This window comes from Rubrobacter tropicus, assembly GCF_011492945.1.
Lineage (GTDB): Bacteria > Actinomycetota > Rubrobacteria > Rubrobacterales > Rubrobacteraceae > Rubrobacter_D > Rubrobacter_D tropicus.
Map to the genome: position 1 here is coordinate 4,210,531 of NZ_CP045119.1, position 168,242 is coordinate 4,378,772.

At 66.5% G+C, this 168,242-nt stretch carries 184 protein-coding genes, 1 pseudogene and 1 riboswitch (1 of these 186 running past the window's edge); of the genes and pseudogenes, 83 read left to right on the forward strand and 102 right to left on the reverse strand.

What is annotated here, in order from left to right; genetic code table 11:
- The 6 genes in view from GBA63_RS21045 to GBA63_RS21065 are tightly spaced (at most 11 nt apart) and all read right to left on the reverse strand, a layout consistent with a single transcriptional unit that may run on beyond the window.
- Nucleotides 1-491: the beginning of an SIS domain-containing protein gene (locus GBA63_RS21045; protein WP_228282221.1), read on the reverse strand. The gene continues 595 nt to the left of window position 1, outside the view; 491 of the gene's 1,086 nt are visible here — the first part of the coding sequence; it begins with the start codon at nucleotides 489-491; the stop codon falls past the left edge of the window.
- A gap of 11 nt (nucleotides 492-502) precedes the next feature.
- Nucleotides 503-1,108: a glutathione S-transferase family protein gene (locus GBA63_RS21050; protein ID WP_407690863.1), complete on the reverse strand. Its 606-nt coding sequence runs from the start codon at nucleotides 1,106-1,108 to the stop codon at nucleotides 503-505.
- Nucleotides 1,109-1,110: 2 nt separating this feature from the next.
- A complete protein-coding gene (locus GBA63_RS23460) occupies nucleotides 1,111-1,296 on the reverse strand; it encodes a DUF1272 domain-containing protein (protein ID WP_207956965.1) in 186 nt (61 codons plus the stop codon).
- The gene (locus GBA63_RS21055) at nucleotides 1,293-1,634 is read right to left on the reverse strand and encodes a cupin domain-containing protein (RefSeq protein WP_207956966.1); all 342 of its coding nucleotides are present in this window, start codon (nucleotides 1,632-1,634) and stop codon (nucleotides 1,293-1,295) included. Before GBA63_RS21055 ends, GBA63_RS23460 begins: the two co-directional genes overlap by 4 nt.
- Nucleotides 1,631-2,263, reverse strand: coding sequence for a GNAT family N-acetyltransferase (locus GBA63_RS21060; protein ID WP_166179361.1), 633 nt, complete (start codon nucleotides 2,261-2,263; stop codon nucleotides 1,631-1,633). The genes GBA63_RS21055 and GBA63_RS21060 overlap by 4 nt, the downstream gene beginning before the upstream one ends.
- A complete protein-coding gene (locus GBA63_RS21065; protein ID WP_166179363.1) occupies nucleotides 2,263-3,108 on the reverse strand; it encodes a GNAT family N-acetyltransferase in 846 nt (281 codons plus the stop codon). The genes GBA63_RS21060 and GBA63_RS21065 overlap by 1 nt, the downstream gene beginning before the upstream one ends.
- Before the next feature lie 85 nt (nucleotides 3,109-3,193).
- On the opposite strand from GBA63_RS21065, the gene pdxR reads away from it, so the two are divergent.
- The 4 genes from pdxR (at nucleotide 3,194) to GBA63_RS21085 (ending at nucleotide 6,816) form a co-directional block, all read left to right on the forward strand.
- Complete coding sequence (pdxR, locus tag GBA63_RS21070; protein ID WP_228282229.1) at nucleotides 3,194-4,675, forward strand: MocR-like pyridoxine biosynthesis transcription factor PdxR; 1,482 nt, start codon at nucleotides 3,194-3,196, stop codon at nucleotides 4,673-4,675.
- Nucleotides 4,676-4,836: 161 nt separating this feature from the next.
- Entirely contained in the window at nucleotides 4,837-5,634 is a 798-nt protein-coding gene (locus GBA63_RS21075; protein ID WP_166179365.1) for an alpha/beta fold hydrolase, read from the forward strand.
- A gap of 45 nt (nucleotides 5,635-5,679) precedes the next feature.
- On the forward strand, nucleotides 5,680-6,546 hold the full coding sequence (locus GBA63_RS21080; RefSeq protein WP_166179367.1) for a metallophosphoesterase family protein: 867 nt from the start codon (nucleotides 5,680-5,682) through the stop codon (nucleotides 6,544-6,546).
- Between the two features lie 57 nt (nucleotides 6,547-6,603).
- A complete protein-coding gene (locus tag GBA63_RS21085; protein WP_166179369.1) occupies nucleotides 6,604-6,816 on the forward strand; it encodes a hypothetical protein in 213 nt (70 codons plus the stop codon).
- 161 nt (nucleotides 6,817-6,977) lie between these two features.
- Here GBA63_RS21085 and GBA63_RS21090 read toward each other — a convergent pair whose 3' ends face one another.
- Complete coding sequence (locus tag GBA63_RS21090; RefSeq protein ID WP_166179371.1) at nucleotides 6,978-7,811, reverse strand: LLM class flavin-dependent oxidoreductase; 834 nt, start codon at nucleotides 7,809-7,811, stop codon at nucleotides 6,978-6,980.
- A gap of 152 nt (nucleotides 7,812-7,963) precedes the next feature.
- On the opposite strand from GBA63_RS21090, the gene GBA63_RS21095 reads away from it, so the two are divergent.
- The 4 genes from GBA63_RS21095 (at nucleotide 7,964) to GBA63_RS21110 (ending at nucleotide 12,175) form a co-directional block, all read left to right on the forward strand.
- Nucleotides 7,964-8,338: a hypothetical protein gene (locus tag GBA63_RS21095; RefSeq protein WP_166179373.1), complete on the forward strand. Its 375-nt coding sequence runs from the start codon at nucleotides 7,964-7,966 to the stop codon at nucleotides 8,336-8,338.
- 51 nt (nucleotides 8,339-8,389) lie between these two features.
- The gene (locus GBA63_RS21100; protein WP_166179375.1) at nucleotides 8,390-9,055 is read left to right on the forward strand and encodes a DUF305 domain-containing protein; all 666 of its coding nucleotides are present in this window, start codon (nucleotides 8,390-8,392) and stop codon (nucleotides 9,053-9,055) included.
- Between the two features lie 116 nt (nucleotides 9,056-9,171).
- Nucleotides 9,172-11,469, forward strand: a complete 2,298-nt coding sequence (locus GBA63_RS21105; protein WP_166179377.1) for a heavy metal translocating P-type ATPase — start codon at nucleotides 9,172-9,174, stop codon at nucleotides 11,467-11,469.
- A 262-nt stretch (nucleotides 11,470-11,731) separates the two neighbouring features.
- Nucleotides 11,732-12,175 (forward strand): DUF4396 domain-containing protein, encoded by a 444-nt coding sequence (locus tag GBA63_RS21110; RefSeq protein ID WP_166179379.1) that lies wholly within the window; start codon nucleotides 11,732-11,734, stop codon nucleotides 12,173-12,175.
- 173 nt (nucleotides 12,176-12,348) lie between these two features.
- On the opposite strand, the gene GBA63_RS21115 is transcribed toward GBA63_RS21110, so the two are convergent.
- From GBA63_RS21115 to GBA63_RS21150, 8 genes and pseudogenes are all read right to left on the reverse strand, one after another.
- Complete coding sequence (locus tag GBA63_RS21115) at nucleotides 12,349-13,185, reverse strand: SRPBCC family protein (protein ID WP_166179381.1); 837 nt, start codon at nucleotides 13,183-13,185, stop codon at nucleotides 12,349-12,351.
- A 19-nt stretch (nucleotides 13,186-13,204) separates the two neighbouring features.
- Nucleotides 13,205-13,837, reverse strand: a complete 633-nt coding sequence (locus tag GBA63_RS21120) for a nucleotidyltransferase family protein (protein ID WP_166179383.1) — start codon at nucleotides 13,835-13,837, stop codon at nucleotides 13,205-13,207.
- Nucleotides 13,834-14,993, reverse strand: a pseudogene (locus tag GBA63_RS21125) (XdhC family protein). The gene GBA63_RS21120 and the pseudogene GBA63_RS21125 overlap by 4 nt, the downstream one beginning before the upstream one ends.
- A 186-nt stretch (nucleotides 14,994-15,179) precedes the next feature.
- A complete protein-coding gene (locus GBA63_RS21130) occupies nucleotides 15,180-16,328 on the reverse strand; it encodes a vWA domain-containing protein (RefSeq protein WP_207956969.1) in 1,149 nt (382 codons plus the stop codon).
- Nucleotides 16,321-17,232, reverse strand: coding sequence for an AAA family ATPase (locus tag GBA63_RS21135; RefSeq protein ID WP_166180478.1), 912 nt, complete (start codon nucleotides 17,230-17,232; stop codon nucleotides 16,321-16,323). Before GBA63_RS21135 ends, GBA63_RS21130 begins: the two co-directional genes overlap by 8 nt.
- 29 nt (nucleotides 17,233-17,261) lie before the next feature.
- Nucleotides 17,262-18,110, reverse strand: a complete 849-nt coding sequence (locus GBA63_RS21140) for an FAD binding domain-containing protein (RefSeq protein ID WP_166179385.1) — start codon at nucleotides 18,108-18,110, stop codon at nucleotides 17,262-17,264.
- Nucleotides 18,107-20,710: a xanthine dehydrogenase family protein molybdopterin-binding subunit gene (locus GBA63_RS21145; RefSeq protein WP_166179387.1), complete on the reverse strand. Its 2,604-nt coding sequence runs from the start codon at nucleotides 20,708-20,710 to the stop codon at nucleotides 18,107-18,109. Before GBA63_RS21145 ends, GBA63_RS21140 begins: the two co-directional genes overlap by 4 nt.
- A 13-nt stretch (nucleotides 20,711-20,723) precedes the next feature.
- Nucleotides 20,724-21,206: a (2Fe-2S)-binding protein gene (locus GBA63_RS21150; RefSeq protein WP_228282230.1), complete on the reverse strand. Its 483-nt coding sequence runs from the start codon at nucleotides 21,204-21,206 to the stop codon at nucleotides 20,724-20,726.
- Between the two features lie 358 nt (nucleotides 21,207-21,564).
- On the opposite strand from GBA63_RS21150, the gene GBA63_RS21155 reads away from it, so the two are divergent.
- Both GBA63_RS21155 and GBA63_RS21160 read left to right on the forward strand, forming a co-directional pair.
- A complete protein-coding gene (locus tag GBA63_RS21155) occupies nucleotides 21,565-21,894 on the forward strand; it encodes a PucR family transcriptional regulator (protein WP_166179391.1) in 330 nt (109 codons plus the stop codon).
- Nucleotides 21,875-22,093, forward strand: a complete 219-nt coding sequence (locus GBA63_RS21160; protein ID WP_166179393.1) for a TOBE domain-containing protein — start codon at nucleotides 21,875-21,877, stop codon at nucleotides 22,091-22,093. Before GBA63_RS21155 ends, GBA63_RS21160 begins: the two co-directional genes overlap by 20 nt.
- Nucleotides 22,094-22,215: 122 nt before the next feature.
- Here GBA63_RS21160 and GBA63_RS21165 read toward each other — a convergent pair whose 3' ends face one another.
- Both GBA63_RS21165 and modA read right to left on the reverse strand, forming a co-directional pair.
- Entirely contained in the window at nucleotides 22,216-23,055 is an 840-nt protein-coding gene (locus GBA63_RS21165) for an ABC transporter permease (RefSeq protein WP_166179395.1), read from the reverse strand.
- A complete protein-coding gene (gene modA / locus GBA63_RS21170) occupies nucleotides 23,052-23,870 on the reverse strand; it encodes a molybdate ABC transporter substrate-binding protein (protein WP_166179397.1) in 819 nt (272 codons plus the stop codon). Before modA ends, GBA63_RS21165 begins: the two co-directional genes overlap by 4 nt.
- A 276-nt stretch (nucleotides 23,871-24,146) precedes the next feature.
- Between modA and GBA63_RS21175 the strand changes: the two genes are divergently transcribed.
- The gene (locus GBA63_RS21175) at nucleotides 24,147-24,623 is read left to right on the forward strand and encodes a GAF domain-containing protein (protein ID WP_166179399.1); all 477 of its coding nucleotides are present in this window, start codon (nucleotides 24,147-24,149) and stop codon (nucleotides 24,621-24,623) included.
- Nucleotides 24,624-24,886: 263 nt separating this feature from the next.
- On the opposite strand, the gene GBA63_RS21180 is transcribed toward GBA63_RS21175, so the two are convergent.
- On the reverse strand, nucleotides 24,887-25,606 hold the full coding sequence (locus GBA63_RS21180) for a GntR family transcriptional regulator (RefSeq protein WP_166179401.1): 720 nt from the start codon (nucleotides 25,604-25,606) through the stop codon (nucleotides 24,887-24,889).
- A 337-nt stretch (nucleotides 25,607-25,943) separates the two neighbouring features.
- On the opposite strand from GBA63_RS21180, the gene GBA63_RS21185 reads away from it, so the two are divergent.
- The 6 genes from GBA63_RS21185 (at nucleotide 25,944) to GBA63_RS21210 (ending at nucleotide 31,660) form a co-directional block, all read left to right on the forward strand.
- On the forward strand, nucleotides 25,944-27,311 hold the full coding sequence (locus GBA63_RS21185) for an iron-containing alcohol dehydrogenase (protein ID WP_166180480.1): 1,368 nt from the start codon (nucleotides 25,944-25,946) through the stop codon (nucleotides 27,309-27,311).
- A 141-nt stretch (nucleotides 27,312-27,452) separates the two neighbouring features.
- Nucleotides 27,453-28,448 (forward strand): AAA family ATPase, encoded by a 996-nt coding sequence (locus GBA63_RS21190; RefSeq protein WP_166179403.1) that lies wholly within the window; start codon nucleotides 27,453-27,455, stop codon nucleotides 28,446-28,448.
- A gap of 12 nt (nucleotides 28,449-28,460) precedes the next feature.
- On the forward strand, nucleotides 28,461-29,984 hold the full coding sequence (locus GBA63_RS21195; protein ID WP_166179405.1) for a VWA domain-containing protein: 1,524 nt from the start codon (nucleotides 28,461-28,463) through the stop codon (nucleotides 29,982-29,984).
- Nucleotides 29,981-30,520, forward strand: a complete 540-nt coding sequence (locus tag GBA63_RS21200) for an NUDIX hydrolase (RefSeq protein WP_166179406.1) — start codon at nucleotides 29,981-29,983, stop codon at nucleotides 30,518-30,520. Before GBA63_RS21195 ends, GBA63_RS21200 begins: the two co-directional genes overlap by 4 nt.
- Nucleotides 30,521-30,529: 9 nt before the next feature.
- Nucleotides 30,530-31,279 (forward strand): HoxN/HupN/NixA family nickel/cobalt transporter, encoded by a 750-nt coding sequence (locus tag GBA63_RS21205; RefSeq protein WP_166179408.1) that lies wholly within the window; start codon nucleotides 30,530-30,532, stop codon nucleotides 31,277-31,279.
- 105 nt (nucleotides 31,280-31,384) lie between these two features.
- Nucleotides 31,385-31,660 carry a DUF4242 domain-containing protein gene (locus GBA63_RS21210; RefSeq protein WP_166179410.1) on the forward strand — a complete coding sequence of 92 codons (276 nt, stop codon included), beginning with the start codon at nucleotides 31,385-31,387 and terminating at the stop codon, nucleotides 31,658-31,660.
- 160 nt (nucleotides 31,661-31,820) lie between these two features.
- On the opposite strand, the gene GBA63_RS21215 is transcribed toward GBA63_RS21210, so the two are convergent.
- The 10 genes from GBA63_RS21215 to GBA63_RS21260 form a co-directional block, all read right to left on the reverse strand.
- Nucleotides 31,821-33,284 (reverse strand): sensor histidine kinase, encoded by a 1,464-nt coding sequence (locus tag GBA63_RS21215; protein ID WP_166179412.1) that lies wholly within the window; start codon nucleotides 33,282-33,284, stop codon nucleotides 31,821-31,823.
- 25 nt (nucleotides 33,285-33,309) lie between these two features.
- Nucleotides 33,310-34,797, reverse strand: a complete 1,488-nt coding sequence (locus GBA63_RS21220; RefSeq protein ID WP_207956972.1) for an SLC13 family permease — start codon at nucleotides 34,795-34,797, stop codon at nucleotides 33,310-33,312.
- A complete protein-coding gene (locus GBA63_RS21225; RefSeq protein WP_166179414.1) occupies nucleotides 34,790-35,956 on the reverse strand; it encodes a glycerate kinase family protein in 1,167 nt (388 codons plus the stop codon). Before GBA63_RS21225 ends, GBA63_RS21220 begins: the two co-directional genes overlap by 8 nt.
- A 52-nt stretch (nucleotides 35,957-36,008) precedes the next feature.
- A complete protein-coding gene (locus tag GBA63_RS21230) occupies nucleotides 36,009-36,221 on the reverse strand; it encodes a hypothetical protein (protein ID WP_166179416.1) in 213 nt (70 codons plus the stop codon).
- Between the two features lie 174 nt (nucleotides 36,222-36,395).
- Entirely contained in the window at nucleotides 36,396-37,508 is a 1,113-nt protein-coding gene (locus GBA63_RS21235; RefSeq protein ID WP_166179418.1) for a phosphotransferase enzyme family protein, read from the reverse strand.
- 176 nt (nucleotides 37,509-37,684) lie between these two features.
- Nucleotides 37,685-38,272 (reverse strand): hypothetical protein, encoded by a 588-nt coding sequence (locus GBA63_RS21240; RefSeq protein WP_207956973.1) that lies wholly within the window; start codon nucleotides 38,270-38,272, stop codon nucleotides 37,685-37,687.
- Between the two features lie 196 nt (nucleotides 38,273-38,468).
- Nucleotides 38,469-39,815 carry a S8 family serine peptidase gene (locus GBA63_RS21245; protein WP_166179420.1) on the reverse strand — a complete coding sequence of 449 codons (1,347 nt, stop codon included), beginning with the start codon at nucleotides 39,813-39,815 and terminating at the stop codon, nucleotides 38,469-38,471.
- Between the two features lie 174 nt (nucleotides 39,816-39,989).
- A complete protein-coding gene (locus tag GBA63_RS21250; RefSeq protein ID WP_166179422.1) occupies nucleotides 39,990-42,890 on the reverse strand; it encodes a CHAT domain-containing protein in 2,901 nt (966 codons plus the stop codon).
- A 9-nt stretch (nucleotides 42,891-42,899) separates the two neighbouring features.
- The gene (locus GBA63_RS21255; protein WP_166179424.1) at nucleotides 42,900-43,523 is read right to left on the reverse strand and encodes a hypothetical protein; all 624 of its coding nucleotides are present in this window, start codon (nucleotides 43,521-43,523) and stop codon (nucleotides 42,900-42,902) included.
- Nucleotides 43,524-43,641: 118 nt separating this feature from the next.
- The gene (locus GBA63_RS21260) at nucleotides 43,642-44,229 is read right to left on the reverse strand and encodes an RNA polymerase sigma factor (protein ID WP_166179426.1); all 588 of its coding nucleotides are present in this window, start codon (nucleotides 44,227-44,229) and stop codon (nucleotides 43,642-43,644) included.
- A 128-nt stretch (nucleotides 44,230-44,357) separates the two neighbouring features.
- Between GBA63_RS21260 and GBA63_RS21265 the strand changes: the two genes are divergently transcribed.
- Nucleotides 44,358-44,927 (forward strand): hypothetical protein, encoded by a 570-nt coding sequence (locus GBA63_RS21265; RefSeq protein ID WP_166179428.1) that lies wholly within the window; start codon nucleotides 44,358-44,360, stop codon nucleotides 44,925-44,927.
- On the opposite strand, the gene GBA63_RS21270 is transcribed toward GBA63_RS21265, so the two are convergent.
- Nucleotides 44,888-45,577: a response regulator transcription factor gene (locus GBA63_RS21270; RefSeq protein WP_166179430.1), complete on the reverse strand. Its 690-nt coding sequence runs from the start codon at nucleotides 45,575-45,577 to the stop codon at nucleotides 44,888-44,890. The two genes, GBA63_RS21265 and GBA63_RS21270, sit on opposite strands and share 40 nt — an antisense overlap.
- Before the next feature lie 77 nt (nucleotides 45,578-45,654).
- Here GBA63_RS21270 and GBA63_RS21275 point away from each other — a divergent pair, with 77 nt between their 5' ends.
- The 5 genes from GBA63_RS21275 (at nucleotide 45,655) to GBA63_RS21290 (ending at nucleotide 51,035) form a co-directional block, all read left to right on the forward strand.
- Entirely contained in the window at nucleotides 45,655-47,100 is a 1,446-nt protein-coding gene (locus GBA63_RS21275) for a sensor histidine kinase (RefSeq protein WP_166179432.1), read from the forward strand.
- 230 nt (nucleotides 47,101-47,330) lie between these two features.
- Nucleotides 47,331-47,453 (forward strand): hypothetical protein, encoded by a 123-nt coding sequence (locus tag GBA63_RS24120; RefSeq protein ID WP_266096287.1) that lies wholly within the window; start codon nucleotides 47,331-47,333, stop codon nucleotides 47,451-47,453.
- Between the two features lie 78 nt (nucleotides 47,454-47,531).
- Nucleotides 47,532-49,379, forward strand: a complete 1,848-nt coding sequence (locus tag GBA63_RS21280; RefSeq protein WP_166179434.1) for an ABC transporter ATP-binding protein — start codon at nucleotides 47,532-47,534, stop codon at nucleotides 49,377-49,379.
- Nucleotides 49,376-50,266 (forward strand): serine/threonine-protein kinase, encoded by an 891-nt coding sequence (locus GBA63_RS21285; RefSeq protein WP_228282231.1) that lies wholly within the window; start codon nucleotides 49,376-49,378, stop codon nucleotides 50,264-50,266. The genes GBA63_RS21280 and GBA63_RS21285 overlap by 4 nt, the downstream gene beginning before the upstream one ends.
- A gap of 217 nt (nucleotides 50,267-50,483) precedes the next feature.
- On the forward strand, nucleotides 50,484-51,035 hold the full coding sequence (locus GBA63_RS21290) for a hypothetical protein (protein ID WP_166179436.1): 552 nt from the start codon (nucleotides 50,484-50,486) through the stop codon (nucleotides 51,033-51,035).
- A 211-nt stretch (nucleotides 51,036-51,246) separates the two neighbouring features.
- On the opposite strand, the gene GBA63_RS21295 is transcribed toward GBA63_RS21290, so the two are convergent.
- The 4 genes from GBA63_RS21295 to GBA63_RS21310 form a co-directional block, all read right to left on the reverse strand.
- A complete protein-coding gene (locus GBA63_RS21295) occupies nucleotides 51,247-51,495 on the reverse strand; it encodes a hypothetical protein (RefSeq protein ID WP_166179438.1) in 249 nt (82 codons plus the stop codon).
- Between the two features lie 71 nt (nucleotides 51,496-51,566).
- The gene (locus tag GBA63_RS21300) at nucleotides 51,567-52,439 is read right to left on the reverse strand and encodes a metallophosphoesterase (RefSeq protein WP_166179440.1); all 873 of its coding nucleotides are present in this window, start codon (nucleotides 52,437-52,439) and stop codon (nucleotides 51,567-51,569) included.
- Nucleotides 52,440-53,090, reverse strand: a complete 651-nt coding sequence (locus tag GBA63_RS21305; RefSeq protein ID WP_166179442.1) for an SDR family oxidoreductase — start codon at nucleotides 53,088-53,090, stop codon at nucleotides 52,440-52,442.
- Nucleotides 53,091-53,169: 79 nt separating this feature from the next.
- Complete coding sequence (locus tag GBA63_RS21310; protein WP_166179444.1) at nucleotides 53,170-53,886, reverse strand: DUF7452 domain-containing protein; 717 nt, start codon at nucleotides 53,884-53,886, stop codon at nucleotides 53,170-53,172.
- A 640-nt stretch (nucleotides 53,887-54,526) separates the two neighbouring features.
- Between GBA63_RS21310 and GBA63_RS21315 the strand changes: the two genes are divergently transcribed.
- The 11 genes from GBA63_RS21315 to GBA63_RS21365 all read left to right on the forward strand — a co-directional run bounded on the left by GBA63_RS21315 (nucleotide 54,527) and on the right by GBA63_RS21365 (nucleotide 63,266).
- On the forward strand, nucleotides 54,527-54,979 hold the full coding sequence (locus tag GBA63_RS21315) for a hypothetical protein (RefSeq protein ID WP_166179446.1): 453 nt from the start codon (nucleotides 54,527-54,529) through the stop codon (nucleotides 54,977-54,979).
- A 181-nt stretch (nucleotides 54,980-55,160) separates the two neighbouring features.
- Entirely contained in the window at nucleotides 55,161-55,463 is a 303-nt protein-coding gene (locus tag GBA63_RS21320; protein ID WP_166179448.1) for a hypothetical protein, read from the forward strand.
- Nucleotides 55,464-55,605: 142 nt separating this feature from the next.
- Nucleotides 55,606-55,788, forward strand: coding sequence for a CsbD family protein (locus GBA63_RS21325; RefSeq protein WP_166179450.1), 183 nt, complete (start codon nucleotides 55,606-55,608; stop codon nucleotides 55,786-55,788).
- Between the two features lie 84 nt (nucleotides 55,789-55,872).
- Entirely contained in the window at nucleotides 55,873-56,076 is a 204-nt protein-coding gene (locus tag GBA63_RS21330; RefSeq protein WP_166179452.1) for a DUF2795 domain-containing protein, read from the forward strand.
- 98 nt (nucleotides 56,077-56,174) lie between these two features.
- Nucleotides 56,175-56,720: a hypothetical protein gene (locus GBA63_RS21335; protein WP_166179454.1), complete on the forward strand. Its 546-nt coding sequence runs from the start codon at nucleotides 56,175-56,177 to the stop codon at nucleotides 56,718-56,720.
- Nucleotides 56,721-57,087: 367 nt separating this feature from the next.
- A complete protein-coding gene (locus GBA63_RS21340) occupies nucleotides 57,088-58,314 on the forward strand; it encodes a D-alanyl-D-alanine carboxypeptidase family protein (RefSeq protein WP_166179455.1) in 1,227 nt (408 codons plus the stop codon).
- A gap of 51 nt (nucleotides 58,315-58,365) precedes the next feature.
- Nucleotides 58,366-59,616 carry a protein kinase domain-containing protein gene (locus GBA63_RS21345; protein WP_166179457.1) on the forward strand — a complete coding sequence of 417 codons (1,251 nt, stop codon included), beginning with the start codon at nucleotides 58,366-58,368 and terminating at the stop codon, nucleotides 59,614-59,616.
- Between the two features lie 49 nt (nucleotides 59,617-59,665).
- Nucleotides 59,666-60,418, forward strand: coding sequence for a peroxiredoxin family protein (locus GBA63_RS21350; RefSeq protein ID WP_166179459.1), 753 nt, complete (start codon nucleotides 59,666-59,668; stop codon nucleotides 60,416-60,418).
- Nucleotides 60,415-60,765 (forward strand): DUF4174 domain-containing protein, encoded by a 351-nt coding sequence (locus GBA63_RS23830; RefSeq protein WP_228282638.1) that lies wholly within the window; start codon nucleotides 60,415-60,417, stop codon nucleotides 60,763-60,765. The genes GBA63_RS21350 and GBA63_RS23830 overlap by 4 nt, the downstream gene beginning before the upstream one ends.
- A gap of 45 nt (nucleotides 60,766-60,810) precedes the next feature.
- A complete protein-coding gene (locus GBA63_RS21360; protein ID WP_166179460.1) occupies nucleotides 60,811-61,785 on the forward strand; it encodes a CPBP family intramembrane glutamic endopeptidase in 975 nt (324 codons plus the stop codon).
- Between the two features lie 131 nt (nucleotides 61,786-61,916).
- Nucleotides 61,917-63,266 (forward strand): MFS transporter, encoded by a 1,350-nt coding sequence (locus GBA63_RS21365; RefSeq protein WP_228282233.1) that lies wholly within the window; start codon nucleotides 61,917-61,919, stop codon nucleotides 63,264-63,266.
- A gap of 85 nt (nucleotides 63,267-63,351) precedes the next feature.
- Here the strand turns inward: GBA63_RS21365 and GBA63_RS21370 are convergent, their stop codons facing one another.
- On the reverse strand, nucleotides 63,352-63,855 hold the full coding sequence (locus tag GBA63_RS21370) for a DUF1360 domain-containing protein (protein WP_166179462.1): 504 nt from the start codon (nucleotides 63,853-63,855) through the stop codon (nucleotides 63,352-63,354).
- Nucleotides 63,856-64,125: 270 nt separating this feature from the next.
- Between GBA63_RS21370 and GBA63_RS21375 the strand changes: the two genes are divergently transcribed.
- From GBA63_RS21375 to dapB, 6 genes are all read left to right on the forward strand, one after another.
- Nucleotides 64,126-65,022 carry an SDR family oxidoreductase gene (locus GBA63_RS21375; protein ID WP_166179464.1) on the forward strand — a complete coding sequence of 299 codons (897 nt, stop codon included), beginning with the start codon at nucleotides 64,126-64,128 and terminating at the stop codon, nucleotides 65,020-65,022.
- Between the two features lie 253 nt (nucleotides 65,023-65,275).
- Nucleotides 65,276-65,839, forward strand: a complete 564-nt coding sequence (locus GBA63_RS21380) for a TetR/AcrR family transcriptional regulator (protein ID WP_166179465.1) — start codon at nucleotides 65,276-65,278, stop codon at nucleotides 65,837-65,839.
- Nucleotides 65,836-66,513: a GAP family protein gene (locus GBA63_RS21385; RefSeq protein WP_166179467.1), complete on the forward strand. Its 678-nt coding sequence runs from the start codon at nucleotides 65,836-65,838 to the stop codon at nucleotides 66,511-66,513. Before GBA63_RS21380 ends, GBA63_RS21385 begins: the two co-directional genes overlap by 4 nt.
- 90 nt (nucleotides 66,514-66,603) lie before the next feature.
- Complete coding sequence (locus GBA63_RS21390) at nucleotides 66,604-67,833, forward strand: aspartate kinase (protein WP_166180490.1); 1,230 nt, start codon at nucleotides 66,604-66,606, stop codon at nucleotides 67,831-67,833.
- On the forward strand, nucleotides 67,826-68,719 hold the full coding sequence (dapA, locus tag GBA63_RS21395) for a 4-hydroxy-tetrahydrodipicolinate synthase (RefSeq protein ID WP_166179469.1): 894 nt from the start codon (nucleotides 67,826-67,828) through the stop codon (nucleotides 68,717-68,719). Before GBA63_RS21390 ends, dapA begins: the two co-directional genes overlap by 8 nt.
- Entirely contained in the window at nucleotides 68,716-69,504 is a 789-nt protein-coding gene (gene dapB, locus GBA63_RS21400) for a 4-hydroxy-tetrahydrodipicolinate reductase (protein WP_207956974.1), read from the forward strand. Before dapA ends, dapB begins: the two co-directional genes overlap by 4 nt.
- A 139-nt stretch (nucleotides 69,505-69,643) precedes the next feature.
- On the opposite strand, the gene GBA63_RS21405 is transcribed toward dapB, so the two are convergent.
- On the reverse strand, nucleotides 69,644-70,423 hold the full coding sequence (locus tag GBA63_RS21405) for an LOG family protein (RefSeq protein ID WP_166179471.1): 780 nt from the start codon (nucleotides 70,421-70,423) through the stop codon (nucleotides 69,644-69,646).
- Nucleotides 70,424-70,515: 92 nt separating this feature from the next.
- On the reverse strand, nucleotides 70,516-70,851 hold the full coding sequence (locus tag GBA63_RS21410; RefSeq protein WP_166179473.1) for a hypothetical protein: 336 nt from the start codon (nucleotides 70,849-70,851) through the stop codon (nucleotides 70,516-70,518).
- 206 nt (nucleotides 70,852-71,057) lie between these two features.
- On the opposite strand from GBA63_RS21410, the gene GBA63_RS21415 reads away from it, so the two are divergent.
- Complete coding sequence (locus GBA63_RS21415; RefSeq protein ID WP_166179475.1) at nucleotides 71,058-71,924, forward strand: DUF4349 domain-containing protein; 867 nt, start codon at nucleotides 71,058-71,060, stop codon at nucleotides 71,922-71,924.
- A gap of 73 nt (nucleotides 71,925-71,997) precedes the next feature.
- Nucleotides 71,998-73,851, forward strand: a complete 1,854-nt coding sequence (locus tag GBA63_RS21420) for a S9 family peptidase (RefSeq protein ID WP_166179477.1) — start codon at nucleotides 71,998-72,000, stop codon at nucleotides 73,849-73,851.
- A 29-nt stretch (nucleotides 73,852-73,880) separates the two neighbouring features.
- Here GBA63_RS21420 and GBA63_RS21425 read toward each other — a convergent pair whose 3' ends face one another.
- The 3 genes from GBA63_RS21425 to GBA63_RS21435 form a co-directional block, all read right to left on the reverse strand.
- Nucleotides 73,881-74,063, reverse strand: coding sequence for a hypothetical protein (locus GBA63_RS21425; protein ID WP_166179479.1), 183 nt, complete (start codon nucleotides 74,061-74,063; stop codon nucleotides 73,881-73,883).
- Nucleotides 74,064-74,150: 87 nt separating this feature from the next.
- Nucleotides 74,151-74,294 (reverse strand): hypothetical protein, encoded by a 144-nt coding sequence (locus tag GBA63_RS21430; RefSeq protein WP_166179481.1) that lies wholly within the window; start codon nucleotides 74,292-74,294, stop codon nucleotides 74,151-74,153.
- A gap of 65 nt (nucleotides 74,295-74,359) precedes the next feature.
- Entirely contained in the window at nucleotides 74,360-74,638 is a 279-nt protein-coding gene (locus GBA63_RS21435; protein WP_166179483.1) for a LysM peptidoglycan-binding domain-containing protein, read from the reverse strand.
- A 93-nt stretch (nucleotides 74,639-74,731) separates the two neighbouring features.
- Between GBA63_RS21435 and dapF the strand changes: the two genes are divergently transcribed.
- The gene (gene dapF / locus GBA63_RS21440) at nucleotides 74,732-75,535 is read left to right on the forward strand and encodes a diaminopimelate epimerase (RefSeq protein WP_166179485.1); all 804 of its coding nucleotides are present in this window, start codon (nucleotides 74,732-74,734) and stop codon (nucleotides 75,533-75,535) included.
- 100 nt (nucleotides 75,536-75,635) lie between these two features.
- On the opposite strand, the gene GBA63_RS21445 is transcribed toward dapF, so the two are convergent.
- Nucleotides 75,636-76,289: a response regulator transcription factor gene (locus GBA63_RS21445; RefSeq protein WP_166179487.1), complete on the reverse strand. Its 654-nt coding sequence runs from the start codon at nucleotides 76,287-76,289 to the stop codon at nucleotides 75,636-75,638.
- A 95-nt stretch (nucleotides 76,290-76,384) separates the two neighbouring features.
- On the reverse strand, nucleotides 76,385-77,794 hold the full coding sequence (locus tag GBA63_RS21450; protein WP_166179489.1) for a hybrid sensor histidine kinase/response regulator: 1,410 nt from the start codon (nucleotides 77,792-77,794) through the stop codon (nucleotides 76,385-76,387).
- Nucleotides 77,795-78,224: 430 nt separating this feature from the next.
- Here GBA63_RS21450 and GBA63_RS21455 point away from each other — a divergent pair, with 430 nt between their 5' ends.
- Nucleotides 78,225-78,668, forward strand: a complete 444-nt coding sequence (locus tag GBA63_RS21455; RefSeq protein ID WP_166179491.1) for a response regulator — start codon at nucleotides 78,225-78,227, stop codon at nucleotides 78,666-78,668.
- Between the two features lie 223 nt (nucleotides 78,669-78,891).
- On the opposite strand, the gene GBA63_RS21460 is transcribed toward GBA63_RS21455, so the two are convergent.
- From GBA63_RS21460 to GBA63_RS21490, 7 genes are all read right to left on the reverse strand, one after another.
- Nucleotides 78,892-80,190, reverse strand: coding sequence for an ATP-binding protein (locus GBA63_RS21460; protein ID WP_166179493.1), 1,299 nt, complete (start codon nucleotides 80,188-80,190; stop codon nucleotides 78,892-78,894).
- Between the two features lie 289 nt (nucleotides 80,191-80,479).
- Entirely contained in the window at nucleotides 80,480-81,340 is an 861-nt protein-coding gene (locus GBA63_RS21465) for an ABC transporter permease subunit (RefSeq protein WP_166179494.1), read from the reverse strand.
- Entirely contained in the window at nucleotides 81,340-82,239 is a 900-nt protein-coding gene (locus GBA63_RS21470) for an ABC transporter ATP-binding protein (RefSeq protein WP_166179496.1), read from the reverse strand. Before GBA63_RS21470 ends, GBA63_RS21465 begins: the two co-directional genes overlap by 1 nt.
- A gap of 3 nt (nucleotides 82,240-82,242) precedes the next feature.
- Nucleotides 82,243-82,728 carry a GbsR/MarR family transcriptional regulator gene (locus GBA63_RS21475; RefSeq protein ID WP_166179498.1) on the reverse strand — a complete coding sequence of 162 codons (486 nt, stop codon included), beginning with the start codon at nucleotides 82,726-82,728 and terminating at the stop codon, nucleotides 82,243-82,245.
- Nucleotides 82,729-83,067: 339 nt separating this feature from the next.
- Nucleotides 83,068-83,682, reverse strand: a complete 615-nt coding sequence (locus GBA63_RS21480; RefSeq protein ID WP_166179500.1) for a hypothetical protein — start codon at nucleotides 83,680-83,682, stop codon at nucleotides 83,068-83,070.
- Between the two features lie 168 nt (nucleotides 83,683-83,850).
- Nucleotides 83,851-84,375: a QcrA and Rieske domain-containing protein gene (locus GBA63_RS23470; RefSeq protein WP_207956975.1), complete on the reverse strand. Its 525-nt coding sequence runs from the start codon at nucleotides 84,373-84,375 to the stop codon at nucleotides 83,851-83,853.
- A gap of 58 nt (nucleotides 84,376-84,433) precedes the next feature.
- Nucleotides 84,434-85,384, reverse strand: a complete 951-nt coding sequence (locus tag GBA63_RS21490) for an MIP/aquaporin family protein (protein WP_207956976.1) — start codon at nucleotides 85,382-85,384, stop codon at nucleotides 84,434-84,436.
- Nucleotides 85,385-85,558: 174 nt separating this feature from the next.
- Between GBA63_RS21490 and GBA63_RS21495 the strand changes: the two genes are divergently transcribed.
- The 4 genes from GBA63_RS21495 to GBA63_RS21510 all read left to right on the forward strand — a co-directional run bounded on the left by GBA63_RS21495 (nucleotide 85,559) and on the right by GBA63_RS21510 (nucleotide 89,188).
- Nucleotides 85,559-86,044: a TQO small subunit DoxD gene (locus tag GBA63_RS21495; protein ID WP_228282640.1), complete on the forward strand. Its 486-nt coding sequence runs from the start codon at nucleotides 85,559-85,561 to the stop codon at nucleotides 86,042-86,044.
- A gap of 124 nt (nucleotides 86,045-86,168) precedes the next feature.
- Entirely contained in the window at nucleotides 86,169-87,089 is a 921-nt protein-coding gene (locus tag GBA63_RS21500) for an aminoglycoside phosphotransferase family protein (protein ID WP_166179504.1), read from the forward strand.
- A 337-nt stretch (nucleotides 87,090-87,426) separates the two neighbouring features.
- Complete coding sequence (locus GBA63_RS21505) at nucleotides 87,427-87,957, forward strand: cob(I)yrinic acid a,c-diamide adenosyltransferase (RefSeq protein WP_166179506.1); 531 nt, start codon at nucleotides 87,427-87,429, stop codon at nucleotides 87,955-87,957.
- A gap of 265 nt (nucleotides 87,958-88,222) precedes the next feature.
- On the forward strand, nucleotides 88,223-89,188 hold the full coding sequence (locus GBA63_RS21510) for an LLM class F420-dependent oxidoreductase (RefSeq protein WP_166179508.1): 966 nt from the start codon (nucleotides 88,223-88,225) through the stop codon (nucleotides 89,186-89,188).
- A gap of 119 nt (nucleotides 89,189-89,307) precedes the next feature.
- Here GBA63_RS21510 and GBA63_RS21515 read toward each other — a convergent pair whose 3' ends face one another.
- Nucleotides 89,308-89,676: a 2Fe-2S iron-sulfur cluster-binding protein gene (locus GBA63_RS21515; protein ID WP_166179510.1), complete on the reverse strand. Its 369-nt coding sequence runs from the start codon at nucleotides 89,674-89,676 to the stop codon at nucleotides 89,308-89,310.
- A gap of 206 nt (nucleotides 89,677-89,882) precedes the next feature.
- Between GBA63_RS21515 and GBA63_RS21520 the strand changes: the two genes are divergently transcribed.
- The 3 genes from GBA63_RS21520 to GBA63_RS21530 are packed head-to-tail and all read left to right on the forward strand — an operon-like array spanning nucleotide 89,883 to nucleotide 91,765.
- A complete protein-coding gene (locus tag GBA63_RS21520) occupies nucleotides 89,883-90,245 on the forward strand; it encodes a phosphomannose isomerase type II C-terminal cupin domain (RefSeq protein ID WP_166179512.1) in 363 nt (120 codons plus the stop codon).
- An 18-nt stretch (nucleotides 90,246-90,263) separates the two neighbouring features.
- Nucleotides 90,264-91,181, forward strand: coding sequence for a DUF4097 family beta strand repeat-containing protein (locus tag GBA63_RS21525; protein ID WP_166179514.1), 918 nt, complete (start codon nucleotides 90,264-90,266; stop codon nucleotides 91,179-91,181).
- Nucleotides 91,181-91,765 carry a YIP1 family protein gene (locus GBA63_RS21530; protein WP_166179516.1) on the forward strand — a complete coding sequence of 195 codons (585 nt, stop codon included), beginning with the start codon at nucleotides 91,181-91,183 and terminating at the stop codon, nucleotides 91,763-91,765. Before GBA63_RS21525 ends, GBA63_RS21530 begins: the two co-directional genes overlap by 1 nt.
- A 269-nt stretch (nucleotides 91,766-92,034) precedes the next feature.
- On the opposite strand, the gene GBA63_RS21535 is transcribed toward GBA63_RS21530, so the two are convergent.
- The 8 genes from GBA63_RS21535 to yqeC form a co-directional block, all read right to left on the reverse strand.
- Nucleotides 92,035-93,213 (reverse strand): M20 metallopeptidase family protein, encoded by a 1,179-nt coding sequence (locus GBA63_RS21535; RefSeq protein ID WP_166179517.1) that lies wholly within the window; start codon nucleotides 93,211-93,213, stop codon nucleotides 92,035-92,037.
- 48 nt (nucleotides 93,214-93,261) lie between these two features.
- Complete coding sequence (gene gluQRS / locus GBA63_RS21540; protein WP_166179519.1) at nucleotides 93,262-94,194, reverse strand: tRNA glutamyl-Q(34) synthetase GluQRS; 933 nt, start codon at nucleotides 94,192-94,194, stop codon at nucleotides 93,262-93,264.
- A gap of 31 nt (nucleotides 94,195-94,225) precedes the next feature.
- Nucleotides 94,226-95,140 carry an ABC transporter permease gene (locus GBA63_RS21545; protein WP_166179521.1) on the reverse strand — a complete coding sequence of 305 codons (915 nt, stop codon included), beginning with the start codon at nucleotides 95,138-95,140 and terminating at the stop codon, nucleotides 94,226-94,228.
- The gene (locus GBA63_RS21550; protein ID WP_166179523.1) at nucleotides 95,130-96,062 is read right to left on the reverse strand and encodes an ABC transporter ATP-binding protein; all 933 of its coding nucleotides are present in this window, start codon (nucleotides 96,060-96,062) and stop codon (nucleotides 95,130-95,132) included. The genes GBA63_RS21545 and GBA63_RS21550 overlap by 11 nt, the downstream gene beginning before the upstream one ends.
- Nucleotides 96,062-96,466 carry a GntR family transcriptional regulator gene (locus GBA63_RS21555; RefSeq protein ID WP_166179525.1) on the reverse strand — a complete coding sequence of 135 codons (405 nt, stop codon included), beginning with the start codon at nucleotides 96,464-96,466 and terminating at the stop codon, nucleotides 96,062-96,064. The genes GBA63_RS21550 and GBA63_RS21555 overlap by 1 nt, the downstream gene beginning before the upstream one ends.
- 259 nt (nucleotides 96,467-96,725) lie before the next feature.
- Nucleotides 96,726-97,628: an aminoglycoside 6-adenylyltransferase gene (locus GBA63_RS21560; protein ID WP_166179527.1), complete on the reverse strand. Its 903-nt coding sequence runs from the start codon at nucleotides 97,626-97,628 to the stop codon at nucleotides 96,726-96,728.
- Nucleotides 97,629-98,092: 464 nt separating this feature from the next.
- Entirely contained in the window at nucleotides 98,093-98,926 is an 834-nt protein-coding gene (locus tag GBA63_RS21565; RefSeq protein WP_166179529.1) for an alpha/beta fold hydrolase, read from the reverse strand.
- Nucleotides 98,927-99,032: 106 nt separating this feature from the next.
- Entirely contained in the window at nucleotides 99,033-99,782 is a 750-nt protein-coding gene (gene yqeC / locus GBA63_RS21570; RefSeq protein WP_166179531.1) for a selenium cofactor biosynthesis protein YqeC, read from the reverse strand.
- Between the two features lie 222 nt (nucleotides 99,783-100,004).
- Between yqeC and GBA63_RS21575 the strand changes: the two genes are divergently transcribed.
- Genes GBA63_RS21575 through larC form a run of 3 tightly spaced genes read left to right on the forward strand, consistent with a single transcriptional unit; the run spans nucleotide 100,005 to nucleotide 102,030 of the window.
- The gene (locus tag GBA63_RS21575; protein ID WP_166179533.1) at nucleotides 100,005-100,445 is read left to right on the forward strand and encodes a phage holin family protein; all 441 of its coding nucleotides are present in this window, start codon (nucleotides 100,005-100,007) and stop codon (nucleotides 100,443-100,445) included.
- The gene (locus tag GBA63_RS21580) at nucleotides 100,442-100,777 is read left to right on the forward strand and encodes a DUF3618 domain-containing protein (RefSeq protein ID WP_166179534.1); all 336 of its coding nucleotides are present in this window, start codon (nucleotides 100,442-100,444) and stop codon (nucleotides 100,775-100,777) included. Before GBA63_RS21575 ends, GBA63_RS21580 begins: the two co-directional genes overlap by 4 nt.
- 50 nt (nucleotides 100,778-100,827) lie before the next feature.
- Nucleotides 100,828-102,030 (forward strand): nickel pincer cofactor biosynthesis protein LarC, encoded by a 1,203-nt coding sequence (larC, locus tag GBA63_RS21585; RefSeq protein ID WP_166179536.1) that lies wholly within the window; start codon nucleotides 100,828-100,830, stop codon nucleotides 102,028-102,030.
- Nucleotides 102,031-102,141: 111 nt separating this feature from the next.
- On the opposite strand, the gene GBA63_RS21590 is transcribed toward larC, so the two are convergent.
- Entirely contained in the window at nucleotides 102,142-102,345 is a 204-nt protein-coding gene (locus GBA63_RS21590; RefSeq protein WP_166180498.1) for a cold-shock protein, read from the reverse strand.
- Between the two features lie 193 nt (nucleotides 102,346-102,538).
- Between GBA63_RS21590 and ygfZ the strand changes: the two genes are divergently transcribed.
- From ygfZ to GBA63_RS21630, 8 genes are all read left to right on the forward strand, one after another.
- Nucleotides 102,539-103,510: a CAF17-like 4Fe-4S cluster assembly/insertion protein YgfZ gene (gene ygfZ, locus GBA63_RS21595; RefSeq protein WP_166179538.1), complete on the forward strand. Its 972-nt coding sequence runs from the start codon at nucleotides 102,539-102,541 to the stop codon at nucleotides 103,508-103,510.
- Nucleotides 103,507-103,806, forward strand: a complete 300-nt coding sequence (locus tag GBA63_RS21600; RefSeq protein ID WP_166179540.1) for an isochorismate lyase — start codon at nucleotides 103,507-103,509, stop codon at nucleotides 103,804-103,806. The genes ygfZ and GBA63_RS21600 overlap by 4 nt, the downstream gene beginning before the upstream one ends.
- Nucleotides 103,807-104,062: 256 nt before the next feature.
- Entirely contained in the window at nucleotides 104,063-104,827 is a 765-nt protein-coding gene (gene sufC, locus GBA63_RS21605; RefSeq protein ID WP_407690822.1) for a Fe-S cluster assembly ATPase SufC, read from the forward strand.
- A gap of 14 nt (nucleotides 104,828-104,841) precedes the next feature.
- Complete coding sequence (gene sufB / locus GBA63_RS21610) at nucleotides 104,842-106,254, forward strand: Fe-S cluster assembly protein SufB (protein WP_166179544.1); 1,413 nt, start codon at nucleotides 104,842-104,844, stop codon at nucleotides 106,252-106,254.
- A 121-nt stretch (nucleotides 106,255-106,375) separates the two neighbouring features.
- Nucleotides 106,376-107,737: a Fe-S cluster assembly protein SufD gene (gene sufD, locus GBA63_RS21615; protein WP_166179546.1), complete on the forward strand. Its 1,362-nt coding sequence runs from the start codon at nucleotides 106,376-106,378 to the stop codon at nucleotides 107,735-107,737.
- A 2-nt stretch (nucleotides 107,738-107,739) separates the two neighbouring features.
- On the forward strand, nucleotides 107,740-108,087 hold the full coding sequence (locus GBA63_RS21620) for a non-heme iron oxygenase ferredoxin subunit (protein ID WP_166179548.1): 348 nt from the start codon (nucleotides 107,740-107,742) through the stop codon (nucleotides 108,085-108,087).
- Nucleotides 108,084-108,785 (forward strand): HNH endonuclease family protein, encoded by a 702-nt coding sequence (locus tag GBA63_RS21625; RefSeq protein WP_207956977.1) that lies wholly within the window; start codon nucleotides 108,084-108,086, stop codon nucleotides 108,783-108,785. The genes GBA63_RS21620 and GBA63_RS21625 overlap by 4 nt, the downstream gene beginning before the upstream one ends.
- A gap of 56 nt (nucleotides 108,786-108,841) precedes the next feature.
- Entirely contained in the window at nucleotides 108,842-109,090 is a 249-nt protein-coding gene (locus tag GBA63_RS21630; RefSeq protein WP_166179550.1) for a hypothetical protein, read from the forward strand.
- Nucleotides 109,091-109,092: 2 nt separating this feature from the next.
- Here the strand turns inward: GBA63_RS21630 and GBA63_RS21635 are convergent, their stop codons facing one another.
- Nucleotides 109,093-109,656, reverse strand: coding sequence for a TetR/AcrR family transcriptional regulator (locus GBA63_RS21635; protein WP_166179552.1), 564 nt, complete (start codon nucleotides 109,654-109,656; stop codon nucleotides 109,093-109,095).
- Between the two features lie 106 nt (nucleotides 109,657-109,762).
- On the opposite strand from GBA63_RS21635, the gene GBA63_RS21640 reads away from it, so the two are divergent.
- The 4 genes from GBA63_RS21640 (at nucleotide 109,763) to GBA63_RS21655 (ending at nucleotide 111,633) form a co-directional block, all read left to right on the forward strand.
- On the forward strand, nucleotides 109,763-110,386 hold the full coding sequence (locus GBA63_RS21640; RefSeq protein ID WP_166179554.1) for an NAD(P)-dependent oxidoreductase: 624 nt from the start codon (nucleotides 109,763-109,765) through the stop codon (nucleotides 110,384-110,386).
- 55 nt (nucleotides 110,387-110,441) lie between these two features.
- A complete protein-coding gene (locus GBA63_RS21645) occupies nucleotides 110,442-110,846 on the forward strand; it encodes a hypothetical protein (RefSeq protein ID WP_166179556.1) in 405 nt (134 codons plus the stop codon).
- The gene (locus GBA63_RS21650) at nucleotides 110,792-111,067 is read left to right on the forward strand and encodes a DUF1772 domain-containing protein (protein ID WP_166179558.1); all 276 of its coding nucleotides are present in this window, start codon (nucleotides 110,792-110,794) and stop codon (nucleotides 111,065-111,067) included. Before GBA63_RS21645 ends, GBA63_RS21650 begins: the two co-directional genes overlap by 55 nt.
- Nucleotides 111,068-111,168: 101 nt before the next feature.
- Entirely contained in the window at nucleotides 111,169-111,633 is a 465-nt protein-coding gene (locus GBA63_RS21655) for a GFA family protein (protein WP_166179560.1), read from the forward strand.
- An 85-nt stretch (nucleotides 111,634-111,718) separates the two neighbouring features.
- On the opposite strand, the gene GBA63_RS21660 is transcribed toward GBA63_RS21655, so the two are convergent.
- A complete protein-coding gene (locus GBA63_RS21660) occupies nucleotides 111,719-112,456 on the reverse strand; it encodes a CTP synthase C-terminal region-related (seleno)protein (protein ID WP_166179562.1) in 738 nt (245 codons plus the stop codon).
- A 94-nt stretch (nucleotides 112,457-112,550) separates the two neighbouring features.
- Between GBA63_RS21660 and sufU the strand changes: the two genes are divergently transcribed.
- Entirely contained in the window at nucleotides 112,551-112,958 is a 408-nt protein-coding gene (gene sufU, locus GBA63_RS21665) for a Fe-S cluster assembly sulfur transfer protein SufU (protein ID WP_166179564.1), read from the forward strand.
- 21 nt (nucleotides 112,959-112,979) lie between these two features.
- Here sufU and GBA63_RS21670 read toward each other — a convergent pair whose 3' ends face one another.
- Nucleotides 112,980-113,486, reverse strand: a complete 507-nt coding sequence (locus tag GBA63_RS21670; protein WP_166179565.1) for a pyridoxamine 5'-phosphate oxidase family protein — start codon at nucleotides 113,484-113,486, stop codon at nucleotides 112,980-112,982.
- 25 nt (nucleotides 113,487-113,511) lie between these two features.
- The gene (locus GBA63_RS21675; protein WP_166179567.1) at nucleotides 113,512-113,757 is read right to left on the reverse strand and encodes a hypothetical protein; all 246 of its coding nucleotides are present in this window, start codon (nucleotides 113,755-113,757) and stop codon (nucleotides 113,512-113,514) included.
- A 144-nt stretch (nucleotides 113,758-113,901) separates the two neighbouring features.
- On the opposite strand from GBA63_RS21675, the gene GBA63_RS21680 reads away from it, so the two are divergent.
- Nucleotides 113,902-114,666: an SDR family oxidoreductase gene (locus GBA63_RS21680; protein WP_166179569.1), complete on the forward strand. Its 765-nt coding sequence runs from the start codon at nucleotides 113,902-113,904 to the stop codon at nucleotides 114,664-114,666.
- A gap of 126 nt (nucleotides 114,667-114,792) precedes the next feature.
- Here GBA63_RS21680 and GBA63_RS21685 read toward each other — a convergent pair whose 3' ends face one another.
- The 6 genes from GBA63_RS21685 to GBA63_RS21710 form a co-directional block, all read right to left on the reverse strand.
- Nucleotides 114,793-115,938, reverse strand: coding sequence for a potassium channel family protein (locus GBA63_RS21685; RefSeq protein ID WP_166179571.1), 1,146 nt, complete (start codon nucleotides 115,936-115,938; stop codon nucleotides 114,793-114,795).
- 35 nt (nucleotides 115,939-115,973) lie between these two features.
- Nucleotides 115,974-117,386, reverse strand: coding sequence for a circularly permuted type 2 ATP-grasp protein (locus GBA63_RS21690; protein ID WP_166179573.1), 1,413 nt, complete (start codon nucleotides 117,384-117,386; stop codon nucleotides 115,974-115,976).
- A 142-nt stretch (nucleotides 117,387-117,528) separates the two neighbouring features.
- A complete protein-coding gene (locus tag GBA63_RS21695; protein ID WP_166179575.1) occupies nucleotides 117,529-117,933 on the reverse strand; it encodes a hypothetical protein in 405 nt (134 codons plus the stop codon).
- A gap of 67 nt (nucleotides 117,934-118,000) precedes the next feature.
- Nucleotides 118,001-118,810 (reverse strand): SDR family oxidoreductase, encoded by an 810-nt coding sequence (locus tag GBA63_RS21700; protein WP_166179577.1) that lies wholly within the window; start codon nucleotides 118,808-118,810, stop codon nucleotides 118,001-118,003.
- A gap of 143 nt (nucleotides 118,811-118,953) precedes the next feature.
- Nucleotides 118,954-119,817 carry a PhzF family phenazine biosynthesis protein gene (locus GBA63_RS21705; RefSeq protein WP_166179579.1) on the reverse strand — a complete coding sequence of 288 codons (864 nt, stop codon included), beginning with the start codon at nucleotides 119,815-119,817 and terminating at the stop codon, nucleotides 118,954-118,956.
- A gap of 9 nt (nucleotides 119,818-119,826) precedes the next feature.
- Nucleotides 119,827-120,654 (reverse strand): M55 family metallopeptidase, encoded by an 828-nt coding sequence (locus GBA63_RS21710; RefSeq protein WP_166179581.1) that lies wholly within the window; start codon nucleotides 120,652-120,654, stop codon nucleotides 119,827-119,829.
- 55 nt (nucleotides 120,655-120,709) lie between these two features.
- Here GBA63_RS21710 and GBA63_RS21715 point away from each other — a divergent pair, with 55 nt between their 5' ends.
- Entirely contained in the window at nucleotides 120,710-120,958 is a 249-nt protein-coding gene (locus GBA63_RS21715) for a hypothetical protein (protein ID WP_166179583.1), read from the forward strand.
- A gap of 38 nt (nucleotides 120,959-120,996) precedes the next feature.
- On the opposite strand, the gene GBA63_RS21720 is transcribed toward GBA63_RS21715, so the two are convergent.
- Nucleotides 120,997-121,458, reverse strand: coding sequence for a hypothetical protein (locus GBA63_RS21720; RefSeq protein WP_166179585.1), 462 nt, complete (start codon nucleotides 121,456-121,458; stop codon nucleotides 120,997-120,999).
- A 164-nt stretch (nucleotides 121,459-121,622) separates the two neighbouring features.
- Here GBA63_RS21720 and GBA63_RS21725 point away from each other — a divergent pair, with 164 nt between their 5' ends.
- The 3 genes from GBA63_RS21725 to GBA63_RS21735 all read left to right on the forward strand — a co-directional run bounded on the left by GBA63_RS21725 (nucleotide 121,623) and on the right by GBA63_RS21735 (nucleotide 124,701).
- The gene (locus GBA63_RS21725) at nucleotides 121,623-122,309 is read left to right on the forward strand and encodes a response regulator transcription factor (protein WP_228282237.1); all 687 of its coding nucleotides are present in this window, start codon (nucleotides 121,623-121,625) and stop codon (nucleotides 122,307-122,309) included.
- Entirely contained in the window at nucleotides 122,309-123,538 is a 1,230-nt protein-coding gene (locus GBA63_RS21730) for a sensor histidine kinase (protein ID WP_166179587.1), read from the forward strand. Before GBA63_RS21725 ends, GBA63_RS21730 begins: the two co-directional genes overlap by 1 nt.
- Before the next feature lie 113 nt (nucleotides 123,539-123,651).
- Nucleotides 123,652-124,701, forward strand: a complete 1,050-nt coding sequence (locus GBA63_RS21735) for a chitobiase/beta-hexosaminidase C-terminal domain-containing protein (protein WP_166179589.1) — start codon at nucleotides 123,652-123,654, stop codon at nucleotides 124,699-124,701.
- 269 nt (nucleotides 124,702-124,970) lie between these two features.
- Here GBA63_RS21735 and GBA63_RS21740 read toward each other — a convergent pair whose 3' ends face one another.
- Nucleotides 124,971-125,525 carry a hypothetical protein gene (locus GBA63_RS21740; RefSeq protein WP_166179591.1) on the reverse strand — a complete coding sequence of 185 codons (555 nt, stop codon included), beginning with the start codon at nucleotides 125,523-125,525 and terminating at the stop codon, nucleotides 124,971-124,973.
- 105 nt (nucleotides 125,526-125,630) lie between these two features.
- Nucleotides 125,631-127,031, reverse strand: a complete 1,401-nt coding sequence (locus GBA63_RS21745; protein WP_166179593.1) for an NAD-dependent succinate-semialdehyde dehydrogenase — start codon at nucleotides 127,029-127,031, stop codon at nucleotides 125,631-125,633.
- 100 nt (nucleotides 127,032-127,131) lie between these two features.
- Between GBA63_RS21745 and queG the strand changes: the two genes are divergently transcribed.
- From queG to GBA63_RS21760, 3 genes are read left to right on the forward strand one after another with little or no spacing between them, the layout of a single operon-like run.
- Nucleotides 127,132-128,304, forward strand: a complete 1,173-nt coding sequence (gene queG / locus GBA63_RS21750) for a tRNA epoxyqueuosine(34) reductase QueG (protein ID WP_166179595.1) — start codon at nucleotides 127,132-127,134, stop codon at nucleotides 128,302-128,304.
- Between the two features lie 12 nt (nucleotides 128,305-128,316).
- On the forward strand, nucleotides 128,317-129,123 hold the full coding sequence (locus GBA63_RS23475; protein WP_207956978.1) for a DnaJ domain-containing protein: 807 nt from the start codon (nucleotides 128,317-128,319) through the stop codon (nucleotides 129,121-129,123).
- 14 nt (nucleotides 129,124-129,137) lie between these two features.
- A complete protein-coding gene (locus GBA63_RS21760) occupies nucleotides 129,138-130,727 on the forward strand; it encodes a M2 family metallopeptidase (RefSeq protein WP_228282642.1) in 1,590 nt (529 codons plus the stop codon).
- Between the two features lie 195 nt (nucleotides 130,728-130,922).
- On the opposite strand, the gene GBA63_RS21765 is transcribed toward GBA63_RS21760, so the two are convergent.
- Nucleotides 130,923-131,885: a Gmad2 immunoglobulin-like domain-containing protein gene (locus GBA63_RS21765; RefSeq protein ID WP_207956979.1), complete on the reverse strand. Its 963-nt coding sequence runs from the start codon at nucleotides 131,883-131,885 to the stop codon at nucleotides 130,923-130,925.
- A 125-nt stretch (nucleotides 131,886-132,010) separates the two neighbouring features.
- Between GBA63_RS21765 and GBA63_RS21770 the strand changes: the two genes are divergently transcribed.
- Nucleotides 132,011-132,985, forward strand: coding sequence for a threonine ammonia-lyase (locus GBA63_RS21770; protein WP_166179601.1), 975 nt, complete (start codon nucleotides 132,011-132,013; stop codon nucleotides 132,983-132,985).
- Here the strand turns inward: GBA63_RS21770 and GBA63_RS21775 are convergent.
- The 6 genes from GBA63_RS21775 to GBA63_RS21800 form a co-directional block, all read right to left on the reverse strand.
- A complete protein-coding gene (locus GBA63_RS21775) occupies nucleotides 132,972-133,787 on the reverse strand; it encodes an MOSC domain-containing protein (RefSeq protein ID WP_166180504.1) in 816 nt (271 codons plus the stop codon). The genes GBA63_RS21770 and GBA63_RS21775 overlap by 14 nt on opposite strands.
- Nucleotides 133,787-134,302: an HIT family protein gene (locus GBA63_RS21780; RefSeq protein ID WP_166180506.1), complete on the reverse strand. Its 516-nt coding sequence runs from the start codon at nucleotides 134,300-134,302 to the stop codon at nucleotides 133,787-133,789. Before GBA63_RS21780 ends, GBA63_RS21775 begins: the two co-directional genes overlap by 1 nt.
- 69 nt (nucleotides 134,303-134,371) lie before the next feature.
- Complete coding sequence (locus GBA63_RS21785) at nucleotides 134,372-136,102, reverse strand: proline--tRNA ligase (RefSeq protein WP_166180508.1); 1,731 nt, start codon at nucleotides 136,100-136,102, stop codon at nucleotides 134,372-134,374.
- Nucleotides 136,103-136,243: 141 nt separating this feature from the next.
- Complete coding sequence (locus tag GBA63_RS21790; RefSeq protein ID WP_166179603.1) at nucleotides 136,244-137,197, reverse strand: GNAT family N-acetyltransferase; 954 nt, start codon at nucleotides 137,195-137,197, stop codon at nucleotides 136,244-136,246.
- A gap of 227 nt (nucleotides 137,198-137,424) precedes the next feature.
- Nucleotides 137,425-138,390, reverse strand: coding sequence for an aldo/keto reductase family protein (locus tag GBA63_RS21795; RefSeq protein WP_166179605.1), 966 nt, complete (start codon nucleotides 138,388-138,390; stop codon nucleotides 137,425-137,427).
- 52 nt (nucleotides 138,391-138,442) lie between these two features.
- Complete coding sequence (locus GBA63_RS21800; protein ID WP_166179607.1) at nucleotides 138,443-139,213, reverse strand: bestrophin-like domain; 771 nt, start codon at nucleotides 139,211-139,213, stop codon at nucleotides 138,443-138,445.
- A gap of 214 nt (nucleotides 139,214-139,427) precedes the next feature.
- Between GBA63_RS21800 and GBA63_RS21805 the strand changes: the two genes are divergently transcribed.
- Complete coding sequence (locus tag GBA63_RS21805) at nucleotides 139,428-140,069, forward strand: redox-sensing transcriptional repressor Rex (RefSeq protein WP_166179609.1); 642 nt, start codon at nucleotides 139,428-139,430, stop codon at nucleotides 140,067-140,069.
- A 522-nt stretch (nucleotides 140,070-140,591) separates the two neighbouring features.
- On the opposite strand, the gene gcvH is transcribed toward GBA63_RS21805, so the two are convergent.
- From gcvH to eat, 10 genes are all read right to left on the reverse strand, one after another.
- On the reverse strand, nucleotides 140,592-140,969 hold the full coding sequence (gene gcvH / locus GBA63_RS21810) for a glycine cleavage system protein GcvH (RefSeq protein ID WP_166179611.1): 378 nt from the start codon (nucleotides 140,967-140,969) through the stop codon (nucleotides 140,592-140,594).
- Nucleotides 140,970-140,981: 12 nt separating this feature from the next.
- On the reverse strand, nucleotides 140,982-142,076 hold the full coding sequence (gene gcvT / locus GBA63_RS21815) for a glycine cleavage system aminomethyltransferase GcvT (RefSeq protein ID WP_166179613.1): 1,095 nt from the start codon (nucleotides 142,074-142,076) through the stop codon (nucleotides 140,982-140,984).
- Nucleotides 142,070-143,485 carry an aminomethyl-transferring glycine dehydrogenase subunit GcvPB gene (gcvPB, locus tag GBA63_RS21820; RefSeq protein WP_166179615.1) on the reverse strand — a complete coding sequence of 472 codons (1,416 nt, stop codon included), beginning with the start codon at nucleotides 143,483-143,485 and terminating at the stop codon, nucleotides 142,070-142,072. Before gcvPB ends, gcvT begins: the two co-directional genes overlap by 7 nt.
- Nucleotides 143,475-144,764, reverse strand: a complete 1,290-nt coding sequence (gene gcvPA / locus GBA63_RS21825) for an aminomethyl-transferring glycine dehydrogenase subunit GcvPA (protein WP_166179617.1) — start codon at nucleotides 144,762-144,764, stop codon at nucleotides 143,475-143,477. The genes gcvPB and gcvPA overlap by 11 nt, the downstream gene beginning before the upstream one ends.
- Nucleotides 144,765-144,873: 109 nt before the next feature.
- Nucleotides 144,874-144,989: riboswitch (glycine riboswitch) on the reverse strand.
- 81 nt (nucleotides 144,990-145,070) lie between these two features.
- Nucleotides 145,071-146,012, reverse strand: a complete 942-nt coding sequence (locus GBA63_RS21830; RefSeq protein ID WP_166179619.1) for a PLP-dependent cysteine synthase family protein — start codon at nucleotides 146,010-146,012, stop codon at nucleotides 145,071-145,073.
- Nucleotides 146,013-146,022: 10 nt separating this feature from the next.
- Nucleotides 146,023-146,790, reverse strand: a complete 768-nt coding sequence (locus GBA63_RS21835; protein WP_166179620.1) for a 3-oxoacyl-ACP reductase — start codon at nucleotides 146,788-146,790, stop codon at nucleotides 146,023-146,025.
- 1 nt (nucleotide 146,791) lies between these two features.
- Nucleotides 146,792-148,153 carry an aldehyde dehydrogenase family protein gene (locus tag GBA63_RS21840; protein WP_207956982.1) on the reverse strand — a complete coding sequence of 454 codons (1,362 nt, stop codon included), beginning with the start codon at nucleotides 148,151-148,153 and terminating at the stop codon, nucleotides 146,792-146,794.
- The gene (locus GBA63_RS21845) at nucleotides 148,154-148,867 is read right to left on the reverse strand and encodes a gamma-glutamyl-gamma-aminobutyrate hydrolase family protein (RefSeq protein ID WP_207956983.1); all 714 of its coding nucleotides are present in this window, start codon (nucleotides 148,865-148,867) and stop codon (nucleotides 148,154-148,156) included. It abuts the gene before it with no gap.
- Nucleotides 148,864-150,225 carry a glutamine synthetase family protein gene (locus tag GBA63_RS21850; RefSeq protein ID WP_166179622.1) on the reverse strand — a complete coding sequence of 454 codons (1,362 nt, stop codon included), beginning with the start codon at nucleotides 150,223-150,225 and terminating at the stop codon, nucleotides 148,864-148,866. The genes GBA63_RS21845 and GBA63_RS21850 overlap by 4 nt, the downstream gene beginning before the upstream one ends.
- 10 nt (nucleotides 150,226-150,235) lie before the next feature.
- Nucleotides 150,236-151,633 (reverse strand): ethanolamine permease, encoded by a 1,398-nt coding sequence (eat, locus tag GBA63_RS21855; protein ID WP_166180512.1) that lies wholly within the window; start codon nucleotides 151,631-151,633, stop codon nucleotides 150,236-150,238.
- Nucleotides 151,634-151,852: 219 nt separating this feature from the next.
- On the opposite strand from eat, the gene GBA63_RS21860 reads away from it, so the two are divergent.
- On the forward strand, nucleotides 151,853-152,581 hold the full coding sequence (locus tag GBA63_RS21860; RefSeq protein ID WP_166179624.1) for a GntR family transcriptional regulator: 729 nt from the start codon (nucleotides 151,853-151,855) through the stop codon (nucleotides 152,579-152,581).
- A 280-nt stretch (nucleotides 152,582-152,861) separates the two neighbouring features.
- On the opposite strand, the gene GBA63_RS21865 is transcribed toward GBA63_RS21860, so the two are convergent.
- Nucleotides 152,862-153,281: a VOC family protein gene (locus GBA63_RS21865; protein ID WP_166179626.1), complete on the reverse strand. Its 420-nt coding sequence runs from the start codon at nucleotides 153,279-153,281 to the stop codon at nucleotides 152,862-152,864.
- A 130-nt stretch (nucleotides 153,282-153,411) separates the two neighbouring features.
- Here GBA63_RS21865 and GBA63_RS21870 point away from each other — a divergent pair, with 130 nt between their 5' ends.
- The 4 genes from GBA63_RS21870 (at nucleotide 153,412) to GBA63_RS21885 (ending at nucleotide 155,891) form a co-directional block, all read left to right on the forward strand.
- Complete coding sequence (locus tag GBA63_RS21870) at nucleotides 153,412-153,750, forward strand: tRNA-binding protein (protein ID WP_166179628.1); 339 nt, start codon at nucleotides 153,412-153,414, stop codon at nucleotides 153,748-153,750.
- 30 nt (nucleotides 153,751-153,780) lie between these two features.
- On the forward strand, nucleotides 153,781-154,746 hold the full coding sequence (locus GBA63_RS21875) for a phosphotransferase family protein (RefSeq protein ID WP_166179630.1): 966 nt from the start codon (nucleotides 153,781-153,783) through the stop codon (nucleotides 154,744-154,746).
- Between the two features lie 76 nt (nucleotides 154,747-154,822).
- The gene (locus GBA63_RS21880; RefSeq protein WP_166179632.1) at nucleotides 154,823-155,530 is read left to right on the forward strand and encodes an AIM24 family protein; all 708 of its coding nucleotides are present in this window, start codon (nucleotides 154,823-154,825) and stop codon (nucleotides 155,528-155,530) included.
- Nucleotides 155,531-155,738: 208 nt separating this feature from the next.
- Nucleotides 155,739-155,891 carry a hypothetical protein gene (locus GBA63_RS21885; RefSeq protein WP_166179634.1) on the forward strand — a complete coding sequence of 51 codons (153 nt, stop codon included), beginning with the start codon at nucleotides 155,739-155,741 and terminating at the stop codon, nucleotides 155,889-155,891.
- Here the strand turns inward: GBA63_RS21885 and GBA63_RS21890 are convergent.
- From GBA63_RS21890 to rpmH, 13 genes are all read right to left on the reverse strand, one after another.
- Nucleotides 155,884-156,654, reverse strand: coding sequence for an E3 ubiquitin ligase family protein (locus GBA63_RS21890; protein WP_166179636.1), 771 nt, complete (start codon nucleotides 156,652-156,654; stop codon nucleotides 155,884-155,886). The genes GBA63_RS21885 and GBA63_RS21890 overlap by 8 nt on opposite strands.
- A gap of 97 nt (nucleotides 156,655-156,751) precedes the next feature.
- Complete coding sequence (leuS, locus tag GBA63_RS21895; protein ID WP_166179638.1) at nucleotides 156,752-159,181, reverse strand: leucine--tRNA ligase; 2,430 nt, start codon at nucleotides 159,179-159,181, stop codon at nucleotides 156,752-156,754.
- A 124-nt stretch (nucleotides 159,182-159,305) separates the two neighbouring features.
- A complete protein-coding gene (locus GBA63_RS21900; RefSeq protein ID WP_166179640.1) occupies nucleotides 159,306-159,989 on the reverse strand; it encodes a DUF92 domain-containing protein in 684 nt (227 codons plus the stop codon).
- Between the two features lie 19 nt (nucleotides 159,990-160,008).
- Entirely contained in the window at nucleotides 160,009-160,428 is a 420-nt protein-coding gene (locus tag GBA63_RS21905; RefSeq protein WP_166179642.1) for a hypothetical protein, read from the reverse strand.
- A 50-nt stretch (nucleotides 160,429-160,478) separates the two neighbouring features.
- Nucleotides 160,479-160,817 (reverse strand): tetratricopeptide repeat protein, encoded by a 339-nt coding sequence (locus GBA63_RS21910; protein ID WP_207956985.1) that lies wholly within the window; start codon nucleotides 160,815-160,817, stop codon nucleotides 160,479-160,481.
- Nucleotides 160,818-160,944: 127 nt separating this feature from the next.
- Nucleotides 160,945-162,156 carry a lytic murein transglycosylase gene (locus tag GBA63_RS21915; protein ID WP_323127022.1) on the reverse strand — a complete coding sequence of 404 codons (1,212 nt, stop codon included), beginning with the start codon at nucleotides 162,154-162,156 and terminating at the stop codon, nucleotides 160,945-160,947.
- 152 nt (nucleotides 162,157-162,308) lie between these two features.
- Nucleotides 162,309-163,094, reverse strand: a complete 786-nt coding sequence (locus GBA63_RS21920) for a ParB/RepB/Spo0J family partition protein (RefSeq protein ID WP_228282241.1) — start codon at nucleotides 163,092-163,094, stop codon at nucleotides 162,309-162,311.
- A 73-nt stretch (nucleotides 163,095-163,167) separates the two neighbouring features.
- Entirely contained in the window at nucleotides 163,168-163,935 is a 768-nt protein-coding gene (locus GBA63_RS21925; protein WP_166179644.1) for a ParA family protein, read from the reverse strand.
- A gap of 35 nt (nucleotides 163,936-163,970) precedes the next feature.
- Nucleotides 163,971-164,699: a 16S rRNA (guanine(527)-N(7))-methyltransferase RsmG gene (gene rsmG, locus GBA63_RS21930; protein WP_166179646.1), complete on the reverse strand. Its 729-nt coding sequence runs from the start codon at nucleotides 164,697-164,699 to the stop codon at nucleotides 163,971-163,973.
- 122 nt (nucleotides 164,700-164,821) lie between these two features.
- Entirely contained in the window at nucleotides 164,822-165,619 is a 798-nt protein-coding gene (jag, locus tag GBA63_RS21935) for an RNA-binding cell elongation regulator Jag/EloR (RefSeq protein ID WP_166179648.1), read from the reverse strand.
- On the reverse strand, nucleotides 165,616-166,476 hold the full coding sequence (locus GBA63_RS21940; RefSeq protein ID WP_228282644.1) for a YidC/Oxa1 family membrane protein insertase: 861 nt from the start codon (nucleotides 166,474-166,476) through the stop codon (nucleotides 165,616-165,618). Before GBA63_RS21940 ends, jag begins: the two co-directional genes overlap by 4 nt.
- A gap of 104 nt (nucleotides 166,477-166,580) precedes the next feature.
- Complete coding sequence (rnpA, locus tag GBA63_RS21945; RefSeq protein ID WP_166179652.1) at nucleotides 166,581-166,919, reverse strand: ribonuclease P protein component; 339 nt, start codon at nucleotides 166,917-166,919, stop codon at nucleotides 166,581-166,583.
- Between the two features lie 21 nt (nucleotides 166,920-166,940).
- Entirely contained in the window at nucleotides 166,941-167,075 is a 135-nt protein-coding gene (gene rpmH, locus GBA63_RS21950) for a 50S ribosomal protein L34 (protein WP_166179654.1), read from the reverse strand.
- Nucleotides 167,076-167,471: 396 nt separating this feature from the next.
- On the opposite strand from rpmH, the gene GBA63_RS21955 reads away from it, so the two are divergent.
- On the forward strand, nucleotides 167,472-168,239 hold the full coding sequence (locus GBA63_RS21955) for an ATP-binding protein (RefSeq protein ID WP_166179656.1): 768 nt from the start codon (nucleotides 167,472-167,474) through the stop codon (nucleotides 168,237-168,239).
- The last annotated feature ends 3 nt before the right edge of the window (nucleotides 168,240-168,242 follow it).

Here is a 168,242-nt window from a genome sequence, read left to right on the forward strand (position 1 = left end):
GCGAGGACGGCTACGGCGCCCGTGTAGCTGACCGTGTGGGCCGCGGATCTCTCCTGGGCCACCGTCCTGAATAGGAAGTCCACCTCAGGCGTCTGCGCGTCTCCTTCGCCGGTTATGAGGGCAGTCTTGCAGCCCGCATCTCTGGCGCGGTTTAGCGCGAGGGCGGTGTAGCGCTTGGTGCCGCGGTGGCTCACGGCGACCACGCAGTCGTCGGGACCTAGCTCGGGACCGTAGAGCGCGAAGTCGAAGGAGTGAGCGGCGCGCGTGTCGACCCCGCCGCCGTAGGCGCGGGAGAGGTGCTCACCCACGAGGGCCGCGTGATGGGAGGTGCCGATGCCGACGATGAAGAGCCGCCGGCAGGAGGCCGCTTCCGCCGCGAAGGCTTCCGCGTCCGTCTCATTGCGTTCCAGCGCGCGGGCGAAGGCGTCGGGCTGAGCCTGGATCGCGTCGTGCATGTGGTACGGGTGCTCGTGTCTGGGTCCGTCGTTCATGATGCTCCTTTTCAGCCCTGCGTTATTGGTATGTATCCGGGTTGGTTTGCGACGCGCTCGATCCAGCCCCGAACGGCCGGATAGCCGGCGAGGTCGAAGCCGCCTTCGTGGGCGACGTGGGTGTAGGCGTAGAGGGCGATGTCCGCGACGGAGTAGCGCCCGCCGACGAAGTAATCGTTGCCGTTGAGATGCCCCTCCATCACCCCGAGCGCCTCGTGGCCGAGCTTGCGTTTGGCCTCCAGGGCGAGACGGCGCTCCCCGGTCATCTCCAGGCCGAAGACGTGGACCCAGGCGCGGGCCACCGCTATGTTCGGCTCGTGGCTGTACTGCTCGAAGAACATCCACTGCAGGACGCGTGCGCGCTCCAGTCGTCCTTCCGGGAAGAACCGCGTGCCATCCGCCAGGTAGAACAGGATCGCGTCCGACTCGGCCAGGAACTCGCCTTCGTCCGTTTCGAGCACGGGGACGCGTCCGTTGGGGTTGACCCGTTGCAGGAACTCCGGGGTGCGCGTCTCGCCCAGGGTTACGTCGTACTCGATCCTCTCGAAGGGGATGCCGAGTTGCGTCAGCAAGAGCCTGACCTTGTAGCCGTTCCCGGAAGGCAGGTAATCGTGCAGGATCACTTCGCCCCCAGACCGCGCCTCGGCCGCGCCACGAGCTCGCCGCCGCAGTTCGGGCAGGCCCTTCCCGCGTCGGCCGCGCAGCCCTCGCAGAAGGTGCACTCGTGACTGCAGATAGTCGCCGGCCCGTCTTCCGCGAGGCCCTTGCCGCACCGTTCGCAACGCTCGCGCATCTCCAGGCTCACGCCCCCTCCTCTCCGCCCTCGGGGCCGTAGAAGACCACCCACACGACGAGGTCATCCGTGAAACTCTCGAAGCGGTGCTCGACGCCGGCCGGAACGAACAGGGCGTCACCGGGTCCGAACGGGTGGCGGTCCGGGCCGTTGACGAACTCGCCGCTTCCCGAGACCACGAAGTACAGCTCGTCTTTGGTGTGGGGCTGTTGCGGGTCCCGCCCGCGCGGGGCGTAGACCTCGACCTCCATGCTCCCGTGCCCCAGCACCCTCGCGAACCTCTCACCGTCCGGCCCGGGAAGCCTGGTAAGCGCCGCCTCGACCGTGGCCCGATGACCTCGATCTTTCACCCGTTCACCCATCCTGCCCCCTCCCTTCCGGCCAACAAGTCCAGCCGCCGCCGGAGGTTTTCCTCCACCTCGGGCCACTCGTCGTCGGTGATGCTGTAGTAGGCGGAATCGCGCACGCTGCCGTCGGGCAGGATCATGTGTTTGCGGAAGATGCCCTCGAATTTGGCCGGAAGAGCCTCCATCGCGCCCCGGGAGCGTTCGTTGCGGCGGTCGGTCTTTAGCTCGACCCTCATGCAGCCGAGTCGTTCGAAGGCGTGGCCCAGCATCAGGAGCTTCGCTTCGACGTTCGCGCCCGTCCTCCAGTACGTCGGCGCGAGCCAGGTCCACCCGATCTCGAGCCCCCGGTGCCCGGGACGCAGGGCCAGATAGCGGGTGCTGCCGATGGGCTCCCCGCTCCCAATGTCGATTGTGGCGAACGCGCCCTCGAAGCCGGCCGCCGAACGGCTTATGGCGTCGTCTATCCACGAGCCGAACTCTTCGCGACCGAGGGCGGTCCCGTACTGCATCCAAGCCCAGATCCTCTCGTCCCGCGCGGCCTCGAAGAGCCCTTCTTCGTGCCGCTTCGCCAGCGGCTCCAGCCGGACGATCCCACCCTCCAAAACTTCCGTCAGGTTCTCCCACACGGCCATCACCCTTTCCCCAGGCTGAACAAACCCCACAACGACTCCGGGCGCCACGGCAACGGTTCGCCGCGGGCCATCCTGGGCAAGCGCCGGACTGCCTGGAAGCCCATCTCTTCCATGAGGCCCAAGCAGGCACCGTTCATTTCGGTGATCCAGAAACGCGCAGTCTCGTCTGGACCGACCAGGGTCCGCGCGAGGCGCGTCAACGCCTTGGCGACGGTGGGGTCGGGCGTGATCAGGGGCCCACCGCCCCACGGTACGGGCAGGTAGTAACCGCGCACCCTTCCGTCTTCGCCTTCGACCACCCATCCTGGCCCCGCAAGGGCGCGCAGCAGGTGTCCGCGGTCTTCGCCGGTCATGCGCCGGTCGAGATCGCACACCGAAGGCAGGTCCTCCGGCCGCATCCGGCGCAGACCGGGCGGTAGCGGCCCCGGTTCGAGGCCAGGCCCCGCAAAACCCCGGTAGTGCGTCTCGGTCGAAAAGCCGAGCCTCTCGTAGACGCGACGGCCCATCTCGGTGGCGGTCAAGATCAGGGTCCGGCAACCGCGCTCCTCCATAAGCTTCGCCACGCGTTCGGTGATCGCGGCTCCTATACCGCTGCCCTGGTAAGCCGGCCTGACGCAGACCAGGCCGATCCAACCCACCGCCCCGTTCCGCGTCCCGAACCCGATACCAACGACCTCTCCCCCAGCCTCAGCCGCCACGGCCTCGCAAAACGGGTGACCCACAAAGAACCCGAACCGCCGCTCCCGCCCAGGCCACCCGACCTCGGCCCCGACGGCGGCAGCGGTAGGGACGTCTTCTGACGTCATGGCCCTCATCAGCACCGCGTGGTCCTCTCGAACGCCCATGCCCACCATGTTAGTTCGGGTGCGGACTCCCTACCAGATCCACTATTATGTATTCCGACTAGACCACTAAGATCGGGGGTGCAGGGTGACCAGGCGGGCGGCCGAGGTACCGGCCTGGGTGAAGCTTGACCCGCTCTCGGAGACGCCTTTCTACAGGCAGTTGTACGAGGGGATGCGGGCGGAGATCCTGGCCGGCCGGCTCCCGGCGCGGGCGCGGCTGCCTTCGACGCGGGCCGTGGCGGCGGAGCTTGGGGTCTCGCGCACGACCGTCGTCGCGGCCTTCGACCAGTTGCTCGCGGAGGGTTACCTGGAGGGGAGGGCGGGCTCTGGCACGTACGTTGCCCCTTCCCTGCCCGACGACATGCTCGGGGTACGGGGCGTGGCGCGTTCGAAGGTGCGTGCGTCTGGTGGCAGGCGCGCGTTGAGCAGGCGGGGGGAGGTGATGGCGGCGACGCCCACGTCGGTCGCGAGGGACCGGGGGGTTCCCCGCGCTTTCCGGCCTGGCGTTCCGGCGACACAGGAGTTCCCGTTCGGGGCGTGGCGGCGGCTGGTTGGGAGGGTGTGGCGGCGGCCCTCGGTCGGGTTGCTCGGGTACGGGGAGCCGGCGGGGTACGGGCCGTTGAGGCGTGAGATCTCGGCCCACTTAGGTCCGGCGCGGGCGGTCAGGTGCGGGCCGGAGCAGGTGATAGTCGTCTCGGGCTCCCAGCAGGCGTTGGACCTCTGCGCGCGGGTGCTCCTGGATCCCGGAGACGCGGTCTGGGTCGAGGAGCCGGGCTACCGGGGCGCCAGGGCCGCGCTCCTCGGCGCCGGCGCCACGCTTGTCCCTGTGCCCGTGGACGCGGAAGGGCTCGACGTCGGGGTGGGGATTGGGCGGGATCCGGACGCGCGGCTCGCGTGCGTTACGCCCTCCCACCAGTACCCGCTCGGGGTGACGATGAGCCTCGCAAGACGGCTGGAGCTTCTCCGCTGGGCCGGGCGCTCCTCGGCCTGGATACTGGAGGACGACTACGACTCGGAGTACCGTTACTCGGGCAGGCCGCTCGAAGCGCTGCAGGGTCTGGACACTGAGGGGCGCGTCATCTACGTCGGCACCTTCAGCAAGGTCCTCTTCCCGTCGCTCCGGCTCGGCTACCTCATCGTCCCGCCCGACCTCGTGGACGCCTTCACGGCGGCCCGCGAGCTCTCCGACAGGCAGCCGCCGGGGATGGAGCAGGCCGTGCTCGCCCACTTCATGGCGGAGGGCCATTTCGCCCGCCACGTCCGCCGCACGCGCTCCCTCTACGCGGAGAGACAGGCGCTGCTCGTCGAGGAAGCCGCCAAACACCTCTCCGGACTCCTCGACGTCCCGCCCGCCGGCGCGGGCATGCACCTCGTGGGCCGTTTACCGGCGGGCAAAGACGACCGCGAAGCATCCCGCCGCGCCGCCGGGCGGGGCGTAGAAGCGCCGGCGATCTCCCTCTACGGAAAGCCGTCCGACGGCCGTGGCGGCCTCATGCTCGGCTACGCGGCCGTCGATGAGGCCGGGATCCGTCAAGGCGTGCGCCGCCTCGCCCAAGCGCTGGAATAAAGGCTTCAGGTGTCAGGCATCAGGTTTCAGGGAACGTAAACACGAAAATGGTCTTGCCAGGACGATACTATCGGTGGCGGTTTTCGTGGGGATAGCCGACGTTAAATCAAGAAGCCGATGGCTGACACCTGTAACCTGAAACCCAAAACCAAGGAGATAACGTGGCGGATAGCAGAAACTTCGGCGTGTCCATGTGGTACAGGGAGGTCGGCGAGGGACCGGCCGATCCGCTCGTCTTGCTGCACGCCTTTCCGCTCAACGGGAAGATGTTCGAGCCCCAGTTGGAGGCCCTGTCCGCGGATCGCAGGGTCGTCGTGCCGGACTTCCCCGGTTTCGGGTACTCGCCGAGGACCCCGGCCCAGCCCGACGTGGGCTATTACGCGGGGTGCGTGCTGGGCCTGCTGGACAGGTTGGAGATCCCGCGCGTCGTGCTCGGCGGCGTCTCGATGGGCGGGTACGTGGCCTTTGAGTGCGTGAGGTCGTTTCCCGAAAGGATCTCGGGCCTCATTCTCGCCAACACCCGTCCCGACCCCGACTCGGAGGAGATCCGGAAGACCCGCAAGGAGATGGCCCTCAGGGTCGCCAGGGAGGGCATCGGGATCCTGCCGGACCTCCAGATGGAGCGCCTCCTCTCCCCCCACACCCGCGAGAACGACGGCGGGCTGGCTGAGAAGGTGCGGGCCATTATCCTGGAGAACACGCCGGACGGGGCCGTCGCCGCCCTCGGCGCTATGCGCGAGCGCCCGGACTCTGAGACGACCCTTGGGGAGATCTCCGTCCCGACCCTCGTCATCGGCGGCGAGGACGACGCGATCTCCTCCCCCGGGGTGATGGGCGAGATGGCCGGCAAGATCCGCGGCTCGCGCCACGTAACCCTCACCAACGTCGGCCACCTCTCGAACCTCGAAGACCCCGAGGGTTTCAACGGGGCCGTGAAGGAGTTCCTGGGAGGACTGTAGGCGGCGGGTTTCTAGAGCCGCGCCGTTCCGGTAGAATCCTGCCCCGTGACTACCCTGGTTCATGTGTCGGACCTCCACTTCGGGCGGCCAGCCGTCGCGGAGCGGCTCGACGCGCTGCGAGAGTTTATAGAAGGCATCGAGCCAGACGGCATCGCCGTATCGGGAGATCTGACGCAGCGGTGTACCAACAGGGAGTTCGCGCAGGCGAGCGCGTACCTGGGTTCGCTGCGCGAGATAGCGCCCTACGTCGTCATCCCCGGTAACCACGACATCCGCTGGCTCGGCGCGGTGGCCCGGAACCTCGGCTTCGCGGGGCTCCTCCGCAAGGGGGCGCACAACTTCAAGTACTCCCGGTACCGCAGGCACATCTCCGACGACCTCAGCCCCTCACTCGAGGTGCCGGGGGCGGTTATCGCGGGCCTGAACACGGCGCACGGCATCTCGCGCGGGTCGCTCACGAAGAGGTTTCGGGACCTCGGCGTGATCGGGCACGTCAAGCACGCGGACATCCAACGGGTAAAGGCCGCCTTCGAGGCCGCCGACCCCGGGGCGGCCAGGATCGTCATGATCCACCACAACCCGATCCGGGGCGAACTCTCGGGCCGCCACGGCCTCGCCAACACCGAGCAGGCCCTCCACTCGTTCTCGGACCTCGGCACCGAACTCGTCCTCTGCGGCCACGACCACCAGGACGCCGTCCACACGATAGAGAAGGGCGCCCACGGCCTCGTCATCTCGACGGCCGGCACCATCTCGAACCGCATCAAACCCGGCAGGGCCTCCTCCTTCAACCTCGTCGAGACCGACGAAGACAACCTCCGCATCATCGCCCACTCCTGGAAAAAGGGCGTAGGCTTCGTCCCCTCAGAGGACCGATCCTTCCCCAGGCGTACCCTCTCCCGCCCCACCTGATACCGGAACCGACTGTATAATCCGGCGCTAATGTGACCCGTCACGGAAGGGACCACCATGTGGAGCAGACTCACCCGCGGCGGCGACGGGCTGCCCCGCGAAAAAGTGGACGCCATCGTGCGCCTGATCGATCAGTACCTCTCCGAGGAGGCGAGCCTGCGCAACCTCCAGTCGGACAAACAGACGATCCACCCCCGTGATCTTCCACCAGACAAACGCGAAGCCCTCATAGAAGAGATCTTCGAGATCCTCAAAGACGCCCAGAGGTAGGTTTCAGCCCGGCGCTTCGCGCCTCTTAGCACGTCCCCTTCGGGGACTCTCAGCCCGCTTCGGCTTCGCCTCCGCTTTTAGCCATCAGCTTTCAGCCAAGAACAAAAAGCTGACCGCTGATGGCCGACAGCGTTTGCAGGGGACATCCCCTGCAAACATCTCTAGTCGGCCCGCGGCGGTCCCTGTTTTATGCGGCGGCTGAGGTCTTCGGGGGAGTTGGGCGGGGTCCAGGGCGCCTCTATCCACCACGTCGCCCCAGCCTCCGCGTAGGGACGAACCATCGAGGCGGCCGCCGCGGGATCTTCACCCGGCGTCTCGCCCTCCCGCACGATGTCGAAGGCACCCTCTTTGCCGCTCTTTTCTACGTAGCTTTTTATCTCCCGGATCGTCTCCGGCGTGACGCCCGGCTCTTCTAACGTTCCACCCACCCTGGCCGCCAGGACGCCGTCGTAGCGCAGCGCGCGGCCCATGGACTTCTCGCTCGGCCAGGCGCCGACAACCCAGATCGGGATTCGAGGTCTCTGAACCGGCCTCGGCAAAAACGTCATCTCCTCCAACCGGTAGTGCCTCCCCTCGTAGGAGAACGGCTCCCCGCTCCACAACCCGGTCAGGATTTCCAGGCTCTCGTCCAATTTTTGCGCCCTGGTCTTCCGGTCCACCGGCTCCCCGACCTTCGAAAAGCCGCCGTCGTCCACCGCTCCGAGGCCAACGGGCATCACGAGCCTCCCGCCTGAAAGATGGTCCAGGGTCGCCGCCTCGCGGGCGAGCTTCCACGGCCTTCGCCGGGCCGGCGGCGTGAGCATCGCGCCGATACGGACCCCCTCCGTGCGCATCGCCATCGCGGCCATCACAACCCACGGGTCGTAGGTATCGAAGGCCCCGATCGCCATGCCGTCCCAGTAGAAAGCGCCGTCCCAGCCCGACTCCTCGACCTCGCGCGCCAGCCCCGCGACCTCGCGCGGGCCTCCTGCCGTGATCACGAACCCGTAACGCAACCTCGCCTCCTCTCACCGCCGGAAGACGATTCCAGCAAAGACGTCTTCAGTCTACGACGCCCCTGTACGCCCTCCAACAGCAAAATACACCCGACGGCCCGCAAAACCAATCTTCTCTTGTATAGGGGTAGGGGGTATGTTAGAAAGAATCGATGTCGAACGCGTGGGGTTCCGGGTCGGGCAGGTTCACCGTCGTCGCGATCGCGGTGGCGTTGTTGTTCTGCCACGGGGCGTTCGGCTACGCGCACCAGTCGCCCCCGGCCGACGCCCACGGGGCGCACGTCGCGCACGCGCCGGGAGGCCACGATTCCGTGCCGGACCGGGGCGTCGACGGGATGCATCAGGGGGGCGCGTACTTCGCCACCCTGCTCGCGTTGTTCTTCGTGACGCTCCTGCTTTTTGGCGGAAGAGCGCTGGCGCTCGGGAGGCTTCCGGCTCCGAACGCGGGGGAGCGGGCGCGCCGGACTGAGGTCAGCTTTCGACCCCGCGGACCGACTCTTACTTCCCTGCAGGTGTTCCGGCTCTGAGCCATCCGTCTGGCAAAGACGGGCAGAGAACACGAGCACAGAGAGGAAGAAGTGCAGATAAAGCTACACACCAGGCTCGCGGTAGTCGGGCTGTTGTCGGTGTTGGTCCTGGCGGCTGCGTCTTGCGGAGGAGCGGGCGGGAGCGCGAAGGACGACGCCGGCGGTTCCGGCGCCCAGGAAAGCGCGAAAACCAACGAGGTGCGGAATATGGGTCAGGGCCCTGACGGTGACGCATCCGGGATGCTGATGCAAAACGGCAGGTACTCCGACGAGCGGTTCATCGATGCCATGGTCCCGCACCACCAGGGGGCCGTGGAGATGGCGGAGGTCGGGCTCGAAAACGCCGAGCACGAAGAGATAAAGCAGCTCTCGGAGAACATCGTCTCCACCCAGAAGGCCGAGATAAAAGATCTCAAGGAGATAAAGCAGGAGGAGTTCGGCACCTCCCGCATCCCTACGGGCATGAACTCGGGCCAGATGGAGAACATGGGCATGATGACGGATTCCGGGAACCTGGCGAACGAGAAGCCCTTCGACAAAGCTTTTATCGACAACATGATCCCGCACCACCAGTCAGCCATAGAGATGGCCGAGGTCGCCAGGGACAAGAGCCAGAACCCCAGGATAGAGGAGCTGGCAACCAACATCGTCGAGGCTCAAGAGCGTGAGATCTCGCAGATGAAGCAGTGGCGCGAACAGTGGTACCCGGGGGGTTAGTGGAGCTTCCGGAGCTCTGACGTCAGTGGTGAGGGTCGGTGTTCTATTCCGACCCTCACCAAGAACGACCAGGAAGAACCGCATCCGCTCTCCTCGAAAACCAGAAAGGTCGCAAGATGCACGAACACGACCAAACTCCCGCCGTCCACTCTACGTACACGCCCCGGGTGCTCGAAGTAGCGCTAAAGAACTGCTACTGCGGCGGCGAGTACGCGGATCTCGAGAAGGATCTGGGGTCTCGGCCGGGGATCCTGGCCGTGAACCTGGACCGCACCCGCGGCGTAACCAGTCTCGAATACGACCCGAACCTCGTGGACAGCGGTCGCATCCGGTCAGAACTGGAGAACAGCGGCTACCGCTGCGACTGCCGCGAACGCCCGTCCGAACACGACGTAGGGCCGCGAGAAGAGCATGCCGCGCACGAGGACGCGCACGCGGGTCACGGCGCGGCGATGGTCAGGGACATGCTGCGCCGGGCGGTAGTGTCGGCACTACTCACCATTCCGATAGTACTGTACTCACCCGTCGGGGAGAGCCTGGGCTTCACCGCGGAACCCCCCTTCGGGCTCTCGATGGAGCTGTTTGGCTTGATCCTGGCTACGCCTGTCGTGTTCTGGGGTGGATGGGTCTTCATTTCCAGCGCCTGGCGCGCCCTGCTACGCGGCGAAGCGAACATGATGACCCTGATCGCCCTGGGCATACTGGTCAGTTACCTGTATTCGGTGGCTGCCACCTTCGCTTTCGAAGGCGAGGTCTTCTACGAGGCCGCCGCGATGCTCACGACCTTCTCGCTGGTCGGACACTGGCTGGAGATGCGCAGCCGCTTCGCCACGGGACGCGCGGTCGAAGCGCTCCTGCGGCTCGCACCGGATACCGCCCTCGTCAGGCGTGACGGCCTGGAAGTAGAGATACCCCTGGATGAGGTCGCGGTTGGCGACGTGATAGTGGTGAGGCCGGGCGGCAGGGTGCCGGTGGACGGGGTCGTCATCTCGGGCTCAAGCTACGTGGACGAGTCAATGATCACCGGCGAGCCCGTCCCGGTGGCGAAGGAGAAGGGCACGCGCGTAACCGGGGGCACCGTGAACCAGACAGGCGCCTTCGACTTCCGCGCCACCGCCATCGGGGCCGACACGGCCCTCTCCAGGATCGTGCAGCTCGTCCAGGATGCCCAGGCGTCCAAAGCACCCGCGCAGCGTCTCGCCGACGTGGCAGGCAAGTACCTCGTGTTCGTGGCGTTGAGCGCGGGCCTGATCGCCTTCCTCGTCTGGTTCCTCCTCGGCTCCGAGGGCCTACTGTTCGCCGTAACGGCGGCCGTCTCGACGATCGTGATCGCCTGTCCCGACGCCCTGGCGCTCGCGACTCCGACAGCCATCACCGTGGGAGTCGGGAAGAGCGCCCGAGGAGGCGTGCTGTTCAAAAACGCGACCGAGCTGGAAGCGACGGCGGGCGTGGATACCGCCGTCTTCGACAAGACCGGCACGCTCACCGAAGGCCGTCCAGCCCTCACCGACGTGATCCCCAGGGACGGCACATCCGAGGACGAGCTCTTACGCCTCGCCGCCTCGGCGGATTCTAGCAGCGAACACCCGATGGCCCGCGCGATCGTCGAGGGGGCGACCGCCCGCGGTCTCACGCTGGACTCCTCGGACGAATTCCAGGCCATTCCCGGACATGGCATCAGGGCGATCGTGGGCGGCAAACGACTTCTGATCGGCAACAAGGCCCTTATGGACCGCGAGCGGATCCCGGCCGATGACCTGGATGACCGCGCCGGAACACTCGCCGGTGACGCCAAGACCCCCATGTACGTCGCCGTGGACGGCGAGGCCGGCGGCCTCGTTGCGGTCGCCGACACCATCCGCGAGAGCGCAAGGAGGGCGGTCACCGAACTTCACCACCTCGGCGTCGAGACGGTCATGCTCAGCGGAGATAACCGCCACACGGCGGAAGCGGTGGCCCGTCAGCTCGGTATGGATACCGTCCTCGCCGAAGTCCTCCCCGGCGACAAGGCTTCGGAGATCAAAGACCTCCAGGACTCGGGAAAACGGGTCGCGATGGTCGGCGACGGCGTCAACGACGCGCCAGCCCTGGCCCAGGCGGACGTCGGCATGGCCATCGGCGCCGGGACCGATGTGGCGGTAGAGACCGCCGGCGTCGTGCTCATGAAAGACGATCCGGCAGCCGTGGCGGTCGCCGTCGACATGGCCCGCAAGGTCCGCACCAAGATCAAACAGAACCTGTTCTGGGCAGCCATCTACAACGTCCTCGCGATCCCTATCGCCGCAGGCGCCCTCTACCCGAGCCTCGGCATCCTGCTCCAACCAGAGTGGGCAGCCCTCGCGATGAGCGCCTCGACCGTCACGGTCACGCTCAACGCGCTCGCCCTGAACCGCGAGAAGCTCTCGATCTCCTGAGGTCGAAAGGCGAAAAGCCTACTTCTAAAGCGGAATGCAGTGGCTCATGCCACTGCATTCCGTGCCGTCAGCCTGTCGGCCCGCTCCGGCTTCGCCTCCGCTCTCAGCCATCAGCTTTTTGCTCTAGGCTGACAGCTGATGGCTGAGAGCCGACAGCTTCTAGAGCGGTTCGACCTCTTTGCAGACAGCTTTGGATTTTGACATATACCCCTGGGGGGTATACTATGAGACTATTGATGGTTTTGGAGAGGAGTACGACAAGATGGGTAGTTCCTCGCTCAACAGGACGGCTTTCTCGGCGACGTTGCACTGTCTGACAGGCTGTGCCATCGGGGAGGTGCTTGGGATGGTGATCGGGACGGCGCTCGGCTGGGGCAACTTCGCCACGATAGTTTTGGCGGTCGTCCTCGCCTTCTTCTTCGGCTACTCTCTGACGATGCTGCCGCTGTTGCGCTCCGGGATGGCGCTTGCGACGGTCTTGCCGCTAGCCTTCGCCTCCGACACCCTCTCCATCACCGTCATGGAGATCGTGGACAACGCCATCATGCTCGTCATCCCCGGCGCGATGGAGGCGAGCCTCGCGAGCCTCGTGTTTTGGGGCAGCCTCGCCTTCGCGCTCGCGGTCGCCTTCGTCGCGGCTTTCCCGGTCAACCGTTACCTCATCGCCCGCGGCAAGGGCCACGCCGTCGTCCACCAGCATCATTAGAGCTTTCAGCGGTCAGCTCTTAAGAGACAGAGCGTCGACCGTCCACGGGGCGGGTTCGGAAGAGTTCCGAACCCGCCCCGAAAGGTTCCACAAGGGCAAGACAACCCCGCAGATTACGCGGTCGGCACCCGATTTCCGACAGGCCCTTTGCTGACAGCCGATGGCTGAAAGCTCTACCGCTTTCTGCGGAAGAGCCAGATCAGGACGAACAGCACGCCCGCGCCGGCTAGCACGGGTCCGAGACGCTTGAGGATCGCGCCCTGGCTCGCCGCACCGAGGTCGAAGGCCTCCGGCTCTTCGGCGGGGCCTCGACGGGGCGCGCCCTGGGTGGTCGGCTGCTGGGCGCCGGTGGTCGGGGCGCTTGCGGCTGCCTCCGAGGAACCGGCCACGACGGCGCCTTCGACGGTGCCGCCGGCCGCGACGGCGGGGTCTTCGCTGCTTATGATCCTGCCGGCCGTGCCCCCGGCCCCCGCGGCGGGCGGCGCCTGGCCATCGGGGGCGGCAGCCTGCGAGCCGTTGCCGGAGGCCGGTTCTACGGGGGCTGCGGCTTCCGCGGCGGCCCCGCCGCCCGAGATCTCCTGCTCCAGGCAGGCGGCGAACTGGTCGAGCATCTTCGTCGCGACGTCCTGGGCTATGCCCCTGCCGAACTGGGCCGCCCGGCCCGTGAGCTTCATGTCCGTCTCGACGTTGACCTTTGTGTTGGCCCCCTCTTCCTGGAGCTTGGAGACTATGGTCGCGGAGGCCGTGCCCTGGCCGCGGGCGTCGCGGCCCGTTGCCTGGAGGACGGCGCGGTGGTTCGCCTCGTCGGTCTCTTCGAACTTCACGGTGCCCTTGTAGCTGGCGGTGATCGGGCCGATCTTGACCTTCATCGTGCCGTTGTACTCGCCGTCGCCCTTCTCCTCCTGGATCGCTGCCCCAGGCAGGCAGGGGGCTATCTTCTCCAGGTCCAGCATCGTCTTCCACGCCTCTTCTATCGGGGCGCTCACCGTGAACTCGTTGTTGATCTTCATGGGATCTCCTCCTCTTGGATCACCGCTCTATCTTATAGGCACCCCGGAGCCCGCGCACCTCTTCCGAACGCCGCAGGTCTCCTTTGGTATCGACATCGGACGGGTCAGCAACCCCGTCACAAGGCACCTCGACCACCAATTCCGGGCGCCGCCGCAACAGACCCCTCGCCCCCTCGTCCCCCGAAAGCTCTTCTTCGAGGGTGGGCCAGACGGTCCGCGCGAAGAGCACGGGGTTGCGCCGCTTCCCGCCGTAGGTCGCCACGGCCACCTCCGCCCCACCCTCGAACGCCGCGACGAGCCGCCCCACCGCCTCGGCCCCGACGAAAGGCTGGTCAGCCAGCAGGATGACCGCGGCCCGCGCCTCCGGCCGCACCGCCCGCAGCCCCGCCAGCACGGAGGTGGCCTGTCCCAGGTGCCAGTCCGGGTTCTCGACCACCCTGACGTTGTGGGGTTCGCAGATCCGGCGCAGCCCTTCCGCGTCGGCGCCGAGAACGGCGATGGTCTCGTCCACGGGCGCGCCTTCCAGGTTCTCGAGGGTCGCTTCTATCAGAGGTCTTCCACCGAAGTCGGCGAGCAGCTTGCCGCCCCCGAACCGGCTGCCCGAGCCGGCCGCGAGCAAGACCGCCGATACGCCGCTGGGAATGTCCGTCACCGGGCGCGTTCCCCGGCAGCCTGTCTCGCGTCGCGTTCGTCGGGGGAGATTGGCATGTCCGGGTCGGGGGCGTGGATCGGGCCGGAGCGCTCCGCGAGTCGGCCGCCGGAATGGCCGGTCCTCTGGGCTATGATCTCCGCCGCTATGGCGATGGCCGTCTCCTCGGGCGTCCGCGCCCCGACGTCGAGGCCGATGGGGCTGCTGATGCGAGCTAGCTGCTCCTCCCCGACGCCCTCCTCTTTGAGGCGGGCCGTGCGGTTGTCGTGGGTGCGGCGGCTGCCCATCGCCCCGATGTAGCCTGCGGGCGTGTCGAGGGCGGCTTTCAGTACGGGCACGTCGAACTTGGGGTCGTGGGTGAGGACGCAGATCACGCTTCGGCCGTCCACCTCGGCGGTCTTCAGGAACTCGTCGGGCCAGGCGACGATTACCTCGTCGGCGCTCGGGAAGCGCTCGCGGGTGGCGAAGACGGCCCTGGCGTCGCAGACGATGACACGGTATCCCATGAACTTGCCGGCCCTCGCGACCGCGCTGGCGAAGTCGATGGCCCCGAAGACGTACATCTTCGGCGGCGGGGCGAAGGACTGGACGAAGACCGCCACGTCCTCCATCCTGCGCTGGCCGCGCGGGCCGTAGTGGACGGTGCCCGTCTTGCCGCCTTCCAGCATGCCACGGGCGGTCTCGATGACGGCCTTGTCGAGATCGTCGTTGCCGGCGCTGCCGACGTGATCCTCTGGCGAGACGAGCAGCTTGCTCCCAATCCCCGGGCCGTCGATGATCGTGGCTATCGCGACCGGCGACTGCTCGGCCAGGGCGGCGTGCCAGCGGGAGAGCAAATTGCCCATTAGTAATCCACCCGCTCGACGAAGATGTGGATGATCCCGCCGCACGTGAGGCCAACCCCGAACGCCTCGTCGTCCGAGATGCCGTAGGAGAGCAGCTTCGGCTCCCCCGTCTCCATCGCAAGCATAGCCTCCTCGTACACCGCAGGCTCCACGCACCCCCCGCTCACAGACCCGACCACCTGCCCGTCCTCCGAGACGGCCATCGAAGTCCCCGGCCCGAGAGGCCCGGACCGCTCGACCTTCACGACCGTGGCGAGGGCCGACCTCTTGCCCTCCTCGCTCCACCGGGCCACTTTGTCTATAACGGGGTTCATGCGGTGCCTCCCTTTGGTCGCTTAGCTCTTAGCTATCAGCGATCAGCTTTCAGCTAGTCGTCTCGATACGTAAGCCTTCGCGCCTTCGTCTCTCCGGGTGAGCGTAACCGGCCTCCGGTTGCCTCAGCTGCGGTACTCTCGAACGGGAGAAGCTGACGGCTGAATGCTGATAGCTGACGGCTCATTCTATCCTTCGCGTTCCGCCGCGGCGGCCACGGCGCGGGCTAGCTCTTCGAGGCTCTCGAAGTTGTGGCCGGAGAGGAAGACGTCCACGTGCGGCAGCGCCGCGGCCATTCCCGCGGCGAGCGGCTTGTAGCCTGGGGCGCTCTTCAACGGGTTCACCCAGATGGTCTTGTAGGCGAGCCGGTTCAGGCGCCTCATGCTCTCGGCGAGCACCGCCACGTCGCCCCTGTCCCAGCCGTCGGAGAGGACGACGACGACTGCGCCCCGGGCCATCCCGCGCTGGCCCCAGCGGTCCACGAACTCCTTTACGGCGTCCCCGAGCCTGGTGCCGCCGGAGATGTCTTCTATGGCGCCGGAGGCTTGCCTGAGCGCCTGGTCGGGGTCGCGGGTGGTCAGCTCTTTGGTGATCCTGGTGAGCCGCGTCCCGAGCGTGAACGCCTCGAGCTTCGCCCCGCTCGCGACACCGGCGTGCAGGAACCGCAGGAGCGCCCGGCTGTAGGGCGCCATCGAACCGGACACGTCGCAAAGGAGCACCACCCGCCTGGGCTGCACGCGCGTCTTCCTGAAGCGGTGCCTGACGGCCTCCCCGCCGGTGCGCATCGCGGCCTGCATGGTCCGTCGCGGGTCGTACCTGCCGCGCGCGGAGGGCTCGAGCCTCCGGCTGCGCCGCAGTGCTCCCGAGAGCCTGAGGTCGGCGAGCAGGCGGTTCAGCTCGGCGAACTCGTCGGGCGAATAGAGGGCGAAGTCCTTGCTGCGGAGCACCTCGATGGGGCTGTAGCGGAGCTTGACGGCCTCCTCGCCGCCCTCGTTCTTCTCCACGGTCTTTTTGGGGGGAAAGACGGACTGGTCGGGTTGGGGAACCGAGAACCGCACCTTCGGCCTCGGACGCGGCCTGGCGCCGCCCCCCGAGTCCCAGAAGAGCTCGAAGGCCCTGTCGTAGATGGTTACGTCCTCGGGGCGGGAGGTGAGCGTGACCCTGCCCGCCCAGTAGACGTCTTCCCGACTCCCGGCGTCCAGCTCCTCCATCGCCCGGGCGAACCCGACCACCCGGTCCGTCCCGACGCGCAGGCCCGCGCCCCGCAAGACGCGCCCGAAGGCTACCGCCGCGTCGAGCATCGGCGGGGCTTTCGCCGGTGCGGCCTCTTCAGGCATCGCCCCCCGCCGAACGGACCCCGCCGACGAGGGCGGAGAGGCCGGCGGCCTTTGCCCGCTGCTGGTCCTCGCGGTACTTGAGCACGGAGCCCAAAGTGGCCTCCACGAGCTTCTCGTCGAGCTCGCGGGCGCCGAGTGCCACCAAAGCCTCGGTCCAGTCGAGGGTCTCGGCGACGCCGGGGGGTTTGTACAGGTCCATCGAGCGCATGTTCTCGGTCGCGGCTGCGACCTGGCGGGCGAGCTCTTCTTCGGCCTCTGGGACCCTGAGCTTGACGATCTCAACCTCCCGCTCGAAGCCGGGGTGCTCTATGTAGTGGTAGAGGCAACGGCGCTTGAGGGCATCGTGGACCTCGCGCGTCCGGTTGGAGGTAAGCACGGCGACGGGCGGCCTCTCGGCGGCGATGGTGCCGAGCTCGGGGATCGTGACGGCGAAGTCCGAGAGTATCTCCAGCAGGTACGCCTCGAACTCGTCGTCCGAGCGGTCTACCTCGTCTATGAGGAGGACCGGCGGCATCGGGCCGCGGTGTTCGAGTGCCTGCAGGAGCGGGCGGCTTACGAGGAACTCGCGGTCGTAGAGGTCGCGCTCGACGTGGGCGCGGTCTTCTTCGCCGAAGGCTTCGGCGGCCCGGATGTGGAGGAGTTGGCGGGCGTAGTCCCACTCGTAGACGGCCTGGAAGACGTCTATCCCCTCGTAGCACTGGAGCCGGATCAGGGGCGTATCAAGGATGCGAGACAAGACCTTCGCAACCTCGGTCTTGCCGACGCCGGCCTCGCCTTCCAGGAAGAGCGGCCGTCCGAGCTTGAGGGCGAGGAAGATCGCCGTGACGAGCCCCTCGTCGGCGAGGTAGCTCTCCCCCCTGAGCAGCTCGCCCAACTCCCCGGAACGCGAAACGCCGGGGGGCATGGCCCCCCGGCGTCCGTTAGAGGCGTCCGTCAACGGCCCAGGGCCTCCTCCACGGCCCTCTTGCTCAAGACCCGCGCCAGGTGCCGCCGGTACTCGGCCGATGCCGCTATGTCCGACGAGGGGCTGGTGCCCTCGTCGGCGCTGCTGGTCGCCTCGGCCACCGAGTCCGGGCTGGCCCCCGAGAGGGCGCTCTCGGCGGCGGTTGCCCTGATGGGCGTCGATCCCATGTTGGTGAGGCCTATGCGGGCCGAGCCGATGGTCCCGTTGGAGCGCTCGACGACGGCCGCCGCCCCGACCACGGCCCAGTCCTGGGCGCGGCGGTTGAACTTCTTGTAAGACCAGCCTGCGCCGTTCAGCTTGGGGACCCGGATCTCCGTGACCACCTCGTCCGGCGCCAGGTCCGTCTCCAGGTAGTCCTTGAAGAAATCCCCGGCGGCCACCGTACGCTCACCGTTCCGGCCCCTGACCACGAAATTCGCGTCGAGGGCGAGGAGGGTGCTCGGCAGGTCGCTCGCGGCGTCGCCGTGGCTTATGGAGCCGCCGATGGTGCCGCGGTGCCTTACCTGCGGGTCGCCGACGAGCGAGGCCGTGTAGGAGACGAGGCCGCAGTGCTCCTGAAGTAGCGGGTCGCGCTCCACGTCGCAGTGGCGGGTCATCGCGCCGATGGCCAGAGTGTCGCCCTCGTCGCGGACGTAGTTCAGGCCGTCGATGCGTCCGAGGTCTATAAGGACCGTCGGCGCGGCGAGGCGCAGCTTCATTATGGGGAGCAGGCTGTGGCCGCCGGCGAGCAGCTTTGCCTCGTCGCCGTGCTGGTTCAGAAGCTCGACGGCGTGGTCCACAGATTCTGCGACCTCGTAGTCGAAAGCGAGGGGGATCAAGCGCGGTCACCTCCGTTCATCTGGTCGTCGTGCGGGCTGCCGAGCCCGGGCTCCATCGCGCTCTGGCCGCCCGTGCCCTGGGCCGGCCTGCCCGAGCGGTCTGCGTCGCGCGTGCCCGGATCGCGGCCCTGTGAGTCCTGGATCGCCTGCCACACCTTCCACGGCGAGGCCGGCATGTCCACGTGCGTGATGCCGTAGGGCGAGAGCGCGTCAACCACAGAGTTTATGACCGCCGGCGGGGCGCCGATGGTCCCGGCCTCGCCCACACCCTTCACGCCGAGCGCGTTCGAGGGCGACGGCGTTACCGTGCGCTCCAGCGTGTAGTTGGGCAGCTCAGGGGCGCCGGGGATCAGGTAATCGACCATCGAGCCCGTCGTGAGGTTGCCCTCGTCGTCGTAGACGGCCTCCTCGTAGAGGGCCTGGGCAACGCCCTGGGCTATGCCGCCGTGGAGCTGCCCGTCGACGATGGTCGGGTTGATGATCGGGCCGCAGTCGTCCACCCCGAAGTAGTCCCGGATCTTGACGAACCCCGTCTCCGTGTCCACCTCGGTGACGCAGATGTGCGCCCCGAACGGGAACGTGAAGTTCGGCGGGTCGAAGAAGAACTCCTCCGAAAGGACCGGCTCCATGCCCTCGGGCAGATTGTCGGCGAGGTACGCCGCGCCGGCCACCTTCGCCATCGTAACGTTCTGGTCCGGCGACCCCGCGACGCTGAACCGGCCGCCCTCGAACTCGATGTCGCCCTCGGCGGCCTCCAGCATGTGGGCCGCTATCTTCTTCGCCTTGTCTACTACCTTCTGGGCCGCCAGATGTACCGCGACGCCGCCGACGGGAAGGCTACGCGAGCCATAGGTATCGCGTCCGTAAGGCGCCACGGCGGTGTCGCCGTGCAGCACCTCCACGTCTTCCGGCGTAACGCCGAGGGCGTCGGCGGCGATCTGGGACCACGAGGTTACGTGGCCCTGGCCGTGGGGCGTGGTGCCCGTGACGACCTCGACCTTGCCGGAGGCGAGCATCTGGACCTTCGCCATCTCCCAGCCCGCGCCGCCCGCGCCAAGGGCGGAGAGCACCTGAGAGGGGGCGAGGCCACAGATCTCGGTGTACGTCGAGAACCCGATGCCGAGCTGTACGGGGTCGCCCGCCTCGCGCCGCCGCTGCTGCTCGGCGCGCAGGTCGTCGTACTTCGCCAGGTCTATTACCTTCTCGAGCACATCCTGGTAATTGCCCGAGTCGTACTGGATGCCGGCCGGCGTATCGACCGGCTCGTCGAACGGCTCGTAAAAGTTGCGGCGCCTGACTTCCGCGGGGTCCAACCCCATCTCGCGCGCCAGGCCGTCCATTATGCGCTCGACGGCGTAGGCGGCCTCCGGACGCCCGGCCCCGCGGTACGCGTCCGTCGGTGTCTTGTTGGTGAAGACGCCCGTGCACTCGAAGGAGTACGCGGGGAAGGTGTAGACGCCGGGGTACATGAACGCGCCGAGCAGCGGTATGCCCGGGGTGTTCAGGTGCAGGTAGGCGCCAAGGTCGGCGAGGAGCTTCACCCTCATGCCCTGGATGCGACCCTCCGCGTCGGCGGCGACCTCGATGTCCTGAACCTGACCGCGGCCGTGGATGGTCGCGAGGTAGTTCTCGCTCCTGTCCTCGATCCACTTGATCGGCACGCCCAGTTTGCGGGCGATCACCAGCCCGAGGACTTCCTCGGAGTAGGCGTTCAGCTTGGAGCCGAAGCCGCCGCCCACGTCGGGCGCCACGATGCGGAGCCGCTGCTCGGGGATGCCGCAGTACGCCGAGAGGACGGCCTTGAGGATGTGGGGGACCTGGGTGGAGGTGTAGAGGGTGAAACCGCCGTTCATCGGGTCGGGGTTCGCGACTATGCCCCGGGTCTCGATGGCGTTCGGGATCAGGCGCTGCTGGATGTAGCGCTCCTTGACGGTGTGCGCCGCGTTCGCGAAGGCCTCGTCGATGTCGCCGGTGTCGAGGTTCCAGGTGTAGGCCTCGTTCGTCCCGAACTCCTCGTGGACCAGCGCGGAGCCGTCGGCGACGGCCGCCTCGAGGTCCGTCACGACGTCCATCGGCTCGTACTCGACGTCTATGAACTCGAGCGCGTCCTGGGCCGTGTAGCGGTCGGTTGCGACCACGACGGCCACGATGTCGCCGGCGAAGTTCACCTCGTCGCGGGCCACGGGCCAGTGGTTCGGGATCTTGAGGTCCTCGGAGACGATCCAGGCCACGAACGAGCGGGTCTTCTCGTCCACGGCGTCGCCGTTGGAGGACTCGGTCGCGGTCTCGCCGGACTTGGCCCGATCCTCGAAGGAGACGTTGTAGCCGGTCACGGCCGCGGGGTTGGCCAGCGGGTTAGCGTCATACTCGGGGGCAAGGTCGTCGCCCGTGTAGACGGCCACGACGCCCGGCTGCTCCTTGGCGGCCGAGGTGTCTATGCTCGTTATCCTGGCGTGGGCGTAGGGGCTGCGCAGGAGCGTGGCGTGCAGCATCCCCGGCAGCTTGATGTTGTCGGTCCAGTTGGCCCTGCCGGTTACGAGGGCCGGGTCCTCCTTGCGGGGTACGCCGCCCCCGACGTACTTCTGCGGTGCTTCGGTCACGAATGCTCCTTCTCTAGGACGCCGCGGGAGTGGCGGCCGAGTGCTTCTGGACTAGCTGGACGGCCTTTACGATGTTCTCGTAGCCCGTGCAGCGGCAGAGGTTCCCCTCGAGTCCTTCCCGGATCTCCGCCTCGTTCGCGTCCGGCTTCTCCTCGAGCAGGCTTATGGAGGCCATGATCATGCCGGGCGTGCAGTACCCGCACTGCAACCCGTGCGCCTCGTGGAAGGCCTGCTGCATCGGGTGCCAGAGCCCGTTGTCGCGGATGCCCTGTACCGTCGTGACGTTGGCCCCGTCGGCCTGAACCGCGAGCACCGTGCAGGACTTGACCGACTCGCCGTCTATGTGGATGGTGCAGGCCCCGCAACTCGTGGTGTTGCACCCCGTGTGGACGCCCCCGATCCCGAGGTTCTCCCTCAGGTGGTGGAGCAAGAGCAACCTCGGCTCGACCTCCGCCACGTGGGCCTTGCCGTCGACCGTCATCTGGATCCTACGCAACCCCCGACTCCTTTCCCTCGTATCCCCTGAACCGAGCATCCGACCCCTCGGAACCCGCCCGAAATGCAGTCTCCCCTACCGCAACCGGACCGCCGTCAACGGGATCACATACAGCACACTTTTCCTGCCGTACAAGGCGATTCTATGCCCTTTTCCCCTTTCTTCCCGAAGTGCGGGCAGTTTAGCACAGGCCACTTTCCCCGCGCTCGAACCCGCGCCTCCCGGCCAACCGACCACGCCTTTGCCCCGAACCGTAACATTGTAGTAACAATTCCGCAACGGCGGGGTCGCTTTTGGTCGGGTTGTAGAATCGTCGCGTGGTCGGTCGAGTCCAGAGCCGTCTGGATGGAGGGAGAGTTTGGATCCGCAACCCATGCTCGAAGCGTTGGCCCGGTCGGGAGAGTTGCGGCCTTTTCGGGAGTTGATCGGACGCGTCGAGGCCTACGACCGGGAGCACAACAGCGACCTGATCCGAACCCTGAAGGTCTTCTTCGCCGCCAACGCGAACACGAGCGAGGCGGCGGACAGGCTCTACCTGCACCGCAACAGCCTCCCCTACCGCCTGGCGCGCGTCGGGGACCTCACTGGTCTAGACTTGAAGGACCACCGGGCGCGGCTCGCGCTGCAACTCGGCCTGCTGGCGGCATCCACCGAGAGGAGCAACGACCATGAAGTTGAGCACCCGTAACCGGCTCCCGGGCACGATCACGGAGATAGTCAAAGGCGAGGCCGCCACGAAAGTCTCCCTGCAGGTCGGCGACAACCACATGGTCGCCCTCATAACAACCGAAAGCGCCGACGAACTCGGCCTGGAAGTAGGCAGCCAGGTCACCGCGCTGGTAAAGGCGACGGACGTGATGGTGCTTACCGACGAAGGCCTCGCATAAGGCTTCAGGTTGTAGGTTTCAGGCTTCAGGGCTGCGCGTGCGGTCCCCGGTGTTGGGAGAGCGGCTCCCTGGTCTCAGGCCACCCGGCCCATCCTCCAGGCTCCGCCGGCCACCCCCGAAACCTAATACCTGAAGCCTGAAACCTTCCTCGTCAGGTATCTGACGGCCAGGATCACCACGAAGGCGAAACCGAGGACGAGGACGGAGAGTGCGACGGCGGCGTCGATGTTGCTCTGGAACTCGGCGAAGATGGCGAGGGGGACGGTCTGGGTGACGCCGCGGAAGCTGCCGGCGAAGACTATGGTGGCCCCGAACTCCCCGAGCGCCCGCGCCCAGGCCATCATCGCGCCGGCGATCAGGGCCGGGAAAGTCAGCGGCACCGTCACCTTCGTGAAGGCCGAGAACCGTCCCGCCCCGTCGACCAGGGCCGCCTCTTCCACGTCGCGCCGCACCCCGGCGAAGCCCACGGCGGCCTGGCGCACGTAGAAGTGGCCAGCGACGAAGACCTCGGCGATGATCACCGCCACCGTGGTGAAGCTAATCGTCACCCCGAACACGTTCAGGTACTGGCCGACCACGCCGAACCGCCCGAAGGTCAGCAGCAGGGCGATACCCGCCGCCGACGGCGGCAGCACCGCGGGTACGTCCACCAGGGTATCCAGGATCCTCTTGCCCGGAAACTCCGCCCGGGCCAGCACGTAGGCCGCGGGCGTCCCGACGGTGACGATGATCGCCATCGAGATCGAGGTGGTCTTGATGCTGAGAAACAACGCGTCCAGCGCCACCGGCGAGGCCATCGCCCGCCACGAGTTCTCGCTAACCGTCCACAGCAAGAGGCTGATGAAAGGCAGGCTTATGAACCCCGCGAGCAGTCCCAGCGCGGCCACCGCCAGCCCGGAGGCGAACGCGTCACCCCCGGCGGAACGCCGGAGAACCCGGCCGTCTTTGCCCCCCTTTCTCACGAGGCGGGCTCGAAACCCCACTTGTCCAGCACGCGCTGGCCCTCCTCACCCGTTACGAGGTCCACCCACTCCCGCGCGAGATCCGGCTCCTCCGCGTCCTCTAGCGCGGCTATGGGGTAAGTCGCGATTATGTTCAGGTCCGGCGGGATGGGAACTACCTCGACCCGGTCCCTGATGTCGGGCGTGTAGTCGCTGGCGTAGCCGAACGTCGCGTCCGCGTCCCCCACGACCACCCGGTTCACGGAGGCCCGCACGTCTGCCTCCCGCGAGACGACGTTGGAGAGCACGTCTTGCTTGAAGTCGCCCCCGTACTCGTTGTTGGCCTTGCCCAGGATCTCCACGGCGTAGTCGGCCGCCGGCACATCCTCCTGCGCCAGAACGAGCCTCACACCGGGTTTGGCAACGTCCCGGAAGTCCTGGATGTTCGCCGGGTTGTCCTTCGGCACCATGACGATCTCGCGGTTCTTGACGAAGACCCGGGTCTCACCTTCGACCAGGCCCTCCTTTGTGGCGGTCTCCATCTCCTCTTCGGAGGCGGAGGCGAAGACGTCGGCGGGTGCGCCCTGTTGGATCTGGGCGAGCAAGGTCGAACTCGACTCGAAGCTTTGCCGCACCTCTACGCCCGGGTTCCTCTCCTCGAACCTCTTCTCCAGCTCCCCGAAGGCGTCCGTTAGCGAGGAAGCGGCGAGCACGGTCAACGTGCCGCCCCGTCCGCCCTCGGTACCGCTTGCGCTTCCGCCGCCGCAAGATACCGGGCCGAGCAGCACCAGGAGGACGCACGCGAGCGTCGCGGCCCTCGACCGAATCGAACCCACCCTCGACCACCTTATCCTCGAAACATTGCACGACGCCCCCGGCCTTCGAAGCGCGGATCTCCATACTAGGGAACGGCGGCCCCCCGGTCTTTGTGCAACATGCACAGACTTCCGACCCAATGCCCGCAGGCCCGTCGGGCGGGCGAGTCCCTGGTTGCCTGCTTTACCGGCACGTATGCATCCAGGATGCCGGACCGAACGTGGGCCGGGCACCTGAACTACCGCGGGCCGCCGGTTATTATCTGGTTACATGACCATCGTAGAGTGGAGCGGCAAATGAGCGAGAAAACGGGGCTATCGCAGGACCTCAAGGCGGAGGTGGAGGGGCTCGTGGCCTCGGACGCGCCAGACGAGGAGGTCTTGAACGAGGCCGTCCGACGGGTACACGACGCGCACCCGCTCTGGGACTGGAGCGGCATCTACCTCATGAAAGGCGGCGTGCTGGTGCTCGGGCCCCGGACGGCGCCGGCCGACCACGACCGGATCGAGGTCGGGGACGGCGTCTGCGGGACCGCTGTCTCGGAGGACAAAAACCAGGTGGTCGAGGACGTGCGCGAGGTCGAGAACTATCTGGCGTGTTCCATACACACCCGGTCCGAGATAGTCGTCCTGATCCGGCACGAAGGAGAGATAGTCGGCGAGTTCGACATAGACTCCGACACGGTCGGCGCCTTCTCCTCGGCAGACGAAGCGCTGCTCGAAGAACTCGGCGAGGTCATAGCCCCCCGCGTCGCCTCACTCGCCGGCGCCTAGCTGGCGAGGGAGCTCCCTTACGCTTATGAGCGCGACAAGGGATCTCGATACTGGCCCGTTTGGAGTATAGAAAAGGCCCAGACTCGCAACTAATATTGTGAACGATTCGCAGATGCCGGGCGGCTCCCCCCTCCAAAGTTCGCCGCCCGGCATCACCCTTATCAGGCCCCGCCTCAGACGCGGCTCCGCTCTGCGGGCTCTCTGGAGCCTGCGTTCACGAAAGTTCTTTTCCTGCGGAGAACCGGAGCCTGGTCTCCGCCCCTTCAGCCCGGTATCTCTGCGGGCTGGGTTGAGAGCTCGTTGTAGTGTTGATAGCGCTCCGGGTGGAAGTAGGCCTCGACGGCCTCGGCCGGTTCTTCGCCGGTGACGCAGGTGATGCGTGTGATCTTGAGGACCGGAACGCCGGCCTTTATCTCCAGCAAATCCGCGATGTCCTTGGCAGCGGTCGCCGCCCCGATCCACTGCCGCGCGTGCTCTATCCGGCGCCCGGTCCTCTCCTCCAACAGCCTGCTCAGGGAGACGGTCCCGTAGTCCGCGTCCTTCAGGGCGGGGAATCGGGCGACGGGCAGGTACGAGTCGCACACGAAGATCGGGCGCTCGTCGGCAAGCCTGAGCCGCCGCACGAACAACACCTTCTCGCCAACCTCGACCCCGATCCGGCCCGCCACCTCCTCGTCAGCGGCCCGCTCCTCCCGAAGGACGAGCCGAACCCCCGGCGTGTACCCCCAGCGTTCGATCTCCTCGGAGAAACTGTGTAGATACGCCAGGTTGGACCGCAACCTCGGGCTCGCAAGGAAAGTTCCCCTCCCCGGCTCCCGCCGCACGAGGCCCTGGCGCCTGAGCTCGTCCAGCGCCCGCCGCGCCGTCGTCCGGCTCACCCCGAAGTCCGCCACGAGGTCGGCCTCGCTCGGCAACCGGTCCCCGATCCCGATCTCACCCGACTCGATCCGCTCCGTCAGACCGAGCAGGATCTGATGGTACAACGTCCCTGCACTCGATCGCGACAACGGCCTCATATAACCATCTGTAACATCAAAGTATTGTTGTGTCAATCTCTCCGGCCGTCCCGCGCGACCGGTAGCGCGGGGCCACACCCGGTGCTATAAAGCACGCCCCGGGCTTCGGGGAAAGCTAGACCCGGCACAAACAGGCTGTTATATTGTAGTAACAGTTCCGCTGGGGAGGGAGGTCGAGACCGGAGATAGTCGCTAGGGCAGGTGCGGCCGACGGGGAAAAGGCCGTAAAGGGGTGTCTTGGGAGGCTGCGGGCCTCGCAAGCGTTGGAGCGGAGAGAGGAGTTCGGTTAGTGGATACCTCCAAGATGTTCGAGTTTCCGATAAAGGAGTTCTTCAAGCAACCGCGGTCTTTGTGCGGGGCAGGGGCGTACGAGAACGCGGGTCCCGAGGCGGCTGCGATGGGGCTCAGGCACGTGCTCTTCGTGACCACGGGGCTGAGGGGCACGGGCATCATCGACGAGTGCAAGACCAACTTCGAGAACGCGGGCGTCTCGGTCTCGGTCTACGACAAGGTCGAGTCGAACCCCAAGGACTACAACGTCATGGACGCCTACAAGGCGTTCGCCGACTCAGAGTGCGACGGCTTCGTCTCGATCGGTGGTGGGTCCGCGCACGACACGACCAAGGGCGCCAGGGTCGTTGCGGCCCACGACGGCAGGAACGTCAACGAGTTCCAGGCCGTCAACGCATCGGAGACGCTCGATAACCCGGCGCACATCGCGATCAACACGACCGTAGGGACGGGTTCGGAGACGACGCCGGCGTACGTGATCACGGACCTCTCCTCGCCGGATGCCCCGCACAAGTGGGTAGGGTTCGACCGGGCGGCGATCACGACGCTCGCCATCAACGACCCCGTGCTGTGCATGACGCAGCCGCCGGAATACGTGGCCTACACGGGCTTCGACACGATGGCCCACGCCTCCGAGTGCTACGTCGGCCGGGTCCAGCACCCGTCTACGACGCCGGTGGCCCTCGCCGCCGTCAGGCTGGTTCAGGAGAACCTGCGCGAGGCGACCTACAACCCGAAGAACTTCAAGGCGATGGAGGGGATGGTCTGGGCGCAGTACATGGCCGCGCAGGCTTTCTCGACGGGTTTGCTCGGCATCCTGCACTCGCTCTCGCACGCGGTCTGCGCGTACTACGACATCCACCACGGCCTGAACAACGGCATCGGGCTGCCGCGGGTGTGGACGTACAACCAGCCGGCCGCCCCCGACAAGTACGCGGACATAGCGGGTGCCATGGGCGTCGACACGCGCAACATGAATACCCCCCAGGCGGCGGACGCGGCCATCGAGGAGGTCATCCGGCTCGTCAAGGACTGCGGCTGCCCGGAGAACTGGGGCCAGGTCGCCGAGTACCCGAAGACGAGGATGGGCAAGGGCTGGTACGAGGGCAAGACTACCGGCGCCATCGCATCCGAGGACGGCGAGCTGCAGAAGATGGCCGAGCACATGATGGGCGACCTCTGCACGCCAGGTAACCCGCGCGACCTCACCGTCGAGGGCGCCAAGGAGGTCCTGCGCGACTGCATGTACGACGGGATGGGCGTCAAGACGAGCAACGGCTACAGGCAGAGCATCTGGGGCACCGCTCCCGAGATGGGCCGCCGCACCCACGGCTACGAGGCCCGGGGCGAGAGCCCGGGCGTCGGACGCCAGCCGGCGTAGCACACGGGATGGCGGGGATGGTGCACCATCCCCGCCATCAGGCATCAGGTTTCAGGTCTTACGGAGCAGCGTTGTCGCGTAAAACGAAGCCACCGCGAGCACCTGATGCCTGAAACCTGAAGCCTCTACAAAAGGAGCATTTTGTTCGAGAGCATCGAAGAGGTCAGGGAGAAGCTCGCGGGGCAGGAGTACGTCTGCGACAGGCGGCTGGCGACGGTGGTCTACCTGGCGGTCAAGCTGGACAAGCCGGTGCTCATAGAAGGCCCGGCGGGCGTGGGCAAGACCGAGCTCGCAAAGGCGCTCGCCGCCGCCACGGGCCGCTCGCTCATCCGTTTGCAGTGCTACGAGGGGTTGGACGAGGCAAAAGCGCTCTACGAGTGGGAGTACGGCAAGCAGCTCTTGTACACGCAGGTGTTGCGGGAGAAGATCGGGGAGTTCATAGGCCCCACCAAGGGCCTGCGCGAGGCGGCTGCGGCGTTGCGCGACCAGGAGGACGTCTTCTTCTCCGAGAACTTCCTCGTCGAGCGCCCGATCCTGCAGGCCATAACCTCAGAGACGCCGCCGGTTCTGCTCCTGGACGAGATCGACCGCGCGGACGAGGAGTTCGAGGCGTTCCTGCTCGAGTTTTTGAGCGACTACCAGGTCTCGATCCCGGAGATAGGCACCGTCAAGGCCGAGCATCCCCCCGTCGTCATCCTGACCTCGAACCGCACCAGGGAGCTCTCCGAGGCCCTCAAGCGCCGCTGCCTGCACCTGCAGATCGACTACCCGAGCCCCGAGGTGGAGCTCGAAATAGTGCGCCTCAAGGCCCCCGGCGTCGGCGAGGTGCTCGCGGACGAGCTCGTCGGCACCATCCAGTCCATAAGGTCCCTCGACCTCCGCAAGTCGCCCAGCATCGGCGAGACCCTCGACTGGGCCCGTTCGCTCGTCGTCCTCGGCGCCCCGTCGCTGAACAAGGACCTCATAGAAGAGACCCTCAGCGTCATCGTCAAGTACGACCGCGACGCCGCCAAGGTGCTCGCGCACGTCAGGGGCGCGGCCGAGAGCAAGGACCTCGGCCAGAAGGAGCCAACGGGCGAGAAGCAGAACGAGGGGATGTACGAGATGCACCGCTCCACCCACAAGCACGCCCATTAGGGGAACTCCTCTATGGACACCGTAATCAACGATTTCGTGCAGGTCTTGAGGCGGCACGGGCTCAGGGTCTCTCCCGCGGAGAGCCTGGACGCGCTGCACGCGCTCGGGCAGGTCGGGCTTGGGGAGCACGGGGTGGCGCGGGATACGTTGCGGACCACCCTAGTCAAGAACCTGGAAGACATCGAGACTTTCGATCGGCTCTTCGACGTGTATTTCAGCTTGCGTCCGCAGCAAGAGAGGCCGCGGGCGAAGCTTGACGTTCACGACCACGACCACGATCACGGGCAGCCGACGAGCATGGAGTTCGGGGAGGACGCGGGGGGCGAGGCTCCCGACTCGGAGGAGCACAGCCACGAGGACAAGGAGAACACGGACTTCCGCAAGTACTTCGACGAGGATCGGATGCGGCCTTCGGAGGACATTCATGGGGAGGCGGACAAGATGCGCCTCTCGATGTTTTCGCAGGAGTTGATCCTGAACCGCAATCCTGGAGCCTTGAACCAGGCCCTGCAGCGCATAACGCACCAGCTCAGGCTCAGGCGGGCCCGAAACATGTTCAACCCGGGCGACCTCGTCACCCACGGGCAGGGCCAGGAGTTGCCGCTCGACGTCTCGGCGGCCGACCTTCAGGGGCTCCTGGACCACCTCCACGACATGGACGTGGACGAGGCGCTCATCCGCCAGCTGGAGGAGCAGAGCGAGGAGATTTTGCGCGGCCTGCCCCAGCTTATAGAGCAGATGGTCGAGCGCCAGAAGAAGCTGGAGAAAAAGAAGGACGACTCGGCGCTGATGCGTCGATCTTTACGCAAGGTCTTCGAGTTCTCCCCGGCAGAGCAGCGGGAGACCGAGGCGGCCATCCGGCGGATGGCGCGCCAGATCCACGGCGCCAAGACCCGCCGCCTGAAACAGGACCGCACAGGGCACATCAGCGTCCCCCACACCCTGCGCCGCAACGTGCGCTACGACGGCATACCCTTCGACCCCGTCCTGCGCCGCCACCACGAAAAGCGCCCCAGGATAGCGATGCTGTGCGACGTGTCGTTGAGCACCAGGAACCTGAGCCGGTTCTGGCTTCACATGGTCTACCAGATGCAGAACCTGTTCTCGAAGGTGCGGACTTTCGTCTTCGTGGCCGAGATGGCCGAGGTTACGCAGGTCTTCGAGGAGAGCAGCATGGACCGGGCCGTGGAGCAGGTCTTCTCCGGGCGCGTCATAGACGCCGACGTGAACAGCGACTTCGGGAGCGCCGCCGAGCAGTTCAAGAACCGCTACCTGCCGACCATAAACCACAGGACCACGCTGGTGGTGCTCGGCGACGGGCGCAACAACGGCAAGGACCCGAACGTCGCGGCGTTCGAGGAGATCTCGCAGCACGTGCGGCAGGTGATCTGGATAACCCCCGAACCCAGGTGGGGCTGGTCTCTCGGTTCCTGCGACATGCCCCTCTACGAACCGCTCTGCGACCGCGTCGAGGTCGTGAGGACCGTGGACCAACTCGCCGGCGTCGCCGAGGACCTCGTCAGGACGCGGGCGTGAGCGGGACCGCCCGGAAGGTCCCCTTCTCCCCCACCGAACCCTTCCGCTACTGCCCGGCCGACGGCACGAAGCTCACGGACCCGCGCCCGAGCGGCGGCGTTACCTGTCCCCTCTGCGGCCGGTCGTGGTACCGCAACCCGGTGCCGGCGGTTGGGGCCGCGATCGTGGGCGGCGACAAGGCGCTCGTCACCGTGCGGGCGCGCGAGCCGCACAGGGGCAAGGTGGACGTGCCGGGCGGTTTCCTGGAGGTCGGGGAGCATCCGGTCGACGGCCTCAGGCGGGAGGCCAGGGAGGAGCTGGGGGTGGAACTGGAAGTGGACCCGACACCCGTGCTCCTCGCCCCCCACACATACGGCCCCGAAGGGGTGTGGGTCCTCGCCATCGGGTTCCGGGCGCGCATTCTGAGAGGCACGCCGGACCCGGCCGACGACGTGGCCGAGGCGCTCTGGATCGGCGCGGAGGAAGTCGAAGGCGTAGACTTCGCCTGGGAACACGACCGCGGGTTCGTGCGGGCGGCCCTGGCACAGAGAGGTTAGGAGGAGCGGGTGGCGGCACTGGACGGCTGGCTCGAAGGCTCGATGCATGGTTCGGCGAGCCTGGGCGTGATCCTGCTAATCAGCGCCCTGCTCGGGCTGCGCCACGCCTCTGACCCCGACCACCTCGCGGCGGTGACCACCCTCATAGCCTCGGATGAGGACCACGATAAGGTCCGCAAGGCCGGGTACATGGGTCTCTTCTGGGGCGCGGGGCACGGCACGACCCTCGTGCTTTTGGGGCTGCCGCTGGTGCTCTTCAACCGTTATTTGCCCGCGGTCGTTCAGCAGGTTGCGGAGACCCTGATCGGGGCCATAATAATCGTTCTCGCCGTGAGGCTGCTCCTGCGCTGGCGGCGCGGCCTGTTCCACGCCCACGCCCACACCCACGACGGGGATACCCACCGCCACGTCCACTCCCACGCGCGGGACGAAGCCCACGAGCACGCCCACAAGAGGCGCACGCCGCTGGGGGCCTACGGGGTCGGGCTCGTGCACGGCATCGGCGGCTCGGGCGGGCTCACCCTGCTCCTGCTCTCGACCATCTCGGACAAGGCGCAGGCCGCGGGCGCCTTGCTGCTCTTCGCCACCGGGACGGCGGTCTCGATGGCGATCCTCTCGACCGCCTTCGGCCTCGTAATAGCGGGCGGGCCCATAGGCCGCAACTTCGAGAAGGTCGCGCCGGCGTTGGGCCTGTTCGGCGTGGCGTTCGGGGCGTGGTACGCGCTGGGCGCACTGGGGATGGTTGTGTATCCGTTTTAGCCGTCAGCTTTCAGCCGTCGGCTTTCAGCCATCAGCTTTCGGCTTTTCGTCTTGAGACAGAGGATGGCAGAGATAGGGACCAGAGGTCCAGAGAGGGAGGACGCAATGCCCAAGTACGTGATCGAACGCGAGGTTCCCGGGGCGGGGAGCATGTCGGCCGAGGACCTGCGGGATCTCTCGCAGACGTCGTGCAACGTGCTCAACGACATGGGACCGAGCATCCAGTGGGTCGAGAGTCAGGTGACGGACGACAAGATCTACTGCACCTACATCGCCCCCGACGAGCAGGCGATCCGGGACCACGCCGAGCAGGGCGGGTTCCCCGCCAACCGCGTCTCTATGGTCCGCTCCACCATAGACCCGACCACGGCAGAGGCGTAGCGGCCGGATTGCCGGCCGCGCCGTCAGCTATCAGCCTTCGGCGGTCAGCTTTTTGCATCGTGAAGAGTACGGGCGAGCGGGTTTCAAAACTCGTTCTTACTGAGTGATGCAGGACGATGGACCCAAGAAGGGCTGAAAGCTGATCGCCGAAGGCCGACAACTATCCCCTCAGCGGCAGGCGTATCTGCGCGTAGGTGCCTTCGCCGGGCTCGCTCTCGATGCCGAAACGTCCGCCGTGTTGCTCCACCACGGCCCTGGTCAGGGTGAGGCCGGTGCGGGGCCGGCCACCGTCGTCGTAGGCGCCGGGCTCGAAGGCGCGGTCTATGAGCGACTGCTCGGCGCCGGCGCCGTCGTCTGCTACCTCGATCAGAAGCTCCGTGCCGTCTTCGGAGAGACGCGAACGTAGCCCGAGATGCCCGCCGTTTTCGGGCAGGGCTTCGAGCGCGTTGCGCAGGAGCTCGGCGACGGCCTCGCGCAGCTTGAGCTTGTCGACGACGGCGTGGCCGACCTCGGGGGCTATCTCGAGGTCCAGGCTGACGGCCCGCTCGGCGAACTCGTCCTGGAAGCGCATGAAGACCCTGTAGAGGAGCGCCCGGACGTCCGTGCGCGACAGGTCGAGGTCGAGCGGGAAGCCGAACTCCGTTACCCGCGCCACCGCCTGGGAGAGTCCGTCGAGCTGGGAGATGAGCTCGCGTTGCTCTTTGGCGGCGTACGGGGTCTCGTCCTGGCTCAACTGGGCGACCCTGGAGCGCAGCTGGGAAACCAGACGGTGCAGCGTCACCCGCGAGGGCGCGTCCCGCCACGCCGCGCCGTTCTCCTCTCCGGCCCCCTCCGCAAGACCCGAGGCAAGGCCGCCCATCCGCTCCCGCCTGGAGAGGCTCTCGACCATGCCGTTGAAGGCCCGGCTCACCGCGCCCAGCTCGTCGCTCCTCTCGGCGTCGAGGCGCCGGTTCAGGTCTCCCCTGCCCACGTCGTCGAGGGCGTCCTCTACTTCCCTCAAGGGGCGGAACAGGTCAGAGACCAGGTAGGCCGCGAGAAGGAACAGCATTGAGACCGTGCCGAAGGCGGCGATGATCAGGACGAGCTGCGCCGTCCGCCGGACGTCCCTGTCTTTTGCCTGGACCACGTCGCGCTTCTCGCGGTCCGAGGCTATGGCCGCCTCCGTGGTCCGCTTGAAAGCGTCGAAGTTCTCCTCCTCGATCACCGCGTCGGAGAGCCTCGCGGCCTCCTCGCGCCGCCCGCTCTCCAGCAGGTCGAAGAACTCCCGCGAGTTCCCGACGATCGTCTCGTAGGCGCCCCTGACCTCCCTGACCTGCCGCATCTCGCCCTCGGTCTCGGCCAGGTCGGACCACAGCTCGAACTCCTTGTCCACGCCCCGCAGGGCGTCCTCGAACTCCTGCCTGGCGTCCGGGTCTTCGTCGCCCAGCGCGTCCGAGACCTCGCGGGTCGCCTCCAGGGTGGCGGCCCGGATGCGCTGCACCTCCAGGCTGCGCAGGTAGTGGCCGTTGAGGTCTTCCGAGCTGCTCTGCCACTGCAGGATCACCCAGAACGTCACGCCGACGATGGTGAGCCCGAGCAGGGCCAAGACCCCGAAGGTCGTAAGCAGCTTTCTCCGCAGGTTCATCCGTCTCCCCTAACTGGTCCCCCGGTCACAGCGACAACCCCACCCACTGCCAGTAGCCGAAATAGAAGACCACTATAAGGACCACATGAACCGGCAACAGGACGGCGCTCAGGCGCAAGAGGTCCGCCGGCTCGAAGGTCTCCGTGCCGCCCTCCTGGAACATCAGGAGGGCCTTGGAGCTTACCGGGAAGGTCTGGCAGTAGTCCATCCCGGCCGTGCTGATAAACAGGACCGCCATCGGGTCCAGGTTCAGGCTGTTCGCCAGGTACAAGACGGGCGGCACCAGGGCGACGGCGCGGGCGGCGTGGCTTGTCATGTAGACGTGGCTCGTTAGGGAGACGAAGGCTATGATGAGCAGGATCAGGAGCACGGAGTCGGCGTCGCGCACGCCGCTCGCGGCAAAGAGGTTCTGGATGATCCACTCCGCGGCCCCCGAGTCTATGAGCGCCCGCCCGAGAGCTAACGCCGCCCCGACGAAGATTATGAGGTTCCACGAGACGCTCCCCAGCCCGTCCTTCCACTTCATCACCCCGATACCGGGCAGCGTCAACACGAGCGCGCCTATCATGGTTACGATAGCGATCTCGAACCCGTGCAGGCCCTCCGTGAGCCAGAGCGCCACCATCGCCACGAGCACGAGCATGGTCCTCAGCTCCGCCTTCGAGAAGGAGCCGCGGTCTTCTCCGCTCCTCATGTCGAGGCGTATCTTCCGACGTTCCTTGTTCAGGAACATGCGCGTGATGACCCAGCACGCCGCGGCGGAGGCCGCGACCCCGAAGGGCACGCCCCAGAGCGCCCACTGGGCGAAGGAGATGCGCCTGTCGGAGATCTGGGCCAGAAGATCGTTTGCTATGAGGTGCGAGCCGGCGCCTATGAGCGTGGTGATGGTCGAGACGAGGATAACGGTCGGTATGAGCAGTGCTAAGGCGCGCGAGACCTTTCGGTCCTCCACCGCCTCGCTCACCCCCCGGAAGACGGGCATCATCACCGCCGCCCGTCCCGACGTCGAGGGGATGACGAACGAGAGCGGCACGAGCACGGCGGTCATCAGCCAGAAGACGCCGCCCACGGAGCGGGCGCGGTTCACGACCAGGCCCGTCAGGCGCCCGGCAAGACCTGTCCGGCGCATGGCCCCCCCGAGGACGAAGGCCCCGATCATGAGCCAGATCACGTCCGAGGCCAACGCGTCGTAGAGCTGCTCCTGCGGGCTTCCCCCGCCGATTATCGTCAGCATCACCGCCCCGAGCGCCACGTAGGCCGCGTTGAGCCTGGTCGTGGACCACAGGATGGTCGCCAGCGCGAACCCGAAGAGGGCGACCCGCGCCTCACCCGGCAACGTCGCCGGCAACAGCACGGCCACCCCGGCGACCACCGTGAGCGCCAGCGGGAGCATGGCGTCGACCACCCACCGGAACCGCCGGCGGCCCGCCGGGGGACCCTCCTTGACGACGGCGGGGTCGCCCCTGCGGGCGTCGACCCGCTCCCAGAGGCCGGTGCCGGGCGTGCTAGCCAAGGGCGACGTTCTCGGTCAGGCCCCGCCCGACCATCACGAGCCGCGTCACGTCTTCGGCGCAGACCGTCACCAGTTCTCCGGCGTTCTCGATTGCCTCGTCCAGGGTGCAGGGCTGCTGGAGGATGCTCAGGTACGCGTCTATGCCGTGTTCGTGGTTGATCTGGGCCCCCTTGCCGACGGTGCCGACGATGGCGACAACGGGCACCCCGTACTTCTTGGCGCGGGTGGCGATCTCGGCCGGGATCTTGCCGCGCGGGGTCTGGAAGTCTATGCCGCCCTCGGCCGTGAAGACGAGGTCCGAGCCCTCTATGAGGCTCTCGACCTCCAGGTAACGCGAGACGATCTCGTAGCGCGGATGCAACCTGGCGCCGAGCAGGGCCGAAAGCCCCGCCCCGAGCCCGCCCGAGGCCCCGTTCCCCGGCGTCTCGCGCACGTCCACGCCGAGCTCGCGCCCGATCACGTCCGCGTAGTTGTCAAGCGCCCCCGCGAGCCGCTCGACCTGCTCGGGCGTGGCACCCTTCTGCGGCCCGAAGACGCGCGCAACGCCCCGGGTCCCGCACAACACGTTGTGCCAGTTGCAGGCGACGTCTATCTCGACCTCGTCCAGACGAGGGTCGCGCCCCGAGAGGTCTATGCTCGCGAGGCGCTCAAGCTCTATACCGCCACGCCCGATCTCTTTGCCATCTTTGTCGAGAAGCCTGACGCCGAGGGCCTGGGCCATGCCGGCGCCGCCGTCGGTGGTGCCAGAGTCCCCGCAGCCGACGAGCAGTTGTTCCGCCCCGTCGTCCAGCGCCTCCCGGATGAGCTCCCCGACGCCATAGGTCGTCGTGCCGGAAGGGTCCCTGACCTCGCGCGGCACGAGCACGAGGCCGGCCGCGGCGGCCATCTCAAGCACGGCGGTTCTCGGTCCGTCCCCGCCCAGAAAGCCGTAGTGGCCCTCGACGGGCTCGCCCACGGGGCCCGTAACCTCGACCTGGCGCACCTCGCCGTCCGTGGCGGTCACGAGGGCCTTCGTGAAGCCCTCCCCGCCGTCCACCATCGGGGCCTTCAGGACCTCCGCATCGGGAAGGACCCGCAAGACGCCGGCCTCGATGCAATCGGCCACCTCTTCCGCCCCGAGGCTCTCCTTGAAACCCGATGGGGCCACCACGATGCGCAAGAAAACCACTTCCTTCCGGGGGTTCTGGATCTTCTACGGAACGGGAATCGACTCAGGCGGACAACGCCGCGCCGGAGGCTAAACCGGCGAGACGTCCGGCCCTCTCGTCGGCCTCCTCGCTAACCTGCCGCTCGAAGAGCGCGAGGTCCTCGTCAAAGGAACGCCCGGCCACGGACGCGTCGCGGTCCCGGAGGAGCCAGCCACGCTCGGATTTCCAGCGGCTGATATTGGTGACCTGCGCCTTCTCCTGACCCTGATGCAACATACCGTCTCTCCGATCTTCGCCGTCCTGCACTGTTTCATAGCTGTTAAACGAGGGGTGCGGTCAGGTGGGGGGGAAAATACACGGGCAGAAGACCTGCGACCTTAAATCGTCGTTTGGTTCCGGGCGGTCGTCCGGCTCAGTCGTCCGAGGCGCCCGGACGGTTGTGGACAGCGCTCACCACGGGTAGCTCCGCTCGAGCCAGGCCACCGATTCGCGGAGGAAGCTATCCCCGCGCGCCCGGCGGCATTCGGCGGGTGTGGCGCGGAGATCCAGGGTCCTGTTGACGGCGGCCACCCGCTGCATCGCGTCGAAGGCACCGAGGCGGCGCTCGTGGTTGGCGGGAAGCTCCCGGACTTCTTCGTATCCCTCGAAGAGCGCCTCCCGGGCCCGCCCTTCCGCAAGTCCGGGACGCTCGCCGTGGCGCCAAAGGGGACGGAGGGCGCGTAGCACCACGGACAGATCTAAGAGATAGTATCCGAGGCCGCACTGGTCGAAGTCCGTCACCCCAGCCCCCTCATGGCGAGCGCCGAACAGGAGGTTCTTGAGGTTGAGGTCGCGGTGTATGGGGCCGAAGACCTCGCTCCCGTGCCCCAGGTCCCCGCAGTCCCCGCGGACGCGCCGCGCCACCTCCTCGAAGACGGACATCTCAGCCGTCGAGTAGAACGTTTCACCCCTATCCCACAGCGGGGCCGAAGCCCCGAAAGGCCAGCTCCAGTCCCAGCGGGGGAGCGCGGAAGCGTCGAGGGAGCGGTAGCGCTCGGCGTGATCGTGCAGCCCGGCAGCCAGGCGGCCGACCCGCGAGAGGTCGGCGGCGGACGGCTCTCTCCTGGTCTCGCCCGGCAAGTAGCGCAACAGCGCGAAGCGCCGCGGCGGGTGGTCAGGGCGGTAGAACTCCCCATGCCGGGCCGAAACCCGCCGCAGCAAAGCCCGGGAAGGCGGCAGGCCGGCGAAGGAGACCTCGCCGACCAGCGAGCCGTCCGGCAGCGGCACCGGCTGGGGCACAGCAAGGTCCGTCTCGCGGCGCAGGGCCGAGAGCCACGAAAGCTGCGCGCGCAGCGTCTCCAGGGAGCGCAGCCCGGGCCCCGTGCGGTACCTGGGTTCCGAGCGCTCCTCTTCCCCGACCTTCGGCGGCATCCCGTACATCCTGAGGACAAAGCACCCGTGGGAGCGGGATTCGACCAGAAAGACCTGCTTGAAGCCGTGGCTCACAGGATAAAGCCGGGCGCCGCGCAAGCCGTAACGCCCGAGCGCCAGCCCCGCCAGCGCCGCCGCGCGCTCCAGACGCACCCCCTCTCCCGACCCGTTGACTAACATGTAGGCAACGGTAGAGGTCGCGTGTTACAGGAGAGTTAGACGCGGATTGGAAACCTCTAATGTTCGCGCCGGCCACGGGCCCAGGGGACCAGAAAAGGGCCGCCCCGTTCGGGACGGCCCTCGCGCTGAGTTCGGAGGTTCGGGTAGGGCTAGACCCTCGTGCACTGTCCTTCCTTGTCGCCGGCGGTGTTGCCGGAACCGACCGGGGCCGGGTTGTTCGACTGGCACTGGAGATTCTGGGAGATCCTGTTGTTCTGGATCACGAGCCCGCCGTCGTTCTGGTTGGCCTGGAAGTTGGCGAGGATGGTGTTGCCCCGCGCCACCATCCTGGCGCTATTGGAGAAGAACTGCAGGTCGCCGTTGATCCTGGAGTTCAAGACCTGCCCGTTGCCACCCCGAAGCCCGTTCTCGAGCTGCACGCTGCCGACCACGACGGAGCCCTGCCTGAGGTAGATCGCCTGGAAGCCCTCGCTCTGGACGTTGCCCTTGACCCTGATGCCGTTGGCGAAGAGCCTCGCGCTCCGCTCGACCTTGACCGTCCCCTCGACCTTCGTCCCGTTCAGCGTACACGTCGCGCCCTGCGGCACCCGCAAGTTGTCCACCGTGGCCCCGCCGATGGTCCCCCGGCAGACCCGCTCCTCGGCCTGCGCCGCAGACGCCGCCATCAGCAGCGCCGCCACACCCACGACCAGCGCCATTATCCCCGTCAACGATACCGAAATTATCCTGCTAGACATACCCTCGCTCCTTTTTTCCAGGCTCCGAACGACCCCGCCGGCCTCCGATAGCTCTTTGCCTTACACCCCACAAGTGCAGGTCTCGAAGTGAAAAGATAGTTAAACGAAGAAGTATGAGAAGACTCTAATGAGCCCGACAAGAGGAGAGGCCCCGCCAGTGATGGCGGGGCCTCTCGTCGGTGGGGTTGTCCCCGGGTCAATCGTCGTTGCTCGTACACTGGACGGTGGCGTTGGAGGCCTGATCGACGCTCTCCACGAAGTCCGCGTAACCGCCGAGCATGGCGCCATGCGTCGGGTCCGAGGTCGTCAACGGGTCCCTGGTCTGCTCGACGAATCCCTTGACGCAGGCCGCGTCGGCGCCAGGCCTGGCGGATTTGATCAGGGCCGCCTGACCCGCCACGAACGGCGTCGCCATCGAGGTTCCGCTCCACATCGCGTAGCGACTCGTCGGGAAGGGGGCATAGATGTCGGTACCGGGGGCGGCCACCGTCACCCAGCCACCGAAGTTGGAAAAATCGGACTTCTTCTTCTGGTCGTCCACGGAGGCCACGGCAATGGCGCCATCCTCGGCGGCGGGGAACTGCAGCACCTGGTTGGCGTCGTTGCCGGCGGCGGCCACGAAGACCGTGGGGCCCGCGTCGTCATCGTCGTCCCCGATCAGGTCCCCGAGCAGCTCCGTGTTCCGCGAGGAGCCCAGGCTGAGGTTCACCACGTCGGCGCCGCGGCGGGTGGCGAACTTTATGGCCTTCGCGATCCCGAACGTCGTGCCCCGGCCCTCCGTATCGAGCGCCCGGATCGGCATGATCTTCGCCTCGGGCGCCGCCAGCGCCACTATTCCGGCTACGTGCGTGCCGTGGCCGACCATCTCGTCCTTCACGCCGTCAAAGTCGTTGTCCCTGCCATCGCCGACATCGTAGGGACCGCTGTCGTTGCCGACGAAGTCGTAGCCCGCAACCATCTTGCCGGCAAACTCCCGGTGCCCGAGCTGCACGCCCGTGTCGATCACCGCCACCACCGCGCCCGCGCCCCGGCTGGTCTGGTGCGCTTCGGCCAGGTTCAGGTTGCTGACAGCGTATTGGTTCCGGTATTGCGTGGCTTCGGGAGAAGGTGTGGGGGTGCCGCCGGGACGGGCATTGTGCCGCCTGCTGCCTTCCGGTGATCCGGCCCTGAAGTTCGGCTCGGCATAGAGCACGCGTGCATCATTCCGCATCTGCGATGCCAGCCTGGCCGGGTTTACTCCCGCCCGCGCACCGACAAGATAAATCTTCTCGACGCCCGGTAGTACCTGGAGCGTCCTGGTCCTGAACTTCTTGTTGAACGCCACCACACTGGCGTTGGTGGTTCCCGGTTTGAACTTCACCACGACCTGCCGGGGGACGAACTCACCCCCGTCGTCATCATCGTCGTCCGCGACCGCAGGACCGGCAAGAGACAGGCACAGCAGCGCCGCTGCCACCGCCGCCAGCAGCGCAAAAAGAACGGGGTACCGGGACGAAGTGTCCGTGTATGTGAAGTCGGTTTGCCGGATCGTGAGACGTTCCATGGTTCCCTCCCAAAGAGCAGCACGCCGTCGGCGACGGCGTTTCTACAGTCCTAAGGGTAGGAGTGCGTCATTGGACTCCGATGATACGGAGATTAGAGAACTCTAATGCTGGGGACGTACGCCCTTTCCGCAAGTATTGCGGTGGCATCGTTTCGTACAAACAAGAACGAGCCGCTAACGCTTTCCGATCAAGACGAACGGCGCCCAGTAGTAAGGATGGGCGTACCGTTCCTTAAGTTCCAACTGCGCGTCGCGTAAGGCTTGCGCCGGCCCCGCGCCGTCGCGCAGCCGTGCGTAAAACTCGCCCATCAGTTCTGCCGTCGCCTCGTCCTGCGCCAGCCACAGACTGACCACGAGCGTCGCGGCGCCTGCCCCGAGGAAGGCCCGGGTCAGACCGAGGATCTCGTCGCCGCCGATCACCTCGCCACGTCCCGACTCGCACGCGCTCAGCGTGACGAGGGCGTCCGGCAAGTTCAGGCTCATGGCGTCGGCGGCCGTCAACCAGCCGTCGTGCAGCTTGAGAGCCGAGAACATCGGGTTGTCGGAGCGAAACAGGCCGTGGCAAGCCAGGTGCAGGGCACCGCTCTCTGACGCATCGCCCCGCAGAGATCCGATCGTCGCGTCCCCGCCCACGCGCACCTTCGCCCCGGGCAGGTGCCCCGCGACGGTCCGGGCCTCAGCCGCCGCCGATGGAATCGAAGGGTCCTCCACGCCGAACACCGCCGCCCCCTCCCGGTCCCACGATGACCGTTTCTGGCACAACGAGTAAACCGTGGCGCTGGGGGCGGAAGAGATCTCGAAGCTCTCGATCAGGTAACGTTCACCATCGAACAGCGCGTGGAACGGAACCCGATGCAAGGGACCGTGTGGCACGATGGCAAGCTGCGAAATCCGGTCGCTGCCGTCAGAGACTCGGGACGCCGCTCCACCCAGGAGCGATTCGAGGGGGGCGATCAACCCATCGTACAACGCGGCCAACACCTGGCGCGTCGACCGCTCCATCTTCGCCATGTGACGTTCGGCGAACGCCTGGCCCGCGCGGAAGCGATCCAGTTGAACGTCCAGCCTGCGCAAGAGTTGGTTGACCCCGGTCACCGTACTGAGACCGCGCACGACCCGGATGCGTCCTTCGACGCTGACGAAGGCCAGGATCTCATCGCCAAGGGCATGATAGGCCACCAACGTCGTATCGGACGGAAGCAGGTCCTGGACGTCGTCCGGCAACGCCGACGCCGCGAACGGATCGCGTGTAGGGTCGGCGGCGGCGATCTGCAGGCGCAGCCTACTGATCTCCTGCTCCAACTCTACGGCCCGCGCGTGCAGGTCGGGGAGAGGCGAGGGACGCTCTTCGACACCCGGGCCTCCCAACAGTTCGCCGTAGACCGCGTTGAGATCGGCCTGCAGGGCCCGGATGCGGCTCCCCATCTCGGGGTCTGCGGACCTTACCGGCTCTTTCTCGCCAAACCCGGTGATCAGGTCGACCAGCGAGCGGGACTTGGCCCGCTCGGCGACGGCGAAGGCGCCTCGGACGTTCTCCTCGTCGTCCCGGGCGAGGTGTAGCAGCAGGAGGTCTTCGTAGGCGGCGGTCTTGTCGCGCATGAAAGAGGCTCGTATCGCGTCGTGGGAGACGACGCCGCGCAGGCGCTCGATCTCGTCCACCGCCGCCTCCAGCAGTGCTCGCGCCTCCTCCTCGCGGCCTTGCAGGCGCCGCAGGTGGCCGAGGCGTTCGTTCAGCCGGTAGCGCAGTTGTGGTAGCGCCAGCCGGTCGGCCAGACGTCGTGCCGCGAGCAGGTGCGGCTCGGCCTCGCCAACGTCGGGCAGCAACAGGTCGGCAAGACGCAAGCGGGCGTAGAGTTGCTGCACCGGCCAGTCGTCTTTGGAGACGAGATCCAGCGCCCGGTGCGCCGTTGTCAAGGCGGCTTCGTGTTCATTCTGGGCCTCTAGCAAAGCTGCCTGCTCAAGCATCACACCGGAGAGCATGGGCACGTTGTAAGCCGTGGAGAACAACCTTGTGGCTTCGTCCAGCGCCCCTTCTGCCTCCTTCAGCTCTGACAGGGCGATCAACGCAGAACCCTTGCCCCAAAGCGTCTGGGCACGGTCCTGCGTCATGCCAGTGCACTCCAGCAGGCTGTCGACTTCTTGGTACGACACTAGCGCCTCGGAATACAGGTTGAGTGCGAGGTAGGTATCGGCCGTTTTGTGCAAGATAAAGTATTGTTCGGCACGCGCTTCGGAGGGGCTCAACAACCGCTGCGCCCGTTCGAATGCGCGGAGGCTACTCGTGTAGTTGCCTAGCCACAAGTGAGTTTCTCCGACATTGCTGAGGGACATGGCGTGCGACAGGGTGAGACCCGCTTTATCGAAGATGGCAGCGGCAGTCTCATGGGAAGCCAGCGCCTCGTTGCCCCGGCCGAGATAAGAAAGTATGGTGCCTCGGTTGTCGAAGATCTCACCGAGACGTTCTTTCATACCGAGTCTCCGGTAGTGTTTTTCCGCAGCCGCGTAGACGTCGAGCGTCTCCCTGTAACGCCCCATCTGTTCAAAGCAGCGACCGCGATTTTGATGTACCAGGGCGGTCAGCAGATCGAATTCTCGCGATGTTGGGCTCACGTCGGGGTCGCCCCCACCGTTCAGAGCGTCAAGGACGGTCTGACCGGCATCGAGGGCCTCCTGATAACGTCCGAGCTCAAGAAGCGCGGCCATCTTTCCGACGTTGGTGCGGAGGGCTTCCAGGTTCATCCCGAGCGCAATATATCCATCGTGGGCAGATTCGGTTAGTCGAAGATCCCTCTCGAACTCACCGTTCAGGTTGTGCGCGCCGGCACGGATGTAGTCGGCGCGTGGCACGGCGGCGGCGGCCTTCGCCTCATCCGCCAGCCCGCCGCAGAGTTCCGCCAATCTTTGCGCTTTGCCTGGATCTTCGTTGAGCAACCTGTCGGCCGCATCGAGCAGTCGGTCTAATCCACCGGCGTCAAGCAATCCCGCTCTGCGCAAGAACTCGACCCGCTGCTCTCGCGTCTGGAGGGCGAGGAGGTCTTCTACTAAACCTGGTTCGATTCCATCTTCGGCTGACATATCCCCATTTTACGCACCCAGCTCTACGGGGGAGATGAGGATCTCGACCTCGTCGCTGCTTAGCAGGATCTGGTACTCCCCGGGCTCCACACCCTCGAAGGCGAACTCGCCGAGCTCGTCCGTTGCGGTGGTGGCGACTTCTTCTGTTCCGAGGAGGATCTGGACCCCGAACGCCTCGGGCTCCTCGTCGTCGTTCGGGAAGACCTGCCCGTCGAGGTCGAGCCTCCCATCACCTGGACGCCGCCTGAAGTTGAGCGCGATGTCGGCCGCCTCTGTTGTGTAGACGAGCTGGCCCTGCGATTCCTGGGACGCGGCCGAACGCACCCCGGCCAGCGGCTGCAGACCGCCGCCGAAGGAGAGGGTGGCGACGAGGCGCTTCAGGGGTCCGGGTTGGCGATGACCTTCCGCGTACGATTCGAAGATGCGCCCGAGCTCCGCGCGCTGTTCGGCGGGTGGGTCGTCTAGCACGACCTCTTTGCTGGCGCGGGAGAACGACCTGAGCCACTCGGCGTCGGCGCGGGTGGCGTCGTCGGCGTCGGCAATCCGCCCTTCAACGGCGCGGGCCTCTGCTTCGGGGAGGCGCCCCTCGGCCCAGTCGGCGAGTGTTTCGAAGTCTATCTTCTCCTGGCTCACTGTTTCGTGCCTCCCGTACAAGACTCTCCCGTTCTAAGTATCTTTCCCCCCGTCGTTAAACGAATGCGACACGGGGCACGGAAAAATACACCGGGGGCGGATATCTTTGGGAAATGGGTCAACGTTCACCCAGGGCCGTTCGGAGGCGTTGCAGGCAGCGGGCGCGGGTGGGGCCGATGCTGCCGACGGGCATGTCGAGGCGTTCGGAGATCTCGGCGTAGGACGGCTCCGTCTCGTCCAGGTAGAGCGCCTTCAGGAGCCTCCGGCAGGGCTCGCTGACCTCCGAGAGGCCCTGATCCAGCCAGTCGATAAGCTCCCACTTCTCCGACGGCTTCTCGTTGCCGAGCAGCCAGGGGGTTTCGGCGAGGTCGTCCTCGCGGCCCGGGCGCTCGCGGCGGCCCTTCTCCATGGCGCGCCAGGTGTGGCGGCGGGCGACGGTTGCGAGCCAGGCCTTGAGGTTGCTCTCCTCGGTGAGGGAATCTAGCGATTGGATCAGGATGGTGAACGTGAGCTGGGAGACGTCGGCCGCGTCCTCCCGCGAGAGCCCGTAGCTGCGGGGTATGGAGAAGACGAGCCGCTGGTACTTGTCCATCACGCGCTCCCAGGCCCGGGCCTCGCCCTTCTTGCAGCCGCGTATAAGGTCTTTGTCCGTCCCCCTCACGACGCCCATGATAATGCACGAAAGCCCCGGCCACCAAAGGCCCACATTACAACCTTCTAACGGGCTTCTAACCGGCCTCTAACGATCCCGATTTAACCTGCGTGGCAGAGAAGATCATCCGTCCGACCCGATGAACACCGTACGGAAGGACCCGAACGAAGGAGAGGAGAGAGTTGCGCCCGTTCCGTCTGACGGCAGGCGTCCCGGCGGCCGTGCTCGTCCTGGCGTTTGTCCCCCTCTTCTTCGATTGTGGCCTCCAGGCCCGGGCGACGGACGGGGAGACGGCCTCCCGTACGGGGAACCAGCGCCTCGTGGGGACTACCTCGCGGGAAGAAAGGACTGAGAAAGACCCTGAAGGCGAGACGCTCTCGGCCTCCGTACCTCGGGAAGACGCGCGTGGCGAGCCGGTCCCAGGTCTTCCCCGGCACCCGGGCTCGGTAAGGGTCGGTTACTCGGAGAGGCGGGCGGACGGGCTGGCGCTGGTAAGCGCCACGTACCTGGCCGAAGGGAGGCCCGACGCGGTGCGCGGGTTCTACCGCGGGGTGTTCCGCTCCGGGGGATGGCAGGTCGCGAACGTGGAGTACTCGGGCGGGGCCTGGCACTTTCTCGTCCTGCGCGGGGGCACGGAGGCGGCCGTGGAAGTCCTGCCCCGCGAGGGGGGTTCGGAAGTCAGGATCGAGTCGAGCGGTCCGGCGGCCGGCGCTCAGGAAGGAATAGCATCGGCGGGCGGTTCGAAGCGGTAACCGGCGCCCCTCACGGTCTGGATCACGGACGGCTCGCCCCGCCTGTCGAGCTTGCTCCTCAGGTAGCGGACGTAGACGTCCACGACGTTGGAGCCGGGGTCGAAGGAGTAGTCCCAGACCGAAGAGAGTATCTGCTGGCGGCTCAACACCTGCCCCGGGTGGCGCATGAAGTACTCCAGCAGGGCGAACTCGCGGCTGGAGAGCTCCACCTGCTTCTCCCCGCGCCTGATGCGGCGGGAGCGGAGGTCCACGTTGAGGTCCCCGAACTCCATCCTGGAGGATTGGGGCTGATCCGAGCGGCGGGTGAGGGCGCGCATCCGGGCCAGCAGCTCCTCGAGGTCGAACGGCTTTGTCAGGTAGTCGTCGGCCCCGCCGTCGAGGGCGTCGACCTTGTGGCGCACCTCGTCGCGGGCGGTGAGCATCAAGACCGGGAGGTCCGGACGCCTGAGGCGGATGCGCTGCAGCGCCTGCTGGCCGTCGAGGCGGGGCAACATGATGTCCAGAAGGACCATCTCGACGTTCTCCTCCGCGGCCAGGCGCACGCCCTCCTCGCCGTCGGCGGCCGACAGGGTGCTGTGCCCGTGGGCGGCCAGGCCGCGCTCCAAGAACCGCACGATGGCGGGGTCGTCCTCCACGATCAAGACCAGCATATAGCCCGCAAGTATAATGCAGGAGCGCCGTGAGCCGCACAGGGGCGTCCGGGAGGCGCCGGAAGGCAGGGGTTGTTTTGGGTTGGATCAGGGGCGTACGCGCCGAGCCGTGGCGGGTGACGATGGGGGCCGTCGGCGGCCTGCTGGTCGCGATCATCGTCGCCGGCCTCATAGGCTTCTGGCAGACCCAGAGCATCGAGCGCGTGGCCGACGAGGCGTTCGGCTACGTGGAATTGGAAGACGAAGGCGACGACATCCGCGCCGCGATCCTGGACGTCCGCCACTACCACCGCAACCTCTACTTCCCGGCCATCGACACAGGCCGCCTGACCCGCGAAGGCATGGACGACTTCGGGGCGGCCCGGGAGCAATTCTACGAGGAGATAGACGAACTAGGCGGCGTCCGCCCCTACGACCCGAACGCCCCGCAACCGGAGGATTTCCGCCGCTGGGCGGACGAGTACTACGAGGATTTCGGGCCCTTCGCGCAAGAGGCGACGGTTACGGACGAGGAGGCTTTCGACCGGGCCAGCGACCTCGGCCTCAAGCGGCTCGCGCAGATGGAGCTGGCGGCGGAGGAGTTGGACGGGCTGGGAGAGGACCTGACGGACGACTCGCTCCAGAAGGTGGACCGGGCGGCGACGACCTCGGCCGTCGTGCTGCTCGGGGCCATCGTGGGCCTGCTGGTGGCCGGCGTGGCGCTCGCCTACGCGGCGGTGCGCGTCGTGAACGAGCTGAGGCGTCTCTACGCCGAACAGCACGAGACAGCCGATAAACTTGCCGAAGCCTCCCGGCAGAAGACCGACTTTCTCGCGGACGTCTCCCACGAGCTGCGCACGCCGCTCACGGTGTTGCGCGGCAACGCCCAGGTCGGCCTGGCCCTCGGGGCCGAAGGGGAGCAGAAGCAGCTCCTCGAAGAGGTGGTCGAGGAGTCAAAGCGCATGTCGCGCATGGTGGAGGAACTCCTCTTCCTCGCCCGCTCGGACTCCTCGCCGCCCTCCCTGGAGCCCGAGACCATCTCCATCCCGCCCGTGATGTCCGAGCTGGCCGGGCGGGCCGCGGTGCTCGCCAGGGAGCGCGGCGCCGTGCTCGAGGCTGACCTGCGGGCGGAGGGGACGCTGCGCGCGGACCCGGGCCGCCTGGAGCAGGCGGTCCTGATCCTGATCGACAACGCCATAAAGTACGGCCCGCCGGGCGGCACCGTGACGCTCCGCTCCGAAGTAACCCACTCTGGAGAACTGCGGATCACGGTCGAGGATCGGGGCCCCGGCATCCCGAAAGAGGACCTGCCCCGCATCTTCGAGCGCTTCTACCGGGTGGACAAGGCCCGCTCCCGAAGGATGGGCGGCACCGGCCTCGGCCTCCCCATAGCCAAGACCATAGTCGAGGCCCACGGCGGCCACGTGACCGCCGAGAGCCGCCCGGGCAAGGGTACCCGCATGTCCGTACACCTCCCCATGCTAGAAGACCCGGCCAAAACCGCGCAGCCAACCCCCGCCCAACGCGAGGCCCAGAAAAGCTGATCCGAGCCGAGCTTCGGGCAACAGGCTTCAGGAACTCGTAGTTGGGACCCAGCCACGCCAACCACCCCTGATGCCTGTAGCCTTAAACCTGAAGCCTAAATTAGAGCCCTCTCAGATTAGACCCCTCTCATCCCGTCCTAATGGCCCCCTCATTTTCGGGACGCACAATACTCCCCGTAATCCCGAAACGGTGGGAAGCGCGAAGAAGCAACTACGGAGGAGGTGAACGAATGGCTAAGTTCTCCAAGATGTCCCCGGCCCAGGTAAGCTCGCGGGACGGCAGCAACAGCGGTGGCGGCAGCAGGAGGCGCCGTCGGCGCCGGAGGCGCAGGCGTCGTCGTCGCAACACCTAGCAACGGGGAGTTTCGAACTGGATAGGGCGGCCCCGCTTTGAGAGCGGGGCCGCTTTTCCGTGTTAGATTGAGGGACGGATGAGGTTAGTAAAAGGATTGCGCGAGGCCTTTCGCAGGCTCGTGGCGGGCGCGGGTGAGGGCGAGAGCGTCGTCGCGGCGGCGCCGGTGGTGCCGGTGGGCGAGGTCTTCCGCAGGTTCTGGCCCCACGCGCGGCCCTACCGGCGCTGGCTGCCCCTGGTCCTCTTCTTCGTCGCTCTAGGTCCCGCGATAGAGGCGGCGACCATCTGGATGTACAAGATCCTCGTGGACGAGGTCCTCGTCCCGCGGGACTTCGGGCTCCTGATCTGGGTGCTCCTGGCCTACGCCGGGCTGCAACTCGCCGAGGGCATCGTGACGTTCTGCGACGAGTACCTCTCGGACTGGGTCGGCGGCCGGTTCATAGTCTCCCTGCGCACGGAGTTCTTCGCCCACCTGCACAAGCTCTCGCTCGCCTTCTTCGACCGGGAGCGCCTCGGGGACGTGATGAGCCGCGTCACCGACGACGTCGAGGAGATAGAGGACCTGATGTTGAGCGGGATGGCGTCGGCCATCTCCTACGTCTTCCAGCTCCTGTTCTTCACGGCGGCGCTCTTCTACCTGAACTGGCAGCTCGCGCTCGTCTCGCTCTTCGTCGTGCCGCTCTTCTGGCTTACGGCGAGGCATTTCTCGCGCAAGATCAAGACCGCCGCCCGCGAGGAGCGCCGCCGCAGCGGCTCTATAGGAGCGGTCGCGGAGGAGAGCCTCTCGAACGCGGCCCTGGTCCAGGCGTACAACCGCCAGGAAGAGGAGGTGGCCCGTTTTCACCGGGAGAACGAGGGCAGCTTCCGGGCCCAGATGGCGGCGACGCGCCTCGGCTCCCTGTTCGCGCCGCTCATCAACATGATCGAGCTCGCCGGCGTGATCGTGGTGATCGCCTTCGGAGCCTACCAGCTCTCCCAGGGGCGCCTCACCATCGGCGGCCTGCTGGTCTTCATGGTCTTTCTCGGCCAGCTCTACAGCCCCATCCGGGGCATCAGCAGCCTCCTGACGTCTTTCTATTCGGCCTCCGCCGGCGCGGAGAGGATCATCGAGTTTCTGGACGAGGAGCCCTCCGTGACGGAGCGCGAAGACGCCGTGGAACTGAGAGCAAAAGAGGGCCGCGTCGAGTTCGACGCCGTCTCCTTCCGCTACCCGGACGCGCGGAAGCCCGCGTTGGAAGATGTCTCTTTCAGCGTGGGACCGGGGGAGACGCTCGCGCTGGTGGGTCCCTCGGGGGCCGGGAAGTCCACCGTGGCGAAGATGATGCTTCGCTTCTACGACCCGGACTCGGGATCGGTCAGGCTCGACGGCCACGACCTGAGAACCCTGACGCTCCGCTCGCTGCGCGAGAACGTCGCCCTGCTGTTGCAGGAGACCCTGGTCTTCGACGGGACCGTGCGCGAGAACATCGCCTACGGGAAGCCTGGCGCCACGGACGATGAGGTGGAGGCCGCCGCGAAAGCCGCCGACGCCAACGACTTCATCCGGGCGCTGCCGGAGGGGTACGACACGTCCGTCGGGCAGAAGGGGCGGCTGCTCTCGGGCGGACAGCGCCAGAGAATAGCCATCGCGCGGGCCATGATCCGGGACGCCGGCGTCCTGGTCCTCGACGAGCCGACGACGGGGCTGGACGCCGAGTCGAGCGAGAAGGTGATGCGCCCGTTGCGGAGGCTGATGAGCGGCCGGGCGACCGTCGTGATCTCGCACAACCTGATGACGGTCCGCGAGGCGACGGAGATAGTGGTCCTCGAAGACGGCCGCGCGACGGAACGCGGCTCCCACGCGGACCTCCTGGAGAGAGAAGGCTCCTACGCCCGGCTCTACAAACTCCACCACCCGGACGCCACCGAACGGCTGGTCGGCCCGTGAAGGAAGGTTTCTTCGAGGGGGACGTGGAGCATCCCCCGCTGCCGGTCGGCGAGGTTCTGGCTCCTGGCTACACGATCGCCGGGCACCTGCACCAGAGCAACAACTACGACGTCTACGACGTGTTCAGCGAGGAGCGGGCCTGCAGTTGCATCGCCAAGGCGCGGCGGCGCGACCTCACGGACAAGGAGGCGGCTCGGCTGGCGCTGCTGCGCGAGGGGGACCTCCTCGAGGGCCTCACGCACCCGCACATCGCGCGTCACTACGAGACGATCAGGGAACCCGAGCCGGTCCTGATCCTCGAGACCCTCACGGGCGAGACCCTGGCGTACCTGATCGACGAGGGCTACCGTCGCCTGCCGCTGGCCGAGGTGGCGCACCTCGGCCTGCATCTGTGCTCCGCCATCCACTACCTCCACGGCCAGGGCATCCTGCACCTGGACCTCAAGCCCTCCAACATCGTCTCCGAGAGGGGGATGGCGAAGATCCTGGACCTCAGCATCGCCCAGGCCCCCGGCCCCTGCAGGAAGGGCGCTGGCACCGTCCAGTACATGGCCCCGGAACAGGTAAGGGGGGACCACGTGGACGCCTCCACGGACGTCTGGGGCATCGGCGCCGTGCTCTTCGAGGCGGCCACCGCCGAGCCGCCCTTCAACGCGGAGTACGAGGACGAGACCGCCTCCGAGTACACCACGGGCTCTTCAACCGGCACCTGGACGGACGCCAAGATCGAAGACTACGACCAGATCTCACGCCGCGCCGACCCCGTCCGCGCCCACCGCCGCGTCCCGGCGATCTTCAACACCCTCATAGCCCGCTGCCTCGACCCCGACCCCGCCAAACGCCCGTCCCTCCCCGAACTCACGAACGGCCTCCGCTCCCTCGTTTAGGGCTGTCAGCTATCAGCGCGCTTCGGCCTTACGGCCTGCGCTATCAGCCGTCAGCCTTTTGTCTTTGGCCGAAAGCTGATGGCTGACCGCTGACAGCTTTGGGCCGTTCGGCCCCGTGGCAGCGATTAGAACAAACTCACCTTCCTCTAACCCCTGGCTAACCTCTCCGGGCGAAGATCAAGACACAGATCCCGAACTTCAAAGGGGAGCCGCGAAGATGGAGAAGACAGGAAAGCTCTGGATATTGGCAGTAATGACCGTAGTCGGTATGAGCCTGTCGGCCTGCGGCCAGACGACCGCGGGCTCGCCGGGCGACGCCCAGCAAGGCGACCCGCCTTCCGGCTCGCAGAGCCGGGACGACGGCAACGACGACGCGAACGACGAACAGGACGACCGCGCTGGTGCCGACGATCGCGCGGGCGATTCGGACGACGACAACGGTGACCGGGACGACAACGACGGTCAAGATGATGGTAGTCGAGACGACGACGGGGATGACGGCCGGGATCTTGACGACGACAACGGCCCGGACGACCGCGACGATGACAGAGAAGACGGCAACGACGACGATGGTCGGGACGACGATTCAGACGACCTCAACGAAAGCGACGCGGACGACGGCAACGACGATATAGATGACCGGGACGACCGCGATGACGCGGACGACCGGGACGACGGTCAGGACGATGACGACGCGGCATCCGCGACGGCATCAGCCACGGCGTCCGCGGCCTCTGATGACGACGCGGACGACGGCTTCGACGATTAGTTTCGTGAGGAGACCGCCCCTCCGCGGAGAGCTCGGTCTCCCCGCGGAAGGGCGATCGACTCTTGGACGCTCCGCAACGCGCTGCCAGGCCCGGCCTGGCAGGGTAAGAAGCTGACAGGCTGAAAGCGAGGCCCGCGAAGCGGGCCGAAGCGTGCTGAGAGGCGCGAAGCGCCGGGCTGACAAGCGCGACCGAAGGGAGCAGCGTGCTGACTCAGTACCGGCTCGTGAACCACCTCTGCCACTTCCACCAGGGCAGGCGGACCGTCACCTTGCCGGCGGGCCAGGGCATGGAGACGGCGGGGCGGCCCTCCCTCCTGGCGTCTCGGTACTCTTCTTCGGTCGCGACCCAGACCACGACGCCGCCCCGTTCGTAGGAGAGGGGGACGGAGACGGCCCTGAAGCCGTGCAGGGTCTCGCCATTCTCGGCGAGTAGCTCTACGGGCTGGCCCGGGTCCGGCACGAGGGGAGGTCTGCTCTTTCCAAACGTCATCTGCACCGGCCGCGTTCGAGGGCTTGCAAGTCCCCAGAATTCTACCCGCGCGGGGCCTCCGTGAAGCGTCGGGCGGGGGACGTCTCCCGCGCGCGGAGGGTCAGGGTCGTGATCTCGGGCCTGCACCCGAACCGCAGCCGCGCGTTGACGGTCCCGAGCCCCCTGTTGGTGTAAAGGAGCATATCCCCTACCCGGTGCAGCCCGCGGGTGTAGCGCTGCGAGAACGGCGGCAGGACCGCCCGCCCCAACAACGGAACGCGCGCCTGGCCGCCGTGCGAGTGCCCCGAGAGCTGCAGGTCGAAGCGCCCGGTCGCGGCGGCAACGTCGGCGAAGTCCGGCTCGTGGGCGAGCAGGACCGCGGCGCCTCCCTCCGGTATCTCTTGCAAGACCAGGTCGAGGCGGCTGCGGCCCTCCATCACGTCGTCCATACCCGCGACGTGAAGCTCCGCGTCGCCGCGCTTTAGCGTTACCACCTCGTTGAGTAACACCGTAAGGCCCGCCCGGCGGACGCAGGTCAGGATCAGGTCAACGTCCGTCAGGTAGTCGTGGTTGCCCAGGATGGCGATCACGCCGTCCGGCGCCGAGAGCCGCCGCAAGGCCCCGACGAGCATCTCCCCGTCGAGGCGCTTGGCCGAGTAGCTGGCGAAGTCCCCGGTGACGACGATGAGGTCGGGGCGCTCCGCGTTGACCATCTCGGCCACGCGTTTGAGGCGTGCCGGCCTCGACCAATCGTCCAGGTGGATGTCCCCGATCTGGACTACCCGGTACCCGTCGAAGGCCCCCGCCAGCCGGGGCAACGTCAGCCCAAGGCGCACCACCTCGATCAGGCGCGGCTCCACCTCCCGCGCGTACAGGAGACCGCCCGCTCCCAAAAGGGCCGAAGCGCCGACGAGCCGCCTGACGCGAAACGGCACTTACAGTCCTTCCAGCGCCTCCCGGACGGGCGTCTCCCCGGACAGGATCTCGAACGTCTTGCCGACGGTGTTGGGGGATTCGAGAGCCACGGCGAAGGCGGCGGCGACGTCTTCGCGGGGGATCTCACCGTACCGCCCGAGGGACTCCGCCGCGTCGATCCGGCCCGCCCCCTCCCCGTCCGTGAGCCTGCCGGGACGGATGATCGTCCATTCGAGACCGCTCTCGCGCAGCTTTTCGTCGGCCCGCCCCTTGGCCCGCAGGTAGGGCCGCATCGCCTCGTCGCGCCCCTCGGGGTCATCGGCCCCCATCGAGGAGAGCATCAGGTAACGCCCCACGCCCTTCTTCTCGGCCGCCTCCACGAGCTTCGCGGCCCCGCCGTAATCCATGGTCTCCTTGCGGGCGGCCCCGCTCCCCGCCCCGGCCCCGGCGGCGAAGACGACGGCGTCGCACCCGGCGACCGCCTCGCCCACGGCCCCGTCGACCTCTTCCGCCTCCAGGTCGACCAGCACGGCCTCGGCACCGTCGGCCTCCACGTCGGGCAACTGCCCCTCTTTCCGAACGAGGCCACGGACCTCGTGCCCGTTTTTGACCAGCGCCCGAACCAGCCGCCGCGCCGTGTTGCCGTGCGCCCCCGCCACGAGTACCTTCAAGGTCGACCTCCCGTTCTCGGCCATTGGCTTGCCCTGGAAACAAGTGTACCCACGAAGCTCGCGAGGAGTCGGGGTGTGTTCAGGGAGTACGCGTCAGGGAGACGTTGAAAGCGGCCCCTGGGGGCATCGGAGCCCGGTCCTCGTTGAAGACCTCCCACCTGTCGCGGTCGTCGTCGTACCGGACGCCGACGGGATGGTCGTTGTAAGTGTTGCCGACCCCGCCGGGATTCCAGTTCTGCGTCACGGCAAGCTCGACTCCGGGCTTCTCGTTCGTGAGGGGGTCATCCAGGAAGGTGCCGTTTTCCACGATGTTGCCTGGCTTCGCCCGGTGGACGATCCCGTTCTTCCCCTCCGACACGACCACCCTAAAAGCCGTGCCCTCGGGCATCGGAGAGCGGTCCTGGTTGAAGACGGCCCACCTGCCGCGAGAGCCGTCGTACCACACCCCGATCTCACGTTCGTAGTCCGAAGGCCCCTCGGCGATCACGAAGGCGCCGGGCTTACCGGTGGTCATCGGGTGGTCGAAGTAGGTGCTGTTGGCAACGGTGTTGCCCGCCGTGGCCCTGTGGAGAAACGCTGCCTCTTTGTTCGGATCGGACTCTTTGGCCCGGATCTCTGTTGGCTCCGCGGATCTCGGAGCGGTGTTTTCGGGTTCCGCGATGGTGGTGGCGCGCGGCACGTCGAGGCCGCCTTCGGCGGTCTTGATGTTACCGTAGAACCGAAACGCCAGGAACACGTCGACGGCCAGTATGGCGATCACCAGTACCAGCGCCGCCCTCTTCGCGTAAGCACCCACCAACAGTCTTCCCCCGACCTCACCGACGCCCGGAAGGAGTCTCTACCCCGTTAGGTGGACCATGATACTCCAACAAGCGGGGCCGGTCCACGGACGTCCCAGGCGGCGGCCCGGGGTGAAGCGGAAGCGGCAAGCGAGGGCGGGTTTCCGGGCACCCGCCAGAGCCAGAGGCCTACTACCCCTCTGCGCCACCTTTCTCAGGCTGCCGGTGGATTGGCTCTATAAGCGCTGGTCCCCCGAGTGGCGGGGCTTGTGGATCATCGTCCTAAAGTCCAGCGGCGATCACGCCTGGCCCTGGAGCAACGCTGGCGAAGATGCCGAAGATTTCTTCCGTCAAGAGTATCCATCGCTTCACAACCACATGAAGCCGCTAGAAACAAAGCTACGGAAGCGTCAAGACAAAGGCCGTTTCTGGTGGGAATTGCGTTCTTGCGCCTACTACGATTCATTTGAGAAGCCAAAGATCATGTACCAGGAAATCCAATTCCACTCCCAATATGGCTTCGACACAAGCGGCTTGCTCACAAACAACAAGGGCTTCTTCCTAGCCTCGTCAGACCCGTGGCTCATAACCGTACTCAATTCGCCGCTCATGTGGTGGCATAACTGGCGCCATCTTCCTCACATGAAAGACGAAGCGTTGAGCCCAGTCGGCGTGCTCATGGAGAAACTACCCATCGCCACGCCCACGGACGAGACGCGGGAGGAGGCGGAGGGGTCCGTGCGGCGTCTGATCTCGCTGACCGCCACCGAGCGCGAGGCGCGGCGGGACACGCTCGACTGGCTGCGGGTCGAGTTCGGCGTCCAGAAGCCGGGCCAGAAGCTCGAAGCCTTCGCCGCCCTCGACGCCGACGCCTTCGTGGAAGAAGTCCGAAAGCGCCGCCCGAAGGGGGAAGCGCGTCTCACCCCCGGCTCCCTGCGCGCCCTCCGTGCCGGCTACGGAGAAGGCGCGGCCCCGATCCGGGACGCCCGCGCCGGGGCCGCCGCCCTGGAGCGACGCCTCTCCGACCTTGTGAACAAAGCCTACGGCCTCACGGACGAAGAGATCAACCTCCTCTGGGATACGGCACCGCCCCGGATGCCGCGTTTCTGAGGCGCCGGATCTCCGGTTCGGGGCCCGGCGTTAGCGCGTGGGGCATCCCCCAAAAGGGCCATCTTTCCGGCTTTTGCAGGATATACGCATTTTGCATGATGTGGCTGGCAGCCCGTGATTCAACAATACGCCGGCAAACCGAGCCCGGGCCGATAGGCGGTCCGGCAGAGAGGAGAAGTAGATGAAGAAGCTAATTGCCACCGGCGCGGTCGCGGCACTGTTGCTGGCGACGGCCTCGCCGGCTTTCGCCCAGGATGCGATAGCCGTAGACGATGGCGTCGCCTCGGGCGGCGACGTGCATTTCTTCGACGCCTCGCAGTCCCAGACCCTGTCCGTGACGCAGCAGAACACGGGCGACGCCATCGCCGCGGCCGACGACGACAGCGTGGCCGTTGCCTGGATAGACCAGAGCCTGATGGTAGACCAGACCCAGGTCAACGGCGGCTTCCACCACCACTTCGGCGGGTTTTTCTTCGTTAACTGATGCGTCGCGAGGGGCGAATAGCCTTCCGGACCGGCCGGGACCCTTAGGGGTTCCGGCCTTCGCTTTTGGCCCGGGTGTATCGGATCGGGTTCCGGCTTCGTCCAAAAGGGCAAGAAAAGGACAGCAACGGAGAGGAGCCGGCATGCCGGGCAAGAGCAGCAGGGAAGACAGGAACGAGGGGTCGATGGACAGGGCCAAGGGCCGGATGAAGGAGGCGGGCGGAGCCCTCACCGGCGACAAGGACAAGAAGGCCGAGGGCCGCTCCGACCAGAGGAAAGGCAAGGCCAAAGACAAGAAGGCCGCCGCCAAAGACCTTCTCAAGTAAACGTCACCACCGGATGTTTCCGGGCCGGCCCCGCCGGGTAGGCCCGGAGACAGGCACCGCACACCGATTCTTGGGAGGAAACACATGGACCTGCCGAACCTCGGCAACCTCGACCTCGGCCAGCTGCAGCAGTACCTGCAGGGGGTGAACTTCCCGGCCCAGAAAGAAGAGGTGGCCTCCAACGCCGAGAGCAACGGCGCGCCGCAGAACATAGTGGACGCCATCCGCAACGCGGCCCAGGACAAGTTCAACAGCCAGGACGAAGTCCTTCAGGCCGTCAAGGGGTAGAGAGCTATCAGCCTTCAGCAAAAATTCGAAAAGCTGAAGGCAGAGGCCGGAGGCCGCAGCGGACTGACCGCTGACAGCTATCTGGGCGAGGAGGCGGTTTGAGCATCCGGGAGCAGGAGCGGCGGCAGAAACAGGCCGAGAAGAGGATCAACCAGCAGATGTACCGGGCGGACAGGGAGGTCCGCGGGGCCATGGACGAGCGGAGCAGGCAGGCGGACCTCCGGGCCAAGGAGGTGGTACGCAGGATCGAGAAGGGCGACGCCGACCCCCGTCCGCTGCCGGGCCTGAGGGAGGACTCGCTGGAGTCCATGAAGTCCATGGAATCCATGGAATCGTCCGAGTCCATGAAGTCCATGGAGTCCGCCGACCCGGTGATGGAGGTGAGCGTAGACGCCGAAGCCCACGATATAGGCAAGGGCATGCCCCTCGAAGAGCACGTGCCGTTCAACGCGGCCGAGATGGAAGAGGACCTGGCCCAGCGCATCACCGAGGACACCGGCGGCCACGGCGACCCGCACGCCCACAACGAGCAGAAGGCCGAGGAACTGGCCGAGCAGATGACCGAAGACACGGGCGCCGGCGGAGACATGAACGAACACGCCGAGCGCAAAGTCGGGCAGCACGCGGAGGAGATGTTCGAGTGATGAGCTTTCAGCTTTAAGCCTTCAGCTTTCAGCAAGGCTAAGGAGCTGGTCACCGTAGGCTTTCGGTCGTGTACCGTTTCGGGCGGAGCGGTACACGCTCTTTGTGTATCGGGTAGCTTGGTTCCCTTTCGTTCCACTGGCGAATGTAATCTCCGCCGCCGTGTTGCTCGTCATGATGGTCCTCATCTTCCGCCGCCAGGCCCGCGGCGTTTTGCCTGATCCCCCAAAGCCGACGGCTGAAAGCTGAAAGCTTATGGCTCTGCAGGGTGGAACGGCCCATCCCCCTGGTGCAAAATAACCCTGGCCGCCGCGGGCGGCCCGCGTGGGGACGCGGACGGAGCCGAGAGCACAAAAGGGGAGGTAGCGGTTGAGACAGAGGACGCGCCGCGCGCATGGGACCGTGACGCTGATCCTCCTATCCCTGGCCTTGCTGGTCTTACCCACCCCAGACGGGGCGACCGCCCAGGACAAGAACCCCCCGGGAGCCCCGAAGATCGACGCCGAATCCTGGGCCGTGGTCGACACCGAGACCGGCCTATACCTCGCCGGTAAGGACCCGGACAAACGGCTCCCGATAGCCTCGACCACCAAGGTAATGGTTGCCCTCGTCGCGCTCGAAGAGGGGGCGAAGCTCGACAGGGAGGTGACCGTCTCTGAAGACGCCGCCTCCTACGCGGGGGGCGTCTACAGCGCCGCCGGCCTCTTCCCCTACGACTCCGTGAGCGTCAGGGAGCTTCTGGAGGCGACACTCGTCCCGTCGGGCACGGACGCGGTCTACGCGCTCGCCGAAGAGTTGGGCGGCGGCAGCGTCGAAGAGTTCGTCGGTAGGATGAACGAGAAGGCAAAAGAGATGGGGCTGAAGAACACCCACTTCGAGAACCCCGCCGGCCTCGACGACCGGGGGCACTACTCGAGCGCCAAAGACCTGGCAAAGATCACGCGCGAGGCGCTGGAGTACCCGGAGTTCCGCGAGATAGTGGGCAAGGCGGGCGTAACCATCACCACCCAGGACAGGGAGATACCGCTCGACACGACCAACCTCCTCGTCGCCCCGAACTCGGGCTACGACTACGACGCGGCCATGGGCGTCAAGACCGGCACCTCGCCGGCCGCCGGTCCGTCCCTGATCTCCGCCGCCGAGACGGACGACGAGTCCTACGTCGCCGTCGTGCTCGGCGCCGCCGACGACCTCTACCGCTTCGAAGCCTCCCGGACCGCCCTCGAATACGGCTTCGGGGACTTCGGGGAGAAGACTTTCGTCAAAAAAGACGATCCTTTCGAAAGGCTGGATCTCCCCTACCGCCGCGAGGAGTCCGTCCGGCTCGTCGCCGCCAAGGGGGTCTCGGGCCTCGGCGGGCCGGGCCTGAAGGTCGAGAGGCGGGTAGAGGCAAGGAAAGAGGCCCCGCCTTCGGCCGAGGCCGGCGACAGGCTCGGGACCGTCGAGGTGTTCGTGGACGGCCGGAGCGCCGGGACCGCCCCGCTCGTCGCGGCGAAGGGCTACGAGGAGGCGGGCCTCTGGCAGAAGACCCGGTACTGGACGAGCGGGGCTTTGAGGGGGATCTCGGGCTGGATCTCCGAAACGGCGGCGGGCTGAACGCCCTTCCGAAAAGCATCGCGAACGCTGCGGACGGGTAGAATGCGTAGCGTGAACCAGACCACCATAGACGACCGTTACGTCCTCTCCCGCTCCATAGGCGGCGGTGGCATGGCCGAGGTCTTCCTGGCCCACGACGGGGTGCTCGATAGGGACGTCGCCCTCAAGATCCTGCGCAGCCAGTACGCGAACGACGAGGAGTTCGTCGAGCGCTTCAGGCGCGAGGCGAGGAGTGCCGCGAGCCTCTCGCACCCGAACATCGTCCCCGTCTACGACCGCGGGGAGACGGAGGACGGTTCCTCTTACATAGCCATGGAGTACGTCTCGGGCGGTACGCTCAAGGAGCGGCTGGACGAGAGGGGCCCGATCGAGCCCGACAGGGCGCTCGCCGCGACGGCCCAGGTCGCCGAGGCGCTGTGGGCGGCCCACGAGCGGGGTGTGATCCACCGCGACATAAAACCCCAGAACATCCTCCTCACGGAGACGGGCCACCTGAAGGTTACGGACTTCGGCATCGCCCGCGCAGCGTCCGCGGTGACGATCTCCGCGACGAACGCGGTCTTCGGCACGGCCGGCTACCTCTCGCCGGAGCAGGCCCTGGGAGAACCCGCCACCCCCCGCAGCGACCTCTACTCGCTTGGCATCGTCCTCTACGAGATGCTGACAGGCACCGTTCCCTACAGGGCGGACAACCCGGTCGCCGTCTGCATGAAGCACGTCACCGAACCCCTGCGCCCGCCCCGCAAGGTCGACCCGGCGATACCCGCGGCCGTCGACGCCCTCGTGGTCAAGATGCTGGCAAAGGACCCGGCCGACCGCCCCGCCAGCGCCTCGGAGCTCCTCGACGACATCGAGCGCGTGAGGGACGGAGCCCCCCCACCCCTACCAACGCCGAGGACCGGAACGCCGCGCCTCGGTGTTCCGGCCAGAACCGCGGCCACCCGGAGCCCTGCCGGCGCGGCCGGTACTACGGAGCGGCAACCAGTGAAGCCCGTGCGCCGGTCCCGGCGCCGGAGGGTGCTCGCGGTGATCGGGGCCTGCCTGCTCTTCGGGCTCGTCCTGCTCGGCGCCTCGCTTGGCCTCCCGGGCGACCCGGGGGGGGACGTCCCCCTCGACCGCCTGCAAGACGTGGCCCGCGGGGACCTCGCGGCCCCGGAGCCGGTGGACACGGGAGGCGGAGGCGCGGTTACCGGCGATGCCCCGCCGGCGGCCCCCGACCCGCCGCCCCCGGCGTCCGTGCCGCCCGCGTCCGCGCCGCCCGACGATGGGCCGAGCCAGTCCCAGTACGCCGGCGATGGGTAGCGGACCGGCCTGCGGCCGTGCCCCGGAAAAACCAACGGAGGAGTCTTAGATGGCTGAACTTGGCGTGGGGAGTACCGTCCCGTCCTTCGAACTGCCCGACCAGCAGGACTACCCCTGGAGCCTCTCCGGGCAGTTGGAGGCCGGTCCCGTGGTCCTCGTCTTCTACCGCGGCGACTGGTGCCCGTACTGCAACGGCCAGTTGGCTTCCTACGCGAGAAAGTACGACGAGTTCGAGAGGCGCGGGGCGCAGGTGGCCGGCATAAGCGTGGACCCGCCGCACGACAACGCGAAGATGGTCGGCAAGCTCCGTGCCCCTTTCCCCCTCCTCAGCGACGCCACGGGCGAGGTCTCCCGGGCCTACGGGCTCTGGGACGAGCGGGAGAACGTCGCCACCCCGGCCGTCGTGGTGGTGGGCCGCTCGGGCGAGGTCAGCTACCTCTACGCCGGCTCGGACTTCGCGGACCGCCCGAGGGACGAGGAGCTCTTCGCCGCGCTCGACGCCCTCGGCGAGCGCGGGGTTCCCGGCTCCCGCATCGAGCGCCGCACCGGCGGCCCGGAGCTCAGGACGACGGCCGCAGAAGCCCGCAACGGCAGCGTCCGCCCCGACCGCCCGGCCCTCTCCCTCGACGAGCTACACTCCTACTACCGCGGCGCCTTCTCGACCACCGAGGCCCTCGGGGGCCGGCTCACGGGCCGTCTGCTCCGCAGGGCTTCCAGGGAGGTTACCCGCCACCAGGACCTCGTCCGTGTCTACGCCAGGGCCACCCAGGAGACGGCAGACCTGGCGCGGGAGCAATCCTGACCCCCGACCCCGCGTCCTACCGCGGCAAGAACCGCCTGTTCCTGATCTTCACCCCGTCCGGCACGGACGAGGAATACGTCCGCCAGCGCGACCTCCTGCAAGACCGCCAGGCCGAATTCGAAGACAGGGACTTGATCACCCAGACCTTCTTCGACGATACGACAGGCGCAGACGCCGCAAGAGCGCAGTTCGGCATCGAGGGCGGCTCTTTCGCCGTCGTCCTCGTCGGAAAAGACGGCGGCGAGAAGTTCCGCGCCTCGGAGCCCGTCGGACCGCGGGACCTCTTCGACCGTATAGACGCCATGCCCATGCGCCGGCGCGAGATGCGGCAGGGAAAGATCCGCTGAAGCGACCAGCCCTGACGTCTTTCGTCATCCCAGGGCGGGGGTAGGGTGCGGCGGCTGTTCGTCAACGGGGAGAACCGGCCGCGGGCCGGTTGGCGGCTGCTCTTCCAGTTCCTGCTCAACAACGCCGGCGGCTTGCTTCTCGGGTCCCTGGTCCTAGTCGCCTTCGGGGGTCTCTCCGCCGGTGGAACGGGACCGCTTTCGTCTTTGTACCTCAACGTCCTGCTCTACGCCGCCACCGCGCTCGCCGCGGTGGCTAGCGTGTGGATAGCCGGACGTTTCCTGGACAGGCGTCCTTTCTCCGGGTTCGGGTTGCGCCTGAACCGCGCCTGGTGGTCCGACCTTGGCTTCGGGCTAATCCTTGGAGCCTCTCTCATGGCTGCCATCTTCGCCGTCGAGTTCGCGGCGGGGTGGGTGACCGTTACGGGCTCTTTCGAGCCGGTGGACGGCGGGACGTTTTTCCCCGCGATCCTGGCGCCCGTGGCGCTGTTTGTGTGCGTGGGTTTCTACGAGGAGCTCGTCAGCCGGGGCTACCAGCTCACGAACCTCGCCGAAGGGCTCGACACACCGGGCATCGGTCCGCGGGGCGCGATCCTGCTCGCCTGGGTCCTCTCTTCGTCTTTCTTCGGCATCCTGCACGCTTTCAACCCGAACACGACGCCACTCAGCACGATCAACATCGCCCTGGCAGGCCTGATGCTCGGCCTCGGCTTCGTCCTGACGGGCGAGCTCGCCATCCCGATCGGCCTCCACATCACCTGGAACTTCTTCCAGGGCAACGTCTTCGGCTTCCCCGTCAGCGGCCTCGACCCCGTGGGCGCCACCTTCCTGACCACGGATCAGACCGGCCCAGACCTCCTCACCGGCGGCCCCTTCGGCCCAGAAGGCGGCCTCCTCGCCCCGGCCGCCATGCTCGCCGGATGCCTCCTCATAGCCCTCCGCGTCCGACGCCGCTCCGGCAACCTCACCCCCCACACCCCCATCGCCGAAAACCCAACCCGCGACCGACAGACCAACCGCTAAAGCACCGCCGCGAGTTGCAAGTCCTTGTGCGCCGTGTGATACTGCATGTAGTGTTTTGTTACAAATACGCTACTTTGCAACATATACGGGTAGCAAGCGCGTCGACGGTTGTTACGAGGAGGCGGTAGGCGGTGGCGGCGACGGGGTTGGAGGGCAGGCTGGACGCCGGGGAGGTTGGGCGGGGTCACTGGCGGGTGACGTTGCTTTCGGGGTTCGGGTGGATGTTCGACGCGATGGACGTTGGGTTGCTGTCGTTCGTGATGGTGGCGTTGGCGCGGGAGTGGGGGTTATCGCAGGGGCAGGTCGGGATCGCGATCAGCGCGGGGCTCTTCGGGATGTTTGTGGGGGCGGCGGCCTCGGGGACGCTGGCGGACCGTTACGGGCGGAGGGCGGTACTCATGGGGACGTTGCTCCTGTACTCGGTGGCGACGGGGCTCACGGCGCTCGCGTGGGGGTACGGGGCGCTGCTCGTCTTGAGGTTCGTGACGGGGCTGGGGCTCGGCGGGGAGTTGCCGGTGGCGAGCACGCTCGTATCGGAGGTGGCGCCGGCAAAGCACAGGGGACGGATGGTCGTGCTGTTAGAAAGCTTCTGGGCTTACGGTTGGATACTCGCGGCCCTCATAGGCTTTCTCGTCATCCCCCAGTACGGGTGGAGGGTGGCGTTCCTCATCGGGGCCCTGCCGGCCCTCTACGTCCTCGTCCTGCGCCGCGGCCTGCCCGAATCTCCCCGGTACCTGATCCAAAAGGGCCGCCACGAAGAGGCCCGAAGGGCCGCCGCCCGGCTCGGCGTGGACCCCGGGGAGCCAGGGCCGGACGAGGGCGCGGAGGCCGCCGGGGGAGGAGGTTTGAAGACGCTGTGGTCGGCGGGCTACGCCCGGCGCACGTTCATGCTCTGGGTCTTATGGTTCGGGATGGTCTTCTCGTACTACGGCATCTTCACCTGGCTCCCCCAGATACTCGCCGGTTCGGGCCGGGACCTCGCGACCTCCTTCGGGTTCGTTCTCCTCATAACCCTCGCCCAGGTGCCTGGCTACTTCTCCGCCGCGTACCTCGTCGAGAGGTGGGGCCGCAAGGGGACGCTCGTGGTCTACCTGCTCGGCTGCGCCGTCGCCGCCCTCTTCTTCGGGCTGCGCGGCCTCTCCGCCGACGCCTCCGGGGCGGAGCTGGTCTTCTGGGGGTCGTTGGTCTCGTTCTTCAACCTCGGCGCGTGGGGCGTAGTCTACGGCTACACCCCCGAGCTCTACCCGACCGGGTCGCGCGGCTCTGGCGCGGGTTGGGCCGCCGGCGTGGGGCGCACGGGGGGCATCGCCGGCCCTTACCTCGTCGGCGTCATGATCGGTGTCCCCGGCCTCGGCGCCGTCGCCGTCTTCTCCATGTTCGCGGCCGTCCTTGTCGTCATAGCCGCGAACGTGTGGCTGCTCGGCGAAGAGACCCGCGGCCGACCGCTGGACGAGATCTCCGGCAAACAGCTAGTCAGCTAGTCAGCACGGCGCTGCGCGCCTCTCAGCCCGTCAGCAGAATCGTTCAGCTGACAAGCTGAAATGCTGACAAGCTGAAACGCTAAATTCACGCGCGGTTCATCAGGGCCTTGTACGTCTGATGCAGATGGTCGGAGATGGTGACCACCGCGAATATCGCGGCCACGAGGCGGGTGACGCGCGGCACGAGTACGAGGCCGTAGGTGAAGAAGGAGGCCAACCACACGCTGAGGCAGAATTTGCACGTCAGGAGTTCGCCCAAGGACCTTCGCAGGCCTTCACCCCGGGGTTTCTCGTCCACCTTTTTGGGGCTCTCCTTCTCTCTGAGCTCGGTGAACGGGGCGCGCAGGGGGCTCATGATCGCGTCCTGCGCCGCCACCAGGCTCAGCTTGTGGGTCGCCATCCCGAGCAGGGCGATGTCCTTCGCGTCGACCCGCTCCGGCAGGGGTCTTCCCAGGCCCCTGGATACGAGCAGGAAAGCGGCGAAGATCAGGTTAAAGACCCCCGCCAACAGGCCGTAAGAGGAGAGTTGTATGTCGTCACCCTTGCTGTAGCCCTCGAAGATGCCCTCGGGCTCCTTGCCGTCGCTCATTTGCCGTCCTTCGTGTTTTGGGTGTCGGGTGGATGATGCCCCCCGGATATCCCCCGCTCCACCGCGGGCGAAACATGGAGCCGCGTTTCGGGGGCGGGGGTTCGGCCGGGCGTCCGCGCCTCCCACCGGCAGGGGATCTTCCCTCATCACGAGGCGCGGCGGGCCAGGATGACCCGAAAGATGCAAAAGGACCGGCGGCGTCCCGAAGGCGGGTAGCGGGCGGCCTCTCCGGGTATAAGCGGGACAACCTCTAGACAGAAAGGCAGACCCATGGCCGACCAGCGCGGACAGCAAGACCCGACTACCAAGTACCCGCAGCCCCAGTACCCCGAGCAGACCCAGATGGACCAGCATCCGGGCCTCGACTCTGAGATGCAGCCCAAACCCGACTACGGCTACGAGACCTACAAGGGCTCCGGCAGGCTTGAGGGCAAGAGGGCCGTCATCACGGGGGGCGACTCCGGCATCGGGCGGGCCGTGGCGCTCGCCTTCGCCCGCGAAGGGGCCGACGTCCTGATCTCCTACCTCGAAAACGAGGAGTCGGACGCGACCGAGACCGCCAGCGTGGTCGAGGAGTCGGGCAAGCGGTGCGTGAAGGCGCCGGGCGACATAAGCGAAGAGGCGACCTGCCAGGCCGTCATACAGAAGGCCGTCGACGAGTTCGGCGGCATAGACATCCTGGTGAACAACGCGGCCCACCAGAGGACCGTTAGCGGTGTGATGGACGTATCGAGCGAGCTGCTCGACCGGACTTTCAAGACCAACATCTACGCGATGTTCTGGCTCGTGAAGGCGGCGATCCCGCACATGCCAGCGGGCGGCTCCATCATCAACGTGGGCTCGGCCCAGGCGTACAAGCCCTCGCCCACCCTCCTCCCCTACTCGGCCACCAAGGGCGCCATCGTCACCTTCACCGAAGGTCTGGCCCAGGACGTGATCCAGTACGGCCTCCGCGCGAACGTCGTGGCACCGGGCCCCGTCTGGACCCCGATAATCCCGGCCTCCATGGAACCCGAAACGGTCTCCCAGTTCGGCGGCCAGTCCCCAACCGGACGCCCCGGCCAGCCCGTCGAGCTGGCCCCCGCCTTCGTCTTCCTCGCCTCCGACGAAGCGAGCTACGTAAACGGCTCGTCTATAGACATAACGGGCGGACAGCCGGTAGGTTAGGCTCCTCCCGTCCTAGCACGCCCGCTTCGCGGGCTTTCGGCACGCAGCCTTCGGCTGCTTTCAGTTTGTCAGCCGAGTAGGGCTGTTGTCGTGGGAACGGCGCGGCGTCTTTAGTAGACGCCGCGCCGTTCGACTCTGTCAAGATCCTCGACTTCCCCCGCTGCCATGACACGAGGACCGGCGTGGTCTTGACTAATGGAACATTTATGTTTCAATTTGAACTTATAAGTTCCGGTATAGAGATGGGGCGGTTTTGGGGCGCGGGGATGCGGAGCGGGGGATATTGGAGTCGGCGGCGCGGTTGCTGGTTGTGGACCGGGGGGCTTCGATGGAGAGGATCGCCGGTGCGGCTGGGGTTGGCAGGACCACGCTGCACAGGCACTTTCGGAACAGGGAGGCCTTGATCCGGGCGATAGCGCTGGATGCCATCGAGGAGTGCGAGGCTGCCATAGAGAAGGCCGGCCTGGAAGAAGGATCTGTTCGGGAGGCGACGGGGCGGTTGTTCGAGGCCCTGATACCGGTCGGGGAGCGCTACCACTTCCTTCTCGCGGAGGCGCAGTTGGAGAAAGATCCCGAGATCGTGGCCGCGGAGGGGCGAATCGACGCGCCCATGCGCGGGCTCATCGAGCGCGGCAAAGCCGACGGGACCTTCGCGGCCGGTGTGCCGGATGCCTGGGTCCTGAGCGCGATGGAGGCCCTGACGTTCGCGGCCTGGGAGGGCGTGAGGGACGGGTACCTCGCGCCGCGCGACACGCCCGGGCTGGTTACGGAGACTTTGCTCTGCGGGCTCGGGGGGCGGAAGGGTGGGCCGGGATGACGGCGGGGTTGCTCCTGTCGCTGCTCGCGCTGGCCCTGCTCGACAGCCTGAACCCCGTCACCATAGCCGGGGCCGTCGTCCTGCTGTTGACGCCACGGCCCGTCCCCCGGACCCTCTCCTTCGTGACGGGCGCGTGCCTGGCTTATTTCGCCGGGGGCGTGCTGCTGTACCTGGGCCTCGGGGCCGCGTTCGGGCGGGTTCTGGATTACCTGGGCGGCCCCTGGGTGCACGCGCTCCTCGTCGTCCTCGGGGCCGTCATGGTCGCCGCCGGGGTGTGGATAGAGCGGTCGCCGCCGCGGAAGGGCGTCAGGCGCAGCTTCAAGAACTTACATCCCGCCGTGACCTTCGTGATCGGGGCAAACGTCACGGCCTCGGACCTGCCGACGGCCTTTCCCCTCATCGTCGCCGCCGAGCGCGTGGCGCAGGCCGGGCTCGGCTGGCCGGGCGCGTTGGCGTCGCTCGCGCTCTACGTGGCGGTCTACGCCCTGCCGTTGCTCCTGTTGCTCGGGGGTTACCTCCTGCTGCGCGGCGGGGCCGCCGGGTTCCTGCGGGACGCCGAGCGGCTCATCGACCGCTGGAGCCGTCCCGTCACCATCTGGTCGCTGTACGTGATCGGCGCGCTGCTCCTGCTCAACGGCGGATGGTCCCTCGTCCAGGGGTGGCCGCCGCTCTAGTCCGGGAACGGGCCGCCTCCGGATGGATAGAAGCCTTTCGATACGCTAGGCTAGGGAACGAATTCGGGCGCAACTCGAGGAGGCGATCCTCTGGGCATCGTGGTCCAGAAATACGGCGGTAGTTCGGTGGCGACGTCGGAGCACATCAGGGCCGTCGCAGAGAAAATCGCCCGCGCCCGCGAGTCCGGCCTCGACCTCGTCGTCGCCGTCTCCGCCATGGGCAAGACCACCGACCGGCTCCTCAGGCTCGCCGGCGAGGTAAGCCGGGATCCCTCGCCGCGCGAGATCGACCAGCTACTCGCCACGGGCGAGGAGCAGTCCGTCGCCCTGCTCGCCATGGCGCTGCACGACCGCGGCATACCGGCGGAGTCGCTGACGGGCCCTCAGGCGGGGATGACCGTCACGGGCAGGTACGGGTCCGGCGTGATCTCGGAGATAAGGCCCAAGAGGATCCACACCCTGCTCGAACAGGGGCGGGTCGTCATCGTCGCCGGTTTCCAGGGGATGAACGCTCTGGGCGACGTCATGACCCTCGGGCGCGGGGGCTCGGACACCACAGCCGTGGCGCTCGCCGCGGCGCTGGAGGCGGACCGGTGCGAGATCTTCACGGACGTCAGCGGCGTCTTTACGGCCGACCCCCGCATCGTCCCAGAGGCCAGGCGCGTACCCGTGATCTCCTTCGAAGAGATGGCCGAGATGGCCTGGCGCGGCGCGAAGGTCATGCACCCGCGGGCCGTAGAGCTCGGGGCCCTGTACGGGGTGGAGGTACACGTCAGGTCCTCCTTCGAAGAGGGACCGGGTACGATCATCACGGGAGGAGAAAAGTTGGAACGCCTCGAAACGCGCGAGACCCTGGCCGGCATCGTCCACGACCTCGACGTCTCGCGGGTGACCCTGAACGGCATCCGCACCGGCCCTGGCACCATGAGCCGGGTCTTCGCCCCGCTGGCCGAACGCGGCATCTCCGTGGACGTCATAGTAGAGAGCGGCGTCAAGGACGGGGCCGCCGACGTGGCCTTCACCGTCACCCGCGGCAACTTCGAGGAGGCCCGAAAACTCGCTGCCGGGGTCGCCGACGCTTTGGGCGGCGCGGTCGAGGGGGAGCGGGACCTCGGCAAGGTCTCCGTCGTCGGCACGGGGATGCTGAACCGCCCGGGCTACGCCGCGCGCATGTTCGCCTCGCTCGGCGAGGCGGGCATTCCGATCAGGATGGTCTCGACCTCGGAGATACAGGTGACGTGCGTGTTGCCCGCAGATCGGGTAGAAGAGGCCGTAAGGGTCTTGCACAGGGATTTCGAGCTGGAGGAGAGAGATGTTTAGCGGAGCGTTCACGGTGCCCGTCACCCCGTTCAGGAACGGCGGGGTCGATGTCGAGGCCATCGAGGGCATGGTCGAGTTTCAGTTGCAGAACGGTATCCACGGGCTCGTTCCTTGCGGGACCACCGGTGAGACGCCCGCCCTCAGCGAGAGTGAAGACCGGCTCGTCATAGAGACTGTGGTGAGGATGGCGGATGGGCGGGTGCCTGTTATAGCCGGGTCCGGCTCCAACAGCACGGACATGGCGATCAAGTATACGAAGATGGCGGAAGAAGCCGGCGCTGACGGTTCCCTGCAGGTCGCCCCCTACTACAACAAGCCGACCCAGGAGGGCCTGTACCGACACTTCGCGGCCATAGCGGAGAATACGGACCTACCCCTGATCCTCTACAACATCCCCGGAAGGACGGCGGTCACCATCTCCGCCGAGACCATTGCCCGCCTCGCCGAGATACCCAACATCGTCGGCGTCAAAGAATCCACCCTGTCGATGAACATGGTGAGCGACATCAAGAGGCTCTGCGGCGAGGAGTTCGCCATCCTCTCTGGCGACGATCCAATGACACTTCCCCTGATCGCCCTCGGCGGCCACGGCGTACTCTCCGTCGCCTCCAACGTGGCCCCGGCGGCCGTCTCCGACATGGTCAACGCCCTGCTAGCCGGGGACTTCGAGCGGGGCCGCGAGCTCCACTACGAGCTCCTGCCGCTCTTCCGGGTCCTGTTTATCGAGACGAACCCGATCCCGGTAAAGTCCGCGGCCTCCATCTTGGGTCTCTGCTCGGATGAGATGCGACTGCCCATGATCCCACTGGGCGGAGAGAACCTCGACCACCTGCGCCGCGTCATGGAGGAGACGAACCACCTCCTCCCCACCCCGGAAGAAGTTTGAACGACCGGGATACCGTCCGCGTCACGATAGTCGGCGCCGCGGGCCGCATGGGCCGCGAGCTCTGCCGCGCCGCCCTAAAGACGGAGGGGATAACGCTCGCCGGCGGCACCGTCGAGCCCGGCTCTCCCGAGGTCGGCACCGACCTCGGCGAGCTCTGCGGCGCGGGCAAAGCCGACGTGGTCGCCACGGAGGAACCGACAGACGACGCCGGCGTCCTCATCGAGTTCACGACACCCGAGGCCACCGTCGGGCATCTTGCCCACGGCCTGCCGCACGTCGTAGGCACCACGGGCCTATCGGAAGAACAACTCGCGAACGTCGAGCAAGCAGCCGAAAGCGTTCCGATAGTGCTCGCCCCGAACATGAGCGTCGGGGTAAACCTGTTGCGCGAGGTAGTCCGGGACCTCTCCGCGAAGCTGGAGGGCTACGACATCGAGGTCGTCGAAACCCACCACCGGAACAAGAAGGATGCCCCTTCCGGGACGGCGCTTTTCCTCGCGCGGGCCGCCGCGGAAGGCCGCGGCGAGAGACTGGAAGACGTGGCCGTCTACGGCAGAGAAGGCCTGTCGCCGCGCGAGCCCGGTGAAATCGGCATCCACGCCCTGCGCGGCGGCGCCGTCGTCGGCGAGCACCGCCTCGTCTTCTACTCCGAGGGCGAAGAGGTCGAGGTCGTCCACCGCGCCCTCTCCCGCCGCACCTTCGCCGACGGAGCTTTGCGGGCCGCGAAGTTCGCCGCTAAAGCGAAGCCGGGCCTTTACGGCATGGCGGACGTGCTGGGCGCCTGAGTGGTTTGCTGAGGTTCCCTCAGCAAACCACGCGGTCGGCGATCAGCCCGCTCCGGCTTCGCCTCAGCAATCAGCTTTTTCTTCTGCTGAAAGCTGACCGCTGGTAGCTGATTGCTTTTCAACCTCTCTGCAAACCGTTCTAGTTCCCGGGTTCGAGGCTCTTTCTAAGGGCTTCGCGGGTCGCCGCGCGAGATTCCCTTTCGTGGGCGGCGCCCTCGTAGTGCTCGCGCGTCGCGGCGAGGATGGTGTCCCTGGCCTCGGTCGGCGAGTCGGTCAGGGAGAGGAGGTTCAGATCCGCCTCCGAGGCTTTGCCTTCGGAGATCATGGCGGAACGGACCCAGTCCAGGAGGCCGCGCCAGTAGTCCGAGCCGAAGAGGACTATCGGGAAGTCCCGGATCTTGCCGGTCTGGATGAGCGTGAGCGCCTCGAAGAGCTCGTCCATGGTGCCGAACCCGCCGGGAAAGATGACGAAGGCCTGGGCGTACTTGACGAGCATGGTCTTGCGGACGAAAAAGTAGCGGAAGTCCACCTCGACGTCCACGTAGGGGTTGGCGTGCTGCTCGAACGGGAGCTCGATGTTCAGTCCGACGGAGGTGGCGCCGGCCTCCCTGGCGCCGCGGTTGCCGGCCTCCATGATGCCGGGTCCCCCGCCCGTGATGATCCCAAACCCCGCCTCACCGAGAAGACGCCCGACCTCGACGGCCGTGGCGTAGGCGGGGTCGTCCCGGCCGACCCTCGCCGAGCCGAAGATCGTGACCGCCGGGCCGAGCCCGGCGAGCTCCTCGAACCCTTCGACGAACTCGCCCATAATCCTCAACACCCGCCACGTATCCGTCTCCCGGAATGCCGCCCTCTCGGCCGGCCCCGAAAGCAGCCGCTCGTCCTGCGTCTTGCGCCGCGCCGGCCTACCGTCGTCCATAGCCCCGTTATCTACCCGCAAACCGTCCCGGCGACACGAAAGGGGAGGGGGCGCGGACCCAGCGCCCCCTCCCCTTTACTGAAAGCTGACAGCTAACCGACGAACTTCTCGCAGCCGACGAAGCGGTCGAGGTTCTGGTCCGCCCCCTTCTTCACGGTGTCGTAGCCGTCGCCGCAGTCCACGTAGTCACCGTCGCCGTCGCCGACGGAGTTCACGAGGTCGTTGCCCGGCCCGGAGTAGAGATTGTCCACGCCGGACCCGCCGTAGACGTGGTCGCCGCCTCCACCGCCGTGAATAACGTCGGCCTTGCCCGTGCCCTTGAGGGTGTCGCCGGCCGCCGTGCCGTTGAGCGTCGCCGCGAAAGCCGCCGTCGCCGAGAGAACCACCATCATCGCCACCGCAGCCGCCACCCGAACCATCCGCCCCATGCCGTGCCCCTTTCGGTCTGCGCCCCCGGACCTCTCCGGTTGCCGTGATTGGAACTCTAAAGGGACCGCGTTACACACCGGCCACAGGCGCACAACGGTTGGGGACCAGTTTGGTGACGTTCGTATAACAACGCACAAAGACGGAACCCTCCCCGGCGCAGCGTTGTACGGGAAACAGGCGGCAAGGTTCTTTCGAGGAGGGCGGCGTGGGAGCGAAGAAGGTCGAACACCGTAAGGGATCGTGGCTGATCGGCGCGTTCTTGCTCGTGATCCTCCTCTCGCAGGGGTGCGGGGGCGGCGGGTCAGGCGAGTCGGGCGGGGTCGCCGTCTCTTCTTCGGACGGTTCGGAGGCGGCGGTCGGCGCGGAGATGGCGGCCGTTCGGGGGTCGCGGGCCGGGACCGTAGAGGGCTTCGACAGGATGGTCGTCAAGACGGCGGAGCTCGGCCTCAGGTCCGAGGACGTGCGCGGGAGCGCGGCAGAAGCGCGGGAGGTCTCGGCCCGGTTCGGGGGCGACGTGTTGAGCTCGCGGGTCTACGAGAAGTCGGGTGACGTTTCGGCCGACCTCGTCATCTCCGTGCCCTCGGGCGAGTTCGAGGCGGCGCTCGACGAGCTGCGCGGTTTGGGAGGCCGGATCACGACGGACTCCACTGAGGGCCAGGACGTCACGGAGGAGTTCGTTGACCTTGAGTCGCGCGAGAGGAACCTTCTCGCCGCCGAGGAGAGCCTTCTCGCGCTCTACGAGAAGGCCGAAAGCGTCGACGACACGCTGGAGGTAGAGAGGGAGCTTACGCAGATAAGGGGCGAGATAGAGCAGGTGCAGGGTAGGATCCGGTACCTCGAAAAGCGGACCTCATCGTCCGAGATCTCCCTGACCATAGAGCCGACAGCGACCGCAAGGCCCGAACCGGCCTGGTCCCCGCGCCCCGCGGCCTCCCGGGCCTGGGACGCGTCGCTCCTCGTCCTCCAGGCCGCGGCGACCGCGACGATCTCGGCCGTTGTCTTCTGCTGGTGGCTCCTCCCCGCCTTCGTGGCGGGGCTCGTCTGGTGGAGGCGAAGCCGGGCAAGTCTCTGACCCCCTCTCCGGCGCGTTTCCGGGTTCGCGTTAAACTCTCCCGGACCGTTCACACCGAGAGAGCGAGAGAGATATGACCGAAGTTCCGTCGGTGCCCCTGATCCCACGCGAAGTTCTCTTCGGCAACCCGGAGAGGGTGAGCCCGCGTCTGTCCCCCGACGGCGAACGCCTGGCCTTCCTGGCCCCGAAGGACGGCGTCCTGAACGTGTGGGTGGGTCCTGTGGGGGCGCCGATAGGCGGCGGCGAGTTCGAAGCCGTAACCGACGACCGCAGGCGCGGCATCAGGCTCTTTTTCTGGGCCGAGGACGACGAGCACATCGTCTACCTCCAGGACGAGGGGGGCGACGAGAACTGGCGAATCCACGCCGTCCGGCCCGCCACCAAAGAGGACAGGGACCTCACGCCCTTCGATAACGTGCAGGCCCAGATCCTGGAGAAAAGCCGCCACTTCCCCGACTCGCTCCTCGTCGCCCTGAACCGGGAGAACCCCGAGCTCCACGACGCCTACCGCCTCACCCTCTCCACAGGCGAACTCGACCTCGTAGCCAAGAACCCCGGCGACGTGGTCGGCTGGGTCGCCGACAAGGACTTCGAGGTTCGGGCCGCGATGGCCGCAACACCCGACGGCGGCTTCGACCTGCTCCTGCGCGAGGGCGAGGAGTGGCGCCAGTTCCTGAGCTGGGACAAGGAGGACGCCCTTTCGAGCGGTCCCGTGGGCTTCGCGGAAGATGCCGGCAAGATGTACCTGCTCGACTCCCGGGGCGCCAACGCCGCCAGGCTGGTCCTGCTCGACCTCGAAAGCGGGGAGACGGAGGCTCTCGTCGAGGACCCGCGCTACGACGTCTCGGAGGTCATGGTCCACCCGGAGACCCACGCCGTTCAGGCCGCCGCGGTCCAGCGGGCGAGGACGGAGTGGATCCTGCTCGACGAGAAGCTCCGCGGCGACTTCGAGTCCATAAAGAACCTCGGACGGGGGGATTTCACGGTAACGAGCCGCGACCGGTCCGACGAAAACTGGCTGGTCGCCGTGAACTCCGACGAAGGCGGGGCCTCGTACTTCGCCTACGACCGGCAAACGAGGCGCGGCGGGCACCTCTTCGACGCCAGGCCCGACCTCGCCGAGTACACCCTGGCGAAGATGGAGCCGGTCTCCTTCACCTCGCGCGACGGGCTCGATGTAGAGGGCTACCTGACGCTGCCGCCGGGCGTGGAGCCGAAGAATCTGCCGATGGTGCTCAACGTCCACGGCGGGCCGTGGGCGCGGGACGGCTGGGGCTACGACCCGGAGGCCCAGTGGTTCGCCAACAGGGGCTACGCCTGCCTCCAGGTCAACTTCCGGGGCTCGACCGGCTACGGCAAGGAGTTCCTGAACGCCGGCAACAAGGAGTGGGCAGGAAAGATGCACGACGACCTCGTCGACGCCGTCGCGTGGGCCGTGGACCGGGGTGTGGCCGACCCGGAGAAGGTGGCCATCTACGGCGGCTCCTACGGCGGTTACGCGGCGCTCGTGGGCGCCACGTTCACCCCCGACCTGTTCAGGTGCGCCGTCGACATCGTGGGGCCTTCCAACATCATCACGCTCATAGAGAGCGTCCCGCCGTACTGGAAGCCGCTAATCGCGACCTTCACCGAACGCGTCGGCAACCCCGAGACCGAGGCCGACTTCCTCAAGAGCCGCTCTCCGCTGTTCTTCGTCGATAACATAAAGATACCGCTGCTCATCGCGCAGGGCGCGAACGACCCCCGCGTCAAACAGGCGGAGTCAGAACAGATAGTCGCCGCCATGAAAGAACGAGGCATCGACCACGAGTACCTGCTCTTCGAGGACGAGGGCCACGGCTTCGCCCGCCCCGAAAACCGCCTCAAGTTCTACGCCGCGGCCGAAGAGTTCCTGGCAAAGCACCTCGGAGGGAGGACAGAAGGGTAGGAGAGCTGTCAGCTATCAGCGGTCAGCTTTCAGCGAGGGGGGATGGGCCGGACTTTTTCGGGGCGGGTTTCGTCCTCCAGGAGAGGTGAGATCACCGATTCGACCCAGGCCGCGTCGACGCCCATGCGGCGCGACACCTCGTCTACCCGCATCCCGGATCGCCACAACCGCTCGGCCTCTTCGGCCAGGCATACTTCCCCATGCTCCTCCACGGCGGTCCTCCTATCCGCGTTGGGGAACGGAAAAAGCGAAGGCCGGGGCTGAGACGCCCCGGCCTTCCCGATCTCTGCCTTTGCTACTTATTTCAGGAGGCGCTTGGCGGTCTTTGCCACCTTCTTCTCGGTAGATCCGCCAGACTTCTTGCCCTTCTTGCTACCGGTGGCCTTCTTGCCCCCGACGGCCTTCTTGATCTGCTTCTCGATCCCGGCCATGCGCGCGGTCACGCTCCTCTCCTGGACTCCTTGATACCGGGATTCCTACCCCGCGAGACCGACGCCCAAACGGAGGGTCAGCCCGTGGCGGGCAACTCCAGGCGCATGCCAGGATAGATCCGGGCCCCCGGGAGGTCATTGGCCTCCCTGATGACCTCTACGGCCACCCGCGGGTCTTCGGACGGCGGATAATGATCCGTCGCAACGGACCAGAGCGTGTCCCCGGGGGAGACGGTGTAGAAGACGGAGGGCGACTCCGCGCCGGCCCCGCCGCCCGAGTAGAGGGCGAACGCGAGCACGGCCGCGACGAACAGGGCCCCGATCCTTCTCCTGCGATAAACGTGTTCCTTTTTCACCCACGAAAGATACGGGAAGGAGGTCTATTTCCCAACGGTTTTCTGCGGACTTTGTGGCCCTCGCGCGGGCGGGCCATTAGAATTACCCGAACTATGCGCTTCACGAAGATGCACGGCGCGGGCAACGATTTCCTGATCTTCGACCCGGGTGAGGTTCAGGAGGCGGATCTGCCGACGCTCGCCCGCCGCTCCTGCGACCGGCACTTCGGAGTCGGGGCCGACGGTATCCTCGTCCCGGTCCCAACCCCGGACGCCGACCTCGAGATGGTCTACCTGAACTCCGACGGCTCGTACTCGGAGATGTGCGGCAACGGCCTGCGCTGCCTGGCCCGCTACGCAAGGGATTACGAGATCGTTGAGTCTGACGCCCTCACAGTCGCCACCGGGGCGGGAATAAAGAAGGTCATCCTCTTCGAGGACGGCTCCTCGCGGGTCGACATGGGCCCGCCATCTTTCGCCCAGGAGGTCGAGGCCGGCGGCTTCCGCCTCCTTCGGGTCTCCATGGGCAACCCGCACGCGGTCGCGTTCCTGCAAGACCCCGGAGACCTCGAAGCGTTGGACCTCCGCGACATCGGGCCGCCGCTGGAACGCGACCCGCTCTTCCCGGAGGGTACGAACGTCGAGTTCGTCCACGTCAGGGGCGGGCACGCGGTACGAATGAGGATCTGGGAACGCGGCGCCGGCGAGACGCTCGCCTCCGGCTCGGGCTCGTGCGCGGCCGCGGTGGCCGCGATAAAGCTCGGCCTCGCCGAAAGCCCCGTCAAAGTCCACCTCGACGGCGGCGTGGTGGAGATAGCGTGGTCCAAAGAAGGCGAGCCAGTCTACATGACGGGCCCCGCAGAGTACGTCTGCGAGGGAGAGCTTGTCAGCATTTCAGCCGGTCAGCACTTCAGCTAGTCAGCACTTCAGCTTTTTCCTGACGGGCTGAGAGCGAGGGCCGCGTAGCGGGCCGACGCGTGCTGACGAGCGGAGGCGACGGTCGGAGCGGGCTGACAAGCTACTTCAGCTTCACGAGGCCGTGGCGGGCGGCGAAGAGGAGGGCTTGCAGCCGGGAGTGGACGCCGAGCTTGTTCAAGATGTTCATCATGTGGGTGCGTTCGGTATCGACGCTCATGTGGAGGCGGGCCGCGATCTCCTTGTTGGAGAGGCCTTCCGCGAGGGTCTGGAGCACCTCGCGTTCGCGGGGCGTGATCTGCTCCAGGCTCATCCGCGCTTCGCGCTCTTCTTCGCGGCTCCGGCCGGCGATTCGGAGGAACTCGACGAGTTCCTGGGGGGAGAGGAGGGTCTCCCCGGAGGCCAGGCGCCGCGCCGCGCCGAGGATCTCGTCCACGTCGGCGGACTTGTGGAGGACGCCCGCCGCCCCGGCCTCGACGGCCCTGGCGTGCTCCGCCTTGTCCAGGCTGGCCGTCAGGATGAGGGCTATGAACTCCCGGTTGACCCCGCGCAGTTCCCGGATCAACTCGACGCCCTCCCCGTCCGGCAGGGAGAGGTCTATGACGCCGAGGTCGGCCTCCAGGCCCACCGCGTCCCGCCGGGCCTCGGCCAGCGACCCGACCTGGGCGACGACCTCGAACTCGGGCTCTTGATCGAAGATGAACGCGAGCGTCTGCCTGAACGAAGCGTGGTCCTCGACGAGCAAGATTCGCTGCATTTCTTTCCTTTCGGGAAAAAGGCCCAACGGCTCCCGCTTGCGGGGGAAAATATAACAGCATCGGCGCCACGGGGCGCCCCTTGCGGGCCACGGTGTCAGGCTTTCCCGTTGCGCCCTTCATCTCCGTCAAGGAGACCCGGCGGTATGCGCAGGCGAACGAGCGTGCCCCGGCCGGGCTCGGCCTCCACCTCGAGCTCGCCGCCCAGCGACTGGGCCCGCTCGCGCATCCCGGTCAGCCCCATCCCGGCGGGTGTCTCCGAACCGAAGCCCCGGCCGTCGTCCCTGACCTCGACCAGCTCCCTCCCGAGGGAGACCGTGACGCGGCTGGCGGCCGCGTGGCGCCTGACGTTGGCGAGCGCCTCCTGGACCACGCGGGCGACCTCGGCCGCGAGCGGTCCGCGGAGCGTGGCCGGGAAGTCTCCGGCGGCGGAGAGCTGGAAAGAGCAGGCCGGTGCCATCTGGCGGTTCAGCTCCACCAACGACTCCAGCGAGCGCATCAGGGTCTGTTCTCCCGCCCCTTCGAGCCGCAGGTCGTAGATGGCGTCGCGTATCCCGGCGACCGAGCGTTCGAGGGCCTCCACCTGCCGCGCGGTCTCGGCTTCGCGGTCGGCGCCCTCGGGCATGCGCGAGGCGATCCGCAGTGACTGGAGGGCGTAGGTGAGGTCCTGGAGAACCACGTCGTGCAACTCGCGGGCGATCCGGCGGCGCTCGGCTTCACGGATCTCACCCAGCGCCTCCTCGGCCCGCTTCTGCTCCGTCGTGTCCTTTGCGAAGCCCTCGTAGAAGACCACGGAACCCTCGGCGTCGCGGACGGCGCGGGCGTTTACGGAGGTCCATGCCACCTTCCCGTCGCCGCGGCTGATCTTCATCTCGAAGTCCTGCACGAACCCGTCGCGCTGGATGAGGCGCCCGAACTCCTCCCTGCGTCCCGGCTCCGCGTAGAGCTGATCCCCGATGCTCGACACCTTCCCGAGCAGGTCCTCCGGGGAGTCGTAGCCGTACATGCGGGCCAGCGCCGGGTTGGCCGTCAGGAACTTCCCCTCTGCCGTGGTCTGGAAGATGCCCTCGACGGCGTTCTCGAAGATGGAGCGGTAGTTCTCCTCCGCCTGCCGGCGCTGCCTGCGGACCTCCGCGTCCCCGAGCTCCCGCTCTATGGCGGAGTTGAGGCGCGTGAGGTTGTCTTTCATTATGTAGTCGTGGACGCCCGCCTTCATGGCCGAGACCGCCGCGTCCTCGCCGATCCTGCCGCTCACGATTATGAAAGGCAGGTCCACGAAACCCTTGCCCCGCACCAACTCCAGCGCCGCGAGCGAGTTGAAGGCGGGCATGGAATGGTCGGAGATGACGAGGTCCCACGCCTCTTCTTCCAGGGCGGCCTCCATGCCCCCCGCCGTCTCGACGCGCCTGGAGACCGGCTCGTAGCCGCCGCGGCGGAGTTCGCGCAGGAGGAGCAACGCATCGTCCTCCGAGTCCTCGACGAGCAGCACCCTTAGCGGGACGCCCATCTAGGCATTCCCCCCGCGGACCCGCTTCGGTGAGATGAGCAGCATAGTATCCATCTGAAAGGTGAGTCTATTCTATTGGCACGCCCGGTTCGGGGCAAACAGGAGAAAAAAACGAAACATGATAAATCACTCATTTGGGGGATGCCGCCCGACGCGGCGTGCCGGATACTCTCGTGCAAGCGGCCGTGCCCCTTCCCCCCTCCTGGGGTCCGGTCCCTATCAAAGCCGGGCCGGCTACTATTTCCCCCTCCTCAGCCGGCCCGCTTATCACGTTGCGACGCGGAGACGAGAGGCGTGACGCCAAGATCATCCATTTGCGGGATGCGGGTCCTCGCCGCCGGGGATATATTGTGCTGACCGATAGAACGGTTTCCGGTAGAGCGCGTAAAGGCGATAGAACTATGGATTACCAAGGCGGAATCGCAGGGTCATGAAGGAGCAGACCATCCTGCTCGTTGAAGACAACCCAGACGACGAGTTGCTGATGCTGCGCGCCCTCGCCAAGAACGACGTTACCGGCGGGGTGGTCGTCGCCCACGACGGGGTCGAGGCGCTCGACTACCTCTTCGCCTCGGGTCCCTACGCCGGACGGGACACCGAAGGCATGCCGCGCCTGATCCTGCTCGATCTGCAACTGCCGAGGCTCAACGGCCTCGAAGTCCTCGAACGCCTGCGCTCGGACGAACGAACGCGCCTCTTGCCGGTCGTGATCCTGACCTCGTCCAACGAGCGCCAGGACATGCTCAAAGGCTACGGCCTCGGCGCCAACTCCTACGTCCGCAAACCCGTGGATTTCGGAGAGTTCATCGGCACCGTCGAGCAACTCAAACGCTACTGGCTGAACCTGAACGAGGCGCCCCCCGAGAGCACTTAGCCCCACGCGCCCGTCGAAGAGGTCGCAAAACGCCCCATCCCTGGCTTCGAAGCGAGACTAAAGCGGATTGCAGTGGCTCAATGCCACCGCAATCCGCGCTGTCGGCTGTCGGCCCGCTCCGGCTTCGCCTCAGCTTTCGGCTGTCAGCTTTTGTTTCTGGCCGGAAGCTGACCGCTGAAAGCTGATAGCCCTCCAAAGAGGCCCAACCTCTTTGCAAACCGCTCTAATGCCCTACGGCCAGCCCGGCCTCCAGCTCGTCCACGAACTGGCGGGCCGTGCGCCCGGAACGGCCCGCGTGCCAGCGGTCCCACAGAAGTGCCCTCTCCCGCAGTTCCTCTTTCGGCACTTCCAGGCGTCTCTCCCTGGCGATCCCGGTAACTATCTCGAGGTACCGCTTCTGGTCCGGGGCGGGGAAGGTGACGCGCAGCCCGAATCGGGCGGCGAGCGACTGCTTCTCCTGCACCGTGTCGCGGGCGTGGACGTCGTCGGTCCCGTCCCGCTCGGAGAAGCTCTCGCGAACCAGGTTGCGGCGGTTGGAGGTCGCGTAGACCCTAACGTTGTGCGGCGGCTCCTCGATGCTCCCCTCCAGCAAGGCCTTCAACGCCTTGTACTCGACCTCGTGCTCCTCGAAGGACAAGTCGTCCACGAAAAGTATGAAGCGCGGACCCCGCCCCCGCAGGCGCCCGAGCACGCGCGGCAGCGACCCGAGATCCTCCTTGGCAACCTCGACGAGCCGCAACCCCCCGTCGGCGTACTCGTTGAGCAGGGCCTTCACCGTGGAAGACTTGCCCGTCCCCGGCTGTCCGTAGAGAAGCGCGTTGTGCGCCGGCAACCCATCCAAAAAACGCCTCGTGTTCTCGACCAGGGGCTCCCGCTCTCGCTCGTAGGCGACCAGGCTCTCAAGCCTGATGGGGTCGGGGTCCGGCACGGTAAGCAGGCCTTCTCCGTCCCAGCGAAACGCCCTGTGCCCGCCGAAGACGCCCGCGCCGTGCCGGGAGAAGTGATCCGCCAGGGTCCCGGTCTGTCCTCCCCAGTCCCCGGCGGCGGCGAGCGTTCGGGCGAGCCCGGCCCTCGGTGACCCGGCGCTCGAAAGCGTCGGGTCCGTCCAGGGGACCCAGACCCCGGCGAGGTCCGGCACAGCCTCTTCGACCGAGCCGAGCAGGGCCTTCGCGTCCAGGTCAAAGAGCGCCCGAAGCGTCCCGAGGTCGCGACCGGCCTGATCCCGGACCATCCCCGCCACCTCCCCCCTCTCAGCCCCGAGGCTGAAAGGGTTCTCGTCGTCCAGCAGACGCCCGACGAGGTACGACTGCCAGGCGTCCGGCAGCAGCCGCTCCGGCTCCGAAACGAGCCCCTCCCACACCCTCCCGAACACCCCGGCCACCTCTACCGGCTCCGGCCGCCCCGACGCCAAAAGCTCCAACAACGCCAAGAGGTCTTCCACCACCGGCGAATCGAGCACCCCGCGCAACACGGCCACCCCCCGCGCCCGCATCAACAAAGCCTCGATGTCAATACCATCCATACGAGACGGCACTTTACAGCACGCCGGCTTCGCCGGCTTTCAGCACGCTCCGGCTTCGCCTCCGCTCTCGGCACGCTCCGGCTTCGCCTCCGCTCTCGGCACGCTTCGGCCCGCTCCGCGGGCCTCGCTCCCAGCCGGTCAGCTTCTTGCCGCGCAATACCCAACCGGACAGCGCTCTGCGCGGCGGTTCGGATGTCGCGATGCGTAACGCACACAGACGACCGGCTGACAGGCTGAAAGCCCCCGGAGGGGGCGTGCTGAAAGGCGCGGAGCGCCGGGCTGACTAGCTCTACGTGTATATGTCTCTGTGGCGGAAGGCGGGGACCGCCAGCAGCACGAGCGCTACGGCGACGAGCGTTAGGCCCCAGAAGTTCGTCCAGTCGATGCCATCTTCTATTGCGGAGCCATAGTAGTAGAAGGCCGAGGCGGGCTGGAGGTCTTCGAGATCTTCGGAGACGCGGCCGAGCGTGTCGAGGAGGTACATGGCGAAGAGGAGGAAGGCCGGGATGGCTATGGCCAGGGCCCGGCGGTGGAAGACGGCCGAGCAGAGCATGGCGGCGGCACCGAAGACGAGGCAGAGGGGCCACATGTTCAGGACGGCGGCGGCCGTGTTGGCGACGGGGAGGTTTACGTCCATCAGGAAAGCCGTGGCCTGAGTCAGGACGCCCATGAGGGCAAGGATGGCCAGCAGCGAGAAGGCCATGGAGGCGAAGCTCCCGACGACGAGTTGCCAGCGCGGGATCGGGTTGCCAAGCAGGACGTCTATGGTGCCACGCTCCTCGGCGCCCGCTATCGTCCCGGCCGCCGCCAGGATCGGGAAGAACGCGAGCGCCAGCGGGGCGAGCAGGAACACCTGGGAGTTCATGTAGTTCTCGACGTCGGCGAGGTCCGTGATCCCGAACGCCTCCAACATCCCTTCGGGGTAGGCTTCCAGAAGCTGGTTCATCTGATCCGCGCTCCCGCTGAACGTGGTGAACGAGGCGACTATCGCCGCGCTGTAGAGACCGAGCGCCGCCCCCCAGATGAGCGCGCCCCTCGACTGCATCTTCGTGGTATGAAAGACGAGCGCCGAAAGCGTCGTCAGCGGCGCGGCCCGCCTGGCCGAGTGCTTTCCCCGCCCGCCAGCCTTCCGCAAGCCCAACACACCCATCACTTCCCTCCTTCTTGCCCGTAGTAGGTCAGGAAGATCTCCTCCAGGCTCGGACGCTCGTATTCCAGGCCAACCAGGCGGTGCTTCGAGGCCTGCTTGATCATCCCATCCGGCTCGGAATGGAGCGTGAACGAGAGCCTCGGCCCGGCGGCTCTCAGGTCTTCGACGCCCGGCAGCGCCGCGAAAGGCCCTCCGTCGACGGGCTCGTCGAAGGTGAGCGTCACGTGCCGGAAGGCTTTGTCCACTATCTCGTGGGTCGGCTCGACGGTCACGAGCTCGCCCTCGCGGATGATCCCGACGCGGTCGCAGACCCGCTCGACTTCGGAGAGAACGTGCGAGGAAAAGAACACCGTCCGCCCCTCGGCCTTCGTCTCCTCAACGACGTCGAGGAACTCCTCCTGGACAAGCGGGTCGAGGCCTCCGGTTGGCTCGTCCAGGATCAGGAGCGGCGGCCTGTGGAACATGGCCTGTATTAGCCCGATCTTCTGCTTGTTGCCCCGCGAGAGCCGCCGCATCGGACGGTGAAGGTCCGCCCCGAAACGCTCCGCCAACTCGTGCGCGTACCCGAGGTCCCCAACCCCGCGCAGCCTCGCGAAGAACCGTAGCAACCCATCCCCGGTCGTCCTGTCCTCCAGCGCGAACTCACCCGGAAGGTTCCCGACGCGGGCCCGCACCTCCACGCTCCGCTTCCGCGTGTCGAGACCGAAGATCTCGGCCCTTCCCGCCGTCGGCCTCATAAACCCGAGCAACGTCCGAATGGTGGTCGTCTTGCCGGCCCCGTTCGGCCCCAGAAACCCGAAGACTTCGCCCTCGTCCACTTCGAGGTCCACGTCTTTGATCCCGCGCCCCTTGCGCCCGTAGACTTTCGTTAGCCCCTCGGTGCTTATGACGGCGCCCACGTCCTACTCCTTACGCATCGCCCCTGTTTTCCGACGTTCCTTTTCCTCGTCCCAGCGCTCCAGGACGACGGGCAACTCCTTTTTCCAGAAAGCGTAGAAGTCCCGCATCTCTTCGAGGCCCTCCCTGGCCTCCCGGCTACCGGGGTCGAGGAGTCGCAGACCGCGCTCGGCCATCTCCTGGAACACCCCGATCAAGGCCATCTGCTGCCGCGTAGTCTCCTGCCAGGCGTCAGACTCCATGCGGAAGTAGTCCCGCCGCTCCCCGGGCCGACTCAACCGCCGTACCATCCCCATCTGCACGAGCGTACGCGTCGCCTGGCTGATAGAGCCCCGACTCGCCCTCAACTCGTTCGCCAACTCCCCGGCGGACCGCTCGGGCGGCTCCGCGGTCAACAATACCCCCAACACCCGCCCCAACATCCGCGATCCCCCGGCCCGCTCGAAGAGAAGACCGAAATCCTCCGCGTAATGCAAGCGCTCCTCGTCCACCTCCTCATCGTACTACTTTCATAAGTTTCAGTCAATACTGAAACAAGCACGGCGCTGCGCGCCTCTCAGCACGCTCCGGCTTCGCCTGCGCTTTCGGCACGCATCGGCCTGCTACGAGCAGTCCTCGCTTTCAGCCTGTCAGCTTCTTGCCTCGCAAGGCCAGACCGGGCGGCGCAAAGCGTGGCGGTTCGGGTGTAGCGGGGCGTTATGTCCAAAGACGACTGGCTGAAAGCCTCCGTAGGAGGCGTGCTGAGAGCGAGGGCCGCAAGGCCCGAAGCGCGCTGAGAGCGGAGCCCTTAGGGCGTAGCGGGCTGACGAGCTGCCCGTAGGGCGGCGTGCTTACCCGCCGAACAGGCGGGACCAGAAGCCGCGGTTCTTCAGGGCGTTGAGTTCGGCTTCGAGGCGGACCCGGTCCTCGGAGAGGGCGGATTTCTCTTCGGTGAGTTTGGTGTGTTGTTCGACCAGGCGGCTGCGGTCCTCTTCCAATCTTTGCTTCTCTTCTTCGAGGGTCGAGATGGTCTTTTCCTGGAGTTCGCGTTGGAACTCGACGAGGTTGAGGCGTTCGATCTCGGACCAGAGGCGGTCTATCTCCATGCGGGCCGCGTCGCGTTCCTGGCGGACCTCGTCGATCCGGCGGGTACGTTCTTCGAGGCGGGTCTTGTAGTCCTGTCCCTGCTGCAGCAGGCGTTCGTAGCGCTCGAAGGGTACGGCGGGCAGGCGGGAGTTCGTGGGAGGGTCCTCTCCGATGACTTCGCCCTCGAAGATCTCCTCTTCGGCCGCCTCCGCCTCCAACTCGCGCGCGAGGTTCAGGACCTCGCCCAGAGAGAGACCGAGATCCCCGTTCTCCCCGCGCCCGGCCCTGAGACGTCCCTCCTGCACGAAGCGCCGGACCCTCTCCGGGGTCACGTCCAGCACCGCCGCCGCCCCGTTAAGCCCGATGCGCTCCTCTTCCATGCGGGGCATTTTACTTGAGAATGAGGCGTCAGGCATCAGGCCACAGGCTTCAGATTTTTGCCTCGATAAGCGATCCTCACACCGTAACAACTTGGCAGGTTGCTGGCCGCGGCATCACCCTGCAGAGCTTTCCCCGACACCTGAAACCTGTGGCCTGATGCCTACTCTTCAGGCCTTTACCACCTCGCCGTTCTGCACTTCGACCGGGATCTCTGGCAGCGGGGTCTGGGCAGGGCCGGAGACTACCTCGGCGCCGTTGGCCGGGTCGAAGACCGAGCCGTGGCACGGGCAGGCAAGCTGGGCGTTCTTGTAGGCGACGGTGCAGCCCGCGTGGGTGCAGATGGCGGAGTAGGCCACGAAGTTTCCGTCGTCCAGGTGGATCAGCACGGCGTCCTTGCCCCCGTCCTTGAACTTCACGGCGCTCCCCGGCGCGACCTCGGACTCCTGCGCGATGGCGGACCCGCCGGACGTGGCACCCGCCATGGTGGTCTCGCCCGACATCATCGTCGTCTCCCCCGAAGCGGGGCCGGAAGCCGCCGGGGTGCTCGCCCCGCCACCGGAGCCGCCACCGGAGCCGCTACCCGATCCTCCGGAGCTTCCACCGCCGCCGCAGGCCGCCAGGGAGGCGGAGGCTGCCCCGACGCCGAGGGCAGCGGAGAGACGGATGAACGTTTCGCGCGAGATCTTCCCCAAAGCATCCTCCTTTTTGCGGACAGACACTCGGATATACGTGACCGGCACGGCTTTGGTTCTATCCGGGCGCGTCGGCCCTTGAGATAAAGTTATCATAGAGGACCGCGGCCAGGATGCCACCGATTATGGGACCGATTATGTAGATCAGGGCCAGGTCCCAGTTGTTCCAGGCCACGATTATCGGGCCGAGGGCGCGGGCCGGGTTGACGGCCGCCCCGGTCGTCGGGCCGCCTATGAAGATGGCGGCGGCGAGCGCGAACCCGACCGCTATCGGCGCCACGCCGGCCGGCGCCCTCTCGTCGGTGGCGACCGAGATGACCACGAACACGAGGATGAAAGTTATGAAGATCTCGACGAGCACGGCCTGCAAGAAGCCGACGCCGGGCCCGGTCGCGGGGGAGGCGAGGCCGACCTGGTTGCGGGCCTCGGCCCCGAACGTGATCCAGGTCGCGACGGCGGCCAGGATGGCCCCCAATAGCTGCGCCCCTATGTAGGCCGGCACGAAGTTCCAGGGAAACTTCCTGGTAACGGCGAGGCCTAGGGTTATCGCCGGGTTCAGATGTGCCCCCGAGACGTGCCCGAGGGCGGCGACCAGGGCGACCAGCACGAGGCCGAAGGCGAGTGGTATGGCGAGCGAGTCGTAGGGCAGGCCCGTTATCGGCCGCTCGAGGACGGTCGCCACGACAACGGCGGTGCCGGTGTAGACCAGGATAAAGGTGCCGATAAGCTCCGCCACGGCGGCGGGCAACACGTTAGAGCCGATCTGGCTCCCGTAGAGGCCGGTGCCCGACCCGGAACCCGAACGCTCCCTGGCGCTTCTCCTCTGCACGCCTCCCCGCCCCGCCCCGCCGGAACCGCGGCCAGAGGTCGGCGTGGCCTGCCGCTCGCCCAGGAACGGCTCGTCGAGCAGGCCCTCGTCGCGGTCGTAACCCCGGTCGCGGCGGGAGCCGCCCTCGCGTGGGGGAAGATCCCAGTTCAGGTCGTCTTCCCTTCCACCCCTATCCGACATTCGTGTCTCCCCTCTGCTGCCATGAGGCGCTGATCGTTGTATGACGCGATGATTCCGGCTTTCCTACCCGCCCTGCCGTATTTGTATGTGTCGTCCTTATCCCGCGCCCCCCGCGGCGCATATGTAAGATGGGAACGACATCGGAGCTGGAGAGGAGATCTGCCCTTGAACGGCATGGTGTGGGTGCGCGTCCTGGTTGGCGCCGTGTGGCTGAACGGCGGGATCGAGAAACTGCTGAACCCGGATTTCCCCCGACAATTCGCCGATAGCCTGGCGGCCGGCGGCTTCGTCTCCCAGGCGCCCCCGTTTTTCCGCGGGTTCATGCAGGGCACGGTGGTCCCGAACGCCGAGCTCTTCGCGCAGATAGTGCGGGCCGGCGAGCTCACGCTCGGCATCGCGTTGCTGCTCGGTTTTCTTACCAACCTCGCGGCCGTTGGCAGCATCGTTTTGAGCTCCATGATCCTGCTCTCCGCGGGCGGCGTGCGGCTCGGGACGGGCCTCGGGGCCCCCGAGTTCATCACCATAAACGTGCTGGTGGCCCTGATTTCGCTGGTCATCATCTTCAGCCCCGCCGCCAAACGCCTCTCCGTGGACGCGGGCCTCGCCCGCCGAAGCCCCGGCCTCTCGCCCCTGCTGGTCAACCGCAGAGAACGGACCTGAGCTTGCGCCTCTCCCGTCCGCGGCATATATTCCCGACCATGCTCTGACGCGCAAACCCGCTTCCAGCAAGGCCTCCCCCGGGCGGCGCCCGCCGACACACCCGCCGAACGAGGAGGCCCCGAGCATGAACTTTCCACCCATCCCCGAAGACTTCGTCCGCACCCAGACCTCGCTCCACGGCGACGCGGGCGCCGCCTGGCTGGACCGCCTGCCGGCCCTCACCGGAGAGTTCGAGGAACGCTGGTCCCTGTCCGTAGGCCCCCCGTTCCCGAACCTCTCCTACAACTGGGTGGCGCCCGCGCTCCGCGAGGGCGGCACGCCCGCAGTCCTGAAACTCTCATTCCCCGGGGAGAAGGAGTTCGGGACCGAGGCCGCGGCGCTGGAGGTCTTCGCCGGCGGGGGCATCTGCCGCCTGCTGGAGTTGGACCTAGACAGGGGAGCGATGCTTCTGGAACGCCTCGAACCGGGGACGCCGCTCACCGCCCTCCGAAGCGACGAAGAGGCAACCGCCACGGCCGCGGGCGTGATGAAGAAGCTCTGGCGCCCCGCCCCGGCCGGCCACGCGTTCCCAACGGTCGCGGACTGGGCCAGGGGCTTCGACCGTCTGAGACGGCGTTTCGGCGGCGGCACGGGGCCGATGCAGGCCCGGCTCGTCGAGGAGGCCGAGTCTCTCTTCGCCGACCTCCTCGCCTCGCAGGGCGAGCCGCTCCTGCTCCACGGCGACCTACACCAGGAGAACATCCTGAAAGCGGGCCGCGAACCGTGGCTCGCCATAGACCCTAAAGGCGTGGTCGGCGAAGCGGCCTACGACACCGCGGCACTCCTCCACAACCCGGCACAAGCGCTCGACACGCCAGACCCGAAGAAGCTCCTCGAACGGCGCCTCGAGGTGCTATCGGGAGAACTCGGCCTCGACCGCGCCCGCATCCGGGCATGGGGCCTGGCCCAGGCCGTCCTCGCCGGATACTGGACCCTGGAAGACGGCGGAAGCGTGTGGGACGAGGCGTTGGTTTTCGCCCGGTTGCTCGAAGAGATCGAGGATTAGAGCGGTTTGTGGAGGTATCGAGCCCATCGCGAAAAGGCTCTCGGATTCTAAGGCTTTGAGGTCCTCGGGTTCTCGGGGGTGGAGGATCGGGGCTTCTATGGGGTTTCGTGGCGCGCCCCTCGAGACCTCGGTGCCTCGAGGCCTCACGGCCGACGAGGGTCCGTCCTTACGCAAACCGCTGTAGGGACCGTCTTTATTCCGCGGGCCGTCGGTCCGCCGGGCAGGTTCGAAACCCGCCCCTACGAGGGTGTGGGGTGTTTGCGGGTGTTCGGCGGCTTGCAACGGTCGAGACCCCGCGATACGGTGCCCGTGGTTTACACACGGTCGAGGAGAACGCTTGAGCGAACACGACAACAACCCGCCGGTCTCTACCGGGCGGGGCGACGACGGGACCACCACCCTGCTCGGCTCGGGCAGGATGGGCAAGAACGACCCACGGATAGTCGTGCTCGGCGACGTGGACGAGGCAAGCTCTTTTCTGGGCCTGGCCCGCGCCGAGGCGGAAGGGGAACTTGCGGAGCTCCTGATCGAGTTGCAGCGGCTCCTCTACCGGGTCATGGGCGACGTCGCCATGCCCAAAGAGGACGATCTCGTCGGAGAGGCCGATCTGGATCTCGTGGACCGGGCGCTCGAGGATTGGCGGAACCGGACCGAGATCCCCAGAGAGTTCGTCATTCCCGGCGAGAGCCGGCTCGGGGCGCTGCTCGACGTCGCCCGCTCCGTCGTGCGCCGCGCGGAGCGGAGCCTCGTCGCCGCCGGCTACGGACAGGGACACCCCTACGCCGTCAGGGTAGTCAACCGGCTCTCCGACCTGCTCTTCGTCGTCGCGCGCAACGCGGACGGCGGCAAGACCCTGTCGAAAGGATGAAATAGCCCGGAACTCGACGCTCACCTTTAGCGGCGTGCATGGGGTATGAACCTGGAGTTGGCAAGGTCTTGAGGTTTTGAGGCATCGAGGTCTCGAGGGGCGCGCCACGAAACCAAGAGAAAGTCCCGGCCCTCCACCCCTAAAAGCCTCCAGAACCTGAAAGCCTAAAAACCTCCCTACCTCGTGGCCCGTTCGCGACGGGCCCCATCCTTCCGCAAACCGCTGTAATATGTCGTCCATCTGACGAAGAACGAGAGGGGGAACGGTGGCGGTTGACTTCGGGGTGTTCGTGCCGCAGGGCTGGCGGATGGACCTCGTTGGGATAGAAGATCCCTACGAGCAGTACGAGGCGATGACGCGGGTGGCGAAGGTCGCGGACGGGACCGGCGCCTACGATTCCATCTGGGTCTACGACCACTTCCACACCGTCCCCGAACCGACCAGGGAGACCACCTTCGAGGCGTGGACCATAAGCGCCGGGTTGGCGCGGGACACAGATAGGGTCAAGATCGGGCAGATGGTCACCTGCAACGGCTACCGCAACCCGGCGCTGCTGGCCAAGATGGCCTCGACGGTCGACGTCATGAGCAACGGGCGGCTGCTCTTCGGGCTCGGGGCCGGCTGGTACGAGCACGAGTGGCTCGCCTACGGCTACGGCTTCCCCGAGGTACCCGTCAGGATGCGCATGTTCAAGGAGGCGTGCGAGATCATCCACCGCATGTTCACCGAAGACGACCTCGTCTTCGACGGCGAGTTCTACAAACTGGACAAACCGATAAACGAGCCAAAAGGCGTGAGCGAACCGCACCCGCCGATCTGGATCGGGGGCGGCGGCGAAAAAGTAACCCTGAAGCTCGTGGCCCGCTACGGCGACGCCTGTAACGTCGGCGGCGATATCGACACCCTCAAACACAAGTTCGAGGTTCTAAAAGGCCACTGCGAGAACGAGAACCGCCCCTACGAAGACATCACCCGCTCCACCTCCATAAACGCCTACCTGCTCGAACCCGGCGAGAACCCCGAAGAAGCGACCAGAGAGGCCCGCGGCCCCAAGAGCTACGACGAGTACAGCCAGGAGTTCATGGTAGGCACCGCAGACGAGATCGTAGAACGCCTCCAGCCGATGGCCGACGCGGGCGTCAACTACTTCATAGCCTACCTGCCCCGCGTCGCCCACGAGCCCGAGATGGTCGAGCGCTTCGCGAAAGAGGTAGTGCCAGCGGTCTCCTAGAAGAGTCAGCCTGTCAGCACTTCAGCTAGTCAGCACTTCAGCTTCTTGCTGACGGGCTGAGAGCGGGGCCTGCGGAGCGGGGCGAAGCGGGGCGATGCGGGCTGACCGGCTGACGGGCTCTACCCGGCCGGCTTCTCCACCCATTCAGGTTCCGGCGTTATGTTCGGCTCCGGCTTGTTGCCCGGTCCGTCGAGGCCCGTGGAGGTGACGGTCATCAGGGGACGGACCTTTATGTCGTGGTCGCAGACGGCCTGGCAGGAGAGGCGGACCTCCCCAAGAAGGTTGCGGCTCTGGAGGACTTCGAGCTCGGCCCGCGTCATCCGGTCGGGTTCGCCTTCGAGGTACTCGATGCGACAGGTGGTGCACTTGGCGTACGCGCCGCAGCGGTGGAGGATGTCGACGCCGGCGTCCTCCTCGATGGCGAGGACCAGCCGCTTGCCCTCCCCGACGTCGAAAGTGCCAGCGCCTTCTACTTCGATCCTGGGCAAAAGAGGTCCTTTCCAGCTTTCAGCCATCAGCCGTCAGCGGTTGGCTTACCGACGCCGCATTGTATCCCAACGCCGATTTCGGCTCTCATCTGGGGAACGCCACGTCTTTGGAGCGGACGACGGACGGTTTTCTGGCTGAAAGCTGAAAGCTGATTGCTGATCGCTCCCCAAATCGTCTAAACTCCCTTCTACGAAAGGGGGCCCGTTTGGACCAGACACCGCCATCCATCAAGGTAGAGAAGCCCTGGGGGAAGTTCGAGCAGTACACGCACAACCTGCCCTCCACGGTCAAGATCATCACGGTCGCCCCCGGCGGCACGCTCTCGCGCCAGTACCACCACCACCGCGACGAGCTGTGGGTGGTCATAGACCCCGGCGCGTGCGTCGAGTTGGACGAGAAGGTCCTCTCGCCGGAGCCCGGTGAGAAGCTCTACATCCCCCGCGGGACGGTCCACAGGCTGTCGGCGGATGGCAAGGAGCCCGTTCGGATACTCGAGGTCTCCTTCGGGGAGTTCGACGAGGAAGACATAGTGCGCCTCGAAGACGTCTACGGCCGCGCGGTTCAGTGATCCCGGGCCGAGACCCGGGTGGGGGCTAGCGGCAGGGGCGGTCCCCGCCGCCCAGGACGCGAAGGGCCGCAGAACCGCCCCCCAAACAGGACGCGCAGGTCCGGAGAAAGCCCGGCCGGGCCCAACCTCCTGACGGTAGTGGCGGCCCTGCTCGTCCTCGCGTTGCTCGTCGTGGTGGCCGTCTTCCTTTGGCGGACCCTGGGTGATGAGGTGCCCGGCTCCAGCGTCGCCGAGGACTCCATAGACTCGGGCCGAGAGCCGAAGGTGGAGATCACCAACGGCCCCGGAAGCGTCACCGTAGAGGGGGCGGAAGGCTCCGAAGCCGTCGAGTACGAGGTAACGCGGTACGCGGTCGCCGGGGACCCGGCGGCGGCCAGGAGCGCGGCGTCCGAGGTCCCCGTCAACGTGGCGCGCGAGGGATCGACGGTGACGCTGGAGACGAACGGCGGCGGCGAGACGGGCGCGGACTACTCGGTTGTGGTCCCGGCCGGCGGCGGCGTCGAGGTGGAGTCCGAAGAGGGTGACGTGGAGGTTTCGGGGGTGGACGGCGCCGTTACGGTGCGGGCGGCATCGGGCGACGTGGCGGTAAGGGACGTCGCCGGGGACATCACGGTCGAGGCCGAGATGGGCGACGTCGTAGTTGGCGGCATCAGGACGGACACGGGCAACGTGGAGCTTGCCGTCGAGTCCGGGGACGTCGCGCTGGAGGACCTGATCGTGGGCACCCTCGAGGCAACGGTGGAGACGGGCGACGTGACCCTCTCGGGGCGCTTCTCGGGCGACGGCCGCGTCTCCGTCGGCACGGGCGACGTGACGGCCCGTCTCCCCTCGGACGACGTCACGGACCTCTCCCTGGAGACCCTGGTCGGCAAAGTCTCGCGCGACACACCCGACGAGAACGCGCGGCCCGAAAACCGGAAGGGCGGCAACGAGTAGTGGACCGTCACCGCGGCAGGTACGGCGGCTCCCCGGAGGACTTCTGGGGGGCGCTGCGGGGCGCCTGGCTCGCCCCGAGGGATTTCTTCGCCGGGCTCGACCCCGACGCCGGGTTCGTCAGGCCGACCCTCTTCGTCTCGATGGTCCTCTACCTCAACCTGGTGCTGGGGGAGGCGTTGCAGGCGGTCTGGGCAGGGGAGTTCAACGTCGGCTTCCTATACGTGCTCTTCTTCGGGCTCGTCGTCTCCCTGGTGCTCGCCCCTTTCCTCATCTCCGGCCTTGCCGTGCTCGTGCAGGTAATCCACGCCGGAGGCCCGTCCCGCCACGGCTTCCGCACCCTGTACCGCCACCTCGCCTACGCGGCCGGCATCGGAATAGTGCTCTGGGTCCCCTTCGGCCCGCTCGTGGCCATCCCCTACGGCGCCTACGTCGCAACCACGGCCGTAAGATCGGCCCTCGACGCCGACTGGCGCCGGGCGGCGGCGGCGGCCCTGATCCCGCTAGGAGCTGTGGTTCTGATCCTGCTCCTGCTAACGGGCCTGGACGAGATCCCCGACCTCCTGACGAACCCACCAGGAAGCTGACGCTTCAGCCCGCTGCGCCCTGCTTCGCAGGACTCCGCTTGTCAGCCCGGCGCTTCGCGCCTCGTCAGCCCGCTCCGGCTTCGCCTGCGCTCTCAGTTTCTTGCCGGGTGAGGCCCGACCGGGTAGCGTTATAAGTGGCGGTTCCAGCGTCGTGAAGAGCAACGTGTACAGACGACTAGCTGACAAGCTGAAAGCGAGGGCCGCAAGGCCCGAAGCGTGCCGAGAGCGGAGCCCTGCGAAGCAGGGCGCAGCGGGCTGACGAGCCGCCGTCAGGCGGCGTGCTGTCTCAGCGCGAGCGCGGTGAGGAGCGCGGAGCCGCGGGGCAGTATCTTCTCGTCGAAGGCGAACTGGGGCGTGTGCAGGCCGGAGACGTCTTCTCCGACGCCGAGCCAGACGAAGGCGCCGGGGATTCTTTGCAGGAAGTATGCGAAGTCTTCTGCGCCCATAGAGGGGTTCGGCAGTTCCAGGACGGAGTCCTCGCCGAAGAGGCCTACGGCCACCTTCAGGGCGTTGGCCGACACGCCCGCGTCGTTTCTGGTGACGGGGTAGGAGAAGCGGTAGTCGAGGGTCGCGTCGCCGCGCATGCCGCGGGAGACCCCCCGGGCGAGGGCTTCTATCCTCTCCGGCATCTTTTGGCGGAGGTCTTCGTTGAGGGTTCGGACGGTGCCGCCAATCCGGGCCTTCTCGGGGATGACGTTGAAGGCGGTTCCGGCCCCGATCTCCCCCACCGTCAGCACCGCGGGCTCGACCGGGTCGACCTCGCGGGACACGACCGTCTGCAGGGCGATGACGACCTGGGCGGCGATCACGACGGCGTCGGCGGAGAGGTGCGGCATCGCGCCGTGTCCGCCCGTGCCCTTGATCTCCATCTCGAAGGCGTCGGCGGCGGCCATGATCGGGCCCGCCTTGGTCGCCACGGTCCCGAACGGCAACCCCGGCCACAGGTGCAACGCGAAGATGGAATCGAGCCCCTCGGCCACGCCCTCCTCGACCATGACCTCTCCCCCGCCCCCGCCCTCCTCGGCGGGCTGGAAGATGAATCGGACGGTCCCATCCAGCCCGTCCCTCATGCCGCAGAGCGCGTGGGCGGCTCCTACGAGCATGCTCGTGTGACCGTCGTGGCCGCAGGCGTGCATCTTGCCCTCGATCTCGGAGGCGAAATCGAGGCCCGTTTCCTCCGTGATGGGGAGCGCGTCCATGTCGGCCCTCAGGCCGACCGTCGGCCCGTCTCCCCCGCCCTTCAGCGTCGCGACTATGCCGTTCTCGGCGACGCCGGTCTCTATATCCAGCGGCAAACCTTCGAGTGCCGCGAGCACCTTCTCCGCCGTTTTCTTCGTGTCGAAGCCGAGTTCGGGTTCGCGGTGGATGTCGCGTCGGAGGGCGGAGATCTTCTCCCCGTACTCCTCTTCTATCTCGGACTGCAGGTTTTGTAGGCTGGCAACGTCCATGAGATCTCCTCTCCCGCTTCGGGTTCGTCCCAACTTACCACAGGGCGCTCAGGCCCCGGGGGACCAGACCGTCGGCACCCGGGGCAACCTTTCCGGGTCGAAACGGGAAAGAAGGTCTTCGATGCCAGGTTTCTCCCCGGGTTCGGCCAGGCCGAGCGTGCGCGCCATCCAGGCCAAGACATCTCCCGGTCCCTCGCCCGCCGCGGCCCGGTCGGCGAGCGTGACGGCGCCGTGGCGTTTGGCGAGGCGCTGGCCGTCCGGGCCGAGCACGAGGGGGACGTGGGCGTAGCGGGGAATGGGCAGGCCGAGCAGTCGGCAGAGCAGGATCTGGCGCGGCGTCGAATCCACCAGGTCCGCGCCCCTGACCACTTCTCCGATACCCTGATCCGCATCGTCCACGATCACGGCGAGCTGGTAGGCGGGCGCCCCGTCGTTGCGACGCACCACGAAGTCGTCCGTCTGTGCTTCCTGGTGCCCGAGAACTCGGTCCCGGAACTCGATACGGTTGCCCTCGGCCCGCACCCGCAGGGCGGGCGGTCGTCCGGCGACCTCCTTTTCGACGCGTTCGGCCCGTGTCAGTTCGCGGCAGGTGCCAGGGTAGCGGTCGGCGTTGGAGATGCCGTGCGGGGCCGACGCTGCGGCCCGGATCTCCTTCCGCGTGCAGTAGCACGGATAGAGCAGGCCTTCGGCATCGAGCCACGCGATGGCATCCTCATACAGCCCCATCCTTTCGGACTGCCGCACAATAGGCCCATCCCAATCCAGTCCCATGGCCCGCAGGTCGTCGAGCTGGGCCTCTTCTATACCGGGCCGTACCCGCGAGTGGTCGATGTCTTCGACGCGTACCAGGAAGCGTGCCCCGGCAAAGCGGGCAAAGAGCCAGGCGAGCAGGGCGGTCCTGAGGTTGCCGACGTGGAGCGGTCCCGTCGGGCTCGGGGCGAAGCGCCCAGCTGCATCGTGCTCTCTGTTTCGGTCGCGCAAAGCGGACCAGAGTCTAGCAAGGCGACGAGAATCAGTAGGCCCTACGCCGGAACAGCCAGAGCGCCAGCAGGAGCGCCGCCGTCGCGGTAACCACGCACACTACGAGGCTGCGAGCGGCCATCATCTCGCCGGAGTAAGGCTGCAGGCCGATCCAGTAATCGTAGAGCCGGAAGTGGTCGAAGGACCGGTACCAGGGAGGGAACTTCATCGGGCCCATCGTGTACAGGCGGTCGCCCCAGACGATCCACTCCACGAGCGCCCTGAGAAGGTCAGGGCCGGCCAGGATCACGAACACGGACGCCACGGTCGCCAGGAGGGTCCGCAAGATGTCGCGGAAGATCACGGACATGATCAGCGCCACCCCGAGGACAAACAGCGACCCCAGGTACGTCAGACCCGTCGAAAGCAGGATCTTCGACACCTGCACGGCTTCTGGCGGATACCCGCGTGCGAAAGCGGTGAGAATGATGCTCCCGCCGCCGATCGCGGCGATGACGAACAGGCAGGTCGCGCACACGGCGTACTTCGTCAGCAACATCCGAGTGCGGCCGACCGGTTTGGAGAGGAGCAGAAAGATCGAACCCCTGCCCACCTCGCCGGCGACCAGCCCTATACCGAACAGGCCGGCCAGCGGCACGATGACCGCGACGTTACGGAAATGGGTGAGATCCCGCAACTGCCACCGGGCTATCTGTTCGACGTACGCGGGATCCTGCATGTTCCGTATCTCGTTGCGCTCGCTGGTCACGAACCGTCTCTGCTCCTGCTCGTCCACCGGACCCAAGATCTTCTCCGGTGACCGCAGATCTCTCTGCATCATGTCGATCTGGGATTGAACGCCCTCCTTTATTGCCTCGTAGGAACTTACGGTCGGTATGAGGATCAGAAACGCGACCACGCCGATCAGGAACTTCCACCGCGCGTCCCGCCACTCTTTAGCGATCACCCTCGTCCTCCACGTACGCGACGAAGATGTCTTCGAGGGTCATTCCGGTCGAATCGACGTCGATGACGGAGTGGGGACGGTCCCGCAAACCCCGCTCGACGGCCTCGACGTCACCCCGTCCCTCGCGCTCGACCTCCTTGACGTCGGGCAGGGTCTGGAGGCTTCGCACTTCTTCTTCGGGGGGCGTGTCGGCGTAGACGACGCGGAAGACGCGGTGCGTCTCGCGCATATCGTCGAGGTCGCCGCTAGCGAGCAGCTTGCCGCCCTTGATGATGCCGACGGTGTCCGCGACGGCCTCTATGTCGGAGAGGAGGTGGGTGGAGAAGAAGACGGTCCGGCCTTCTGCGGCCACGTCGCCGACGAGGACCTTTAGGAAGGCGCGGCGGGCCACGGGGTCGAGGCCCGAGGTCGGCTCGTCGAGTATTAGTAGATCCGGGCTGCCGCCCAGCGCGAGGCAGAGCTGGAGCTGGGCCTTCTGGCCTTTGGAGAGCTTTCGTATCCTGGCGTCCGCGGGGAGGCCGAAGACGCCGATGTAACGGTCTACGAGGTCCTGGTCCCAGGACCGGCTGAGGTCTCGGCAGAGGGCGCAGATTCTTGACACCGTCATCCCCTCGTAGAGGCTGTTGACCTCGCTGGCGAACCCCACCCGCGCCCTGACCTCCAGGCTCTCCTCGACCACGTCGTGGCCGAGCACCTTCGCGCTCCCGCCGTTCGGCTTTCGGAAACCCATCAACGTCTTTATGGTGCTCGTCTTGCCCGCGCCGTTCGGCCCCAGGAAGCCGTACACGGAACCCCGCGGCACCGTCATGCTCAACCCGTCCACGGCCCGCTTGCGCCCGTAGTTCACGACGAGATCTTCTACCTCTATGGCCGCGCCCTCCTCCGGCACCGATGCCACCTCCCCCGCCCGCACGTCCGCCATCACCGTTCCTCCCCTTTCTCCCTCGGAATGCGCTCGAACTCGGAATCAAGGCCTTCCCACAAATCGTCCTCGGTGATGCCTAAAGCCGCCGCGTCGCGCACCAGCACCCGCAAACGCTCGAAGATCGCCTCGCGTTGGCGACCCCGCGCCACCTCAGCCACACCCTCAGCCACGACCGTCCCAACTCCCGGCCTGCTCTCGACGAGCCCCTCCCTCTGGAGCTCGTTGTAGGCCTTGACTATGGTGTTGGGCGCGATCGCCAACTCCTCCGCCAGCCCCCGCACCGTCGGCAACTTCTCGCCGGGACCCAAACCACCCACCTCGACCGCGTGACGCACCTGGGCCGCGAGCTGGACGTAGATCGGAACCCCACTCCGCGGGTCTATGTCGATCCAGACCGCCACCCCAATCACCTCCAATCCCGTGTCAATGTCTTATATTTATGACACAACAATACACAAGTGTGCTACGCGGGTCAAGGGCCAAAAACCGGGCTATTGCCCCCGCCATACGTATCCGTCACGCGAATTGCAGAAAGGGGCCCGCGGCCACGGCCCGACCGGATCGCATCGCTAGCGCTGCTCACTAGAGGGAAGCTCCGTTCTGGTGTTTGGGAACGTCGAGGCCGCCGGGCAACGGGGTCGTAGTTCCGGGCCGTGCCCGCTAGAGGTCGGGCGAGGCCGCCACGTGGGGGCGTATAGCTTCTTCGATACGGGTCGGGTGGTCGAGGCCGAAGCCGGCGGCGACCCGCCGGGAGAGTTTGGAGAACAGGCTCAAGGTCGCCTGGAAAGCGACGAAGGCGTCCCCGGCGTCGAACCGGCCGTAGCAGCGGTGCAGCCTGTCCCACACGTCCGGTGCCGCCCACTCGCGCATGTGGATCCCGATGTGCCAGACGTCGGCCTCGGGGCCGAGGCGTGCGAGCGCGTCCCACTCGATGAGCCGCAGCAGCATCCGCTTCATGGTCCCGTCGCGCACCTTGACGACCCACAGCTCGCCCCGCGCGAGGTAGGGGGGAATGTGGGCGGCCTCGAACCAGAACTCAGAGCACACCGCCAGCAGTTCGGCGTCCGTGGGCGGTCGTAGGCGCGGGCCCCGGCCCGACGGGTCGGGCAGCCGCGAGGCGAGTCCGGAGGGGTCGGCGAGGACGACGTAGCCCCGCTCGTACAGGGCGTCGAGGCCTCCTTTCGCGAGGTCGGCCAGGACTTCCATCGGCCGGATCTGGATGTCGGCCTTCAGCCCCCCGGCGAAGAATACAGAATATGTGATCCGGCGGTCGACGTCTTCCCCGCCGCCTTCGGACCAACGCATGTGGACCCACACGGGAGAGATCTCTTCGAGCCAAGCGGAAGAGGAGCCGTAGCGCTCGGGCTCGGCGACGAAGACCTCCACGTCGTAGTCCGACGCCGCGTCGACCGGCCCCCGCGCTCGGGCGCGCGAACCGGTCAGGATCACCGCCCCAAGCCCGTCCTGGCGCCGCGCCCAGTCGAGCACCTGGCGCAAGAAGGGGTCCCGGGAAAGGTCGCCGGCCGGCCCTACCCGCCCCCGGTGGCGTTCCGATTCTTCCATCCCGTTACTCCTCCCGAGAGCCCTACACGGCGCGTCGTGGAAGAGGAACGATGCCACGTCCGGGGGTCGGGGGCCACCTCCGGGCGACGAAGAAGGCCGGTTCGCCCGATTCCTGCCAACGGCTTGACGGATACGTGCAGCGCCGGCCGCGGCCAGGTTTGCAGAGGATTCGGGTCGGTTTAGGAATACTAGGGGCAGTTGATGAACGCGTACCGGCTCCGCGACGAGGGATGCGTTTGCCGGAGGTCTTGGTTCTAAAGCGGATTGCAGTGGCATTGAGCCGCCGCGATCCGCGCGGTCAGCGATCGGCCCGCTGCGGCTTCGCCCCCGCTTTCGGCGGTCAGCTTTTTTGCTCTTTCTGAAAGCTGACCGCTGAAAGCTGATAGCCCCGCAAAGAGGTTGGGCCTCTTTGCAAACCGCTTTAGAAAGGGGTGGCCGTGGGGGCACGGCCACCCGGTAGCGCGTCAGCCCAGGAAGTCGAGCAAGGCGCGGTTGAACTGGTCGGCGTGGGTGGCGTTGAGGCCGTGGGGTCCGCCTTCGATCAGGACCAGCGAGCTGCCCTCGATCATCTCGTGGGAGCGCCTGCCGCTGATCTCGAACGGAACGATGGCGTCGGAGTCGCCGTGGATGATGAGCGTCGGAACGTCGATCCCGGCGACGTCGTCCCGGAAGTCGGTGCGCCCGAAGGCAGTTATGCAGTCGAGCGTCCCCTTGGGCGAGGCGAAAGCCGCGATGTCCCGGTTGTAGATCCTGAACGGCTCACCGACCAGATCGTTCCGGTCGCCCGCCGCGAAGAAGCCCGTGGTGAACTGGTCGAGGAACGCTATGCGGTCGCCCTTCACACCGTCCTGGAACTGCTGGATGGTGGCCTCGTCCAGCCCGCCCTCGGGGTTGTCGTCGCTCTTGTACAGGTACGGCGGCACGGCGGCGGCCAACACGGCCTTCGACACGCGCCCGGTCCCGTACCGGCTTATGTAACGGACGACCTCGCCGCCGCCCATCGAGAACCCGACCAGCGTAACGTCGCTGAGATCCAGGAACGTGAGCAGCCCGTCGAGGTCCGCGGCGAACGTGTCGTAATCGTAACCCTCCCAGGGCTGGGAAGACTTGCCGAAACCGCGGCGGTCGTAGGTGATGACGCGGTGGCCGGCCTCGACAAGCGCCGGCACCTGGCTCTCCCAGGACCGGCCGCTCAAAGGCCAGCCGTGGATCAGGACGACCGGGCTACCCGAACCGTGGTCCTCGTAGTACAGCTCGACCGGCGCGCTGTTCTCGTTTCCAACCTGCACATACGCCAAAACAAAGCCTCCTCACCCTAGACGTTCCCGTGAACGTTGCAGAATATATACTCCACTTCGTATGAAAACTGTGGGTTCTGCGATAGAAGCCAACTACCGGGTAATGCTAAGGGACCCAGACACGCGTGGGGGCGTCCTTCGGGATGGATGTCAGGACCACGTGCCTGGTGCCCAAACGCCAGAGCTCGCGGGAGACTACCGAGGCGTCGGCCATGGTGCGGCCGGGTTCGACGCCGGTGATGAGGGCTGCGGTCCGGGCGCCTGGAAGGACTTTCGCGAGGGAGCCTTCTACGAGGGCTTGGGCGAAAGCGCGGGCCGTGATGCTCTGTCCGTGGCCCACGCCGGTGAGCTCGGAGAAGAGGGCGGGACGGTGGACGTGCTCTTCGTCCACCGGGGAGCCGAGGGCGTCGACATTGCCCACGGCGACCACGAGTGTCGAGGCGTCGGGGAGGGCCGGTTCGTGGTCGGCGGTTCCCTTGATCGGGCGCTGGCGCGACCCATCGGCCTCGACGAGAAGGACGTCGGCGAGCGTGGCGAAATCCGAGACGAGGTCGGGCGGGACGCCGCCGACCCTGCCCTTGGAGAGCATGGCGCTGCCGGCAGCCACGCGGGCGTTGCCTTCGGAGAAGGAGATCTTTATCTTCCCGCGCAACTCCTCCGGGTCTTCCGAAGTAACGAGGGGCCCTATCCCTCGCGCTTCGTCGAGGGACATCTTGGTGGTCGGGACCACGAGGACCGTCAGGCCCGCCTCGGCGAGCTCCGAGGCCACCTGCAGGATCGACCCGGACTTGCCGCCGGCCCCCGCGAAGGCGACGACGTCCCCTGCGGAGATGCCAAGTGCCGCGTGCAGCTTCAAAAAAGACTCCAACCCCCGCTGATCGCGGGCTCCCCTTGTACGAGTACATCCATGGTACATCAAATTAGGGGTTCGGCGCTTTATGTCATATTGGCTACTATAGATTTGGTGTAGGATGGGGCTGGCTGTATCCGCGAAGGGGGCGGGGATTACCGGCGGGGAGGCCGGGGTAACAAAGGCGGGAGCCCCATGACTTTACAGGACGGAGAAGGGAGCGCCGGGATGGAAGGGCGAGAACGGGTAGTAGAGTTCGGCAGGGAGTTGCGGGAGGGTCCCGAGCCTTCGGACCGGAGCATCAAAGAGATCATCGACGTCCTGAGGCCCCAGGTCCAGGAGCTCGTCGCCAAGCAGACCGAGCTCGCGAGGACCGAGCTTGCGCCCGTCGGCAAGCGGGCCGGGCTCGCGGCGGGGCTGCTCGCGGCGGCCGCCGTGTTCATGCTGGTGTTCCTCATATTCCTCTCCCTGACCGGGGTCTACGTGCTCGCGGTCTTCCTGCCGCAGTGGGTAGCGGCCTTGATCGTCTCTGGTATATTGCTGCTGGTAGGGGGGATACTCGCGGGGGCGGGCGCGAGCATCTTGAGGAAGCTCGATCCCAAGCCCCACAGGACAATTCGCACCCTCCAGCAGAACGTCAACTGGCTCAAGGGACAGATCAGCCGATGAACGAGATACCGGAGCGCATAGAGCGGGAGATGTTCGAGATCCGGAGCCGCATGGCCCCGGACGTCCGAGACCTGAAGCAGCACGTCGAACCGAAGGCCGTCACCAGGAAGCTTACGGCCAGGATCAAGGACAGGGTGAGGAGCGCGGGCAAGAACCTCGTCGAGTCCGTGAAACGCCAGGCGAACATGGTCGGCGAGGCCGGGAGGAAGAAGAGCCCGGCCCCGCTCACGGACGCCGTCAAGAGCGACCCGCGTCCCCTGGTCCTGCTCGTCATAACCCTGTTCATCACGCTCCTGGCGGCGCGCAAGATCTCCAACGGCCGAGGGGATTAGCGGGGCAACCGCCCCCGGCCGGACGCGCTTCTAACGACCCGAAGAACGACTTGACGCACGTACACTTCCAGCCCGTCGGCGGCGCCGCCGGCGACATGACCCTCGCCAGCCTCATCGCGGCGGGTGCGCCGCCGGAAGAGATCACGGCCTCCCTCGGCCGTCTGAACGTCCCCTTCGAACTCTCGACCGAGAACGCCGAGGTCAACGGCGTGGGCGCGCTCAGGGTCTCGGTCCACAGCCCCAAAGAGCACGCGCACCGCGATTTCGCGACCATCCGTACCCTGATAGAAGGAGCGGATCTGCCCGAGAGGGCGGCCTCGCGCTCCGTCGAGGCGTTTCGCCGGTTGGCGGTCGCCGAGGGCGCGGTCCACGGCGTCGACCCGGAGAAGGTGACGTTCCACGAGGTCGGGGCCGTCGACTCCGTAGTGGACGTGGTGGGGAGCTGCCTCGCCCTCGAACTCCTCGACGCTTCCTCCGTAACCTGCGGTCCGCTGCCGATGGGCACGGGCGTCGTCAGGGCGGCCCACGGCGCGCTCCCGGTCCCCGGTCCGGCCACGCTGGAGGTCCTCAAGGGATCCAAGATCCGATGGACGGAAGAGCCCCGCGAGACGACCACCCCGACAGGCGCCGCGCTGATGAGCGCCTTCACCAACGGCCTCTTTACGGACGCCCCCCCGCCGATGACCCTGGTCTCCATCGGTTACGGGGCGGGCCGCGCCCGGCTCCGAAACGCCCCCAACCTGTTGCGGGCCGTGGTCGGCGAACTGGAGGGAACCGCCGAGGATCTGGAACTCTTGGAAGCAAACGTGGACGACGCGCCGGGCGAGCTTCTCGGCCCCGCGACGGAGAAGCTCCTGGCCGCAGGCGCCCTCGACGCCTGGCTGGAACCGATAACCATGAAACGGGGCCGCGGAGCCTACAAGGTCTGCGCCCTCGTAAAAAGCGTCGACAGGGAACCCATGTCTCGCCTCCTGATGCGCGAGACCGGTACTTTAGGCGTCCGCCACCGCGGCGTCGGCCGCACCGTGGCCGAGCGCCGACACGCCACCGTGGACCTCCCCTACGGCCGCTGCCGCATCAAAATAGGAAGCCTGGACGGCCAGGACTTCGTGGCCTCCCCCGAGTTCGCCGACGCGTCCCGCCTCTCCTCCGAAACAGGATTGCCGCTGCCCCAGGTCTACGCCGACGCGAAGGCCGCGTACGCTGCCAGCTATCAGCTTGCAGCTATCAGCCGTCAGCAAGAACGCCCGTAGCCGAAACCGGCCACGCAAGACCAGCCAAAAGCTGACAGGCTGAAAGCGAGGCCTGCTCGTAGCAGGCCGAAGCGTGCTACGAGCGGAGGCGCAGCCGGAGCGTGCTGAAAGCTACAACGGCGTTACGTTCGACGCCTGCGGCCCCTTCCTGCCTTCGGACGGCTCGTAGGAGACTTTAGAGCCCTCCTCCAGGCTCTTGAAGCCGCTTCCCGCTATGCCTGAGTAGTGGACGAAGAGATCCTCGCCTCCGTCGTCCGGGGAGATAAAGCCGTAGCCCTTCTCGTCGTTGAACCACTTAACCGTTCCCTGGGCCATGGCTTCCGCGCCCACCTTTCTCTTGCCGGCCAGACGTGCGTCGGGCCTCTGTACAACCTCCGATCCGAAATCTAGTACAAAACGCCGCCCGATGCACGCCCCCGCGCCGATAGTTCGTATCCACGAGCGCCCTTCTACGACCTGCGCCGCGGCCTCGACCGTTAAATCCCCGTTCGTGGCTTAGAATAGACCTATGAGAGAGCTAAGAGAGAACCCCCGGGAAGCCGGCACGCCACACGAAAATCCGGGCCTCGCGGCCCTGTCGCGGGGCGCGGCCGCCATCGAACGTCCGGGCAGGGGTCTCCTTCGCCTGAGGGGCAGGGACCCTGTCGGGATGCTGAACGCCGTCCTTACCAACGAAGTCCCGAAGGACTTCGACCTCGGCGCCTACGCCCTGCTGCTGAACCCCAAAGGCCGGGTGCAGGCGGACCTGCGGGTCCTGAAGGCTGACGATGCCGTTCTCGTTGACACGGAACCCGAGGGCGCGGGCGCGGCGCGGGAGATCCTGAGCCGCTACGCACCTTTCTCCCGCGTCACGCTCGAAGACCTCTCCGAGGCCTGGTCCGTGCTCGGCCTCTACGGGCCCCTCGCCGGAGATCTGCTCGACGGCCTCGCCCTGACGGAACACCGGACGGCGGAGGTCGAGATCGGCGGCGAGGCGCTGCTCGCGGTGGGCGTCGCCGCCCCGGTCCCGGGCTACGACCTGCTCGGCCCTTCGGAGACCGTGGCTCACGCCTTGAGGGGCCTGATCGAACGCGGGGCCACCCCGGCGGACCTCGACGCCTACGAGACCGCCAGAATAGAGGCCGGCATCCCCCGCTTCGGCGCGGACATCACGCCCGAGAACTTCCCCGGCGAGGCAGGCGTCCTCGAACGCGCCGTGAACTTCGCCAAGGGTTGCTACCCGGGCCAGGAGACCGTGGCCCGGATGCGCTACCGGGGCCACCCCAACAAGACCCTGTACAGGATCTCCTCCAGCAACGTCCCCGAAGCCGGCACCCCCGTCTTCCAGGCCGGTAAGTCCATCGGCACCATCACCAGCGTCGCCCCCCTGCGGGTGAACGGGGAGACTTCGGCCCTCTGCTACCTGTCGCGCAACGCGGACCTCGAATCGCCCCTCACCGCCGCCGGCTCAGAGGTCGGTGTTCTGGGCGAGGTCTCGTGAAACCCCCCGAAGAGTGCGCGAAGATCGAAGACGTGCGCGAGGCCATAGACGGGCTCGACCACGAGATCCTGACCCTCCTCGGCAGACGGGCCCACTACGTCACAGCCGCAACGCGGTTCAAGACGGGCCCCGACAGCGTCCGCGCCCCGGAACGCCAGAGGGCCATGCTGGCCCTGCGCCGCCGCTGGGCCGAAGAGGCGAACCTCGACCCCGACTTTGTCGAAAAGCTCTACAAAGACATCGTCTCCCACTTCGTGGCCCGCGAGATGGAGCACTGGCGGGGCGACCAGGCGTAGAACCCGTTATCGGGAACCGTTCCCGATAAGCACCCTTTAGGAGGGCGGTTCCATGTTACAAGCGGGTTGTGACGTCGTGGGCTGACAATGGCTCTCAGGAAGGATCAATCGGGTGTGATCGAGGTCACGAATCCTGCGTGTGGAGCGCGTTTTGGCTGGTTTCAGGAAAAGTTCTTGGTTGTGATGCGTTTACGTTGTTGGGGTAGGGGGGCTGTGGTTAAATGGGACATGTAGTAGCAAAGTTTTCACAGGTGGATTGGCGGGTTCGATGCTAAAGATAGACAACTTGCACGTCGAGATCGAGGGCGGCGAGATCCTGAAGGGTCTCGGCCTCGAGGTGGGCAAGGGTGAGATCCACGCGATCATGGGCCCGAACGGCTCTGGCAAGAGCACCCTTTCGAACGTTCTGATGGGCCATCCCAGATACGACGTCACGGACGGCACCATCGAGTTCCTCGGCGAAGACGTGCTGGAGCTCGAGCCCGACGAGCGGGCGAGGCTCGGCATGTTCCTCGCGTTCCAGTACCCGAGCGAGGTCCCAGGCGTCTCCGTCGCCAACTTCCTGCGCACCGCCGTCAACAGCGTCAGGGAGAAAGAGCTTCCCCCGATGGAGATGTACAGGCTCTTGCAGGACAAGATGAAGATCATGCAGATGGACCCCAAGTTCGCCGAGCGGTACCTGAACGAGGGATTCTCCGGCGGCGAGAAGAAGCGGAACGAGATCCTGCAGATGCTCATGCTGGAGCCGAAGCTCGCCATCATGGACGAGACCGACTCGGGCCTCGACATCGACGCGCTCCAGGTGGTCTCCAAGGGCGTCAACGAGCTCAGGGGGCCCGAGTTCAGCGCGGTCATCATCACGCACTACCAGAGGATCCTGCGCTACATCGAGCCGGACCACGTTCACGTCATGCTCGACGGTAGAATCGTGACGAGCGGCGGCAAGGACCTCGCGCTTCAGCTCGAGGACAAGGGCTACGACTGGGTGCGCCAGGAGTTCGGCTCCGCGGCGCAGAGCTAGGGAAGGGACCCGATATGCCAGAAGACAAGAGCATCCAGGAGCTTGGGCTCGACGAGTACAAGTACGGCTTCAGCGATCCTGAGGAGTACTTCTTCAAGACCCCGAGGAAGGGGATAGACCCCGAGATCGTCGCCATGATCTCCAAGCACAAGAACGAGCCCGAGTGGATGCTGGAGTACCGCTTGAAGGCCCTGGAGTCTTTCCTCGAGCGTCCGACCCCGCAGTGGGGCGGCGACCTCTCGGAGCTGGATTTCGACGAGATCTACTACTACATCCGCCCGATGGAGAACCAGGGCCGCTCCTGGGACGACGTCCCCGACGACATCAAGAACACTTTCGAGAAGCTGGGCATCCCGCAGGCCGAGCGCGAGTCGCTCGCCGGCGTCGGCGCCCAGTACGAGTCGGAGGTCGTCTACCACTCGTTGAAGGAGGAGTGGGACAAGGCCGGCGTCGTGTTCATGGACATGGACTCGGGCCTGCGCGAGCACGAGGACCTCGTGCGCGAGTACTTCGGGACCATCATCCCGGCCGACGACAACAAGTTCTCGGCGCTCAACAGCGCGGTCTGGTCTGGCGGCTCGTTCGTGTACGTCCCGCCGGGGGTCCACATCGACATCCCGCTGCAGGCGTACTTCCGCATCAACGCGGAGAACATGGGCCAGTTCGAGCGGACCTTGATCATCGCCGACGAGGGCTCCTACGTTCACTACATCGAGGGCTGCACGGCGCCCACGTACACCACCAACTCGCTCCACTCGGCCGTCGTCGAGCTCATAGCGAAGCCGAACGCGCGCATCAGGTACTCGACCATCCAGAACTGGTCGCACAACACCTACAACCTGGTGACCAAGCGCGCGGTCGCCGAGGAGAACGCCACCGTGGAGTGGGTAGACGGCAACCTCGGCTCCAAGCTCACCATGAAGTACCCGGCGGTCTACCTGACCGGCGAGGGCGCCCGCGGTGAGATCCTGTCGGTTGCTTACGCCGGCGACGGCCAGCACCAGGACGCCGGCGGCAAGGTCGTCCACGCAGCACCCAACACTTCCTCGCTTATCACCTCCAAGTCCATCTCCAAGGGGACGGGCAGGAGCACGTACCGCGGGCTCCTCAAGGTGCACGAGGGGGCCGTCGGCTCCAAGAGCCGGGTCGAGTGCGACGCGCTGCTCCTCGACGAGAACGCGCGGACGGACACTTATCCGTACATCGAGATCGAGGAGAAGAAGGTCAACACCGAGCACGAGGCAACGGTCTCGAAGGTCGGGGAGGACCAGCTCTTCTACCTCATGAGCCGCGGGCTCTCGGAAGAAGCCGCGATGGCGATGGTCGTCAACGGGTTCATCGAGCCCATAGCCAAGGAGCTTCCGCTCGAGTACGCCATCGAGTTGAACCGCCTGATCCAGCTCGAGATGGAAGGTTCGGTCGGGTAGAGCCGGTAGGCTAGTCAGCATTTCAGCCGGTCAGCTCCCTGGCCGGTCACCGAGGGACGATTAGCAGTGGGGCGGGTCCCAAGTGGGCCCGCCCTTTTTGATTAGAGCAAAGGCAGGTCGTATGCAGCAGAAGGAAGCGCCGGAGGTTCTGAAGTCCAAGGGTATCACCGAGGAGACGGTCAAGGCCCTCTCCTCGTTCAAGGACGAGCCCGACTGGCTCGCGGAGAAGCGCCTCTCGGCGTGGCGGGCCTTCGAGGCGCTGCCGATGCCGAGCTTGCGCGACGAGGCCTGGCGCTACACGGACATCTCCGACGTGCGCATCGAGGACTTCCTGCCGTACGCGCCCAGCCCGGACGTTTCGAGTGAGGACGAGCTGCCGGAGGCCGTCCAGAGGCTCATCAAGGAGGGCGAGGAGAACAGCGCCCTGCTCGTCCAGCACAACTCCGAGACCGCCTACTCGCGGGTCGACGACGAGGTCGGCCGCAAGGGCGTTATCTTTACGGACCTGCACACGGCTCTCAGGGAGCACGAGGAGATCGTCAGGGAGAAGCTCTTCGGGCTCGTGCCGGAGGACTACGACAAGTTCGCGGCGCTGTGCGCGGCGGGCTTCGCCGGCGGTTCGTTCCTGTACGTTCCCAGGGGCGTCGACGTGGAGGTGCCGATCCAGAGTTACCGGTGGCTGGACGTGGTCGGCTCGATCATGCCCCGCACCCTCATCGTGGTCGAAGAGGGCGCGAGCGTCACTTACATCGACGAGTACGCCAGCGCGAGCGCGGAGGAGCCGGCGTTCTCGAACGGGGCGGTGGAGCTGTACGTCGGCGAGGGGGCGCACCTGCGCTACGTCTCGCTGCAGAACTGGGAGCGCAACGTGCTCCACTTCAACACCATCCGCTCCGAGGCCGGCAAGGACTCGACGATCAACAGCCTCGTCGTGGCGCTCGGCTCGCAGCTTAGTCGCACGAACGTGGAGGCGGGCCTGACGGCGCCGGGGAGCGACTCGGAGATGCTCGGTTTGTACTTCGCCGACCAGAACCAGGTCCTCGACCACCACACGCTTCAGGACCACATCTCGCCCAACGCCCATTCGGACCTGCTCTACAAGGGGGCCTTGCGCGACGAGTCGATCGCCGTCTTCTCGGGACTCATCAGGGTCGAGCCGGGGGCGCAGAAGACCGACGCCTACCAGACGAACAGGAACCTTATTCTCGGGACCGACGACGCCTTCGCGGTGTCTTTGCCGAACCTGGAGATCATGGCCGACGACGTGAAGTGCTCCCACGGCTCGACCACCGGGCAGGTCGACGACGTGGAGCTCTTCTACCTGATGAGCCGCGGCATCCCGCGGGCCGAGGCCGAAAAGCTCGTGGTGTTCGGGTTCTTCGGGGAGGTTACGAGCCGCATCCCCCTCAAGGGCCTCAAGGAGAAGCTGGACCGGGCCATAGAGGGCAAGATCGGGCTCGGCTTCGAGGAGCGGGTCGCCTAGAGATGCCGGAGTTCCACAAGGTAGCCTCGACGGACGAGGTGGCCCCGGGCACGGTCAGGCAGTACAGGGTAGAGGACCGTCCCGTCGCCCTGTGCAACGTGGACGGCGAGTTCCACGCTTTTGAAGACGTCTGCACCCACGCCTTCGCCTACCTGAGCGAGGGTGGGATGGAGGGGGACAAGATAAAGTGCCCCCTCCACGGCGCCCTCTTCGACGTGAGGTCGGGCAAGCCGAAGAGTCTCCCCGCCGTGAAGCCCGTGCCGAAGCACGAGGTCAAGGTCGAGGACGGGAACGTCTACGTCGCCATGAACCCCGAGCGCGTCAAGGTGAGGACCCGGAGACGCGTGTGAGCCGGGTGGCGCGCCGTTTCGCGCTCCTGGCCGCGATCATCGCCGTGGCCGCCCTCTCCGTATCCTGCTCGGAGGCGGAGATCGACGATCTCCTGAACGAGGTTCTTCAAGAGATCGAGAACTCGAACGCTGGCGGCAAGGTTCCAGCGAACGCGGGCAAGGCCCTCAAACAGCTCGAGGTCGCGCCAGCCGGCTCCATGTCCGGGTACGACAGGGAGGCCTTCCCGCACTGGTCCGACGCCCAGGAGAACGGGTGGCGCGTCTCGGACAGCTCTTGCGACGCGCGCGACGCGGCCCTGATCCGGGACGGCAAGGACGTGGTAGTTGGCGAGGGCTGCGACGTCGAGTCGGGCCGCTGGCTCGACCCCTACACAACGCGAACCTACACCGACCCCCTGGACATAGACATAGACCACCTGGTCCCCCTGGCGAACGCCTACAGGAGCGGGGCCTCCGCCTGGGACGAGGCGGAGCGCGAGCGTTACGCGAACGACCCGGACAACCTCCTCTCCGTCGAGGACAACGCAAACCAGGAGAAAGGAGACAAGGGTCCCGAGGCGTGGAAACCGCCGAACAGGGCCATCTGGTGCTCCTACGCGAAGGATTGGATCTCCGTTAAATCTGACTACGCCCTGACCATCAACCCCCAGGAGAAATCGGCCCTGAGACAGATGCTCTCCACCTGCAAAAAGAATTGACGGGTTCCTCCAAAGCGGAGTTCCGCTCGACCTTCCCGTCCACCCCCGGAGGCGTCATGACCGAAGAGGCGGGCGCCATCACCGGAGAGCTAGAACTCCTCTGCTGGCCCGAGAACGACGGGCTTCACGTCGCGGCGCGCTACGCCGAAACGGACGACTGGTACACCGTCTCCGGTGGCCCGGTGCGGCTGACGGGCGACCTCGAAGGCGTATCCGAACAGGTAGCGCAACACCTGCGCACGCCGGGTCCCGTAGTGGACGGGAACGAGAAGGCGGTTTCGTTGGAGGGGTTCGCCGGGGCCTGAGGCTACGCGTCTTCGGGTTCTCGCACGAAGACGCGCCTGGTCAGGTCCTGCATTCGGTCGACGTAGCGGCCGGTAGGCCAGCCACGCTCCATCGTCAGGCTCTCCCAGTTGCGGATCGAGAGCATCGTCCAGAGGAGATCGGCGGCCTCGTCCAGCGTCCACCCGGGGGCGAGCGTCCCGTCTCGATCCAGGCGTTCGATGATGTTGCGGCAGGCTTCGTATACGGCCCCCATCCGGTCGTCCCAGGCCGCGGCGACGGCCTCGTCGGTCTCCCGCGCCGCCAGCATCGCCCGCGCTATGCCGTAGATCTGCGGTATGTAGTTACCCCAGAACTCGACGTAAGCCTCGAGACGCTCGACGCCGCTGCCCGCCGCCCGGTAGCGGCGTAGCCGTTCGTCGAGCCCGAGAACCTCATCCCCATAACGGACGGTCGCCACCATGAGCTCCGCCCTGGTGCCGAAGTGATCGTACACCGCCTGCCTGGAGACGCCCGCCCCCCCGGCAACGTCGCTCATGCGGACGCCCCGACCGAGACGCTCCTCCATCAGCCGCCACGCCGCGTCCATGATCCGGCCCCGGGTTTTCGGATCTCCTCTTGACACGACGTAAAGTGTACGCTAGCTTTACGTCGTGTCAATTTACACGATGTAAAGCTCGGGTATGGAGGTGGAGATGAAGGTGCTGGTTTTCGGGGCGACGGGTAGCGTGGGGCGGCACATCGTCGAGCAGGGGCTTGCGCGGGGGCACGAGGTAACGGCGTTTGTGCGGGATCCGTCCGGGCTCGAAGTCGGGCGTGAGGGTTTGAACGTCTTCGAGGGCGATGTTCTGGAACCCGCCTCGGTAGAGGCGGCGGTGCGGGGGCAGGAGGCCGTGTTGTGTTCCATCGGCGCGGGCAGGAGGGGCGGGGTCCGCTCGGAGGGTACGCGAAACATCGTCCGCGCGATGGAGGAGGCGGGCGTGCGGCGTTTCGTCTGCCAGACGACGCTCGGGGCCGGGGAGAGCTCGGGCAACCTCAACTTCTTCTGGAAGCACGTCATGTTCGGGCTCCTTCTGCGGGAGGCTTTCGCGGACCACGAACAGCAAGAAGCGCACGTCAGGAAGAGCGGGTTGGACTGGACGATAGTCCGTCCGGCCGCCTTCACCGACGGCGGGCGCACGGGGGAGTACCGGCACGGCTTCTCGCCAGACGAGAGGGAGATCTCGCTAAAAATCTCCCGCGCCGACGTCGCCGACTTCATGCTGGACCAGTCGGAGGATGGGACGTACCTCCGCGAGGCGCCGGGCTTATCGTATTGAACCCCGCCCTTCGGGGCGGGACCGGCCGCAGAGATCAAGGAGCCGCGCCCGGCGCGTGGCGGAAGACGCAGGGACCAACGACACCTGGGGGTACCGCATGAGACGCCAACCGACAGAGGCGGTAGGCCACGCGCCTCTCCGCCGGCCAGACTCCGGAACGGCCCTCAGCGCCCTCACGCTGATACCGGCCACGCTCACCACCGGCCTCGTGGCCGGCGTCTTCTACGCCTACTCCGTCTCGGTCAACCTCGGCCTGGCAGGACAGCCCGACGCAGGCTACGTAGCCACCATGAACGCCATAAACGAGAAGATACAGAACCCCCTGTTCTTCGCGGGCTTCATCGGGTCCGTCCTGTTCCCGCTGGTGGCGCTCGGCGCCACCTTCCCCGTCGCGGGTCGTCCCGCTTGCGGCTCGTCGCCCTGGCCTGCGCGCTGCATATCGGGGGCGGCTTCCTGGTGACCGTCTTCGCCAACGTGCCCCTGAACGAGGAGTTGGCCCGCGTCGCCGCCGACGCGTCCCCGGGCGAGTTGGCCCGCGCGAGGGCGGCCTACGAGGGTCCGTGGAACCTCTGGAACGGCGTGCGCGCGGTGTCCTCGACGCTGGCCTTCCTCGCCCTCATCGGGTCCTGCCTGTCGGGCGCGGGGCGCGGAACGCGGGGAGGAGACACGTTCGGGGGATAGGTCCCGGGCCGGCCGGCCGTGGCCGGGATGCTTTACCGACAGGACGGGGCGGGTAAGCACATTTACCCGAGCAGGATCAGGGACACCAATGGGAGGCCTCAATGCTACTCGAAGGGTCGTGCCACTGCGGATCCGTCCGTTTCCGGGTCCAGTCCGAGACGTTCTACCCTTACCAGGCTTGCTACTGCTCCATCTGCCGCAAGACGGCGGGCGGCGGTGGGTACGCCGTAAACCTCGGGGCAGAGGCGGGCACGCTCGAGGTCGAAGGTCGGGACAACGTCTCTGTGTATACCGCGAGTTCCAGGGACCGCGGCTCCCCGGAGAGGAACTTCTGCGGGCATTGCGGCAGCTTCCTGTGGCTCTTCAACCCGATGTGGCCGGATCTCGTCCACCCGTACGCCTCTGCCATAGACACCCCGCTCCCGAAGCCCCCGGAGTGCGTCCGGATCATGCTGAACTACGCCGCGCCCTGGTGCGACATACCCGCCAACGACCGCGAAACGCACTTCCCCGAGTACCCGGAAGAATCCCTGGAAGACTGGCACCGTCGACACGGGCTTCTGTAAAGGAATCCCCTGGCCCCAGAGCCTCCTGACCCGGCGGATTCCCGCGCCCCGGCGACGACGTGCGTCTTGCGGGATGTTCCCGGCTTTACGCGGTTCGTACTGGGATTCCTTTCTCACGCATCGCGTCCCGACCCGATACGACGAAGGCGACGAGCAGAGGATGAGGGCTCTCGGGAGAAGATCTCGTCTGCGGCACGAAAAGGGTCGCCACGTAGAAGGGGTGTTCCGGCAGTTCCACTATCCGGGCCTCGCCGTCTGCGTCCGTTCCCGAGACGCGCAGGCCGGCCGCTTCTACGAGTCGCCGGCTCCCAGGTGTCAGCCCGTAGTTGCAACGGTACTCTTCCACGACTGTCCGGGCGTCGTAGACCCCGTGGACCCTCGACCCTGGTTCGATCTCCACCTCCATCTTGCGTCCGAAAGGGGAGCAACTCATGGCAGAAATGAAAGGGTCCGGGGTGTTGGGATCGTACTCGGCGTGGCCGGCGTTGGGCATGCAGAGAACGTTGCGGGCGTACTCGATCACAGCGTGCTGAAACCCCCCGCACGTCCCGATAAACGGCACGCCCCTCTCGCGGACGAAATGGATGGCCTCGAGCACCCCGTCGAAGTTCCTGTAAGGGCTGCCGGGAGAGCAGAAGACGGCGTCGAACCTCCGCAACGCGTTCGAGGCACGTCCTTCGAGGGCATCGGTGGGCAACCACTCCGTCCTGACGGAAACCCCGAGAGACGCTCCCGCGTGTCCGAGCGCCTCTTCGGTCGCGTCGTGCGTGGGATTATTCCGGTCGCGGTCGCCGACGATGCCGATCCTGACAATATCCGCCATTCTGGCCTCCTCTGGACGGGCGAAAACAACGGAGATCCAGTATGTCACACCCGGAGGGCGAGAAGGCCGTCGCCCCTGCTACAATCTTCGCAGGATGATGCGGGAACTCTACAGAGAGATCCTCCTGGATCACTTCGAGCGCCCGCGCAACCGGCGAGAGCTCGAAAGCGCGGAGATCGAAGAACACCTCAACAACCCTTTGTGCGGCGACGAGGTGACCGTCTACGCCAACGACCGTGAAGGGAAGCTGGAGGTGAGCTTCATAGGGCGGGGCTGCTCCATCTCGCAGGCGTCCGCCTCGATGCTCACGGAGCGCCTGATGGGCAAGAGCCGCGAGGAGGCGGAGCAAGAGATCGAGGCTTTCCTGGAGATGATGCGCACGGAGCCCGACGAGGAACTCGGCGAGCTCGCAGCCCTCAAGGGCATCGTCCAGACCCCGAACCGAATCCGCTGCGCCACGCTGGCCTGGGACGCTCTAAAGCGCGGGCTCGAAAATCGCTAGAAGTTTCGTCCCCGCTACAGATCACCCACCGAACCGCTCCGGGTACCGGGCGAAGGTGAAGGTTTTTTCGGCCTCCACGCGCAGGTAGACGCCCTCTCCCCAATCCAGCACGCTCCCGCCGCCGGGCTCCCGAAAGGCGTCTTCCAGCGGTGGAAATTCGGGGTGATCCCGCCCCAAAACCTCGGCCCGGCCGTGCGCGATGATCGCCAGGTCGTTTTCCCCGTACAGCGTGAGGCTGACCGCGGGGCGCTCTAAGAGGTGGCGGGTACGGGCGGCGGTCGCCACGGTCGGGACGTGGAACCGTCCCCGGTAGAAGAGCGCGCCCGTGGGCGCAACGCGGGGCTCGCCCCCCCTAGTGACCGTGGCGAGGGCCACGGTCTGTGTTCCTTGCAAAAGGCGGGCGAGTTGGACGGCGGAAAGGGAGTGCTCCGGCATGCCGAAGGAGGCGCGGAGAAAGTCTCCGGCGCCTTCGACGCTCCGGTCGAGCAGCGCCTGCAACCGCTCGAAGTCCCGTGGAGTCTCCTTCATCCGGGCTTCGTCGGCGCTTGAGTTACTAGCCCTTCCCGTTGCCGTTCTCGGTCTCCAGGGACTCGAGCACCCCGCGCAGCAGGCCGGGCGCGAGCTCGTCTCCGCCGGGGCTTATTACCCAGTTGAGGCCGCTCCCTCCGGGGATGTTGGGGCACTTGACCCTGGCGCAGAGCACGTAGGTCTCGAGTTCCGCCTCCTCCGGGTAGAAACTGGTCAGGTGGGTGACCAAAGTCGTCACCGAGTTGTTGAACAAGGATAACTCTATCGCCACGGGTTCCTCCATCCGGCTCTCTCGCACTAACGTCCCTGCAACATGCTACCCTTCATCGCCGCTCTTCACTCGGCCCGGCGTTTGCCGGCCGCGTTGCGGGGTAACCTCCCGGAGACGTTCCACGGACCTCTGGAGGAGACGGACATGAGCCCGGTAGCCATAGTGACGGCGTCAGACTCGGGGATAGGACAGGAATGCGCGAAGGAGCTCGCCGAGAGCGGCTTCGACGTGGGCATCACGTACCGTTCGGACGAGGCGGGTGCCGGTGAGACGCTCGCGGCGGTCGAGAAGGCCGGACGCAGGGGCGAGGTGCGGCGCCTGGATCTGACGGAGTTGCCGGGCGCCGCGGACGTGATCGACGACCTCGCCAACGCCCTCGGCGGCGTGGACGCGCTCGTCAACAACGCCGGAACGGGCGACCCGACCGGGGATTTCCTCAAGCTCCCGTACGAGGAGTGGCGGCAGGTCATAGATACGAACCTCTCCGGGTCGTTCCTCTGCGCCCAGCGGGCGGCCAGGAGGATGGTCGAGACGGGAAACGGCGGCAGGATAATAAACATTACCTCCGTCCACGAACACGTCCCCAGAATGGGTGCCTCCGCCTACTGCGCCTCGAAAGGCGGCCTCGGCCTCCTCACCAAAGTGATGGCTATGGAGCTCGGGGAGCACGGCATCACCGTAAACGCCGTGGGCCCGGGCGAGATAGCGACCCTCATGACTGGCGCCGAAGATACCGACCCCGAGACCATAGAGCGCCCGAACATACCGCTCGGGAGGCCGGGCCACGCCCGCGAGATAGCACACTTCGTCGCCTTCCTCGCTTCCGAAAAGAGTTCCTACGCCACCGGCTCCTCCATCATCGTCGACGGCGGGCTGACGCTGATGGGCGCGCAGTTGGGCGCAGGCTGAGTTGAGCTTTCAGCAGTCAACAGTCAGCCAAGAGCAAAAGAGCTGATGGCTGAGAGCGTAGGCGAAGCCGAAGCGGGCCGATAGCTGACGGCGCGGGTTGCGGGGGCGATGCCCCCGCAACCCGCTCTAGAAGAGCCTCTCGCCGGGACCGCTCTGCAGTTCTTCGAGGTCGTAGCCGAGTTCCCCGGCCGAGGCCTCGAAGAAGGCCCGGTTGCGGTGGGCGAAAGCCAGCCACTGTCCGTAGCGGTGGTAGGCCTCTTCGGGGTCTTGCGGTTCCTCCAGGTGCGCGAGGTCGCGCATAAAGGCGTTCATCTGCAGAAACCGTCCGAGCCAGTAGTCCGTGGGTTCCTTACCGCGCAGGAGCGCGGCCTCGAAGGTCTCGAAGGGGACGGGGTCTGGTGGTTCGCCGAGCCGCTCGGGTAGAAAGCGTTCCTCCAGGTAGTCGGTGATCGTGCCGAGGCCGGTGAGCAGGGTGGGCAACCAGGGCGTCTCGCCCGCGGGGTGGCCCTCCGGGAGCCCCCAGCGCAAGGCCCCCGACATGCCCCCGATCATGCGAAACGTGAAGGGTATGGAGCGGTAGGCGCGGCGGCTGTGGTAGTAGTAGACGATGGGGTACTGGCGGATCCCCTCGTAGATCTCCACGAGACCCCGGTGGAGCGACATCAGGTGCGTCTCGAGGCCCCTGTGCCGGCCGCCGGGAAAGTGCGGGGCGAGGATGCTCCAGGGGTCCCCCGTATCCTGTGCCTGGTGGTAGAGCCCGGCCGAGATCACGCCCAGCCGCTGCAAGACGTTGTAGACCCCGAGAACGTAGGTGATCGAGAGCGTCAGTATCCCGAAGCCTATAAGCGCCTCGGAGACGGTCAGGGCCTGGTAGATGCCGCCGGTCGGGGTGATATCGCCGAGGCCCAAAGTGGAGATGGCGGTCCCGCTGAAGTAGAACGCCTCGCCCAAGGACGGTTTCAAATGGCCCACGGAGAGCGAGAAGTCCCCGTTCCTCATGCCGTGCAGGTAGATCAGGGCGTATCCCAGAGAGACGAGGAAGATCCAGACCGTTATCGTGACCGGCACCATGATCGGGGCCGCCATCGAGAGCCCGAAAGCCCTGTACCTCCTCGGCAACGGGCGCGTGGCGAGGCGCACCGCCCCGAAGATTCTCTCGTAGAGGCGGCTGCTCAAGAACCCGAAACCGTCGTAGTGGAGCACCGTGGAGAACACGTCGAGGAGCCCCACGAGGATGAGTAGCGCGCCGGCCGGTACGAGGAGCCAGTCCATGCGACTGACTTACCCCGCCCGCGCCAACCTTAGGCTCAACGCAAGACCCACGTGTCCTTCGTAACGCCGCCGCTCGAAACGTTGACGAGCCTGCTTCCGCGGGCGGCGACCCTCGTCATCGCGCCCGGTACGACCCACACGGTCTGCTCGTCCGGGGCCAGGGCGTGGATGCGGTAGTCGGCGTAGGAGTCTTTCAAGACGAAGTCGCCGCCGGCTTCGCCCGTCTCGCAGAGGACGTGCGTGGAGAAGTCTATCGGGTCCTGGGCGACGAACTCGACGGGGTTCTCTTCGACGCCGGCGCGGAATTCCCCTATGGCCTCTTCGGTCTCCTCAGGGGCTATGAGTACGCCCTTTCCGCCCCAGCCGCTGCGGCTCTTGACCACCAGCTCGTCGAAGTGGTCCATCACGTAGTTTTTGTCTTCTTCTATCGCCAAAGAGTAGGTTCGGAGGTTCTGGAGGACGGGTTCCTCGCCGAGGTAGGTTCGGATCATCTCCGGGATGAACGGGTAGACGCCCTTGTCGTCGGCGATGCCGAGGTTCGGTGCGAAGACCGCCTCGACCTTGCCCGAGGCCTGGCTCTCGATCAGGCCAGGCAGGTCGTCGTAGATCCTGCCGTCCTCGATGCGCTCGTAGATCACGTCGATCCTGCGCCCGCTCTCTTTGTGAACGAGAAAACCGTTCCGGTCGAGCTCGACGTCGCCCCGCCCGGCGAGGATGGCCCCGTGCTCGTGTGCGAAAAGGTTGTGGTCGAGAAAGTACTGGTCCTCGTGGCCGGTCGAGAGAACGGCGATGGTCGGATCCTGCCTGGGCGAGACGGCCCGCAGCACCTCGCCGAAGCGCCCCATCAGCCCGTCTAGCGGACGCACGTCCAGGGCCGCGTAGGCTTCCGGCAGCACCTCGGCCGTCGTGGCCCGCAACAGGTGCATCGGCTCGATTCCGACGGGCATCTTGGCGTTGTCCTCGATGATCAGGTACTCCCAGCCGCCGGCCCCGTCCCCCTCGACGGCCACCACGTCGAAGCCCATCTGACGGTTGGGCACGCCCCCGAACCGCGTCGGGATCGACCCGTCGTAGAGGGTGCTGCTAGAAAGGATCTCCCCCGGCACCACCTCGTCCTTGCCCATCTCCAGCCGCCGCAGCCACTCGTTGATGGCGAGCATCCGCTGGGTCAACCCCCGCTCCAGGACCTCCCACCCGACGGCCGGCACCAGGCGCGGCACGTAGTCCGTAGGGTAAGTCTTGTCCTCGCGGTCGGGGATACCAAGGTCCCGCTGTACGCCCAGCAACCGCTCGTGGGCGAGCCCGACCCTGCGCCCCCACTCCCCCGCCCCCATCCGGCCCATCTCTTCGAGCACGGCCCCGTAGTGAGAGAATGGCTTCCCATCTTCCCCGAACACCTCGTTCGGGCCGGACAGTCGCCGGTCGAAAGTCGGGGAGTTGTCAGCCATCAGCTTCCAGCGGTCGGCTCTTCATCGGGTGGCGCCGCCCCTGGCGCGAACACGGTTTTCATCCAGCAGATAGTAGCGGTTCCGCGTAACAGTCGCTACCTCCGGTGCTTCCTGATACCTGAAACCCGAAGCCTGAAACCTTCTATCCAAACACGCCCACGAGGGCGCACGGCAGGCCCAGCATAAAAGAGATCGAGAACGTAATGGCGAAGAACACGTTGTGCTCGGAGACGTAGGAATAGAGGCGGTTGTAGTGGAGCATCAGGAGGGCGGAGGGGACGGCGATGCCGGTCATCAAGACCGCCATCACCCGGATGGTGTTGAGCGGCCCCAGGCGTTCGCTCACCCCGTCGCGGTTGAGCAGGAGCAGCCCGAACCAGTCCGCCGTGAGCATGAGGGATACGCAGAAGACCGCGAGCAGCCCGACGAACACGGGGCGCGGGAAGAGGGGCCCGCGAACCGGGGCGTCGAGGCTTGTGTCGTCCTCGTCGAGAAGCTTTTTCGGGGGGCCGCCGAAGGGCTTCGGCCACTTCTTCGAGTTCTTCATGGCCCGGGTAATGGTAGCGCATGTTTTCCGCGGACGCCGCGTTGGGACCTCTGGAAAGGATATCTTCCTACCCGCGGACGAAGCCTCCCTCGGAGTGGATGGTCTGGCCCGTGATCCAGGCGGCCTCGTCGCTGGCGAGGAAGGCCACGAGCCTCGCCGCGTCCTCGGGCTGCCCGATCCTGCCGGCAGGGAACTTCGGCAGCAATTCCCGCTCCAACTCCTCGGTCATCCAGCCGGTATCCGTCGGCCCGGGGTTTACGGCGTTGACCGTGATCCCCCTGTCCCCCACACCGGCCGCCAACGACCCGGTGAACGCCTCGATGGCGCCTTTGGTGATGACGTAGGCGAGCTCCTCCTCCATCGGCCCGAGCGACTGCCCGGAGCTGAAGTTGACGATCCTGCCGCCCGGGCCGCCCGGGTACCTCCGCGCGAACAGAACCGAAAGCAACGCCATCGCCCGCACGTTGACGGCGTAATGCGCGTCGAGGGTTCCGGCATCGAGCGCCTCGTAGCCGTCCCGCGTCGAGTGGGCAGCCGTGTTCACCAGTATGGATGGCCTCCCCAGCCTCTCCTCCGCCGCGTCGAGGAGTCTTTTGGGAGATTCCGGGAGCGACAGGTCCACCTCCAACCCAGCCGCCCGAACCCCGACCGCGCGTAGCTCCTCGACGAGCCTCTCCGGCTCGTTCTCGTCCGGGTCCCACGGCATCTCGCGATCGTAGGACTTCCAGTACGAAAGCACGATGTCGGCACCGCGGGCGGCCAGAGCCCGGCAGACGGCCGACCCGATACCCCGCCGCCTCCCGACCCCGGTGACGACGGCCACGCGCCCGCGCAATTCCTCCGTACGGGTGAACGGTTCTGGCGCATTCTGCGACACGGTCAGCTCCTTGTGTCAAAGCCCGCGGCGCGGGCCGGCATACGGGCCCACGGGCACGAACGTTTTGCTATTCGGATGAAGGGTTCAGGGAGCAGCAGGCCCTCTTCGCGCAAGCCCTCCGGGGCGGTCCTGCAGCCCCGTGCCTACACCAACTCTCCTCTCGCAACCAGCTGGACCTTGCCGCCGACGGAGACTCTTATCTCTTCGCCCTCGCTTCCGGCTTGCAGGTACAGGAGGGATGGGCGGTGGATCTCGTACCCTTGCTCGACCCGCACCTCCACGGAATCCGTGCCGAAGTAGCGGTGCTCGACCAGGTAGCCGGCCAGGCAACCGGCGGCGCTCCCGGTCGCCGGGTCCTCGGGGATGCCCAGATCGTCTGTGAACATGCGGGCCGAGACGTCGCCGGGTCCGCCCTCGTGGGGTTCGGGACAGAACGCGTACAGGTTCTTGCCAGCGCCGGTCGCCTCGCGGTAGAGCTCCAGGTTCATCCGGCAGCGCTTCAGGGCGTCGAGGTTTTTCAGCGGGACGATGATGGCGGGGAGGCCCGTCGAGACTTCCTGGACCGGGTGGCGCCCGTCCAAGTCGTCTTCCTGGAGATTGAGGGCCCGGGCAATCCTGGCCGGGTCCGACCGCCGTCCGAAGGTCGGGGGGAGTTGGCGCATCCAGAGGACTTCGCCGAAGGTTACGGGGATCTTGCCCGCCTTCAGGTTCAAGACTAGGCCGTCGATGGGTTCGGCGAGGACCTCGTTCCGGATCACGTCCGCCGTTCCGAGCGTCGGATGCCCGGCGAAGGGAACCTCCCCGCCCAGCGTGAAGATGCGCACGTCGTAGCCACCGTCGCGCTCTTCTTCGGAGAGGATGAACGCGGTCTCCGAGTAGTTCATCTCCCACGTTATCTTCTGGAGTACTTCGTCGGGCAGGTCGGCGGCGCCCCGGACGACGGCGAGGGGGTTCCCGGCGTACTTCTCCTCGGCGAAGACGTCCACGATGGTGAAGGTCGGGTTCACAGGCAACTCCTATCCGTAGTCCGGGTCGCCCGTCGCCATTCGCATGACGCCTATGAACATCTTGAAGGCCGCCTCGTAGTCTTCGTGGGTCCAGGAGACGCGACGGTCGTCCACCCGCTTCAGTTGCGGGAAGAACATGACGCTCGCGGCGGTGCTTGCGGTCGCGAACTCCGCGGTGAAGGTGTAGGGCGGTTCCGGGGCGTAGGGCGCGAGGGTCTCTGCCCGATGGACGGCTTCCTCGGCCGCGGCGCGGATCTTTGCTAGCGCGACAGCCCGCGGCAGGCACCGGGCAGTGTAGCGGTCTATGGCGGTCTTGACCCTGGCGGTCTTCACGCCGGCGTAGAGGGACTCTGCCTCGGCACACGTCAGGTCGTCGCCGGTTACGAGGCCGACAGAAACGCCCGAGAGGCCGGCGAGGGTCGCGTTCATCCGGGCCTCGCTGCAGGGCTCGCCGTTGAGCTCTACGCCCGTGACCACGTTCGGACTGCTGAAGGTGTGGCTCAGGATGCCCTCCATGCCGGCGCGGGCGTGGTAGCCGACGAAGAAGGCGACGTCGGAGCCCTCGAAGCCCTGCATCATCGAGAGGGGTTTGCGGGAGCCGACTATAAGTTCCGCGCGTTCGTCCAGGTCTTCGAGAAGGATGTTGCGCATCCCATCGTGTGCCTCGTTTACGAGGATCTCGGTGGCGCCGCCCCTGGCCGCGCCCTCTATGGCGGCGTTCACGTCGGCGGTCAGAAAGCGGCGAAAGCGTTCGTACTGGGAGCGGCCCGGGATCACGTCCTGCGGGTGGGTTACCCCCGTGACACCCTCCATGTCCGCCGAGACAAAGACCCTCAACCAGTCCCCCATCCGTCTGTGTGATCCAGGTCAAAGACCAGTGTACAATCTATGCATGACGGTGTTTCGCTACGGGCGGGATCACTTCGAGGAGGGCGAGTACGTGCGCCGCACGGATGCCACCCCCGGCGACGGTCTCGACCCGGTAGTCCGCATAGTGGAAGACCTTGGGACCGTCGAGATCCCCTGCGGCAAGGCGGATTGCAGGAGCAACTGCCTGGAGTACATGGTCAGATCCTTCCGCCAGACGGACGAGTACACCGTGGCGGACTGCAAACTCTCGCCGCTAGTGAGCGTTATCTAGCCCGTCGGTTCTGGAGCGACGGCGGTAGCGGGCCAGGTTCACGAGGCCCGGATGAGGCCCTCGGTTCTGTCTACGACGTCCAGCAGGTCTCCCAGGGCCAGGTCGTAGGCTTTCAGGCACCGGCCGCCGAAACAGATCGCCCCCGCGAGGCCCGGCTCGTGGGGCAGTTGGACCCAGGCGGGGGTGCGCGCGGGGTCGGCTGTGTTCGGTTGGCTCGATATCACTAGGTGCGGGCAGACCCTCGTTACCTCGGCCCGCAGGTCGACCGGATCGGCGACCGCCACTTCAGCGCGGGGACGAAGCTCCCGGATGACCCCGGCTATCGCGTCCCCGTAGGAGCGGTACTGAAACTCGAAGACCACGAGCACCCTTACCGGGGGACCCGCCCCCTCTGAAGGCGCCGTCGCGTTCGTTGGCAAGTATGCGGCCGGTTCGAAGCCCGCGGCCGGGCGGGTGCGGTACTCCGAACGGGAGAGGGCTGGTGTGGCGGTTGCTAGCATCTGATCCTCCTCGGCACTGCCGTGAAGCCGGAAGTCCTTTATCGGGAACGTGTCAAGGTGTTTATCGGTAGTTTGCCCGTCGGTCCTGTAGTGCTCCTGTCGGGGAGATGACGATTTCGACAGAGAGGGGCTCGGGAATCCGGGCCTTGGGCTAGGATGTGGGCATGATCCGGATCCTGATCGTGGAGGACGAGGCCCACCTGGCCGGGCTGCTCGCCCGGGTGCTCGGCGAAGAGGGGTACGCGGCCGAGGTTTGCGGGGACGGCCGCTCGGCCCTGGCGCTGGCGTTGACCGAGTCCTTCGACCTGCTCCTGGTGGACCGGATGCTGCCCGACATCGACGGCCTCCAGGTGGTGCGCAGGCTCCGGGCGGCGGAGATGGGCGCGCCCATCCTGATGCTCACCGCCCGGACCCAGATCGAAGACCGCGTGGCCGGGCTGGACGCGGGGGCGGACGATTACCTCCCCAAGCCCTTCGCCTTTCCGGAGTTGCTGGCGCGGGTTCGGGCTCTCACGCGGCGGCCCCACGACGCGTTCCCCGAAGCTTCCATCAGGGTCGGAGACGTGGAGCTCGACCCGGCGCGCCACGTGGCGCGCCGCGGCGACGAGCGGGTAGACCTGACCTCCAGAGAATTCGCGCTGCTTGCCACCCTGATCCAACGCCCCGGCCAGGTCTTTACGCGCTCGTTGTTGCTCGCCACGGTCTGGGGCGGGACGAGCGACGTGTACGCGAACGTGGTGGACCTCCACGTCTCCCACCTGCGAAAGAAGTTGGACCGCGCCGGCGAACCCTCCCTCATAAGGACCGTGCGCGGCGTCGGCTACGCCTTCGAACCCCCGGACGGCGCCTGATGTTCGGCAGGAGCCGCGTGCGCCTCACGCTCGGGTACGTGGGCATCCTGGCCTTCATCCTCCTGCTCTTCGCCGCGGTGGTCGTGGCCGGTTTCCGGTACGCGGTAGCCGAGCTGCAGGACCGTCAACTCGTCTCCGAGGCCGAGAGCAGGGTGGCTATCGTCTCCGGCGGCGGCAGCGTCTACGGCGGCGGCTCGAACGAGTTCGGCTGGTCTGTGGTCGGCCCCGACGGACGCCCGCTGGGCAGGACCTCCACGAGCTCGGACTTCGGCCTACCCCGTCCAGATCTCGCCCGGCGGGCGGCCAGGGAAGGAACGCTGCGCAACACCATCGAGAGGCAGGACGACTACGTGCGGGTCGTGAGCCTGCCCGTAAAGCGGGCGGGAGAGGTGGTCGCCGTCGTCCAGGTTGCCCAGTCGCGGAGGGTGGTCGACGAGGCCGTGCGCAAGTTCGTCTCGATCCTGGCGCCCATAGGGGTGGTGGCGCTAGCCCTCGCGGCCGTTGGGGGGCTGTTCATGTCCGGCAGGGCGATGAGGCCTATCCGCGAGGCCTTCGACAAGCAGCGCGCCTTCGTCGCGGACGCCTCCCACGAGCTAAAGACGCCCCTGACCCTGATCCGGGCCGACGCCGAGGTGATCGCCCGCGGCAACAACAGCCCGGACGACAGGGACCTCCTGGAGAACCTGCTCCTCGAGACCGACAGGATGGACGGCGTTCTGTCGGACCTCCTGGTCCTGGCCAGGCTCGATGCCGGAAAGCTCCCCGTCGACAAAGAGACCTTCGATCTGGCCGAGATCCTGGCCGACGGCGCCGACCGGTTCGCGGCCAAAGCCGACGTCGAGGGCGTCGGCTTCGAGGTAGAGACGTCCGGCAAGCTCCCCGTCCGCGGCGACAGGGAACGTACGCGCCAGATCCTGGCCGCCCTCCTGGACAACGCCGTGAGGCACACGCCGCCGGGGGGCAGCGTGACGATCGCCGGCCGTCGCGAAGGCGACAGGGTCGTCGCCACCGTCGAGGACTCCGGCCCCGGCATCCCCCGCGAGCACCTCTCGCGCGTGTTCGACCGCTTCTACCGGAGCGGCGCCGCCCGCGCCAGAAGGAGCGGCACGGGCCTGGGCCTCGCTATCGCCCGAGATTTCGCCCGCGCCCAGGGCGGCGACCTAACGGCCGGCAACAGCGAAAGGGCCGGGGCCATCTTCAGCCTGAGCCTGCCCTCGACCTCACGCTGAAAGCGGCCGACGGCCCCGTTGGGACGAATTGGCTAGGCGAAGATCCCCCATATTGGGGATGGAGGGCCGGGGGCCGGCGGGCATACTGTGCTCGCAGGCTTCCGAGGACGGAGATGACCCACGCGCAGGTGAAGGCGAAGGCCGCGGTCAGAATCCTGGCCTCGCTGATGGCCGCCCTGGTGATCTGGACCGCCGCGCCGGCCTCCCGGGCGGAGGCCGGGCTCGCGCGCGTCGGGCCGGTAGATCAGAACACGAAGTTCCCGGGCTGGATCGAGGACGAAAAAGGCTTGCGGCTGGCGCCGTGCCTCTCTCCCCCAAACTGCTCGACCACGCTGCCGGAAGAGGACCGTCCTCCTTCCACGCCGGACAACATCGGGGATCGGGTTACCTACTGGTCGGCCACCGCCTCCCTAAATACCAACGGGGGTGGCGACGCCTCCCTGGAGCTGGCCACCAGGGGCGGGTTTATGCCCCACTCGAAACCGATCGACGGCGCACAGCAGGTCCTGAACCGCATCCGCATCCGGGCGGACAACCTGAAACCCGGCGCGACGTACGAGGTGACCCATCCGTACGGGGCGGAGACGTTCACGAACGTGAGGGGCGGACGGCGGGGTATCGACTTCACCGAGGACGTCGGGTGCCTCCAGGCGCCGTGCGGGGACTTCGCGACTACCCTCAACGGCCGCGTCGGGCCCTGGCTGGCCTGGGACACCGCGGCCCACAACCCGCCGGCGGGATACGTGGGGGACCCCTCGACGCCACACGAGGTAACCGGCAGTCCGATGACCGACGCGGACGGCAACCCGCAGAACTACTTCGAGATCGAAGGCCCGAACATCGGAGGCCCCGGGGTGGACGTCGTTCGAACCGCCCTGTTCTCCGTGGAGGGCAAGGTCTCCGGCCTGACCGCGTTCGCCAGCCCGGCAGGCGGAAGCCCAGGCAAGGCCCGGTCCGTTTCCCTGACGGCATCCGACCCGCGCGCTGAGGTCTTCTACACCACGGACGGCACCGAACCGACCGGGGAAAGCACCCCATACACGAGACCTCTCCGCCTCGAGAAGACGACCACGGTGAAGTACCTGGCGCTCGGCCCGCCCGACGAGAAAGGCGAACGAGAGCGCTCGCCCGTGCGCACGGAGACCTACGAGATCCAAGATTAAGCGAATGGTTCGAGGAAACACGAGCTAAACCCGGCTGATAGGCTGACTATGCCGGGTTGCGTAAGGACCGGACCTGGAGGTTCGTGAGGCATCGAGGTTTTGGGGGGTGCGTCTCGGAACCCCGGGGAAGCCCCGACCCTCCGCCCCTGAAAGCCCTGGAACCTCCGTGACTCGTGGTCCGTTCGCTTTGGGCCCCATCCTTCCGCAAACCGCTGTAGCTGAAAGGCGCGAAGCGCCGTGCTGACAAGCCGCCGCAGGCGTCGCGCTACTCAGTAATCGTACTGGTCGTAGCTTCTCTGCTGGGGCGGTCGTCCGGCCTCGTAGAGGCGTTGCAGGGTACCCCCTATCAGGGGCGAGAGGAAGAGGCCTGCGAGGCCGGCGGGGAGCAGGTCGCGGGCGATGGTCCAGGCTATGAGCAGGCCGACGCCGGGCGCCGAGTGGACGGAGTTGCGGACCAGCTTCAGCGGGTCGAGGACGCCTCCGGGCGGCAGGATCCCGTAAGCGTAGACGAGCAGGGTCAGGACGCCGGAGATGGTGCCCGTAAGTAAGGCTAGGGCGAGGCTCAGAACGAGACGCGAGCCGGAGCGTTCGTCCCCGTTGGAACCGCGGCGCAAGAGAAGGGCAGCGCCGAAGATGGGGGCGGCTATGAGGCCGGCGAGGAGGCCGACGGCCATGTAGACGAGGGCGAGGGTGGTCAGGTCGCCCTCGCTGCTGGTGCCGCCCTGCATGATCAGGAGCACGAAAGGCTCGGGGAACAGCGACTTCACGAACATGAAGGTGAACCCGTAGGCGACCCCGATACCGAGTAAACGCAGAAGTATCATGACCGCCCCGGTCCGCCTCGCAGGCTGTTGTGAATCGTTCTCATCGTGCCGAGAATCTACCGCCCGGTTGCCAGAAAGTCAGCAAGAGCTTTCACCGGGCCTCGACTACTCGGCGCCCGTCGTGTCCGCGGCCTCCCCGCTCGCGTCCACCCAGACGGTCTTCGGGTTCATGAACTCGTGGATGCCGAAGTGGGAGAGCTCGCGGCCGTAGCCCGAGTTCTTGGCGCCGCCGAAGGGGATCTCGGGCGTCGACTCCGTCATGCGGTTTATGTAGGTCATCCCCGCCTCGAGCTCGTCGATGAAACGGTCCTGCTCGGCCGAATCGTTCGTCCACGCGGAGGAGCTCAACCCGAAGTCCGAGTCGTTGGCGAGGGCTATGGCCTCGTCTATGTTACGCACCCGGAACAGCGAGGCTACGGGACCGAAGATCTCCTCCCGGTAAGCCGGCGACCCTTCGGGGATGTCGGTCAAGACGGTCGGCGGGTAGAAGTTGCCCGGCCCGTCCCCCTTCTTGCCGCCGGTCAGGACCCTGGCGCCGGCCTCGACGCTCTTGTCCACCTGCCCGGAGACGTCGTCGAGGATCTGGGGTGTCGCGAGGGGGCCCATGTCCGTGTTCTCGCTCATCGGGTCGCCGACTTCGAGCGCGGCCATGCCCTCGACGTAGCGGCGCGTAAAGTCTTCCGCTATCTCTTCGTGGAGGATGATCCTCTTCGCGTTGATGCACGACTGACCGTTGTTGAGCGTCCGCGACGTCACGGCGTTACTTATGGCCTTATCCAGGTCCGCGCTCGGCATCACTATGAACGGGTCGCTGCCGCCTAGCTCGAGCACGGTCTTCTTTATGTTCCCGCCCGCCTCGCTCGCGACCTGCCGGCCGGCCGGCTCGCTGCCCGTGAGCGTAGCCGCCCGAACGCGCGGGTCGTCGATAACGGCCTGGACCTGGCCCGAGGAGATCAAAAGCGTCTGAAAAGCCCCTTCCGGGAAACCCGCCCTGTGGATGATGTCCTCTATCGCCAGCGCGCACTGCGGCACGTTGGAGGCGTGCTTGAGCAGCCCCACGTTGCCGGCCATCAGCGCGGGCGCGGCGAACCGGAAGACCTGCCAGAACGGGAAGTTCCAGGGCATCACAGCGAGCACGGGCCCGATGGGCTGGTAGCGGACGAAGGTCCTGGCACCCTCCAGTTTTATCTGCTCGTCGGCGAGCATCTTCTCGGCGTTCTCGGCGTAGTAGCGGCACCCGCGGGCGCACTTGTTCGCCTCTCCTATGGCCGAGGCGAGAGTCTTGCCCATCTCGAGCGTCATGATGCGGCCGAGTTCCTCCGCCTCCTCTTCCAGGATCTCGGCCGCCCGCGTCAGCCACCGGGACCGGTCCGCAAAAGACGTCTTCTTATACTCGCGGAAAGTCTCGGCCGCGAGCTGGAGCTTCCGGTCGATCTCTTCGTCGCCCAGGGCGTCGAAGGTCTTGATCTCCTCCCCCGTCGCCGGGTTTACCGTAGATATGGCCACCGTGATCCTCCTCGAAGATGTCTTCAGCCTTTCAGGAAGTATATATACCCGCTCGAACCACACGCCTCACAGGCACCCGGCGGTACAATCCGAACTCCTGATGGAACGCGAACAGGCAAGCATCGACCCTACCGAAGCCAGGCGTATCCTCGAAGGACGGGCACGCGAGGCGGGCTTCGACCTGGTCGGGGTGACACGGGCGGAGCCTTTGCGGGAGGGCGGCGAGCGGCTGCGCCGCTGGCAGGAGGCCGGGATGGCCGCCGACATGGGTTATATGCACAGGCCCGTGGAGTTGCTGGCTAACCCGAAGAAGCTGCAGAAGAGCGCCAGGAGCGTCGTCTCGCTCGGGGTCTCGTACTACCCGGGGGAGCACCCGGAGAACGAGACGGGCGGCGGACGGGTCGCCCGGTACGCCTGGGGGCGGGACTACCACGAGGTCATCAAGGGTCGGTTGTTCCGGCTGCGGGAAGAGTTGGAGGAGGCGCTGGGAACGAGGATCAAGGCGCGGGGCTTCACGGACGCGGTGCCGCTCCTCGAGAGGTCCGCGGCCCAGCACGCGGGGCTAGGCTTCTTCGGGCGAAACTCTTGTTTGATCGACGGGGACATCGGGTCTTACTTCTTTATAGCGGACTTGATAGTGGACCTCGAGCTGGATCCCGACGAGCCGGGCACGGGGACTTGCGGGCGTTGCACCCGCTGCATGGACCGCTGCCCGACCGGCGCAATAAAGGCCCCCGGCGTGGTCGATGCCAGGCTCTGCATCTCTTACCTGACGATAGAGAACTCTGGGGAGATCCCGCGCGAGCTGCGCCCGAAGGTGGGCGACTGGGCCTTCGGTTGCGACGTCTGCCAGGAGGTCTGCCCCTACAACAAGACGAAGGCCACGAGGAGCCGCTGGCCCGAGTTTTCGGAAGGGAGCGGCGCCGGGCCGTACCTGGAGATGGAAGAGGTGCTGAAGATACGGACCGACGAGGAGTTCGAGGCCCGTTTCGCCGGTACGCCGCTCACCCGCCCTGGTCGGGCGGGGCTTTTGCGGAATTGCTGCGTGGCGGCCGGGAACCTGAGATCAAAGAAGGCGATTCCTGCGTTGAAAGACTGTCTGCAAAACGATCTTTCGGCGCTCGTGCGGGGGCATGCGGCGTGGGCTCTGGGCGAGATCGGGGGTTCAGAGGGGGCGCTTCGGGAGGCGCTTGGAGAGGAGAAAGACGGGTGGTGCCTGGGGGAGATCCGGCACGCTTTGAGCGGCGCGGCCACGGGCGCGGGCTTGGGTTAGAATAGGGAAACGATGGCGAAGACTACCAACTATTACGAGGTCCTCGGCGTTCCGCGCGAGGCCTCGCAGGCAGAGATCAGGAACGCCTACCGCAACCTAGCCAAGGAGCTCCACCCCGACCACCCGGGCGGGAGTGCCACGGAGTTCTCCCGGCTGCAGGAGGCCAACGCCGTGCTCTCGGACCCGGACCGCCGCCGAGAGCACGACGAGTCCCTGGACCTCGCCCACGCCGCGGACCAGCTTGCCGGCCTCAACTTCGACTTCGACCAGCCGGAGGACGAGCTCTCCTCCCGCCGCCGCGCCCGCGAGAGTGCGGGACCCTCCCTGGGCGAGCGCCTCAAGGGTCGCTTCGGCAGGAAGGAAGGCTCCGAAAACGGCGGCGGTTTCGGCAGGGATACCGGCAGGAGGACGCGCGGGCGCTACGACGTGACCGAGGCGCGCTGGTACGAGCCCCACCGCTTCGACCCCGAGCCCGTAACCCTGAAGTCGGGCGCCACGAGCTTCGTCGGCGCTTTTCTCGCGTTTATCGTGGCGGGGCAGGTCGGGATCTGGGCCTCGGGCCAGGGCGCGGGCGTCCTCGAATTCCTCACGGTCTTGAACCCGTTCATGTTCCTCGTCTACACGCTCGTCGGGCTCGTCGCCGGCTACCTCGCATTCAGGACGGCCGGGTGGGCCGGGCTGGCCCTCGTCTTCGTGGCGGCGCTGGTCGTCGGCGGCCAGGGAGAGCCTCCCAGCCTGTTGCGGTTCCTGACCGTCGGCATCGTCACGCTGCTCGTCGTGATCTGGCTCGGCAACCGCCGCGACGCCGCCGGCCGCTGACCTCCCCGGCTGAGATCCAGTCGTTCATCTCCCGCTTCGAGGGGCGGGTGGCCCCCGTCGAGAAGAGGGTCGCCGAGGCCTGGTGGGGCCTGGCCGTGACGGGCTCGGAGGAGGCGCAGAAAGAGCTCGTCCGGGCCGGGACAGAGTACAACCGGCTCTTCGCGGACGAAGGGGAGCAGGAGGCGGTAGCGGGCTGGTACGGGGAACTCGACTCCCTGGACGACGAGCTCTTGCGCCGGCAGGTCGAGGTCTTGTACAGGACTTACGCGTCCAAGCAGGGCGACGCGGGGGCGCTCGACAAGATCGAGGAGCTCGAGGCCGAGGCGAACGCGGTCTACGGCAACCATCGGGGCACCGTGGGCGGCAGGCCGGTCGGGGAGAACGAGGTCAGGGACATCCTGCGAACCGCCGGAGACGAATCGGTGAGGCGCGAGGCGTGGGAGGCCTCCAAGACCGTCGGGCGCGAGGTAGAGGGAACCGTCCGGGAGCTCGCCCGCCTCAGGAACAGGCTCGCCAGGGAGGCCGGCTACAAAGACCACTACCATCGGTCGCTGGACCTGCAGGAGATGGACGTCGAGGAGCTGGAGAGGCTCATGGCGGATCTCGAATCCGCCACGGACGCCCCGTTCCGGGAGCTGAAAAAACGCCTGGATGAACGCCTCCGGGAGAAGTTCGGGGTCGAGGTAGTGAGGCCGTGGTTTTTGTCCGACCCCTTCTTCCAGGAGACCCCGGAGGACGGCAACCTGGACACGGACCGCTTCTTCGAGGGCAAGGACCTCGAGGCCCTGACCAGGAAGACCTACGACTCCCTGGGTCTCGAGGTGCGGGGCGTGGTGGCGAAGAGCGACCTGTACGCCAGGCCTGGCAAGAACCAGCACGCGTTCTGCCTCCCGGTCGGGCGGGACTACCCTTACGACGTGCGGGTCCTTGCGAACCTGCGGGCCGGAAAGCCGGACGCGTACTGGATGAACACGATGCTCCACGAGTTCGGCCACGCCGTCTACGACAGGCACATAAACCTGAAGCTCCCCTACCTCTTGCGAGGCGTCTCCCACATCGCCACGACCGAGGCCATAGCCCTCATGATGGGCGCCCTGGGCGAAGAACCGGGCTGGCTGCAGAGCGTGGCGGGCGTGCCCGAAGACGAGCTGGCGTCCGAGCGGGAGCGGCTCGCCGCTCGGCGCAGGGAAGAGCTGCTCGTCTTCACGCGCTGGGCGCTAGTAGTATTCCGGTTCGAGAAAGAACTCTACGCCGACCCCGACAGAGAAGACCTCAACGGGGTCTGGTGGGACCTCGTCGAGAAGCTGCAGCTCGTTCCTCGTCCGCCGGGGCGGGACGAGCCGGACTGGGCGGCCAAGATCCACGTGGCCACTGCCCCCGTCTACTACCAGAATTACGTGCTCGGAAACCTCATAGCCGCCCAGCTGAGGAACTACCTGGAGACCCACATCACCCAGGGTCCCTTCTACCAGAACGAGGTGGCGGGCCGCTACCTCCTCGAATCCTTCTTCGGACCCGGCGCGCGAGAGAACTGGCGCGACACCGTTCTCAGGGCCACCGGGGAACCGCTAGATCCGGCCCACTTCGTCAGCAGCATCAGGTAGGCAGCACGCTTCGCCCTTCGGGCTCCGCTCTCAGCGCGCTGCAGCCTTCGGCTTTCGCTCTCAGCACGCCTGCTTCGCAGGCTTTCAGGTAATCGTCTGTGGACGCTACGCCCGGCGACACTCTAATCGTCGTGTGTGGCGCTGTCCGGTCCGGCTCCGCGTGGCTGAAAGCGAGGCGGAGCCGGAGCGGGCTGACTAGCTTCCCTTCACCGGGATCTCCACGCCTTCGAAGGAGCCGTCGCGGGCGCTTGTGGTGCCGACTTGCAGGGCGCCCTTGCCCGAGAACGGCGGCAGGTCCAGGGTCGCCTCGAAGTAGCCCCAGGTGGTGCTCCAGTCGTTGGCGGTTACGGTCTCGCGGACGAGCTCCTTGCCCCTGGCGTCTCTGAGTACCACGGTGTTGGCCGCCTCGAAGTTGCGGGAGTAGCCGCTGACGGTGAGGGGGTCGGAGACCCTGGCCCCGGGGCGGGGCTCGACGAGGACGGTGTTTCCCCCCGCCGCCGGTTGGGGTTTCTTCAGGGGCGTCCCCGCTGGCTTGAAGTCGACCACGAGGCGGGCCGGGTCGGCGAGCTCCAGCGTCCGGTAGCGGAAGGACTTCCGGGCCAGCAGGTCCACGAACATGCCGCCCTCGGGGGCGCGTACGACGTGGAAACCTTCCATCAGGCCTTTTCCGAAACCCCCGTCCGAGACGCCCGTGGCGCTGGCTGAGGGAAGTTGAATCCTGGTCAGGCCGTCTCCTTTAGGGCTTGAGAGCGTCCACCGGGGCAAGGTCCCGGCTGGCTCTTCTCCGGTGCCGAGGTCGATCACCACCCGCTCGTAACCCCGATGCTCCCCGTACCGGACGGCGAGTACGGTGTCGGCTTCGAAGCCCGAGCCGCCGTCAGCCCACCCGTCGGACACGAAATGCTCGGGGGAGGCCGTGGTATGACCGTCTTCCACGGCGACAGAGGGAGCAGCCCCGACGGTGGTCTCCGGCCTGGCCCGCGGATCAGGCGTGGCCACGGCGACCGCCCTCGCGTGGGGCTTCGCGCCCACGCTCGTGTCCAGGGCCCCTTCGAGGGGTGCTGCGCCGGAGCATCCGACCACGAGCGAGACCGCGAGGATCAAGGACGAGGCGCCCGTCAGCCGGACGATAGCATTTACACCTAGGGGCAGGATCATAAGCCCGGAGCATTATAGGGAGGGATGTTTGCGGGAAGCTTGTGGTGGTGTTTCGCTCTTGTTACGAGTTTCGGGGTCGGGCCTATAATGACGATCTTACGGCACCAGAAGAGGGAGGGGCGGCCATGATCCGTGCCGAAGACGTCGCGGAGGCACAGCGGAGGTTGCGAGGCGTGGCTTTCCGCACGCCCCTGATCCCCTGCCCCGGAGCGGACGGGGAGCGCCGCCTGCTCTTCAAGCCGGAGAGCCTGCAGCCGACCGGAGCTTTCAAGCTGCGGGGGGCATACAACAAGATCTCCTCCCTGAGCCCCGGAGAGCGTGCCAGGGGCGTCGTCGCCCACTCCAGCGGAAACCACGCGAGGGCGGTCGCCTACGCGGCCCGCGCCCTCGGCGTAAAGGCAACCATAGTCATGCCGCGCGGCGCCCCGAGAGGCAAACTCGACGCAACGGCGGCGCTCGGTCCCGAGGTGGTGCTGGTCGGTCCAGACAGCGGAGAACGGGCGAGAAAGGCCGCGGAGCTGGCGGCGGAGCACGGCTACGTGCCGGTGCCCCCGTACGACGACGAGACCCTCATCGCCGGCCAGGGGACCGTTGGGGCCGAGATCCTCGAAGACCTGCCCGACGTCGAGACGGTGCTCGTGCCCGTGAGTGGGGGCGGCCTCATAAGCGGCGTTGCGGCGGCGATCAAGCAGGCAAAGCCGGATGTGAACGTGATCGGGGTCGAGCCCGAGCTGGCCGCCGACGCCAGGGAGAGCCTGAAGACCGGAAGACTGGTCGAGTTCCCGGCGGAGAGCGTGGGCCGCACCGTCGCCGACGGCCTGCGCGTCCGAAAGCTCGGGAATGCGCCCTTCGAGCACGTCCTGGCCTTCGTCGACGACATAGTCGCCGTCACGGAGGAGGAGATATTCGACGCCATGCGCCGCCTGGCGCTCCGGGTCCGCCTCGTCGCCGAGCCGAGCGGGGCCGTAACGTTCGCGGCCTACCTCTTCCACCGGCACGAGCTCCCCGAGACGCGCCAGAACGTGGCCGTCATAAGCGGTGGCAACGTCGAGTCCGACCTGCTGGCGAAGGTCCTAGCGGGCGACCCTAGCGGGGCGTGACCTCGACCGGGTCCCCGACGCGGACGGTGCCGAGGGAGGTGTGGATCAGGTTCCGCCCGAACCAGACTTCGCCCCCGGATCTCCGGTACGTCGCCAGCGTGCGCAGGGGCTCTTTGCCCCGCTCACCGGTCCGCTGGTCCACGGTGGTCACGGCACACCGCGGGCACGGCTCCGCCACTCGGAAGCCCGCGTTCCCAACCCCCATCTCTGCCCAACCATCCTCAGCGTAGGGTCCGCAACCGCCGACGACGAGGTTCGGGCGGAAGCGGTTCATGGGGACGGGTTCCTCCAGCCGGGCGTTCAGGTCTTCGAGGGAGGCCTCGGAGATCACGAGCAGCGAGAACCCGTCGGCGAAGCTGGTCTGGTCGCGCCCGGTGGCGTAGAGGGAGTCGACGGGCCTGAAGTCGTCGTCCGGCTTTCGGACCAGCCGGCAGGGGAAATCCAGGAACTCGCTGAACCAGCGGTCGGCCTCATCGGCGGCCGGCTCCCCGCGCTGCTCGTCCCCCCAGACCTCCACGCGTACCGTCTGCGCGGTACCGACGCGCGTCGGTACCTCCAGGTCCGGCATTCCCGGGGCGCTCACCGTGAGGCGTTCGGGGGTGAGGCTGGGTGAGATCAGGGCCATCCTGGGATGCGCGCGCTGCGACATGAACCCGCCCGCCTCGTCCACGAGCATCCAACGCCGATCATCACGCAACCCGGTCGCGACCAGCTCCGCCTTCTCCATAGAGATGCCGCCACAAGACTTTATTGGATACACGTAGACGCCACTCAGGACCGGTTTGCCGTTGTCCGGCAGCATCACGCCCCCTCCATCCTGCTCCCTATGCGCGCCGCGAGGGAGGCATTCTCCTCTTCCGGTATGTCCAGAGCCCCGGCGGTCTCCAGCATGACGGCGGCGAATTGCTGCTCGTCGTATGGCGTTCCAGGCGGCAAGGGGACGACGTGCCAGTGGACGTGCGCGTTGCCCTCGTTGGACCCGAGCGAGAGTATGTAGACCCGCTCCGCCCCGACCTCTTCACGCACCGCCTCCGCAACGCGGTGAACGACGCGCTGGAGGTCCAGGTATTCTTCGGCGGTGAAATCCCCGGTGGCCTGCTCCCTGTGCTCTTTCGGGGCGACGAGCGCGTAGCCGTACTGCGTCGGCCACCCGTTCAAGAAGGCGATGGCCCCGTCGTCTTCGTAGATGACGTGATGGCCGAGGAAATCGGGGTCGCGCGCCACGATGCCGCACACAAAGCACGGCCCGGTACGGGCGCGCTCGTGGTAGGCGTCGAGGTCGGGCGCGTATCTCTCGAACGGGCTCACGCGCGCCATCATCCGCCGAAACGCCGCCGCCTTCAAGGCCGGGCGGGTTTTAAACCCGCCCCTACGGGTTGGGGCGGGTCATGGCTCGTTTGTCGGAACCGGGATGCTGGCGAGGATCTCATCTTCGAGGTCGGAGATTCTCTGCTTTACCACGGCCACGGCTCCTTCAACGGGCACCACGCGGCTGCCGGTTTCCCGGCGGAGCTTCATCTCGACACCGCCGTCCTCGATGGAACGGGTGGTGAGGGTCAGGCGGATGGGGGCCCCGATCAGGTCCGCGTCCTTGAACTTTGTCCCCAGACTCTCCCGCCTGTCGTCGTAGAGGACCTCGACGCCCGCGGAGATCAACTCTTCGTAGAGCCGGTCCGCCCCGTCGTCGGCGGACACCAGGTGAACGGCATACGGCGCGACGGAGATGGGCCAGATCAAGCCGTCCTCGTCGCGGTGCTCTTCGGCGATGCAGGCCAAAAGCCGCCCGAGCCCGATGCCGTAGGAGCCCATCACGACGGGCTTTCGCTCCCCGTCCCGGTCCAGGTAGCCCGCCCCGAAAGCCTCGCTGTAGCGCGTGCCGAGCTTGAAGATGTTGCCGACCTCGACGCCGCGCTCGGCGCGCATCTGGGCGCCGCACTCCGGGCAGGCGGAACCTTCCCGGGCGGCCGCGACGTCCGCGATCACGTCCGCCTCGAAGTCCCTGGCGTGGTTGACGTTCAGGAGGTGGAAACCGTCCTGGTTGGCGCCGGCGACAAGGTTTGGAGAGCCTGGGACGGCGTCGTCCGCGACTACGAGGACGCCAGCAACCCCAACGGGAGAACCGTACCCCGGCTCCGCGCCAACGGCGCGGATTTCATCCGCCCGCGCCGGACGCAGCCCGTCGGCCCCGACGGCGTTCGCCAGCTTCGTCTCGTTCAGGTCCATGTCGCCGCGCACGACGGCGAAGACGAACCTCTCCTCGCCGCCGACCGTCGCCACCAGGAAGACCGCTTTTGCCGTGCGGGACTCCGGTATCTCAAGAAGCCGGGCGAGCGCCTCGATGGTGTTCGCGCCCGAAGTGGAAATCTTCTCCACCGGCCTCTGCTCCTCCACCCCGGCCTGCGGCTTGCGGAACCTCGCCACCTGGCGATTCGCGGTGTAGCCGCACGTGTCGCAGAGCAGGATCGTGTCCTCCCCGACGGGCGAGAGGTACATGAATTCGTGGGCGAGGCTGCCCCCCATGATGCCGACGTCCGCGCCCACGGAGACCGCGGGCAGCCCGCAGCGGCCGAAGATCCTGAAGTAGGCCCGGTGGATCGCCCTGTATTGCCGGTCGAGCCCGGTCTCGTTCCTATCCAGGGAATACGCGTCCTTCATGGTGAACTCCCTGGCACGGATCAGGCCGGCCCTCGGCCGCGCGTCGTCGCGGAACTTCGTCTGGATCTGGTACACCAGCCTCGGCAGCTGCTGGTAGGACCCGACCTTCTCCGCTACCAGCCCCGCCACGACTTCCTCGTGCGTCATCGCCAGCACCATCGCCCGGTCCCGGCGGTCCCGCAGCCTCACCAACTCAGCCCCCGTGCCCTCGTACCGCCCCGACCTCTCCCAGACCTCGGCGGGATGGACTACCGGCATGGAAACCTCCTGCCCCCCGCAAGCCCCCATCTCCTCCCTCAAAATCCCCGACACCTTGTCCAGGGACCGCTTCGCCAGGGGCAGATAACTAAAAATACCCGCCGCCAACTGCCTCACGAACCCCGCCCGCAACAACAACCCGTGCCCCGCGACCTCAATCCCCGCCGGAACCTCCCGCAAAGTCCGACCAAACAACCCACTCATGCGCATCAGAGTCCCTCCTCACCCCTGCTGACCAGCTGAAAGCAGCCGCCAGGCTACGTGCTGAAAGGCGCGAAGCGCCGTGCTGAAAGTCCCCGAAGGGGACGTGCCGAAAGCGAAGGCGCAGCCGTAGCGCGCTGACACCTAAGTCGCCATGTACGGCGTCGTGCCGTAATGTTCGAGGCCGTCCGGCCGGTCGAGCGGCCCGCCGAGTTCCATTCGGAGGCGGTCCTTGCGGCCTTCGAAGCCGAACTCCCGGAGCAGGGCGTGGGCCGGGCTGGTGGCTGGGCCAGGGACGATGACGCGGACGGGCGCCGGGCCCGTCTCGCGGAGGGCGCGGGCCAGCAAGAGACGGGCCACGTCCGGGCCGGCGGCGACGAAGGGGCCTAGGCGCATCGCGTCGGTTCCGGCGCTGCGGATGAGGTAGCCCTTGATCCCCCCCGACGAGTCCCGCGCCACGAGGCCTTCACCGGGGTGCAACCTGAGGGTCGCGAAGATCAGGGGCGAGCGGTCGGCCCCGTAGCTCCAGCGGTCCACGCCGTAGAGCTCGGGCAAATCGGCGAAGGCGAGCGTCTCTACCCGGTTGCCACCGGCCTCCTCAAACGCACGCGGCCGGCCGCGTGGCCCATCCAGCCGGTAGATGGTGCGGGCCGCCGAAGCCCTGAAACCGAGCGATCGGTAGAGGCCCTCGGCCTGCCGCGTGGCGTAGAGCCTGACGGTCCTTGCGCCGCGGCTCTTCAGGTAGGCGACCGCCCAGGAGGAGAGGTCCGCGCCGAGACCGAGTCGTCTGTGCCCGTCGTGAACCGCGAGGTGGCAGAGGACGCCGATGCTCCCAAGCGGCACCGCGCCGACCATCCCGACCAGGGAGCCGCCGGGGGATTCGGCCACGAACCACCGGGCGTCGCGCACGCCGCGCAGCAGGTCGAACGCCCTGGGGTCGGCCGACCAGCGCACCACGCTCCTGAGCTCCAGGATGCGTTCGAGGTCGGCGTCGTCCATCTGCCGGATGCGGACGCCGGGCCCGGTCTTGTTCAGAAGTCCGTTTCGGTCGTATGTTGCGTCTACTTCTAAGTCTTCCTTCGTGGTGAAGGGCTGCATGTTTCCCTCGATCTCTGGTGTGTGGGTGGAGACCGCTCCGCGCGGAGGACCCCGGGTAGACCGGAGAGACGCGGACGCCCCGAGCGCGACCCCCTAGAGGATCGGTCGGGGCAGGGACGGTCGAGGAGGCCGCCCGGTGAGGGAGCTTGCGGTGGTAAGCCCTTTGTGATCCCGTTCCACGGACACCATGCTACAACACGAGGCGCGGCGGGGGAAGCCGTCGCGGCCTAACCGCGCCGGATCACACCGTCCAGGACATCATCTATCTGATGCACCAACTCGGACGGCAGCTCTACGCCGGAGGCCGCGGCGTTGTCCTCGACCTGCTCCGGCCTCGAAGCCCCGATGATGGCGCTGCTGACGTTCTTCTGCCGCAAGACCCACGCGAGCGCGAGCTGGGGCATGGTGAGGCCAGCCTCGTCGGCGATGGGCCTGAGCCCGTCCACGGCCGTCAACACGCTCTCGTTCATCAGCTCCCGCATGAAGCGGTTCGATTCCGGGTCGGCGGCGCGGGTTCCCTCTTCGGGGGCGTCGCCGGGGCGGTACTTGCCGGTCAGGACGCCCTGGGCGAGCGGGGAGAAGACCACCTGTCCCACGCCCTCGCGTTCGGAGAGCGGGACGACCTCGGCCTCTATCCTGCGTTGGATCATGTTGTACTGCGGCTGGTTGGAGACGATCCTGTCCAGGTTCATCTCCCTGGCGATGCGCAGGGCGTCCGAGATCTGGTCCGCCGTCCACTCGGAGACGCCTACGTAAAGCACCTTCCCCTGCCGCACCAGGTCGTCCAGCGCCCGCAGCGTCTCCTCCAGCGGCACGCCCTCGTCGTAGCGGTGGCACTGGTAGAGGTCGACGTAGTCGGTCCCGAGCCGCCTCAGCGAGGCGTGGCACTGCTCCGTGATGTGCTTGCGCGAGAGGCCCCGGTCGTTCGGGCCGTCGCCCATCGGGAAGTAGACCTTCGTCGCGAGGAAGTACGAGTCGCGGTCGAAGCCTCGTAGGGCCTTGCCGACGATCTCCTCGGCGGCGCCGCGCATGTACACGTTGGCGGTGTCGAAGAAGTTGATGCCGAGGTCGTAGGCCCTGTGCACGCAGGCGGTCGCCTGCTGCTCGGCGACGCTGCCGCCGTAGGTAAGCCAGCTTCCGAGAGAGACCTCGCTTACCTTTACCCCGCTCCCGCCCAACCGCCGGTACTCCACAGGATCCCCCTTCGTCCGGAACAAGACCCCTATGGTACACGCAACCCGGCGTCTACCGGCCCCCGTACGACTCCATCCTGGAGAGGGCGGCCTCGAAGGCGTCCGGACCGACCTGGGCGAGGCCGTCAAAGGGGTAGTCGAGGGCGCGGATGGCGTAGAGGATCAGGACGAGGACTAGCGTGTAGGCCAGGATCATGACGACGTGAAGCCGCTCGGTCTGCACCCCGAGCAGGTACGTGAAGCCCACCGTAACCACACCACCGACGATCAGGACGACCCACAGGAGGGACGGTATGCCCTCCCTCACCTCCAGCAACCGCAACGCCCTCCCCTCATCGAGATCCGCGACAAGAGTAAGGGCCTGCGAATAGAGGGCGTCGTCCCTCTCGGTTCGCGACTCGAAGGCCAGGACGCTCCGCCTGAGCTCGTCGGCCGCCGCCCCGGCCCGCGCGCTGATACGGCCTTCGCGCATCATGGGCCACCCTTCGTCGACCACGAGGCGGGCATAGGACTCGGCCAAATCTTGGACCTCCCGCCGCTTCGTCTCGGGGAAACCTTCGGCTAGGCGGTGGATCTCCTCCACGCTCGCGGCCTCGCCCTGCGCGGTCTTCTGGGCCGTGTCGTACTGGTAGGAGACGAAGTAGGCCGAGAACCCGACGATAAGGCCGTACAAAACGTAAAGCGCCCCGAACATCACGGCGGTGTTGCTGTTGTGCGCCTCCCGCAGATCGAAGGAGACCAGCCGCCGCGCCACCAGGAACCCGGCGAACGCCAACACCGCGGAGAGGCCCACGATCAGGAAGCCCCAGAAGACCGTCTCCACCCTCTACCCCGCTCCTCCCGACGCCCACCGACACGGGAAAAGTACACGCCGCGAAGCCGCCGGGCAAACACGAATCCTCCGGCCTCGACCGTCTGTAACCAGGCTTGCTTACTGATTAGTTGTCGGTTAAGAGCACCTTTATTGCAAGAACGTCCCATTTTGTTACAATGGCGATCATCGGCACTTAGACCACGGAGAAGAAGGAGCGGGAGAGTTGCGAACCACGCTACAGCCCGGCCTGACGAATAGGCTGACGAAATACCTCAGGACCACCCAGCAGCTCATAGAAGAGGGCCGTGACGCGGTCAGCAGCAAGGAGTTGGGCGATTACACCGGCATAAACCCCGTGCAGGTGCGGAGGGACCTGAACGCCATAGGCTTCTCCGGTACGCGGGGCGTGGGCTACCAGGCCTACGACCTGGTCGAGGCTGTGAGGGACATCTTGGGTCTCAGGCAGACCTACAACATCGCGCTCGTGGGCGCGGGCAACCTTGGTAGCGCCATCGCGGCGAGCACCATACTGCCTAAAAGAGGGTTCGTAATCCACGACGTCTTCGACGCCGACACGGACAAGATCGGGCGCACCGTCGGCAACGTGGTGGTCAAGCACATCGACGAGCTAGCCAAGAGCGTGGCCGAGGCCGAGGAGATAATCGGCATCATAGCCACCCCCGCCTCCGCCGCCCAGCACGTCGCCGACCTGATGACCGAGGCCAACATCCGCGTCATCCTCAACTACACGGACGTCCTCCTCCACGTCCCCTCCCACGTGGACGTCCACCGCATCGACCCCACCGCACAGTTGATGCACACGCTGTACTACCTGACCCAGGCGGAGGGCCAGGAAGCTTCTTAGGAGCATTTCAGCCTGGCAGCACTTCAGCTTGTCAGCTTCTAGCGGTACCCGGCACCCGTCCGGGTACCGCTTCTTTTTGGATGGGAGTACGAAGTTCTTACGGAGCGGCGACCTTCGGGGACTTTCTCTGAAATGCTGACTAGCTGACCGGCTGACAAGCTCAAAAAAGAGAAGAGCCCGGAGCGCCTAGGGGTGATAGGTGGGGAAAGGGAAAGGAGGAGTGGCGCCCCGGGTTCTTTAATTGTGCCGGTTTAGTATCGCACCAACCGACTGGCAGGATATTAACCCGCTCGTCACACTTTGTAAAGGGCTTGGAACGGTGAATTTAGAAACTTTTCGTAAATATCTGCGATACGCACATAGCCGTTTACCAGGAACTTCCTTTATGCGCACGCTGTTCCTGTAACCCCCGGTGGTCCTTGTGATGTGATCTTTTATACGAGCGGAGCGGAATCGGGGGCCCGGTCCCGCGGCCGTTTGTACAAAGGGCCAACCGGCGAGGAGGGCCTGTGCGTCAGCGGCCTATGACTCTTCTTCGAGCAGCTTCTCGTAGTCGGCGGCGGAGAGGAGGTCGGCTTCGTCGGAGATCTGGAGTTTCAGGATCCAACCCTCGCCGTAGGGGTCTTCGTTGATCTTCTCCGGGCTGTCTTCGAGCGTCCCGTTGACCTCGACGACCTCGCCGCCGACGGGGGCGTACAGGTCGGAGACGGCCTTGACGCTCTCGACGGCCCCGAAGGAGTCGCCGGCTTCGAGCGTCGCGCCCTGTTCGGGCAGCTCGACGAAGACGACGTCGCCGAGCTCGTCCTGCGCGTGCTCGGTGATGCCCACGGTCGCCACGCCGTCTGTGATGCGGACCCACTCGTGGCTCTTCGTGTACTGAAGGTCCTCCGGTACGGCCATTCGGTCCCCTCCCTACTTCTTCTCTCGTTTGTAGAACGGCAGCGGCACGACCCGAGCCGGCACGGGCCTGTCGCGTATCACGACGTCGAAGGAATCTTCCACTCCCGGGGCGACCAGCGCAAGCCCTATCGCCTCGCCGAGCGTGGGGGATTGCGTCCCGCTCGTGACGGTGCCGACGGTCTCACCCCCCAGTGCCACCGGATGGTCGTGGCGCGCGATGCCCCGCCCCTCCACCTTGAAGCCGACGAGCTTCTTGCGGAGCCCCTCCTCCTTCTCCCGGCGCAACGCCTCCTGTCCCAGGAACTCCTGTTCTTTATCCAGGTGGACGGCGAACCCGATGCCCGCCTCAAGGGGGGTCGTCTCCTCGTCCAGCTCGTTGCCGTAGAGGCACATGCCAGCCTCCAGGCGCAAAGTGTCCCGAGCCCCGAGGCCTGCGGGCGTGGCGCCGGCTTCGACGAACCTGCGCCAAAGCGGGGCCGCGGCGTCGGGGCGGACGTAGAGTTCGAAGCCGTCCTCGCCCGTGTAGCCGGTGCGCGAGATCACGGCGTGGCGACCGTCAACCTCCCCCACCGCGTGCCGGTAATACTTCATGTCGGACAGGGACGACCCTGTGAAATTCTGCAGGATCTCTTCGGCCCGCGGCCCCTGCAGCGCGAGCAAGGCCCAGTCGTCTGATTCGTCCACGACTTCGACGTCCAGATCCCCCGTGTGCTCGCGGAAGTGGGCGACGTCTTTCTCGCGGTTTGCCGCGTTGACGACCACGAGAAAGTCGTCCGGGTTCTTGTATACGAGCACGTCGTCCACCGTGCCACCGCTCTCGTAACAGACGGCCGCGTAGCCGGCTTGACCTGCCTCGAGGCGCGACACGTCCCTGGTCACGAGCCGCTGGACGGCCCTCTCGGCGTCGGGTCCGCGGAAGACGACCTCGCCCATGTGGGAGACGTCGAAGAGGCCGGCGGCCATTCGGACTGCCTCGTGCTCGGCCTTCACGCCCTCGTACTGGACGGGCATCTCCCATCCGGCGAACGGGACGAGGCGGGCACCGGCCTTCTCGTGTTCGTCGTAGAGCGGCGTGCGTCTGAGGGTCCCGTCGGCCACCCTTACCACCGGGCCTTGAGCTGGCGGGCGGCGCGGGCCTCGTCGAGGCGCCGCGTGGGGGCGTGGGTGGGGGCCTCTTCCAGCTCTTCAGAGGTCGTCTCCGCCAGCTCCAGCATGGCGCCTATAAAGTCATCGAGGGTCTCCTTGGACTCGGTCTCCGTGGGCTCTATGAGCATGGCCTCTTTGACGACGAGGGGGAAGTAGATCGTGGGTGGGTGGTAGCCGTGGTCTATGAGCCCCTTGGCGATATCGAGCGCCTTCTTGCCCTTCGGGGGCTGAACCACGACCTCGTGCTTGCAGAGCTCGTCGTAAGGGATTTGGTAAGTCCCCCCGAGTCGCGCCCTCACGTAGTTCGCGTTCAAGACGGCCATGTCGGTCACGTCGCGCAGGTCTGGGCCGTGCATCTTGATGTAGTTCCACGCCCGGAGCATCTGCCCGAAGTTGCCGTGGAACCCCGCCACCCGCCCGATGCTCTGCGCGGGGCGGACGAAGGAGTAGGTCTCTCCGTCCTTCTCGACCGCGGGGTCGGGGCGGAAGGGGGCGAGGGTTTCGGAGCAGGCTATGGCGCCGCAGCCGGGGCCGCCGCCGCCGTGGGGGGTGGAGAACGTCTTGTGGAGGTTGAAGTGCATCACGTCGACGCCGGCCTCGGCGGGGCGCATCCGGCCGAGGTTCGCGTTCATGTTCGCGCCGTCCATGTAGAGAAAGGCTCCGGCTTCGTGGAGGACCTGGGCTATCTCCTTGATGTTTCTCTCGTAGACGCCGCACGTGTTCGGGTTCGTGATCATGAGCGCGGCCGTCGTCTCGTCCACCAGCTCCCGCAGCTCGTCGACGTCCACGCATCCGTGCTCGTCGAGCCCGATCTCCTTCGCCTTGAAGTCCGCCATCGAAGCCGTGGCCGGGTTCGTCCCGTGCGCCGTCGAGGGCACCAGAACGGTGGTCCTCCCGTGGTCCCCCGAATCCTCGAAGAACTTCTTGACCATCAGGATGCTCGTCAGCTCACCCTGCGCCCCGGCCAGTGGCTGCAGGGACACGGCCGGAAGCCCGGATACCTCAGCCAGAAAACCCTGCAGCTCGTGCATGACCTGTAGCGCCCCTTGCGCCTGCGCCTCCGGCTGGAGGGGGTGGAGCCCCGCGAAGCCGGGGTTGTTGGCGGCGACCTCGTTGGCGCGGGGGTTGTGCTTCATCGTGCAGGAGCCCAAAGGGTAGAAGTTCGTGTCTATGCCCCAGTTCTGGCGGGAGAGGTTCGTGTAGTGGCGCACGACGGTCGGCTCGTCCACCTCGGCCAGGCGCGGCTTCTCCTTGCGGAGCGCCGCTTTCGGAAGAATTTTTTCGAGGCTCGTTCCATCCACATCGTTTTTTGGAAGGGTGTAGCCCCTGCGGCCTTCGCGGCCTTTGGTCCGGATCAGGTTATCCACCATTCGCCACCACCCCCACGAAAGCGTCGAGCTCCTCTTTGGTCCTCTTCTCCGTAACCGCCACCAGCATTCCCCCGTCCCCGAGATCCAACCCGCCGACCATGCCGGCCTTAAGCAAAGCCTCGTTGGCCTTCTTTACATCAGGCAACTCAACCACGAACTCCCACAGGAAGGGGGCCTCCGGATACCGGAGCCTGAAGCCCGAAGCCTGAAGCCTCTCTGCCAGATAATGCGCCTTGGAGACGGACGACTCCGCCACCTCGCGCAATCCTTCCGGCCCCATGAGCGCCGTGTAGACGGTGGCGGCGAGCGCCGTTAGCGCCTGGTTGGTGCAGATGTTGGAGTTCGCCTTGGCCCTACGGATGTCCTGCTCGCGCCCGCGCAGGGTCAGGACGTAGGCGAGTTTGCCGTCCTTGTCCACGGTCTCGCCGCAGATGCGTCCCGGGAGCTGGCGGACGGACTTCTGGTCCGTCGCCATGTAGCCGGCGTAAGGGCCACCGAAGAGGAGCGGCATCCCGAGCGGCTGGGCCTCGCCGACCGCGACGTCGGCCCCGAGGTTGCCCGGCGCTTCGAGGACCGCGAGCGAGATCGGGTCGCAGACCGCCACGCACAACGCGCCGGCAGCGTGCGCCGCCCCGGAAGCTGCTTCTATATCTTCCACGACCCCGAAAAAGTTCGGGCTCTGCACGAAGACGCCGGAGACGCCGTCCGGCACTTCCGAGAAGTCCGTGGTTCCGTCCTCGAAAGGCAGCTCGACGACCTCGACGCGGTATGTCTCTATGACCTCGCGGTAGCGGGGGTTCAGGCCGGCCGAGACAGCCACTCTTGGATCACGTTTAGTCAGGCGGGCGGTCATGAGGGCGGCTTCGGCGACGGCGTTTGCGCCGTCGTAGACCGAGGCGTTCGAGACTTCCAGGCCCGTCAACTCAGAAACAATGGACTGGAACTCGAAGATGGACTGGAGGGTGCCCTGGCTGATCTCCGGCTGGTACGGCGTGTAGGAGGTCAAAAACTCTCCGCGCGAGATAACGGCGCCGACCGTGGAAGGCACGATCCTATCGTAGGCGCCCGCGCCGAGGAAGATCGGGAGCCCGGTATCGTTCTCTTTCGCCAGCCGGTCCACGTCCCTGAGCGCCTCGTACTCCGAGAGCGCCGGCGGGAGGTCCAGCTCCCCCTGGAACTTTGGAGAGACGTCGGCGAAAAGGTCGTCGAGCGTCTCGACGCCGATGGCGTCCAGCATCTCCCGTACGTCGTCGTCGGTGTGCGGTGTAAACCTCGCCACGCGGCATTACCCCCTGTTTCGGGTGAGCGTCCTATTTTCCGCCCTGTCCCAAACCTGAGAGTATTACCCCGTCGGCGTCGATCCAGTAGATCGAACTCTCCAGGACGCCCTCGGGTCCGCGGTCCTTCTGCCTGAGAGATTCGAGCCGCTCTCGCGGCCCTTTCACCTTCGGCGGTCGCTGCGGGGACTCCCCCATCCCCCGCGACTCTCTCCCGCGGCCCTCACCGGGCAAAGTAAAGTTAGCATAAGTAGGGCGACGCGGCTTGTGGAGCAGGATACAAAAGTTGCTCCGGACATCTTCATGGCTTAGGTGTAGTTCTCGGCTGTGAGCTTGACCTCATCCCTCGCAGCGAAGTGATCCTGGATGTACTTCTCTCCCTCGTCGCAGAACAGGGTTACTACGTGCACTATCTCCGGGTGGCTCTCCCTGACCTTCCTGGCGGCTATGAGGTTGGCTCCGCTTGAGGGGCCGACGAAGAGGCCGTGGTGCTTCGCGAGGCGGCGCATCTCCCCGACTGCCTCCTCGGAGTCGACGGCGAGGGTGTCGTTTACGAGCTTCTGGTGGCGCTGGAAGATGCCTGGGACGAAGCCGTCGGCTATGCCCTCTATGAGATGCTCGCCGACCTCGCCGCAGAGGATGGTGGAGGACTCGGAGGGCTCCATCGCGAAGAGCCGGACGTCGGGGTTTACTTCCCTAAAAGCCTGGCCGACGCCGACGAGGGTGCCGCCGGTGCCGACGCCCATTACGAGGGCGTCAGGGACCACGCCTTCGGGGAGCTGGTCCAGGATCTCCGGCCCGAGCCAGGTCCGATTCTCCTCGACGTTCCACTCGCTCTCGAACTGAGAAGGGCAAAAATAGCCCGGTTCATTGCCGAGTTCTTTCGCTTTGGCCAATGCTTCGTCGACGTGGAAGTGGCCTATCTCCATCACTTCGGCCCCGAAGGCGCGGCTTATGGCGACGCGCTCGCCGCTCATCCCCTCGGGCATGACGACGAGCATCCTGTAGCCCTTGACGGCGGCGACCATCGAGAGGGCGTTGCCGGTGTTGCCGCTCGTTGCTTCCACGATGGTGTCGCCGTGTTTGAGGAGTCCCTCGTCTTCGGCGCGTTCGATCATGTACTTCGCTATGCGCGCTTTCACGGACCCCGAGGGGTTCAGGTACTCGAGCTTGCAGTAGACGCCGTCGATCTCCAGCATCGGCGTGTCGCCGATGGCGTCGAGGATGCTGTTGGACAGTCCGCTCTTCATGGCAACCCCCTTACTCGGGCGTAACGTATGCCCCGGAGAGGCCGCCGTCGACCAGGAAGGTCGAGGCGGTCATGTACGAGGACTCGTCGGAGGCGAGGAAGAGGGCGGCGTTGGCGATCTCGACGGCCTCCGCGAAACGGCCCATCGGCAGGTGGACGAGCCGCCTGGCGGCCCTCTCCGGGTCCTTGGCGAATAGCTCCTGCAACAGCGGCGTGTTGACGGGGCCGGGGCACAGCGCGTTCACCCTCACGCCCTGGCGGGCGAACTGGACGCCGAGCTCGCGGCTCATGGCGAGAACGCCGCCCTTGGACGCGGTGTAGGAGATCTGGGACGTCGCGGCCCCCATAACGGCCACGAAAGACGCCGTGTTCACGACGGAACCCCCGCCCCGCTCCAGCAGGTGCGGTATCCCGTGTTTGCAGCAGAGGTAGACGGACCTCAGGTTCACGTTCTGTACCCTGTCCCAGGCCTCCATCTCGGTCTCGAGGATCGAGCCGTCGTCCGGCGGGGAGATGCCCGCGTTGTTGAAGAGCACGTCGATGCCGCCGAAATGTTCCGACGCCTCCCCGTACATCCTCCGCACGTCGTCGGGGTCCGTGACGTTCGCGCGGACGTAGAGGCCGCCCACCTCCTCGGCGGCCTGTTTGCCCGGCTCGTCTGCGAGGTCGGCGACGACGACCTTCGCGCCTTCTTCGGCGAAGCGGCGGGCCGTCTCGCGGCCGATGCCGCTGGCCGCACCCGTGATGACCGCCACCTTGCCTTCGAGGCGTCCCGGCATCCTAGCCCTCCTCCGTCGAGATGTAGACGTTCTTGAGTTCGGTGTAGTGGTCGAGGGCGTGCGGTCCGAGTTCGCGGCCGACGCCCGACTGCTTGAAGCCTCCGAACGGGGTCGCGACCCTGACGGAGGTGTTCGAGTTTATGGAGAGGACACCCGTGTCGATGCGCCTCGCGACGCGCAGGGCCTTAGCGCCGTTCTGGGTCCAGATCGAGCCGGAGAGGCCGTAGGGGGTGTCGTTCGCCTGCCGGACGGCGTCGTCCTCGTCTTCGAACGGGATCACGGCGACCACGGGGCCGAAGATCTCCTCCCGCGCGGCTTTGTCGTCGTTGGAGACCGGCGCGAGCACGGTCGGCGGGAACCAGAAACCCGAGCTTTCGGGGGCTTCGCCTTTAAAAGCCACGGGCGCGTCTTCGGGCACGTAGGCCGCTACCCTCTCTCGGTGATCGGCGGAGATGAGCGGGCCCATCTCCGTCGCCTCGTCCAGCGGGTCGCCGACGCGCAGGGCTTCCACGGCGGGCTTCATCCTGTCCAGGAACTCGTCGAAGACGTCTTTTTGGACGAGGATGCGGGATCTCGCGCAGCAGTCTTGACCTGCGTTGCCGAAGACGGCCATCGGGGCGCTTGCGGCCGCCTTTTCGAGGTCGGCGTCGGCGAAGACTACGTTGGCGGACTTGCCGCCGAGTTCCAGGGTTACGCGCTTGATGGTGCCGGCGGCGCCGGCCATGATGCCGCGGCCCACGGCCGTCGAGCCCGTGAACGCGACCTTCGCCACGTCCTCGTGCTCGACGAGCCTCTGCCCCACCACGCTGCCGGGTCCGACGAGGACGTTGACGACGCCCTCGGGTATGCCGGCCTCGCGCGCTATGCGCCCGAACTCCAGCGCCGTGAGGGGGGTAAGCTCGGCAGGCTTCAGGACGATGGTGTTACCGGCGGCCAGGGCGGGCGCCATCTTCCAGCTCGCGATGGTGAGCGGGAAGTTCCAGGGCACGATCAGGCCGACGACGCCCAAGGGCTCCCGGAAGGTGACGTCAACGCCCCCGGAGACCGGGATGGTGTCGCCAAGTATCCTCTCGGGCATCCCGGCGTAGTAGTGGAAGGTGTCGGCCACCATGCCCATCTCGCCGCGGGCGTCGTTTATGGGCTTGCCCGTGTCTCTCGATTCGAGCTGCGCCAGGTTCTCCCTTTCGGCCTCGAGCGCGCCGGCGAGGCGGCGCAGGAGACGCGAACGGTCGGCGGGCGCTACGTCGCGCCACGCCGGGAAGGCCTTCTTGGCGCGGGCGACGGCGGCGTCGGCGTCCTCGGCCGTGGCGGGTTCGAGGCGTTCGACGACCTCTTCGGTGGCGGGGTTCAGGATCTCCAACAACTACGATACCTCCGAGACTAATGCTCTTATAAGTTGGCTCTTCTCGTCTTCTTCCGGGTGCCAGAGCACGCCGAGCACGAACGGGCAGGACGGATCCTCGATGGCCTCGACGGCCTCGTCCTCGGAGCGCCCCGTGACTACCAGCCCCTCCCCCACATCCTTTATCCCCTGGTGGTGGTGGGACTTTACGGGCGTCCTCTCCGAACCCACGGCGCGGGCGGCGAGGGATCCTGCCTCCAGCACGACTTCGTGGTCGGCGAAGGTGCCCGGGGTGTGGCGGTGCTCCTCGTGGCCGAGCACGTCGGGGAGGTGCTGCTCGAGGCCGCCGCCGTAGGCGACGTTCAAAACGTGCATCCCGCGGCAGATGCCGAGGACCGGCATCCTTCGGCCTATGGCAGCCCGGACCAGCGCGAGCTCGTAGGCATCGCGCTCCTGCTGGACGGGTCCGGTTTCGGGGTGCGGCTCCTGGCCGTAGAGGTCGGGGTCGAGGTCGCCTGCGCCGCCGGTCAGGATCAGGGCGTCGAGGAGATCGAGGAGGCCGTCCGGCTCCCCCGCGTCCTCCTCGTCGGGCGGGAGCAGGACGGGCCTGCCCCCGGCCCGCTGAACGGCGTACACGTAGTTGGCCGGGCTGAGGAAGGCCGGCATCGCCTTCCACGCCCCGTAGCTGACGGTCTCCGTCGCGGCGGTGATGCCGACCGTGGGCCTCCCGCTCACAGGCGCTCGAAGGTCCGGTAGCGTTCCCAGTCGGTGACCGCAGCCTCGAAGGCCTCTATCTCGACCTTCGCCGCGTTCAGGTAGTGCTCGACCACCTCGTCCCCGAAAGCGTCCCTCGCCACCTCGCTCGCCGCGAAGAGCTCGCGGGCGGCGCCCAGGCTCGTCGGTACGTGGGGCTTGTCCGTCTCGTAGGCGTTGCCGGCGAACTCGTCTTCGAGGGGGAGTTCGTTGTCTATCCCGTGCAGGCCGGCGGCGATCATGGCCGAGATGGCCAGGTACGGGTTGACGTCCCCACCCGGGATTCGGTTCTCCACCCTCAAAGAGGGTCCGTGTCCGACCACCCGCAAGCTACACGTGCGGTTGTCCCGGCCCCAGGCGACGGCCGTCGGCGCGAACGAGCCCTTGGCGTAGCGCTTGTACGAGTTGATGTTCGGGGCGAAGAGGGGCATGAGCTCGCGCAGGCAGGCGACCTGCCCGGCCAGGAAGCGCTCGAAGGTCTCGCTGAACCCGTGGGCGTTGGCGAAGACGGGGGTCCCGTCCTCGCTGCGCAGGGACAGGTGGATGTGGCAGGAGTTGCCCTCGCGTTCGTCGAACTTGGGCATGAAGGTGATCGAGCATCCCTCCTGGGAGGCGATCTCCTTGGCGCCGTTCTTGTAGATCGCGTGCCCGTCCGCGGTTGCGAGGGCGCGGTCGAACTTGAAGTTGATCTCGTGCTGCCCGAAGTTGCACTCGCCCTTCGCGTCCTCGACCGCGAGCCCGGCCTCGGCCATCGTGTTCCGTATCCGGCGCAGCAACGGCTCTATCCTGGCAGTACCTAGCAGCGAGTAGTCCACGTTGTAGAGGTTGGCCGGATCTAAGTCCTTGTACCCTCTTCTCCAGGCTTCCTCGTAGGAGTCTTTGAAGACTATGAACTCGAGTTCGGTCCCCACGAAGGCTTCGAGGCCGCGTTCGGCGAGGCGTTGGAGCTGGCGTTTGAGGATCTGGCGCGGCGAGGCCGCGACGGGGCTCCCGTCCTCCCAGACGAGGTCGCACGTCACCATCGCCGTCCCCTCCTGCCAGGGCACGAGCCGCAAGGTCTCCATGTCGGGCTTGAAGACGAAGTCCCCGTAGCCCTTCTCCCAGGAGCTCATCGCGTAGCCCCCGACGGTGTTCATCTCCACGTCCACGGCGAGCAGGTAGTTGCACCCTTCCGCGTCGTGCTCGACGACCTCGTCCAAAAAGTGCGTGGCCGTCAGGCGCTTGCCCTGGAGGCGGCCCTGCATGTCCGTCATCGCTATAAGGACGGTGTCTATCCGCCCGGCCTCGACCTCGGACCTCAACGTTTCGAGGTCGAGGCGGCCCTTTGGTTTCGTCTCCATGGTCTCCCTTCTAGCTTCCGGCCAGTTCGGCCTCGGCCTGCTCGATCGTCGCGAACTCCTCCTCCGGGGCCTGGGCGACCAGGTGGTGGCGGCTGTAGACCAGGAAGTAGACGATAAAGAGCGCGTAGACGCCGAGCATTATGAGGGCCGCGTTGCGGTCCACGATAAAGGTCGCCACCACGGCCGCGAGCGCCAGCACGAGCGCGATGCCGGAGGTAACGGTCCCTCCGGGCGTCCGGTAGGGCCGCTCCAGGTCTGGCTCGCGGCGGCGGAGAACGATGTGCGAGAGCATCATGAGAGCGTAGCTCACCGTGGCCCCGAAGACGGCGATGTTGATGAGCGTGGCGCCGTTGACGGTGAGGGCGAGCAAAAAGCCGATGATGCCGGGCACGATGAGGGCGACCCACGGGGTCCTGCGCGAACCGGTCAGGGAGAGCACCTTCGGCAGATAGCCGGCGCGGGAGAGGGCGAACATCTGGCGCGAGTAGGCGAAGATGATGGAGAAGAAAGAGGCCACGAGGCCGGCGAGCCCCGCGATGTTGACGATGGCCCCGAGCGCGGTGGTGCCGCCGTAGGCCTCCTCCATCGCCAGGGGCAGCACGGAGGGCGCAGCCAGCATCTCGTCGGTCGTGAAAGCCGCGGAGCCCGCGCCGCCGGGCCCGAAGAAGAGGACGAGCACCGCGAACAGGAGCAGCGCCGCCATGCCGCCGATGAGCCCCTTTGGCATATCCGTCGATGGGTCCCTCGTCTCCTCGGCGGCGAGGGGGACGCCCTCGATGGCGAGGAAGAACCAGATCGCAAACGGGAAAGCCGCCCATATCCCCACGAACCCGAGCGGCAAGAACGAACTGGCCCCCGCGGCGTTCGTCGCCTCTATCGTGAACAGGTTGGAGACCTCGAACTGCGGGATCATGCCGACGATGAACACCGCGAGCGCCACGACGGCGACGACGGTGATGCCGAACATGAGCTTGAGCGCCTCCCCGACGCCGTAGAGGTGTATCCCCACGAAGACCACGTAACAGCCGAGGTAGACTACCCAACCCCCAACCCCGACGAGCGTGTCCATGTACCCGCCGATGAACGTCGCGATGGCCGCCGGCGCGACGGCGTACTCGATCAGAATGGCCGTCCCCGTCGCGAACCCGCCCAGCGGCCCCAGCGCCCGCCGGGCGAACCCGTATCCTCCCCCGGCCGTCGGTATGGTGGAAGACAACTCGGCCAGCGAGAACACCATCGTGATGTACATCGTCGCCATCAGCAACGTCGCGATTAGCAGCCCCCCCCACCCGCCCTCGGAGAGCCCGAAGTGCCAGCCCGCGAAGTCGCCCGAGATGACGTAAGCCACCCCGAGCCCCGCGAGCAACACCCATCCGGCGGCCCCCCGCTGCAACTGCCGCTGCTCCATGTACTCGGCACCGACGTTCTCGTACTCGATCCCCTGACGGGACCTGCGATCCTGCTCGCTCACCCCTGAACTCCTCTCCCGCCCGCTCACCTAGCACCCTGGCACGATGCTCACAAAAGCATCATAATTAATACCAATTCGTCATACAAGGGGGCGGGAGGTTCCGGCATCGGTCCAGGGGCGGGAAACGCGGAGAAAAGGACGCCGCTCTACAGGCAGGTGGAGCGGCGGATAGAGGATCTGCTGCTCAGGGGCCGGTACAAGGCCGGGGACCGCATACCTCCCGAGGCGGAGCTGGTCGGTTCCCTCGGCGTCTCGCGGGTCACGGTGCGGGCGGGGCTGGCGCGGCTCGTGGACCGCGGCGTGCTCGACCGTCGCCAGGGGAGCGGGACCTTTCTCGTAAACCCTCCGGGCGGGGCGCGGCTCAGGTCGGGACTGGAGAAGCTGGAGACCTACACCGTCCACGCCGAGCGGCTCGGGGTCAGGCTCTCCAGCCGGGATCTTGGCATAACGGTCGCGAAGGCCGGGCTGGAGGAAGCGGAAGCCCTTGAAGTTGAGAGAGGCAAGCCGCTGGTCCGGGTCTCGCGCGTCCTGCTCATGGAGAACAGCCCGGCCGCCTGGATGGTGGACCTCGTGCCCGAGAGCGTCATCAGCGCAGACCAGGTGCGCGAGCACTTCCGCCCCGACGCCATGCTGCTCGACCTCCTAGTCTCGGAAGGCGTCCCCGTGGGTTCCTCCCAGATGTCCATAGAGGCGGTCATGGTCGCCCCGGAAGACCCAATCGGCACGAAGCTACAACTGGAGTCGCCCTCCGCCGCCCTCTCCCTAGTCCAGACCATGTACCTCACCGACGGCCGCCCCGTCCAGCGCTCCCACGACACGTTCCTGCCGGGAAAGCTCAACCTGCACGTCGTAAGAGAGCTCTTCGAGGTTCGCAAGCTGGCGTAGCCAGCTTGCGAGCCCGCTCCGGCTTCGCCTCCGCTTGTCAGCCTGGCGCTTCGCGCCTAGTCAGCACGCTGCCTTCGGTCGCTTTCAGCAAGCCTCCTTCGGAGGCTATCAGCTACAGTCGTCTCGAAGCGTTTCCCCTCTCGACACCCGAACCGCCGCGTGTGGCGCTGCCCGGACGCACCCCGCGCGGCTAAAAGCTGACAAGCTGAAAGCGAGGCCTGCTCGTAGCAGGCCGATGCGTGCCGAAAGCGCAGGCGAAGCCGGAGCGGGCTGGCCAGCTTTACTGCATCATCTCCCCCACCTTCATCGTTCCGCGCTGGACCAGCTCTATTTTGTAGCCGTCGGGGTCCTCTATGAAGGCTATGCGGTAGTCGTTGCCGTCGGCGGTCAGGGTCTTGGGTTCGAGGGTTACCGTTACGCCTTGGCCCTTCAGGTTCTCTACCGTACCTTCCAGGTCGTCCACCGTGAAGGCGACGTGGGCGTAGCCGCTGCCCTTGTCGTAGGGTTCGGTCTGGTCGTGGTTGTGGGTGAGCTCCAGCATCGGGGAGGACGGGTCCTCTTCCAGGGCGAAGAAGTGGTTGGTCGCGGAGCCGAGGTCCATCTCGCCGACCTTCTTCATGCCGAGCTTGTTCACGTAGAAGTCCTCGCTCCTTGCCGGGTCGAGGATGCGGTAGCAGGTGTGGATGAAGGTGGCGGCCATAGGGGCTCCTCTCTCGCTGTGCCGGGTCTATCCCGCGCAGGGTAGCATCCTCGTCGGCGGCGGGCGACCGGGCGGGGCTGCGGCTGTAGACTGTACCGTTAGAGGTTTCGGAGAACGGGAGGGGCGAGCGGTGGGTGAGATCGGCTTCGAAGACTTCCAGAAGGTGGACATAAGGGTCGGGAAGGTGGTTGGGGCAGAACCCTTTCCGGAGGCGAGAAAGCCGTCCGTCAAGCTCACCGTGGACTTCGGGCCGGAGGTCGGGGAGCGGCGGACCAGCGCCCAGCTTACTGCCCACTACGAACCGGAAGGCTTGATCGGCAAGCAGGTGGTCGCGGTCGTCAACTTCACGTCGAAGAGGATCGCCGGTTTCAAGAGCGAGGTCCTCGTCCTCGGCGTCCCCGACGAAAACGGCGAGGTAGTCCTCCTCTCACCGGACAAAGAAGTCCCGGAAGGTGGGAGGATGTTCTGAGCCGGACCTCCGACGGAGCAGGCTGAAGGCGTGGAGAGGTTCAATCCGCCGCCGGCCGAGGGCGTCAGGCTCCATTGGTCCGAGGCTCCCAGGCACGTGCGCGAGGCCGTCGAGGCGTGGTTGGGCGGCAGGATCGTCGCGGCGACGTCCTCGCCGGGCGGCTTCTCTCCCGGCGTCGCGGCGCGACTGCGGACCTCGGACGGGCGCCGAGTCTTCGTGAAGGCCGCAGGCCCCGAACCAAACCCGGATACCCCCGCCGCGCACCGCCGGGAGGCCGAGGTTGTCGCCGCGCTTCCGCCCGGTGTTCCCGCTCCCCGGCTGCTCTGGTCCCACGACGAAGGCGAGGAGGGTTGGATAGTGCTGGCCTTCGAGGACGTGGAGGGACGGAATCCCGCGGAGCCCTGGCGGCCCGAAGAGTTGGACAGGGTTCTCCACACCCTCGCGGTCCTGGCCGACGTTCTCGACCCGTCGCCGCTGCCGGACGGCACGGTCGAGGGCGCGGGTGGGTGGTCCGTCGTGGCCGGCCGGCACTGGGAGAAGCTCTCGCGGGAAAGTCCGGCCCGACTCGACGAGTGGTCGGTCCGTCACCTGGACGAACTCGCGGGGCTAGAAGCGGATGCCCCCGAAGCCGCGACGGGGAGCTCGTTGCTCCACCTCGACCTGCGGGCGGATAATCTGCTGCTCACGCCACACCGGGTCGTGGTCGTAGACTGGCCCCACGCCCGCGTGGGGGCGCCCTGGGTAGACCTGGCCTTCTTCGCCCCGAGCGTCGCCATGCAGGGCGGCCCGACGCCGGATGAGCTTTTCTCCCGGTATCCCCGCGCCTTTCAGGCCGACGAGGACGCTATCGTGGCTGTCGTGGCCGCCATAACCGGCTTCTTCATCAGAGAAGGACTCCAGCCCCCACCTCCGGGGCTTCCCACCCTGCGGGCTTTCCAGCTAGCTCAGGGAGAGGCGGCGAGAAGCTGGCTGGCCAGCAAAACCGGGTGGAAGTAAGGAGGGCGGCGGGAAACCCGAGTCTCCCGCATAGCGTAGTATCCGTTGTAACGAAACCAGGAAGGGAGGAGCGCCCATGAGCGAGACGAACCTGGAGCAGTTCAGGGAGGTAACGCCGGCCGGGAGGCTGACGCTGCAGAACTCGGCGATGCTCAAGGTCAGTTTGCAGAACGACCAGATCCAGGCAAAGTTGGGCTCGATGGTCGCCTACCAGGGCGACGTCCGCTTCGAGCACAAGGGCGGCGGCCTCGGCCGGTTCTTCAAGAAGGCGATGACGGGCGAGGGAACCCAGCTCATGACCGTAACGGGCACGGGCGAGGTCTTCCTGGCGCACGACAAGCGCAAGGTAATGGTTCTCGAACTCGACAACGACCGCATGACCGTCAACGGCGACAACATCCTCGCCTTCGAGCCCGGCATCGACTGGGACATAAGGCGCGTCGAAGGCGCTGGCCGCCTGGCCGGCGGCATGTTCAACGTAGTACTCGAAGGCACGGGCAAGGTCGCCGTGACCTCCGACGGCGAGCCCGTCCTGCTGGATACCTCCACCCCGACGTTCGCGGACCCCGATTCGGCGATAGCCTGGAGCGGGGGCGTCAGGACGAGCGTCAAGAGCGACGTGTCGTTCAAGACTTTCATAGGTAAGGGGAGCGGGGAGACGTTCCAGATCGGCTTCGACGGGCCCGGTTGGGTCCTGATCCAACCGTCCGAAGGGCCGACGATCCCGGAACACTCCCACGGCGGCCAGGGCGGTGGCGGCATGGGCTCGTTTTTCGAGGACTGACCGCAGGACCGGTGCGCGTCTTTCACTTCGACCCGCGGATCTCGGGGCGGGATCTCTCAGCCTATGGTAGTTCGGGCGTCTTCTTCTCCGTCCTGGCTGCGTCCGAGGGAGAGGCACAACTGGCCTGCCTGCGCCTTCGGCCGGGCGGCGCGGTCGGGCGGCATCCGGCCTCCGTGCCACAGCTCTTCGTGGTGGTCGAAGGGGGTGGGTGAGCACGGACGCGGACGAGCTTCGGGTGGAGGCTGGTCAGGCGGTGCTGTGGGGGGTTGGAGAGCAGCACGGGTCGAGGGCCGGCCCGCATGGCATGACCGTCCTCGTGCTTGAGGGCGAGGGTGTGCGGGAGGCCGCCCCGACTACGTGAACTGAATAATCCCCGCAAGACCGGCGACGCCGACAGCCGCGAAGACCAGGCCGCCGACTGCGAGGCCCGCGGCCACGAACCCGAGCAGGCGGGCGTCCTTGCCGATTTGTGCCCCTAGCGCCTCCTCCGAACGATAACTGACGACGAAACGCTTCTCCTCGTCGCCGGCGGGGGCGCCGATGGAGCCGTCCTCGCCCACCGCTCCGAGGACGTAAACCGGTGCGTCGACGGGGAGGACGCTCTCGGCGTATCGGAAGCCGATCGTGCGCTCGCCTCCGCCCAGGTTTATCGTGGCGCCGGCGATGGTGACCGAGGCCCCGTCGGTGTGGCGCTCGAAGCGGTCCATCACTTCCCTCGCGTCTATCTCGGCGCCTTCGGCGTCGACGGCGACGCGGCCTGTTGCGTCCTCGACGTGGAACGGGGCGAACCGCTCGCTGTGGGAGATCGTCTCAGAGCGTCTATCAGAACCGACGTCGTTGTCGTCGTCGCGGTCTTGCCTGATGTACTCCCGGATCACGCGCGACGAGTAGTAGGCGCACGCCTCCCCCGCCATCTCGCTCTCAAGCGGCGCCTCGCACCGCAGCGTTCCCTTCACCTCGACGGGGCTCCCCGGCGCGAGCGAGGCCACGTCCGCGGCGCCCGAGGTCTCGACCGCGGCCATGGCCGAAGCCTTCCCTTTCGTCCTGCCCCGAAAGAAGAGCACGACGCCCGCGGCCACCCAGAGCGCCACGCCAACCAGCAAGAAGATCACAGCCGCAACCATCAGAGCCTCCTGATCCCATCCGAACTCATCCTCCGACGAGAGTGTAAGAAGCCCGGACCCGGCCGCGCATCATCCTTTTGCGGGATTTCGGGAGGTGCTAGCCCACGACGAGGTTGACGAGCCGGCCCGGCACGTAGACGGCCTTGCGGAGCTCCTTGCCCTCGACGTGCGGGCGGACCTTCTCGCTCGCGAGGGCCCGCTCTTTGGCCGATTCCTCGGAGATGTCTGCCGGCACGGCGACGCGGTCGCGCAGCTTGCCGTTGACCTGGACGACGAGCGTGATCTCCTCCTCCGCGATGAGCGCTTCGTCGTAGCCGGGCCAGGCCTGCTCGTGGACGGAGTACGTCTCCCCTATCGCGGACCACATCTCCTCGGCGTGGTGCGGCGCGAGCGGCGCGAGGAGGAGCGCGAACGAGCGGAGCGCGTCCTTCCACTCGTCTTCGCCGACCCCGCCGCGCACCGCGAGCAGGTAGTTCGTGTGCTCCATAAGCGCTGCCAGAGCCGTGTTGAACCGGAACCCTTCGAGGTCCTCCGTTACCTTCTTGACGGTCCTGTTAGTCCTGCGCGTGATCTCCGCCGGGTCGGCCTCGGCGTCGGAACTCCCCCCGTTGGCGAGCGAGAGGGCGCGGCGCAAGAAGCGCGAGATGCCCTCGATGCCGCGCCCGTCCCAGGGCCCGCCCTGGCCCCACGGCCCTATGAACATGAGGAAGCAGCGCAGCGCGTCGGAGCCGTAGCGGTCGACGAAGTCCTGCGGGTTGATGACGTTGCCCCGGCTCTTGCTCATCTTCTCCCCGTCCTCCCCGAGGATGTGGCCCTGGTTGTGGAGCCTGAGCATCGGCTCGTCGAAGTCCACGAGCCCCATGTCGCGCATGACCTTCGTCCAGAAGCGGGTGTAGAGCAGGTGCATCACCGCGTGCTCTATCCCCCCGGTGTACTGGTCGACCGGGAGCCACTTCGCCCCACGCTCCGGGTCGAAAGGCCCCTGGTCGTAGTGGGGGGAGAGGTAACGGTACTGGTACCAGGACGAGTCGACGAACGTGTCCATCGTGTCCGTCTCTCGCGTGGCCGGGCCGCCGCAAGTTGGGCACTCCGTGTTGTAGAAGTCCGGGTCGCGCTTGAGCGGCGACTCGCCCGTCGGGATGAACTCCGCGTCCTCGGGCAGCCGGACCGGGAGGTCCTCTTCGGGGACCGGGACGGCGCCGTGCTCCGGGCAGTAGATTATCGGGATCGGAGTACCCCAGTACCGTTGACGCGAGATCAACCAGTCGCGCAGTCGGTACGTTACGGCGCGGCGGCCGGTACCCTCGCTCTCGAGGTGCGAGATCATGCGCTCCTTGGCCTCTTCGACCCCGAGGCCGTCCAGGAAACCGCTGTTGATGGCCTGCCCTTCGCCGGTGTACGCCTTGCCGTCGAAGTCCTCGGGAGGTTCCACCGTCCGTACTATCGGGAGGTCGTACTTCTCGGCGAACTCCCAGTCTCGCTCGTCCTGTCCGGGGACCGCCATGATGGCTCCGGTGCCGTAGCCCATCAGGACGTAGTCGGCGGCGTAGACGGGGATCTTCTCCCCGTTCGCCGGGTTGATGGCGTGCGCCCCGGTAAAGACGCCCGTCTTCTCGCGCGTGACGTCGGTGCGGTCGATCTCGCTCATCCTGGCGGCCTTCTCGACGTAGGCGCGGACCTCGTCCTCGCGCTCGGGCGTCGTGATCTTCTCGACGGCCGGGTGCTCCGGGCTCATCACGAAGAACGTGGCCCCGAAGAGCGTGTCCGGCCTGGTCGTGAAGACCTCGAGCGGGCCGTAGCCTTCTATTTCGAACACTATCTCGGCCCCCTCGGAGCGGCCGATCCAGTTCCGCTGGAGCGTCTCCACACGCTCGGGCCACTCTATCTTCGAGAAATCGAGAAGCTCGTCGGCGTACCGGGTGATCCCAAAGAGCCACTGCGCCAGGTTCTTCTTGATGACGGGCGTCCCGCACCGCTCGCACCTGCGGTCGGGCCCGACGACCTGCTCCCGCGCGAGCGTCGTGTTGTCCTTCGGACACCAGTCGACGGGCGCCTCTTTTCTGTACGCCAGCCCCTTTTCGAAGAACTTGAGGAAGAACCACTGGTTCCAGCGGTAATACTCAGGGTCGCACGTAACAACCTCGGAGTCGAAGTCGAACATCGCCCCCATCTGGCGGAGCTGCCCGCGCATGTTCTCTATGTTGGACATGGTCCACTTGTAGGGGTGGATGCCCCGGTTTATGGCGGCGTTCTCGGCCGGAAGCCCGAAGGCGTCGAAGCCTATGGGGAAGAAGACCCGGTACCCGTTCATCCGCTTGAACCGCGCCCGCGTGTCGGAGGGCGTCATCGGATACCAGTGGCCCACGTGCAGGTCCCCGCTCGGGTAAGGAAGCATGGTGAGGGCGTAGTGCTTTGGCTTGGACGTATCCTCATCCGTCTTGTAGAGGCCCGTCTCGGCCCACCGCTCCTGCCAGCGGCGTTCGAGGGCGGTCGGGTCGTAGGTTTTCCTCGGTTTCGTCTCGCTCACGAGAGACTCCTTCTGGAATTATCGGCGGTTCGGGAGAAAAAAGGCGCGGAAGACTATAGTCGGGGACCGGAGTTTCGGACCTTGTAAGCCTCGGCGTTCATGCGCCTAATATAACACCTGCCGACTACGCGATAAAGAAGGCAAGCACCGCGGCGACCAGCGTACAAACCACGTTGGTCGCCTCGTTGCCGACCCACGAGAGCCGCGCCCCGACGAGGCTGTCCGCGACGGTCCCGAGAAAAGCCGCGACCGCCACGAGCACCGCGACGGCCCCGCCCGCGACGAGGCCAAGGAGCAGCCCGAGTCCCGCCGTCGTTCCCGCGGCGAGGACCCCGGCCAGCGTACCGGACAGGGAGACGGCCCCGTCGGTGCCGGAGGGGACTTTTCTCATGCTGGTCAGGAGCCGCGGGGCGTGCCGCGACAACTGCCCGACCTCGGACTCGGCCGTGTCGGCGAGGGCGGCCCCGACGGCGGCCACGTAGGCCGCCGAGATCGCGTCGGAGGGCTCGAGCGCGTAGAGCACAGCGCACAGCACGGGCACGCCGGCGTTCGCCAGGGCGTTGCGGGCGCCCCGCCGGCCGCCGTGCTCCTGGGCCGTGTCCGACCGGCGCTTGCGGTCATAGCCGAGCCTGGTGAGGGCCGATCCACCGGCCACGAAGAGGACGAGGATCGCGAAACCGGACGGTCCGAGGCAGGCGTAGATCGGGGCTCCGACGAGTACGCCCCCGACCACCCCGCCCAAACTCACCATGCCGAGCCCGTACGCCAGGGCGGCGAAAGCCACCGTAACGGGCAGCGCGAGAAGCACCTGGGAGGACAAGCCCGCCCTAGATGACCCTGAGCCGTTCGAGCAGCCGGCGGGCGTAGCGCTCGCACTCCAGCGGGGAGGCGTGCAGGAGGGCCGGCTCGACCATACCGGCCTTCACGCCCGCGTCGGTCAGTCGACCGACGCCCTGGTAGAGGAGAGAACCCGCCAGGGGACTCGGCCGATCCGGTACGGCGACTACCAGCCCGTAGAGCACCCCTTCCGGTCCCCCAACGGCGCCGACCGCGTCGACCGCGTCGGGGCGGTCCTGCCCCACGGCGAAGATGTGGACGGGCGGCCCCTGGAGGCCTGCCGGTATCCCCTCCCGCAGGCTCTCCCAGACCGCAGTCGTCTTCGTGAACCCGGCTTCGAGGGCGGCCCTGTGCAACCCCGACCACACGTCGCCGGCCACCTTCCGGGCGAGCGGGCTCTCGTAGTCCACGGATATGCCAACCGTCGCCTCCGACCCACCCCTGATGTAGGGACGGGCGCCTACGGCCCCTCCCCCGCCCTGCGCTTCTCGAGACGCCTCTTGAAGACGTCGATCTCCTTCGCCGTCTGCAGGTCGCCGTTCGCCTCGGCCACCTTTCGCCCCTCGTCGAACACTCGCCGGGCCTCATCGTCCTCTCCGAGCTCGAAATGCGCCCGGCCCAAAGTCCTGTACGCGACCGAGTAGTCCGGCTTGTACTCCACCGCGCGCCTCAAGTAATCCCGCGCCTCGGCGTAGCGTCCCTCCTTGAAAAGCTCGTTGCCCAAAGAGTAGAGGACCATGGGGTTCCTCTCGTCCCTCTGCAAGAGTTTGCGGAACATCTCAGAGCGCGGGCTCTCCATGTGTCGCTCCTTCCTTCAGCTCGTCAGCATTTCAGCTTTGGGTTTTGGCTGACCGGCTGAAAGCGGAGGCCGAAGGCCGCAGCGTACTGACGGGCTGACCAGTTCTAGCGGATCGCTCTGCGAACCGCTAGACGTATGGCGGTATCGTCTCGTCTTTTGCCAGTCGTCTGTAGCCCTCTGCCACGGCGAAGACCTTCTTTACGTACCAGTCGGCGTGATTATAGGAGTAGAGGGCCGCGTACCAGTCGCGTGGCGCCCCGCCCTCCTTCAAGTAGCCGGCCGCCGCGGGTATGGCGTCCCTGGGGTCCATGATGTTGGCCTTTCCGTCGCCGTTGCCGTCGACGCCGGACGCAGCCCACGTCGATGGCAGGAACTGCATCGGGCCCATCGCCCCTGCGGTGGAGGGGCCCATGTTCTGCCCGTGGTTTGACTCCACCTGCCCGATGGCGGCCAGCACGTACCAGTCTTCCCCGAACCCGTACTTCCGGGCAGACTCCTTGTAGAGCTTTATGTATTCCTTTTTGGGGATCGGGCCGACGGGCCTCGCGACTATGTCGTCGCGGGCGACGCCGAGCTGGTATCCCCTGCCGGTCGTACCCCCGCCGCTGGCGGCCCGGCTCTTCAGGATTCGGGCCCTCTCGGCCGCCTCAAGCTCCTGAAGCCGCGCCGCGGACCTCTCCCGCTCGGCCCTCAGCCCGGCTATGGAGTCGTCCAGAGCCGCCTCCTGGCGCCGCAGCTCCTCCGCGGTCGCCTCTTCCTCCTCGACGGCGCCCTCGTAGGCGTTCTCTTTCTCGGAGATCTGGCGCAGCAGGTTCCTGAGCCTGTCCCTGGACTCTTCGTAGGCCTGGAGATCCCGCCTGCCATCGGTCAACACCCTGGCCACCCCGACGTCCAGGCTTCCCCCGACCCCCCGGCCGGAACCGAGCCAGCCGTCGATCAGGGCCCCTAGCCCCTCCAGGTTCCGCCCCTGGTAGGCCGCGCGGGCCCGCTCTTCGTACCGCGCCTTTGACTCGCGGTAGGACTCTTTCTGGGCGGCTATCTTCCGTTCCAGCTCCCGTGTCTGATCCGCGAGCTCTCCGACCCTGGCCCTGGCCCCGTCGGCGCGGGTCTGGGTCTCCTCAAGGTCCCTTCCGACCGAGGAGATCTTCTCGATCCTGTCCCGCAACGCCGCGTCCTGCTCGTCGATCTTCTTCTCGAGGGTCGGGATCTCGACTTTCGGCGCCCCGGTCTCGGAATTCGCGTACTGGTCCCCCGAAACCTCTTGCGCCCCGGCGAGTCCGGCCCAGACGACCACGATACCCCCCATCGAAACCAGCCAGACCGCCACCCAACGCCCCAAGGATCCTCCCGACGTTCACATAAAGAGCGAGTCGCCGACAGTGTATATCACCCCACCCCAACGCGATATACGTGAGACGATGGATTATAGATACATTTGATACTACAACAATATAAACCTTGTGGTGAAAGCGGCGGGTTTGTCTGGTGGTGCTAAGGTGCCTTGCCGGCGGTGAGTAGGTCTACGAGCGCTTCTAGTTGTTCCTGGTCGGTGAACCGGATCTCGACTTTCCCCCCGCGCCGGAACGATTTCACCCTGACGGGCAGTTCTATTGCCTCGCGGATGACGCGGGAGGCTTCGTTGAAGGCGGCGGGCGTCTGGGTAGCCGGGCGCGCTCCTGTTGGTGCGCTTTCGGGTGCCACGTTCGCCTGCTCCCGCACCAGCTCCTCCGTCTGCCTGACGGAGAGCTTCTCGTCGTTGACGCGCCGGGCCAACCGGACCATCTGATCTTCGGCTTGGAGTCCCAACAGGGCGCGGGCGTGTCCTTCGGAGAGTTGGCCCTGCCCGAGCATCTCCCGTATCGAAGCGGGGAGTTGCGCGAGGCGCAGGGTGTTGGTCACGGCGGCCCGGCTCTTGCCGAGCCGGCGGGCGAGCTGGTCCTTCGTGAGCCCGAACCCTTCCATGAGCGCCTGGTAGGCCGCGGCCGTCTCCAGCGGGCTCAGGTTCTCCCGCTGCAGGTTCTCCACGAGCGCGAGCTCCATGGACTCGTTGTCCCCGGCCTGCCTTATAAGGACCGGCACGCGGTCGAGACCCGCCTCCTTGGCGGCCCTCAGCCTCCTCTCCCCCGCTATGAGCTCGAAGCCGCCCGTCGTCGAACGGACCACGAGGGGTTGCAGCACGCCAACCTCGCGGATGGATGAGGCGAGCTCCTCGATCCCGGCCCTCGGGAACGTCTGCCTGGGTTGGCGGGCGTTGGGGCGGATCGCCGATACGGGCAACTCCTCGAATTTCAGCCCCCCGACGCCTTCTCCCGTCGCGATGAGCGCGGACAGCCCCCGCCCCAGTCCCCGCTTACCGACGACCGATCACCTCCTCGGCGACCGCCTCGTATGCCTCGGCCCCCGTGCTTCTGGGCGCGTAGAGCGCTATCGGCAACCCGAAGCTCGGCGCCTCGCTGAGCCGCACGTTTCTCGGCACTATGGTGTGGAAGACCCGATCCCCGAAAAACGAGCGCACCTCTTCGGCCACCTGCCTGGAGAGGTTCGTGCGAGGGTCGTACATCGTCAGCAACACCCCGCCGACCCTCAGCGTCGGGTTTAGTTCTTCCCGCACCATCCGGATGCTCTGCATGAGCTGTGTCACGCCCTCGAGCGCATAGTACTCGCACTGCATGGGGATGAGCACCTCGTCGGCCGCGGTGAGGGCGTTGAGCGTCAGGAGGTCCAATGAAGGCGGGCAATCGAGCAATACCCGATCATAAGCCTCATCGGGAAGCTTCTCCAATGCCCGCTTTAGCTTGAATTCTCTTGCCAGGGAGGAGACCAACTCGACTTCGGCCCCGACGAGGTTGATGGTGGCGGGCGCCACGTGTAATCCGGGGACGCCTGTTTCGAGCGCAACATCCTGAAGCGCTCGCCCCTCCAGAAGTACGTCGTACATGCATCCGCCGGAATCCGGCGACACCGATACTCCAAGGCCGCTCGTGGCGTTTCCCTGGGGGTCCATGTCCACGACCAGGATCTTCTCGCCTTTGTCCGCGAGGTAGGCCGCCAGGTTGATGGCGGTCGTGCTCTTGCCCACCCCGCCTTTCTGGTTCACGATGGCTACGACTGTCTTCACCGTTGGCATCTTAGCACGGCACCCGAACTCTTACCCTAAGCCCGACCGAGCGGTTTCTTGGCCGGCGTACCCACCCGGCGGGGATAGGCATCGGGTGTCTCTTCCACTTTCTTCAACACGATCAATCGCCGCGTCTTCTGCTCTAACTCGGCCAGGATAGGAACCTCAATGGTCTGCAGCACGATCCCTCCTAGCAACCGGGCCGCACGTTCTCCTTCTTCGTATTCCTCGTCCGACATCTGACCTTTCATCGAGACCACGTGTCCTCCCATCTCCAACAACGGAAGGCAATACTCGGCGAGTACTGGAAGCTTCGCCACGGCCCGCACGGTACAAACGTCTTGCGTGGCCCGTCGTAATGGGTCGTGTCCCACGCTCTCCACCCGCTCGTTTACGACCTCGACGTTCGAGAGACCGAGCTTTTCGGCTGTGTGCCGCAAGAACGTGGCCTTTTTGCCGGTGGACTCCAGGAGCGTGAATTTGACATCGGGTAGCGCTACCGCCAGGGGTACGGCGGGTAGCCCGCCACCGGAGCCCACATCAGCTACTCTGGTCGCACTCTTCATCCCGGGAAAGAGCAGGCAGCTCATTGAATCGAGCACGTGTTCGAGGAATATCCGGTCGAGTTCACGAGTCCCTATCACGTTCGCCGCGTCGTACGAACCGAGCAGCCCTGCGAACTCGTACAAACGCATCTCGGTACCCGCGGGCAGATCAATGCCCCATGCGATCAGTTGCTTGCCAAAAGTCTCCACAGCGCTCATGCGGGCGTTTCACGTGAAACGTCGGGACGCGACAAAAGTTTGCCAAAACCAACTTTTGTCGCGCAGGGAGTTTGGCACGGAGCGAGAGCGGGGCGTTTCACGTGAAACAACAGAGACAGTGATCAGACGGGGGAGACGCGGACCCTTCGACTATCGCCGGTGCCCTCGCTCTCCGTGGTCACCCCGGGGTTATCTCGCAGGAAGAGGTGAACGACCCTTCTCTCCGAGGGGTTCATCGGCGGCAGTTCGACGGTCCTATCTTCCCGCATCGCCTTGCGAGCGGTCCTGTGGGCCATACCTTGCAGGGCCTCGACGCGCCGCTGCCTGTACCCTTCGGCGTCGAGGACGATCCTGGCGCGTGAGGACCTGTTGTTGTTGACACCAGCGTTGACCAGGTACTGAAGGGCGTCGATGGTTTCGCCCTTCTGGCCGATAAACAGCGCCGTGTTGTCCGGCGCCACGTCGACCGCGACGTACCCACCCGCATCGTAGACGTCCACGCGGGCCTCGAATCCCATGGCCTCCAGCAACGAGACGACCAGTTCTTCGGTGCTGTCGATCAACTCCTGCGGCACCTTCTCAGGTGCCGCACCTTCCTGCTCGCCAAAGATCTCCGCGAGCCCCGGCCCGGTAGTCGCTTCCTCTGGCGCAGCGGCCGGATCTTCGACCGTTTCCTCAGGTGCCGTTTCGGTTGAATCCGGGAAGACAGTGGGTCCGAGATCCGGCTCATCTACGCCCGCGTCCCGCGCAGGCGTATCCACCTCGATCCGGGCGTCCCTCGCTCCGATGCCCAGAAATCCGGAGTTGCCGGAGTCGACTACCCGGTACGAAACGTCTTCCTCGTTCACGCCGAGATCCTGCGCCGCGCGGGCGACGGCCTCCTCGACGGTGGCAGCGTAGAATTCTCTTCTTTCAGTCATTTCTTTTTCTTTCTCCGCTTCCGTTTCGCGACCTTTGCAGCACGCGCCATCGCGTCCTCGTTACTGCCGTTCTGTGACTGTCCGTTCCGATCCGCGTCCGGTTTCGAGTGGACATCCGCGGAGGTCGACTGTGCGGTCGGTTTGCCGGGAGCTTTGCCGTCCGCGGCGGGCCGACGTCCCGGCCCGTGATGGTAGATGGCGTAGTTCTGGACGAGGGTAACCAAGTTGGAGGTGATCCAGTAAACGAAAAGCCCGGCCGGGAACGAGAGAAGAAAAGCCGTAAATCCCACGGGCAAGAGGCGCATCAGCCAACGCTGCTGCGGGTCCACGTTCTTGAGCGTGATCTCGGTGGCGGCCAACATCGTGATGGCCGAGAGGATCGGAAGGATGTATGTGGGATCGCTCTGGGAGAGGTCCTTGAACCACAAGATACCGCCGTCCACAAAGCTCGGGTACTTCGGCTCCGTGCGGCCGGGCGTGCCGCCAAAAAGCCTGATAACGTAAAAGATGCCGATAAAGATCGGCATCTGGATGAGGATAGGGAGGCAGCCGCCGAGCGGGTTTACCCCGCGGTCCTGATAGAGCTTGGCCATCTCCTCCCGCTGCTTCTGCGGGTTATTCTGGTACTGGGCGCGCACCTTGTCCATGTCGGGCTTCAAGTCTTGCACGGCCCTCATGCTTTTCACTTGCTTGACCGTAAGAGGGAACAGAAGCCCTCTCACGACGATCGTGAGCATCGCGATGCTCAACCACCACGGCGCCCCAACGGTCTGGTGGAAGAAGAGCAGTACCTGGCCGAGAATGCTGACGACCGGGCTAAAGAGGTTCTGGAAAAAATCTGCTATGGCGTTGATCATGCTCTGCAAATCACCTTACCGGAACGGCCAGCGCGCGCCCGCTGTAGGAGAACACGATGGGGGACAGATGGACCACTCCACCTACCACTCTGGACAGGCCGGTACTATTCCCCGACGGCATGGTCTCTGACTTTCAGCTTCGCGAGCGCTTTCGAGAACTCCTCCCGGAGTTCCACGAAGGTGGCCTCCCTGGCCGGCGGCCGGGCCGAGACTACCAGATCAAGGGCGCTGCCGGCCTCAGGGGAGAGGCTGGCAAATATCTCACGCAGCCTGCGACGCAGGGTGTTGCGGACCACGGCGTTACCGACCTTCTTCGAAACGGACAGGCCCAGACGCAGGGTTCCCAATTCGTTGGGAAAAGCGTGGACGGAGAAGAGCTTCCCCCTATAGGCCGTGCCCTGCCTGTAAACCTTCTCGAACTCCGAAGAATCCGTAAGGCGCATGCGCTTGCTTCGCGGCACCCGTCAGACTGCCAGGCGCTTCCGCCCCCGGCGACGGCGGGCCGCTATGACCCTCCTGCCCCCGACGGAGCTCATGCGCTTGCGAAAACCATGGGTCTTCGCCCTCTTGCGGCGATTTGGCTGGTACGTGCGCTTCATCAGACTCCTCTACAGGCGGTTTTAAGATGTACAAGGGATCTAAAGCAGTATATCCGAAGCCCCTAAGGCCATCCAGCTATCCAAGCCCTCCGAAGAATCCGACCAAGAAGGCGACCGTCCACCGTTTTTTCAAGGAAAATCCTGCAAAAGGGCGTTTATCTCCCAAATATCGTGTGGCACACAGTAGCCAAAGTTCGGCCAAAACAGCGCGGTCTGAGGCTTTACTTTAGTTCGATGCACGGCTTTTTCACAACTTTATCCACAGGCTGTGGATAAAGTTGTGGATAAACATGTGAATTGCCTGCAAAAACAGATTTCTCGGCCGTCTGCTGTAGCGTTGGATCGAGGGGTGGGTTACATTCCGTTGCGGGGATGATGCGCGCACAGAGCACACGGATGGACACGGACCGGGCGGAGATAAGCGTCCGCATAGCCGTGTACCCGGCGGGCTCGGACCCCGAGATCACCGAGATAGCCGGTGCGGACCCGCGTTCCGCGACGGCAAAGTTCACGAGAACCGTGATGGGCAAAGTGCGGGAGCTCGGCGGCGAGGTTCCGGAAGAGGCGGTACGAGAAGTGGTCGAGAACCTGATACACGCCGAATACCGGGGCGTCGTGATCTCCGTTCTCGACGACGGCAACGTGGTGCGCGTCTCGGATAGAGGTCCGGGAATACAGAACAAGGAGCGGGCGGTGGAGTTCGGTTTCACCGGGGCCTCGTCCGCGGCGCTCGAAGAGATAAGGGGCGTCGGGGCGGGGCTCGGTATGGCCCGAACGGCGGCGGAGAAGGCGGGCGGCGCTCTGGCCGTCGAAGACAACATAGGCGGCGGGACGGTCGTGACGATCTCGATGGTAGATACGCCGCGGGCGGTTCGGGAAGAAGTTCCGGCGGCGCGTCCGGCGGCACCCAGGTATCCGGGCGGCGTTCCCAGGATGAACATCTCGGAGAGGCAGCAGAAAGTGCTCATCACGGTATTGGAGTGCGGCGAGGTCGGGCCATCGACGGTGGCGGACAGGCTGGAGATCTCTGTCAGCACCGCGTACCGGGACCTTTCGGTGCTCGAGGAGCACGGGCTGGTCCAGGCGCACGAGTCCGGCAAGCGTCTCATCTCACCACTCGGCGAGGACGTAGTAGAGGCCATAGTCAGCGCCTGGGTAAAGTAGCCC

Bases quoted from the DNA above. Each gene is read 5' to 3' on its own strand.
- GBA63_RS21060 (WP_166179361.1), bottom strand. From the start codon at position 2,263: ATGGCCGTGTGGGAGAACCTGACGGAAGTTTTGGAGGGTGGGATCGTC.
- GBA63_RS21695 (WP_166179575.1), bottom strand. From the start codon at position 117,933: ATGAAGAACTCGAAGAAGTGGCCGAAGCCCTTCGGCGGCCCCCCGAAA.
- GBA63_RS21910 (WP_207956985.1), bottom strand. From the start codon at position 160,817: ATGGAGAGCCCGCGCTCTGAGATGTTCCGCAAACTCTTGCAGAGGGAC.
- GBA63_RS21655 (WP_166179560.1), top strand. From the start codon at position 111,169: ATGCTACTCGAAGGGTCGTGCCACTGCGGATCCGTCCGTTTCCGGGTC.
- GBA63_RS21690 (WP_166179573.1), bottom strand. From the start codon at position 117,386: ATGGCTGACAACTCCCCGACTTTCGACCGGCGACTGTCCGGCCCGAAC.
- GBA63_RS21250 (WP_166179422.1), bottom strand. From the start codon at position 42,890: ATGTCAGCCGAAGATGGAATCGAACCAGGTTTAGTAGAAGACCTCCTC.
- GBA63_RS21240 (WP_207956973.1), bottom strand. From the start codon at position 38,272: ATGTCTAGCAGGATAATTTCGGTATCGTTGACGGGGATAATGGCGCTG.
- rnpA (WP_166179652.1), bottom strand. From the start codon at position 166,919: ATGCGCCTTACGGATTCTTCGGAGTTCGAGAAGGTTTACAGGCAGGGC.
- GBA63_RS21640 (WP_166179554.1), top strand. From the start codon at position 109,763: ATGAAGGTGCTGGTTTTCGGGGCGACGGGTAGCGTGGGGCGGCACATC.
- GBA63_RS21175 (WP_166179399.1), top strand. From the start codon at position 24,147: ATGAGCGAGAAAACGGGGCTATCGCAGGACCTCAAGGCGGAGGTGGAG.
- GBA63_RS21455 (WP_166179491.1), top strand. From the start codon at position 78,225: ATGAAGGAGCAGACCATCCTGCTCGTTGAAGACAACCCAGACGACGAG.
- dapA (WP_166179469.1), top strand. From the start codon at position 67,826: ATGTTTAGCGGAGCGTTCACGGTGCCCGTCACCCCGTTCAGGAACGGC.
- GBA63_RS21185 (WP_166180480.1), top strand. From the start codon at position 25,944: ATGTTCGAGTTTCCGATAAAGGAGTTCTTCAAGCAACCGCGGTCTTTG.
- GBA63_RS21765 (WP_207956979.1), bottom strand. From the start codon at position 131,885: ATGATCCTGCCCCTAGGTGTAAATGCTATCGTCCGGCTGACGGGCGCC.
- GBA63_RS21110 (WP_166179379.1), top strand. From the start codon at position 11,732: ATGGGTAGTTCCTCGCTCAACAGGACGGCTTTCTCGGCGACGTTGCAC.
- sufD (WP_166179546.1), top strand. From the start codon at position 106,376: ATGCAGCAGAAGGAAGCGCCGGAGGTTCTGAAGTCCAAGGGTATCACC.
- GBA63_RS21720 (WP_166179585.1), bottom strand. From the start codon at position 121,458: ATGCTAGCAACCGCCACACCAGCCCTCTCCCGTTCGGAGTACCGCACC.
- GBA63_RS21770 (WP_166179601.1), top strand. From the start codon at position 132,011: ATGATCCGTGCCGAAGACGTCGCGGAGGCACAGCGGAGGTTGCGAGGC.
- GBA63_RS21630 (WP_166179550.1), top strand. From the start codon at position 108,842: ATGACCGAAGAGGCGGGCGCCATCACCGGAGAGCTAGAACTCCTCTGC.
- GBA63_RS21580 (WP_166179534.1), top strand. From the start codon at position 100,442: ATGAACGAGATACCGGAGCGCATAGAGCGGGAGATGTTCGAGATCCGG.
- GBA63_RS21635 (WP_166179552.1), bottom strand. From the start codon at position 109,656: ATGGACGCGGCGTGGCGGCTGATGGAGGAGCGTCTCGGTCGGGGCGTC.
- GBA63_RS21740 (WP_166179591.1), bottom strand. From the start codon at position 125,525: ATGATACTTCTGCGTTTACTCGGTATCGGGGTCGCCTACGGGTTCACC.
- GBA63_RS21290 (WP_166179436.1), top strand. From the start codon at position 50,484: ATGGAGAAGACAGGAAAGCTCTGGATATTGGCAGTAATGACCGTAGTC.
- GBA63_RS21410 (WP_166179473.1), bottom strand. From the start codon at position 70,851: ATGGGGCGGATGGTTCGGGTGGCGGCTGCGGTGGCGATGATGGTGGTT.
- GBA63_RS21785 (WP_166180508.1), bottom strand. From the start codon at position 136,102: ATGAGTGGGTTGTTTGGTCGGACTTTGCGGGAGGTTCCGGCGGGGATT.
- GBA63_RS21445 (WP_166179487.1), bottom strand. From the start codon at position 76,289: ATGCAGCGAATCTTGCTCGTCGAGGACCACGCTTCGTTCAGGCAGACG.
- rsmG (WP_166179646.1), bottom strand. From the start codon at position 164,699: ATGAGCGCTGTGGAGACTTTTGGCAAGCAACTGATCGCATGGGGCATT.
- GBA63_RS21230 (WP_166179416.1), bottom strand. From the start codon at position 36,221: ATGTTGCATCAGGGTCAGGAGAAGGCGCAGGTCACCAATATCAGCCGC.
- GBA63_RS21130 (WP_207956969.1), bottom strand. From the start codon at position 16,328: ATGCCTGAAGAGGCCGCACCGGCGAAAGCCCCGCCGATGCTCGACGCG.
- GBA63_RS21850 (WP_166179622.1), bottom strand. From the start codon at position 150,225: ATGGAGACGAAACCAAAGGGCCGCCTCGACCTCGAAACGTTGAGGTCC.
- GBA63_RS21830 (WP_166179619.1), bottom strand. From the start codon at position 146,012: ATGAAGAGCGGACTGTCCAACAGCATCCTCGACGCCATCGGCGACACG.
- GBA63_RS21465 (WP_166179494.1), bottom strand. From the start codon at position 81,340: ATGGGTGTGTTGGGCTTGCGGAAGGCTGGCGGGCGGGGAAAGCACTCG.
- gcvH (WP_166179611.1), bottom strand. From the start codon at position 140,969: ATGGCCGTACCGGAGGACCTTCAGTACACGAAGAGCCACGAGTGGGTC.
- GBA63_RS21270 (WP_166179430.1), bottom strand. From the start codon at position 45,577: ATGCTGGTCTTGATCGTGGAGGACGACCCCGCCATCGTGCGGTTCTTG.
- GBA63_RS21790 (WP_166179603.1), bottom strand. From the start codon at position 137,197: ATGCAGCCCTTCACCACGAAGGAAGACTTAGAAGTAGACGCAACATAC.
- GBA63_RS21940 (WP_228282644.1), bottom strand. From the start codon at position 166,476: ATGATCAACGCCATAGCAGATTTTTTCCAGAACCTCTTTAGCCCGGTC.
- GBA63_RS21735 (WP_166179589.1), top strand. From the start codon at position 123,652: ATGACCCACGCGCAGGTGAAGGCGAAGGCCGCGGTCAGAATCCTGGCC.
- GBA63_RS23475 (WP_207956978.1), top strand. From the start codon at position 128,317: ATGGCGAAGACTACCAACTATTACGAGGTCCTCGGCGTTCCGCGCGAG.
- GBA63_RS21245 (WP_166179420.1), bottom strand. From the start codon at position 39,815: ATGGAACGTCTCACGATCCGGCAAACCGACTTCACATACACGGACACT.
- sufU (WP_166179564.1), top strand. From the start codon at position 112,551: ATGATGCGGGAACTCTACAGAGAGATCCTCCTGGATCACTTCGAGCGC.
- sufB (WP_166179544.1), top strand. From the start codon at position 104,842: ATGCCAGAAGACAAGAGCATCCAGGAGCTTGGGCTCGACGAGTACAAG.
- GBA63_RS21725 (WP_228282237.1), top strand. From the start codon at position 121,623: ATGATCCGGATCCTGATCGTGGAGGACGAGGCCCACCTGGCCGGGCTG.
- eat (WP_166180512.1), bottom strand. From the start codon at position 151,633: ATGGAGCAGCGGCAGTTGCAGCGGGGGGCCGCCGGATGGGTGTTGCTC.
- GBA63_RS21550 (WP_166179523.1), bottom strand. From the start codon at position 96,062: ATGGCGGACGTGCGGGCGGGGGAGGTGGCATCGGTGCCGGAGGAGGGC.
- GBA63_RS21575 (WP_166179533.1), top strand. From the start codon at position 100,005: ATGGAAGGGCGAGAACGGGTAGTAGAGTTCGGCAGGGAGTTGCGGGAG.
- GBA63_RS21620 (WP_166179548.1), top strand. From the start codon at position 107,740: ATGCCGGAGTTCCACAAGGTAGCCTCGACGGACGAGGTGGCCCCGGGC.
- GBA63_RS21535 (WP_166179517.1), bottom strand. From the start codon at position 93,213: ATGGACGTTGCCAGCCTACAAAACCTGCAGTCCGAGATAGAAGAGGAG.
- GBA63_RS21500 (WP_166179504.1), top strand. From the start codon at position 86,169: ATGAACTTTCCACCCATCCCCGAAGACTTCGTCCGCACCCAGACCTCG.
- GBA63_RS21280 (WP_166179434.1), top strand. From the start codon at position 47,532: ATGAGGTTAGTAAAAGGATTGCGCGAGGCCTTTCGCAGGCTCGTGGCG.
- GBA63_RS21325 (WP_166179450.1), top strand. From the start codon at position 55,606: ATGCCGGGCAAGAGCAGCAGGGAAGACAGGAACGAGGGGTCGATGGAC.
- gcvPB (WP_166179615.1), bottom strand. From the start codon at position 143,485: ATGGTGGATAACCTGATCCGGACCAAAGGCCGCGAAGGCCGCAGGGGC.
- GBA63_RS21890 (WP_166179636.1), bottom strand. From the start codon at position 156,654: ATGGTTGCGGCTGTGATCTTCTTGCTGGTTGGCGTGGCGCTCTGGGTG.
- GBA63_RS21480 (WP_166179500.1), bottom strand. From the start codon at position 83,682: ATGGAAGAGGAGCGCATCGGGCTTAACGGGGCGGCGGCGGTGCTGGAC.
- GBA63_RS21680 (WP_166179569.1), top strand. From the start codon at position 113,902: ATGAGCCCGGTAGCCATAGTGACGGCGTCAGACTCGGGGATAGGACAG.
- GBA63_RS21880 (WP_166179632.1), top strand. From the start codon at position 154,823: ATGAGCGAGACGAACCTGGAGCAGTTCAGGGAGGTAACGCCGGCCGGG.
- GBA63_RS21215 (WP_166179412.1), bottom strand. From the start codon at position 33,284: ATGAACCTGCGGAGAAAGCTGCTTACGACCTTCGGGGTCTTGGCCCTG.
- GBA63_RS21715 (WP_166179583.1), top strand. From the start codon at position 120,710: ATGACGGTGTTTCGCTACGGGCGGGATCACTTCGAGGAGGGCGAGTAC.
- GBA63_RS21160 (WP_166179393.1), top strand. From the start codon at position 21,875: ATGAAGTTGAGCACCCGTAACCGGCTCCCGGGCACGATCACGGAGATA.
- jag (WP_166179648.1), bottom strand. From the start codon at position 165,619: ATGACTGAAAGAAGAGAATTCTACGCTGCCACCGTCGAGGAGGCCGTC.
- GBA63_RS21730 (WP_166179587.1), top strand. From the start codon at position 122,309: ATGTTCGGCAGGAGCCGCGTGCGCCTCACGCTCGGGTACGTGGGCATC.
- GBA63_RS21105 (WP_166179377.1), top strand. From the start codon at position 9,172: ATGCACGAACACGACCAAACTCCCGCCGTCCACTCTACGTACACGCCC.
- GBA63_RS21370 (WP_166179462.1), bottom strand. From the start codon at position 63,855: ATGAGCGACGGCAAGGAGCCCGAGGGCATCTTCGAGGGCTACAGCAAG.
- GBA63_RS21670 (WP_166179565.1), bottom strand. From the start codon at position 113,486: ATGAAGGAGACTCCACGGGACTTCGAGCGGTTGCAGGCGCTGCTCGAC.
- GBA63_RS21385 (WP_166179467.1), top strand. From the start codon at position 65,836: ATGACGGCGGGGTTGCTCCTGTCGCTGCTCGCGCTGGCCCTGCTCGAC.
- GBA63_RS21350 (WP_166179459.1), top strand. From the start codon at position 59,666: ATGGCTGAACTTGGCGTGGGGAGTACCGTCCCGTCCTTCGAACTGCCC.
- GBA63_RS21865 (WP_166179626.1), bottom strand. From the start codon at position 153,281: ATGGCCGCCACCTTCATCCACACCTGCTACCGCATCCTCGACCCGGCA.
- GBA63_RS21320 (WP_166179448.1), top strand. From the start codon at position 55,161: ATGAAGAAGCTAATTGCCACCGGCGCGGTCGCGGCACTGTTGCTGGCG.
- GBA63_RS21210 (WP_166179410.1), top strand. From the start codon at position 31,385: ATGCCCAAGTACGTGATCGAACGCGAGGTTCCCGGGGCGGGGAGCATG.
- GBA63_RS21420 (WP_166179477.1), top strand. From the start codon at position 71,998: ATGACCGAAGTTCCGTCGGTGCCCCTGATCCCACGCGAAGTTCTCTTC.
- GBA63_RS21405 (WP_166179471.1), bottom strand. From the start codon at position 70,423: ATGGACGACGGTAGGCCGGCGCGGCGCAAGACGCAGGACGAGCGGCTG.
- GBA63_RS21495 (WP_228282640.1), top strand. From the start codon at position 85,559: ATGGTGTGGGTGCGCGTCCTGGTTGGCGCCGTGTGGCTGAACGGCGGG.
- GBA63_RS24120 (WP_266096287.1), top strand. From the start codon at position 47,331: ATGGCTAAGTTCTCCAAGATGTCCCCGGCCCAGGTAAGCTCGCGGGAC.
- rpmH (WP_166179654.1), bottom strand. From the start codon at position 167,075: ATGAAGCGCACGTACCAGCCAAATCGCCGCAAGAGGGCGAAGACCCAT.
- GBA63_RS21660 (WP_166179562.1), bottom strand. From the start codon at position 112,456: ATGGCGGATATTGTCAGGATCGGCATCGTCGGCGACCGCGACCGGAAT.
- GBA63_RS21955 (WP_166179656.1), top strand. From the start codon at position 167,472: ATGGACACGGACCGGGCGGAGATAAGCGTCCGCATAGCCGTGTACCCG.
- GBA63_RS21065 (WP_166179363.1), bottom strand. From the start codon at position 3,108: ATGGGCGTTCGAGAGGACCACGCGGTGCTGATGAGGGCCATGACGTCA.
- dapF (WP_166179485.1), top strand. From the start codon at position 74,732: ATGCGCTTCACGAAGATGCACGGCGCGGGCAACGATTTCCTGATCTTC.
- queG (WP_166179595.1), top strand. From the start codon at position 127,132: ATGGAACGCGAACAGGCAAGCATCGACCCTACCGAAGCCAGGCGTATC.
- GBA63_RS21460 (WP_166179493.1), bottom strand. From the start codon at position 80,190: ATGGATGGTATTGACATCGAGGCTTTGTTGATGCGGGCGCGGGGGGTG.
- GBA63_RS21115 (WP_166179381.1), bottom strand. From the start codon at position 13,185: ATGAAGATCAACAACGAGTTCACGGTGAGCGCCCCGATAGAAGAGGCG.
- GBA63_RS21330 (WP_166179452.1), top strand. From the start codon at position 55,873: ATGGACCTGCCGAACCTCGGCAACCTCGACCTCGGCCAGCTGCAGCAG.
- GBA63_RS21780 (WP_166180506.1), bottom strand. From the start codon at position 134,302: ATGGCGCGCGTGAGCCCGTTCGAGAGATACGCGCCCGACCTCGACGCC.
- GBA63_RS21835 (WP_166179620.1), bottom strand. From the start codon at position 146,790: ATGCCGGGACGCCTCGAAGGCAAGGTGGCGGTCATCACGGGTGCGGCC.
- GBA63_RS21450 (WP_166179489.1), bottom strand. From the start codon at position 77,794: ATGGGCGTCCCGCTAAGGGTGCTGCTCGTCGAGGACTCGGAGGACGAT.
- GBA63_RS21685 (WP_166179571.1), bottom strand. From the start codon at position 115,938: ATGGACTGGCTCCTCGTACCGGCCGGCGCGCTACTCATCCTCGTGGGG.
- GBA63_RS21560 (WP_166179527.1), bottom strand. From the start codon at position 97,628: ATGGAAGAATCGGAACGCCACCGGGGGCGGGTAGGGCCGGCCGGCGAC.
- ygfZ (WP_166179538.1), top strand. From the start codon at position 102,539: ATGAGAGAGCTAAGAGAGAACCCCCGGGAAGCCGGCACGCCACACGAA.
- GBA63_RS21375 (WP_166179464.1), top strand. From the start codon at position 64,126: ATGGCCGACCAGCGCGGACAGCAAGACCCGACTACCAAGTACCCGCAG.
- GBA63_RS21590 (WP_166180498.1), bottom strand. From the start codon at position 102,345: ATGGCCCAGGGAACGGTTAAGTGGTTCAACGACGAGAAGGGCTACGGC.
- GBA63_RS21135 (WP_166180478.1), bottom strand. From the start codon at position 17,232: ATGCCCCCCGGCGTTTCGCGTTCCGGGGAGTTGGGCGAGCTGCTCAGG.
- GBA63_RS21085 (WP_166179369.1), top strand. From the start codon at position 6,604: ATGTGGAGCAGACTCACCCGCGGCGGCGACGGGCTGCCCCGCGAAAAA.
- GBA63_RS21775 (WP_166180504.1), bottom strand. From the start codon at position 133,787: ATGCTGCCGGACAACGGCAAACCGGTCCTGAGTGGCGTCTACGTGTAT.
- GBA63_RS21490 (WP_207956976.1), bottom strand. From the start codon at position 85,384: ATGTCGGATAGGGGTGGAAGGGAAGACGACCTGAACTGGGATCTTCCC.
- GBA63_RS21095 (WP_166179373.1), top strand. From the start codon at position 7,964: ATGTCGAACGCGTGGGGTTCCGGGTCGGGCAGGTTCACCGTCGTCGCG.
- GBA63_RS21195 (WP_166179405.1), top strand. From the start codon at position 28,461: ATGGACACCGTAATCAACGATTTCGTGCAGGTCTTGAGGCGGCACGGG.